This is a genomic window from Rhizobium centroccidentale (assembly GCF_030182565.1).
Lineage (GTDB): Bacteria > Pseudomonadota > Alphaproteobacteria > Rhizobiales > Rhizobiaceae > Rhizobium.
Genome location: NZ_JAQJCG010000003.1, coordinates 114,188 through 344,873, shown reverse-complemented (window position 1 = coordinate 344,873; position 230,686 = coordinate 114,188). Strand labels below are relative to the sequence as shown.

Genomic DNA, 230,686 nt, shown 5'->3' with positions numbered 1-230,686 from the left:
GAGCACAAAGACTGCTTTGGAGGTAGTCATGATAAAGAAGACGGTTCTTACGGTTTTGCTGGCCGCTACGGTCGTAGGCGGCGCATTGGCGCCCGTCAGCAGCGCACAGGCGCAGTATTACGACGGCCATCGCGGCGACTGGCGCGGCCATGACGATTGGCGTCGTCACCACCACCATGGCAATGGCGGCGCGATCGCCGGCGGTGTTGCCGCCGGTCTACTCGGCGGGCTGATCGTCGGCGGCGCCCTTGCCAACAGAGGCCCGGTTTACGAAGTCGCCCCACCGCCGCCGAGATGCTGGTACGAGGATCGCCGCGTCCAGAACGAGTATGACTATGGCTGGCATTACGAGCGCATTCGCGTTTGTAACTAAGCGATAAGCGATGCATCTGCCTGATTGGACGCATCGTTTCATGGGCGATTTGGATTTGCCGGCGGCCAAAACCGCCGGCAAAACTGTTTGAGGCTGGCGAATTATAGGCCGTGCGTCCTCGGATAGGGATTACGCTCCGGGTATATTCGCCCGACGAGGCTTTCAGACTCGGGTCGCCAGATTTCGACGAGCAAGGGATAACAGGGCACCGAATCGCTCGAATGCTCGCTGCCGCAATCGCCACCGGGACAAGCTGAAAGCGCGCCGACAAGATCGATCTCCGCGAAGAACTCAATAAAGTCGCCCGGCCGCACCGGGCTTGCCTTCATGAAGTATTGGTGCGTGTCGCGGGTAAAGCCCGTGCACATGAAGACATTCAGCACGTCGTGAACATGGAACTCCGCCTCCTGAATGGGGATGTTCATTTCCTTGGCGAGCGCGCGCGACAGGTTCGAATGGCAGCAATGGTGATAGTCGTCGCCTTTCAGCAGCCGGTTCGTATAGGGATCGCAGCGCGTGCCGATGACATCGTGGACGCCGGCTCCATCCGCGTCCCAGCCATACCAGCCAAGCGTATCATGCGTGATCGTCGCCATTGGGCGCAGATAGGGCAATGTGCTCCACAGCCGATCGCCGACACCGACATGGGTGGCATGCAAAGCCCGCGTCTTGCCGCTGAAAAAGCGCTCGGAAAGATCGGCAGCATTCCACAGATTGAGATCGCCGACCTGCGCGCCCTCGATGCTGACGATCCGAAAGAAATGTCCCTTCGGCACGCGAAAACTGCCACCTTCGCGCGGGGGCACGATGATCTCGGCAATCTTGGTCATGGTTTGCCTTGCCGCGCGCAGCACATCCATATCGACCGGCGGCAGCGTTCCGTTCGGGTAGACGACAACGGGTGGCTTGCCGCGCCGCTCTTCGGCATCGGTGGGTGCTGGCATATCGAAAATACTGTTCATGGCGGCTTTCATTCCTCACCGATCTGACAAGAAGACATTCGTCTCCGCAGCACTGTAAGGATACCAGCTCCTTGCGCAACGGTGATCGCGCTTGCGCTTTGACCAAGTCTTACTTAGCCTATTGGAATGCAACATCTCCCGCTTGCCTCCCTTCGCGCCTTCGAGGCTGCCATTCGCCATGAGAGTTTTGCCAAGGCGGCGGCCGAACTCAATCTCACGGCCGCGGGTGTGAGCCAGCATGTGCGCGCCCTCGAGGAATGGCTTACCACCAAGCTGTTTACGCGACATGCCCGTGGCGTAACGGCGACCATGGCCGGCCGCAGTTTCGGGGCAGCAGTGGCAAGCGGTCTCGGACATATCGATATCGCCGCCCGGCAACTGCGGCTTGCCGCAAGCAACAGGCCGGTCAGCGTGGCCTGTATCGCCTCCGTCGCCACCCGTTGGCTGATACCCCGGTTGCCCGCATTCAAGAAAGAATACCCCGAAATCCAGATCAATATCGTCTATGCACTGGATGCGAAGACACCGGAGGAGGCAAGCGTCGATCTTCTGATCCGTCACGGAACAAGACCTTCAACGCATGCCATCTCGCTATTGACGGCCGAAACGCGGCCGACCTGTTCGAGAGAATATGAGCGCCGTCACGGACCGATCGGGACGCCAGCCGATCTCCTTAATCTCGACCTCCTGCACGATGAAACGACGGCCGCATGGACACGCTGGTTCGCCCTCGAAGGTATCCACCAGCCTCCAAGGGCTGGCCCGATCTTTGCCGATTTCGGCTTGATGATCGGGTCCGTTATCGGCGGGCAAGGTGTAGGTCTCTGCCCCTCGGCCTTGATCTCGGATGAATTGGCCAATGGAACGCTGGTTGCCCTATCCAATACGGCTCTGGACACCGATAAATCTTATTGGCTGATCGAAGGTAACCATCTTTCCAACGATGCTGAAATGTTTCGCAACTGGCTGATTGCTGCCAATGCCGCAATCGCTTAGGCGTCAATCTGGACGACTCGAACTGCCCCTCGCCAAGATCATGGCGGCGACGGCTATACCCAATTCTCCACCCGAACGCCGGGCATGCGGGCGAACTCCTTCATGTTGTTCGTCACCACGATCAGTCCCTCGCTGCGGGCATGGGCTCCGATCTGCATGTCATGCGGACCACATGGGGTCCCTGCGCGTTCCAGCTCAGCTCGCACTTGTCCGTAGTGCGCAGCCGCCTTGTCGCCAAACGACAGAACCTCCAGACGCGCCACGAAATGTTCGATGGCAGTCAAGTTTTCCACGCGCCGAGCCGACTTCTCTGCACCGTAGTACAACTCACCAAGCGTTATACTCGATATGCAAAGCTGTTCCGCCAGCGCGTTGAACTTGTCCCGTACGGCGGGCGGATAAGTCTTCATTACATAAATACAAATATTCGTATCGAGCATATAGGTCAGCATCAGAAGGACTCGCGTTCTTCCGCCACTGGCTGTTCACGCTCGTCCAGAAAGTCGTCACTGACACGGGGGCCATGGAGGAAGAGATCATCCCATCGTTTGCCTTGGGGCACAATCACGCGGCTGCGGCCGATCTTGAGGATATCAACCTGATGTACGTCCTCGGGGAATGCCACAGCCTTGGGCAGACGCACAGCTTGGCTTCTGTTGCTGATGAATACAGTCGAACTCGTCATGTCCGGCTCCTGATTTTGGGATATGCAATTGGGATATACTTAGCTCTGTAGGCATGAGAAATCAAGACATCGCTCCCACAGGCGCCTATGCAGTTTAAGCCACGAGCGCTGGTTGGCTGGAGATATCTGAGCCAACTCGCCAACGTTCTCAAAGGCTTTCAGGGGTTACGGTCAGAAAGCGCACCGGGTCGAGATCAACGTCGGTATCGATCAGGCCGAGCCGCTTCAGCGTCAGATCGATGGCACGCCGGGCCTGAACTTCCGGAGCTTGGTCGAGAACGATCGTCATCAAACCCTCCTTCAGATAACCGCGCGTCGCATCGGACAATTCATGCCCGACCCAGAATACCGACCGCTGGCGATACCGGCGCAGAACCGTCGCAATCGCGGCATTGTCGCCGCCGGCGCTATAAAGGCCGATAATATCGGGATACCGGGCAAAGGCGTTGGTCAGCAGCTCGATCGTCTTCATTTCATCGTCCTCATCGAACATGACTTCGACGAAGCGATGCGATGGGTTCGCATGATCAAGCAGATAGTTGGAAAAGCCGCGGATACGCGCCTTGTGGTTCTCGTAAGCGCCGCTGTGGCAGAGTGCGACGAAAATGCCGGAGATATTCGACTGCATGCGCGCCATGTAGAAGGCAGCAGTGCGACCGGCCGCCTCATTGTCGATGCCGACGTAAGGCAGTTCCAGTGCTGGCCGCGTCATGATCTGCACGACAGGAATGCCGCCGCTTGCAGCCTTGCGGATGCTGCCGACCACATCGGGATGATCGGGCGCAACGACGATTAGGGCGGAGCGCCGTGCCTGTGGATTGGCGATATGACGCGAAAAATCGGCGGGATCGTCTTCTCTGGCGAAAGTCCGCTGGATCTGGATATCCTTGTCGAGCAAGACGGCGATGCGCTCGAAGGCGCGATTGAGCCTTGAATAGAAATAGGTTTCAGGCCGCAGCAGCACGACCTCGATGCGCACCAGACCGTGCCTGATCCCCGCAGGCGGCGTGCGGTAGCCGAGCCGCTTGGCCGCGATGAAGATCTTTTCCGCCGTTTCCGGCAAAACATTGCCGCGGCCATTGAGCGCACGCTCGACGGTGGCCGCTCCCACACCCGCCGCCGCCGCCACATCCTTCAACGTAACCTTGGCCACGCTTTCCTCATTTTCCAACCCGATGATCAGATTTGATCATGGATTCGCGGCAGATGAAAGAGGGGGAATATCAGCCGAAGCGAGCGACGAGAAAATCGATGGCGCTGCGCAGCATCGCCGTCGGGCGCCGATCCGGCGCATAGACAAGATGCATCGGTGTCGGCTGGTACGACCACAGAGGCAATACTGGCTCAAGCCGGCCGGCATCGAGATCGGCGGCCAGAAGCAGTTCCGGCTGCAGCACGATGCCGGCTCCGTGCAGAGCGGCAACGCGCAGAGCGCCGCCCTGATTGGCGGTGAACCTGCCCTTGATGGCGATCTCACGCGTTTCCCCGTCTGGACCGACGAGATGCCAGCGGCCCTGCAGTCGCCAGTAGGAATGGCCGAGGCACATATGATTGGCAAGCTCCTCGGGGCTTTGCGGCCTGCCGCACCGATCCAGATAATCCGGCGACGCCGCAAGAATGCGCCGATAGGGTTTTAACGGACGCGCCACGAGATTGGTATCGGTCAGGTCGCCGATATGGATGCCAAGTTCGTAGCCTTCGCCGATCAGATCATGCGGATTATTATCGAGCGCCAGATCGACGCTGACATCGAGGTTTTCATGCAGATAGTCGACAAGCGCCGGCACGAGGCTTTGCGTTCCGAAACTGACGGGGGCGACGAGCCGCAGGCGCCCGCGCGGCGCCGATTGCAGTTCGGAGGCCGATTGCTCGGCAAGCTCCACCTCCGCCAGCACCGTCTTGCAGCGCTCGAAATAAAGCTTGCCGACTTCGGTGAGCTGATGGCGACGCGTGGTGCGGTGAAGCAGGCGTGCACCAAGCCGCTGTTCGATCGTCCTGATATGCTTGGCAACCATGGCCGGCGACACGCGGCTTATGTCGGCAGCGGCGGCGAAACTGCCCTGCTCGACCACTCTGACGAACATCGTCATTCCCGCCAACTTGTCCATAATTGCATACCTATAGGTTCGGAATGAAGCAAATAGGAGCGTATTTATCGCCAGATGGTTTTGCAAGATAGTCCATAGGCGTCGAACATCCGGCGACAATTACTCAAGGAGTCACCATGCCCATCCTACGCTTGGAAATGCATCCCGGCCGCACACAAGACCAGAAGCGTGCTTTCGTTCGAGAAGCGACCAAAGCCGCCGTCGAAACGCTCGTCTGCCCGCCGGAATCGGTGGAAATCATCATCACCGAGATTTCGAAGGAGTCCTGGGCGGTGGCAGGAAAGCTGAAATCGGATAGCTGAAACGACCCGATTTCGTGATCGCGGCCTGGCGGTTTTTATTCGACCGTCAGGCCTCGTTTAGCGCCAGGCTCTGCCGCCCCCAGGTTTCGGCCCACTCCATCAGGCGCGCCATTTCCTGCTTGAGAGCATGCGAACGGATAATATCGGCGGCGTGGCTCAGATTGCTGCGCGGATTGTAGAATGCCTCGATCTCTTCGCCGCTTTCCCGCCTTGCCGTCTCCAGGCGGAGCTTTATTTCCTCGACTTCAGCCTTCACCGCAAAGTACCGCTTCATGACCTCGACAAGGTCTCGGTCGCCTGCACTGGTCTCCATGCGTACTCCATCCTACTTATTTTAGCGCCTTGCAATGATCCGATTCGAATGGCGAAATCTAGGTCATTGTTTAGCCGGCAAGATGAGTTGGAGAATGGCAGCCTCATCAGAAGTGCAACGAAGTGCATGAAATAGAGCGCGGATTCACGACCAGTTTTCCTTGACCGACTGCATCACGACATTGGTCGAAGTGCTTGCGACGAAAGGCAGGCTGGAAATCTTTTCGCCGAGAACGATGCGGTAGCGGCGAATATCGGAAGTCCGGACTTTCAAGAGATAGTCGAAGCGGCCGGCGATCATATGGCACTCTTCGATTTCCTTGATTTTCTTGATGGCATTGTTGAAGCTGAGCAAGGCCTCCTCACGAGTATCCGTGAGTTTCACTTCGGCAAAGGCGACGTGATCGAGGCCAAGCTTGATCGGATTGAGAATGGCCTTGAAGCCGTCGATATAACCGGAATCGATCAGTTTCTTGAGGCGTGCCTGGCAGGGAGTCTTGGAAAGACCAACCCGCTCGGAAAGCTCCGTGATCGACATGCGGCCGTCTTCGACGAGGGCGTCGAGGATCTTTTGGTCGAACTGGTCAATTTCACTGGATTTGGTCATTTTCGCAGGCATTCCTATTTGAAATGGCGTCTATTGAAGTTCAATATGACTGGAAAGCCGCAGTTTCAAGGCGGAATGCTTTCTTGGAATGAAGTATGTTCTGGCCGAAGCAACGGGAGGGCTGTGCGTGGCGATATCGCTGACATCGGCTCAAACCATTAGGCCCCTTGCACCTTGAGGTTATCATGACTGTCTCTGCCAAGCTTGCCACTGAAGAACCTGCTGCGGACGCTGCCCCATTTACGCAATTCGCACCGCCCATTCGCGAGCAAAGTCCGCTGCGCCAGGCAATTACCGCGGCTTACAGACGTCCTGAAACCGAATGCCTGCCCTTTCTCGTGGAAGCGGCGACCTTGCCGGGCGCCACGCGCGAAGCGGCAAAGAAGACAGCCAAAAAGCTGATCGAAGCGCTGCGCGCCAAGCACAGGGGCGACGGCGTCGAGGGGCTGGTGCAGGAATATTCCCTTTCCAGCCAGGAAGGCGTCGCACTGATGTGCCTTGCCGAGGCGCTGCTGCGCATTCCTGACACGGCAACCCGGGATGCGCTCATCCGCGACAAGATCGCCGGCGGTGACTGGAAATCGCATATCGGCGGTGGCCGCTCGATGTTCGTCAACGCCGCGACCTGGGGCCTCGTCGTGACCGGCAAATTGACCTCGACGGTCAACGAAGGCGGCCTTTCCGCCGCTCTGACAAAGCTGATTGCCCGCGCCGGCGAGCCCGTCATCCGCCGTGGCGTCGACATGGCCATGCGCATGATGGGCGAACAATTCGTCACCGGCGAGACGATCGATGAAGCATTGAAGCGTGCACGTGCGCTCGAAGCGAAGGGCTTCCGCTATTCTTACGACATGCTCGGCGAGGCGGCGACGACGCATGCCGATGCCGAGCGCTATTATCGCGACTATGAAAACGCCATCCATGCGATCGGCAAGGCCTCGGCCGGCCGCGGCATTTACGAAGGCCCCGGCATCTCCATCAAGCTCTCCGCGCTGCACCCGCGCTATTCTCGCTCGCAGGCCGACAGGGTGATGGGCGAGCTTCTGCCGAAGGTTAAGGCGCTGGCGCTGCTCTCGAAGGGCTACAATATCGGCCTGAACATCGACGCTGAGGAAGCCGACCGGCTGGAGTTGTCGCTCGATCTTCTGGAAGAGCTGTGCCTCGATCCGGATCTTTCCGGCTGGGACGGCATTGGCTTCGTCGTCCAGGCCTATGGCAAGCGCTGCCCCTTCGTCCTCGATTTCATCATCGATCTTGCCCGCCGCTCCGGGCATCGCCTCATGGTCCGTCTCGTCAAGGGCGCTTACTGGGATGCGGAGATCAAGCGCGCGCAGCTCGATGGCCTGGAAGGTTTCCCCGTCTATACCCGCAAGATCTATACAGACGTCTCTTACATCGCCTGCGCCAAGAAGCTGCTGGCCGCGGCCGACGTGGTCTTCCCGCAATTTGCCACCCACAACGCCCAGAGCCTGGCAACAATCTACCATATGGCTGGGGACGACTTTGAGGTCGGCAAATACGAATTCCAGTGCCTGCACGGCATGGGCGAGCCGCTCTACGAAGAAGTGGTTGGCGCACAGAAGCTTGATCGCCCCTGCCGGATCTACGCGCCAGTCGGCACGCACGAGACGCTGCTTGCCTATCTTGTCCGCCGCCTGCTCGAAAACGGCGCCAATTCCTCCTTCGTCCACAAGATCGCCGATCCTGCCGTCCCGGTATCCGAGCTGATCGCCGATCCCGTCGAGATCGTGCGCGCCATGACAGTGGTCGGCGCGCAGCACGACAAGATCGCTCTCCCAGCCGATTTGTTCGGTGGCGCGCGGCGGAATTCTGCCGGCGTCGATCTCTCCAATGAAACCGCGCTCACCGATCTCTCCGCGCAGCTGCAAGCCTCGGCAGCCAGAGACTGGACCGCCAAGCCACTTCTCGCCGACGGTTCCGAACGCGGCGTGGCCCGCGCAGTTCTCAATCCTGCCGACCATGCCGATCTCGTTGGCCATGTCACCGAACTGGAGCCGGAGGATGCGCCCGATGTCATGCGGCTTGCAGCCGCGGCAGCCGAGCGTTGGGCCGCGGTGAGCCCCGCAGAGCGGGCCGCCATCCTTGAGCGCGCCGCCGATCTCATGCAGAGCGAGATGCCCGCTCTCGTTGGCCTGACCATCCGCGAAGCCGGCAAATCGGCCGCAAATGCCGTCGGCGAAATCCGGGAAGCGATCGACTTCCTTCGCTATTATGCCGCTCAGGCCCGCCAGGTACTGAAGCCGGAAAGCGTGCCGCTCGGCCCTGTCGTCTGCATCAGCCCGTGGAACTTCCCGCTGGCGATCTTCACCGGACAGGTTGCGGCCGCTCTGGTCGCCGGCAATCCTGTCGTTGCCAAGCCGGCCGGCAATACGCCGCTGATTGCGGCCCAGGGCGTCCGCATCCTGCATGAGGCCGGCATCCCGCGCGATGTTCTGCAGTTCGCTCCCGGCAGCGGCAGAATGGGCGCAGCCCTCGTCGGCGCACCTGAAACCGCCGGCGTCATGTTTACAGGCTCGACGGAAGTCGCCCGCCTGATCCAGGCTCAGCTTGCCGAACGGCTCTCCAAATTCGACAAGCCGATCCCCCTCATCGCCGAAACCGGCGGACAGAACGGCATGATCGTCGATTCCTCGGCGCTTGCCGAACAGGTGGTCGGCGATGTCATCGCCTCGGCCTTCGACAGCGCGGGACAGCGCTGCTCGGCCCTGCGCGTCCTTTGCCTGCAGGAGGAAGTCGCCGATCGCACGCTGACCATGCTGCGCGGCGCTCTTCGCGAGCTCTCGGTCGGCCGGACCGACCGGCTTGCCGTCGATATCGGCCCTGTTATCGACGACAATGCCAAGCGCGGCATCGACGAGCATATCGAACGCATGCGCAAGCTCGGCTGCAATGTCGAACAGCTCGACCTGCCCGAAAGCGCTGCCAAGGGCACCTTCGTCGCTCCCACCATCATCGAGCTGAAGAAGCTGAGCGATCTGAAGCGCGAGGTGTTCGGCCCGGTCCTTCACATCATGCGCTATCAGCGCAAGGGGCTCGACAAGCTGATTGCCGATATCAATGCGTCCGGCTACGGCCTGACCTTCGGCCTGCATACCCGGCTTGACGACACGATCGCCCACGTCACGGAGCGCGTGCGGGCCGGCAATCTTTATGTCAACCGTAACATCATCGGCGCAGTCGTCGGCGTCCAGCCCTTTGGCGGCCGCGGTCTTTCCGGCACAGGCCCGAAGGCCGGCGGCCCGATGTATCTGCGCCGTCTCGTCGCCTCGCCGACCGAACCATTGCGTGATGCCTCGGTGCAACGCGATCCGGCGGCACAACAGTTCATCGCCTGGCTCGAAAACAAAGGCGCCGCGGATACGGCCAAACACGCCCGCGCGGTCGCCAGCCAGTCGTCGCTCGGCTTCAATACCGAGCTGCAAGGCCCGGTCGGCGAGCTGAACCTTTACGCGTTGCATCCGCGCGGCAGGATACTGCTAGCTCCGCAAACGGCACTTGGTTTGCATGTCCAAATCGCCGCAGGGCTCTCGACAGGCAATTCGATCATCATCGATGCGTCATCGGGCCTGCAGGGTGAGCTTCATGGTCTGCCTGCGCAGGTCGCAAACCGCATTTCCTGGACGAAAGACTGGACAGCGGATGGACCGTTTGCCGGCGCTCTCATCGAAGGTGAAGCTGCGCGCGTCCAGCAGGCGATCAAGACGATCTCGGCTATCCCCGGCCCGCTGATTCTCACACAGGCTGCGTCGAGCGAGGAAATTGCTGAGAACGCCGATGCCTATTGCCTCAACTGGCTGCTTGAAGAGGTGACGACATCGATCAACACGGCGGCTGCCGGCGGCAATGCCAGCCTGATGACGATCGGCTAACACCACCAACGATCTGAAATTGACGCGGTGGCCGGACCGGAAGGGTTCGGCCGCCATTTTTATCGGAAAACCCGGACCATCCTCGCCCTTCGAGGCTTCGCACCTCAGGGTGAGGATGGAGCGCACATCTCCACATAACACCGGTTCCCGCGGTAGCAAGCCAACTCTGTGTGCGGTCTTGCGCAGAAGGTTAGACCTCATGGTGAGGTGCGCAGGCTCCTGAGCTTGTCGAAGGGCCGGAGCCTCGAACCACGAGGGCGGGTGATGAAAGACCGCGCCCTGCATTTCGCCGCCTCATTCTCTTCAATGGTCAATGGAGAAATTTTTGAGAAAAGCTTTTCTCTAGTTGACTCTTGCACTGAGAAAAGCTTTTCTCATAAAAACTGACTGGGAGAAGACATCTGGAAAATCAGCGTGCGAAAAGCGGACGCGCAACGATCCATGACGTTGCGGCGGCTGCGGGCGTGAGCATTTCAACGGCATCCAAGGCCTTGAACAATACCGGCCGCATGGGCGACGAGACCCGCGAGAGGGTCAAACGTGCCGCCGCCGAAATCGGCTTCCGTCCGAATGCCTTGGCCAAGGGTTTGCTCAGCAATCGCACGTTCACGATCGGTCTTCTGACAAACGATACATATGGTCGCTTCACGCTGCCGGTCATGGCCGGCATCACGGAGGCACTCGTCGATCACGGCGTCTCGGTCTTCCTCTGCACGATCGAGGACGACCCGGCACTTGGAAAGGTTCATGTGGACGCCATGTTGGACAAGCATGTGGATGGTATCATCGCCTCGGGAAAGCGGATCGACCGCCGCCTGCCGGTAGATCTGTCCAATCTGCCGGTCCCGGTCATCTATGCATTCACCGAGGGCGCACCGGGAAGCGTCACCTTCTGCGCGGACGACTATCAGGGGGCTGCCCTTGCTGTCGAATGGTTGCAGGGGCTTGGCCGACGCCGGATTGCCCATGTGACTGGTCCTGAAAGCTTCGTTTCAGTGCGTGAGCGCGCCAAGGCCTATCGCGACCTCGCCGGAGACGGGCTGCCGGTCATGTACGGTACATGGTCCGAGGCTTGGGGACACGATGCTGTCGCACAGCTTTGGAGCGTGGCCGGAGCAAAGCCGGACGCGATCTTCTGCGGCAACGACCAGATCGCCCGCGCCGTCGTCGATGCGCTGCGCGAGCGCGGCGTGCGGGTGCCGGAGGATGTCTCGGTGGTCGGTTTCGACAATTGGGAGATCGTCGCCGCCCAGACCCGGCCGCCGCTGACGACGGTCGATATGAATCTCAAGGCGCTTGGCCGCGAGGCCGGGCTGACGGTTCTCGCCCTTGCCGAAGGGCGCAGCGTCGAACCCGGCATCAGAACTTTGCCCTGCGAGCTTATCGTGCGGCAATCATGCGGGGGAAGCCCCGGTCGTTGATTAAAGGAAAAGGGGCTGACGGGAGTAGCCCCCTGGGAGGAGAACATGATGAAGCGATTTCTGGCCGCAACCGGCCTTATATCCTTATGCCTTGCATCCGGTGCATCTGCCGAAAACATCTCCATGTGGGTTCGAAGCGGCATCGGCGATTCCTTCAAGAAGGTCGTCGAGGCCTATAATGCCGGCCATGAGGACAAGGTCACGCTGACCGAAGTGCCTTTTGCCGAACTCGTGCAAAAATATGCGACGGCCATTGCCGGCGGCCAGGCGCCCGACGCTCTGTCGATGGACCTCATCTATACGCCGGCTTTTGCCGCCGCCGGCCAGCTTGAAGACCTGACCGATTGGGCAAAGAGCCTGCCCTATTTCAATTCGCTGTCGCCCTCGCATGTGAAGCTCGGCACCTATGACGGTCACATCTATGGCTTGCCTCTCTCCGTCGAGACCTCGGTCTTTGCTTGGAACAAGGATCTCTACAAAAAGGCCGGCCTCGACCCTGAAAAGGCGCCGACCACATGGGAGGAGATTACGAGCAACGCCGAAAAGATCCGCGCGCTCGGCGGCGATACCTATGGCTTCTATTTCTCCGGCGGCGGCTGCGGCGGCTGCATGATCTTCACCTTTACGCCGCTCGTTTGGGGTGCCGGCGCCGACATTCTCTCGGAGGACGGCAAGAAGGCGACGCTCGACACGCCGCAAATGCGCAAGGCGGTCGACATCTACCGCAACATGGTCAAGAAGGATCTGGTGCCGGCGGGTGCCGCAAGCGACACGGGCGCCAACTTCCTCAGCATCAGCAACGGCAAGATCGGCCAGCAGAGCATCGGCGCCTTTTCGATCGGTACGCTGATCACGCAATATCCCGATATTCATTTCGGCGTGACGCTGATCCCCGGCGTCGACGGCAAGCCGTCTTCCTTTGCTGGTGGCGATAATTTCGTCATCTCCAAGGGCACGAAGAAGCTCGATGCGGTGAAGAAGTTCCTCGAATACACCTATTCGCTCGACGGACAGAAGATCATGGCGAAGTACGGCAGCCTGCCGACACGTGGTGATATCGCCGACCAGGTGCTGCAGGGCCTCGATCCGCGCATGCAGGTGGGCTTGAAGGCGATCGCCGTCGCCAAGACGCCCTATACGCTGCAGTTCAACGACCTGATCAACAGCGCCAACGGTCCCTGGGCAGGTTTTACCAACGCAGCCATCTTCGGAAGCGACGTCGATGGCGCGTTCTCCAATGCCCAGTCGGAGATGCAGTCGATCATCGACAACGCCCAACAATAGTAAACTCACCCGCGCCGGGGAGCTTTGGGCTCCCCGGTTCCTCCATCGTAATATCGGGAGCATTCCATGGCTGGCCCTGGAGCTATCGCAACCGCACGTCCCCGAAAGCGGCGACGACGTGCCAGTTGGCACGGGTTTGTCTATATCGCGCCGGCCATGGCGCTCGTTATCGTCTTCTTCGTGCTGCCCGTGGTCTTTACCTTCTGGATGAGCTTCCACAACTGGCCATTGCTCGGCAATCCCCGCTGGATCGGCTTCGGCAATTATATCCGCATGGTCTCCGATGTGCGCTTCATGGCGGCTTTACGCTTCACCGCCTATTACACCGTCATCGTGACCATCGCGATCTTCGCAATCGCCTTCCCGCTCGCCTTCTTCGTCGAAAAGCACCGGCCGTTCGTCGGCTTCTACCGCACGATCATCTTCCTTCCCGTCGTCGTTGGGCTTGCGACGGCGTCGCTGCTCTGGGTCTGGCTTGCCAATGTCGACGCCGGCTTTTTCGCGCCCGCCGCACTGGCACTCGGTCTTGTCGACAAGCGGCCGAACCTGCTTGCCGATTTCGACATGGCCTTTGCAACGATCATCGTCATGGTGGTCTGGAAGATCGCTGGCTTCACGATGATCATTCTGCTGACCGGCCTGCAGGCAATCCCTTCCGAATTAACCGAGGCAGCCCGCATCGATGGCGCCAAGCGCTGGCAGCGTTTCCGGCATCTGACCCTGCCGCTGATGCGCCGCACGATTGCGCTTGCGCTGATCATCTCCATCACCGGCTCGGTGCTCGCCTTTGACCAGTTCTACATCATGACATCAGGCGGCCCGCAGAACCGCATGATTTCGGTGGTCTATTACATCTTCAACCAGTCCTTCGTGTCCTTCAACCTCGGCTATGGCGCGGCACTCTCGATCGCCCTCCTCGTCATCCTGGTGCTGATCAGCATCGTCCAGCTCTGGCTGCTGCGCGTCGGGGAGGACAAGCCATGACCCAAACCATAACTACGGCAAAAGAGCGCCGCGCGCGGCGCAAGCTCTTAGATGGCATCGGCTATCACGGCATCGGCGTCGTCATCGTCATCTTCTTCTTCGCGCCGTTCGCGATCGCCTTGCTGTCGTCGTTCCGGCATGGAACCGAGGCGAGCCTGCCGCCGCTGCCGCCATGGCCGACAACCGGTTTCAGCTTCGACGCCTATCGTTCGCTCGATGGCTTTGGCGCCGGAGTCATCCAGCACACGCTGAACTCGCTTTTCGTCTCGGTCGCAACCGTGCTTCTGACCGTCATCGTCAGCCTGCTCGCCGGCTACGGCTTCTCGCGCTATCATTTCCCCTTCAAGGGCGCGCTCTTCATCCTGATCATCGCGACGCTGATGATCCCCTTCCAGTCGATCCTGACGCCGCTTTTCATCATCCTGGCAAGGCTCGGCCTCAACAACTCGCTGATCGGGTTGACGCTCGTCTATGTGACGCTGCAGCTTCCCTTTTCGGTCTTCATGATGCGCAACGCCTTCGACGCGGTGCCGAAGGAAATAGAAGAGGCCGCGCGCATCGACGGCGCGCGCGATCTGAAACTGCTTTTCCGTGTGCTCTTCCCATTGGTGCTGCCGGGTGTCGCAACCGTCGCGATCTTCGCCTTCCTCAATGCCTGGAACGAGTTCCTGGCAGCACTGGTGCTCCTGTCGAGCAACGAGAAATTCACCCTGCCGGTGCTGATGATCGCCGTCAGGACCGGCCGCCTTGGCGCCGTCAACTGGGGCGCGGTCCAGGCCGGCATCGCCGTCATGACTATCCCCTGCGTCATCGTCTTTCTGCTTCTGCAACGCTACTACATGCGCGGGCTGATGGCCGGTGCAGTGAAATAACCCTTTCAACAACGGATCGAACCCATGTCTGACAAAGAAAACCGCCAGTTCCGCCCCCTGCCCGTTCCGAATGTCGAACTGGCCGGCCTCTTCGGCGCCCGCCAGGATGCCATCTGCAATTCCACCGCGGCAACCCTGCTCGACCGCTGCGTCGAAGCTGGCATGATCCAGGCGATCGACGTCAGCCAGCCAAGCCCCGGCATCGTTATCCCCCTGCAGACCTGGTCGGGCTCGACACAGATGTTCTGGGACAGCGATCTCGGCAAGTCGATCGAAACCATCGCCTATTCGCTCTATCGTCGTCCCAACCCGGAGTTGGAGACTCGAGCAGACGCCATCATCGACATGTATGAAAAGCTGCAGCAGGAGGACGGCTATCTGAACGCCTGGTTCCAGCGCGTCCAGCCCGGCCGTCGCTGGACCAACCTGCGCGATCATCACGAACTTTATTGCGCAGGCCATCTGATCGAGGCGGCCGTCGCCTATTACCAGGCAACGGGCAAGCGCAAGCTGCTCGATATCATGAGCCGCTTTGCCGATTACATGATCACCGTCTTCGGCCATGGCGAAGGTCAGCTGCGTGGCTATTGCGGTCATGAAGAGGTGGAACTCGCCCTCGTCAAGCTCGGCCGCGTCACCGGCGAGAAGAAATATCTCGATCTCGCCAAATACTTCATCGACGAGCGCGGCCAGGAACCGCATTTCTTCACCGAGGAAGCGCTTCGCGACGGCCGCGATCCGAAGAATTTCATACAGAAGACCTACGAATACAGTCAGTCGCATCTGCCGGTACGCCAACAGACCAAAGTCGTCGGCCATGCGGTGCGCGCAATGTATCTCTATTCCGGCATGGCCGATATTGCCACGGAATATAACGACGATACGCTGACCTCGGCCCTTGAAACGCTCTGGGACGACCTGACGACCAAGCAGATGTATGTGACCGGCGGCATCGGGCCGGCAGCCTCGAACGAGGGCTTTACCGACTATTACGACCTGCCGAATGAAAGCGCCTATGCCGAGACCTGCGCCTCCGTCGGTCTGGTCTTCTGGGCCAACCGCATGCTCGGCCGCGGCCCGAACCGCCGCTATGCCGACATCATGGAAGTGGCGCTCTATAACGGCGCGATGGCAGGCCTGTCACAGGACGGCAAAACCTTCTTCTACGAAAACCCTCTGGAAAGCGCCGGCAAGCATCATCGCTGGATCTGGCATCATTGCCCCTGCTGCCCGCCGAATATCGCGCGTCTGCTCGCCTCCGTCGGCTCCTATATGTATGCCGCAGCCGACAACGAGATCGCCGTTCATCTCTACGGCGAGAGCAAAGCCCGCGTCCCTCTCGCCGGTGGTCTGACCGTGCAGCTTTCCCAAGAGACGCGCTATCCGTGGGACGGCGCGATTCGCTTCGAGGTCAATCCGGATCGCTCGGCTAGATTTGCCATTTCATTGCGCATTCCCGAATGGGCCGAGGGCGCGACGCTCGCAGTCAATGGCGCACCGGTCGATCCCGCAACGGTCACCGTTGATGGCTATGCTCGCATCGAGCGCGAGTGGCAGGCGGGCAACAGCGTCGACCTGACCCTTCCGCTGATCCCGCGCACGCTGTTTGCCAATCCAAAAGTCCGCCAGGATGCCGGGCGCGCGGCCCTGATGCGCGGCCCGCTCGTCTATTGCGTCGAAACCACCGACAATGGTCATGACCTCAACGGCATTTCGCTTTCCAGCGATCCGGCCTCCGCCAAGACGACGGAAATTGCCGCACTGGAGGGCGCGGTGGCGCTCGATGTTTCGGTCACGCGCGATGAGGCGGACTGGGGTTTCGACCTCTACCGGACGACACCCCCGAAAAGGGCTGCCTCCACCGCGCGTTTCGTGCCCTATCATCTCTGGGACAATCGCGATCCCGGGGAGATGCTGGTCTGGATCCGCGCCGATCAGCTGCAGCGCGGAGCCTGAGATGACGAAGAAGGGAATGCGCCTGACCGGCGTCCGCAAGAGTTTCGGCGGGCTTGAGGTCATCCATGGCATCGATCTTGACATACCCGAAGGCGCCTTTGTCGTCTTCGTCGGCCCGTCCGGCTGCGGCAAGTCGACGCTGCTGCGGATGATTGCCGGGCTGGAGGAAGTCACCGACGGCGAGATCGCCATCAAGGGCCGAGACGTCACTGATCTCGACCCATCAGAGCGCGGCATTGCCATGGTGTTCCAGTCCTATGCGCTCTATCCGCATATGAGCGTTCGCGACAATCTCGGCTTCGGGCTGAAAATGGCCCGAACCGATGCCTCCGAAATCGAAAGGCGCGTGCACTCCGCCGCCGCGATCCTCAAGATCGACCATCTCCTGGACCGCCGGCCGGGCCAGCTTTCCGGCGGCCAGCGCCAGCGTGTCGCCATCGGCCGCGCCATCGTTCGCGAGCCGGATGTCTTTCTCTTCGACGAGCCGCTTTCCAACCTCGATGCGGAGTTGCGCGTCTCGATGCGCATCGAAATTGCCCGGCTGCATCGCGAACTCGGCAATACGATGATCTATGTCACCCATGATCAGACCGAGGCCATGACGCTTGCCGACAGGATCGTCGTGCTGAGGGACGGCCGGATCGAACAGGTGGGCAGCCCCCGCGAGGTCTATGAAGATCCGGCCAACAGCTTTGTTGCCGGCTTCATCGGCTCGCCCAGAATGAACATGATCGAAGCCACATGGTCCGGTGATGAGACAGCGAGCGTCGGCAACGGCAGCATCAAGGTCGACCTCTCACAGACTAAGCCATCAGCGGGCGAAAAGATCCTGCTTGGCATGCGCCCCGAACATCTCATCGTCACGTCTGGCGCGGTCGATGCCTTGCAGGTCACGGTCGACGTCATCGAATATCTGGGCGGCACCCGCTATCTCTACTGCCAGACAGAGGACGGCCAGGCGATCATCGCCGAATATCGTGATGGGCCGGAGATCGGGCGCGGCGACACGCTCCATCTTTACTGCCCGTCTGAGCGCCGCCGCTATTTCAACAAGCAGGGAGAAAGGCTGCGTTAAGCGTTGTGATTGAGTTGACGCTCTTCACGAATAACGGCTTCAAGGTCGATATCGTCATCGTCCGTCATAGCCATTCGAGCATAGAAAGACGAAGCGGGTTCGCGACCGGCTTCACTAATCTCATAGGCTTCCAGGGCTCGTTCGACGATATCGACAATCGTCCGGTTCTCACGTCGAGCAAGCCGATGTGCGAGATCACGCGCCTTAGCACTACGAACCGACAATTTTGGTTCAGCCATGTTTATCTCTCATCGGGAACCAATATAGCGATACGACATCCAGCCATGAAGATGGCTGGATGTCTGCATATCAAGCCGCCTTGCTGACCCGTACCGGAATGGACTTATACGAAGGAGTGCCACTTTCCTTGTCCTGGTAGTCGATCGGGATCAGGCAATTTGCCTCGGGATAGTAGGCTGCGACGGAGCCCTCGGAAATATCGTAGGAAATCGCCGTCAGCTTCAAGAGCCGCTTGCCGCCTGAGGGAAGTGCGGTCTCGATCTCGACGAGATCGCCGTGCTCCAGCCCCTTTGCCTTCAAATCCTTATCGTTCATGAACAGCACGTCACGGCGGCCGAAGACGCCGCGATAGCGGTCGTCGAGACCGTAGATCGTCGTGTTGTACTGATCATGGCTGCGGATGGTGGCGAGCTTGAGGATAGTCCCATCCGAAAGCGAAATATCCTCGTTGAGGCCGGAAAACAGCTTGAACTCCGCCTTGCCGGAAGGCGTCTTCCAGACGCGCTCCGTCGGTCCGATCGGTAGGCGAAAGCCGCCCGGCACGCGGATGCGCTCATTGTAATCGGCAAAATCCGGATAGACGATTTCGATCTTGTCGCGGATCAGATCGTAGTCGGTGATGAGCTCCATCCAGGCGACCTTGCTGGTCGGCAGGGTGGCCTGCGCCATAGCGGCAACGATGGCCGGCTCCGAACGCAGCTGGTCGGAGGCCGGTTTCAGCCTGCCGCGCGACGCATGCACCATCGACATCGAATCCTCGATCGTCACCGATTGCGCGCCGGTCGCCTGAACGTCCTGCTCGGTGCGGCCGAGCACGGGGAACAAGAAGGATTCCTTGCCAATAAGCAGATTGGAGCGATTGAGCTTGGTGTTCATATGAACCGCAAGATCGAGCTTACGCATTGCCTGCGCGCAAAGTTCCGGATCGGGAAGCGCGATCGAGAAATTGCCACCGAGGCATAGCAGCACCTTGGAGCGTCCCTCCGCCATCGCCTGCATGGCGGCAACGGCATCGTGACCATGATGAGCCGGCGAGGTGAAACCGAAGGCACGTTCGATGCCTTCGATCAGCGCAGGAGTGGGTTTTTCGGTAATCCCGACGGTGCGATTGCCTTGCACGTTGGAATGACCGCGCAGCGGGCAGATGCCGGCGCCGGGCCTGCCGAAATTGCCGCGCAGCAGCAAGAGATTGGCGATCTGCTGAACATTCGCCGTGCCCTTGGCATGCTGGGTGATGCCCATGCCATAGGCCACGATAGTTGCCTTCGACTTGGCATAGATCTCTGCTACCCGCTCCAGATCAGCGCGGGCAAGACCAGAGACCCGCTCGATATCGGCCCACTCCGTCTGGTTGATATCAGCAACAAGGGCATCGAAGCCGGTGGTGTGTTCAGCGATGAAGGCATGATCGAGAACATCAGGTGACGTTTCAGCCAGCGCCAGAACCGCTTTCATGATGCCCTTGAGCGCGGCGGCATCGCCGCCGATCTTCACTTGATAATAGGACGAGGCGATCCGGGTCGAGCTGAAGGTTCCCATCTCGATCGGATCCTGCGGATCGGCAAAACGCTCCAGCGCCCGCTCCTTCAGCGGGTTGAAGACGATGATCGGCACGCCGCGGCGCGAGCATTCATGCAGCGTACCCATCATGCGCGGGTGATTGGTGCCGGGATTGTGCCCCATGGAGATGATCAGATCGCATTCGTCGAAGTCATCGAGCGAGACGGTGCCCTTGCCGATGCCGATCGATTGCGGCAGGCCGACGCTGGTCGCCTCGTGGCACATGTTCGAGCAATCAGGGAAATTGTTGGTGCCGTATTCACGGGCGAAGATCTGGAATAGGAAGGCAGCTTCGTTGGAAGCACGGCCGGATGTATAGAACTCGACCATATCCGGATCGGGCTGGCTGCGCATGACCTCGCCGATGCGGGCAAAGGCGTCTTCCCAGGCAATCGGCCGGTAGGTGTCGGATGCCCGGTCGTAGACCATCGGATGCGTCAACCGTCCGGAATTTTCCAGCTCATAGTCGCTCCAGGTCAGAAGTTCGCTGACCGTGTGCTCGGCAAAGAATTCCGGCGTCACGCGCTTGTTTGTTGCTTCCCAGGTGACTGCCTTGGCGCCGTTTTCGCAGAATTGGAAGGTGGAGGTATGCTCCTTGTCTGGCCAGGCACAGCCTGGGCAATCGAAGCCCGTGGGCTTGTTGGTGCGCAGGAGAAGACCGGGCGCCTCGGTGACATCCATCTGGTCGCGAACCGCCTTGGCAGTGGCTTTTAGCGCGCCCCAACCGCCGGCCGGGCTGTTATAGGGACGGATACCGGGGACTTCACGCTTTTGCGCCATCATACGCTCCTTTGGCTACCCAAACGGCTTCCTCCCAAAGGTCGGGCCTACAAGGAATAGGCTTGCGAGATCAGGGAGTAAAGCACAATCAAGCGACAGAAAATCAAACAATCACCAAGCGTGCTGGAGCTATGCGCTTGCACTAGTTCTTGAAGACCAGGCAGGAGCCGCCCTGCTGCCGGACCTGCGTGCAAACGGCATCCGCTTCCTCCCGCGTTTGCCGCGGAATGCGCGCCGCATAACGGACACGGCGGCCGAAGTCGGCATTGCGCTGCCGCACGATCAACGGCTTCTCCGTATTCAGCGGTGACGGCAGTTTTCTTATGTTTGCGGTAAACAGACGGCGAGCGGCATCCACCTGGAAATGCTCGGCCAATTGTGCGCCCCAAGGCGCCCAGGGCCGCTCCTGCTCCAAGGGAATGGGCTTCAGCCGCCGGCTCTGCGCAAGCGCGACGCAGGAATCGACAAACGGCTTGCTCTTATCCAGCACGGGGGCTGCGGTATCTGGCGGATCGTCGCGCCACTCCTCAACGCTGTGGGCGGTGATCGCGCTCACATAGTTGCGCGTCTCATAGGGAAGACCGCCGGAATTGAGGAAATTGGCAAGCCCAGCCTCGCCGGCATTATAAGCAGCCGCCGCTAATCCCAAATTGCCGAAGCGGTCCCGCAATTCATCAAGATAGGTGGCCGCCTTGCCGAGCGCTTCGAGCGCATCATAGCTGTCACGCACGCCACGCAGCCTGGCTGTTCCCGGCATGAATTGCGCGATGCCACGAGCGCCTTTAGGGCTGACTGCATCAGAGCGAAACAGGCTTTCGCGCCAGACCAACCGTGCCAGATAATCCGGTGGTAAATGGTTGGCATGTGCGAAATATTCGATGGCCGTGCAGAGATCGCGATTGTAGCTGTCCTTGCGCAGGCACAGCGTCTGACCCGTCTCCGTCGTCAGCGGTCCGGAAATGCAAACAAGTGGCGCGACACTCCATTCCGGTTGAGCTCTCGCGGGACTGACAGCAGAACCGTTAATGGCAAATGCGATCGCAAAAGCGACGATGATGCCGACCAAGCCTGCCCGATACTGCCTGCCTGCCATATAAGCGATATCCGTCCGAGACCAACCGATCGCAAATTCGCGGCCTCTTCATATCATCGATGGACGGAAGCGAAAACCTGTCACGCGATAGCCGGCGCGCAGGCTGTTATTGCGCGAGACGGCCGCCACGCATCGGCGCCGGCACGCCTGTCGTGCCGGGAAAGCTGATCGGCAAACCGCGCAGCACGCGGACGGCGAGAAAGGCAAAGCATTCAGCCTCTACCGCATCGCCGCGCCAGCCGAGGTCTTCGGCAAAGATCGGCTCGACGCCTGCTCGGCTTTTCAGCATCGACATGATTGTGGGATTGTGCCGGCCGCCGCCGCTGACGACGACCTTGGTGGGCCTGCGCGGCAGCAGGTCCAGCGCCTTGCCGACAGCGCTTGCGGTGAAGGCCGAAAGCGTGGCGGCGCCATCTTCCGGGCTGAGGCCATCGGCCATGGCGGCGCCGAAATCGAAACGATCCAGCGACTTCGGATAGGGTGCAGTCATATAGGGGTGCTGCAGCAGCCGCTCGAGCCGGGCTTCATCGACCTTGCCGGCAGCTCCAAGCGCGCCGTCACGGTCCATTTCGCCGAGCCCGCAGGACTTGATGAAATCATTGAGCGGCGCATTGGCCGGGCCGGTGTCGAAGGCAACGAAATTGCCGTCTCCATCCCACCAGGTGATATTGGCAACGCCGCCGAGATTGAGAATGGCTGCATCTCCTGCTGCGCCCGCCCCGCGCAGCAGCGCGGTATGATAGGCGGCAGCAAGCGGCGCACCCTGCCCGCCGGCACGCATGTCGGCCGAGCGGAAATCATAGGCGACCTTGGTGCCGAGAATGGAGCGCATCAGCTCGCCATCACCAAGCTGGCGCGTCTGGCCCAGCCGGTCCTTCTGCGGCGCGCGATGCAGCACTGTCTGGCCATGAAAACCGACGACGCCGATGTCTGCCATCGTCATGCCGTTCCCTTCCACCAATTCCCTCACCGCCTCCGACTGGGCTCGCGTCAGAGCCTCTTCGGCCGCCTTGAAGATCGCCGGTTCAGGTCCCTCGAAATTCCACGCCCGTGCCTGCCGCAGCGTCTCTTCCAGCAACTCCCGAATCCAGCTGGGATAGGGAGCCAGAACATAGGGGCCAAATTCCTCGATCCGCTCGCCGTCCGTCTTCAGCATCGCGACATCGATATTGCCGTCGAGGACGGTCCCGGTCATCAGACCGACTGCCCAGATTGGTTCCATGGTCAGGCTCCTATGCTGCGTTGACGAGATCGCTGACGGTCTGACGGAGCGCCAGAATGCCGCTGTCGAAATGGCGTGTCGGATGAATGCGGTTCGTAAGGAGGGTCCAGGCTTTGCCTTGGTCGAAATCAATCCAGAGGGCCACGCCTGTAAACCCCGTATGGCCAATCGTGCCGAGCGAGCAAAGAGTGCCGCCATGCCAGCCGTCATGGGGCCGTTCCCAGCCATGGGTGCGAGTGGCGGAAAGCGGTGTCCGCATCAGCGCGATCGACTGCGCCGACGCGCCGCTACCGTCAAGCAACCCCTTAGCAAAATCGAGAATCGCGTCCGCCGTTCCGAAGAGACCGGCATGGCCGGCTCCCTGCAATGCCGAACAATTGTCGTCATGAACCTCACCCGACAGAACACGGTGGCGCCAGGTGCAGTCTTCCGTTGCGGCGGCCAATTCCGGCGGCGCGGAAAAGGCAAATCCCGGCCCCGGATCCATGGCGCGGATTGTCTTTCTGTTCAGCCGCTCCAGCGCGAAGCCGAGCAGGATGAAGTTGATATCGGAATAGACCGGCGGGCCGGCGCGCCATTCGCGCTGCAGGATGAAGGTGCGCAGGAGGTCGGGGTCGCGGCCATAGGTGTAGATCGGCTCGACCGCCGGAAACGGTGTCTGATGTCCGAGGCATTGGCGGAACGTCACCTTTCGTTCCCAAGCCTCGGCGCTGTATTGGCGCAGGTCAGGCAGAAGTGTCGTCAACGGCGCGTCGAGGTCGATCGTGCCGGCTTCGGCCAGGGCGAGGATGCGCGGCGTGGTGAAAATAACCTTGGTGAGCGAGGCAAGATCGAACCAGGTATCGGCCAGCATCGGCCTGATATCAGGCACCGTCTGTGCCGAACCGACGGCGCGGACCTGCCTGATACCGTCGAGATCGATCATGCCAAGCACGCCGCCGGGGACGCGCCCTGCCGAAACCGATTGCTCGATCGGCGCGAAGGCTCGATCGAAACGCTCTTGAAACTGCATGCTCCTCCGCACTGCCATCTCGCCTCTCCTTAGCCGCTCAGGCTTCTGCCAGTGCGATGTGATCCGGCGCGAAACGGCGCCACTCGGGGACGGCAGGCTCGAAGCCCAAGGGGCGTACTAGCGACGGAACCTGGCGCGTGTCGAGCGTGAAGTTTTCCTTGCGCCGCGCAACCGTCGGAACCGCCGCGATCAACCGCCTGGTATAGGAATGCTTGGGCTCCGACAAGACCGAGGCGGCATCGCCGATCTCGACGATCTGGCCGGCATAGATCACCGCGATGCGATGGGCGATCCGCTCCACGACAGCCATGTCATGCGAGATGAAGAGATAGGCGAGACCGTATTCGCGCTGCAGTTCGATCAGCAATTCCAGAACTTGCGCCTGCACGGAGACGTCGAGCGCCGAAACCGCCTCGTCGAGCACGAGTACGGATGGGTTCAGCATCAGAGCGCGCGCGATGCAAAGCCGCTGACGCTGGCCGCCGGAAAATTCGTGCGGATAGCGCTCCAGCGCATTTTCCGGCAACCCCACCCGCTTCAGCAGCATCAGCATGCGTTCGCGCATCTCCACCGAAACGCGCACACCCGATGCAATCACCGGTTCGGCGAGGATGTTGTCGATACGAAGGCGCGGATTAAGGGAGGCATAAGGGTTCTGGAAGACCATTTGCACCGCGCTGGTGCGATCCGCCGCCTTCCCGGCCTTCGTCATGAAGGTGCCACGCGTCGATTTGACAAGGCCGAGGATCGCTCGCGCGGTGGTGGATTTGCCCGATCCGCTCTCGCCGACGATCGCCAGCGTCTCGCCCGGCATCAGGTCGAAACCAACGCCTTCTACGGCATGAACGGCGCCTGTCGGTCGACGCAGGAAACTGCCCTTGACCGGAAAACGGACGGTCAAGTCTTCCACTTTCAGCGCGGGCACGGAATGAGCATCGTCGCGTTGGAAATCGGCGCGGGCGGCCTGTCCGGAGGCGAAATGCGGCACCGAGTGCAAAAGATGCTGGGTGTATGGATGCGCGGGATGATCAAGAATCTGATTGAGCTCGCCCTGCTCGACCGCCTGGCCTGCCTGCATCACCATCACCTTGTCGGCAATGCCGGCGACGAGGCCGATATCGTGCGTGATGAAGATCATCGACATGCCGGTCTCGCGCTTCAACTCGGCAAGAAGTGCCATGATCTGCGCCTGCACGGTGACATCGAGCGCCGTCGTCGGCTCATCGGCAATCAATAGACGCGGATTGCAGGCAAGCGCCGTTGCGATCATCACGCGCTGCAACATGCCGCCGGAAAGCTGGTTCGGGCAATAGGTCAGACGGCGCGCGGCATCAGGAATGCGCACGCGATCCAAGGCATCCTTGGCGGCTGCCTTTGCCTGCTTACCAGTCAGGCCGCGGTGCAGCCGGAAGGATTCCTCGATCTGCGTCCCAATCGTCAGAACCGGATTGAGGGAGGTCATCGGCTCCTGGAAGATCATCCCGATCTCGGCACCGCGGATCTTCGTTAGCTCCGCTTCGCTGGCCTTTGTCAGATCCAAAACGCTGTTATCGGCGCGCTTAAGCTTGATCGAGCCGCCGGTAATGCGACCGCCGCCGAAATCGACCAGACGATTGATCGAAAGCGCCATGACGGATTTGCCCGAACCACTCTCGCCGACGATTGCCAGCGTCTCGCCGGCTTCGAGTTCGAAGCTGACGCCGCGCACGATGGGATTGGCCTCAGGATTGCGCCCAAAGCCGACGCTGAGATCAGAGACAGAAAGAAGCGGTGTCATACCGTCGCCCTCCGCATCTTCGGATCAAGGATATCGCGCAGGGCATCGCCGAGCAGGTTGAAGCCGAGAATGGAGATCATGATTGTCACGCCTGGGAAGATCAGCAGCCAGGGTGCCGTCTCCATGAGATTGCGGCTGTCGCTCAGCATCAAGCCCAATGACGAGGCCGGCGGCTGCGTTCCCAGGCCGAGGAAGCTCAGTCCGGCCTCGGTCAGTAACGACCAGGCAAGCGCCAGCGTCACCTGCACGGTCAGGGGTGCGACGAGATTGAGCAGGAGATGCCGCGTCAGGATATAGGACCGGCTGCTGCCGAAGGTGCGGGCGGCATCGACAAAATCGCGTGCCTTCAGCGAAAGGGCCGGGCCCCGCACCACGCGGGTAAAAATCGGCGTATAGACGATCGCAATCGCCGCAACGCTGGTCCAGGTGCCAGGCCCGACAATGGCGATGATCAGGAGTGCCAGCAGGATCGCCGGGAAGGCTAAAAGCACATCCATCGCCCGCATGATGACGCCATCCCAGCGCTTGCCGGACCATGCCGCCGTCAAGCCAAGCAACGTACCGAGCAAGGTCGCAAAGGCAACGGAGAAGAAGGCCACGGTAAAGGATTCGCCGATGCCATGCATCAGGCGGCTCGCGACATCGCGGCCGAAAAGATCCGTGCCCATCCAATAGGTGAGGCTCGGGGCGTGCAAGCGGTCGATCCTGTTCTGCGTCAGTGGGTCGTGCGGCGTGACACCGAGCGTGCCGAGAATGGCAAGCAGAATGTAGATGAGGACGATGACGCCGCCAATCCGACCGCTCGTATGTCCGAAAATAGCCTTGACGATCCGCATCAGCCTTCTCCCAGCCGAACGCGCGGATCAAGCGCAACATAGGCGAGATCGACGAGCAGATTGACGATCATGAAGTTGAAGGCAATGAACAGCACGCTGCCCTGCACCAGCGCATAATCGCGCTGCAGGATGGCATCGAGCACCATGCGGCCGAGCCCCGGCAGGGCATAAATCTGCTCGACCAGCACGGCGCCGCCGAGCAGGTAGCCGAATTCGACGCCGCTCAGCGTCACCACCGGGATCAACGCGTTCGGCAGGGCATGCCGCCAGATGACGCCACGCGCCGGCACGCCGCGGCTGCGGGCAGTACGGACATAATCATCGCTCAGGACATCGAGCATGGCGGAGCGCACGACACGCGTCACCGAGGCGGCAAAGGCAAAGCCAAGCGTCAATGCGGGCAGGATCATTTGGCCGAGATTTTCGAGCGGATTCTCCCAAAGAGGTGTGAATGCGCCCATGGTGGGCAACACGCCGAAGCCGGCCGACAAAGCATAGATGATCAGAAGCCCGAGAACGAAGTTCGGCGTGGACTGCCCGATCATGGCGACGATGCGCACGGCAAGATCGGACAGTTTTTCGTTGCGCGTGGCCGCAAAGACGCCCGCCGGCAGGCCGATCGCGAGCGCTATTATCATGGAGAGCAGTGCAAGCTCGAGCGTAAGCGGAAAGCGCTCCAGGATGATATCGAGCACCGGCTTGCCGTAGGTCACGGATATGCCGAGATTGCCCTGAAATACGCCGAGTAACCAACGCCAGTATTGGACGGGCCATGACTGATCGATACCGAAATAAGCCGCAAGGGCCTCTCGCTGTTCCGGTGTCAGCAGGCCCGCATTGGTTCCGAGCATCGCCGTAATCGCATCGCCCGGCACCAGCCGGATGGCGACGAAGACGAAGATGGACACGCCCAGCATGATCAGCGGGAATGTCATCAGCCGGCGCGTCAGATATGACATTGCAATTCCTCTAGAACAACTTCAGCTAAACGAAAACGTGAACTGACAGCTGAAATTGCTTAAAAACAAAGAGATAGAGCATTTCCATGACATAGATTGAAAGGGAAATGCTCTAGGTCCCGATCAGCGTTACTTGATCGTGACTTTGCTCAGACCGAACAGCGAACCGGTCGGCGTCGGCACGAAGCCCTCGACGTTCTTTTGCTCGGCCGTGTAGCCATAAGCCGTATAGAGCCAGATCCAGGGCGAGACTTCGGCAAGGTGCTTTTCGAACTCGGCAAAGATTTCCTTGCGCTTGGCCGGATCGGTTTCGGCGCGGCCCTTCTGCATCAGGCTGTCGAGCGTGTCGTCGATATAATTGGCGACCTTCTGCAGGTTGCCCGTCTTGGTCCAGTAACGATTGTACATCGAATAGGGGTCGGCACTACCGCCGTTCAGCGCAACGGCCATGTCGAAATTGCCCTTGAGCCAGGTGTCGACATAGACGTTCAGTTCCATCACCTTGATATCGAGCTTAATGCCGATTTCTGCGAGTTGCGACTGGATGACCTGCGCTTCGGCCGTGGCGGTCGGCGGCTCGCCAGTTGCGGCGATCACGGTAGCATAGAAGCCGTTGGCAAAGCCGGCATCGGCCATCAGCTTCTTCGCCTTGGCGACATCGCGCGTATAGCAAAAGAGCTTGCTGGGATCCGTCGCATAGAGCGGCATCGTCAGCGGCCCCGTCACCTTGCCTTCGCCAAGGGCCGCCGTATCCATCACGTCCTTGCGGTCGATAGCACAGGAAATCGCCTGGCGCACGGCCAGCTGATCCATGGGCTTACGCGATGGATTGAGCTGCAGAACGTTGTAGGAGAGCACCGGCGTGCGGGTGAGCTGCAGCTTCGGTTCCTTCGGCACCAGCGTTGCCACCAGCGGATCGTTCAACAGCGCGAAGTCGATCTGGCCCGTGCGCAGCGAGGCAAGGATCGCCGTTTCATCCGGCAACACGCTGATATTGATGCCATCGACGCCGGTGGCACCGCCGGCCCAATCCTTGTTGGCGCTCAGGATTTCCTTGGAATTCGGAACCCAGCTGTCGAGCTTGAAGGGGCCGGAGCCGATCGCCTTCGTGCCGATAGTGCCGGCGGTGATCTCGCTTGCCGGAACGATCGCCGCGTTGAGGCTCGTCATGGCCGTCAGAAGGGGAACGTCGGGCTGCGACAGATTGAAGACAACGGTATTGGCATCGGGCGTGTCGATGCTTGCAATCGACAGGAAGTTGGCCCGAGCGACCGCGCCGGTCGCCTGGTCGAGAATGCGCTGGAAGGAGGCCTTGACGTCGGCCGAGGTGACAGCTGCGCCGTTCTGGAATTTGGCCTTGGCATTGAGCTTAAAGGTCAGCTGCTTGCCGTCGGAGGAGAACTGCCAGCTCTCGGCCACGCCGGGCGCGATTTGCAGATTACTGTCGAGGCGAACGAGCGGCTCATAGACCAGTTCCAGCAGGCGAATGGACGAGAAGGCCGTCTGCTTATGCGGATCGAGCCCGGTCGCGTCCTGCGACCATGCCATGCGCAACGTCGCTGCCTGCGCCGGAATCGCGACGGCCGCCAGACCAATCCCCAAGGCCAGCGCTACACCCGAAATCAGCGTCTTTGCAAAATTCCCTTTCACTTTCAATCCTCCAATTTTTTTTAAATGTCCCCGGCCGATTTTAGCCTATTGATTGTCTCAAGCTGTTCTGGCGTTGATGGCCTTGCGCAGGAATCCATCAGCGTTTTGCAATGCCACGCGGGCTTCTTCAATGCCCATCCCGGTAATTTCCATGAGAATGGCAAGCTTGACGTCGTTACCGGTGAGATCAAGCACGCGGCGTGCCTCCTGCTGAGTACAACCGGTCGCCTGCATGACGATGCGCGAGGCGCGCGCCACGAGCTTCTTGTTGCTGGCGCTGACATCGACCATCAGGTTTTGGTAGCTCTTGCCGATGCGGATCATGCTTGCCGTCGTCAGCATATTGAGAATGAGTTTTTGCGCCGTACCCGACTTCAGCCTAGTCGAGCCGGTCAGGATTTCCGGACCGACAACAGGTGAGATCGCCAGATCGGCAATGCCGGCGATCATTGAGTTCGGGTTACAGGAGAGCGCAACCGTAAAGGCACCGATGCTCTTGGCGTAATTCAGGCCACCGATCACATAAGGCGTGCGGCCGCTGACCGCGATACCGACGACAACATCATCCTTGCTCAGCTTGATTCCCTCCAGCGCCTGGCGGCCCTGCGTGGGATCGTCCTCCGCACCCTCGATCGAGCGCCGCAGCGCATCCGGACCGCCGGCAATAAGGCCGACGACCATGTCCGGCGGCACACTGAAAGTCGGCGGGCATTCGGATGCGTCGAGAACGCCGAGACGGCCGCTCGTGCCGGCACCCATATAGATCAGCCGCCCGCCCTTCTGGAAGGCGGCGACGATCTGATTGACGGCGGCGGCGATGGCCGGGATCACCTTCTCGACGGCGAGCGGCACCGTCTGATCCTCATAGTTCATTTCACGCAGGATATCGAAGGTCGGCAGCAGATCGATATGCATCGTATTCGGATTGCGCCCCTCGGAAACCAACTGCTCCAGTTCGGATATCAACTTCTGCTCTGTCATGGGCCTGCTCGCGAAATAACGCTTCGATATCAATAAGTCGCAGTGGTAAGTTCGATCACTTCAATATCGAACACCCCGCAGCAAAGTTCGGCTTTCAGTCAGACGGCCGATCAAAATCAGCCAAGGCTCAGGCGGCCTTTTTCGGCTTCGCTCCCTGCCCATTCCCTGTTTACCTTGGTTAACACTATGTCTGATTATTCCTTTCGTCAATCTAAAAAGGAATAAAATATTCCACTCCTGCCGCGCAACTTCACCAACGCGATTATGCGACGGCAGCGCACGGCAGGAAGTGTGATTTGCCGACCACGCCTGCTAGCGCTGCGGGCCCAGATCGGTCAGCTTAATCGTAGAGATGGCATCATCGTGCTGATTGCTATTCAATATGGAAATAGCGATCATTCCGATCTGAAGATCGCCGGAAGATCAGCCGATACGTCGAGCGGTTGGAAATGCCGCAAGTTCTCGGTGATGACGGTCAGGTCATAAGCCCGTGCCGTCGCTGCAATGATAATGTCGCCGAGGCCGGGATTGTGGCCCTTGCTCAGGGCGTCGTCTTCCAGAGCGCCGGCAATGCGCGCAACGACCGTGTCCATGGGTAGGATACGGTCACTAAAACTGTCGGTGATGAAATCGAGCCAGTCAGAAAGGCGCTTGGCTCGCTCAGTTCCGCCACGACGATGAAGGGAGCGTATTCCCTTTTCGATCTCCGAGACTGACATTGCCGATAGAAAGAGCGCATCGGCTTCGCCCTGACTGTGGAACCAGATCCGGATGGCATCGGACGGCGACACCTTATCCGGCGCAAACCTGCTGATAATATTCGTATCGAGCAGGTACCCCGTCACAGATCAACGTCCCTCATTTTTGAGGAGTTTCGATCCGGATCGACACCACCGGGAAAGGTGAGCAGGAAATCCCCGAAATTCGGCCTTGGTTTCTCCAAAGCCTTCTTTGCGGCCTCAGCTGCTTCGACGGACACAAGCACGGCAGCGGGCTTCCCGTGGCGCGTGATGGTGACAAAATCACCGTTGGCGGCTTCATCGACCAGATTGGCAAAGCCTGCCTTTGCCTCGGCTACGCTGATTGTCGACATCAAGCCCTCAATCTAAAATGACCATATGTAGTCAAAATAGGGGTTGCCGTTGATGGAATCAAGAGGAAAGGAAAAGACGTTTATTGCATCCCGTGGTCATTCGGTTCGAGAACCGCAAATAGTCCGTCTTGCCAGAATGATCGCACCGGATACGGCGTCACCGTCGACGGGTTTCAAGCGACGGCGCACATCGGGCGAGAGCCACGGCTCAAGCGGACTTGCAAGACCGCCGAGCAGGCAGACGCGCGGCGCACCTTTCTCGAACAAGGTGCGCACCAGCGTATCGATATGGCCGGCCGCACTTTGCACGATCCGCCGTGCGGCAGCATCTCCCTGATCGGCATGGCGTAGGACCATGGGTGCAAGAGCGGCATAGTCCGTGGCCGAAGCCCGGTCCATCCAGGCGACCGCCTCCATCGGATCATTCTGGAAGCGCTGCATGATTTCGGCCAGCAATGCGGTCTTCTGTTCTCGACCGTCATGGGCACGCAGCGCAAGCTGAACTGCCTTCAGCCCGAGATAGGCGCCACTGCCTTCATCCGAAATCGGAAAACCGTAGCCGCCGACCCGCAATTGCCGTCCTTCGACGAGACCGAGGCCGATCGAACCCGTCCCCGCGATGACGATCGCACCATCGCGACCGGAATGGGCGCCGAGGCAGGCGCCCTCCCCATCGCTGATGAAATCGATACTGGCAAATGGGTGTTTTATCGCCTTCAACGCATCAAGCGCACCCTTGCGGCCGATGCCCGCCAGCCCGACGCCGACGTGGATGCGCCCGATATCGTCGGCACTCAACCGGGCTTCTTCTATTGCTGCGTCAAAGGCACGCGAAATCGACGCCCATGCTTCGGCGATCCCGAGCCTAGTCGTTGCCGGGCCGGACAATCCCTGCCCTAAAATCGTGCCTTCAGCATCCTCGATGCGGGCCCGGCAGCCAGTACCGCCGCCATCGATGCCGAGGAAATAAGGAGCGTTTTCCGATACGGCGGTCATGACGTCAGCCGTTCGATATCGGCGCCGCAGAGACGCAGCTTGCGGTCCAACTGCTCATAGCCACGGTCGAGATGATAGACGCGGTTGACGATGGTTTCGCCCTTGGACACGAGGGCGGCGAGAACCAGCGACACCGACGCCCTGAGATCCGTCGCCATCACCTGCGCGCCCTTGAGCGGCGCTCCGCCACGCACCAGTGCCGTCGTGCCCTGCAGGGTGATGTTGGCGCCCAGGCGCGTCAGCTCCGGCACATGCATGAAGCGGTTTTCGAATACCGTCTCACGGATCAGCGACGCGCCTTCAGCGCAGCAGGCGAGCGCCATGAACTGCGCCTGTAAATCCGTCGGGAAGCCCGGATAGGGTTCGGTGGTAATATCGGCTCCCTTGAGCGGGCCGTTCCTAGAGACGACCAGTCCGCGATCGCTCGGCCAGACGCTGACGCCCATGGCCTCAAGCGCCTGGACGACCGAAGCCAGATTTTCCAGCCGTGCATGGATAAGCTCGAGCTGACCGCCGGTGATCGCCGCCGCGACGGCATAGGTGCCGGCTTCTATGCGGTCAGGGATGCCGTGATGCTTGGCCGGACGCCAGTCGGTGTCACCATCGACGAGGATACGATGGGTCCCCGCCCCTTCGATCCGCGCACCCATCGCACTGAGGCAGGCAGCCAGATCGGCCACCTCCGGCTCGCGTGCCGCATTCAGGATCTCGGTTTCGCCCTTGGCCGCGCAGGCGGCCATCATGGCCGTTTCGGTCGCACCTACGGATGGCGAACTCAGCACGATCCGCGCCCCCTTCAGCCCATTCGATGCTGAAGCGACGATCAGACCACTTTCGATCGCGATATCGGCGCCCAGAGTGGCCAGGGCCTTGATGTGCATATCGACGGGCCGGGCGCCGATGGCACAGCCACCAGGAAGGGAAACACGCGCATGGCCGAAGCGCGCAAGCAGCGGCGCCAGCACCAGCACGGTCGCCCGCATGCGCCGGACCGTATCGTACGACGTCTCTTTAGAGACGATCTCGCTCGCATCGATCGTCGTGCCATGCGGCCCGCGTGCGATCTTGGCGCCGTGCAGCGCAATAACGCCGAGCATGTTCTCGACATCGCTGACAGCGGGCAGGTTTGTGAGCTCCAGCGGATGCGGGCTCAAGAGCGCCGCTGCGATCTGCGGCAAGGCGGCATTCTTGGCGCCGGCGATGGTCACCGCGCCCTGCAACCTTTTGCCGCCGGAGATGCGAAGTCTGTCCATGATGAAAATCCGTCGAGGAAAAGGTGAGGACGCCACTTGTCCTTCACGCCCTTCCTCCAAAGACTAATCGGCCATTCCAGAGTGTCAACCAGATTTGGAATTTTTTATTCCAACTTGCTGTGATAATGTCCGATCGCACGAAGCGAGATTGCCGAGCTAGAACCGGATGCTATTTTCGGTGCGCTCGTGTCGGGCGTAAAGCAGCCTTGATGGCTCGAAGGGACAAATGTCGATCTTAAGGAAAATCAGCGCGCAGCTCGAAACCATGGCCCCCGCCGATCGCCAGATCGGCCAGTTCATCATCGACAATCCCGACCAGATGCTGCGCCTTTCTTCCGCCGCGCTTGCTGTCGAAACGGGCCGCAGCCAGTCGAGCGTCGTGAAATTCAGCCAGAAGCTCGGCTATGCCGGCTATCAAGAGCTGAAGCTCGCCGTCAGCGAGGCGAAAGCGCAGGAATGGCAGGCGCCGGCCGGCATGATCCACGGCACTATCGAAGTGGGCGACGGCTATCTCACGATCCTGCAGAAGCTGCTCGGCAGCAAGATGCAGGCCATGCAGCAGACGATCTCAGTCAACAACGAAGCCGATATCGAAAAAGCGCTCGAGGCGCTTCATGATGCTCGGCGCATCCATCTGGCAGGCGTCGGCGCCTCATCGCTGGTCGCGCGCGACTTTTCCTACAAGCTGATGAAGCTCGGCCGCAACGTGCTGCACGACAGCGACAGCCATGTGCAGATGGCCAATGCATCGACGCTTGGGCCTGACGACCTGCTCTTTGCACTGTCCTATTCCGGCGCCAGCATCGAGACGCTGCGGATCGCCGAGCTGGCAAGCCAGCGCCAGGCGACGGTCATTGCCGTCACCGGACTGCAAGACAACCCGCTTGCCCGCGTCGCCGATATCTGCCTCCATACCGTCGGCGACGAGGATCGCGTCCGCTCCTCGGCGATCACCGCCCGCGATGCACAGCTGATGCTGACCGACCTGCTGTTCATTCTCCTGGTGCAGCGTCAGCCCGATGCCAATGATTATGTCCATAACAGCGAGACGGCCGTTTCCGTGCTGAAGGCCAAGCGTCTTTCATAAGATCGTGATCCGGTAATCAAGCTGTGACGACCGCGACCCTGTACGGTGGTGATTTCGAGACGTAGCTTGGCAATCCAAGCAAATCATTCCGGAGACACTCCATGGACCTTGGCCTCAAGGATAAAGTCGTTCTGATCACGGGCGGCTCGAAGGGCATAGGCTATGCCTGTGCTGAACTTTTCCTGCAGGAAGGCGCACGCATTGCGATCTGTTCGCGCTCGCAAGCTAATATCGATGCCGCCCTCTCCAGACTTTCGGGTGCGCGTGGCTATGCCGCCGATCTGATCTCCGACGAGCAGGCACTTGCCGTGGTGAACAAGGTCGAGTCCGATGTCGGCCCGATCGATATCCTCGTCAACAGCGCGGGTGCCGCGGCCCGCACGCCGGCGGATGAGCTGACGCCTACCATCTGGCGGGCTGCGATGGATGCGAAATATTTTTCCTACATTAACGTGATCGATCCCGTCATCAAACGCATGGGTGCGCGCGGTACGGGTGCCGTCATCAATATCATCGGCAACGGTGGCAAGATCGCCTCCTCTGTCCATCTGGCCGGCGGATCAGCCAATGCCGCCCTGATGCTCGCAAGCGTCGGGCTCGCCAATGCCTATGCCGGCAAGGGCGTGCGTGTCGTCGGCCTCAATCCCGGCCTCACCGAGACGGATCGCGTTGCTGAAGGCCTGAAGGCGGCGGCGAAGATCTCAGGCTCGACCGAAGAGGAAGCGCTAGCCGATGCCCTTAAGCGCATCCCGATCGGCCGCATGGCCGATCCTGCCGACATCGCCAATGTCGTCGCTTTCCTGAGTTCGGCCAAAGCAAGCTACGTCACCGGCGTCGTGATCAGCATGGACGGCGCGCAGGTGCCGGTCGTGGTGTGAAAGCGGGGTAGTGGCTTGGTCGCATCAGAATGACCGGACTCAACTTGATCCGGACCCTTTTCCATTGAAGAAGCGATGCATACGTGGTATCTAGATCAATCATCTAGAAAGATAGCGACCATGGCGTTGAGCATCAAGACCGAAGAAGCAGATCGGCTGGCGCGGGAATTGTCCCGACTGACCGGCGAAACCATGACCGACGCCATTACCCAAGCCATGCGCGAGCGGCTTGAGCGGCTACGTGCCGAACAGGACGCGCAGGGCGACTATATTGCGCGCATGAAAGCTTTCGTTCGCGGGCGCGCCGACCGCTACGATCGGCGACCCGTCACGAAACAGGAATGGGATGAAGCGGTCGGCGACACAGCTGAAGAACTCGATTTCCGCCGATGATGATCGTTGATGCGTCTGCCATCATTGCGATCATGTTCGAGGAGGCGGAAGCTGCAGACTGCATGGTGGCCCTCCAGACGGACGCTCAGCGTCTCATATCGGCTGTGAATTACGTCGAGGCCGGAACAGTCATGGCGGGCAGGGTCACAGAGGGAGACCGGCGCGAAGCGATTGCCGATCTGGACGAGTTTTTAACCGAGTTCCGCATCGAGATTGCCTCGATAGACGAAAACCTCGCGCGTGCCGCAATGAAGGCGCGTGTGGAATACGGCTTTGGTACGCGAGGCGGCCTGAATTTCGGTGATTGCTTTGCCTATGCCCTTGCCAAACGACATTCAGCCCCTCTGCTCTATGTCGGAGATGATTTTGCGTTGACCGATGTGCAATCCGCATTGACGAAGTGAATGACCAACTGGAAGCTGGAGGGCCGGTAACCTCGCGTTCCCGGCCTTCCAAAATGCGGAACCTCGCCCTGCCTCAGACCGCCGCCTTCCAGTCCAGCCCGATATCGAGCGTCGGCGCGCTATGCGTCAGCCAGCCGACGGAGATGAGATCGACGCCGGAGGCGGCGATTGCGGCAGCCGTCGCCGGCGTGATGCGGCCGGAGGCTTCGGTGATCGAGCGTCCGCCGACGATGTCGACAGCGGCTCGCAGTTGATCCGGCGTCATGTTGTCGAGCAGCACGGCGTCGATACCTTCCTGCATCGCTTCGCGAAGCTGCGCCAGCGTATCCACCTCGACCTCGATCTTGACCATATGACCGACGCCGGCTTTGGCTCGGCGGATGGCTTCAGTGATGCCGCCGGCAATGGCGACGTGATTGTCCTTGATCAACACGGCGTCATAAAGCGCGAAGCGATGGTTCATGCCGCCGCCGGCGCGAACTGCGTATTTTTCCAGCGCCCTGAGGCCCGGCGTCGTCTTGCGCGTGCAGACGATCGATGCCTTCGTGCCGGCGATCGCCTCGACGATGCTGCCGGTCACGGAGGCAATACCGGAGAGATGGCCAAGGAAATTGAGCGCGGTACGCTCTGCTGTTAGCAGGCCGCGAGACGGTCCTTCGATCGTCGCGATGACATCGCCTGCTTCTACCTTCGTACCATCAGGCACGTGACGGGTCATGGCGATAGTCGGATCCACGAGCTGGAAGGCCAGCTCGGAAGCATCGAGGCCCGCGACCACGCCCGGCTGGCGGGTGACCATAGCAACGCGGGACCGATGTTCCGCCGGGATGACGGCCGTGGATGTGACATCGCCGGCAAGGCCGAGATCCTCGACCAGCGCATTGCGCACCAGCGGCTCGACGATCAGGCGCGGGAGGGGAGCAAGCGGCATATCAGGCACTCCTTGCCATCGAATAAGGGACGACGGACCGGGCGATATCCAGGGCGTCGGACAGGTGCATCATGCGGCGCTGCGCATGTTGCAGTTTCAGCGGAAAATCCGTGCGGGCATGGGCGCCGCGCGATTCCATCCGGAGACTTGCGAAGACGGCGATCAGCAAGGCCACCAGCGCAGGGTCAGTTGCCGTGCTTTCATTCTCGCAAAGCGGCAGGAGGGCGGCAATGGCGCCATGAATGGCGCCGGCATTGCGCAGCACGCCGAGATGGCGCGAGACGATCGGCCGGACGGCCGCCGGGTCTGGCACGAATGCCTCCGGGAAATGTTTCGGCAAGCTTGCAGGGCACCCATCGCTACTTGCAATATCGTGCGCTGCCCGCATGCCCATAACCGCAGCCTCGAGCAGAGAATTGCTGGCAAGACGGTTGGCGCCGTGCAGGCCGGTGGAAGCCGCCTCGCCTACCACCCATAGGCCGGGAACCGAACTGCGGCCGTTCTCGTCGGTGGCAACGCCGCCCATGTGGTAGTGAACGGCCGGACGCACCGGGATGAGATCGCTCGCCGGATCGACGCCTGCCTCGTTGCAAAGGGCTTCGATCACCGGAAAGCGGCTGCCAAAGCGATTGCCGAGCGCAGCTCGCGCATCGAGAAAAACCCGACCGCCGCGGGCAATTTGCGCGCTAATGGCGCGCGCGACCACATCGCGCGGCGCAAGCTCGGCACCCTCAACGCCTGCCATGAAGCGCTCGCCGCTTTCATTGACGAGGAGCGCGCCTTCGCCGCGGACGGCTTCGCTGACAAGCGCCAGCGGGCGCCTGCGGCTGTCGAGCGCCGTCGGATGGAATTGGACGAACTCCATATCGGCAAGCCGCGCGCCCGCCCTTGCCGCAAGCGCAATTCCCTGTCCGAAATTGCCGACCGGGTTGGTCGTGGCATCGAACAGCCCGCCGATCCCGCCCGTAGCGAGAACGATGCGCGATGACTGTAGAACGACACTGCCCTTGCCGGTGAGGCACAGAAGGCCGGCGACACGATCGCCATCCAGCAACAGTCGCTGCGTCTGATAACCCTCGAGCACCGTGATCGATGGGGTACGGGCAACCGCCTCGGCAAGCGCGCGGACGATGGCGGCCCCCGAACCGTCGCCCTTGGAATGCACGATACGCCGAAACGAATGTGCAGCTTCGAGGCCGAGGGACAATTCGCCGGCATCGTTGCGGTCGAACTCGACGCCGAAGCGCTCCAGCGCCGCGATGGCGGCAGGTGCTTCGGCGACAATCCTTGCCGCGACCTTTGCGTCGCAGAGCCCGTCACCGGCGGCAAGCGTATCTGCGAGATGCAGGGCGGCACTATCGCCCTTGCCGATGCTGGCGGCGATACCCCCCTGCGCCCAGGCGCTCGACGTTTCCGCGCCGATCAAAGCACGGGTGACGATCACGGTCTGCTCGGGCGCCAGTGTCAGCGCCGTCATCAATCCGGCAAGGCCGCTGCCGACAACGACGATGCGGCCGCCAAGTTCTTCGAGGATTTCGCTCATATCGCCAGCATCCTTTCAACCGCCCGACGGGCATCGGCCGCAATCGCCGGGTCGACCGTCACCTCATGCTGCCCCTCTTCCAGGGCCTTGCGGATATTGCCAAGCGTGATGCGCTTCATGTGCGGGCAGAGATTGCAGGGTCGGATGAACTCGACATCCGGATGATGCACGGCGACATTATCGCTCATCGAACATTCGGTCAGGAGAACGACGCGCGACGGGCGCTTCTTGCCGACATAGTCGGACATGACGGCAGTCGAGCCGGCAAAGTCCGCCGCCTCGACGACATCGGGCGGGCATTCCGGATGCGCAAGCACCGTCACGCCGGGATAATTCTCACGGAGTTGGCGTATATCGTCCGCGGTGAAGAGTTCGTGGACTTCGCAATGCCCATGCCAGGCGATGAGCTCGACATTGGTTTCGCGCGCGACATTGCGGGCCAGATATTCGTCCGGAAGCATCAGCACCTTCGGCACGCCGAGCGACTCCACCACTTGCCGCGCATTGCCCGAGGTGCAGCAGATGTCGGAGGCAGCCTTCACGGCCGCCGACGTATTGACGTAGGTGACGACCGGAACGCCGGGATGGGCCTGACGCAGCAGCGCGATGTCCTCCGGCGTGATCGATTCCGCGAGGGAGCATCCGGCTTCCATGTCGGGGATCAGAACCGTCTTTTCTGGGTTCAGCAACTTGGCGGTCTCCGCCATGAAATGCACGCCGGCCAGCACGATTATATTGGCATCGACCTCCACGGCCTTGCGGGCGAGCGCGAGGCTGTCGCCGACGATATCGGCAACGCCATGGAAGATTTCCGGCGTCTGATAGTTGTGCGCGAGAATGACGGCATTGTGCCGCCGTTTCAATTCGAGGATCGCCTCAACGTCATCTTGAAACGTCAGCCATTCGGCTTTCGGGATGACGCGGCTGACACGGTCGTAAAGAGAGGATGCGGATACGGGAAGATTCATGGCCGGCTCCTTATTATACTCATTTTGAGTATATCGTGAGCAAATAGATATTCTCGATGTGAGCATATGTCAATTGCGGGAGAGTGGTAATTTCGTTCCGGCGAATTCTCGTTCCTCGAGGACTGCGCGGCGGAAGCGGAAGAGCTTGGCCGGACGGCCGCCGGTCTCGCTTTCAGTGCCGCCGGTTTCCTCGACCAGTTCCTGCTGCTCGATCAGCCGGCGGAAATTCTGCTTGTGCAATGTCAGCCCTGCCAACGCCTCGACGGTTTTCTGCAATTGCAGCAGCGTAAAATTTTCGGGCATGAGTTCGAAGACGACGGGCCGATATTTGATCTTGGCCCTAAGCCGCGCCATGCCGGTCGCAAGGATGCGGCGATGATCGGCAAACATCGATCGGCCGAAATTATGCTTGAGATCGCAACCCGCCTCGGTGACGAGACGTGCTTCGTAGAGCAGTTCATAGCGCTGCAGGACGAGATCCTCGTTCCATGCCGCACCATTCAGCCCGAAGTCGAAGTCGACGCGGCGGCGGCGCTGGCCGCTGCGCATCGCGTCCTCGCCGATCCAGGATGTGAGCCGAGCGGCGATATCGTCGAGGATCGGCGGCCGGCCATCTCGATGATCCTCCCAGGGAAGATATTCGTACCAGCCATGCCACCCCGGCATCCCGCCGCCGGGTGCCGCTTGCTCGCGCACCAGCCCCAGATAGCTGATGGAAATCGTGCGACCGCCGAGAATATCATTGTTTCGATCGCGATCGGCAAAGGTATAAAGCTGTTCCAGATAGCCGACAGGATGGGCCGTTTGCTCCTGAACCCATTCGCGCAATCCGCTTTGCAGCGTGCGATGTCCGAGCTCAAACGGGCCGGATGGCAAAGCATCGCCCGACCGCACCGTCATTACCCTCGGATCACTACCCGTAACGGCCGTCAGAACCGCAATCAGCTCCGCATGCGCAAGCCCGATGGTCAAGCGAACTCCATGAATTGTTTCCCTGGGACTTTGTCGCATGAAGCGAGGCGCAAGCCAATGCGGGTGCTGGCGCGCTCCACATCTACTGGCAAAATGAAGCGTATCGAATCAATCGTGGAAATAGCGATCTTTACTGACGAGATTCCACCAGGTTTCTTCCCGCATCGGTCAGCACGATAAAACCTTGCTCCCGCTCAACGAGACCAAGATCCATTGCATCCTCCCAGATGGGCAATCGGGGACAGCTCGTCCACCACGCATCCATGACCTCGCGATAAGGTCGCGGACCAGCTTTCAAAAAAACCAGGAGATCAATGACAAGGCTATTGGGCGCTTCCAATATCACCTCCCTAAGTGGTGAAGCGAAAATATAAACCCTCAGGCCATCATTGTCATGATGCGCTCGATGAGTTTTGGCGGCTGTTAGATTGCCGGCGGCATCGATCCTTGTTGGTGCCGCTGCAACCCTACAAGGCAGCCACGCAAATTTCGGGCCTAGCGGCTCACATAGTCTGGATACTGTTCGCAAATGAGATCGACGATCGACAAGGTGCCCGACAAATGCCGGCGCAAAGCAGCGACGGCAGCCTCCGCATCGGCCGAGCTGATAGCATCGACCACGGCTTGATGATCGACAATGATCTGCTCAAGCTTGCCGGGCATCGGCAGGTTGAGCATGCGCAGCCGGTCGAGATGCACGCTCTGGCGCCGAACCGTCGACCATAGGCCGAGAATGCCGGCACGCTCATAGAGAACGCGATGGAAATCCTTGTCGAGCATATCGAAGAGATCATAGGTTTCCTGTGACACCACATGCTTCTGTCGAGCCAGGATGCCTTCGAGGATTGCTGCGGTTTCCGCAGGCGAATCCGCAGCCAGCCTGCGAACAGCCTCCAGTTCGATCGACAATCGCAGGAAATGTGCCTCGGTCGCGTTGCGGATATCGATCCTCGCAACGACCGTCGCATATTGCGGATACACCTCCACCAACCCCTCCTCCTCAAGCCGGATCAGGGCATCGCGCACGGGCGTCTGGCTGACATTGAATTCGCTTTGCAGCGAGATGCGCGACAAGACCGTCGTTGGCGGCAGGCTCATCGAAAGAATGCGCGATCGCAGGATCTCGAGAATCTGAGGCCCAACTTGGCGGGAGCGATCGAGCGCGAATTCTTTCGGGTTGAGCTTCACTGGCGGCCTTTCTGATCGAGAGCGTTTGCTCATTAAACACAGTTCATGGCTTGATGCACTGATACATTAGTGCTTTAGTTGATCCAAGCCAACTTCGTTTTTGTTGGACCAATCGGGAGGAGCAAATGAGAGGATTTCTTCGCTGTCTGACCGCGGTCGGCATGGTGGTCGCAGGCAACTTTTCGGCCGGTGCGGCCGAAAAGACCGATATTTCGATCACGCGCCAGCCGGGCATTCTTTATCTCGCCAGCCATGTGATGGAGACGCAGAAGCTGATCGAGAAGCATGCGGCCGCCGATGGCCTTCAGGGCGTCAAAGTGGAATGGCGGACCTTCAGCGGTGGCGGCGCGCAGACCGACGCGCTGCTGTCCGGCAACGTCGACATCGTCAATACCGGCACCGGCAATCTGCTGCTGCTTTGGGACCGCACCCGAGGCAAGGTCAAGGGGATCGTCACCAATTCGGCCCAACCTGTCATCATGGTTTCGCGCGACCCGCGCATCCAGTCGCTTAAGGATATTCAACCGAACGACAAGATCGCCGTGCCGACGGTCGGCGTCTCCACGCAGGCAATCCTCTTACAGATGGCCGCCGCGCAAATGTATGGCGACGACCAGGTACACAAGTTCGACGCCAATACGGTGCAGCTTGGCCACCCCGATGCGATGGCAGCGCTCGCCAACCAGACCCATGAAGTCAAAAACCACTTCTCCGCCCCGCCCTTCCAATATTTGGAGCTGAAGCAGCCGGGCGTTCACAAAGTCATCGATTCTCGCGACATCATCGGCGGTGAGCTGACGCAAGGCACCTTCTTCACCACGACGCAGTTCGCAAGCGCCAACCCGACGATCATCAAGGCCGTGCGCGAGGCGACGGCTGAAGCAATCGACTTCATCAAGAAGGATCCGAAACCGGCCGTGGAAGCCTACAAGACCGTCAGCGGCGACAAGACCAGCGTCGAGGATCTTTTGGCGATCCTGAACGAGCCGCACATGATGGAGTTCCGCATGGATCCACAGGGAACCATGAAGTTCGCGGCGCACCTCCACAAGATCGGTACGCTGAAGACCATGCCCAAGGCCTGGACCGACTATTACCTGCCGGAAGCCGCCGATCTCAATGGCAACTGAGGCCTGCGGGCGGCGCGAATGCCGCCTTCAAGCCACCTCACGGAGAAGGTCCATGCTTCAGGCAAAAACGCGTACTGACATGCCGATGACGGAAACAATGACCGCAAAACCGCTCTTGAATGTCGACAGGGTAACGCTTCGCTACAAGACGCCGAACCTGCTGATCACCGCGACGGAAAATGTCAGCTTCTCCGTTGCCCAGTCCGATCGCTTCGTCCTCCTCGGCCCCTCAGGCTGCGGAAAATCGACGCTGCTGAAGGCAATCGGCGGCTATATGACACCGACGACGGGCCGCATCGAAATCAAGGGGCAACCGGTCAGGAGACCCGGCGCCGACCGCATGATGGTCTTTCAGGAATTCGACCAATTGCTGCCCTGGAAGACGGTCCTGGAAAACGTCATGTTCCCGCTGACGACGGCCCGCCGCCTGCCGCGCGGCGAAGCCGAGGCCATCGCCCGCGATTATATCGACAAGGTCAAGCTCACCCGCGCGGTCGACACTTACCCGCACATGCTGTCAGGCGGCATGAAGCAGCGTGTCGCCATTGCCCGCGGCATGGCGATGCAGCCCGATATCCTGCTGATGGACGAGCCTTTCGCCGCGCTCGATGCCCTCACCCGCCGACAGATGCAGGACGAACTCCTACAGCTCTGGGAAGACACGCGCTTCACCGTCATCTTCGTCACCCATTCAATCGCCGAGGCGATCAAGATCTCCAATCGCATCCTGCTGCTGTCGCCGCATCCCGGTCGGGTCAAGGCCGAAGTGCGCGAGGTGGAAGCCGTCCGTGACGATCCCGCTGCTGCCGCCAAGCTGGAACAGGAGATCCATCACATGCTGTTTGCCGAGCAGGGACACAGGGAGTAAACCATGAGCGCGCCACAGATCATCCTTGCTCCACAGACAACGGAAGTCGCCGGCCACATCGCAGCCGTCGAGCAAAAGCTCGGCACGATGGAACTCCTCTGGCAGTCGGGCCTGTTCCGCAAGTCATTGCTGATCGTTATCCTCGCCGTCATATGGGAGACCTATGCCCGGCATCTCGACAATCCGCTGCTGTTCCCGACGCTGAGCGACACGCTGACGGCGCTTTACGACCGGTTCGCCGATGGCGTCCTGCCGGCTCGCATCTGGACCACGCTGAAGATCCTGGTGACCGGTTACATCTCGGGAACAGCGCTCGCCGCCGTCCTGACGGTTGTTGCGATCAACACCCGCATCGGCACTGATTTCCTCGAAACCATGACGGCGATGTTCAATCCGCTGCCGGCCATCTCGCTGCTGCCGCTCGCCCTCATCTGGTTCGGGCTCGGACCGGCAAGCCTCATCTTCGTGCTCATACATTCCGTCCTATGGGCCGTCGCGCTCAACACGCATGCCGGCTTCCTCGGCGTCTCCCGCACCTTGCGCATGGTCGGCGCCAATTATGGGCTGACGGGACTTTCCTATGTCTTCCGCATCCTGATCCCCGCCGCCTTCCCGTCGATCCTCACGGGCCTGAAGATCGGCTGGGCCTTCTCCTGGCGCACGCTGATCGCAGCCGAGCTCGTCTTTGGCGTCTCCTCCGGCCAGGGCGGCCTCGGCTGGTTCATCTTCGAGAACCGCAATCTTCTCGACATCCCCTCGGTCTTTGCCGGCCTGCTGACTGTGATCGTCATCGGGCTTATTGTCGAAAACCTGGTTTTCCAAACGATCGAACGCCGCACCCTGCTAAAATGGGGCATGAAGGAATGACGCGGCGCACGCTTTTATCCCTTCGACCAACATTCGAATACAAGGCGCAACTACAATGAACAGCAGGAAGAAGCCCCAGGATTTACGCAGCGCCAGATGGTTCGCCCCGGATGACCTGAGAAGCTCGGGGCACCGCTCGCGCACCATGCAGATGGGCTATGCGCCGGAGGAATGGACGGATAAGCCCGTCATCGCCATCCTCAACACCTGGTCCGATGCCAATCCGTGCCACGCACATTTCAAGCATCGCGTGGAAGACGTGAAACGCGGTATTCTGCAGGCCGGTGGCTTTCCGCTGGAGCTACCGGCGCTGTCGCTGTCGGAAAGCTACGTGAAGCCGACGACCATGCTCTATCGCAACATGCTCGCGATGGAGGCCGAAGAGCTTTTGCGCTCGCATCCGGTCGACGGTGCCGTCCTGATGGGCGGCTGTGACAAGACCACGCCGGGTCTTGTCATGGGCGCGCTCTCCATGGGCCTGCCGATGATCTATCTGCCGGCCGGCCCGATGCTACGCGGCAATTACCGCGGCGAATATCTGGGGTCCGGATCCGACGCCTGGAAATTCTGGGACGAGCGCCGCGCCGGCACCATCTCGGAGAAGGAATGGGTCGATGTCGAGGCCGGCATCGCGCGCTCCTATGGTCATTGCATGACCATGGGTACGGCAAGCACGATGACGGCGATCGCGGAGGCACTGGGGCTAACGCTGCCCGGCGCAAGCTCGATTCCCGCGCCGGACGCCAATCATATCCGCATGTCGTCGGCCGTCGGCCGGCGTATCGTCGAGATGGTGTGGGAAGATCTCGTTCCCTCTAAAATCGTCACGCAAGCCGCCGTCAACAATGCCGTGGCGGTGGCGATGGCGACGGGCTGTTCCACCAATGCCGTCGTCCATCTGATTGCCATGGCACGCCGCGCCGGCACCAATCTCTCGCTCGACGATCTCGACAAGGCCGGACGCACGACGCCGGTGCTCGCCAATATCAGGCCAACAGGTAAGGCCTATCTGATGGAGGATTTCTATTATGCCGGCGGCCTGCGGGCGCTGATGGCGAAGCTATCTTCCAAGCTCGACCTCTCGGCGCTCACCGTATCCGGCATCACCCTCGGCGAAACGCTGGAAGGTGCGAAATGCTACAATGACGACGTGATCCGTTCGCTCGACAATCCGGTCTATCACGAGGGGTCGCTTGCGGTGCTGAAGGGCAATCTTGCGCCGACCGGCGCCGTCATCAAGCCCGCCGCCTGCGATCCGCGCTTTCACAAGCATCAGGGACCGGCACTCGTCTTCGACAGCTATCCGGAGATGAAGGCGGCGGTTGACGATGAAAATCTCGACATCACGCCCGATCACGTCATGGTGCTGCGCGGCGCCGGCCCGCAGGGTGGCCCAGGCATGCCGGAATGGGGCATGCTGCCGATCCCGAAGGCGCTGCTCAAGAAGGGGCACAGAGATATGCTCCGCCTCTCCGACGCCCGCATGAGCGGCACCAGCTACGGCGCCTGCATCCTGCACGTCTCGCCGGAATCGCATGTCGGTGGACCGCTGGCCCTTTTGCGCAACGGCGATATCGTCCGCCTCGATCTCGAGGCACGGCGCATCGACATGCTCGTTGACGGAGACGAATTGCAGCGCCGTCGCGATGCCTGGGTCAAGCCGGCGGAAAAATTCGGCCGCGGCTATGGCTGGATGTTCTCGCGCCATGTGGCGCAGGCCGATACCGGCTGCGATTTCGATTTCCTGGAAAACAGCTTCGGCCCGACGCCGGGCGAACCCGACATCTACTAATCACGAGGAATATATCGCATGAGCAATTATGTGCTGAGCAACGAGACGCGCGACAAGCTGATGGGCGTCGCAACACCGACGATCGCCACCGCGCTTTTCCGGCGCGGCTTGCGCAACCAGTTCATTCAGGATGTGCGCCCTCTTTCGTCGAAGAAGGCAAACATGGTCGGCCAGGCTTTCACGCTACGCTACATTCCGGCGCGCGAGGACCTGAACACGTTGGAAGTCTTCCGCAACCCCGAGCATCCGCAACGCGCCGCCGTCGAGCAATGCCCTCCCGGTTTCGTACTGGTCATGGATAGCCGCAAGGATGCGCGCGCCGCTTCGGCCGGCTCCATTCTTGTCTCGCGGCTGCAGGTGCGTGGCGTGGCCGGCGTCGTCACCGATGGCGGCTTCCGCGACAGCCCGGAAATCGCCGCCCTCGATATTCCCTCCTATCATCACCGCCCATCGGCGCCGACGAACCTGACGCTGCATCAGGCGATCGAAATCAACGGTCCGATCGGCTGTGGCGATGTCGCGGTGTTTCCCGGTGACGTTCTCGTCGGCGACAATGAGGGCGTCATCGTCATCCCGGCGCATCTCGCCGACGAGATTGCCACAGAGACCGTGGAAATGACGGCCTATGAGGATTTCGTCACCGAAGAAGTCATGAATGGCGCGACCATCATCGGCCTCTATCCGGCGACCAGCGACGCGCCGAAACAGAAGTTCGCGGAATGGCGGAAACAGAAGGGCCGCTAAGGCTTGATTAAATAGACGCAGCCGGTCACGCGCGGCTGGCTGCGTTTCTCAAGGCTATTCTTCCTTGACCAGCTTCAAAACGAGCTGCTGGAGATTACCGCCATCGCTGAATTCGACCTTATCGAAGTCACTATTGCGCCGCCGTTCCTTGTTGGAAATCTCACCGAGCCGCTTCGTCAGCTCCACGCGAATTTTGCTGCATTTCGGGTCGTCCGGGATGGAGAAGCCAACGCTCACAGCTTCGATCTCTTTGACCATATCCTTGATGAACCCACCATGCACACGCTCATGCGCCTCGACCCCGGCGATGAACTTCTGCCAGCTTTTGCGGATCGATGGCGGCAATTGCGCCGAAGGTTTCGGCAATGTGTAGGTGATGATCAGTTTCGGTACGTTGGCCGTGATCATGCAGGCACCATCCGGCTGCGGCTCGTATTTGCGTGTCCAGGTCAGCTTGAAATCGGTATGTGCAATCGCCCTCACCTTGGGTCCGAGCAAGGGGCCGCGCTCCCCGATGGAGTCGTAAAGCTCGCGCCCCGAGGTTCCGGTAATCGCATAGGTCTTGACCTTCTCGACCGCCTGCCACTCGGCGCGGGCCGTCATCGGCAAGGAAGCGATGCACATCGCCACTGCGAGCAATCGAAAATTCACTGTCACCAACATCCTCATATTCACGGCCTCGGGCGCCGCGACGCTATCCGTTGGCCCCGGCTATTTCAACGGGGATAGCGTGCTTCAAAATGCCGAGTTCTCCTCAAGCACTTCCTCGGCATCCTCCCGCTCCATCTCGAAGACCCTTTTTCCAATCGCGAAGCTGAAACCGTTGCGGGCGAAGGCAGACAATTCCTTTGCCTTGCGCTTCTCGTCGAGATCACCGCGCCGGAAAGGCCCGAAACCGCGTTTCCTGGCAAAGATGACGGCGGAATGGAGATCATCGACCTCTTCCACCGCCGCAACGACCGTTTCACCATCTATGCCCTTGGACGCGAGCTTGAAGGCAATGGCTTTCTTCGATTTGCCGGAACGAACAGCCGAGCGTGTGCTGATCTCGGCGAAGGCGACGTCATCAAGCACCTTCAGTTCATAGGCAAATTTCACCGCGAAATCGGCAAGCGCCTTGATCTGTGCGCCGCTGATATCCTCGAATTTCTGCTTCGCTTTCTTGGAAATCGCATCGAACAGCTGCTTCTCCGTCATCATCCGGCGCTCGAGACGATAGATGGTGGAGTTGCGTGCCCAGGAAAGCATGCGGCTTGTCGGCGTTTCATCCATGAAGGGAAGCATTCGGCGAGAGAAGAATCATCACGGAGAATTTTACGCAAGCCGAGCCACTCAGGCAATGAATGCGCTTGGTAATCATGGGATGATTGGTTATGCTCCTCTCGCGGCCAAGACGGTCAAACGCCGAGCGTCGAACCCCATCGACGGTGGAGGCCGTCTCAAACACCACATATTGCTATGGATCACGGAGCCTGCGGCTTTCCCGACAGCTTTGCCGATCGGGCACCGGCACTCCGTTCAGAGGAGGCAGGAATGGATTATCGCAAGCTCGGCCCAAGCGGGGCCGTCGTCACGGCCTATTGCCTTGGCACCATGACTTTCGGCGCGGAGGCAGACGAAGCCGCGTCGCACGGGCTTCTCGACGATTACTTCGCATGGGGCGGCAACTTCATCGACACCGCCGATGTCTACAGCGCCGGCAAGTCGGAAGAGATCATCGGCCGCTGGCTGAAGGCGCGTCCGACGGAAGCGCGCCAGGCCGTGATCGCCACCAAGGGCCGCTTTCCGATGGGCAATGGTCCGAACGATATCGGTCTTTCACGCCGGCATCTGGGTCAAGCCCTGGATGATTCGCTGCGACGTCTCGGCGTCGAGCATATCGATCTCTACCAGATGCATGCCTGGGATGCCCTGACCCCGATCGAGGAGACGTTGCGGTTTCTCGACGACGCCGTGCGCGCCGGCAAGATCGGCTATTACGGCTTCTCCAACTATGTCGGCTGGCACATCGCCAAGGCCGCCGAGATCGCCAAGGCACAGGGCTATACCCGGCCAGTGACGCTGCAGCCGCAATATAATCTGCTTGTCCGCGACATCGAGCTTGAGATCGTCGATGCCTGCCTCGATGCCGGCATGGGCCTGCTTCCCTGGTCGCCGCTCGGCGGTGGCTGGCTGACCGGGAAATACAAGCGCGACGAAATGCCGACCGGCGCCACAAGGCTTGGCGAAAACCCCAATCGTGGCAGCGAATCCTTTGCGCCGCGCAATGCGCAGGAGCGGACCTGGGCAATCATTGCCACCGTCGAGGAGATTGCCAAGGCGCGAGACGTGACCATGGCACAGGTGGCGCTTGCCTGGACGGCAGCAAGACCGGCGGTGACTTCAGTCATCCTCGGCGCCCGCACGCGTGAGCAGCTTGCCGACAATCTCGGCGCCGCCAAGCTGACGCTGACGGAGGCGGAGATGGATCGGCTGAACGAGGTGAGCGCGCCCCAACCCGCCGCCTATCCTTATGGCGAAAGCGGCCGGAACCAGCGCCATCGCAAGATCGAGGGTGGCCGTTAAGTTTCATGCGGCGGCGGAGCATTTGCCTGCTTCGCCGCCGTCGTTAAGATCGCCTGCCGTGTCAGACCAGGGGCGGGTTGAGTCTGGCGAAGCCCTCCTGACGCCGATAGGGAAAATAGGGATAGGGGGCCGTCATCTCACTGACCTTATCCAGCCTCTCGATCTGCTCTTTCGAAAGAGTCCAGCCGACCGCGCCGAGATTCTGCCGCAGCTGCTCTTCATTGCGCGCGCCGATGATGACGCTTGCGACCGTCGGCCGGCTCAAGAGCCAGTTGAGGGCGATTTGCGGCACGCTCTTCCCGATTTCACCAGCAATTTCGTCCAGCACATCGACAATATCGAACAGCGTCTCGTCATCGACGGGCGGGCCGAAGGTCGCCGTCTCATGAAGCCGGCTCTTTTCGGGCAATGGTTGACCGCGGCGGATCTTGCCCGTCAGCCTGCCCCATGCCAGCGGGCTCCAGACGAGGGCACCGACATTCTGATCGCGGCCCAACGGCATCAGCTCCCATTCGTAATCGCGGCCAGCGAGTGAATAATAGACCTGATGGGCGACATGGCGCACGTAGGCATGCTTCTCGGAGACGGCGAGCGATTTCATCAACTCCCAGCCGGCGAAGTTGGAGGCACCGATATAGCGGATCTTTCCCGCCTTCACGAGGTTATCGAGAGTGGAGAGCACTTCTTCGATGGGCGTCGAGGCGTCGAAGGCATGCAGCTGCAAAAGATCGATGTAATCGGTGCCGAGACGCCGCAAGGCGGCATCGACGGATTTGATCAGGCGCGAGCGCGAGCTGCCCCAATCGGCCGGTCCATCGCCCGCCGGCAGTGCTGTCTTGGTCGAGATCAGGACAGCATCCCGCCTGGCCCGGATCGCCTGACCAAGCACCTCTTCCGATGCGCCTGCCGAATAGACATCGGCCGTGTCGAAGAGATTGACGCCCGCCTCCAGGCAGATATCGACCAGACGGCGCGCTTCCGCCGCATCCGTCGAGCCCCAGGCGCTGAAGAGAGGTCCGCTACCGCCGAATGTGCCGGCGCCGAAACTGAGAACCGGAACGCGTAAGCCCGAGGCACCGAGATTTCTATATTCCATTGTCTGTCTCCTGTTGGTTCTTCAGATAGATAGACGCGGCGATAGAGATGATATAGATTGCCGGAGAGAAACTCATTTATGACTTCAATTCATCATGAGCCGCCAAGAGATCAACCGTTCCGGTGAAATGGAAGTCTTCGTGCGCGCCGTGGAACTCGGCGGCTTCACCGCTGCAGCCATAGCCTGCCGGATGACGCCTTCAGCCGTCAGCAAACTCGTCACGAGACTTGAAAAGCGCCTCGGTGCGCGGCTGATCCACCGTTCGACGCGGCGATTGCAGCTCACCCCAGAGGGATGCGCCTTCTTCGAGCGCAGCGTCGCCATTCTTGCCGATATTGCCGAAGCCGAACGCCATGCATCGGCGGGAGAGCAGGTGGCCGGCCATATCCGGATCAACACCAGCGGCTCCTTCGGCAATCATGTGCTGGCTCCGCTCGTTCCAAGTTTCATGGCGTTGCACCCGAATGTCTCGCTTGAGATCTTCCATACGGACCGGGTCATCGACCTGATGGAGGAGCGCGCCGATGTCGCCATCCGCGCCGGACCGCTGAAGAGCTCCAGCCTAACGGCCCGCAAGCTTGGGGCAACGCGAAATATCATTGTCGCCTCGCCTGATTATCTACGCAGGCATGGGACGCCGCGCTCCGCGGTCGAGCTGACAAAACATCGTCGCATCAGCTTTAGCTATTCCCGGGCGATCGAAGGCTGGCCTTTGCTAGATAATGGCGAGGTTGCGACGATCCCCGCTGCGCGCAGCCTGCAGGTGGGCGACGGCGAAGCCATGCGGCACCTTGCGCTTGCCGGCACAGGCCTGGCGCGGCTTGCCGCCTTCACCGTCAAATCGGATATCGCAGCCGGGCGGCTGCAGCCTGTGCTGGAAGAGCTCAATCCAGGCGACAGCGAAGAATTCCACGCCGTCTATATCGGCCAGGGCGGGCCGCTGCCGGCGCGCGTGCGCGCCTTGCTGGATTTTTTGCGCGAAAACGTTCACCTGTAAAAGCGACGCGGCCGTCAGGGCCGCATCGTGTCAGCTAAGACTCTTAATCACCACGCCGATCAGGCCGATGGCTGCCGAGTCTTGCGCAGATAGGGCAATACCGTGTCGAACGAGCCGAAGCGGGTAATGGCATCTTCGTTGGAGACTGCGGCGGTAATGATGACGTCCTCACCCTGCTGCCAGTTTGCCGGTGTTGCGACCTGATGCTTGGATGTCAGCTGGATCGAGTCGATCGCACGCAGGATTTCGCCGAAGTTGCGGCCTGTCGTCATCGGATAGGTGAGGATCAGCTTGATCTTCTTGTCCGGGCCGATGACGAAGACGGAGCGGACGGTGGCGTTGTCGGCGGGCGTGCGGCCCTCCGAGCTTTCACCGGCGCCTGCCGGCAGCATGTCATAGAGCTTGGCGACCTTCAGGTCCTTGTCGCCGATCAGCGGATAGTCGACATCGAAACCGGTCGCCGTCTTGATATCGTTCTTCCAGCGGCCATGGCTCTCGACCGGATCGACCGAGATGCCGATGATCTTGACGCCCCGCTTGCGGAATTCGCCTTCCAGGCCGGCCATTGCGCCGAGTTCCGTCGTACAGACCGGCGTAAAATTCTTCGGATGCGAGAAGAGCACTGCCCAGCCATTACCGATCCAATCATGGAACTGAATCTCGCCCTGCGTCGTCTCCGCCGTAAAATCCGGCGCGATATCGTTGATGCGCAAACTCATTGTCTTACCTCCAAAGAACATACCCCGGCACGCGCTTGGGATGGCGGCCAAAAGGCGAGAAGAAAAATTCGCAGCACAATGGCGTCGAATGTCCGATATGAAAAGCCCTTCTTTTAAATGGACGCCGCGATTGCCGCTGAAAACCCCTGCGGCCTGCGATGCCTGCTGCGCGCTTTCAGCATTTCAAGGAAGCCGTAACCGCTTGCCCAGCGCCCGAAACCGCTCGCTACGTTGATATGCCCGGCAAGACCGATATTGCGGACGTCCGAATTCCAGAGCCGTCCGAACATGCCAAGCCGGTCGAGGCTCATATAGATGTCGTTCAGGCTCCCGACCGTCATGCTGGGAAAAGGCAGCGTTTCGGTCGGCATGGTGCCGAAGGACAGATGTCCGGCGTGCAGGGTTTCCGTCACCGGAATATCGCAGGGCGCTACGAGTAGAGCGCCTTTGACCCTTCGTGCGGCCTGGCGGCCAGCCAATTTCGCTGTCAACACACAGCCAAGGCTATGGGCGACGACATAGGCTTCTCCGGCCTCTTCCAGCGCAGCTTCCAATTTCTCCATCCAGCTGCCGAGATTGGGAAAGTCCCAGTCATCCTGCTCGACGAGCCGAACGTCGGAATGATCCTGCAGCCAATAGCGCTGCCAATGCCCCTCGGCGGAGCCGAAAAGGCCGGGCACGATCAGTACTCTGGTCATGGAAGCCTCACGAGGAAAAGCGATCGAATGCAAAGCTTGCGACAGGAAATCAAAAATGCATCCCTTCAATGCCAAGGCGCGGGGGATGTACACCAATAGTAGATCTCGTAGTCGCGCGCGGAGAGCTCTCGCTCGCCAGGCTCGGGCCGATCGACGGACCGGATGCGTCCATCCTCATCCCGCAACGCACGCCCAGCGAAAATCGTCTTCAGGCGGCTAATGACATTCCATTTCATGTAACCCTCCATTTGGTTGATAGATCCGAGGCGGTTGAAGGCAATTTGTCCGTCAGCCCATCATTCGGCCGCAGCGAGCACCCTTACCGAATGCGGGAAGAAAGCCGAGAGCTCACCGACGACCTCATTGATCCGGTTGGCCAGCGGTTCCGAAGAGACCTTGTAGTCGATAAAATCACGATCCGACGCATAGACAGCGGTTGGCAGGGTGTGTGCCATGAAGAAGCCGAAGAGCGGCCGCAGCTGATGTTCCACCATCAGCGCGTGCCTGTCTCCGCCGCCGGTCGCGGTGATGATGATCGGCTTGGCGCGCAGCTCGTGTGGATCGATAAGGTCGATCAGATGCTTGAACAGCCCGGGGTAGGATCCCTTGAACGTCGGCGAACCGATAATCAGCGCATCCGATGAGACGATATCGTCGATCACGCCTTTCGCCTGGTCATCGAGATCCTTGCGCCACTGAGCGGCGCCGAGGGATGGACCAACATCGTGCAGATCATAGACCTTGGCTGAGAAGCCATATCGCTCAATTGCCAAATCCGCGACGGTCTGGACCAGCGCGTAGGTCTTCGACGGCCTGTTGAAGCTGCCGGCAATGCCGACGAGTTTGGGCACACTCATTCTCATCCCTTCCGGAGATCGCATGCATTTTCGATAATGCAAATATTGTCCATAAAAATAGTAGATTAAAAGAAACAGCGATCTCTGAAGGCACGGGAATTGGAAAATCTCTTTCTACGTTGCAACCAGCTGGACGGGGCGCGACAATGTCGGTGCGCGGGCCAAAAGCCTTAGCTCGGGCTATGTCATGGGTAAGAAGCCCGCGACATGGCGGGACGTGGCACACTGAAGACTGCGGCTGTCCTCTACCAGAGTCCGTCAGCTTTTAGCTGGATCGCAATGCAAAATGGCACCGTGTCGACGAAGTTCCTGAGGCCTTCGAGCTACATCATTGCGCCGCATATGCTTCAGCTTAAATCCGGCAGATTCTAGGCCGGCAGGCATGCCGGCCCGATCGGCTCAAAGGACTTGTAGGTCAGGATGAACTCCTGATGGCCAAGGCTTTCCGACTTCGTCGGTTTGCCACCGGCAACGTCCTGCAGAAGCGTGACGATCTCCTGGCCGACCTCATCAAGGCTTGCTCGTCCCTCGAGGATACGGCCAGCATCGACATCCATGTCTTCCTCCAGCCGGCGGTAGGTATCCGGATTGGCGCAGATCTTGATCACCGGCGAGATGGCCGAGCCTGAGACCGAGCCGCGACCGGTAACAAAGAACACCATGTGACAGCCGGATGCGATCATCTCGACAATTTCGGCATTGTCGGAAATATTCGGGAAGCCGAACCGCACCTCGCCATCAGGCACCACGTCCATCAGGTAAAGACCGCCACGCGGCGGAATATCACCGGGCTTGATCAGGCCGGCGATCGGCGATGCCCCCGACTTGGCGTAAGCGCCCATCGACTTCTCTTCGATCGTCGTCAGCCCACCATCGGCATTGCCCGGTGCAAAGCTGCCGTAGCCGAGCGTGGCATAGTAACGTGCCGCCTTGGCAACCGCCGCACGAAGCTCATTGGCGAGTTCGGGCGTGACCGCGCGATCGGCCATGATCTCCTCGCAGCCGATGAGCTCGCCGGTTTCCTCGAAAATGCAGGTAGCACCGGCCGCCACCAGAGAATCGAAAGCCCGGCCCGCCGCCGGATTGCCGGTAATCCCGCTCGTTCCGTCCGACCCTCCGCAAACCGTTCCGACGATCAGCTCGCTGATGTCCATCGGGACGCGCTCATCTTGGGCAAGCGCCTCAAGCTGCTTGCTTACCCAGACACGACCGGCCGCAATCGTGCTGCGCGTGCCGCCATCGTTCTGGATGGTCAGGGTCTTCACCGGCCTGCCGCTCTCCTCGATGATCTTGGATAGCGAGTATTTGTTGAAGCTTTCACAGCCGAGCGACAGCAGCAGAACCGCACCGATATTCGGATGGGTACAGAGCCGCTCCATCATCCTTTGCGCGTAGGCATTGGGAAAACAGCCGGGGAAGCCGATGAGATGAACCTCCTGCCCATCGAAAGCCGAGATGATCTGACGTCCGACGTGGTGGGCACATTCCACCAGATAGGCGACGGCGACGATATTGCGGATGCCTTTGCGGCCATCCGGCCGCAGATAGCCTTGCAAGGTCATTTTTTGATAACCTCCTGGATGTCGAAGAAGTGGCTCGATGTGTAGTCGCTCTTGACGTTGTGCACGTGGACGTGGTCACCGGGCGCGATCGGCGCGATGGCAGAGCCGATCGGAGCGCCGTATTTGTAGACTTTGGCGCCCGGTGCGACTTCATGCCGGGCGATCTTGTGACCTCGCGAAATCGTCTTTGCGAGCGTCACCTCCCGTTCCCCGACGCGAACACGTTCCCCTGCGGGAATATCCTCACGGCAGACGAAAACATTGTCTTTTTCCGAAAGCAGCAACAGCCGCGGGTCATCGGCATGTGTTAGCGGCGCGCCAGAGCCCATGACCTCACATCACCCCAAACGTCGCGAAGGCTTCGACTGTGCTCATGCCGTTGCGGATTGCCTCCGCCACCTTGTTTTCGGTACGCACCTTCTCCAGGGCAAGCGAAATCGCTTCCTTTTCGACCGCCTTCGGGATAACGAGAATGCCTTCGCGGTCGCCATAGAGCAGATCTCCGGGTTCGATGCGGACACCTTCGATTTCGATCGGCGTATTGTAGTCGATGACCTTGCCGCGCGGCCCCTGATCCTGCGCATAGATCCCGCGGGAAAAGGCCGGGAAGCCGAGCCGCTCGATTTCGCCGGCATCGCGCACATAACCGTCGAGAATGGCACCCGCGGCCTGCAGATGAGCGGCTCTCGTCGACATCAGACCGCCCCAAAGTGCGTAACGAAGCGACGAACCCGTGGCAATATAGACGTCGCCCGGCTTCAGCGAATCCAGCGCTTCGAACATGATGCCGAACGGCTTGTCAGCGAGCGGGCCGAAGGAGCCCTTCCCATCCGAGAAGACATCGGCCTCAAGCACCGGCATTGCGCGGCCGGCGATCTTCATGTCGTCGCGCAGAGGCTTGATACCGGCGGGGAGGAACTGTCGACGATGGCCAAGCGTATCAAGGATATCGCCGACGACAGCGGTAAAGAGCTCGGCTTTCAACACGCGGAACAGATCGGCATCGGTTGAATAGGTCGCTATGGTATCCATCGGGGAAACCTCCCTTCATTGCAATTTTTAGAAACCGACGACGGCGCCGCCGTCTACGATGATGGTCTGGCCGGTGATATAGCCGGCGGCAGGCGATGCGAGAAAAGCGCATGTCCAGCCGATTTCCTCAGCCGAGCCGAGGCGGTTCATCTGGATGCGGCCCATGATTTTGGCGCGGCGAGCCGGATCGTTGGCCGTAGCCTTCTGAAAGAGATCCGTATCGATCCAGCCGGGCGCCACGGCATTGACACGGATTCCTCGGCCGGCGAATTCGGCCGAAAGCCCGCGCACGGCACCCGTCAGCGCCGTCTTCGCCGTCGTATAGCCCATCACCAATGGCTGGCCGATGAAGGATGTCATGGACGCGGTGAAGAGCACGCAGCCGCTTCCTCTTGCGATCTGACCAGGCAGAAATTGCCGGGTCAGTTCCAGCGCGCCGCGAACATGGACATCCATGACTTCGTCGAAGTCGGCAATATCGGATTCCTCGAACGGCTTCTTCACCGTATTCCCGGCATTGTTGACGACGATATCGACAGGGCCGTGCGCCTCCTCCACTCCGGCCGCGAAAGCCTTGATCGAGGCAAGATCGCGAAGGTCGAGCTGTGCGGCTTTTGCCAGGGGGCCAATCGACGTCGCTGCTTCCTCGAGGAGATCCGACCTGCGGCCTGCCAGCACCACCTCAGCACCCGAGGCCGCGAGGCAACGCGCGATCGCGAGGCCCAGTCCGCTACCTCCGCCGGTTATCAGCGCGCGCTGCCCGTCCAGTCGGAACGCGCCATGCCAGTCGGGAAGCGCGGTTGGAGATTTCATACTTGCTTGCATATTCATCTTTCGACAATGACCTTCAAAACGTCGCGGTTCTTGTCCCAAAAGGGCAATGCACCTTCGGCCTCGGCGAAAGGTATGACCTTGGAAATGAGCGAGGCGGCACGATCGCCGATCGTCTCGAGGTAAGCGATCACCGCATCGAAATCGGACCTGGTCGCGTTGCGCGACCCCATGATATCCAACTCCTTGAGATTGAACATTTGCGTCTGATAGGTGACGGGCGCCTTGGCATAGCCGACATAGACGACGCGCCCGCAAAAGCCGGCCAGATCGATCGCCTGGCGAAAGGTTTCCGGGAGGCCGACCGCCTCGAAGGCCACATCGACGCCCTGATCATCAGTCAGTTCGACAATGCGCGCGGCGACATCTTCCATACCGGCATCGATTGTGTGACGAGCTCCGAACTGTTTTGCCAGCGCGGTCTTTTCCGAGCTGAGATCGACGGCGATCACTTCGGCTCCGCGAGCAACGGCTCCGATGACCACGCCCATGCCGATCATGCCGCAGCCCAGCACGACGATGCGATCACTCGACGAAACGCGGCCCCGCGCCACCGCATGGAAGCCTACCGATAGCGGCTCGACCAAGGCAAGAAAACGAGGATCGAGCGTGTCATTCAGAATCACCTTTTCCGCGGGAAGAACGATCTCTTCGGCAAGCCCGCCATCCTGCTGAACACCGAGCGTCCGATTGTAGCGGCAGGCATTCACGCGACCCTTGCGGCAGGAAGAGCAGGTGCCGCAACTGGTGTAGGGAAGGACGATGACGCGCCCTCCCGGTTGATAGGCGGACGAAACGCCCGAGCCCGTCTCGATGATCTCGCCACCGATCTCGTGACCGGGAATGCGCGGCAGCTCCACCAGCGGGTTGAGACCTCGAAACGTGTTGAGATCACTCCCGCAGATGCCGACATGGCGCACGGAAATACGGACATCGCCTTCCCCGAGCTGCGGGCGAGCGACATCGGTGAAACGGCTGACACCTTCACTTTCGATCAACAGGGCTTTCACGGGACGATACCTTTCCGGTTTGGGGGCGTGAACCGGACGCTTGCGCCCGGTTCGCTGGAAACAGTTCAGTTCAGGGTAGCGATGTCGGCCGGCAGGTCGACGCCGTTGTATTTCTTGTAGATCTCGTTGAGTTTGCCGGTCGCAAGGTTCTCGTCGACGAACTTGTCGAGCCGCTGCTTCAAGGCAGCCTCTCCCTTGCGGATGCCTATGGCATAGGGGAATACCTTGAGCACCATCTTCACCTCGAATTTCGACGCCGGATTGCGCTCGTTGGCCGCCTTCATGATTTGCGGCGACGTCGCCATCACATCGACCTGGCCGCTGACGAGTGCCGTGACCAGAGTGGCGTCGTCATCATAACGCACGATTTCCGATCCGTCGTTGACCTTCGTGACTTCCTTGTCGTTGACGCTGCCGCGCGTGGTGCCGATGCGCTTGCCCTTCAGGTCGGCCATGGTCTTGATGGTCTGGCCGGCAGGTGCCGCGACGACCGATTGGATCACACCATAGGGCTTTGAATAGTCGATGACCCGCTTGCGCTCGTCCGTCACGCTGAGCGACGCGATGACCATATCCGCCTTGCCCGTCTGCAGATAAGGAATGCGGTTGGGACTGGTCACCTGGACGATATCAAGCGGCTGACCCAGCTGCTCGGCAAGAAGCTTGGCAACTTCGACATCGGAGCCATAGGGTTGCATGTTGGCATCGATCATGCCGAACGGCGGCGAGCCGAGATCGAGGGCGATAAGGACCTTTTTCCGGGCCTGGATATCCGCAAGGGCGTCTGCCTGCGCATGGCTGGCGAACGTGCCCAGGATCGCAAGTGCGGTGGCTGCTAGAATATGACGGCGCTTCATGGTTCTCCTCCGATTTAATTTTGATTGCGTTTCGCTGCCCGTGGTCCTCAAAGCCCGTTGCCGACGAAACTGCGCAGTTCCTCGGTCTGAGGGGCATCGAGCAGGGCTGCCGGGCCATGCTCCCAGACCCTGCCGAGATGCATGTAAAGGACGTTGCTTGCCACTTTCCGGGCAAAAGCCATTTCATGGGTGACGAGGATCATCGTCATGCCGCCCCGCGCCAGGTTTTCGATGACCTTCAGCACCTCGCCGGTCAGCTGCGGATCAAGCGCGGACGTCACCTCGTCAAACAGCATGACTTGCGGCTGCATGGCCAGCGACCGGGCGATTGCAGCGCGCTGTTGCTGGCCGCCGGACAATTGCTCGGGGTAGAAAGAGGCTTTCTCGGCAAGTCCGACCCGACCGAGACAGTCGAGCGATATATCCCGGGCTTCGGCCTTGCTCAGCCTCTTGACGCAGGTCAGCGCCAGCGAAGCATTCTCGAGGACGGTCAGATGCGGAAACAGGTTATAGCTTTGGAAGACAATGCCAACGTCGCGGCGAAGCGCGCGTTTGTCGAGATCCGGCGAGTGGATCTTGTGCCCGCAAACCTCGATCTCGCCGCCTTGAATGGTCTCCAGCGCATCGATGCATCGCAAAGCGGTCGACTTGCCCGAACCGGACTGTCCGATGATGGCAACCACTTCGCCTGCATCGACCGAGAAGGAAACACCGTTCAGGACCTGCAGCGCGCCAAAGCTCTTGCGGACATCGGATAATCTAACGATTGGAGACATTCAGTTTCCTTTCCAGCTTCCGGCTGGCGAGCGTGAGCGGGAAGCAGATGGCGAAATAGATTGCGGCGACCACCATGAAGATGCTGAAGGGCTCGAAGGTGGAATTGTTGATCAGCTTGCCGGCCTGCGCGAGCTCGACAAAACCGATCGCCGAGGCAAGCGATGTGTTCTTAATCACCTGAACGAGGAAGCCCACCGTGGGTGGCGTCGCGATGCGCAGCGACTGGGGAAGAATGACCCGAGTCATGCGTTGCCAGCGCGAGAGACCAAGACATTCCGCGGCCTCCCATTGTGTCTTGGCAATCGACCGGATCGAGCCGCGCCATATCTCGGCAAGAAAGGCCGAAGTGTAGAGCGTGATCGCGACACCGGCCGCCAGCAAGGCCGGAAGATTGTTGAACCCGGCAATGCTGAGCCCGAAATAGACGATGAAAAGCAATACCAGAAGAGGCGTTCCCTGGATCAGTTGCACATAGATCGTCGCAGTCCAGCGAATGATGCGGCTCGGCGAGATCCGTGCCAGAGCCACGACGAAGCCGACCAAACCGCCGCCGATGAAACCGAGCGCCGACAATGCGAGCGTCCAGACGGCCGCCTCGAGCAGGAAGATGAACTGTGTCAGGCCGAAGGTGGGCATGGGGTCCTCCTCACAAGGCCGTGCCGAGCTTGCGCTGGCGCTTGAAAACCACGAAACCTACTCCAAGAAGCGCCCATCGCATGAGGAAGGACAGTGCCAGGTAGAGAGCACCGACGACGATGTAGGTCTCGAAGGACAGGAAGGTGTCGGACTGGATGCGGTTGGCGACTGCCGTCAACTCCTCCGCTGAAATCTGTGACGTGATCGACGACGCGAGCATGAGCAGCACGAATTGGCTGACGAGCGCCGGATAGACCCGTTCGACCGCCGGCTGGAGAATGACATGCCAGTAGGTTTGCGCAGGCGAAAGCCCGAGACACTCGGCCGCCTCGATCTGAGCCTTCGGAACGGCCTCGATGCCGGCACGCATGATCTCGCAGACATAGGCGCCGATGTTGATGACGAGCGCGATGGTGGCAGCGACATTGGCCGGAATGCGCAGGCCAAGCGTGGCGATGCCGAAATAGATGATGAACAGCTGCACCAGCAGCGGCGTATTGCGGATGACGTCGACATAGGCGCCGACGACCGTCTTCAGCATCGCCGAGCCGCTGGTCCGTGCGATCGCACAGAACGTGCCCAGCACAAACCCCGCGATAGTTGCCGCCACCGAAAGCTGAATCGTCAACCAGACGCCTTCGGCAAACTGATCCCAATAGGGAAGCAGGCCCTCGAAATCAAACGTGTAGCTCATGCGACGCCATCTTCCCGGCAGCGCCAATGAGCAACGAGATGTGCTGGTCTCATTCCCGAGCTATCCTCCCTAGCTTGAGACGGAATCTACACGGTTGAGGCGATCGATTTAAAGTGGTATTTTTTGTTTAAAAAACCAGAGAATCCAAATCTGCATGCGTTCTGAAAACCTCTTCAAACGGCAGTTCAACGAGTTCCTGCGCCACGTACAATCGGTCGGTCACGGCCACCCTCTTGGCTCGGAACGCGAGATCGGCCGAACCCTCGGCACCAGCAGAACGACGGTTCGCAAGTGCCTGGCGGCTGCGACGGAGAGCGGCCTTCTTTCCAAGGATAGGATAGTGCTGCGGCAGACGGAACCTTCCGAGCTCTATGATGAAGCAGAGACCATCCCGCCGACATTGATTGTCGAACGCGCTTTCCTGACATGGATACTCCAATCCGACAGCGGTCCGGGCCAGGCAATCAACGCGCTTCAGCTCGCGCGGCAGTTCGGCGTGTCGACGACGACGATTCGCGAGTTTCTGCAGAGCTTCCGGCATTTTGGCCTGATGGAGCGCGAAGCCGGCGGCAAATGGGTCTTCCGCGGCATGACGTTGGAATTCGCCAACGAGCTTTCCGATATCCGCGAAATTTTCGAAATGCGGTCCGTCATGCGCTTTGCGGAGCTCGATGACAGCGACCCGAGCTGGAACGAGCTACGCAGGCTGCGCACCGAGCATCTTGAGCTGCTGGAGACGATCGAGACCGACTATCACCGGTTCTCGCTTCTCGACGAGCAACTGCATCGCTTGATCAACAGCGCTTCCAGCAATCGCTTCGTCACCGAGTTCTACCACGTCATCTCGCTGATTTTCTTCTACCATTATCAATGGAACAAGAAAGACGAGCGCATTCGCAACGAAGCGGCTGTCTATCAGCATCTGGCTTATATCGATGCGATTCTCTCAAGAGACCAGAGGAAAATTAGCCAGACCTGCACGGCACATTTGAGCGAGGCGCGCCGGACATTGCTTGCAAGCATCACCCGGGAAACCTGAAAAAAGTCCACTCGAATAGCTGTCGGCAGACGATCTCCGGCAACCATCGGCAACACGACCGAAACCGGGTTCGCGATATTCGATACCACGGCGAAAGCAATGGAAAGGGGCGGCCATTGGATTCCGCTTCTATGCCGTTGTAGCTCGGAGAAAAGACGCCATCTACCACACGCAACGACCTGCTACTGAAGGGTCGATCCCGATCTGATGCCGGCTCTTGCGGCATAAGGATCGACAATGGAAAGCGCCCGGCTGAGAGCCTCGGCAAACCCATTAAGCGAAATGACGTAGCTTACATCACGACCCGTGTCGGTCGCCGCCAGCATCACGCGGAGGCTACGCCGCCGCTTTAGGCTGGTAATCATGGCTGCATCGAGCTTCAGCTCGACCGGACAGCCGCGCGAAGAAGCCGCACCGAACGACTGAGCCAGACCCAAAGCAGCTTCGTCACCCCGCGGCAGCCGCCCGCTTCGCAGATGCAGCCCCAGCGGCAAGGCCAGGATGCCCCTCAGACTCCCGCCGTCGGGAGTAAGCTCGATCGAAAGCACTGGCGCGTTTGTCTGCAGATCATACAGCGTATAAGAAATCGCATAATATGGCCGCGCATGCTCGGCAGTTCCCTGATTGACGATGGTCAGTGTCCAGTCGCCGTAACGCTCCTGCAATGTACCCGAACCGGCGGCGATGGTAGTCCGGCCAACCATCACAATCCTCCGCGCGGTCGATTTGCCAATATGGGCAAGCGTCTATCGGCTCGCCTTATGAGGGCGAACAACGCCCTCCCATTCATCTCCGCTCCCCGCACCATTATGCGCCCCACCTTACCTCTCGCTCCTCACAACCTAAGGTTATCTCGATAACAATAGCGTAAATTTCACGTCAACGCATCATAGATTTTATGTAGCGACAAGAATTACACTTTCATCATGTTCAATTGATATAACCTCCATCGGCCTTAACAAGCTATTTTTGCAGATTATACATAGAATATATGACCTCAAAATATGTCATTTAATTTGTATTATTAATTGTTACTTAAATTTTACTTATATTGAAAACAACAATGACAGACAAAATAGGTGTGCATGATATTGCAAAAGTCGCTCACGAATGGAGCGAGCAATGCACAAGCTCGGATTATCAAATAGGCAGACGATGCAATCTCGCACTGGAAACGAAGGCCTGGAGCGAGGCTGGCCGGAGGTCATTTGAATGACGGCTCCCAGAAAGGCACATCGACGACCTCTCTTGCCACCCTCGTGTCGGCAAGATCAGCACGATCGCTTTCCGGCAAAACACTGGCCGCCAACGATCCCGGCGGCAATGTCGGCAGCCGCAGCTCCGGTCCGTTCTGGCAGAAATTATGAAGCTGATACCGAGCAGGTTGATAGCGTGAGCTTCTCAAGGGTAATGCGCCGACGGCAGTTAGGCCGGAACCGGCTATTTTGCCGGCGGCAAGGAGACGTAAAGAATGAGACGGACCACATTGCGGCCAGATCTTTATTGGCGCGAAAACCTCGGCACGGATGCAATAAGTTCGCGCGTATAGGCATGGCGAGGCCGTTCGAAGACCTCCTCCACAGATCCAGCCTCGACGACCGCTCCCTGCTTCATGACGACGATCCGGTGGCTGATATGCTGGATCACCCCTAGATCATGCGAAATGAACATCATCGACAGGCCGAGCCTTGCCTGCAGATCGACCAATAGGTCCAGAACCTGGGCTTGCGTCGTGACGTCGAGTGCCGAAACGGGCTCGTCACAAATCAAAAGCTTCGGCGCGGCCGCAAGAGCCTGGGCGATCGATACGCGCTGGCGCTGGCCACCAGAAAGCGCAGTCGGCCTCCGGGCGAGCAAATCCGGCGGCAACCCGACCAGATCCATTAGACCGATAATCTTCTCGCGGCGCTCCGATCTGCCGAGACCGCCATGAAGCAGCAGAGGCTGCTCGATGATGCGCTCGACGGTGAAGCGTGGATTGAAGGAGCTCAGCGGGTCCTGGCTGATCGTTTGTATTCCGGCTCTGAGGGGGCGGCGCATGCGTTCGGAAAGCGCGCTCCACGGTCGTCCCTTATAGAACACCTCCCCTGCATTCGGCTGCTGCAGCGCCAGCGCGATCTTGCCGAGCGTCGTCTTGCCCGAACCGGATTCACCGACGACACCCAGCGTTTCGCCGTTATCGATATGAAGCGATACGTCGCTAACGGCGCGCAGAAGGCTGCCATCCGCGTGCCTGAAGCTCATCGATACATTGCGTATCTCCAGCAGACGCTCGCCCGAGCGAACAGGCTTCCGGAGCGGCAAGGGCGTATCCGGGGCGCTGAGGCGACGGCCGCGATTGGCCGCTGTCGGTACGGCTGCCAGGAGCCGCCGGGTGTAGTCATGTTGTGGATCTGACAGGACGCTGCGTGCCGGGCCTGTTTCCACTAGCTGGCCCTTTTGCATCACGGCGACCCGATCGGCGAGCTGCGCCGCAACAGAGAGATCATGCGTGATCAGGAGGATGCCGTGGCCGGCAGCGGCCAGTTCCTTGAAGATGGCGAGCACTCTTTTCTGGACGCTGACATCCAGCGCCGTCGTCGGTTCGTCGGCGACGAGCAAGCGCGGCTGGCCGGCAAGGGCTGAGGCAATCAATGCCCTTTGCCGCAATCCGCCGGACAATTGATGCGCATATTGCCCCATCCGCAAATCCGGCTCGGGAACGCCAACGCGTTCCAACAATTGCACGACATGTTGCGATACGAGCGAGCGTGGTGCCAGTCGATGCGTGAGGATGGGCTCGGCAATTTCGCGACCGACGGTCCTCAAGGGATCGAGCGATACGAGCGCGTCCTGAAGAATGAAACCGATTTCACGCCCGCGCACATGCCTCCAGGCTTTCTCCGACAGGCCGAGGAGGTTCAACGGGCCACCATCATGGACGGCCAGCTCCATCGTCTCGGCCTTTATCGTTGAACGTGGCCCGGCAAGACCGACAATCGCCCGGGCCGTTACCGATTTTCCGGATCCGGATTCGCCAACCAATGCGAAGATCTCGCCGGGTGCGATTTGCAGCGACAGGTCGCGAACCGCGTCCACTCGGCCCTGCGGGGTCTGAAAGGCCACATTCAACCCTTTGATCGCAAGCAGCTGGGACGGCTCGGAGGTAGCGGTCTGAAAGTTTCGCAGGCCGGACTGAATATTCATCGCAGATCTCCCGTTGCGAGAAGGGTCTGCAATCGACGGCCAAGGAGCGTGATCGAAATGACGGAAAGCGCGACCACCGTTGCCGGCAACAGGCTGGTCCAGGGCGCGATATCGAGAAAATTGCGGCCATTGGCGAGGAGCGCACCCCATTCCGCCGCCGGGGGCACGACGCCCAGGCCAAGGAAGCTCAAGGCCGAAGCGGACAGTACCGAACTCCCTACACCAACCGTCGCAAGGATGAGAAGCGGCCGGATGGCATTGGGGACGATATGCCGGCTGATGATCGTCCACGGATGCTCGCCAAGTGCCACAGCATGTTCGACATAGCCCGACAGCCTGATGTGAAGCACCTGCGAGCGGATTAGCCGGGCATAGCCGGCGATGCTGGCAAGCCCGACCGCCAAGAGCGTGTTGGCAGGCCCGCGGCCGAGAACGGCAATCACCAGCAGTGCAAGCAGCATTTCCGGAAAGGCAAGCAGGATATCGATGATGCGCAACAAAAGCCGGCCGATCGGCCTTGGAGCCAGTGCAGCCGTCGTCCCCAACACGATCCCGCCAAGACTGGCAATCAGGGTCGCACCGATGCCGATGGTCAGGGATTGCGAGGTGCCGTAAACCACCCGCGAAAACAAATCCCGGCCCAGTTCGTCGGTTCCAAACCAGTGTTGCCCATCAGGCGGCAGCAGGATCGCATTCGGATCGACTGCCTCGGGGTCGAGAGCAGAGAGCCATTGTGGCGCCCATACCGCAACACAAAGAACGACCACAAAGGCGAAGGGAACAAGCAGCCCGAAAGACAGCCAGACCGGGCGCCTGCGCCTGACGCGGCGCTGCTGCCCGCGTTCTGCCAGCACGACATCGCTCAAAGGCCTGTCCTCCTTAGACGTGGATCGATCAAAAGGTAGAAAGCGTCGACGAGCAGATTGACGATGACGAAGACAAGGGCAGACAGCATCACCAGACCGAGGATCAGCGGCATGTCGCGGGTCTTGATCGCCTGAAGCGTGATCTGCCCAATTCCCGAACGGCCGAATACCGACTCGGTCAGGATCGAGCCGCCGAGGGTACTGGCGAGCAATGTGCCGGTAAGGGTCGAGGCCGCCAGTGCCGCGTGCCGCAAACCATGCCTGACACGCAGGACGGTCTCGCCTACGCCGCGCGTCCGAACGGTCAGAGAAAATGGCTGGGACAGTGCCTCTTCCAGGCCGTCACGCAATACTTGGCTCAAGAGTGCGGCGAGCGGCAGGCTCAAGGCAATGGCGGGCAGCACAAGCGCCGATGGTCCGTCATTGCCGGTTACCGGAAACCATTCCAGCCTGAAGCTGAAGACCGTCAGCAGGACGATGCCGATCCAATAGACGGGCGTGCTCAGAAGGATCAGTTCTATTCCCGAGGACAGCAATGTCAGGCTTTTGCGACGGCCAGCGGTTGCCAAGGCCACGCTAATCGCCAGAAAAAGAGCAAGCACGATCGCGCTCCCGGCAAGCTGCAATGTCGGCGCCGCGGCTTCGTAGATCACCTCGGAAACGGGCTGGCGATATTGATAGCTTTGCCCGAAATCGCCGCTCAGAGCCTTGCCGATGTAGTGCGCATATTGTAGCGCCAGCGGCTGATCGAGGCCATATTGATGCACCAATGCAGCTCGTTCCGCCTCGTCGACGACATTCTCCCCGCCTGCCAATATCGCAACTGGATCGCCAGGAATGAGCTTCACGGCAATAAAGGCAATCGTTGCCGCACCCCAAAGCACGGCAACAATCACCCCGGTCCGCCGCACAGCGGTTTGGAAGAGCTTAGCGGTCCAGCCAGGCATCGTAGAAATTCGGCTTCGCATTGGTGGCCCAGGAAATGCCGTTCAGGCTCTTCGAGGCGCCGAGCTGATAGGCGGCCACGAAAAGTGGTACGGCATAGGCCTGCTCGATCACTTCCTTCTGTATCTCGGCGTAGAGTTTCTTGCGCTCGGCATCGGAAGCTCCGACCGCTCTCGTCAGCTTTTCATCGAGGCTTTTGACACGGGACGCATTCTGACCGGCTGGAGGAATATAGGCCGAATGGAATACCGTGCGCAGGATATCGGGCTCCGCACGCACATAGTAGAAGGACACGAGATCGTAATCATTGGCATTGGCGCGAGCGGTCCAGCCACCGGAATCGACCGGATCGAGCTGAAGATCAAAGCCCGCCTGCCGCACCTGATATTGAACGGCCTGCGCCAGGGTCACTTCCGTCGCGGCGAGCGAGGTGCTGTCGTAGACATAATGCAGGGTCAGCCGGCCGCCGTCCTTCTTGCGGACACCATCGGCGTCCTTCTGCGACCAGCCCGCTTCGTCAAGCAGCCGGTTGGCCTTTGTCAAATCGAAGCCCCATAAGCGGGAGATGTCATGGTCATAATAGAGCGTCGACGGGCCGAGGATATTGTCGGCCGGCTTCAAGGTTCCGAAGAAGGCGGCCTTGACCGCTGCGGGTCCATTGACGGCGCTCTGGAAAGCCTGCCGCACCTTCAAGTCCTGAAATGGTCCCTTCGAGGTGTTCAGGAAATAGGCGCTGTTGACGCCTGGGTTTTCCCGCGTCACCACCTGCAGCTTGCCGTTACCCTGAACCGAGCGATAATTTGCCGGCGGCACCGCGTCGATCGCCTGCAGCTGACCGCTTGCCAGCGCACCGAGACGCACGGAAGCCTCCGGCAGATATTTGAAGACGATCTGATCGAAATGGGCCGGCCCCTTATGCGCGGCATAGCCGGGACCCCAATTGTAATCCGCACGGCGGCTCAGCTTGCTTCCGCTGCCTTTGGTAAAATTGTCGAGCACGTAAGGACCCGATCCGATGACGGTATTCGTCGTGCCCTGGGCCTTTTGAAGATAGGTCGGAGACTGGATACCGAGATAGGGAAGGCTCAATCCCTGCAGCAAGGGAGCAAAGGATTGGCGATAACGGATCACAACCGTATGGCTATCCGGCGCCTCGATCTTGTCGATCGGTCCGAGCAGCGACTTGGCATAGCTCGATGTCGTCTTCGGATCGAGAATGCGATCGAAATTGAATTTGACGGCGGCTGCATCGAGCGGGGTGCCATCGCTGAATGTCACGCCTCGACGCAGATGGAAGGTATAGACGGTATTGTCGCCGCTGATGTCCCAGCTTTCTGCAAGCCACGGCGTGAACTTGTTGTCTTCGGCCTGCCCGACAAGCGAGTCGACGATATTGCGGGTAATCAATGCCGTGACGGAGTTGCCCGTGATCGACGGGTCGATAATGGAGGCATCCGTTGCCAATCCGACGTTGAGAGTGCCCCCATCGACCGGTTTTGCCGTATCGGATGCGGCATTTGCGGCAGCGCCCATCATCGTCAGAAAAGAAAATGCCAGGGCAATGCGGATCTTGCTTCGCCCGATAGTCGTCGCGCTTGAATGCGTTTTTCTCATATCCCGTCCCTATTTTGGCTGCCACGACATCGATCATGCGGCCAAGAGGGCACTCGATATCGCTTAGACTGAACGGCATCATATTTGTCTATAAAAATACTAGACTAAAGGCATTGTGATGCGTTTATGCAAAGACAGGCGGAAATCCGTTTCAAGATCGCAGAGGCCGTCGGCAGCGACCTGACCCCTGGCTCGTTCATTGGCGTTTGAATGATCTCGAGCAAGCTATGAGGCAGCTCAAAGCGATGCAGATGCCATACACCGTCGTCACCAAGAAGTTCGCCGATCAAGCCGGGATTGCGATGGACTATCTGAAGAAGCGGAAATGGTCGAACAAGCCCGGATGTCGCCGCCAAGGTGAAGGCCGCCCTTTAAAATCTGAATTTGGGGACGCGGTGAGCAACCGCGTCTCCTGCCTCAGCCCCATGTGCGTGAATGCCTCAATCAACGCTTTTGGACAGCTTGGCGAAAAAACTTGGCCGCGGGGGTGGGCAGAAAAACAATGCACGCTATTTGATGCATATGAGCGGGGAGAAATATTAGCTCTGTGGAGGAGGTCGTCCGGCACGAAGGAAGAGGATTCTCATGCCCAATTCAGTTTTGAATGCCCTTGGACAGCCACTTTACTATAGCGACACGTCGACAGGCTTCTTTTCCGCCACCGGCTCCGGCCCGGTGCTTAACGGCACCGCCGGCAATGACTCCATGTGGGGTGACGCCTCCGTCAACGTGACGATGATGGGCGGCACCGGCGACGATATCTACTATCTCTATTCCAGCATCAATCACGCCTATGAGGCGCCCAATGCCGGCGTCGATACCATCAATACCTGGATGGATTATACGCTGCCGGAAAATTTCGAAAATCTCACCGTCACCGGCAACAACCGTCATGCCTATGGCAATGACGCCGACAACATCATCACCGGCGGCAGCGGCAGCCAGACCATCGATGGCGGTGCCGGCAACGACGTGCTGACAGGCGGCGGCGGGGCCGACACCTTCATCGTCAGCAAGGGCAACGGCAGTGACCTCATCACTGATTTCAGCGATGACGACAAAGTCAGGCTCAATCAATATGGCCTGACATCGTTCGATCAGGTTGTCAGCCATTCCACGCAGGAAGGCGCCAATGTCCGGCTCGATCTCGGCAATGGCGAAAGCCTGGTCTTCGCCAACAAGACCATCTCCGACCTGCATGAAGACCAGTTTCAGCTCGGGCTCGATAGATCGTCGCTGACGCAGACCTTTTCGGATGATTTCAACACGCTCTCGCTGCACGAGGGAACGCAGGGCACCTGGGATGCGAAATATTCCTGGGCGCCGGACAAAGGCAGCAGCTTGAATGACGAGCTGCAATGGTACATCAATCCTTCTTATGCCCCGACCGCATCTGCAAACCCCTTTTCCGTCTCCGACGGCGTTCTGACGATCACGGCGAAGCAGACGCCGGATACCTTGAAATCGATCGTCGAGAACCACGATTATACGTCAGGCATTTTGACTACTCACTCCACCTTCTCGCAGACATACGGCTATTTCGAAATGCGGGCGGAGATGCCGCATAATCAGGGCGTCTGGCCTGCCTTCTGGCTGCTGCCGGAGGATGGCTCCTGGCCGCCGGAACTCGACGTGGTGGAAATGCGCGGGCAGAATCCGACCACAGTCAATGTAACGGTACATTCGAATGCCACCGGCGAGCACACGAAGACGTCTATTCCGGTGGAAGTGCCGAGCACCGATGGCTTTCACAATTACGGCGTGCTCTGGGACAAGGATCAGATCGTCTGGTATTTCGACGATGTTGCCGTTGCCCATGCCGATACGCCGGCCGATATGCACGGCCCGATGTATATGCTGGTCGACCTCGCCGTCGGCGGTGTCGCGGGCACGCCGACGGACGGCCTCCCGAATGGCTCCGAGATGAAGATCGACTATATCAAGGCCTATTCCCTGGACGATCATGCCACCCAGCTTGCCGCCTCATCCCAATCCGCGCATACGACGGATTGGCATATCTGACCGGCCCAAAACTCGATATTTTCCAGGGCGGCTGTTCGACGCAAATCGGGCGGCCACCGGGGAAATAACGCAGCTCAGTCGAGACCACCCTAATCCTCCCTGAATGCCCGCCTGATCTGATCGGTCATCGGCTTTGTCAGATAGGCAAGAACGCTTCTCTCGCCCGTCTGCAGAAAGGCCTCCACCGGCATGCCGGGCAATGGCGTCAGGGCTCCGAGCCTTTCCCATTCAGGCTTTGCCACCTTGACCCGTACGACATAGTAGCTTTGCCCCGAACGCTGATCCGTCGTCAGATCCGCCGAGATCGTATCGACATGCCCGTTCAATTCCGGGGTGATCCGCTGATTGAAGGCAGGAAAACGCAGAGAAACCGCCTGCCCCGCGGTAATCTGGTCGATATCCTGCGGAGCAAGTTTCAACTCTGCGACCAACGCGTCCTTATCCGGAACGATCTGCAGGATCGCTTCTGCCGGCGAGATCACCGCTCCCTCGGCATGGATGCTTAGCTGGTCGACGATGCCAGCCTGCGGTGCCTTGATGTCGATCCGCTTCAGATCATCTTCTGCCGCGATCAGACGCTCGGAAAACTGACCGCTATCGCTTTCAGCCTGGCGCAATTGCTCGGACACTTCCGAACTGCGATCGGCATCGATCTGCAGGATCTGCAGCTCGGTCTCCGCAATCCTGCCGCGGGTCTGGGCGATGGACGACACGAGGTTTCCGAGATCGCCGTTCAGCGAAGCGCTTTCACGCTGCAGCGAGTAGACCTTCGTCGCCGAAATGATGCCCTGATTGAGCAGGCCTTCGAGGCTTCCGAGCTCCTTGGCGATGAGCGCGATTTCCCGCCGCTTGCCCTCTTCCTGCGCAACAAGTCCCTCGATCTCCCGATTGAGTTGTTGAATGCGCTCGTGCAGCTGTGATTTCTGCCCGTCGCGCGATGCCTGTCGATCGAAAAAGAGCCGCCGCTCGCCGGCTAGAATGGCAGCGACATTCGCGTTTCCGGCGGACGAGAGGAGATCGGCCGGAAAGGCGATCTCTTGCTCGCCATCGCGCTCCGCCGTCAGGCGCGCCGTGCGGGCGGAAAGCTCGTTGAGCCGCTTGCGGATGATCGAGAGATTGGCTCTCGTCTGAGTGTCGTCAAGCCGGACGAGCACCTGGCCAGCAGCGACATGATCGCCGTTTTTCACCAGGATGGCACGGACAATGCCGCCCTTCAGGTGCTTCACTGGTTTGACATAGCTGTCGACGACGAGCGTGCCGGAGGCGACGACCGCACCGGCGATCTTCGTTGCGGCGGCAAGGCCGCCCATGACGCCGAATAACAGTAGAATGGCAACTATCACCAGCAGCGACAAGCGGCGGATCGTCCGTTCGGTCGATGGCGCGGCCTTGTCGATCATCCGTGCGTCTCCCCGCCGGCAATGGCCAGATGAGCCGTTCCGAGCTGCTTGGGCGACGGACCGAGGATGTCCTTCTTCGGCCCGAATGCCTGGACCTGGCCGCCGGCAACGATCATGACCGTATCGGCGGCGGCAAGAGCGCTCGGCCGATGGGCGATGACGATCGCAATGCCGCCTCTCTCCTTCACGCCTGCAAGCGCCGTCGTCAGTGCCGCCTCGCCTTCTGCATCCAGATTGGAATTCGGTTCGTCGAGAACCACCAGAAACGGATCGCCGTAAAGCGCCCTTGCCAGAGCGATACGCTGCCTTTGCCCGGCCGAAAGGCGCGATCCGCCTTCACCGATCTTCGTATCGAAGCCATCCGGAAGCTTGACGATCATGTCGTAGACACCTGCCGCCTTCGCCGCGGCGATGATCGGCTCGGTTCGCATGCCTTCGGCGAAACGTGAAATGTTCTCGGCGATCGAGCCATCGAAGAGATCCACATCCTGCGGCAGATAGCCGATATGCTGCCCAAGCTCGTCGCTATCCCATTGCGACAGCGCGGCACGATCCAGCCTCACCGTGCCGATGGCGACCGGCCAAAGGCCGCAAATCGCGCGGGCCAGCGAAGACTTGCCCGATGCGCTCGGGCCGATGATACCGAGCACCGTCCCGGCTGCTATCTTGAACGAGATGTTGCGCAGGATAAGGTCGCGGCCACCCGGAGAGGTCACGCTGATATTCTCGACGCTGAGCTCCCGCGATGGCGATGGCAAGGCGAATGCCTGTGGCTCAGGCGGCGCGGCATCAAGAAGTTTGGCAAGCCGCGTCCAGCCCTGGCGAGCGGCAACAAAGCCCTTCCACTGGGCAATTGCGAGCTCGACGGGCGCCAGCGCTCGCGTCAGCAGGATCGAGCTGGCGATGATAATGCCTCCCGTCGCTTCCTGACGAATGACGAGGATCGCGCCGACGGCGAGAACGCCGGACTGCAGCATCATGCGCGCGATCTTCGCGGCAATGGTCAGCGCTCCGACACGGGTGCTCGCTATCGCCTGATGCTTGAGATAACCCTCATTCATCGCGGCCCACTTCTCGGTTAGGCGGCCGGAAAATCCCATGGCAATTGCGACTTCCCAATTCCGCCGCGCCGCCTGGGCGAAGCCGAGACGCGCCGCCGAAGACTTGGCCGCCTCCAGGGCCGGTCTGCGCGACAGTATTTCGGCAGCCACGGTAATGACGACGAGCAGCAAGGCGCCGCACAAAGCAGTGAAGCCGATCCAGAAATGGAACAGAAAACAAAGGATCAGATAGAACGGCACCCACGGCAGGTCGAAAAGCGCGGTCGAGCCGCTGCCGGAGAGGAAGGAGCGGATCTGCTCCAGATCACGCACCGATTGCAGCCCATCGTCCGACGTCTGTTTTTTGCTCGGCAGGAACAGAAGCGCGCCAAAGACCTTCCTGTTTAAACGCTCGTCGAGCGACATTCCGATGCGCACAAGCAGCATGGATCGCAGGAATTCGATCACGCCCTGAAAAAGATAGAGGGTCACGACGATGATGACGAGACCGGACAGCGTCGGCAGGCTATGGCTCGGAATGACCCGATCATAGACCTGCAGCATGAAGAAGGAGCCGGTCAGCGCCAGCACGTTGATGGCGGCGCTCGCCAGGGCGATACCGATGAAAGCCTTGCGAAGCGCCGACAGCATCAGCGCAACGAATGTTTGCGGCGGGTCTTTCGGGACGGCAAGCACCTTGCGTCGATCCTCAACATTGGCCGTCGCGCACGGCAGGATTTACATGACGCCCAAAACACCGCCTCCCGCTCGGTGCGATGGACCTGCAAAGCGATCGGCTATGGCCTTCGCCATCATTCCCGCTTTACGCCTAACCTTCGGCGATCCCATGCAATTTAGGAAGTCGAAATCTATCCAGAACGGAGTTTCGGTGAACCTAACCTTATCGCGGAACGCCTTGTCCACTTGCGGGACAATTGCGCCATGAAATGGGGCGGCAGCCTGTTCCGGCAAGATGCCTGACCCATCATATTAGGATGAGCAGGCGGCGTCTTGCCGCCTGCGTCCCGCGTTCAATCGAATTTCTCCGTCGTATCCGCCTTGCCCTTGACCCAATAGCCGGATGCCTTGATCCAGCTCAGCGGGTAGCCGCGTTCTTCGACGAGGTAGGAGCGCAAGGCGCGCGTGACGGAAGCCTCAGCGGCAATCCAGACGAACGTGCCGGAAGCCACATCGATCGACTGAAGTATCTTCAGAAGCGAGGACGGATCCGTTGCCTCCGAGAGCGGCCGATATGCCCAGCGCATATCCAGCTGCGCACCGGTTTGAAATACTTGATGTTCACGCGCATCGGCAACCGCGGCGATCGCCGTTATGCGCGCACCAGGCCGCGCCTCTTCAATCCGGCGGCCGATGGCCGGCAGCGCCGTCTCGTCGCCGATCAGCAACCAATTCTCGATCTCTGTGGACACAACGGCCGAGCCGCGAGGGCCGCCGATCTCCAGCCTGTCGCCGACCGAAGCGTCGAGCGCCCATTGCGTGGCCGGTCCTGCCTCGTGGACGGCAAAATCGATGACGAGCGTTCGCGCCTCGGCGTCGTACTGGCGAGGCGTATAGTCGCGCCGCACCATTTCCTCGCCGGCGCTTGGCACCAGAACCTTGATGTGGTCGTCGGGCGCCAGGCTGACGAAATCGGCGAGATCTTCGCCGGCCAGCCGGATACGCAGCATGCCGGGGGTGATCCTGTCGATGGCCGTTACCGTCAGGGAGCGCCGCTTCAGTTCATGGCGCACGCGCTCGATCTTCGGAGCGGAGATGGCCGTGTTGGAATTATGGGGGGTATCCATGAGTGTCCTTTCGAGGCGCTTCGATCTCGATCCGCAGGACACAGTCGCGCAGACCGAAGCCGCAGAGCCGTTCGATCATACGCGTTGAGTGACGTTAACGCTTACGTGGCCGAGCGATGCCCGACCAATCTGCGTCCTCTATAGAAGAGGAATTCTCTTCACGCAACGAAAAGATGATAATTAAAGACAAGTTTTTCGAGATGCCGACAATCTTTGTTGTGGCAGATCGGCGCGGCCCTGCGAGCCGCGCCGATTTTCATTGGGTTTATTGCAGCGCCTTCTCCATCAAACGCGCCAGTCGCTCGGCAAAGGCACGCGGATCGGCAGGCTTGTCACCATCCAGAACACGGGCCTGATCGAGCAGCAGGAAAGCAGCATCGTCGCGCAAGGACGGCGCATCCGCCTTGGCGGCGATCGCCTTGACGACCGGATGATCCATGTTGATTTCGAGGATCGGCTTGGCGCCGGATTGCAAACGCCCAGCCCCCTGCAGGATCTTTTCGAGCTGGCGGTCGTAGCCCTGTTCGGACGCGACGAGGCAGACGGCGCTTTCGATCAGTCGATCGGAGGCGCGGACATCCGATACCTCATCGGCAAGCTTCTGCTTGGCGTAGTCGAGGAAGGCTTGGACTTCAGCGGGTGCGCTTTCGCTTTCAGGCTTATTCTCATCCTGCTTCTTGAACTGGGCAAGATCCGCGGAGCCTTGCGTGATCGACTTGAAGCTCTTGCCTTCGAATTCCGGGGCATTGGTGACCCAGAAGCTGTCGACGGAATCGGTGAGCAACAGGACTTCGATGCCGCGGGCACGAAAACCTTCGAGCTGGGGCGAAGCCTTCAGCTGCTCCAGGCTGCCGCCGACCAGATAATAGATCGACTGCTGACCTTCCTTCGCATCCCTGACGTAATCGGCAAGCGAGCGATAGCCATCTCCCGAGATAGTCGTGCGGAAGCGTGACAACGCCAGAAGCTGTGAGCGGCGCTCGAAGTCCTCGTAGAGGCCTTCCTTGATGAGGCTGCCGAAATTCTCCCAGATCTTCAGGAAGGCGTCATGGTCGCTCTCTGCCTGCTTCTCGATCGCCGTGATGATGCGGTTGGTCACACCTTTGCGGATCGCCGTCAGGATCGGGCTTTCCTGGATCATCTCGCGCGAGACGTTGAGCGGCAGGTCGGACGTATCGACCAGGCCGCGCACGAAGCGGAGATAACGCGGCAACAATTCCGCCTCGTCGGTAATGAAGACGCGCTTCACATAGAGCTTCATGCGGCCCTTGCGATCCGGATCGAAGAGATCGAAAGGCTGCGAGCCGGGCACGAAGGCGAGCGCCGAATATTCATGGCGGCCCTCGGCGCGGAAATGCACCGTCAGCGCCGGCTCGTCATACTGGCCGGAAACGCCGCGATAGAAATCGGTATATTCCTCGGCCGTGATGTCGTTCTTCGATTTCGTCCAGAGCGCGGTGCCGTCGGTCAACTGCGTCGCTTCCTCGCCCGGCTTCTCTGCGATCTTGATCGGCACCGGCACATGGCCGGATTGTTCCTTGACGATGCGCTCGACGCTCCAGCGCGAAGCATAGCTCTTGGCATCTTCCATCAGATGCAGCGTGATGCGGGTGCCGCGCGCCGGCGCCTCGCTGACGTCGACGGGCGCAACGCTGTAGCCGCCCTTGCCGTCCGAAGACCAGAGCCAGGCATCCTCGGCGCCCGCCCGGCGTGAAATAACATCGACGCGGTCGGCCACCATGAAGCAGGAATAGAAGCCAACGCCAAACTGGCCGATGAGCTGCGCGCCCTCGCCCTGCTTGTTGGCTTCGATGCGCTCCATGAAGGCACGCGTGCCAGAACGGGCGATCGTGCCAAGCGCCTCGATCATCTCGTCGCGGCTCATGCCGATGCCATTATCTTCTACGATGAGCTTGCTGCCATCGGCATCGAGCGTCAGCAGGATGCGGCTGTCGGGATCGTTGGCGAGCAGGCCGGGATGCGCGATCGCCTCGTAGCGCAGCTTCTCGCAGGCATCGGCCGCGTTCGAGATCAGCTCGCGCAGAAAGACATCCTTGTCCGAATAAACCGAGTGAACCATCATATGCAGAAGGCGGGCAACGTCGGCCGCGAAGACGTGGCTCTCGGCGGTATTTTCTGCGGTGGTGGTCGTCATAAGCGTCTAGTCTCCTGGGAATAAAAAAAGTCGCGCCGCACAGGTGGCGGAAGACGAGCGAAATTTCAAGCGTGCGTTGTTCCGACAAGCGCAAAACGATGCGAGAGGCTTGCCGTTCAGCAAATACAATCGTCAATTTGGCGCGTTGTTCCGGGCTTCGATCGAAACGACCCACAGGCGCCGCCTCACATCAAAAGCTCATGATTGCCATCCTCGCAGCGTTGCTATAATAACTTGAGTTTAATTTGAAGGATTATTGCGCGGGAGCGGCGCCGGAAGCAGCAAATGACGTTTCAGCCGAGAATGCAGAACAAGATCGGAGGCTTTTCCGTCATCGGTGGCATGCATCGCCGCTATTGGAACGGCATGGTCGCCGATATCTGGAACGTCAATTGTGCCGCACAGGCCGGCGGATATTATGTGGCACGCGATCCGCGCCTGTTCATTCTTCTGGAGCAGCGCGGCGCGGGCAAGACCAATGTCCGACCCTCGCCTCGCGCACAGGGCCAGCTGCAGGATCACGACAGCGGTCGCATCTCCTATATCCCTGCCGGCATGGAGCTCTGGGTCGACATGGCAGGCGTGGAGTTCGTGCGCCACCTTGATGTTCATTTCGATGCGGAGATGCTCAGCCAGCGCTTGATGGAAAACATCGATCCGGTACAGCTCGACCGGCCGCAGCTGCATTTCAACGACCCGCGAGTGATGGCACTCGCCGAACTTATCGCCGCCGAATGTGAAAACCCCGAGCCTTTGCATGACCTCTATGGTGACGGCCTGACGCTTTCGCTTTTGATCGACGTGCTGCAGGTACGCGGAACCCAGCCACGCAAACGCAGCGGCCTTGCTACCTGGCAGCTGCGGCGCGCGGTCGATTATATCGAAGAGAACTGCACGCGCGCCATCCGGCTGGAAGAACTGGCGGCGCTGACCGGCCTCTCGCAGTCGCATTTCAGCCACGCCTTCAAGGCGTCGACGGGTCTGCCGCCGCATCAATGGCAAACGCAGGCCAGGCTCGAACGGGCGAAGCAACTTCTTCTGAACAGCGAGATGCCGTTGACGACCGTCGCCGTCGAAACCGGCTTTGCCGATCAGGCGCATTTCACCCGTGTCTTCAGCAAGAATGTCGGCGCCGCGCCGGCCGGCTGGAAGCGCAGCAGGCTTGCCTGAAAACCACAGTCCGCGAGCAATTGTACGTTTTGCGGAGAATTGCCCAAAAACATTCAATTTCCCCCGTGACAGACAAGCCGCACCTGTAAATATGAGTTAACTGCTCATCTTATCGAGGGATCGGCCACGGGCCGAACGGGCGCAATTCGGGACGAATGACGGAAATGCAGGGATTGAAGCAGGACGTATCGCGAGCGCGGCTCATGGCGACGGGCGCAGCCATTATCGCGCTGCTGGCGGGCTCCAAGGTCATGGCGCAGGAAACGCCGACGGAGCTGCAGCCTTTGGTTATTCAGGGTTCGCAACAGAAGAGTGAAGACAGCGGCACCGCGCCGGTCAAGGGCTATGTCGCCAGGAAGACCACGGCAGGCTCAAAATCCGACACGCCAATCACCGAGGTACCGCAATCGGTTTCCGTCATCGGCCAGCAAGAAATGCAGGATCGCGGCATCACCAACAAGGTGGACGAGGCTCTGCGTTATACGCCCGGCGTCACCGCGCAGCCCTTCGGCAATGATGGCGATACCGACTGGTTCTACATTCGCGGCTTCGACGCGACGCAGAGCGGCGTCTTCATGAATGGCCTGACGCTCTATAGCTACGGCTTCGGCGGCTTCCAGATCGATCCGTACATGCTTGAGCGCGTCGAAGTGCTGAAGGGGCCTTCCTCAGTGCTTTATGGCGGCGCCAATCCGGGCGGCCTTGTCAACATGGTCCGCAAGGAGCCGACGGACAATCCTCAATATTCGACCGAGATCGGCATCAACAATCTTGGCAATGCCTTCGTCGGCTTCGACTTCTCCGACAAGCTTTCGGCCGACGGCGTCTATCGCTATCGCCTGACCGGCAAGATTGCCGGCGGCGATACCTATAGCGATGGCACCCACGATCTGCGCGGCTTCATCATGCCGCAGGTCACCATCTCGCCCGATGAGTCCACCAAGCTGACCGTCTTCGGCATGCTGAGCGGCCTCGACGAAATCCACAGCGGCAACGGCTTCTTCCCTTATGTCGGCACCGTTGTCGATGCGCCCTTCGGCAAAATCAAGCGCGATGCCTTCTATGGCGAGCGAAGCATCGATAATCTCAAATATGCCCAGCAGATGCTGGGTTACGAATTCTCGCACGATTTCGACGGCGGCTGGACCGTGTCGCAGAACGCGCGCTACGGTCACCTCTATAAGCGCGAGGAAGGCCCGTATCTGAACGGCTATGTCGACGGCAATCCGCTCAGCCCTGGTTATGACGATCCCAACTACATGCTGAACCGCATCGGCTTCTTCGAGCGCTCAAAGGTCGATACCTTCTCCGTCGACACGCGCGCGGAAAACAAGTTCGACACCGGCCCGATCAGCCATGATTTCCTGATCGGCACCGACTATTCGATCTATCGCCTCGACCAGATCCAGGCGTGCTGCGGCTCCAATCCGATCAGCGCCACCAACCCGGTCTATGGCACGCCGCAGGGGACCAACTTCGTCTACCTCAATCAGGTCATGACGCAGCAGCAACTCGGTATCTATACGCAGGACCAGATGCGCTTCGGCGATGGCTGGCTGGTGACCCTCAACGGCCGTTACGACTTTGTCGACACCAATTCCGACTCGAAGGTCGGCACGAGTTACAAGTCGAACGCATCAGCGCCAAGCGGCCGTGCGGGCCTCGCCTACGAGTTTTCCAACGGCATCACGCCCTATATCAGCGCCGGCACCTTCTTCAATCCGCTGATCGGCACCAGCGTCAGCGGCGGCGGCCTGACGCCGGAAAAGGGCGAGCAATACGAGGCCGGCATCAAGTACGAGCCTGACTTCATCGACGGCCTGTTCACGGCGTCCATCTTCCAGATTAACCGCAAGAACATGGCGCTGACCGATCCGGTCACCTTCCTGCAGCGCCAGGTCGGCGAGGTCCGCTCGCGCGGTGTCGAATTCGAAGGCAAGGTCAATCTGGATGATAATTGGAAGCTCCTCGGCTCCTATTCCTACACCGATCTGACGATCACCAAGGACCTCGACTCCTCCATCATCGGCAACTCACCCTATCTGGTGCCGAACTCCACCGCATCCTTGTGGCTCGACTATGCCTTCACGAGCGACGCGCTTGACGGCCTCAGCATCGGCGCCGGCGTGCGCTACCAGGGCAAGTCCTGGGCGGACCAGGCCAATACGCTGCGCGTACCTTCGGCAACGCTTTTCGACGCCGGCATCCGCTACGAGAAGAAGGGCTGGGGTGCCGCACTCAACGTCTCAAACCTGTTCGACAAGGAATATGTCTCGGGCTGCGCCGGCGAGAATGTCTGCGGCTACGGCGAAGCGAGAACCATCACCTTCAAGCTCAGCAAGAAATGGTAAGTTGAGGATAGAAGTATACTTTCGTTCTCGATCATGGCAAAGAGCCGAGGATTGTCGCAAGGCAATTCTCGAACTCGTTTCAAACCGAAGGCAATGCTTACACATGACGACGCAGTGGCTGCAGCGAATTTACCGCGTCGGCGCGGGGATGCCTGCCCGGCCACAGTGCCGCAGCCTGGTCAGCTATTTCCCATGACCGCAGGAAACGCTCATAAGCTGTCACGAAGACAATTCATTGCGATGGCAGCCGCAGGCGGGATCGCCGGCCTGACGCCGGCTCGCGCGGCGGCGAGCCCGCGTGTGGCGACGCTCGATTGGGCCATTCTGGAAACCCTGCTGGCGATCGGCGCAAATGTGGTTGCCGGCACCGAATTACTGCAATTCCGCGACGTTGCCGTGACCCCGGCCGTCCCCGCAGGCGTTGCCGATCTCGGGCTACGCGGCACGCCGAACTTCGAAGTCCTTTATGCATCCAGGCCAAATCTGATCTTCAATTCCAATTTCTATACCTGGGCCGACGATCGCATGCGACTGATCGCACCGGTCGAGAGCCACGCCATTTATCAACCCGGAACCAGCCCCTACCAGCTTTCGGAGCAGGCAACCCTTGCGATCGGCGAGCGGCTCGGACTTACGACCGGTCGCGCCCTCGTCGATAAGACGCGCGAAAAACTCGAAGCCTATCGCGCCAGTTTCAGCAAGGGCGATCACCGGCCGATCCTGCCGATCAATCTGGGCGACGCCAGGCACTTTCGCGTCTTCGGCTCCGATAGCATGTTCGGGGAAGTTCTCACCCGCACCGGCCTGACCAATGCCTGGCCGGATTTGACGAGTTATTCGGCAACCGCACCCGTCGGCATCGAACGGCTCGCCGCCATGCCGGATGCATGGATCGTTCTCATCCCGCCGCATCCGGGCGAAGCTCTGGCGGAACTCCAGCAAAGCGCATTCTGGAATGCGCTTCCGCCGGTACGGCAAGGTCGTGTCCTCATGCTCGGCTCGATCAATCCCTATGGTGCGCTGCCGGCAGCAGAACGCTTCGCCGATCTCCTTGCAGGAGGGCTCAACCGTGCATGGAACGATTGATCGGCCTGTGACTGCCCAAGGCAAATCGCTAGCACGCAACGGTGCTCTGCTCGGCGCCATCTGCATCCTTGCTTTTGCAACTCTGCTCTTGCTGCGGCCGCAGCTTGCCGCTGATGTACGCGAGGCAGCCGCACTCAATCATATCTTGCTCACCGAGAGCCTGCTGCCGCGCTCGGCTATCGCAATCATAGCCGGTGCGGCTCTCGGCCTTTCGGGCGCCTTGCTGCAAAGAGTCTTGCGCAATCCGATCGCCGACGCCTCGACGCTCGGGATCGCCGCCGGCTCGCAGCTGGCGATGACGATTGCTGTCGGGCTCTTTCCCTTGCTGATCGGCCTGCCAAGGGAAATCTCTGCCTTTGTCGGCGGGCTTTCGGCGGTCCTGATCGTTCTGGCATTGAGTTGGCGACGTGGTCTCGACCCGGTGACGGTGGCGCTATGCGGCATGATGGTGACGCTGGTAGCAACCGCACTTAGCGTCACGATCATTCTCGCGCGCGGCGAATATGCCATGTCCGTCTTCATCTGGGGCGCGGGCGCGCTGAACCAGCAAAACTGGGACGGCGTCATCACGCTCGCGCCGCGCCTAGTCGTCGGCTTTGCAGCCGTATTGGTACTGGTCCGTCCTCTGACGGTGATGGGCCTGGACGACGGCAGCGCCAAGAACCTCGGCCTTGCATTGCACAGCATGCGCCTCGCCATTCTGGCGCTTGCCGTCTGGCTGGCGGCTTCGGTGACGGCGCAGGTCGGCATCATCGGCTTTCTTGGGCTTGCAGCGCCTCACGTTGCCAGATTCTGCGGCGGCCGTCGCACCAGGCGGCTGCTGATCGCCTCCCCTATCGCCGGCGCCGGCCTGCTGTTCCTGACGGATTGTCTGGTGCAACTCCTCTCTCCGGGGTTCACTGATCTCGCTCCAACGGGAGCAGCGACCGCGCTCCTTGGCGGACCGCTCCTATTGCTGCTTCTGCGGCGCTTGCATTCCGGCAATGCGCTCCGCGCCGTTGGCGGTCCTCGGGCGCGGCTGACTATTGCAGCGCCGGGACGAGCGCTTGCCTTGCTTGCGCTCGGCTTCGTTCTCCTGATCCTCATTGTTCTGTCGGTCGGGCGCAGCTTCGATGGCTGGCACGTGGCGATCGGCAATCAGTTTCGGGAACTTCTGCCTTTCCGCCTGCCGCGCACCGTCGTTGCGGCAACTGCCGGCGCGATGCTCGCCGCAGCCGGCTTCATCATGCAGCGCCTCACCGCCAATCCGCTCGCAAGCCCCGAGGTCCTCGGAGTGAGCGCCGGCGGCGGTGCGGGCCTGACGATCGCACTCTTTCTCTTTGCATTCCCCTCGCCCGTCGTCACGATCACCGCAATGACGATCGGCGCGCTGATTGCGTTCCTTGCCATCATGGCATTCAGCGCGCGCGGCGGCTTCGACCCCGAGCGACTGCTGCTTTCTGGCGTCGCCATCGGCGCTCTCTGCATGGCAATCGTCACTGTCGTTCTCTCACGCGGCGATCTGCGCGCCTATCTCCTGCTGATCTGGCTGTCGGGCTCCACCAATCGGGCGGGCTCCTTCGAAGCCTGGACCGGCATCATTTCGCTTGTGCTCCTCATTCCGATCCTGCCGATCCTGCGGCGATGGTTCGATGTGCTGCCGCTCGGCGGCGACGTTTCACGCTCCATCGGCCTCTCGGTTGCGACAAGCCGCCTCACTCTGGCGGTTCTTGCGGCTCTCCTGACTGCGATCCCCTCTTTCCTCGTTGGCCCGCTCAGCCTGACCGGGCTGATCGCGCCGCATCTCGGGCGCCTCATCGGCTTCCGCGAGACAGTCAAGCAATTGACGGCCAGCCTGCTGCTTGGCGCCATGCTGCTGGTGCTGGCCGACTGGCTGTCACGAATGGTGATCTTTCCCTACGAGGTTCCCGTCGGCCTGTTCGCGGCCCTGATCGGCGGCCCCTATCTCATCTGGTTCCTGACCCGCAAGGAGACGAAAAAATGATGCATGCAAGGGATTTCACCGCTTCCGGCGTGGCAACCCACAAGGATGCCGGTCAATTGCTGGATCAGTTCTGCGCGCGTTTTGCCGAACATGTCACCATCACACGGAGCGAGGCCGGAGCCCGCCTCGATACCGTCATCGGCAGCGCTGACATCGCCGTCAGCAACGATCGTCTCGACATAAAGCTGCGTTGCCCGACGGCAGCCATGCTCTTCACGATCCGCAGCATGGTCGCCGAAAGCCTGTTCGAACTCTCTACCAGCCACACGCTCGCCCTCGATTGGGCTGACGGGCCGCAGCCGTCTGCCATACCGAACTTCCGCGAGATCAGCGTCGCCGATGCCTACGATATCACGCCGCATATGCGCCGCGTCGTCGTCGCGACCGAGGACGCCAGGCATTTCGTCGAGGGCGGCATGCATGTCCGCCTGCTCATCCCGCCGAAAGGCCGCGAGCCGGCCTGGCCGCATACGGAGCCGGACGGCCGCATCCATTGGCCGAAGGGCGATGATGCGCTGACCATCCGCGCCTATACGATACGCAGCATCGATCTTGACCGCGGCGAGATGAACATCGATTTCGTTGTGCATGAAGGCGACGATGTGCCGGGAGCGACGTGGGCGATGACCGCGCGCCCGGGCGATCGTGCCGGCCTGATCGGCCCCGGTGGTGGCGGCGTGCCGACAGCGCGCAAGCTCGTTCTCGCTGGCGACGAAACCGCGCTGCCCGCCATCGCCCGCATCGCAGCCTCCGTGCCTGCCGATGCCGAGCTGCGCATCTTTCTCGAGGTCCCCGATAAACAAGAAGAGCAGCCGCTGATATCAAGCGCATCGATGGATATCACCTGGCTGCATCGCAATGGCGTCGCCGCCGGGACGACGGATACGATTGAACGCATCCTGCGCGACGTCGTGCCCGCTGCCGAGCCCGATACCTTTGTCTGGGCCGCGTGCGAGCAGAAACAGGCCCGCGCCATCCGCACCTTCCTTAAGAGCGAGCTCGCCAGGGATACCGGCACCTTCAGCAGCGCGGCCTATTGGCGAAACTGCTGAAGAATTAACCAGAAAGCAACTAATGTGATCAAAATTTAGGCTGAATTCCAGTTCGCCTAATATTTCATCGAACGACACTTGCCCGCTTTGCTGCATTGCGCCATAAAGACGGCATGAGCCGTCTCGATCTGACCATTCTTGTGATCGATGAAAATGCGATCCGCGCCTCGATCATCGAGGAGGGGTTGCGGGAGGCTGGTCATGCGCGAGTGACGGTCATCCATGAAGTGCAGGGCGTCGCACGGACGATCGAGACGCTTCGCCCCGACGTCATCATTATCGATCTCGAAAATCCGAATCGCGACATGATGGAGCATCTGTTTCAGCTGACGCGGACGGTAGGACGACCGATCGCCATGTTCGTCGATCGCTCCGATACGGCCTCCATCGAGGCGGCCGTCGAGGCCGGGGTATCAGCCTATATCGTCGACGGCCTCAAGAAGGAACGGGTCAAGCCAATCCTCGACATGGCCGTCAGCCGCTTCAATGCCTTCAGCCGGCTGCAGCGGGAGCTGGCGGATGCCAAGTCGGCGCTTGAAGAACGCAAGATCGTCGAGCGCGCCAAGGGAATCCTGATGAAGATGCGCGGCCTTTCGGAAGACGAAGCCTTCGCGCTGCTGCGACAGACGGCCATGAACGAAAAGAAGAAGATGTCCGAGATCGCGCAAAGCGTCGTGACGGCAGCGGGGTTACTGATGTGAGCGTACTAGGCCCCATCTTGTCCGCCGCCCTGAGAGGAGAGGCACCGGAGTGAATATGAGAGTGCAAGCAGCCCGTTCCGCCAAAAGCCGACAGGCGGGCGACAGCAATCCTTCGGCGCCTGCCCAGATTACCAGCGAAGGCCCGCGCACATTGCGCGCCGGCTTCATTCCGCTTGTCGATGCGTCGGTCCTGATTGCGGCTGCGGAATTCGGCCTCGCCCGCAAGGAGGGGATCGCTCTCGATCTCGTCAAGGACGTTTCCTGGGCCAATGTCCGCGACCGGCTTGCCTTTCGCCAGTTCGACATCGCCCATATGCTCTCGCCGATGCCGGTCGCAGCCATGCTCGGGCTTGGCTCGAACCCCTCGCCCACGATTACCCCATTCTCTCTCGGTTGCGGCGGCAACGCCATCACCCTCTCGACGCGGCTGTTTGACCGCATGTGCGACGAAACAGGCCTTTCCGACCAGGCAAGCGCGTTGGAAAATTCGCAGGCGCTTGCGAAAGTGGTCGAAACCATGAAAGCGCGCGGAGAGCAGCCGCCGACGCTTGGCATGACCTATCCCTTCTCGTCGCATAATTACGAATTCCGCTATTGGCTGGCCGCCGGCGGCATCGATCCGGACCGGGACGTGAAGCTTGTCGTCGTGCCGCCACCTCTCACATCCGACGCGCTTGCCGCCGGAGCTATCGATGGCTTCTGCGTCGGCGCACCCTGGAACATGGTCGCATCCGAACGAGGCGTCGGCCGCATCGTCGCGGCCAAGCAGGATATCTGGCCCTCCGCACCCGAAAAGGTGATCGGCATGCGCCCGGAATGGGCCGAAAGCCATCCGGAAACCGTGTCGCGCCTTATCGTGGCGCTGGACGCAGCAGCGCGCTGGTGTGACCGGCCGGAAAATCATGACGCCCTTGCCGAAGCGCTTGCCGATCAGCGCTATATTGCAGCACCCGTGCACATCATCCGCCATGTGCTGGCGGGCGAATTCAACCTTGATGCCAGGGGCCATCGCCGCATCATCGACAGGTATTTCAGTTTCCATGGCCGCTTTGCCAACTATCCGCGCCCGAGCCACGCGCTTTGGATCTTCAGCCAGATGATACGCTGGGGGCAAAGCGCATTTTCCGAGCAGAACATGAAGATGGCGGCCTCGGCCTACCGTTCCGACCTCTATCGGCGGGCACTCGGCAGCGAGGCGTCTCCCGACGATGCCGATATCCGTATCGAGGGTGACCGGGATGGCGACCGCTTCATGGACGGCCATATTTTCGATCCAGCAGAGATCGCCGCCTATGTCGCCGGATTTGCCGTGAAAACGACAAGCGCGACGCAGTCTTCGAGCGACGACATCTAGCGTCCACTTATGCTGCTCTGCATAGAATAAGCGCAGGATCGAGAGCCGCATGAATGGCATCCGCTCAAAATATTTGCAGAAATCGCAACTGCCCGCAAAAGGAGCCATCGGACCATCCCCCTGAATAATCGAGCAATTACAATGCCATGATCTCGCCGTGAAAAACTGGCACGCGGCTTGCTTATTCAATTTCGCTTCGGTCAACGGCGATCGAAGCAAGCAATGCGCGGAAAACGCGCTCGCAAAGACATCGACGTCGCAAGGTTCTTGCCCCGAGGATTTCCTTCCTGTCCCGGGCTGCATCGACCGAGCGGCGTTTTTTTATGTCCGAAATCCACGCGTCACGAGCAAAACAAGGGGAAACTGCAAGTGAAGAAGATCCTGTCCGGTGGTGTTACGCGCCGAAACCTTTTGAAGACATCCGCCACGGCAGCCCTGATCGGCGCCGTCAGGACAGCCTTCCCTTCCGGCGCCTTCGCAGCAACGTCGGGACCGGAAGTGTCGGGGGTCAAGCTTGGCTACATTGCCCTGACGGATGCGGCTCCGTTGGTCATCGCCAAGGAAAAGGGCCTGTTCGAAAAGCACGGCCTACCAGACGCCGATGTCGCCAAACAGGCCTCCTGGGGCGCGACGCGCGACAATCTGGTGCTCGGCGGGGCAGCAAACGGCATCGATGGCGCCCATATTCTCTCGCCGCTCCCCTATCTCATGCATACAGGCAAGGTGACGCAGAACAACCAACCGGTGCCGATGGCGATCCTCGCCCGCCTCAACTACGACAGCCAGGGCATCTCCGTCGCCAAAGAATATGCAGAGACAGGCGTCCAGCTTGACGCATCCAAGCTGAAAGCGGCCTTCGACGCAAAAAGAGCAGCAGGCAAGGAGATCAAGGCGGCGATGACCTTCCCGGGCGGCACACATGATCTGTGGATCCGCTATTGGCTAGCCGCCGGCGGCATCCATCCCGACAAGGACGTCTCGACCATCGTCGTGCCGCCGCCGCAGATGGTGGCGAACATGAAGGTCGGCAACATGGACGTCTTCTGTGTCGGCGAGCCCTGGAACGAGCAGCTCGTCAACCAAGGCATCGGCTTCACCGCCTGTACGACCGGTGAGATCTGGAAGGGCCATCCGGAAAAAGCGCTCGGCATGCGCGCCGACTGGATCGAGAAGAATCCGAATGCCGCCAAAGCATTGCTGATGGCCGTCATGGAAGCCCAGCAATGGTGCGACAGCATGGACAACAAGGAGGAAATGGCGACCATCCTCGGCAAGCGGCAATGGTTCAATGTGCCGCCCAAGGACGTGCTGGGTCGCCTCAAGGGCGACATCAACTACGGCAACGGCCGCCTCGCCAAAGGTACCGATCTTTACATGAAATTCTGGAAGGGCGGCGTCTCCTATCCTTTCCAGAGCCACGACAGCTGGTTCATCACCGAAAACATCCGCTGGGGCAAGTTCGCGCCCAATACCGACATCAAGACGCTGATCGGCCAGGTCAACCGCCAGGACATCTGGCGCGATGCCGCCAAGGATCTCGGCGTCGCCGCATCGGACATTCCGGCATCAACCTCGCGCGGCAAGGAAACCTTCTTCGACGGCAAGGTTTTCGATCCGGAAAATCCCTCGGCCTACCTCGAAAGCCTCTCGATCAAGGTGGCGTCGTAATGCTCGGCACTCTCTTCCAAAAAGGATTCGTTCAATGTCGGTAACCGCCCGCAAACAGCAAGCCGCCGTTGCGCAAGCGCCCGCTCTCACAAAGAGCCATGTCGTGACATTGGCGGCCCGCCCGGCTCGGCGCATCGATCCAGGTCGCATCGCTGCTTCGGTCTTGCGTAGCGTCCTCCCGCCCCTGGTAGTCCTGGTACTTCTGCTTGGCATCTGGCAGCTGCTCTGTGAGCAGCCGGGCGCCAGCCTGCCGCCGCCTTCGCAAGTCTGGCAGGAGAGCTACGACCTCATCGTCTATCCGTTCTTTTACAATGGGCCGCAGGATATCGGACTTGCATGGCGCGTGCTCGTCTCCCTGCAGCGCGTCGCCTACGGCTTCGGCCTTGCGGCCGTTGCCGGCGTGCTGATCGGCGCGGTGATCGGCCAATCGGTCTGGGCGATGCGTGGCCTCGACCCGATCTTCCAGGTACTGCGCACCGTGCCGCCGCTTGCCTGGCTGCCGCTGTCGCTCGCGGCCTTCCAGAATTCCAACCCGTCGGCGATCTTCGTGATCTTCATCACCTCGATCTGGCCCGTCATCATCAACACGGCGGTCGGCGTTCGCAACATTCCGCAGGATTATCGCAACGTCGCCAAAGTGCTGCGGCTGAACCAGATCGAATTCTTCTTCCGCATCATGGTGCCGGCGGCCGCTCCTTACATCTTCACAGGTCTTCGCATCGGCGCCGGGCTTTCCTGGCTTGCGATCGTTGCTGCCGAGATGCTGACCGGCGGTGTCGGCATCGGCTTCTTCATCTGGGATGCGTGGAACTCGTCGCGCCTGCCCGACATCATCGTCGCACTCGCCTATATCGGCATCACCGGCTTTATCCTCGACCGCCTAGTCGCAGGCCTCGGTGCCTTCGTGACCCGCGGCATGACGAGCAATTGAGGAGAACCTGATGAGCGCCTATCTGAAGCTCGATCATATCGACAAATATTTCGACCGTGGCGTCCAGCGGGCCGAAGTCCTGAAGGGCATCGAACTCGTCATCGACAAGGGCGAATTCGTCTCGATCATCGGCCATTCCGGCTGCGGCAAGTCGACCCTTTTGAACCTCATTGCCGGCCTGACGCCGGTCTCTGCCGGCGCGGTGCTACTTGAGAACCGCGAGGTCAACGCACCCGGTCCGGATCGGGCCGTGGTCTTCCAGAACCACAGCCTTCTGCCCTGGCTCAGCGTTTACGAGAACGTCAATCTCGCCGTCTCGAAGGTATTTCGCGGCACGAAGAGCAAGGCCGAACGCCACGAGTGGGTGATGCGCAACCTCGATCTCGTGCAGATGGCCCATGCCAAGGACAAGCGTCCCTCGGAAATCTCCGGCGGCATGAAGCAACGCGTCGGCATCGCCCGGGCGCTCGCCATGCAGCCCAAGATCCTGCTGCTCGACGAGCCCTTCGGAGCGCTGGACGCCCTCACCCGCGCCCACCTTCAGGATGCCGTCATGGAAATCCATACCCGCCTCGGCAGCACGATGGTGATGATCACCCATGACGTCGACGAGGCGGTGCTGTTGTCCGACCGCATCGTCATGATGACCAACGGCCCGGCCGCTCATATCGGCGATATCCTCGAAGTGCCGATCGCGCGGCCACGCAACCGCATCGAGCTTGCGTCCGACAGAACCTACCTCAAATGCCGCGAGGCCGTGCTGAAGTTCCTCTACGAACGCCACCGCTTCGTCGAAGCCGCGGAGTGATACCATGACCCAGAAACTCGTCATCATCGGCAACGGCATGGCGCCAGGGCGCATGCTGGAGCACCTGCTGGAAAAGGCGCCAGATCTCTATGAAGTCACCATCTTCAACGCCGAGCCGCGCGTCAATTACGACCGCATCATGCTGTCGCCGGTTCTCTCGGGGGAGAAAGACTTTGAGCAGATCATCATCCACGGCGACGGCTGGTATATCAAGCACGGCATCACGCTCTACAAGGGGCACAAGATCGTCGCCATCGACCGGGTGGCAAAGACTGTCACCTCCGATCACGGTGTGACGGAGAGCTACGACAAGCTTGTCATCGCGACAGGCTCCGTGCCCTTCATCATTCCGGTTCCGGGCAAGGAACTGCGCGGGGTCATCACCTATCGCGATCTTGACGACGTACAGGCAATGCTGCTTGCGGCTCAGTCGCGCGAGAAGGCCGTTGTCATCGGCGGCGGTCTGCTCGGTCTGGAAGCCGCCGCCGGCCTCAGCCTGCGTGGAATGGATGTCACCGTTCTCCATGTGCAGCCGACGCTGATGGAACGCCAGCTCGATCCGGCCGCCGGCTATCTGCTGCAAAAGGCCGTCGAGGAGCGCGGCATCAAGGTCATCACCAAGGCCAACACCAAGGCGATTATCGGCGACGGCAAGGTCGAGGGGATCGAACTCGACGACGGACGCGTGATCCCCGCCACGCTCGTCGTCATGGCCGTCGGTATCCGCCCCAATGTCGGCCTTGCCAAGGAGGCAGGCATCGCCGTCAACCGCGGCATCGTCGTCGATGACGGCATGCAGACTTCGGACGGAAGCATCATGGCGCTCGGCGAATGTGCCGAGGTCGGCGGCATGGTCTATGGCCTCGTCGCCCCCCTCTACGAGATGGCGCGTGTGGCCGCCTCACATCTGGCCGGCGACACGAGCGCCGCCTTCGTGCACTCGGACACGCCGACGAAACTGAAAGTGACCGGCATCGACCTATTCTCGCTCGGCGACTTCGCCGACGGCGACGATCGCGAAGAGATCGTCCTGCGCGATGCGGCTGCCGGCGTCTACAAGCGCCTCGTGCTGAAGGATAACAGGATCATCGGCACCGTGCTTTACGGCGAGACGGCGGACGGCGCCTGGTTCAACGACCTGAAGAAGAAGGCGACCGATATCTCTGAGATGCGCGAGACCCTGATCTTCGGCCAGGCCTATCAGGGAGGGTCGCCGCTGGACCCTATGGCGGCCGTTGCAGCCTTGCCGGATGATGCGGAAATCTGCGGCTGCAACGGCGTCTGCAAGGGCAAGATCACTTCGACGATCACGGCCAAAGGCCTAACCTCACTCGACGACGTGCGCGCCCACACGAAAGCATCGGCCTCCTGCGGCTCGTGCACCGGCCTCGTCGAACAGCTGATGTCGATCACCCTTGGCGACAGCTACAACCCTGCCGCCGTCCAGCCGATGTGCACCTGCACCGAGCTCGGGCATGACGACGTCAGAAGACTGATAAAAGCCAAGGGGTTGAAGACCATTCCTGCCGTCATGCAGGAGCTTGAATGGAAGACTTCCTGCGGCTGCGCGAAATGCCGCCCCGCTCTGAATTACTACCTCGTCTGCGACTGGCCGGATGAATATGCCGATGACTACCAGTCGCGCTTCATCAATGAACGCGTGCACGCCAACATCCAGAAGGATGGCACCTATTCCGTGGTGCCGCGCATGTGGGGCGGCGTCACCAGTTCGAACGAGCTGCGGGCGATTGCCGACGTCGTCGACAAGTTCGAGATCCCGATGGTGAAGGTGACCGGCGGTCAGCGTATCGACCTTCTCGGCGTGCAGAAGGAGGATCTGCCGGCCGTCTGGGCCGATCTCGGCAAGGCCGGTTTCATCTCCGGCCAGGCCTATGCCAAGGGCCTACGCACGGTGAAGACCTGCGTCGGCTCCGACTGGTGCCGCTTCGGTACGCAGGATTCGACCGGCCTCGGCATCCGCATCGAGAAATTCATGTGGGGTTCCTGGACGCCGGCAAAGCTCAAGATGGCCGTCTCCGGCTGTCCGCGAAATTGCGCCGAGGCAACCTGCAAGGATATCGGCGTCATCTGCGTCGACAGCGGTTTCGAGATCCATTTCGCAGGCGCTGCCGGTCTCGACATCAAAGGCACGGAAGTGCTCGGCCTCGTGAAGACGGAGGACGAGGCGCTCGAGCACATCGTGGCGCTGACGCAGATGTACCGCGAGCAGGCCCGCTATCTCGAACGTATCTACAAATGGGCCAAGCGCATCGGTCTCGACGAGATCCGCCGCCAGATCATGGGCGATGCCGAAAAGCGCAAGGCCTATTACGAGCGCTTCGTTTTCAGCCAGAAATTCGCCCAGGTCGACCCCTGGTCCGAGCGCGTCTCCGGCAAGGACAAGCACGAGTTCAAGCCGATGGCGACAGTCGGCTTCCCGCAGGCCGCCGAGTAAGGAAATGAACATGACAACCTGGCATGCAATCGGCAACATCTCGGACATTCCTCTGCGCGGCGCACGGTGCGTGAAAACCCCGCAGGGCAAGATCGCCGTATTCCGCACGGCCGAAAACGAGGTCTTCGCCATCGAGGATCACTGCCCGCACAAAGGCGGCCCGCTCTCCCAAGGCATCGTTCACGGGAAAGCCGTGACTTGCCCGCTGCACAACTGGGTGATCTCGCTCGAAACCGGCAAGGCGCTTGGTGCAGACCAGGGCGAGGTGCGGACCATTCCCGTCCGCAACGAGGACGGCGCTCTCTCCATCGCGCTCGAAAGCCTGATGATGGCGGCGGAGTGAAGATGTTCGGAAGAAGTTACCCTCCTCTATCAGCTTTGCTGACATCTCCCCCACAAGGGGCAGGGCTATCGCATATGGAGGCGGACGAGCACCATAAGCTCCTTCTCCCCTTGGGGAGAAGGTGGCCCGAAGGGTCGGATGAGGGGGGTATCTATTTGAATTTATGGATTTTTATGGCCTTGGCGGGCACCCCCTCATCCGCCTGGCGGCACCTTCTCCCCGCTGGGGAGAAGGGGGACAGCGGCGATCTCCGCTCATATGCGATACCCCTGCCTTGTGGGGGAGATGTCCCGCAGGGACAGAGGGAGATATTCTCCCACGCTTTAAACTTCATGGACGCAACCCATGTCCATTGAAACCAAAACCACCTGCCCCTATTGCGGCGTCGGTTGCGGCGTTATCGCCAGCGTCGATGATGACGGCAAGGTCTCCGTGAAAGGCGACCCGGACCACCCTGCCAACTTCGGGCGTCTGTGCTCGAAAGGCTCCGCCCTTGCCGAGACGATCGATCTCGACGGACGCCTGCTCCATCCAGAAATTGCCGGCCAGAGAGCGAGCTGGGACGAGGCGCTTGATCTGGTCGCGAAACGCCTCAGTGAGACGATTGCCGAACACGGCCCTGATGCCGTTGCCTTCTACGTCTCCGGCCAGCTGCTGACGGAGGATTATTACGTCGCCAACAAGCTGATGAAGGGCTTCATCGGCTCGGGCAATATCGATACGAACTCGCGGCTGTGCATGTCGTCCTCCGTTGCCGGCCATCGTCGCGCCTTCGGCTCGGATACGGTGCCGGGCACTTACGAGGATATCGAGCTGGCCGACCTCGTCATCCTCACCGGCTCCAATCTCGCCTGGTGCCATCCGGTCATCTATCAGCGGCTGGCGGCCGCAAAGGCAGCACGGCCGACGATGAAGATCGTCGTCATCGATCCGCGCCGGACCATGACCTGCGATATCGCCGATCTGCATCTGGCGATCCGGCCGGATGGCGATGTCGCCCTGTTCCTGGGTCTCTTCGAGCATCTGATCACAAACAACACCATCGACCAGAATTACATTGCCGAGCACACCAGCGGCTTTGCCGAGGCTTTCGCCACCGCCAGCTCCATGTCGTTCAACCGCGTGCTCGAGCTGACCGGCTTGCCCGCGATGCAGCTTCGCGAATTCTACCGGCTGTTTGCGCAGATCGAGAAGGTCGTTACCTGCTACAGCCAGGGTGTCAACCAATCCTCATCCGGCACCGACAAGGTCAACGCCATCATCAATTGCCATCTCGCCACCGGCCGCATCGGCCGGCCCGGCATGGGACCATTCTCGCTGACAGGCCAGCCGAACGCCATGGGCGGGCGCGAGGTCGGCAGTCTTGCCAACATGCTTGCCGCTCACATGGTGATCGAGAGTGCGGAGGATCGCGACCGTGTGCAGCGCTTCTGGCACTCGCCGCGGATTGCCGGAAAGCCGGGATTGAAGGCGGTCGATATGTTTCGCGCCGTCGCCGACGGCCGCATTAAGGCATTGTGGATCATGGCGACCAACCCCGTGGTCTCCATGCCGGACGCCGATGCCGTCGAGGCGGCAATCAAGGCCTGTCCCTTCGTCGTCGTCTCCGACGTCCTGCGTGAGACGGATACGACGCGGCACGCGCATGTGCTGCTGCCCTCGCTCGGCTGGGGCGAAAAGGATGGCACCGTCACCAATTCCGAACGGCGGATTTCCAGGCAGCGCCAATTTCTTGCAACCCCCGGCGAAGCTAGGCCCGACTGGTGGCAAATGGCCGAAGTTGGCCGCCGCATCGGATTTTCCCAAGCCTTCTCCTTTCGCACACATGCGGAGATCTTCGCCGAGCACGCAGGCCTTTCCGGCTTTGAAAACGAGGGCAGCCGCGATTTCGACATCGGCGCTTATGAATCGATCTTGACGGAAGACTACGACACCCTTGTACCGTTCCAATGGCCGCAGCCTGTCGGAGCGATGCCGAAGGTCACCCGCTTCTTCGCGGATGGCGGATTTTATCATTCCGATCGCAAGGCGCACTTCATCGCCATAGAACCGCCGGCAACCGATCGAACCGACAGCCGCTTCCCCCTGACGCTCAATACCGGACGCATTCGCGATCACTGGCATACGATGACACGGACCGGCAAGAGCGCCCGCCTGTCGGGCCACATCGCAGAGCCTTTCGTCGAGATCCATCCACGCGACGCAATCGAGATCGGCGTTGCCGAAGCCGGCCTGGTAGAGATTGAGAGCCCGCATGGCAAGGTGATCGTCCGCGCCTTGGTGACGGAGCGGCAGGCGCGCGGTAGTCTCTTCGTGCCGATGCACTGGAACGATAGCTTCGCCGCCAAAGCCCGCATCGATGCCGTGGTCGCTCCCATAACCGACCCGATTTCCGGCCAGCCCGCGTCGAAGAATGTCGCAGTCCGCGCCTGCCGTTTCCAGGCCTCACATTATTGCTTCGCGGTTTCCGCAGCAAAGCCGCACGATCTCGACAGTGCCTACTGGGCGCTCGCCAAGGCCGATGGCGGCTGGCGGACAGAGCTTGCGTTCGATCTGGCACCGGACGACTGGATCGGGTGGTGTCGCGCGACATTCGATATAGATGACGATCTCGAACCGCTCGGCTATGCTGATCAGGCCTCCGGAGATCTGCGCCTTGCTTTCTTCGATGGCGAGCGGCTGCATGCGGCTCTCTTCGTCGCACGGCAGCCTGTAGCCGTGGCCCGAAACTGGGCGATCGCTCAGCTTTCGGCATCGCATGGCAATCTCAGCAAGCGGTTTGCGCTGATCGCAGGCAGACCGGGAGCCGATGCGATCGACGCCGGTGCGACGGTCTGCTCCTGCTTTGGCGTCGGCGTCAACCAGATCGTCGCGGCCATTCGCGGCGGCTGTCACAGTGTCGAAGCCGTCGGCAGGGAGCTCAATGCTGGAACCAATTGCGGCTCCTGCCGCGCCGAGATCCGTACGATCATCGATAGCTGTCTTGCCGCGGCGGCAGAATGAGCGATCTGGCCTCATAGCCGATCATTCGCGTTAAACTTCAGTTTCACCTTAACGTTCTCGGTGCTAGAACTATTGAAAATAGCTGCATGATTTCGCTTTCCTTTTACACTCGGGGGAGGATGGGAGCGGATGGAGATCGAGAGCCGGAAGGTTCAACTCAGCTACGGCGCCGAGCCCGGCATACGCTTCGCCGTCCTTCTCGACGGCAACGGCAGCTGTCGCGAGATCGGTGCCGCCGGCCTACAGAGTTGGAAGCCGACAGACGGAATTCTCTGGGTTCATCTCGAGCGCGACCATGATGCCGCGGCAACGTGGGTAACACACAATGGCGGCTTCGATCCGCTTGTCGCCGACGCGTTGCTGGAGGATGAATCGCGCCCGCGCGTCGAGCCGGTCGATGATGGCTTGCTAATCATTCTTCGCGGCGTCTGCGCTGCACCGCCCGACGACGCGGATGTGGCGGTCGAGGATCTCGATCTCGTTCCCCTGCATGCCTGGGTGGACGAGAATCGCGTCGTGACCCTTCGCGACAGCGGCCATTACATCACCGCCCTTCGCGACATCCGCCAAGCGCTCGAAAAGGGCAAAGGCCCGAAGCGCACTGGCGAACTGCTTGCCCTCGTCAGCGACAAGCTCGTGAGGGACCTGGAACCCGTTCTTGATCAGATGGATGAGGAAGTTGACGAGCTGGATGAGCTGATCTTCCACGGCGAGGCCGCCGAAGTCCGAGAGCGCCTGAAGCTGCTTCGCAGGCGCGCCGTGCAGCTAAGACGCTATCTTTCGCCGCAACGCGATGCCCTCAATCGCATCGAACATGACGACGCTCCCTGGCTTGCCGAACGCGACAAGCTGCGCATGCGTGAGGTGATCGACAAGCTGATGCGCTGCATCGAGTATCTGGATGCAATCCGCGACCGGACGGGCATCCTGCACGATGACCTTTCGACCGTCATCAGCGAGCGCATCGCCCGCAACTCCAACAGGCTTGCAGCGCTTGCCGCGTTGCTGCTGCCGCCGAGCGTCGTTGCCGGCCTGTTCGGCATGAATGTCGGCGGCATTCCAGGCGTCAACGATACCTGGGCCTTCGTCATCATCGTCGTATTGGTCGCCGTCACCTCCGTCATCACCCTCTATATTCTGAAGCGCATCAACTGGCTCTGACCGCCTGGGAACCGCGCATAGCCTGCGGCGTTCCTAGTTAGTCTGACGAAGGGATTGATATCATGCATCATCAAGCGCGCCTTCTCACCGTCCTTGCCGCGATCTGCCTGGCGACACCTGCCGCCGCCGATGAAAGCGGATTTCTGAAGCCGCTGAACGGCAGCTGGACGGGAACCGGCAAGGTGGTTCGAAAGATCGGCGACTCGCCGATCAATGTCTCCTGCAGATTCACCATCAGCGCTCCGGTCCCCTCGATTTCGATGAGGGGAAACTGCCGCGGCCTTCTCATCATCAGTCGCGCGATCTCGGCCCAGCTTACGGCGCGCGGAAACAGATACTCAGGCACCTACACCGGTCCTTCCGGTGCGACATCGCAGCTGTCGGGCAGCAGGCAGGGTGATGTCATCAATCTGGCAGTGCGCTGGGCACGTCTCGTCAACGGCGATCGCGATGCCAATATGACCATTCGCAGGCAGGGCAACGACCAGCTGACGCTCCGGACCATCGACAAGGATCTGAGCTCAGGCAAATCGGTCGTAACCAGCGAGATCAATCTTCGGCGTCAATAGCGTTCAACGGAACCGTCTCCGGGTGGCCAAAGCAATCGTGCGTTGGTCTTTGAGAGCAGCGAGGGGCGCCAAACGGAATATCAAAGGTGCGGCCCAATCCGAAAGCCCGGATCGCTTGACTTTCTCGACTTGATATGAGAACATAAAGTGAACAAATGGAGATATCCATGACCAAGGCAGAACAAGTCATCGAACGCGCAATGACCTTTGTCGCTGTCTCGAAGGCCCTTCGGGAGCGCGAACAGGAACGGCGCGCCACATGGACGCGCCGTGTCGAAATCAGCCGGCCGCTACCGCCCTTGCCGCGCGCCGTTCAGCTGTCGTTGAAACTCGACAGCTGAAATGGTGAGGGTGGTAACAGCACCCGGCAGGCTGTGAGAGCGCCCGCCTTACGGCGGGCGCATGATCTCTTTAGTGCTTAAGCCTTGAAGAAGGCGAGCAGGTCCGCATTGATCACGTCTGCATGCGTGGTAGCCATGCCGTGCGGGAGGCCCTTGTAGACCTTAAGCGTGCCGTTCTTCAGCAGCTTCGAGGACAGAAGGGCCGAGTCCGCGATCGGAACGATCTGGTCGTCGTCGCCATGCATGACGAGGGTCGGGACTTCGATCTTCTTCAAGTCTTCGGTGAAGTCTGTTTCCGAAAAGGCCTTGATGCAATCATAATGGGCCTTGGTGCCGCCCATCATGCCCTGGCGCCACCAATTATCGATAACGCCCTGCGAAACAACGGCGCCGGGACGATTGAAACCGTAGAACGGCCCCGCCGGAATATCGCGGAAGAACTGAGCGCGGTTGGCCGCAAGTGCCGCACGGAAGCCGTCAAAGACTTCCAGCGGCAGGCCACCGGGGTTCTTGTCGGACTTGACCATGATCGGCGGTACGGCGCCGATCAGCACGGCCTTGGAAACGCGGCCATGGCCGCCATACTGGGCGACATAGCGGGCAACTTCACCGCCGCCTGTCGAATGGCCGACATGGATGGCGCCCTTGAGATTCAGATGCTCTGCCAGCGCCGCGACATCGGCGGCATAGGTGTCCATCTCGTTGCCTGTTGCGGTCTGGCTGGAACGGCCATGGCCGCGACGGTCGTGGGCGATGACGCGGTAGCCCTGGTGAAGGAAGAAGAGCATCTGGGCGTCCCAATCGTCGGAGCTCAGGGGCCATCCATGATGGAAGACGATCGGCTGGCCCGTCCCCCAGTCCTTGTAGAAGATCTGCGTTCCGTCCTTGGTGGTGATCGTGCTGCTGCTCATTGTGTCCTTACCTTTCGAAGATGATTGCTTTGTAGAGGCTTGTGCAGGTTGAGCGAGGGGGATGACGGCTGCGGCGGCAAGGCCAAGCCCGGCTGTCATAACGCCCCGACGAGTAGCTTGAGGGATCGACTGGCTCATTTCAATCTCCACTTAAATTTATCGTGCGATTTATTATCGCGACATCTATATGCCTAGTGCATTTCACCTCCTATGTCCATAAGAAAATTATCTAGCGATTATTTATTGCGATAATTAATTGAAAGGCGGTGATGTGGGTTCACGGACTTATGAAGCCACAGCGGCCTTTCGGACGAGAGTTTCGAAATCAGGTGCCGATTAACTGAACAAAAATTATTGCACTGGCTTATCGACAAAATGCGCAATCGCGAATTGCGCAACGCGCTCGTTCGATTTCCTCGCATCGTCGAGCCAGAACGGGAAAATCTGCCATTGATGGATCATCCCCGGCCAGACTTCCAGGCTCACGTTACCGCCCGCCTGGCGTACTTTGTCTGCGAACCGCGAGGCGTCATCAAGTAGCACCTCGCGAGCGCCAACCTGGATCAGCAGCGGAGGAAACCCGGAGACATTGCCATAGAGCGGCGATATATCGGGATCGGCGAGAGGACGGTCGCGCGCGAACACATCGTGGATAAGGGTCAACTCGGCCTTGTTCATGAAGGGATCGCTGGCGGCGTTGGCGGCCAGGGACGCGCCCGTTGCGGCGAAATCGGTAATCGGGCTCATCGCGACCACGGCAGCGGGAAGCGGACCACTCAGCCTAAGCTGGTTCAAAACGACCTCGATGGCCAGAGTTGCGCCAACCGACTCGCCGGCGATAACGATGTTGCCGGCCTTGTATCCCGATGTCAGAAGCCAGCGATAGGCCGCAATGGCATCGTCTCTTTGCGCGGGGAAGCGGTTTTCGGGCGCGAGGCGATAGTCGATCAACAGCACATCGGCTGAGGCCGCCTTGGCGAGCGAACCCGCTATGTTGGCGTGCGTGCGAAGGGAGCCGCTATAGAAGCCGCCACCATGCAAATAAAGGATGGCACGCCGCCCGATCGGATGATGCAACCGTGCCGGCCAGATCAGATCGCCGTCCACACCATTGGCATCGACACGCCGTATCTGGACACGCGCCGGGCCTGGCGTCGATGCCATGAGCTTCTCGAAGCCGGAGCGACGCTGCAACAGATCGGCTCCGGACACGGCACCGCTATCGCGCAAAGTGCCGATCAGCTTCTCGATCTGCTCGCTCGAAGCCTTTGTCTGCGGGGCGATCTCGGAAGTTTCGGCGGCTGCAGCTTGCGATATCAACCCTGGGGCTGCGCCTATCACAACGGCCATTGCCATGACGAAGCAACATATCCAGCGCAATGATCGGAACTCGTTCATCAAATAAGCCTTTTCCCCGCAAGGCCGTGGACGCCATCGTGATGCCACGGTCGCAGAAAAGCTATTTGTGTCAAGTATGGTGGGCGAGATGAGACTGGAATTCCAATCATCTGCCTGCCCATCATTCATCGCCTCGACTTGATCAATCGATGATCGCCTCCCTATCGGTGCTCCATTTCATTGAGGTGACAGCGCCGGTGGACAAGTCCTTTTCATTCAGCCCCATGCCTGGCCGCCGCGAGGCGAGCGATGATCGCCTGCCGTGCCATTCTTGAGCCGGCAAGGCGTTGTCTGGTTCTGGCCAACACCTCAACGCTGGCCTTCTCGGGCAATCCGGAAGGAAATGGCGGCTCTGGCGCGTATTCCAGCGACAGTTGGATCGCTTCGGCGTCCTCTCGGCCGCGCAAGGCGGCAACGATTGTCAGTCCGAAATCGATGCCGGCGGTCACGCCGCCCGCGGTGAAGAGATTGCCATCCCGTACGACGCGCCCCGGCGTGGCAACCGCTCCAAAACTCTCGAGGAAATCAAGCGCATTCCAATGGGTCGTGGCCTTCTTGCCCTTGAGCAGGCCGGCCGCTCCAAGGACGAGAGAACCGGTGCACACCGATGTTACGAAGCGAGCTTCGGCCGCGTGTTGCCGGACAAAGCTCAGAACGTCCGCATCCTCCAGCAATGCATTGACGCCGACGCCGCCGGGCACGCAGATGACGTCAAGCGGCGGGCATTCGGCAAACGTCGTCGTCGGCTGCAACGCCAGCTTCGTTGCCGATACGATGGGCGACGTGTCCTTCCACACGAGATGCACCTCGGCATCATCCATCGAGGCGAATACCTCGTAGGGCGCGGTCAGATCGAGTTGCTGGACGCCGGGAAACGCAAGCAGGCCGAAGCGGATGGTCATGGCATGTCTCCAATGATTGACTTTTCCAAGCCTATGCGACAATGCTCTGGCACATTTGCCAAACCACCGTCATTTTTTGCCAATCATGCGCCCCATCGAAATTCTTGCCTTCGACAACGCCCAACTGCTTGACATCACGGGTCCGCTGCAGGTTTTCACCAGCGCCAACGAGGCGGCGCGTGAGCTCGATCGGCCGAAACCCTACGAAGCCATCGTGGTCGCGGAAAACCCACAGACCCGAACCAGCTCGGGTCTCGCGCTCATGACCGCCCCGCTTTCCGATATCCATAATCCGCTCGACACCTTGATCATCGCCGGCGGCTGGGGCGTCAATAAAGCCTGCGAGAATCTCGACCTGGTCGAATGGGTACGCCGGCGTGCCGCGAATGCCCGACGGATAGCCTCGGTCTGCAGCGGCGCCTTTCTGCTTGCGGAAGCCGGTCTTCTGAACGGGCGGCGGGCAGCGACCCATTGGAATCGTTGCGAAGAATTTGCCAAGCGCTTTCCGCAAGTGAAGCTTGAGCCCGATCCGATCTTCGTTCAGGACGGGCAGATCTGGAGTTCCGCCGGCGTGACCGCCGGCATCGATCTCTCGCTTGCTTTGGTTGAGGAAGATCTCGGCCGCCCGCTGGCGCTTTCCGTGGCTCGCGAACTCGTCGTCTTCCTCAAGCGCCCGGGTGGTCAGGCGCAGTTCAGCGCGGCACTGAGACTTCAGGAGGGCGGCGAACGCTTCGACCGTCTGCATGGCTGGATCATGGACAATCTGCGCGCCGACCTTTCCCTGCCGACGCTGGCCGAGCAAGCCAATATGAGCGCACGCAGCTTCTCGCGCCACTATCTGAAAGCGACCGGGCGGACGCCTGCACGCGCGGTGGAGGAAATCCGCATCGAGGCCGCCCGCCGCCTTCTGGAGGAAGGCCTGAGCGTGCATCAGGCACGCATGCGCTGCGGCTTCAGTTCGGAAGAAACCATGCGGCGCAATTTCATGCGGAAATTCGGGACGACGCCACAGGCATTTCGCGATCATTTTGCTTGAGAGCTGTTTGCCGTGGCAGGCATTTGCGCGCGACAAGCGAAGTGATCTTTGCCTAATATCGTCGCCCGCCCTTTCCCAGACGTTCGGACTCGTCATAGGCTACCGCCACCGGATTCCACACAAGGCTTCAGCAAAATGGCGACCCATCGTTTCGTTCCCGACACCTATCACAATGTCATCGGCTCGCTGCCGCCAGCCTTACATATCGCCGATGGCGATATTGTCGTCACCGAAACGCTTGATGCGGCCGGCTACGACAAGCATGACATCAACCGCATCTCGGGGCCGAACCCGATGAACGGGCCGATCTTCGTCGACGGCGCGGAACCGGGCGACAGCCTCAAGGTCGAGATTCTCGCAATGGTGCCGACGCGCGACACGGGTTTTACCCGCAGTGTGGTAGCAAGCAACGTCGTCGACCCGCATGACGTACGCAACTTGCCGGCGAGCAAGAAGATATACTGGCAGATCGATCGAGAGGCCCTGACGGCGCGGCTTGCCGAACCCGTTGCGGGCCTGGAAGCGCTTGTTCTGCCGCTGTCGCCGATGATCGGCTGTTTCGGGGTCGCACCATCGCTTGGTCAGGCCATATCGACCGCCACCAGCGGCGAATTCGGCGGCAATATGGATTATCGATTGCTCGGGCCAGGGACGACCATCTGGTTTCCAGTAGCAGCACCTGGCGCTCTCTTCTTCCTCGGCGATTGCCATGCGGTGCAAGGAGACGGCGAGATCGTCGGCACCGGGATCGAGACCACTTTCGAAGTGACGGTGCGCCTCAGCGTCGAAAAGAAAAAAACGATCGTCTGGCCGCGCGGCGAGACGGCAGAGGATATTTTCACCATTGGCAATGCCCGGCCGCTCGATCAAGCCCTGCAGCATGCCACCAGCGAAATGCTGCGCTGGCTCGGCTCAGATTACGGTCTCGACAAGACCGCGGCCAGCCACCTGCTCGATCAGGTCGTGCGCTACGATGTCGGCAACGTCTTCGATCCCGCCTATACGATGGCTTGCCGTGTCTCGAAAACCTGGCTGAAACGCCGATAAAATATCAGCCTGCGTCCTGGGAAAGGTCGCGCCGCTGGCGCGACACGTTGCTTTCCTGCCGCTCCCGCGCCATGCGGCTGACGGCGGCACGCAGCTGCGGATGCCGCGACATGAACAGATTGAAGTCGCGGCGGTCCAGCACGAAGAGCTGACAGAAATCGACCGCGACGACATCGGCCGTGCGACGCGCGCCCGTCAGCACCGCCATTTCACCGAAAAAGGCCCCGGCGCCGAGCCGGATCTCGTCATCCTCCAGCTGCACCTCGACCGCGCCGGAAGCGATGAAGAACATGCTGTCGCCCCGATCCCCGGTTCGGATCACCCGATCGCCGGGCGACGCCGATCTCGGGCGGAAGAGCAGCAGAAGCTCCTCATGCTCATTATCATCAAGTTCGGCAAACATCGGGAAAGTTTCGATGAGCTGCTCGATCTCGAGATGATGCTGGCGATCCCGTTCCTCGCGCTGCTTGTTGATGACGGCCAGTTGGCGGCGAAGAGCCTCCTGCTTGGCCATACCGTATTTGTTCGCCAGGAACGGCCAACGCGCAAAGGCCCAGTTTTCCAGCTTTTCCGTAGCGTAGAAAGCCAGCGGATTGAGCGTGATCGACAGGATTGCGCCCGCAAGAATGAGATCCTGCCCTTCCCGCGTCAGCAGCCCGAGCGAGACGCCAAGCCCGGCCAGAATGAAGGAGAATTCGCCGATCTGCGCAAGACCGGCAGCAACAGCAAAGCCGATGCTGGCGGGATAGCGCAGCAGCAGCACGACACAGAAGGCGATCAACGCCTTGCCCAGCATGATCAGCGCAAGCACGCCGATGATCATCAGCGGTTCGCGGATCAAAACCGACGGATCGAAAAGCATGCCGACGGACACGAAGAACAGCACCGAAAACGCATTCTGCAATGGCAGGGAGTCGGCCGCCGCCCTGTGGCTGAGATGCGATTCACTCATCACGAGGCCGGCAAAGAAGGCGCCGAGCGCGAACGATACGCCGAAGATTTCGGCCGCACCGAAGGCGATACCGAGCGCGATTGCCAGAACCGACAGGGTGAACAGTTCACGCGAACCCGTGCGCGCAACCGAGGTCAGGAGCCAAGGAACAACACGCGGACCGATGAAGATCGCGACAGCCGCAAAGGCTGCGACCTTGAGCAGCGTCATGCCAATCGTCAGCCAGATCGAACCGGACGCGGCATGGCCGCCGGCATCCGCATGACCACCCAGAACACCAGCAAAAGCCGGCAAGAGCACGAGCGCAAGCACCATGGCCAGATCTTCGACGATCAGCCAGCCGACGGCGACACGGCCATTGGTCGAACTCACGAGATTGCGCTCTTCCAGTGCCTTCAACAGCACGACCGTACTGGCAACGGCAAGGCTGAGGCCGAAGACCACGCCGGCGCCGACGCTCCAGCCCCATAGCGACGTCAAACCCACACCGAGCAGCGTCGCGATCGCAATCTGGCCGATGGCTCCGGGAATGGCGACGCCGCGCACGGCCAGCAGATCGGCGGCCGAGAAATGCAGGCCGACGCCGAACATCAGCAGGATGACGCCGATTTCGGCCAATTGCGATGCGAGGGAAACATCGGCGACGAAACCAGGGGTGGACGAGCCTATGATGACGCCGGCCACCAGATAACCGACCAGCGGCGGCAGATGCAGCCTGTCGGCCAGATAGCCGAAAATGGCCGCGAATACGAAGCCCGCGGCAATCAATGCGATCAATGCAACGTCGTGTGGCACGGCTGTCCTTCCCGTTTCACGGCGTTAAAGCCTGTTTCCCTCTGTGAAAGGCTACCTAGCATCGCTTTTGCCAGGCCGTCTACGGGAGATATGAAACCTCAGGGAAAACATCGCCTTGCCGATGTATGAAGCCAATAGGGGGATTGAGGCAAGGCGATGTGACAGCGAGCGCCTATTGCTTGAGGACAATCTGCAATTTGACGTCGGTCGGACGGGCTTCGACAGCGCGATCGAAAGCCTTGATCGAGTCCTCGAAGTCGAATGTTTCGGAGATCAAGGGCTTCAGATCGACGCGACCGGAAGCGATCAGCGCGATGGAGCGCTCATACTGATGCGCATAGCGGAAGACCGTTTCGATGCGGATCTCCTTGGTCGATGCCGTCGAGACGTCGAAGCCGACCGGATTGACCGGCAGGCCGACGGCGACGATCACGCCGCCGGGACGCGGCAGCGCCATCACCGTTTCCCACGCCTTCGGCGAACCAGAGCATTCGAAGACGACATCCGCACCCCAGCCATCGGTCAGGCGATCGACTTCCTCGACGAGGTTCTTCTCGCGAATATTGACCGGAATGACGCCCTGATACTGCGCGGCGATATCGAGTTTCGGCTGTGCGAGATCGGCGACGATCGCCCGCGCGCAGCCACCGGCAAGGGCAGCAACAGCAACCATGATGCCGATCGGGCCGGCACCGAGTACGACGGCGGTATCGCCAGGCGTGATGCGCGCCTTGGTGGCTGCCTGCATGCCGACGGCGAAGGGCTCGACCATCGCCCCTTCCGCAAAGCTGACATTATCGGGCAGCTTGAAGGTGTAGTTGGCCGGATGCACGACGAAAGGCGTCAGCACGCCATGGATCGGCGGCGTCGCCCAGAAGGTGACGGCGGGATCGACATTGTACATGCCGAGACGGCTGGCCTTGGAATTGGCATCGGGAATGCCGGGCTCCATGCAGACCCGGTCGCCGATCTTCAGATGCGTCACGCCTGCGCCGACTTCCACCACCGTTCCCGCCGCTTCGTGCCCTAGCACCATCGGCTCGTTGACGATGAACGGCCCGATTTTTCCGTGGGTGTAATAGTGCACATCCGACCCGCAGACACCGACCGTATGGATCTTGATCTTCACCTGGTCCGGCCCGACCTCCTGCGGCAGATCGATATCACGGATCGCCAGTTCATGCTGACGCTCTAAAACCAGGGCACGCATCTTGCTCATTGCCTTTTCCTCTTTCCAAAGCAGCCGGCGTCCCGCTGACACGGAGACGAAATTCTTTCCCGTTATATCGTGTGGGCCGGCATCATAAAACGATCTTTAGGGCCTGCAGATGAAGTTCCGCGGCTCTTCCTAAGTCAGCGAAACGCTCTTCACCCACGAAATATTAGGCGATGCTTATTATTTAGCTCGCTATTGCCGATATTGACTGGCGTTCCATTTCTTGCCTTTCTAATAATCAAGAAGGAGGGGCTCATTATGGCAGTATATGATTGGACCGGTCAGCGCGCCCGCCGGAGGAAGATGATGCGCGCGGCAAGCGTCGCAATGCTTCTGATCATCCTGATGGCGATTCCCGCAATATTGCTGCACTACAATCTCATCCAATATCCGTACTGAACACCTCGGAAAAGACATCGCTACGCCGCCTTCCTCGCGCCCTGCGTCGGCTTGCGCGACACATTATCGCCTGCCTTGCGGTCAAGCGGCAAGCAGTCCAGCACGGCGAGCAGCGCGATGATGCCGAGCAGCACGAAGGCCAGACGGAACTCGATAGCGACGATACTCCCTACTCCGAGCGGTGCGCTGATCGCCTGCCCGATGCGGATGCCGATGGCGCCAACGGCGATGCCCATGCCCATCGTCAGCTGAAAGACAGTGCTGAACAGGGTGTTGGCACCGGTCATCTGCCCCGGTGGGATATCGGCAAAAGCGATCGTATTGAGTGCGGTAAAATGCATCGACCGGCACATGCCGCCGATGAACAGCACCGGCACGACGAACCAGAGCGGCGTATCGGGCGAAAACAGCGCACAGGCGGCAATGAAGATGGCATTCAACAGGCCGTTGACGATTAGCACCGGCTTGAAGCCGAAGCGGCGCAGAATGGGCGTCGTTGCCGGTTTCATCGCCAGATTGCCGGCAAAGACGGCGAGCGTCAGCATGCCGGCATGGAAGGCGCTGAGCCGGAAGCCGACCTGGAACATCAGCGGCAGCAGGAAGGGCACCGCGCCGATAGCGGTGCGGAATAGCGATCCACCTGAGATGGTGATGGCGAACGTCGGCAGCTTCAGCCCCGAGAGATCGATGAGCGGATGCTCCGTGCGCAGAAAATGAAAAACAGCGATGGCCAGCAGAACAAAGCCGACGATCACATAGGCCCAGGCTTCCAGCCAGACCGGATCGGGGTGTCCGATCAGTTCCAGCCCATACATCAGGCTCGCAAGTCCGATGCCGCTGACGACGAAGCCGATCCAATCGAATGGCGGGCGCGCCGTACTTTTCGTCGCCGGAATGAGCATGAGCGCGAAGATAAAGGCCAATATGCCGAGCGGCAGGTTGAGGAAGAAGATCCAGCGCCAGCTTGCATGGTCGGTGATGAAGCCGCCGAGCGGCGGCCCGAGGATCGGCGCCACCAACGCCGGCCAGGTGATCGTCGCAATGGCCGAAATCAGCTTGTCCTTCGGCGTATTGTTCAAGACGACAAGCCGGCCCACCGGCACCATCATCGCCCCGCCGATGCCTTGCAGAATGCGCATGGCAACGAAGGAGCCGACGCCATTGGCAAAGCCGCAGAGAACGGAAGCGAGTGTGAAAATGACGACGGCTGTCGTGAAGACCAGACGCGCACCGAAGCGATCGCTGATCCAGCCGCTGATCGGAATGAAGACGCCAAGGGTCAGAAGATAGGCGCTCATGCCGATATTGAGGTCGACCGGGCGAGCACCGAACGAAACGGCCATCTGCGGCAATGCGGTCGCGATGACCGTACCGTCGAGATTTTCCATGAAGAAGGCGCCGGCCACGAGCAATGCAATCAACAGCGAGCGCGAGCCCGCTTCCTGCGCATCCTCCCTTTGCCCAGGCGTGGACATGTCATTCATGGATCAGCAACTCCGAATCCGCCTCGCATCCCGCCTGTATTTAACCGGTTCGGTAACGTTTACGATAGTCGAAATCGTCCCATCAATCGATTAAGCGATCACGTTTCGCTCAGCGGATGGTGCGCAATTTGATCTCCGCGCCGATACCGCTGCCGATCCCCAATAGGCCCGTGGGAAACGCAGCAGTATGTTCAAATCGGTGAACAGATCGATCAACTTGGTGCCAGTAGGCATGTATACGTAAGACATGCTAGGGTTTTCACTGGAAAATGCCGCGGGAAGAACAATGGGATCGATACAACATCAATATGGAACAGCCCCTAACTGGCCGAGATACCAGCAAAAAGCCTCACAAATCGACGTAGGCTGACGATTGTTCGAACGGCGCATCAATAAGGAACGAGAGTCCCGCATAATGAAACATGGCCAGGACGCAATGACCTCTAGGGCTACCCCGGAGTCCAAACTGATCGTAACGCAGTCGCCCTTCGATGCCTTTGTGCGAAAATACGGTACGATCCCGCGACGCGGCGTCTTCGGCTATTTCGTCCACGAGCTCGGCCGCCGCATCGTCGGCGGAGACTATCCGGTCGGGGCAACGCTACCGAACGAGCCCGATCTGGTCGAGCAATTCGGCATCAGCCGCACCGTTATCCGCGAAGCGATGAAGTGCCTGGCCGGCAAGGGTTTGGTCGAGATCAAGACCCGCGTCGGCACGCGCGTCAAGGAGCGCTCCAACTGGCATCATCTCGATACGGATGTCATGGTCTGGTATTACGAGACCGGCCCGTCGGTCGAAATCATGCGATCGATCAAGGACCTGCGATTGGCGCTCGAACCGGAGGCGACGGCGCGCGCAGCGCTGCGCCGCACCGAGAGCGACATTGCCGCGATCAGTTCCGCCTACGAGGAGATGGCGTCCACCATCGGTGACGTCAACAGCAACGCCGACGCCGACTTGCGTTTCCATACGGCGATCTTCGCCGCCACCCACAACATGATCTATTCGCAGCTGATCGATCTGATCGCTGTCGGGATTTACGCCAATCGCACGCTTTCCGGCCATGAGGACATAGCCGAAGGGCAAAAGCGCGCCCTTCCCCTCCACAAGGCCATCCTCGACGCCATCGTCACGCAGGACACGGACGCCGCAATCAAAGCATCGCGAAACCTGCTGGAAGCCTGGCTCGCGCGCGACTACGGCTTCTGACACATCACGCCCTGCCCCGCCCCCCTGGCCTTGCGCTAATGGGTCATGGCTTCCTGCGCATCCGCCTTGGGCGCCGACGACCCGCGACCGGCATCCCGCGTGACCGGAATCAGCCAGATGGTCACGCAGGTCGTCAGGGCGACGATGACGACACCCCAGAAGCTCCAGTGCAATGCCGCATCGAAAACACTTCTGATTGCGGGATCGGTGCCGAGATCGGAAAGGCCGCTGGGCTGATTGAGGATGTCGTGCAGCCTGGTTGCGAGCTCGCCGCTGCCGTAATGCGCGATGCCGACATTCATGATCGCACCAAGCGCGGTTGCGCCGAGCGTATTGCCGAGGCTGCGCGAGAAGATGATCGAGGCAGTGGCGCTGCCGCGCATCGACCATTCGACGCTTTCCTGCACTAGCACGACACTGGTAAGGCTGATGAGGCCCATGCCGAAGCCCATCAGGAATGAGCCAATGCCGGCGATCACCGGGCTGCTCTCCGGCGTCAGGAACAGCAGGAAAAGCGAGCCGAAGGGAAACATGAGACTGCCCGTGCGCAGCGTGTTGCGGATGCCGAAGGTGCGGAAGAACCGGCTCGCCAGCATCACGGCCAGCGGCCAGCCGACAATCAGCATTGTCAGCGTAAAGCCGGCCTCCAGCGGCGAGCGTCCAAGGACACCCTGAACATAGATCGGCAAAACGGTCGTCAGGCCGATCAGCGCCATGCCTGCAAGCAGGGTGGCGGCATTGCTGGTCGCAATCAGGCGCCGGCTCCAGAGAGCGATCGAAATGATCGGCTCCGGCGCCCGCCGCTCCTGCCACAGGAACAGGATACCGGTAACGATAAAGACGATCGCCAGGGGACAGAGAACGGCGAAGCCCGCATCGGTCTCCGTCAGGATGACCAGCAGCGACACGATCGATATCGAAAACAGGACCGTGCCGAAATAATCGATCTTCGCCTCACGCGTGGTAACCGACTCGTGCAGGAAGAGGATGAACCCGGCGATGGCGAGCACGCCAAGCGGCAGGTTGATCCAGAAAATCCAGGCCCAGGAGAGATTGTCGACAATGATGCCACCGGCAAGCGGTCCTATAACGGCTGAGATCGCCCAAACGCTGGCAAGTGCGCCCTGCACCTTGGCCCGCTCTTCCAGCTTGTAGAGATCGCCGACGACGGTCATCGTGACAGGCTGAATTGCACCCGCGCCGAGGCCCTGCAGCAGCCTGAAGACGATAAGGGACGCCATCGACCAGGCGAAACCGGCGAGCGTCGAGCCTATGAGAAAGATGATGATGCCGCCGATCAGCATCGGCTTGCGGCCGAAAATATCGGAAAGCTTGCCATAGATGACGGTGGTTGTGGATTGCGCCAGCAGAAAGGCGGAAAAGACCCAGCTATAATAGGTGAAGCCGCCGAGCTGGCCGACGATGCGCGGCATGGCGGTGGCGACGATGGTCGCTTCGATGGCAACCATGAAGGTCGCAAGCATGATCGAGACGATGACCAACGGGCGTCTCGAACGATCGACCGTGCTGGACATGGCATTCCTTTCTGACTGCGGCACCCGGGATCGAAACATGCACATGCCGCCATAACGGCCATGGTCGAGCGCTTAGCTTGTGGGATCAAAGTCTAGGGACGAGACGATTGGAGGACGAGCGCCGGCTGAATCGTTATGATAAGCTTTGCATATTGATGCCGGTCGATGTCAACCATTTAAACGCGAACATGTTTCGCCAAATCGCCCCAAGACGGCGCCTGGACTGCCGCCGTTCACAAAACAGATCGAGCAATGGATGCGCTCTTCCAATATATTGCGTTGCGGCATGATTATGGCTGCAATAAAACTAAATATGGTTGCTTTGTTTATTTTCTGAACTTACTCTTAGCAAAACAAGCAAACTAGGCGGAACGTCGAATTGCTAACGTCCTCCCAGCAGCAGCTCTTACGGGTCATCAGCCAATCAGGCCCTTCCAGCCGCACGGTTTTGGCAGCCTCCATGGGGTTGAGCAAGGCTGCGATGAGCGGGATTGCGCGCGATCTGATTTCCCTCGGCGTCTTGCGGGAAACGGAAACGATCTACGGACAAGGCCGCCCCTCGATCCTGCTGGACCTGCATCCGGAAGGCGCCTTCTTCGGTGGCGTCTCGCTGCTCGAAGACCCGGCACCGCTGGTGCTCAGCGATTTCAACGGCAATATCGTCGCTCGCCAGACGATGCCGCTGTCGCGTGATCCTGACGTCATCGCCGCGATGATCGCCGACACGCTGCCGAAATTGCTTGCCGAATGCAAAGATGCCGAACGAAAGCTTTCCGGCCTTGGTATTGCGCTCTCCGGTTTCGTCGATGAAAAGCAGGCGAGCTGCGTCAAATCCACGCTACTCGGCTGGCAGGACGTGCCGCTTGCCGGCATCATCAGGCAGAAGACCGGCATAGCCACATTTATCGAAAACGACGCCAAGGCGGTCGCCGTCAGCGAAAAGCTGTTCGGCGGCGCCCGCGACGTGCAGAATTTCAGCGTCGTTTCCTTCGATGACGGCATCGGCTGCGCCCATTTCGTCGGCGGTAAACTCTATCGCGGCAATCATGGCGGCGCCGGCGAAATCGCTCATTGCACGATCGAGCCCAATGGTGCGCCCTGCCGCTGCGGCAAGCGCGGCTGTCTCGATACCGTAGCCTCGCTGAAGGCGATCAAGGAAATGGCAAAGGCGGAAGGTCTCGCCTGCCAATCCCTCGACGCTCTGGAGACGGAGGCATCACTCGGCAATGCCGCGGCGATCCGCATCCTGCATCGCGCGGGCAGCGCACTGGGGCTTGCGATTGCGCATCTCATCCAGTTCAACGATCCCGGCCTGATCCTGATTACCCATGTCGAAGGCCGGTTTGATGGCCTGTTCGGCACTGTCATGCGGCAGGCGGCCGAGGGCAATGTATTGCCGCGCTATGCCGGCCAGACGCCGATCCGCACGCAGCGTGTCGACGGCGATGTTTGGGCACGGGGCGCGGCCAGCATTGCCGCCCATAATTTCCTGATTGGTCCCAACCCCTATTGAGGTTCCCATGCGCATTGCCGTCGGAGGCATTCACATCGAATGCAGCACCTACAATCCCGTCCTGAACGAAGAGAAGGACTTTCGCGTCCTGCGCGGCGCGGAGCTGACTGCCTCGCCCTATTTCGCCTTTCTTAGGGATTACGACGGCGAGTTCCTGCCGACCATCCACGCCAGAGCCATCGCGGGCGGCCCCGTTGCCCGCCATACCTATGAGGCCTTCAAGACAGAGTTTCTGGAAGGGCTGAAGGCGCTGCTGCCGCTCGATGGGCTCTATCTCGCCATGCACGGCGCCATGTATGTCGAAGGCATGGAAGACGCCGAGGGTGACTGGATCAGTGCGGCTCGCGCCGTCGTCGGCGAGGATTGCATGGTCTCGGCAAGCTACGACCTGCACGGCAATGTCACCCAGCGCATCATCGATGCACTCGACATGTACTCCACCTACCGCACCGCCCCGCATATCGATGTCGAGGAAACCATGCGCCGCGCCGTCAAGATGCTGACGGAGAGCCTAAAGACCGGCGTGAAGCCGATCCTGCTCTGGGCGCCGATCCCCGTGGTCCTGCCCGGCGAACGCACCAGCACGGTCGATGAACCGGCCAAGAGCCTTTACGACATGCTGCCCGGAATCGATGCCATCGACGGCGTCTGGGACGCCTCCTTGATGGTCGGCTATGTCTGGGCCGACGAGCCGCGCGCCACAGCTGCCGCCATCATGACCGGCACAGATCGCGTCGTGCTTGAGCGGGAAGCAAAACGCCTGGCACAGGCCTATTGGGACGTGCGCAAGGATTTCGTTTTCGGCTCGGAGACCGGCTCGATCGAGGAATGCGTCGCCAAGGCAATCACCAGCACGACCGCGCCCGTGGTTCTGGCGGAATCTGGAGATAATCCGACGGGCGGCGGCGTCGGTGATCGCGCCGATGTGCTGGCGGCACTGATTGCCAAGAAAGCACAAGGCGTCATTTTCGCCGGCATCGCCGACAAGGCCGCCACGGAAGCCTGCTACGCCGCTGGCCTGGGCGCCGCCCTCGATCTCTCGGTCGGCGCATCGCTCGACACCAAGGGCAGCAAGCCGGTACGAGGCAACTTCACCGTCAAACATCTGCTGGAGACTGAAGAAGCAACCGACATGCAGGCCGTCGTCTCCATCGGCGGCATCGACCTAGTGCTGTCGGCCAAGCGTCGCCCCTATCATAATATCGCCGATTTCACCCGCCTTGGCCTCGATCCGCACAAGGCAAAGATCATCGTCGTCAAATCCGGCTACCTCTCGCCCGAGCTGGCGCCGATCGCCAACCCGAACCTGATGGCTCTGTCCCCCGGTGTCGTCGATCAGTTCGTCGAACGCCTGCCGCGCCTGCGCAAGACCAAGCCGACCTACCCCTTCGACAAGGATTTCGAGTTTACGCCCGATGCGGCGATTTCTGCGCGCGCCGTCGGCCGTTGAGGCTCAAGTCCCAGAACCGCAAGGGCGGGTATCGTTGATCCGTCATCTGAAGAAGGCGACTCGTTTTTGCGGGCCCCCTTTCTGCATTGCGCACAAACATTGTGCATCGCCGAAATTGCACAAAAAAGCGCTTGACGAGGCGATCGAGTTCAACTTCTATTGGACCAATTTCAAATTGGTTCACCTCTCAATATGGCAATCGACGGCCTTCCGGAGAATTCGGTTTATGCCCTGGAGAGGCTCCGTGGGCTTTTGAATTCGGCCGATCTCCCGGCTGACGGAAAACTGCCGACTGAGCGGGCTCTATCGGAGACGCTGGGTGTCAGCCGGCGTGCGATCAGGCGGGCGCTTGAGGTGCTGGAAGCAGAAGGACGCGTCTGGCGACGCCAGGGGTCCGGAACCTATGTCGGGCAGCGCCCGGACGATTGGAGTCAGCATGTCAGCACGCTTGTGGCCAGCACGGATCTCATGGAGGTCATGGAAGTCCGTTTGCGCATCGAGCCGCAACTGGCTCAGCTCGCCGCCATGCGCGCCAAACCCGACGACATCGACCGCATGTACGAACTGGCGAAGAAGATCACCGCCAGCGACGATGCCGACAGCCGAGAGCTTTGGGATGGCGCATTGCACCGGCTGATCGCACAAAGCGCCGGCAACCAGTTCTTCCTGACCATTTTCGACGTCATCAATCATGTCCGCCAAGACGAAGCCTGGCAAACCATTCGCGAATTGGCCCGCAGCATCAACAAGACCCGCCCGGTCTCCTATGCCCAGCATAGGACCATCATCGATGCGATTGCCGCGCGCAATCCGATGAAGGCGGCCGAAGCCATGCGCGAACATCTGCTGATGCTGCAGGAAAGCCTGATCCGCATCACCTCGATGGATGCACGCCAAGCCGAGGAACCGCTAGCTGAGGAGGTGGACTGACCAAAAGTCCCGCCACGCTCGACCACGACCGGAGAGGAAACCGGTCGAGACTGCAGAGAACGAAAACGATAAACAGGAGAACAGAATGAAGATCGCCAAATTCATGGCATCGCTTGCCGCCGGCGCCCTGATCGCACTGCCGGCATTCGCCGTCGAACTCAAGATCGGCCTGCAGGACGATGCCGACGCGCTGGATCCCGCGCAATCGCGCACCTTCGTCGGCCGCATCGTCTATACCGCACTCTGCGACAAGCTCGTCGACGTAACACCGGACCTGCAGTTCGTACCGCAGCTTGCCACATCCTGGAAATGGTCCGCCGACGGCAAGCAGCTCGTCATGCAGCTGCGCCAAGGCGTGAAATTCCAAGACGGCACACCGTTCAATGCGCAAGCTGTTGTCGACAACATCCAGCGCTACCAGACCATGCCGGAATCACGCCGCAAGAGTGAGCTTTCCTCTGTCGCCAAGGTCGAAGCATCAGGCGATTACGAAGCCACCTTCACCCTGAAGGCGCCTGACGTCACGCTGCTTGCCCAGCTTTCCGACCGTTCCGGCATGATGGTCTCGCCGACAGCGGCAAAGGCTGCCGGCGCCAAGTTCGGCGATCATCCCGTCTGCTCCGGCCCGTTCAAATTCGTCGAGCGCGTGCAGCAGGACCGCATCGTGCTGGAGAAATTCCAGGACTACTGGAACAAGGACAAGATCTTCATCGACAAGGTGACCTATCTGCCAATCCCCGACACGACGGTGCGCCTCGCCAATCTGCGTTCCGGCGACCTCGACATGATCGAGCGCGTGGCCGCCTCCGATGCCGGCACGGTCAAGAGCGATCCCAACCTCGTCTATGCCGATGCTGTCGGCACCGGCTGGCTCGGCGTCTACGCCAATGTCGGCAATGGCGCTCGCGCCGACAATCCGATGGGCAAGGACAAGCGCCTGCGCCAGGCCTTCTCGCTGGCAATCGACCGCGAAGCCGCCATGCAGATCGTCTTCGACGGCACCGGACTTGCCGGCAATCAGCCGTTCGCACCGAACAGCCCCTGGTTCGACAAGGATATTCCGGTGCCTGCCCGCGATGTCGACAAGGCCAAGGCGCTCGTCAAGGAAGCCGGTTTCGACCGCATTCCCGTCGAGCTCGCCGTCACCAACAATCCGGTTTCGATGCAAATGATGCAGATCATCCAGTCGATGGTTGCCGAAGCCGGCTTCGACGTGACGCTGAAGACGACGGAATTCGCAACCCTGCTCGACGCACAGTCGAGCGGCAATTACCAGCTCAGCCGATCCGACTGGTCCGGTCGCTCCGATCCGGACGGCAACATTCAGCAGTTCGTGACGACTGGAGCCGGCCTCAACGATTCCAAATACAGCAATCCGGAAGTCGATAAGCTGCTGCTGGAGGCACGCCAGTCGCAGGACAATGCCGTGCGCAAGCAGAAATACGATGCGGCCGAGGCGATCCTCAGTCAGGACCTGCCGATCATTTTCCTCGGGCATCAGGCCTGGATCTGGGCCTACAACAAGAAGGTATCTGGCTTCGTGCCCTCCCCGGATGGCATGATCCGTCTCGTTGGCGTGAAGAAGAATAGCTGAGCGACTAGCGCCATGCGGGCTCCTTCCTGCATGGCCCTTTCATATTCGACATCGCGGCAAGGATCTGCCCATGTATAGCTATATCGGAAAGAGGCTGCTCGTCGCGATACCGACGCTGCTGATCATTTCGATCTTCGTCTTCTCGCTGCAGAAGCTTCTGCCCGGCGATCCTGTGCTTGCCATGGCCGGCGAGGAGCGCGATCCGCAGGTCCTGGAGCTGCTGCGCGAGAAATATCGCCTGAACGACCCGGTCATCTACCAATATGGCTATTGGCTGCAGGGTGTCACCAGGGGCGATCTCGGCGTTTCGCTGCGCACCAATCAGGCGGTCCTGGCGCTCGTTGCCGAAAAGCTGCCGGTGACGATCCAGCTTGCCGTGATGTCGATGATCTTCGCCTTCGCCATCGGTATTCCCATGGGTATACTGGCAGCGGTGAAGAAGAACACCGTTATCGACTTTCTTGCCAATATCGTCGCGTTGTGCGGGCTATCCGTGCCGAACTTCTGGCTCGGCATCATGCTGATCCTGCTGGTCTCGGTGAAGCTGCATTGGTTGCCGGCTTCGGGATACCAACCTTTCTTCGAAGATCCATGGCGCTCGATCCAGACGATGCTGATGCCGTCCTTCGTGCTCGGCAATGCACTGGCAGCCACCTTGATGCGCCACACGCGATCTTCGATGCTGAGCGTGCTCAGCGCCGACTATATCCGCACAGCCCGCGCCAAGGGCCTTCCGGAGGCGGCCGTCGTGCTGCAGCACAGCTTCCGCAACGCCATCCTGCCTGTCGTCACCGTCAGCGCCCTGCTGTTCGGAGAGCTCCTGGCCGGAGCAGTGCTCACTGAGCAAATCTTCACCATCCCGGGCTTCGGCAAGCTGATCGTCGATGCCGTCTTCAATCGGGACTACGCCGTCGTCCAGGGCGTGGTACTCTGCACCGCCGTCGGCTTCATCGCCATGAACCTCATTGCCGATATTCTCTATGTCGTCCTCAATCCACGCATGAGGGCCGCCCTATGAGCACGATCGTTCAGACGGCCACAGCGGCTCCTTCTGCCAAACGTGCCCCGAACCGCGCCTGGCGCAAGCTGCGAGCCAACAAGGGGGCACTGGTCGGACTTGCGATCATCCTGTTCTTTACCGCACTTGCTGCGCTTGCACCGCTCCTGCCGATCCCCGATCCGGTCGCAACCAGCTGGTCTGCGATCCGCAAAGCACCATCGGCCGCGCACTGGCTCGGCACCGACGATCTCGGCCGGGACATTCTCTCCCGCATGATCTGGGGCGCGCGGGCGTCCTTGATGGCCGGCGTCTTCTCGGTTGCTATCGCGGTCGCGATCGGCGTGCCCTTCGGTCTGATCTCTGGCTACTATGGCGGCTGGATCGACCAGATCATTTCGCGCATCACCGAGGCCTTCCTGGCGATGCCGTTCCTCATCACCGCCATTGCGCTTGCCGCCTTCCTCGGCCCGAGCCTCACCAATGCGATGATCGCGATCGGGCTTTCGGCAACGCCCGTTTTCGTACGGTTGACGCGCGGCCAGGTGCTGGCGGTCAAGACGGAGGATTATGTCGAGGGCGCCCGATCGATTGGCCTACGCCATACCAGCATCATCACCCGCTATATCCTGCCCAACGTCTTCGCGCCAATCCTCGTGCAGGCAACACTCACCATCGCGACCGCCATCATCGCCGAGGCCAGCCTTTCCTTCCTCGGCCTCGGCCAGCAGCCGCCTGCCCCGAGCTGGGGTTCGATGCTCAACGTCGCCAAGAATTATCTCGAACAGGCACCCTGGATGGCCATGTGGCCGGGTGCCGCCATTTTTCTCGTCGTGATCGGCTTCAATCTCCTCGGCGACGGCTTGCGCGATGCGCTCGACCCGCGCGAAGCATAATTAAACACAAAAAGGATGCCCCAATGACCGCATTCACCACCCGTCCTGAAATCCTCGGCACTTTCGGCGTCGTTACATCGACGCACTGGATCGCATCCGCCGTCGGCATGAGCATTCTCGAAAAGGGCGGCAACGCCTTCGACGCCGCCGTTGCGACAGGCTTCGTGCTGCAGATCGTCGAGCCGCATCTCTGCGGGCCGGGCGGCGACATGCCAGCCATCCTCTATTCGAAGAAGAAGGACAAGGTCGAGGTCATCTGTGCCCAGGGCCCGGCACCGGCCAGCGCGACGATCGAGCATTACACGCGGGAGGGGCTGAAGCTCATTCCCGGCGATGGCCTGCTCGCTACCGTCATTCCCGGCTCCTTCGACGGCTGGATGCTGATGCTGCGCGATTACGGCCGGCTGACCGTCCGCGACGTACTGGAACCGGCGATCCACTATGCCGAAAAAGGCCATCCCGTCCTGCCGCGCGTCTCCGCAACTATTGCAGGACTTGCCGATTTCTACCGCAAGGAATGGCCGACCTCCTACGAGACCTGGCTTCCGGGGGGAGCAGCGCCCGAACCCTGGTCCAACTTCAAGAACCCGGTGCTTGCCGAAACCTGGAAGCGGGTCGTCGCCGAAGCGGAAAGCAAGAGCGATCGCGAAGCGCAGATCGAAGCTGCACGCGATGCCTATTACCGCGGCTTCGTCGCTGAAGCGATCGACAGCTATGTCAGCAAGACCGAGGTCATGGATGCGAGCGGCACCCGCCACAAGGGAGTGTTGACTGCGGATGACATGGCCAATTGGCAGGCTACGATCGAAGAGCCGCTGACCTATGACTATCACGGCTGGACGGTCGCCAAGATCGGTCCGTGGGGCCAGGGACCCGTCTTCCTCCAAACGTTGGCACTGCTAAAGGGTTTCGATCTGGCCGCGATGAACCCCGCAGGCGCCGATTTCGTCCATACCGTCACGGAAGCGATGAAACTCGCCTTTGCCGACCGCGAGGTCTATTACGGCGATCCCAATTTCACGAATGTACCGATCGAAACTCTGCTGTCGGATGCCTATGCCGACGAACGCAGGCGGCTGATTTCGTCTGAGGCATCGCTTGCCTTGCGCCCCGGTAAGCTGCCCGGCTTTGAAAGCCAGTACGATCTCACAATGGCGATGCTCGACGCGCCGGAAGCCAAGAGCGGCGCAGTCTACGAGCCGACGATGTCGCATCTTACCGAGAAGCGCGGCGACACCGTGCATATCGATGTCATCGACCGCGAAGGCAATATGGTGTCGGTGACGCCATCCGGCGGCTGGCTGCAATCCTCACCGATCATTCCCGGTCTCGGCTTCTGCCTCAATTCCCGCGCCCAGATGTTCTGGCTGCAACCCGGCCTGCCCTCTTCACTTGCGCCGGGCAAGCGGCCGCGCACGACGTTGACCCCGACGATGGCGCTGCATGAAGGACGTCCGACGCTCGCCTTCGGCACGCCGGGCGGCGATCAGCAGGAGCAGTGGCAGCTCTCCTTCTTCCTGCGCTATGTCCATCATGGGCTGAATCTCCAGGAAGCGATCGACAAGCCGCTATTCCATAGCACGCATTTCCCAAGCTCCTTTTATCCGCGCACACGCGAGCCGGGCGGCCTGACGGCAGAGGCGAATTTCAGCGCCGAGGTGCTGGATACGCTGCGCAAGAAGGGCCATCAGCTGACCGTCGCACCGGAATGGACCGTGGGTCGCCTCACCGCAGCGCGGCGTGACGCGGATGGTCTATTGCGCGCTGCAGCGACTCCGCGTTTGATGCAAGCCTACGCTATCGGGAGATAGGGCCGATGACCTGGTCGATCGTTGCTAGAGAACCCGGAACCGGTAATCTCGCCATCGCCGTCGCTACCCGCTTCTTTGCCGTCGGCAGCATCGTGCCGCATATTCGCGGCGGCATCGGCGCGGTTGCGACGCAGGCCTTTGCCAGCCCGCTTTACGGCATTGACGGACTTGCGATGCTGGCATCCGGTCACGCGCCCCATGAAATTCTTGAAACGCTAAGCGCCCGTGACGAAGGCCGCGAGCAGCGGCAATTTCACCTGATCGACAACAAGGGTAACAACGCCGCCTTTACCGGCGCCAAGTGTATCGATTGGGCGGGGCATCTGGTCGACGACAATGTATCGGTGGCCGGCAACATGCTGGCCGGCCCGCAGGTGATTGCGGAAACGCTTGCGACCTTTAAGAAAACCGCAGGCAAACCACTCGCCGAACGGCTGCTCGAAGCCATGCGGGCGGGTGAAGATGCAGGCGGGGATAAGCGTGGCAAGCAATCGGCAGCACTCGTCATCCACCGCGACCAGGATTATGCCTGGCTGAACATTCGTGTCGACGACAGTGCCGATCCGCTCGCCGAACTCGAACGGCTCTATGCAGTTGCGCAGGAGCGCTATTTGCATGTCGCAGAAACCATGCCGACGCGACAGAACCCTAGCGGCATGATCGACCGCCGCGAGATCGACGAGAAGATCGCGGCGCTTGAGGCCAAAAGGATGGCCGAAGGCCAACCCTCGGCCTCCCATGCGACGATGGCAGCTCCGTCGTGAGCAATCTCACTTGAAGCCTGACCAATGGTAAAATCATAAAAGGGAACGTCATGCCGACCATTGCAGCTCCAACGGCCAGTCCAGGCACCCAACCTGTCCTTTCCGTCTCCAATCTCACCACCTCGTTTCTCGTCGATGGCGAGTGGCGCAAGGTCGTGAAGGACATTTCCTTCGATGTCATGCCGGGAGAGACGGTCGCCATCGTCGGCGAAAGCGGCTCCGGCAAGAGCGTGACCTCGCTCTCCATCATGCGCCTGCTCGCCAGAGCCAGCAGCCGCATCGAGGGTGCGGTCAGGCTCAACGGCCGCGATCTTCTGGCACTACCGGAGGCGGAGATGCGAAAGGTGCGCGGCAAGGATGTCGCAATGATCTTCCAGGAGCCGATGACTTCTCTCAATCCGATCTTCACCATCGGCCGGCAGATTTCCGAGGCTTTGACCTGCCATGGTAATATTTCCAAGGCTGAAGCGAAGGCGGAAACGATCCGCCTTCTTGAAAAGGTGCGCATCCCCAACGCATCCTCGCGCTTCGACGAATATCCGCACCAATTTTCCGGCGGTATGCGCCAGCGCGTGATGATTGCGATGGCGCTCGCCAGCCGGCCGAAACTGCTGATCGCCGATGAGCCGACGACCGCGCTCGACGTGACAATCCAGGGCCAGATCCTCGATCTCATCAAGGTGCTGCAGGAAGAGGAAGGCATGTCCGTCCTCTTCATCACCCACGACATGGGCGTTGTTGCCGAAATCTCCGATCGCACCATCGTTATGTATCGCGGCGAAGCGGTGGAGACCGGCAAGACCGACGATATCTTTCATCGCGGCCAGCATCCTTATACCCGCGCCCTGCTGTCAGCCGTGCCGCGCCTCGGCTCGATGAAGGACCAGCCGCAGCCGCTGCGCTTCCCGGTCGTCGACGCAAGCACCGGCGAGCGCAGCGAACCGAAGGCGCTCGCGGATACCGTCGATCATGGTAAGACACCGGTGCTCGAAGTGAAGAACCTGATTACCCGCTTCGATCTTCGCGGTGGCCTGCTTGCCCGTCCGATGGGCGCCATTCATGCAGTCGAGAACGTCTCCTTCGATCTTGCCCAGGGGGAAACGCTGTCGCTGGTCGGCGAATCCGGCTGCGGCAAGTCGACGACGGGGCGCTCCATCATGCGCCTCATCAATCCCAAATCCGGCGAGGTTCTCCTCGACGGCTATGACGTGATGAAGCTCAATACGCTCGATCTGCGCCGGATGCGCCGCAGCATCCAGATGATCTTCCAAGACCCCTTCGCGAGCCTCAATCCACGTATGACGATCGGCGCTGCCGTTGCCGAACCCTTCATTGAGCATCGCCTGGGCACGCGCGCCGAAGCCCGGGAAAAAGCCGCCGATCTTCTGGAACGTGTCGGGCTGAAGGCCGACATGATGAGCCGCTATCCGCACGAATTCTCGGGCGGCCAGCGCCAGCGCATCTGTATCGCCCGTGCGCTCGCGCTCGATCCGAAGGTGATCGTCGCCGATGAGAGCGTGTCCGCACTCGACGTGTCAATCAAGGCGCAGGTCTGTAATCTGCTGATGGATCTGCAGCAGAGCCTCAATCTCTCCTATCTCTTCATCTCGCACGATATGGCCGTGGTCGAGCGCGTCAGCCACCGCGTCGCCGTCATGTATCTCGGCGAGATCGTCGAAATCGGACCGCGCGCATCGGTGTTCGAAAATCCGCAACACCCCTACACCAGGAAGCTGATGGCGGCAGTTCCGGTGCCGGATCCATCGCGGCGCGGCATCCGGCGCAATCTCGCAGTCGAAGAGTTGAAGAGCCCGGTACGGCCCGTCGGCTATCAGCCACCCGCGCGACACTACCGCGAAGTCTCGCAGGGCCATTTGGTTCGAATGGAAGAGGCCGCCTGAGGGGCATTCTGATCTTGACGCCACCGAATTCCGGGCAAATATCGGCATTCTGTTTTCCATCTCATCTGGAGTGAATGATATGACCGATAACGTGCTCGATATTCCGGTAAAGAAGATCGACGGCAGCGATACGACGCTTGCCGACTATCGCGGCAAGGTCATCATGGTCGTCAATGTCGCGTCCAAATGCGGCCTGACGGTGCAGTACGAAGGGTTGGAAAAGCTCTATGAGGAAAAGCGGGACGAAGGTTTGGTCATCGCCGGCTTCCCAGCCAATGATTTCAAGGGCCAGGAGCCGGGCACCGATAAAGAGATCCTGGACTTCTGCACGCTGACCTACGATGTGCAGTTCCCGATGTTCTCCAAGATCGCAGTAACCGGCGACAAGCGTCATCCGTTGTATGACAGCCTGATCGCATCCGGCGTCGAGACGATCGGCGACGGTCCGATGCGCGTCCGCCTGGCCGAACACGGCCTGCACACCGGCGACAATGGCGGCATCGTCTGGAACTTCGAGAAATTCCTGATTGACCGCGACGGCAAGGTTGCTGCCCGCTTTGCGCCCGACGTAACCGCCGACGATCCGCGCCTGCTCTCGGTCTTGGAAAAGGAGCTGGCGCGCGCCGGCTGAGACGCGGCACCCTTTTGGGCCTCCAAAATAACGCATTACATCAATAGGTTGCGCCACTTTTCAGGGCGAGGGCACGGCGTGTTCAGCCGGATGGCGTAATTGCCTGCCCTCCAGCCTGGGAGTATCTTTCCCTATCCGAATACATCGTGACGGAACGCTGCATCAATTCTGATGGGAGGATGTCATGCGCGAACCTGATATGCAGAAACTCGATGCCCTTGTCGGGCGCCTGGTCGGCGATCTCGGCGCGGCAGTCTCAGGGGTGTTGGTGACGCTCGGAGACCATTTGGGCCTGTTCAAGGCCATGGCTGACGGAACGCCGAGGACTTCGGCTGACTTGGCCGACAAAGTCGGTGTGAAAGAGCGCTATGTGCGCGAATGGCTGTCAGCTCAGGCAGCCGCCGACTATGTCACTTATGACGACAAGACCGAGCGTTTCTACCTGACACCGGAACAGGCAATGGTATTCGCGGAGGAAAATAGCCCTGCCTTCTTCGCGGGCGCTTTCGATGTCGTTCAATCCATGTGGATCGACGAGCCGAAGGTCGTCAACGCCTTCAAGACCGGCAGCGGCCTCGGCTGGCATGAGCATAGCGCCTGCCTGTTCCGCGGCACCGAGCGTTTCTTCCGGCCTGGCTACAACAGCCATCTCATTGCAGAATGGATACCGGCGCTCGACGGCATGCGGGAAAAGCTCGAAGCCGGCGCGATCGTCGCCGATGTCGGCTGCGGCCACGGCGCCTCGACCATCCTGATGGCAGAAGCCTATCCGAACTCGACCTTCTTCGGCTTCGACTATCATCTCCCATCCATCGAACGAGCGAAAGCTGCGGCGCAGGAGGCGGGTGTTGCGGGCCGTATCACGTTCGAACAGGCGACAGCCAAGGACTTCCCGGCTGCCGACTACGATCTTGTGGCGATGTTCGATTGCCTGCACGACATGGGCGACCCCGTCGGTGCCGGCAAACATATCAAGGAAACCCTCGCCGATGACGGCACCTGGATGATCGTCGAGCCCTTTGCGCATGATTGCTTGAAGGACAATCTCAACCCCGTCGGCCGCGTCTACTACGGGGCTTCAACGATGATCTGTACACCGGCCTCGCTGTCGCAGGAAGTCGGGCTGGGCTTGGGCGCGCAGGCTGGCGAGCTGAAACTGCGCAAGGTTGCCATGGATGCGGGCTATTCGCATTTCCACAAGGCGACCGAAACGCCGTTCAACATGGTCTTCGAAGTCAGGGCCTGAAAATCGTGCCGCGCGCCTGGTCGAACGCGCGGCACGGTGACTTATAGACGCTGCCCGTCTTCGCCGAACAACGACGCGAGCGCCGGCTGGAAATAGACCGGCTGCTCTCGGTCGAGCGCCACATCCTCGTCGGCATCGATGCGCACCGACAGCGTCTCGCTGCCGACCTGGCCCCAGATCAGATTGTCCGAGCCCATGGGCTCGACGATAGTGAAGGTTGCGGGCAGGCTCGCGGCCCGGCTGCCTGCGGGCTGGAACTGCATCTGCTCGGGCCGGACGCCAAGCGTCGCCTTGCGACCTTCGCCAGGCATGCCGGAAAACTCGTAGCCGTTGAGATCGATCTTCCGGCCGTCGGGCAATGCGAAAGCCGGAACGCCGCCATTGCTTGTCACCTGCCCTGACAGGAAGTTCATCGAGGGCGAACCGACGAAACCGGCAACGAAGCGATTGACGGGGCGCCGGTAGATTTCCTTCGGCGTGGCGAATTGCTGGATGACGCCGCCGCTCATGACGGCGATGCGATCGGCGAGCGTCAGCGCCTCGATCTGGTCGTGCGTCACATAGATCATGGTGGAGCCGAGGCCGCTATGCAGGCGCTTCAGCTCGACGCGCAGCTCGGTTCTGAGCTTGGCGTCGAGGTTGGAAAGCGGCTCGTCGAACAGGAAGACATCGACGTCGCGCACCAGGGCGCGGCCGATCGCGACGCGCTGACGCTGGCCGCCGGAAAGCTCTCCCGGCCGCCGCTTGCGCAAGGGATCGATCTGCAGGATCTGCACGGCGCGGTCGACACGCTGGGCGATCTCGTTCTTTGGCATGCCGGCGATGCGCAGCCCGAAGGAGAGATTTCCCTCGACGGTCATCGTCGGATAGAGCGCATAGGACTGGAACACCATGCCGATGCCGCGATCCTTCGGCTCCTCCCAAGTGACATTTTTGTCGCCGATCCAGATCTGCCCGTCGGTGATGTCGGTCAACCCGGCAATCGCGTTGAGCAGGGTCGACTTGCCGCAGCCGGAGGGGCCAAGCAGCACGATGAACTCGCCGGATCGTATTTCGAGATTAAGCGATTTCAGGACGCTGACGCTGCCGAAATCGATTGCAAGTTCGCGAATGGAAACATTGGCCATGAACTATCCCTTGACTGCACCGGCGGTGATGCCGCGCACGAACCAGCGGCCGGAGCCGAAATAGACGATCAGCGGAACCAGGGCGGTGAGGATGGTCGCCGCCATGTTGACGTTGTAGAGCTTCTCGCCCTGGGTCGAGTTGACGATGTTGTTGAGCTGCACGGTCATGGGGAAATTCTCCCGGCCGGCGAAAACGACACCGAAGAGGAAGTCGTTCCAGATGCCGGTCACCTGCAGGATCGCCGCCACCACCAGGATCGGGATCGACATCGGGATCATCAGCCGGAAGAAGATCTGCCAAAGCCCGGCGCCATCGATGCGAGCCGCCTTGAAGAGTTCCATCGGCAGGCTCGAATAATAGTTGCGGAAGAGCAGCGTCAGCACCGGCAGACCGAAAACCGTGTGGGTGATGATAATGCAGGGTAGTGTCGAATAGATGCCGACGTCGCGATAGATCAAAACCAGCGGATAGATGAACACCTGATAGGGGATGAAGGCGCCGAGCAGCAGGATGGCAAAGAGCACGTTTGCCCCTTTGACCCGCCAGAAGGACAGAGCGTAGCCGGTCAGCGACGAGATCAGGATCGACAGGATCATGCTCGGGATGAGGATCTTCACCGAGTTCCAAAAGCCGACGCTGATGCCGCCGCATTCAAGCCCGGTGCAGGCCGTGCTCCATGCCTGCACCCAGGCATCCGCCGTCCACATCTGCGGAAAGGCGAAGATATTGCCCTGGCGGATCTCCGGCATGGATTTGAACGAAGTGACGAGCATCACATAGAGCGGCAGCAGGAAGAATAGTGCCGCAAGGACGAGAAAGAGATAAAGGCCGATGCGTCCAGGGGTCAGATGCTGCGGCTTGCGGCCGGTCGGACCCTGCATGGCACCAGTGACGGAAGATGGCGTCGTCATCAGTTCCCCCTCGGCTTTTCGCGGAAATATTCGTAATAGAGCCACGGCGTCACTAGGATGACCACAGTGATGAACATCACGGTCGATGCTCCCGTCGCCAGGCCGATATTGCCGCGTCCGAACAAGTAATCCATGATGAATTTCCCGGGCACTTCGGTCGCGATACCCGGCCCGCCGCCGGTCGTCGCCAGCACCAGTTCGTAGACCCTGACGACAGCAATCGCCAGAAGCACACTGGCGGTGATGATGGTCGGTCTCAGGATCGGAATGACGATATGAAGATAGACGCGCCAGCTCGGTATGCCGTCGATGCGCGTCGCCTTCCATAATTCCCGGTCGACGCCGCGCAGACCCGCGAGCATGATCGCCATGACGAGGCCGGAAGATTGCCAGACACCGGCAAGCACGATGACATAGAGCGCAAGATCGCTCTGGACGATCCAGTCGAAGCGGAACCAGGTGAAGCCGATGCTGTCGGCAACCTTCTGCAAGCCGAGCGTCGGGTTCATGATCCACTGCCAGACCAGCCCGGTCACGATGAAGGACATAGCGAAGGGATAGAGGAAGATCGTTCGGAAGGTGTTTTCGAAACGGACCTTTTGGTCGAGCGCGACGGCTAGAAGAAAGCCGAGGATCAGGCAGCCCGCGATGAACAGAATACCGAAGATGACGACGTTCTGCAGCGACAGCAGCCAGCGCGCCGTCGAAAACAACCGCTCATATTGCTTCGTGCCGACGAAAATGTTGACCGGCAGCACCTTGCTGTCCGTAAACGATATCCAGATGTTCCACACGACAGTGACGACATAAGCCAGAAGCACAATGGCGAAAGCCGGGAACAGGGCTACATAGGGTGAAAAATGAATCTTCCTGCGGCTGACGCTCGCAGGCGTGGCGGCCGCTGGCACAGCGGCGGCACTCGTGTCTGGGGTACTCATGGACGCGCTCCTCCTCAGCATTCATGGAAGCCGGCGGCAGGGATGCCTGCCGCCGCATGGATGTCGATCGAAGCTTACTTCGCCTGTTCAATCACCTGCGCAAACTGCTCGGCGAACTGGTCGGCCGTCATGCTGGGCGTTGTCCAGTATTGGGCGACCAGATCCTGTTCCGTCTGGACGATGTCCTGAGCCGTAAGCACGTCGGGCGCCAGGATCTGGCGGCTCGGATCCTTGAGCGCGTTCAGGCCTTTCTGGGCGCAGGCGTCGAGCTTCGACGTATCGACGTCGAGACGCACGGGTACCGAACCCTTCTTGGAGTTGAATGCAAGCTGGCCTTCCTTCGACATGATGACCGTTGCGAGCAGGGTCTGGGCGTCGGTCGCCGTCTTATCCTTGAGGACCGGGAAGACGAAGATGTCGCCGCCCATCATGAAGTTGGATTCGCCAGGCCCGAGAATGCAGCCAAAATCCTTGTCGGCGACGAGGCCCGCATGGATGAATTCACCCTTGGCCCAGTCGCCCATGAACTGGATGCCGGCCTTGCCGTCGATCAGCATGCCGGTCGCGACGTTCCAGTCGCGGTTCGGGCTGCCAGGATCCTGATAGTTGCGCAGCTTGGCGAAGACTTCCGCCACATGCTTGAACTTGTCGGATTTGACGGCATCCGTGTCGAGATCCTTCCAGACCTTGGCATAGAGATCCTTGCCGCCTTCGCCGAGCAGGATGGCGTTGAACATCGACTGCAGCTGCCAGGGCTGGCCGCCGACGGCGACCGGGATCAGGCCGGCGGCCTTGATCTTGTCGAGCGCGGCAAACATTTCATCCCAGGTCTTCGGCTCTTCCGTCACGCCGGCCTTGGTGAAGACGGCCTTGGAATAGAAGACCCAGTTCTGGCCATGGTCGTTGATGGGAGCGCCGTAGATATGATCCTGGAACTGGATGGCCTGATAGAAAGATGGCGTCAGAACCGATTTCCAATCCTGCTCCTTGGCGAGGTCGTCGAGCGGTCGCAGCAGGCCCTGCTGGGCCAGTTCGTTCATCTGCGTGCCGGTGTTGAACTGCATGGCCGTCGGCGGATTGCCGCCGATGATGCGGTTGATGCCGATCGGACGAGCCGTCGAGCCGGAGCCGGCAATCGCGGTATCCACCCATTCGCCGCCTGCAGCGTTGAAGGCCTTGGCCAGTTCCTTCACGGCTGCGGCTTCACCGCCCGAAGTCCACCAATGCAGAACTTCGGCCTTCTTGCCTTCGGCTAGAGCGCCGGTCACGCTCGCCGCGACCAGCGCCGTGGCGCCGACCAATGCCATCATCAATTTGCGCATACGTTCCTCCTCCTTTGACGACGTTCTTTAAACGCCTTTCTTCAGCCGCCGCCGTCTCCAGACATCGGATGCCGAATTTCCTGATCCTCCAAAACCGTGCGGCAGGGCCTCCGTTCCCCGCAGCAAGTGAGCAATGCTTCCTCAGGCATTGCCCCTTCGTCAAGCCCGCAGTCCAAAAGGACCGCATTTTCTCAACTCTATAGCGCACTCAATGAGAAACGTCCCTCATTTATTGCGCGCGGTATCGGATCGGGGCGACCGCAACTACTGTGGATTGCAACCACCGAACGCGATTGCGCCGAACGCTCGAATGCCGTCATCACCTCAAGGGCGTGGAAAGCCAGTTCCGACGATACCCGATGCTGCCGTCCCGAGCGAAGGGAATCCACCATCTCCGCCGCGCCCAATCCGCGCAGGCCGAGATGACCTGGCACACCTTCCGTATAAGGGTGATCGACGGGGATCTCCCTCCACGCATCGTCGCCGTCGCGGAATATCTCGACCTTGCCGCTGAAATTGTTCGGATCCGGCGTCACCATAGTGCCTTCCGAGCCGTAAAGCTCGATCTGATTGTGCTTGTGCTTGATGACATCGAAGCTGGTGGCAATAGTAACAGTCGCACCGCTATGAAACTCCATAACACCAGTCAGATGGGTCGGCACCAGTACCTTGATCGTCTCGCCTCGGCGCGGATCGGTCTTCACCGTGCGTTCGATGCGGGTGATCTTCGCAGTGCCGAAGACCTCGCGCACGGGGCCGAGCAAGGCGATGAGGTTCGTCACGTAGTACGGACCGACATCGAGCATCGGCCCGCCGCCGCGGCCGTAGAAGAAGGCCGGGTTGGGATGCCAATGCTCATGACCAGGCAACAGCAGCATGGCGGTGGCCGAAATCGTCTTGCCGATGTGCCCTTCATCGAGCAAACGCCGTGTCAACTGGTGACCGCCGCCGAGGAAGGTGTCGGGAGCGCAACCGAGCCGCAGGTCCCCTGCTCGCGCGATCGCCATCAACTCCTGTGCCTCGGCCATGGAGACGCCAAGCGGCTTCTCCGAATAGACATGCTTGCCGGCAAGCAGCGCCTTCTTGCTGATGGCATAATGCGAGACCGGCGTCGTCAGGTTGATGATGAGGCCGATTTCCGGATCGGAAAGCATCGTATCGAGCGCAACGGCCTCTATACCGAACTGCTCGGCGAGCTTGCGGGCAGGCTCCTGATAAAGATCGTAAACAGACTTCACGCGAATGAAATCAAACATATGGAGGGTCGCGACATAGGTAGCGCTGATATTGCCGGCGCCGACAATGCCGACTTTCATGGGTTCGTTGTTCATTGGCTTGCCTTTAGGAAATGGTGATATCGAGTTCGGCGGCGGCGGCGCGCAGATAGTTCATGCCGCGCCGCATCTCGTCGTCGAATTCCGGCGTCGCTTCGCGGAAATGGGTCCAATGCGATGCACCCGGCGCATCTTCCAGCTCCAGCGTGATCGGGCCAGAATAGCCGATGGTCTTGAGTGCCGCGAAAATCGCCTTCCAATCGATCTTGCCGCGCCCGGGGCGCCAATGGGCGTTGGTGTGCCCTTCATTATCGGAAAAATGCGTATTGAAGATCCGATCGCCGAGCGCCAGAACGACGTAATGCGGCATGTCGCCGGCCGGAAAGAGATGGCTCGGATCGAAATTCAGGCCGAGATTGGCGGCACCGGTACGCTCGATCAGCCGCAGCATGCCCTGACCGGAGCTGACCCAGCGATAGGGATGCGGCTCGATCGCGACCTTGAGACCCGCGGCGGCGGCAATCTCGCAAGCCCGGGTAAAACCCTCGACCACGGCTTCATATTCACCCGTCCAATCCCATTGCGGTTCGACCGCCGCGCCCCACTCCTGCGAGATCGGCCTCTGCAGGATCGGCTTGACCTCGGATTGAAACGGATAGGGCGTCATGCTGGTGACGATCGGCGTGCCGATCGCTGCTGCGACATCCATGCCGCGCTTGTAGCCTTCGAGATCAACCGTCGAAACGGCAGCGCCCGCGGCACGGCTGAAGGGTAGATTGAAGAAGAAGTTGGTTAGCACCAGCCCCTCTCCATCAGCAATCTGCTTCAACTCGCGGATGGTTTCGGGCGTGTAGTAGCTCAACATATCCACCGACCAGGCGGTGAGCTCAAAGCCCTTGCAGCCTGTCGCGGCGAGCCGCCGCAACGGCGCCTGATATGGCGGGTTCCAATTGAAAGTCCAAATAGGCGATCCGAAAAAAAGCGATCCGTCGCTCACGTCATCCTCCCTTGCAATGGTAGAGCCGCTCACGGCGAGGCCTCCACGCCTGAGCAAATGTGCCTTGCCGATGAGCCTCCTCGCTCAAAATCGACAATTCGTAACGTTACGATTATGGAAAAGATGGAGGCTGTCAATCGGCTATTTTTCGCCAAAAGAATGCTCGACACCGTTCAATCTGCAAATTCGTAACGTTACGAATATCTTCTCAGCATCTGCTCATCCTGCAAGCAGCAACATTCTTCAGGCATGGCGTAACTGGCTTTGATGATCGACGAAGGCGGCGCGGACGACTTCGTGCAAATCGGCCGGATTTTCACCGCCGATCGCCCGATGCAGGAAGGCGGCCAATCGCTCGCCTATGGCGTGGTTCGAATAGTGGAAGGTACTCAAAGGCGGGTTGAAGAAATCGGGCAGCGCCGTGCCGCCATAGGTAATCAGCGCGAAATCCTTGCCGGCCTGCCGCCCGGCATCGCGCAGGCCCGCAAGAAAACCGAGAGCCGCCTCCTCGCTGGCGATGAAGGCGGCCGTCGCCGTGGGATTCTGCGCTGCAATATGCTTTGCCATCCCGCGACCATTGTCGGGTGTGGCCGTGGTGAAATGGACGCCATCATCAGGCACGTCGAGGTGACGCTCGGCAAAAGTCCTGCGCCAGCCCCTTACGAATTGCAGGCTGTAGGTGAATTGCTGGCTGGGCGCGACCAGCAGCGGCTTGTGGTGGCCGGCATCGAGCAGAAGACGCGCAGCCTCCGCGCCGATCATTTCATGATCGAGATCGATGCTCGGATGAACGCTCAAGAGCTCCGTCCGCCCGAAGGTGACAAAGGGCATGCCGACCTCGAGCAGATATTTGACGCGATCGTCCTGCGGGGTCGTGTGCGTAATGATGATGCCGTCGACCGATCCCTCCTCGACGATATCGCGCACCGTCGCGAGTGGATCATCTGCCTGGAGCTGCGGGACGATTGTCGTTCGGTACCCTCGTGCCTTCATATAGCGCGAAGCGCCTTCGATCAGCGAGGCAACGACAATGTTCATCTCGCCCTCGCGCCCGAAAGGCAGCACGATGCCGATGGCATGCGTTTTACCGGTGCGCAGATTGATGCCGCCGAGATTCGGACGATAGCCAAGCTCGCCCGCGACGCGCTTGACCAGTTCGATGGTCTCGCGATTGACCTCCGGGCCTTCCTTGAGAGCACGGCTGACTGTCGTAACCGAAAGACCGAGAGCCGTAGCCACGGTCCGCAAGGTCACGCGCTGACCTACTTCGCGACGCAAGCCGCGTCCTACCGCCGATCCCTGCACCTTCGACAAATCATTCCGCTCCGCCATATCGGCGCGAGAATGCCCGGAGGCGGGTAACGATGCAAGCGCAGGGTGCGATCAAAGTCGAAGAGGGTACCTGTTTTGGGCTGTCGATCCGATGGTGTCGGATGACATCAGGACACAACCTTAAGCATAGGCATTCAGCTGGCATTCAGAAAGGCAATTTTAAGATGCATACCGCCAGCCATTCTATTATTAGGAGAAGATCATGGACAAATATACCAAAACTGTTTTGACAATCATCGCCGTCGCGCTCGCGGCAATCGCCATCCAAAACACGATTACGCCGGCACAAGCCGTCGGTGGCGGCTGCGGTACGGAGACCTACCGGCCCTGCTATGTAAAGCTGGTGAACTAGAACGAATTCGGATTTTAGGTCGAACAGACCTAAAATCATCCGGCTCTAGCGCAATCACCGCTGCCCGTGGGATACTCCGGGCAGCTTTTGTCCCAGCCGGTTATGAATCAGAGCCTTTTCGCGCAGCCTGAATGGCCGTGCGTGCGCCGGCGCGCAACTGCGCTGTTTCCGTGCCAGCGATGACCAGATCGAGGCCGAGCTTCAGATATTCTCCAGCGCGTGCGCCATCGCCACCGAAGGCGCAAATGACCTTGCCGTGAGCGCGGCAGCGTGCCAGCGCGGTTGCAAGCGCCTGATCGATCGCGGCGCTATCGGGTGCAAGGCGGGCGCCGTTCGAAAGCGCGATCGAAAGATCGGACGGGCCGACGAAGATGCCGTCGATACCGTCGACTGCAAGTATCTCGTCGATGGCGTCGAGCGCCATGCGGGTTTCCACCATGGCGATAGTAGCGGTCAGGCTGTTGGCGCTCTGCAGATAATCTTCAGCCGGCAGGCCGAAATGATTGAGCGCCAGAGATGGTCCCCAGCTCCGCTCGCCGAGCGGCGGATACTTCGTCGCTTGCACCAAGGCGCGCGCATCATCGGCAGAATTGATCATTGGCGCGATGATGGCGGAGGCGCCGGCATCGAGAAGGCGCGAGGCAGAAGCAAAATCGCCGACGGGAATGCGGGCAATCGCCGGCTTGCCAGCCAGGCGCACATAGGCAATCCCGTTGGCAGCAGACTCCATGTTCCACATGCCATGCTGCATATCGAGCACGATGGTATCGAAGTCTTCCTGAGCCAGATGGTTGACGAGCATTGGATCGGGTATGCCGACCCAGCCGGAGATCATGCCGCCATTCTCGCGGCGCTTCAGGCGTCCGGCAAAACCGTTCATGTCAGTCGTCATCGTCTTTCCTCACCTATCAACACCAGGCCCCATTTTGGAGCTCGCCTCAACCGCCAAATCACGGCGAGCCGTTGCAATCGACAATACTCAATTCCCATTGCCGAGCCACTCGAAAGTGCACATGCGACGGACACAAATCGACAAAGCACGGCTTCGACCGCGGTCGGCTACCGTGCAGAAAGATGATTTCAAATCTGCCAGACGACCATGACAAATTTGCAGCTATCTGGATCGGTGAGCCGCGCTCACCGGGCGACTAAGGCGTGACTCAAGGCGAGCGATACCGTCAGGCAGACGGCATCGTCCGATCACAAGATTTCGGCGGCTCCTTATCGCTCAACGCCCGGCAAAACGCTGTTTCGCAAAATCCGTGACAGGCGTGTAAAGGCTGATGAGCGTCCCCTCGGGATCCCGGATCTGTCCTGCCCGGTTGCCCCATGGCATCAGCTTCGGTTCGTGCACGACCGCCACCTTGTCCTTCAACCTTGCGAATTCGGCATCGACATCGTCGACCTGGAATTCGATGATGACCGAGCGATTGGCGCAGGGTTCGGCGCTGCCCTCCTTGAACAGGGCGACGGTCTCGGCGCTTCCGATCGCGAGCGTCGCCGAGGGGGTGACGATCTCTGCAAAGACTGGCGCCAGCCACTCGGCCGGGTGACCAGTGACCATCTCATAAAAGCCGACCATCTTCTTGATGTCTGAGGCGATCAGACGTGTGGATGCTAGTTTCATCGAATGCTCCTTCGAAAGTCCCGCTCGCTATGTCGCTGGCGGCTCGAAGGCTCTTGTTGCATAAGGCTGTTGCCACCATACTGGCAGCAGGAGTCAGCAGGAATGCGTCGCGCCGACCGTTTGTTTCAGATCATACAGATATTGCGCCGGTCGAGCCGGCCGGTAACTGCTGCCGCGCTGGCGGATGAACTCGAAATCTCGAAGCGCACGGTCTATCGCGACATTGCCGATCTGATGGGCCAGCGCGTGCCGATCGAAGGTGAGGCCGGCTTCGGATATCTCCTCTCACTGGGCTACGAAATGCCGCCGCTCATGCTGACGCCCGAGGAGATCGAGGCCGTCGTCCTCGGAGCACAATGGGTTGCGGGCCGTGCCGACAAGGCCCTTGCCAATGCCGCGCGCGACGTGGTTGCCAAGATCACCGCCATCGTGCCTGCACATTTGCGCCCGTTCATCCTCGAGCCGAGCGTGGGCGCCAAACCCGTCATCCAAGAAACGGAAGGGGAGAACATCGACCCATCGATGCTGCGGGCAGCGGTCCGGGAGGGGCGAAAACTCCAGCTGCGCTACCGCACCGAAATGGGCGAGGAAACCGCAAGGACGGTGTGGCCGGTTGTCCTCGGCTATTCCGACACGAGCCGCATTCTGGTGGCATGGTGCGAGCTGCGCCAGGGCTTCCGGCATTTCCGCACGGAGCGGATTATCGAAGCCGACATGCTCGACGAAAACTATGGCCTGCGGCCAGGAGAATTGCGGCGTCGCTGGTCCGTCTGGCGAGAGGCCGAACTCCAGCAATTAAGGCAGGCGCAATAGGCATCGGGCGCCGGCACGATTGTCCGCCAGCGCCCGATAATCTCAGATGATCCCGCCACCGCCAGCAACGGAAGCCGGACGCTCGGCGGCCACCTTGCGGCGATGGCCGCTCGCCCTGTAGGTCGCGACCGGATCGATGGCGCCGCCGGCGCGGCGGCGTGCTTCAGCCAGGATCGGCTCGACATCGGCGCGATAGGCTCGCTTCAGCGTTTCCGATGCCATCAGGGCATCATTGGCATCCTGATAGTCGCCGAGTGCGTTGCGATCGACGATCAGCGCCTGCGCGTAAGCGCGGCGAATCTCGTTGGCGCTTGAAATCAGGCTTTCGATCGGGTCCGTGACGTTATGTGACTGATCGATCATATGCGCCGGATTGAAGTCGTTCACGCCGCGCCGTTCGGCATCGACCAGCTCGTTGAAGACGAGGAACAGGCGGTAGGGCTCGATCGCACCGGCGTCCAGATCGTCATCGCCATATTTCGAGTCGTTGAAGTGGAAGCCGCCGAGCTTGCCGAACTGGATGAGGCGCGCGACGATCATCTCGATATTGGTATTCGGCGCGTGGTGACCGAGATCGACGAGGCACTGCGCCTTCGGGCCGAGGGTTTGCGCGATCAGATAGTTGGTGCCCCAATCCTGAACGACCGTCGAATAGAAGGCCGGCTCGTACATCTTGTGCTCGGAGAACAGCCGCCAATCGTCAGGAAGCGCCTTGTAGATATCGGCCATGGCAGCGAGATAGCGCTCGAACGCCTTGGTGAAATTGGTCTGGCCGGGGAAGTTCGAGCCGTCGCCGATCCAGACGGTCAGCGCCTTCGAGCCAATGGCCTTGCCGATTTCGATGCATTCGATGTTGTGTTCTACAGCCTGGGCGCGGGTCGCAGCATCGACATGGCTGAGCGAGCCGAACTTGTAGGAATGAGCCTGACCGGGCGCATCGGAGAATGTGTTGGAGTTCATGGCGTCGAAGCCGAGGCCAAGCGCATCGCCCTTCGCCTTCAATTCCCTCGGATCGGCCTTATCCCAGGGGATATGCAGCGAAACCCTTGGCGTTGCCCGCGTCAGCTGCTGAATGACGGCGCAATCGTCGAGCTTGTCGAAGATGCCGCGCGGCTCGCCGGTGCCGGGGAAGCGGGCAAAGCGCGTGCCGCCGGTGCCGACGCCCCAGGACGGGACGGCGACGAAGAATTCGGAAACCTTTTTGGTGACGGCTTCGATATCGACGCCGCGGCGGGCGAGCGCGGCGCCGAGCGCCTCATAATCGGACTTCAGCGCGGCGGCGCGCTTGTCGTTTTCGGCGGCGACCAGATCCGGCGCAATTCTAAACTCGGCCATTCTTTCCTCCCATGTACGTCATTCGAAATGTTACAGCCTCTCGACTGGCTGTTCCCTCTTCTCCCCGGCGGGGAGAAGATGCCCAACGGGCAGATGAGGGGGGAGTGAAGAGCATAGCGATTCACATCTTGAGCGTAAGCGAAAGATAGAACCGCATTTGCAGCGCCCCCTCATCCGACCCTTCGGGCCACCTTCTCCCCGCTGGGGAGAAGGAAAAATGTAGCTAACTACCGCGTGAAGCTCTGCGCGTTGCCGGCGTCGACGTTGATGATATTGCCAGTCGATTTGGCGGAAAGATCCGAGGCCAGGAAATAGATCGCCTCGGCAATATCCTCGGGGAACACATTCAGCTTCAGCATCGAGCGCTTGCGGTAATGTTCCTCCAGATCGTCCACCTCGATCTTCGAGGAGGCGGCGCGCTGCTCGCGCCATTCACCGTTCCAGATCTTCGAGCCGCGAAGGACGGCATCGGGATTGACGGTATTGACGCGGATGCCGGCTTCTGCACCCTCCAGCGCCAGGCAGCGAGCGAGATGGATCTCCGCTGCCTTTGCCGTGCAATAGGCGGCGGCATTCGGCGAGGAGGCCAGACCGTTCTTCGATGCGACAAAGACAACGTTGCCCCCGAGATTCTGGCGGCGGAACAGCCGGAAAGCTTCACGCGAGACGAGGAAATAGCCGGTCGCGAGGATATCGATATTGCGGTTCCACATCGAAAGCTCGGTGCTTTCAATCGGCGCGGACGAAGCGATGCCGGCATTCGATACAAGAATGTCGACGCCGCCGAATTCGACACAAGCCTCGGCAAAGGAGGAGATGACGGCATCTTCCTTTGTCACGTCGAGCTTGACGCTGCGTACGGCATCGGCCCCATATCGCTTGGCGAAATCGGCCTGCGTACTCTCAAGTGCCGCCTGGTCGATGTCAGCCAGAACGACACAAGCGCCCTCCCCCACGAGGCGCGCTGCCGTGGCGCGGCCGATGCCGCCGGCGCCGCCGGTAACAAAGGCGACCTTGCCGGCAAGGCTCTTCGGCTTCGGCATGCGCTGCAGCTTTGCCTCTTCCAGCAGCCAGTATTCGATATCGAAGGCTTCTTGCTCCGGCAGCCCCTGATATTCCGAAACGGTGGATGCGCCGCGCATGACATTGATGGCATTGACATAGAACTCGCCGGCAATGCGGGCAGTCGCCTTGTCGCGGGCAAAGGAGAGCATGCCGACGCCGGGCACGAGGAAGATCACCGGGTTCGGATCGCGCATGGCAGGCGAATTGTCATGCTTGCAATCATTATAGTAACGCGCGTAGTCGGCGCGATAGTCTTCCAGCGCCTTGTCGAGACCGGCGATCACGGCATCCACATCGGGCTTGGCCGGATCGAAATCGACGATCAGCGGTCGGATCTTGGTGCGCAGGAAGTGATCCGGGCAGCTGGTGCCCAGCGCGCCGAGCGGGCGAAGGTTCTTCGAGTTGACGAATTCGAGCACCGCATCCTGATCGTCGAAATCGCCGAGCTTGCGTTCGGCCTTGCCGATGCGACCACGGATCTCAGGCATCAGCCGGGCGGCGATGGCGCGACGCTCCGCCTGCGGCAGGCTTTCGACAACTGCGCCGCCGAAAATGGTCTTGCCTTCCGTCTTGGCGGCGAACCATTCGATCGCCTTGTTGATAATGGCAAGCGTCAGCTCGTAGCATTCCTTGGCGTCGTTGGCCCAGGTGAAAAGGCCATGGCTTTCGAGCACGACGCCCTTGGCATTCGGATGCGCCTTGACGAAGGCTTCGAGATCGAGACCGAGCTGGAAGCCGGGGCGGCGCCAGGGGAGCCAGCCGATATCGTCACCGAAGATCTCGCGTGTCAGTTCGCGCGAGTTCTTCGAGGCGGCGATGGCGATGATGGCATCCGGATGCATGTGGTCGACATGGGTGAACGGCACGAAACCATGCAGCGGCGTATCGATCGAAGCCGCGCGAGCATTGAGATTGAAGGTGCAATGCGGCAGGAAGCCGACCATGCGATCCTCATCAGCAACGCCTTGATAGATGTTTTTCAGGCTGTCGAGCTTGTCCTGGTAAAGCGTCGCGAAGCCATCGAGCTTGATGGTGCCGACATCGCCGCCGGAGCCCTTGACCCAGAGCACCTTGACCTTTTGGCCGGAGAGCGGATCGGTTTCCATGACCTTGGCCGACGTGTTGCCGCCACCATAGTTGGTGATACGCTTGTCGGCACCGAGCAGATTCGACCGATAAAGCAGCTTGCCCGGCTCATCCAGGCCGGCAGCATATGTATCATCCCAACGGTTTTTCAGAAGCTGAACGCCAGCCGCCATGTCATCCTCCCTTGAAAATCAAGTCCTGCAGGCGGATCGCGTTACGATTGGAACCGCCCTTTGTGAGCAGGGTATCGCTCACATATAGTCACCCTGTCAATCGAAAACGATCAAATTCGATAATGTTGCGATGCAATATGAAAGTTTATGATCGATTGTGATTGACACATTGCCATATTTGCGAAATAACCGCCGACAAGGAGGAGCCAATGCACGAACGCGAACGCCATCGCATTATTCTGAGCGCCGTACAGGAAAAGTCTGTCGTGACGATTCAGGATATTTCCGAGCTGACCGAGGCTTCGGAAGCGACGATACGCCGTGATATCGCTGCCCTGCACGTCCAGGGAAAGATCCGGCGCGTGCGTGGCGGCGCGGAATCGATCCATCCCCCACAGCTCGGCAATCTTGCAGCGCGGCCGTTCCGTGTATCCGAAGCCGTCAATATCGATAGGAAACGCGCAATTGCGCGCAAGGCCGCCGAACTCTGCAACCCCGGCGACGCCATTATCATCAATGGCGGCACGACCACGTTCCAGCTCGTGCATTATATCTCGGCCTTCCGGCTGCAGGTGATGACCAACTCCTTCGCCATCGCCGAACATCTGGTCAAACATTCGAAGAACAACGTGACGGTGCCGGGTGGCGCGATCTATCGCGAACAAAGCCTGATCCTCTCGCCCTTTGACAACGATACGATCCGGAATTTTTATGCTCAGCGCATGTTCGTCGGTGCGCAGGGCGTCGGCCCGCTCGGCGTCATGGAAGCCGACGCGCTGGTCATCCAGAGCGAGCAGAAGCTGATGCGCCAGGCCGACGAGCTCGTCGTCATGGTGGATTCGAGCAAATTCCGCCAGCGCTCCAGCCTGATCCTTTGTCCGCTCGAACAGGTCTCGACCATCATTACCGATGACGGCGTTACTGCCGAGACGGTGCGGATGATCGAGGATGCGGGCATTTCGCTCATTATTGCAAATGTTTCGGCTCAGGCCGAGGAGGAGGATTCCCCGTCGGTCGCGTGAGACGCGCGGCCGAAATGGGGTGAGCATGCCTATTAACTTTGGGAGGAAGTGACATGAATATAGCAAAGAAACTGGCGATCGGCGTCGCGCTCGCCGCGACACTGATGGCCGGCGCGGCAAGTGCAAAGGACGTCAAGATCGGTCTCGTGGTGAAGTCGCTGGGCAACGGCTTCTTCGAGGCGGCCAACAAGGGCGCCCAGGAAGCAGCCAAGGATCTCGGCGGCGTGCAGGTGATCTACACCGGCCCGACTTCGACCACGGCAGAAGGCCAGATCGAGGTGATCAACTCGCTGATTGCACAAGGCGTCGATGCCATCGCGATTTCGGCCAATGACCCAGATGCAGTCGTCCCTGCGCTTAAGAAGGCCGCACAGCGTGGCATCAAGGTCATCTCCTGGGATTCCGGCGTCGCCAAGGCCGGCCGCATTCTGCAGCTGAACCCCTCGTCCAACGAGCTCATCGGCAAGATGTGCTTGACACTCGCCAAGGATCATCTCGACGGCGGCAAGGGCGACTTCGCCATCCTGTCGGCAACAACCACCTCGACCAACCAGAATATCTGGATCGGCGAGATGAAGAAGCAGCTCAAGGACTTCCCAGGCCTCAATCTGGTGACAACAGTCTATGGCGACGATCTCTCGGACAAGAGCTATCGTGAAGCCCAGGGCCTCCTGACCTCACATCCCGAAGTCAAGGTCATCGTCGCCCCGACGACGGTCGGCGTGCTTGCCGCTTCGCAGGCCGTCAAGGACGCCGGCAAGATCGGTAAGGTCTATGTGACCGGTCTCGGCCTGCCGTCCGAAATGGCTGGCGCGATCAAATCAGGCGCGACGAAGGAATTTGCGATCTGGAACCCCATCGATCTCGGCTATTCCGCAACGCAGATCGCCTATCGCCTCGTCAAGGGCGAGACCGATGGCAAGCCGGGCAGCGAGATCAATGCCGGCCGCATGGGCAAGATCAAGGTCGGCGAAAACGGCGAAGCCGCCATGGCCGATCCGTTCGTCTACAACGCTTCGAACATCGATCAGTTCTCCAAGGTTTTCTGATCGAAAATCGAACTCGCAGCTCTCCGGCGGCGCTAGCCGCCGGACCTGGTTTCACTGATCCGGTACATTGCTGATGACCACAGTCCTTCAACGCTCCATCGCGGACGCGCCAGCCGCGAACAATCAGGCCATTCTGGAAATGCGCGGCATTTCCCAGATCTTTCCCGGCGTGAAAGCGCTGGATGGCGTCAGCATTTCGCTTTATCCCGGCAAGGTCACAGCCCTGATCGGCGAGAACGGTGCGGGCAAATCGACACTCGTAAAAATTCTAACAGGTATCTATCGCCCGAACGAAGGCGAGATTCTTGTCGACGGCAAACCAACGGCTTTCGCCAGTGCGCAGGCGGCCATCGATGCCGGCGTCACGGCCATTCATCAGGAAACGGTGCTCTTCGACGAGCTGACTGTTGCCGAAAACATCTTTCTCGGTCATGCGCCGCGCACGTCCTGGCGCACCATCGACTGGAAGACGATGAACAGCCGCTCGAGGGAACTTCTGCAATCGCTGGAAAGCGCCATCGATCCCACGACCCGATTGAAAGACCTCTCCATCGCGCAGCGCCATCTTGTGGCAATCGCGCGCGCTCTGTCGATCGAGGCCCGCATCGTCATCATGGACGAACCCACCGCCGCCCTTTCCCGCAAGGAGATCGATGATCTCTTCCGCATCGTCGAAGGGTTGAAGGCAAGGGGCAAGGCGATCCTGTTCATCAGCCACAAATTCGACGAGCTCTATGAGATCGCAGACAATTTCGTCGTCTTTCGCGATGGCCGTGCCGTTGGTCATGGCGAGCTGAAAGCGACGCCGCAGGACGAGATCGTCCGTATGATGGTCGGACGCGATGTCGGCAACGCATTTCCCAAGGTTGACGTATCGCTCGGCGATACCGTTCTCGAAGTCGAGAAATACTGTCATCGGACGGAGTTCCGCGACATTTCCTTCAAGCTCAGGCGCGGCGAGATCCTTGGGGTCTACGGCCTGATCGGCGCCGGACGTTCCGAGCTTTGTCAATCGCTGTTCGGCATCACCAAGCCGCTCTCCGGGCGCCTGACGCTCGACGGACGTGAAATCCAGGTGCACTCGCCTCAAGATGCCATTCACGCCGGCATCGTCTATGTGCCGGAAGAACGCGGCCGCCACGGTCTGGCGCTGCCGATGCCGATCTATCAGAACATGTCGCTGCCCTCGCTCGGACGCACCTCGCGCAAGGGGTTCCTGAAGGCGGCCAACGAATTCGCTCTCGCCCGTAAATATGCCGAACGGCTCGATCTGCGCGCAGCTGCCCTTTCCGTGCCGGTGGGAACGCTCTCTGGCGGCAACCAGCAGAAGGTGGTCATCGGCAAGTGGCTCGCGACGCAGCCGAAGATCATCATTCTCGACGAGCCCACCAAAGGCATCGATATCGGCTCGAAGGCAGCCGTCCACGGTTTCATCAGCGAGCTGGCGGCCGAAGGCCTCAGCATCATCATGATCTCCTCCGAACTGCCCGAGATTCTCGGCATGGCGGATCGCGTGCTGGTCATGAAGGAAGGTCTTTCCGCGGGCCTGTTCGAGCGCGACGGGCTGACGCCGGAAATCTTGGTGCGCGCCGCCACGGGAAATGCATAAGGAGAGCCGGATGCCACGCATCCTCAAAAAGCGCGAAACACTGCTCGCCATCATCATCGCCGTGATGATCGCCGGCTTCGCAACGCGTGCGGCCGGCTTTGCCGAGCCCGCCAATCTCGCCAATATCTTCAACGACACCTCGATCCTCATCATTCTGGCTCTTGCCCAGATGACAGTCATCCTGACCAAATCGATCGATCTGTCCGTCGCCGCCAATCTGGCCTTGACGGGCATGGCGGTTGCGATGCTGAACGCGGCCTATCCCGATATTCCGCTGATCGCGCTCGTCTTAATGGCAATCCTGATGGGCGCGGCTCTCGGCGCCATCAACGGTTATCTCGTCTGGGCGCTCGAAATCCCGCCGATCGTCGTCACGCTCGGCACCCTGACGATCTATCGCGGCATGGCATTCGTGCTATCGGGCGGCGCCTGGGTCAATGCGCATCAGTTCACGCCGGTCTTCCTGAACGTGCCGCGCACGCCGCTTCTCGGCCTGCCCGTGCTTGCCTGGATCGGCATCGCGATCGTGCTGATGATGTATCTGGTGCTGCACTACACCCAGTTCGGCCGCTCGGCCTATGCGAGCGGCGGCAATCCGGTGGCCGCCGTCTATGCCGGCATCGACGTCGGCTGGACCCGCTTCCTCGCCTTCGTTCTGTCCGGCGCGCTTGCCGGCCTCAGCGGCTATCTCTGGGTCTCGCGCTATGCGGTGGCCTATGTCGATATCGCCAACGGCTTCGAACTCGATAGCGTGGCGGCCTGTGTCATCGGCGGCATTTCGATTGCAGGCGGCGTCGGTTCCGTCGCCGGCGCCGTGTTGGGCGCCCTCTTCCTCGGCGTCATCAAGAATGCGCTCCCGGTCATTGGCATCTCGCCGTTCACGCAGATGGCGATCTCAGGCACCGTCATCATCCTTGCCGTCGTCTTCAACGCCCGGCGTGAACGCAACCGCGGCCGCATCATCCTGCGCGATCAGGCAGCAAAGGACACCGCCAGCCAGGGAGCACACGCATGAGCAACGGTTCGCAAACGGCAACGGCGGAAAAGCGCGTCATTCCGGATCGCCTCGGCACTCCTTTCAAACGCATCTTGTCGAGCTGGGAAACGCTGCTCTTCGGCGTCGCGATCGCGATCTTTATCTTCAATTCGCTGGCCTCGCCCTATTTCCTGGATCCCTTCAACCTCTCGGACGCGACCTTCAATTTCACCGAAAAGGCGATGATCGCCTTTGCCATGGCGCTGCTCGTCATATCGGGCGAAATCGACTTGTCTGTCGCAGCCATCATCGCGCTGGCGTCGACGGCGATGGGGGCCGCGGCGCAACTGGGCGTCGATACGCCCGGTCTCGTCGCGATCGGTATCGGCGTCGGCCTGGTCTGCGGCATCTTCAACGGCTTCCTGGTTTCGGTGCTGAAGCTGCCGTCGATCGTCGTCACCATCGGCACGATGAGCCTGTTTCGCGGCATTTCCTATATCGTTCTCGGCGATAAGGCTTACGGCAACTATCCGGATAGCTTTGCCTATTTCGGCCAGGGCTATGTTGTCTGGGTCTTCTCGTTCGAATTCGTGCTCTTCATCGTGCTCGCGATCACCTTTGCGATCCTGCTGCATGCGACGAATTTCGGCCGTCAGGTCTATACGATCGGCAACAATGATTTTGCCGCGCGTTTCTCCGGCATTCCGGTCGAACGGGTCAAATTCATCCTGTTCCTCCTGACCGGCATCATGAGCGGCATTGCCGCCGTCTGCCTCACCTCGCGCCTTGGCTCGACACGTCCTTCGATCGCGCTCGGCTGGGAGCTGGAGGTGGTCACCATGGTCGTGCTCGGAGGCGTATCGATCCTCGGCGGCTCTGGGACGATCGGCGGTGTCGTCATCGCCGCCTTCGTCATGGGGTTGGTTACATTCGGCCTCGGCCTGCTGAACGTCCCGGGCATCGTCATGTCGATCTTCATCGGTCTCCTCCTCATCATCACCATCGCGCTGCCGATCGTCGCCCGCCGCATCAGGACCATGAGTTCCAAATGACCGCTGCTCTCGAACGCCACGCCTTCAAGATGACGCTCAATCCAGGCATGGAGGCAGAATACCGGAAGCGGCATGATGAAATCTGGCCCGAGCTGGTGGATCTGCTGCATCAGGCCGGCGTCAGCGATTATTCCATCCATCTCGATCGCGACACGAACACGCTTTTCGGCGTGCTGACACGGCCGAAGGATCATTCGATGGCGAGTCTGCCCGAACATCCCGTCATGAAGAAATGGTGGGCGCATATGGCCGATATCATGGCGACCAATCCAGACAATTCGCCCATTCAGAGCGATCTGGTCACGGTCTTCCATCTGCCATGAGCAACGAGACAGCCTACCGTCACATCGCCGTCATCGACATCGGCAAGACCAACGCCAAGGTGGTGGTGCTTGATGCTGGCACAGGCAGAGAGATCGCCGTCGTCAGAACCGCAAACAGCGTCCTGAAGTCGGGTCCTTACCCACATTACGATATCGAGGGCCTGTGGGATTTCATCATTTCGGCTCTCAAAGGTTTTGCCCGCACGCCTGGATTCGATGCCATTTCGATCACGACGCATGGTGCATGTATGGCGATGCTTTCAGCCGATGGCAACCTCGCCATGCCGGTTCTCGACTATGAGCATGGCTATCCCCAAACCGTTCAGAACGCCTACAATCAGTTGCGCCCCAAGTTTACTGAGACGTTTTCACCCGGATTGTCGGTTGGCCTTAATGTCGGCGCGCAAATCCACTATCTAAAAAGCACCTTTCGGGCCGATTTCGCCCGTGTCGCGACGATCCTGACCTATCCGCAATATTGGGCTTTCCGATTGACCGGTATCGCCGCCAACGAGGTGACCTCGCTCGGTTGCCATACCGATCTCTGGAACCCGACGACGCAAAGCTATTCGTCTCTGGTCGACACGCTTGGCATCCGCGGGCTGATGGCGCCAGTCCGTTCGGCTTTCGACGCGCTTGGACCGGTCCTGCCGGCACTTGCTGCGGATATGGGTCTCACGAAACCGGTGCCGGTCTATTGCGGCATTCACGACTCCAACGCCTCGCTGCTGCCGCATCTGATCGAAAACGAAGCCCCCTTTGCCGTCGTCTCGACGGGAACCTGGGTGATCAGTTTCGGCGTGGGCGGCGATCTCGATCATCTTGATTCCAGGCGCGATGCGCTTGCCAACGTCGATGCCTATGGCCGCGCCGTGCCATCAGCCCGTTTCATGGGAGGCCGCGAATTCGAGCTTCTGGCTGCCGAAATAGGCACGGCGGCGCCCGAGGCGATCGAAGCCGCCTTGGAGCCGGCGATCAACAAGGGCCTCATGCTTTTACCCAACGTCGTTGAAGGATCGGGTCCCTTTCCCGGCAGCAAGCGGCGCTGGATCGCAGATAGCGCCGCGAGCAATGCCGAGCGCCTTGCCGCTGTCAGCCTCTATCTCGCGCTGATGACGGAAGCCTGCCTCAGCTTGATCGGCGCCAGAGGACCGATTTTCGTCGAAGGCCCCTTCGCGCTCAACAGCGCCTATCTCAAAGCCCTGTCCGCTTTGACGAACAGCGACGTTATTGCGCTGGCGGGCTCGACAGGCACCAGCCAGGGGGCAGCGTTACTGACGGGCATCCGCCCCGCGACAACAGCGGAAAACTCGCCGGTTCGCGCCGAACTGGCCGGGTTGATCCGCTATCGGCAGGCCTGGCGCGACGCATTAAGCTCTTAAGCCTCGGCCCCGGATAGTTCTGCCGCCGCGATTTCGGCAACGCGCAGCGCTAGTTCGACGTGCTCGTCCTCGCCATCTTCGATCAGCCAGCTTGCTGAAAGGCCGGCCCAGGCAACGATCCATCGCAACAGGCGCCCATGCTCCATTCCCGCTGCTTCGGCAACGACCGTCACTTGCCGGGCAAGACGACCGGGGGACGTGGCGACTGCATTATCTGGATTGCAGAAGAGATTGGCGTAATCAAAGCCGCGCTCGCCCACGAGGCCCTTGGGATCGATCGCAAGCCAGCCGCGCTCTGCGAAGTCAAGAATATTGCCGTGATGGATGTCGCCATGCAGCGCCACGACATCGCGGGGTTCCGACAGTAGTTTGCGGGCCGTGACAGCAGACCGTACGAAAGTGCCACCTTCGCAGTGGGCCATAGTTTCGAGCGAACGAAACCGGTGGACAAGCGGAATCAATTGCGGCAAACCGCCCCCGCGAGAGGCATGAAGCCCAGCGACGGCCTTGCAGATGATCCGGCTTGCCTCGTCGTCCTCGCCATTCCTTGCCATCTCGGCAAGTGAGAGGCTGCCTGTTGCCCGTTCGAGCAGGATAGCATGGTCCTGATGTTCGAGAACGCGCGCAGCACCAATGCCATTCCACCAGACCATGAGCTCGGCACCCGATTTCTCCTCCGGCGCGTCCGCGATCTTCAGCATCGCCGGCTCGCCGTCACGGCGCACGGGAAAAAGCCGGCTGGAATGGGTGACGACCGGATCGCCATCCGGGATCAGGCGCCAGAGGTCGAAATAGGTCTTTGAACCGTCATTCTCATTCACGCGACATCAATCTCCTCGGCATAGGCCACGCCATGACAGGCGCCGCTACCTATGTGGGTCAGCGGCATCGAAACTTCCACTTTTAGATTCACGTCGCCTTACCGCCATATCGCCCGGGTTTTGGAAGCAGATGCACAACAACCATCCCTCGACAGAAATTCAAAAAGATCGTCAAAATTGTCTTCGCGACGGTTATTTTCTTGCGGAATCGTCCCAATATTCCTACAGAAAATACCCTTATGAGCGCTTTCGAGATCAAAAAATGTCCGAAAGCGCCCATCGGCTTCGATATCAGCTCTGTCTTCTCCAAAAGAACGCCTTACGGCAGTTTGCGCGTCGAGACAGGCGATTGCGGGCGGGTTTAAAGGGCGCTGCCGCGCCTATCCAAGGAGAGCTAACATGAGTCTGAAGACATTGACGGCCGCGACCTTCGTCGCTTCGCTGGCCTTCGCACCTCTCGCGCATGCGGACATCACCATCGGCCTCATCGCCCCGCTGACCGGCCCGGTCGCAGCTTACGGCGACCAGGTCAAGAACGGCGCGCAGACCGCTATCGAAGAAATCAACAAGAACGGCGGCGTTCTCGGCCAGAAGCTCGTTCTGAAGCTCGGCGATGACGCCGGCGATCCGAAGCAGGGCGTATCCGTCGCCAACAGCTTCGTCGGCGACAGCATCCGCTTCGTCGTCGGCCCGGTGACCTCGGGCGTTGCCATCCCAGTTTCCGACGCGCTTGCCGAAAACGGCATCTTGATGGTCACGCCGACCGCAACCGCTCCGGACCTGACCAATCGCGGCCTGACGAACATCTTCCGCACCTGCGGCCGCGATGACCAGCAGGCCGTCGTTGCCGGCGAATATGTGGTGAAGAACTTCAAGGACAAGAAGATCGCCATCCTCAACGACAAGGGCGCCTACGGCAAGGGCCTGGCCGATGCCTTCAAGGCAGCGATCAACAAGGGCGGTATCACCGAAGTCGTCAACGACTCGCTGACCCCCGGCGAAAAGGATTACAGCGCGCTGACGACGAAGCTGAAGCAGGCCGGCGTCGAAGTGATCTATTTCGGCGGCTATCATCCGGAAGCAGGTCTGCTGGCCCGCCAGCTGCACGACATCTCCGTCAAGGCGCAGATCATCGGCGGCGACGGCCTGTCCAACACCGAATATTGGGCGATCGCCAACGATTCCGCGGCCGGCACGCTCTTCACCAATGCGTCTGACGCGCTGAAGAACCCGGATTCGCAGAGCGCCGTTGCCGCCCTCAAGGCACGCAACATCCCGGCCGAAGCCTTCACGCTGAACGCCTATGCTGCCGTGCAGGTGCTGAAGGCCGGTATCGAAAAAGCCGGCAAGGCAGATGATGCCGAAGCCGCCGGCGCTGCGCTGAAGAAGGGCGAACCGATCGACACGGCCATCGGCAAGGTCACCTATGGCGAAACGGGCGACCTGACCTCGCAGAGCTTCTCGCTCTACAAGTGGGAAGGCGGCAAGATCGTTTCGGCCGAATAAGCCGTGACGTTATCGCTTTGAAAGATAGCCGGGCCACTTGTTGTTGGCCCGACTTTTTTATTGGAGATGCTACCCGGGCCGCAGCCACTCAGCAAACGGTGCGGAAGCGCTCGATGCAGGTGGAGAGAACCTCCTCACCCGGCCGCTTCCACCAATTATTCTGAGAGAAGATCTCGACCTCCTGCAAGCCGAAGAAACCGGCCTTCTCGATCTCGGCGCGGATGCGCTTCAAGTCGATGACGCCATCCCCCATCATGCCGCGATCGAGCAGCAGGTCCGTAGTCGGCACCAGCCAGTCACAGATGTGATGCGCCAGGATGCGGCCACCGGCGCCGGCGCGCGCGATCTGTTCATAAAGCTTCGGGTCCCACCAGACATGGTAGACATCGACCGCGACACCGATGCCTTCGCCCAGGAGATCGCAGATGTCGAGCGCCTGCTCAAGCGTGTTCACACAGGCGCGATCAGCCGCATACATCGGATGCAGCGGCTCGATCGCGAGCGGAATTCCGGAGCTGCGCGCATGCGGCAGAATCGCGGCGATACCGTCCGCTACCATCTCGCGGGCATGAGCGATATCCTTCGATCTCTCCGGCAAACCGCCAACGACGAGAACGAGGCAATCGGCATTCAGCGCCGCTGCTTCGTCGATCGCCCGCTTGTTGTCGTCGATTGCAGCCGCCCTACCCTCGGCGCTTGCGGCAGGAAACATGCCGCCGCGGCAAAGCCCGGTGACTTTCAGCCTGTTGTCGGCGACGATGCGGGCGGCTTCGGAAAGCCCGATGTTGTGCACCTGATCGCGCCAGGGCGCGATCGCTACGATATCCTGCTTCAGGCACGCTTCGACCGCCTGGCGCATGTCATATTGCTGGCGCACCGTTGCCAGATTGATGGACAGACCCTCTATGGCCATCGTGATGATCCTCCCCGATCTTGTCGTTAGTCGATGCCGACGGTGGCAAGGATCGTCTTCATGCGATAGACGGCGAGATCCGGGTCACGCAGCACGCGTGCCGTGTCCGCCAGACGGAAAAGCTCCGAAAGATGCTGGATGGAGCGGGCGCTCTGCTGGCCGCCGAGCATCTGAAAATGATCCTGGAAGCCGTTGAGATAGGCGAGGAAGACGACGCCGGTTTTGTAGAACCGCGTCGGCGCCTTGAAGATATGGCGTGACAGCGGGACGGTCGGCGTAAGGATCTCGTGGAAGGCGTCGAGGTCGTTCTGAGCGAGCTTTGCGAGAGCCGCGCTCGCCGCCGGTGCAATGGCATCGAAGATGCCGAGCAAGGCATGCGAATGGCCCTGGTCGTCGCCGGCGATCAGTTCCGCATAGTTGAAATCGTCGCCGGTATACATCTTGACCGATGGATCGAGCCGGCGGCGCATGATGATTTCCTTCTCCGCCGACAGCAGCGAAATCTTCACGCCATCGACCTTGGCCGCATTCTGGTTGATGATCGCGGTCGCGGTCTCCATGGCCCGCATGTCATCAGCCGACCCCCAGTAGCCTGCCAGCGCCGGATCGAACATCGAGCCGAGCCAGTGAATGATAACGGGCTCTTTGACCTGACCGAGGATGCGGTCGTAGACACGGATATAATCATCCGGGCTCTTGGCGGCAGCGGCAAGCGCCCGGCTTGCCATGAGAATGACGCGCCCGCCCTGCCCCTCCACATAGGCCACTTGTTCCTCGTAAGCGCAGATGACGTCATCGATCGTGACATCGGGACCGGGCTGGAGGTGATCCGTGCCGGCGCCATAGGCGATCACCGCATCCGGCCGTCCGCGAGCGGCCGACTGCGCATGCGCAATCAGCTCTTTTGCGCCGCTCCAGTCGAGCCCCATGCCGCGCTGTGCGGTATCCATCGCTTCCGCTACGCCGAGGCCGAGGCCCCAGAGATATTCGCGGAAGGCGATCGTGCGTTCCCAGTCGATATTGCGGTCAAGCCAGGGATCGTTGTCCGCAAGCGCATCGACCACGACATGCGCGGCAGCATAGGCGACGCGATTGAAGTGATGGCCGCCCGCCGGTTTCACAGGCGCGATCAACGGCTCGTTGACGGGCGTGAAGGCCGCGATCGTGCCGTCCGCCCTTGGCAAGTGAAGGCTTCTCTCCATGAGATCAGCCTCCTAGCGGGCCGAAAGAGAGGGAACGTCGACCCAGCGACGCTCCGCCCAGCTCTTCTGTGCCAGCTCTGCCAGCTGCACGCCCTTGGCACCCTCGCGCAGCGTGAACTTCCACGGCGCATCCTCGGCCACATGGCACAGGAACTGCTCCCATTGCGCCTTGAAGCCATTGTCGAAGGCCTGCGTGTCGGGTACCTCTTCCCAGGTGTCGAAGAAATTGATCGGCTGCGGCTGATCCGGGTTCCAGACAGGCTTCGGCGTATTGACGCGATGCTGCGTCCAGCAGCGCATCAGACCGCAGACGGCCGATCCATGGGTACCGTCGACCTGGAAGGTAACGAGATCGTCGCGGCGAACCCTGACCGCCCAAGAGGAGTTGATATGCGCGATAACGCCACCTTCGAGCTCGAAGGTTGCATAGGCGGCATCGTCGGCATCGGCAACATAGATGTTACCGTTCTCATCGACGCGGCTTGGAATATGCGTCGCGCCGAGGCAGCTGACCGACCTGACCTCACCAAAGAGATTATCGAGCACATAGCGCCAATGCGGCAGCATATCGAGGATCATGCCGCCGCCATCCTTTTTGCGGTAGTTCCAGGACGGACGCTGTGCCTTCACCCCCCAATCGCCTTCGAAGACCCAGTAACCGAATTCGCCCCGCACGGAGAGAATCTTGCCGAAGAAGCCGCTGTCGCGCAGCATGGCGATCTTGCGCAAGCCCGGCAGGAAGAGCTTGTCCTGGACGACGCCGTTCTTGACGCCGCGACGCTCGGCGGAAGCAGCAACCGAGAGCGCCTCCTCCAGCGTCTCGGAGATCGGCTTTTCGCAATAGACATGCTTGCCGGCGGCAATCGCCTTTTCGAGAAGCTCGACGCGCATCTGCGTCGAACCGGCATCGAAGAAGATCGTATTGTTGGGATCGGCAAGAGCGGCATCGAGATCGGTCGTGGTCTTCGAAAGACCATGCTTGCGGGCGATCGCCTCGATCTTCTCGGCATTGCGGCCGACAAGCAGCGGCTCCGGCATCAGCCGGTCGCCGTTCGACAGAAGAACGCCGCCCTGCTCGCGGATCGCCAGGATGGAACGCACGAGATGCTGGTTATAGCCCATACGGCCGGTAATGCCGTGCATGATGATGCCGATCGGCTTCGTTGCCATGAGTTTCTTCCTCCCGTAAATAACTATATAGTTACATAACTGACACGGCGAGCCGATGCTGTCAACGGCCATCGTCAATGGCCGCGACGGCAATCATCTGCCGTTGCTGAGCTCGTGGCTCCGGGGATTTCAGGGACGCAGATAGGCGAAAATCACATCGACGATATGCTCGCCCCAGGCGTCGATCTCACTCTTGTCAGAGAGGTTCCGACGGAAGATCGTCGAGAGCGTCCAGCGGTTCGTGAGGAAGAACGAGCCGAGGGCCGCAATGCTCATATAGATCTTCACCGGATCGCAGCCGCTGCGGAATACGCCCGTCGCCACACCGCGATCAAGCAGGCCGGATATCTCCGACACCAGCGGCGAGTGCAGCTCGAAAATGCGCGCCGAACGCTTCAGGAAGCGGGCCTTATGCATGTTTTCCGTGCTGAGAATCCCCAGGAATTCCGGGTGATCCAGAAAATATTGCCAGGTGAAGACGACCAGCTCCCGCATGCCGTCGGCAGGCGAGCGATGCGAGAGATCGAGCCGTGCTTCCGCCGAACGGATCGCGATATAGCTGCCTTCCAGAACGGCGACGTAGAGCGCATCCTTGCCGCCGAAATAGTGATAGAGCATCCGCTTGTTGATTTTCGCCCGTTCGGCGATGGCATCGACGCGAGCGCCGCCATAGCCGCGCTCGGCAAATTCCTTGGTCGCAGCCGCCAAAATTGCCTTGCTGGTGCGTTCCGCATCCCTGAGACGGGGCCGTTCCGAAGCTGCGCGCGAGGGTGTTTTCTCTGCATTCGCAAGGCCTGCATTCCTTGCGCTACGCTTCACGGTCTTGGCTTCTGACATCATGGCTCCCGGCGGCATTTCGTAAGGCTTATGCGGCCCACCCTCGCGCCGATAAGTAACCGATCATCGCATAAGTTGACAGCCCCCGGTGAATCGAAGGCAATAGTAACCATATGGTTATATCGATTTAAATGTGGATATAGCGAAGGATACCGAGAGGAAACGTGGGATTTCCGGCGCTGCCGTAACTCGTCTGAACAACAGTGAGATTGGACTAGGACGGCGACAATCTTGCGTTCGGCCCCTATCCGGCCTTAGACAACAATAGCAAGCGGCATCGGATGAGCATGACCAGAAACCAAATCGCAATCATCGGCGGCGGCCCGGCCGGGTTGATGGCGGCAGAAACCTTGTCCCTGCTCGGCCATCGCATCGCGATCTATGACAGCATGCCGACGGTGGCGCGCAAGTTTCTGCTGGCGGGAAAATCCGGCCTCAACATCACGCATTCGGAAGACTACGGTGTTTTTGCCACCCGCTTCGGCTCTTCCTCGTCCCGATTGCGTGCAGCGCTTGACGATTTCCAGCCTGATGACGTGAGAGCCTGGGCGCAAGGCCTGGGAACGGAAACCTTCACCGGCTCTTCCGGCCGCGTCTTCCCGAAAGTCATGAAGGCGTCGCCGCTGCTGCGCGCCTGGCTGGGGCGGCTGGAGGCTCGCGGCGTCAGCATTCTGACGCGGCATCGCTGGTGCGGCTTCGAGAATGACGATTTGGTCTTCGAGACACCAAAGGGGCGGGAGTTTGTGCGCTATGACGCCGTTCTGCTCGCGCTCGGCGGGGCCAGCTATGCCCGGCTCGGATCGGACGCGGCATGGGTCAGCTGGCTTTGCGACAAGGGGATCGACATCGCCACGTTCCAGCCGGCCAATTGCGGTTTCGACGTTACCTGGAGCGCGACGTTCAGCGAGCGCTTTGCCGGCGAACCGCTGAAAGCCGTCACCGCAAAATCGGAAGCAGGGACCTTCCCCGGCGAATTCGTCATCTCGAAAACGGGGATCGAGGGCAGTCTGGTCTACGCGCATGCCGCGTCGCTGCGCGACCGGTTGGTAAAAAAGGGCGAGGCTTCGCTCATGGTCGATCTGGCGCCCGGACGCAATGAGGAGCGGTTGGCGCGCGATCTGGCGCGGCAGGATCCCAAGGCAAGCTTCTCCAATCGCCTGCGCAAGGGCGCCGGCATCGAGGGCGTCAAAGCGGGCCTTTTGCGCGAGCTTGCCGAACCCGCCATTCTCTCGCATCCAGAAGCGCTTGCCCGCCTGATCAAGGCCCTGCCGATTCCGTTGCTTAGGCCGAGGCCCATTGCCGAAGCCATCTCGTCCGCCGGCGGCATCCGATGGGATGAACTCGACGAAAGATACATGCTGAAGAAGCTCCCCGGCATGTTCGCCGCCGGAGAGATGATCGATTGGGAAGCACCGACCGGCGGCTATCTTCTGACAGCCTGTTTTGCGACCGGGCATGCAGCGGCAAAAGGCATGGATTCCTGGCTCAAAGACCGGTGACCGGGCTTAAAGCAGGCATTTCAGCCGACCCGGCCGTTCTCCATAAGCCAGGCGACCGCTTCCTGAACGGCCTGCAGCGACGTATAGCGCGGCCGGTATCCGAGTAGCCGTTCGGCCTTGGCGATCGAGCAATTCGGGCTTCGGGCGACATGTTCCCAGGTCGCCTGCGCATCCTCCGCCGATTGGCTTTCCGCCCATTTTTCGTAAGGCAGGAATTCCAGCTTCGGCTCGTGTCCAAACCAGCGCGACATGGCCTCGGCATAGCCTCGGAGTGTCAGCGCACCGGCTGAAACCGCATGGAAAGCCTCTCCTGTCGAGACCCGCCAATTGGCAATAGCGCCCATGAACATTTGCGCGACATCGTCGGCATGAACGTGGTGGACCGTCTCCAGACCGAAATTCGGCAGGACGAGCGTTTCACCCCGCGCCAAAGTCGAGAATGCCGACAGATTGAAATGCCCGGCCGGATTGAGGGGTGCCCAGCCTGGACCGACAATATGGCCGGGATGGATCAGGGTTGCGGGAAATCCCCTGCGGCGCGCCTCCTCAAGCAGATGCGCTTCGATCGCCGCTTTCTGAATGCCATAGTCGCCGAACGGCCGCTTTGGCGCCTCTTCCGGCGTCGGAACGACGGTCGAAAATCCATGCGTCCAGATCGTGCCCGTATGCAGGAAATGGCCGACATGATCGGTGAGTGCCTCGGTCAAATGCCTTGCGCTATCGAGCGTGAAGCAGATCATGTCGACGACAATATCCGGCTTCAACGCGCGGATGGCCGGGCCGAAGCTGCCTTCTTTCTCCATGGCGGCGCGATCCATCGCCCGCATCTCCACATCATTCCACGCTTTGTTCGGCGAATAGGGTTTTGCCTGGCCACGGCTGATCGCCACGACCTCATGCCCCGCTTCCACGAGCCGCGGCACGAGATAGGTGCCGATATGGCCCGTTGCACCGATAATCACCGTGCGCGTCATGTTGTCCTCCCAACGGTCAGAATCGAAATCGGCGGCTGCCGATGTCCAAGAAATGATCTGCTCCGTGAGAATAGGAGAGCAGACGACTTTGTCATCCCTTCTCATGGCTGAAAAAGTCATTCTTCATCGTCTTATTGCAGGAGGCGGTGACGGAGGCATCCGAACGTCACTTTGACGCATACAGCGGTGTAAGGCGCTGCGAGCGAGATTGCGGGTGGCACTCGAAAACGACCCAACGCGCCATCCAATGGCAGCGGCATCTTCCTGATCGCATCGGGGACCCGCCACTTTTTCGATCACCAATACATGAGTATGCGAATTCCTAGGCACTCGCCGAGCTATGGGCGCAAGATCGGCCTTTGGCATCTTTGCCGCCTTGACGACGAGGAACTGATTTATTCTCGATGAATACAATAGCTTAAATTATGCTCGTGCAGCTGCTGCGCCTTATGGCATCGGTATTGCATGTCTGGCTTTCCAGATCATGCCGCCAGGATTTACCAATGCCGAACAAGACATCATCGCCATCGACGCGACCGCCGATTTCATGACACCCTTCACCAGACAGACCGCTCGAACCAATTCGCCATCGTCCCGCGCCATGATTGCGACACCGCATTGGCAGGCCAGCGAAGCAGGCGCGAAAGTGCTCAGGCGCGGCGGCAATGCGATTGAGGCATTGGTCGCGGCGGGAGCTGCTCTATCGGTCACCTATCCCCATTTCTGCGGGCTCGGCGGCGACGCGGTCTGGCTGGTGGCGGACGAAACAGGCAATGCACAGACTTTCCTCGGCATCGGGCAGGCGGCGGCAGACATTCCGCGTGGAGACATACCTTTGCGGGGCGCAACCTCTACGCTGACGACGGCCTGCCTCGTGGATAGCTGGGAGAAAGTGCTTGCCCATTCCGCTGACGCATGGGGCGGCACGGAGCGACTGCCAGCCCTTCTCGACGACGCGATCGCGCTCGCGAACGGCGGCTTCGAAGTCAGCAAGTCGCAAGCCTTCTGGTATGAATTCAGGCGGGATGAGTTGAACGGCTGGCCCGGCTTCACCGGGCTCTTTCGGTGCGGCGGCATCCAACACCAGCCTGCCCTCGCGCAAACGCTCGAAGCCATTGCGCGTCACGGCCCCCGCGAATTTTATGAGGGAGCTCTCGCCCGTCGAATTGTGAACGGGCTTGCAGAGGCCGGCTCTCCTCTTTCGGCCGCAGATCTTGCTGCCACGCGGACCGATGCGGCGGCTCCTCTCCAGCAGGCGTATCGCGACACGATACTTCTTGCTCCACCCCCACCGACACAAGGGATAACCACCCTCGGCATCATGGGTGTGCTCGACCATTTGCCGATGGCGAATTTCCGGCCCGAGGGTCCGGCCTATTATCATGCGCTGGTCGAAGCCGTGAAACAGGCGTTCCTCGATCGACATGCGATCGCCGATCCTCGCTTCGCCGCTGATGTCTCGAAACACCTTCTCGATCCGGATCGCCTCGTGGCCAAGGCTGCCGCGATCGATCCCGCATGGGCCTTGCCATGGCCGCAAGAGTATCGGCACGGCGATACGGCGCTGCTTGCAGCCGTGGATGCCAATGGACGATGCGCCTCCCTGCTCCAAAGCCTCTATTTCGACTGGGGCAGTGGCGTGGTGATCGGCGACACCGGCCTCCTCTGGCAAAACAGGGGAGCAGCCTTCAGCACCGACCCCGCAAGCCCCAATTATATGCGGCCTGGAAAGCGTCCTTTCTATACCCTTAATCCAGGTCTTGCGCTGAAGAACGGGCGTCCGCATCTGGTCTACGGCACGCAGGGCGCGGATGGCCAGCCGCAGACGCTGTCGCTGCTGCTCAGCCTGCTGATCGATCACGGCCTTGATCCCGCTGCAGCACTCGCGCGGCCGCGCTTTTTGCTCGGCCGCACATTTTCCGACAGCCGCGACAGCCTGAAGATCGAGGAGAATATCGGTGCCGAATTGGTCTCCGCGCTGGCCGCCATGGGACATGAGATCTCCACCATCGATGCACTCAGTCCACTTGGCGGCCAAGCCGGCGTGATCCGCATCGGCGAAGACGGGGCGATCGACGGCGCGCATGATCCGCGCAGCGACGGAGGCGCCATCCTGCTGTGAGCGCCAACGGCCAACCGTTCGATCTCATCATCCGCAATGTTCGTATCGAGGAAGATGGCGATTTCGTTGACATCGGCGTGCGGGGTGACCGGATCGCAGCCATAGAACCTCGCATTCGGTGCGACGCGGTATCGGACGTCGACGGCGAGGGAAGCTTCGCCTTCGGCGGATTTGCCGATACCCACATTCATCTCGACAAGGCCTGCATTCTCGATCGCTGCACGATTTGCGAGGGCACGCTGACTGAGGCCGTGCGGGAAGTCGCCAAAGCCAAGGCCGGCTTTGAAGACGCCGATGTTTATAAGCGCGCCGCACGCGTCGTGGAGCAAGCGATTTCGCACGGCACGACGCGGATGCGAACCTTCGTCGAAATCGACCCGCGCGCAGGCTTCCGCTCCTTTGAAGCGATCAAGCGTATCCGTGGGGATTATGCTTTCGCGATCGACATCGAAATCTGCGCCTTTGCTCAGGACGGGCTCACGAACGAGCCGCAAACATACGACATGCTCGACGCAGCACTTGCCGATGGTGCAGATCTGGTGGGAGGCTGTCCTTATACGGATCCCTCTCCCGGCCGGCATGTGGACATGATTTTCGCATTGGCATCAAAGCACGATGTCCCGGTCGACTTTCATCTCGATTTCAGCCTCGATCCCGATCGAACCGATCTGCCCGACGTGATCGACGCGACGCTCCGTCATGGCTGGCAGGGTCGCGTATCGATCGGCCACGTCACCAATCTGTCGGCCATCCCGCACGCGCAGATTCTTGCTATTGCCGACGACCTGGCAAAAGCAGGGATCGCTTTATCGGTGCTTCCGGCGACCGATCTGTTTCTGATGGGCCGCGGTCAAGACCGCTTGGTTCCGCGTGGTGTAGCGCCAGCCCATCTGCTCGCCGGAAAAGGGGTCGCCACATCAATCGCGACCAACAATGTCCTTAATCCCTTCACGCCCTATGGCGATGCTTCGCTAATCCGCATGGCTAATCTTTACGCCAACGTCGCCCAGCTTTCGCGTGACGAAGATATGGCCCTGGTTTTCGACATGGTGAGCGGAATGGCAGCGGGCCAATTCGACGGCAGCATGCGTCTGCAGGCCGGCGGCGAGGCGACGATCGTGCTTCTCGACGGCCCCGGCCCCGGTGCGGCCGTGCGCGAAATCGCCCGCGTGATTGCTGGCTGGAAAAAGGGGCGCAAGAGCTTCGACAACGGTCGCCCTAGGCTCCACAAACCGATCTAGAACAGCGAGCTATTCCGTTATGGAATCGGATTGGTCCACGCTGCAAGAAGCGAGCCTGGCATCGACGTTGGCTGCACCGTTAGAGCCGAAAGATTAGTCATACCGCGCCAGGAACTCGGAGACCGTCTTCAGGCAAAGATCCTTCTCTTCGACATGCGGCATATGGCTGGAGTTTTCGAAGAGCACCCACTCGCAACCCCTGACGCGATCGACATAGGGCTTGACCACCAGAGGCGTCGCCTCATCATATTTGCCCGAGATCAGCAAGGTCGGCGCCTCGATGAGCGGAAGCCTGTCTTCGATCGTCCAGTCCTTCATCGTGCCGATGACGTGAAACTCGGTCGGGCCGTTCATGTTGCGGTAGACGGTATTGTCCTCGTCCATGGTGGCGAAGGTGCGGGCAACCTCCTCCGGCCAGGGCACGACTCGGCAGACATGGCGATCATAGAAGACACGCGAGGCGCTGATATATTCCGGATCGGTGATCGTGCCGGCGCGTTCGTGCTTCAATAACGTATCCTGCACCTCCTGCGGCAGCTCCTCGCGAAGGCGGTTCGCTTCCGCGACCCAGGTATGCATGTTGGCCGGCGAATTGGCGATCACCAATGCCTTCAACCCCTTCGGCTGACGCACCGCATGTTCGGCACCCAGCATGCCGCCCCAGGATTGCCCGAGAAAGGCATAGCGATCCTGAATGCCGAGATGCTTCAGCAGGGTGTCCAATTCATCCAAGAAAAGCGCCGGCGTCCAGAAGTCGGGGCCTTTCTCCGGCAGTCGCGTGGACTTGCCGTTGCCGAGCTGGTCGTAGTGGATGACGGCGCGGCCATCGATTTCGGCAATGTCCTTGAAGCTGTCGACATAGTCATGAGTGCAGCCAGGCCCGCCATGGGCGACGACGAGCGGCAGCCTGCCGGAATCAAGCGAGCCGGTGATGCGGTACCATGTCCGGTATTCGCGAAAGGGCAGAAATGCTTCCTGCATCGGGATTGCGGCCACGTGTCTCTCCATCTTCAGGCTTCGATGGACCAGACCATAACGCGGCCGAAACGGGTGCGGCAGCTATCACAAGTTATAGGATGGCTGTGCGTCCAGCAGCCGATAATGCGTGGCGCGGACGACCGCCTGCGTGCGGTTCTTGGCGCCCAGCTTCTTTGCCGCGGCGTTCAAATGCATGACGACCGTCGGCACCGAGCGATCGATGATGCGCGAAATCTCCTTGGCGGAATAGCCCTCGGCGGAATAGCGCAGGCACTCCCTCTCGCGTTCCGTCAGCCGGATCTTGCCGACACTCAGCGCTGCGGTGTCGAAAAGGGAATAGGCCGTCTCGTGGAAGACATGCGCAAGCAGGTTGAAATCGGCGATATAGCGCAGGGCGTCGCGCTCGAACTCCTTGTTGGCACCGAAGCGAATTCCCGTGACCGTCGCGTAATCGCCGCGCGGCATGTGCACCGGCACCGTGACACCCGTCGACATGTCGCGCTCGCTCAGGTAGCGCGCAACGGGAACCGTGTCCTCGCTCATGAAGCGCTTGATCAGCGTATCGGCGTCGGGATCATAATTCCAGAAGAAGGGCGCCGAAGTCCGTAGCGCCACCTGCTGCACCGGATCGATGCGGAAATAGCCGCGATCGAACCAGTATTCATACATGTCGTCGGAGATGTTCCTGAGCTTCAAAAGCGATGGGATCATGATCTTGCCGTCGAGGTCGTAGGGCACCGGCGAATAATCGTAGATCAAAGCCTCGAAGCCGATTGCCTTCATGCCCTCGAAAATATGGTCGATACGGCCGTCCAGCGTCTGATGCGCCGTGAACTGGCGCCTGATGGTTCCGATTTGATCGAACATGCAGCGGTTCCCGTCTGAGCCTGCGACCTCCCAACCTATCACTTCTTATAGCTGGTGCCGAGCGCGGTTTAAGGTAAAAATTTAGCCATGCTCAAATATTGAGCAAGCAGAATCTTTCGCCGGAGTTGTCAATGTGGCGTGAAATTGAGCCGGAGGCGCGGCATGTCGTCGAGGTCGATGGCTACAAGGTGGTCGCCTACAGCTTTGGCAGCGGCCCTGAGACGGTCTTCTGCCTGAACGGCGGCCCCGGCCTGCCCTGCGACTATCTGCGCGAGGCGCATTCCTGCCTGATCGATAGAGGTTACAGGGTCGTCGCCTTCGACCAGCTCGGCACCGGCGCCTCAGACCGCCCGACCGACAAGGGTTTGTGGATCATCGGCCGCTATGTCGAGGAGACCGAGACCGTCCGCAAAGCGCTCGGCCTCGGCAAGGTCCATATGCTCGGTCATTCCTGGGGCGGCTGGCTGGCGATCGACTACGCCCTGACCTATCCCGAGAACCTCAAGACGTTGATCCTCGAAGACACGGTCGCCGACATGCCGCACCTGACTTCCGAGCTGGAGCGGCTGCGCGCGGCACTCGGCCCGGAAACGGTCGCGATGATGCAGAAGCACGAGGCGCAGGGCACCTATAATCACCCCGAATATCTCGCCGCCGTCACCATCCTCAATTATCGCCATGTCTGCCGCCTAGCGGAATGGCCGGCACCCGTCCGCCGCTCGCTCGACGATTGGAACATGGGTCCCTACGAGACGATGCAGGGGCCGAACGAATTTCTCTACATCGGCAACCTCAAGGACTGGAACCGTATTCCGGACCTTCCGCGCCTTTCCATGCCGGTGCTGATCACGGCGGGCGAACATGACGAGTTGACGCCGGCCTGCGCGCTCAGGATGAAGCTTGCTTTGAAGGATGCCGAGCTCAAGGTCTTCGCCAATGCCAGCCACATGCCCTTCTACGAGAACCCGCGGGATTACTATCCGGCGCTCCTCGATTTCCTGTCGCGGCATAGGGCAAGCTGATGCAGGCTAAGGTGATCCAATCCCACCGACGACAAGGGGGCGATCGCCGCCATGCATCGCTATAGATTCGTATTGACACGGCCGCTGCAATTCCTGCCCGTCCTCTTCGGCATCAGTGTCATCACCTTCGTTCTGGTCCGCCTCATTCCCGGCGATCCCGCGCGCAATATCCTCGGTACGCGCGCCACGCCGGCCGCTCTTGCCAGCATCCGCGCGCAATACGGCCTCGATCAGCCGATGTGGCTGCAATATTTCTATTTCATCAAAAACCTCGGCAATGGCGAGATGGGCAAATCGATCCTCTACAAGATCGACGTGCTGCCGCTGATTTCGACGCGGATCGAGCCGACGATCGCACTGGTCGTATCGAGCGTCATTCTGTCGATCCTGATTGCCGTGCCGATGTCGGCGATCGCCGCGCGCAATGTCGGCCGCGCACCGGATCACATCGTGCGCGTCGTCTCGACCTTCGGCATCGGCTTTCCACCCTTCTGGCTTGGGTTGATGCTGATCATCCTCTTCAGCGTCCAACTCGGCGTCCTGCCGGTCTCGGGCTACGGCTCGACGATCGGCGAGAAGATCGCCCATCTCATCCTGCCGGCTCTCACCGTTGCGCTGTCGCTTTCGACCGTGCTGACCCGCAGCCTGCGGGCGGCCATGATCGAATCGCTTAAATCGGATGTGGCGACTGCAGCCCGTGCCCGCGGCATGCCCGAGGGCATCGTCTTCTGGCGGCATGTGGTGCCAAACTCGCTGGTGCCTTCAATCAATCTGCTCGCCGTCAACATCGGCTGGCTGATCGGCGGCACGGTGGTCGTCGAAAGCGTCTTTGCCCTGCCCGGCATGGGGCAACTGCTGGTGCGTGCCATCTTCTCGCGCGACTACATGGTCGTTCAGGGGGTGGCGATGGTGTTTGCCTGCGCCACGGTGCTGGTCAACTTCTTCGCCGATATCGTGACAGTCGCCGTCGATCCTCGGGTGAAACTATGAGCATCGACACGACAGCGACCACATTCCTCGGATGGAACAGATTTTTGGGAAAGCACCTGACGCTGACGCTCGGCGGCGGCATCCTTCTGTTCTTCCTGCTTCTGGCGATTTCAGCGCCACTTGTCGCGCCCTATGACCCAATCTTCCAGAATGCCGACATGCGCCTGCAGGCGCCCTCGTTCCTGCATCCGTTCGGCACGGACAATTTCGGACGAGACATTCTTTCGCGCGTCATCTGGGGTGCGCGCATCGATCTGCAGATCGCCGTCATCGGCGTGCTTTTCCCCTTTCTGATCGGCACGACGGTCGGCACCATTGCCGGCTTTTTCGGCGGCATTATTGACGCGCTCTTCATGCGCATCGTCGATATCATCTTGGCCTTTCCCTTCCTCGTGCTGATGCTGTCGATCATCGCCATTCTTGGGCCGGGACTGAGCAGCTTCTATATTGCCATGGCGCTCGTGGGTTGGGTATCCTATGCCCGCCTCATCCGCGCGCAGATGCTGGTGCTGAAAGGCAGCGATTATGCTGTTGCGGCCGTCAGCCTCGGCTTCAGCCGTCCCCGCATCATGTTTCGCCATCTGCTGCCGAACGCCATTGCCGGTTCGATCGTCTTTTCGATGTCAGATGCAGTGCTGGTGCTCCTGAGCGGTGCGGCCGTCAGCTATCTCGGCCTCGGTGTTCAGCCGCCGCTTGCCGAATGGGGTGTCATGGTGGCGGAAGGCCAGAGCTTCATCACCACGGCCTGGTGGATCACGCTGTTTCCCGGCCTTTCCATCGTCTGCCTCGCCTTCGGCTTCAGCATGCTGGGCGACGCGCTCGGCGAGCTGCTGGGGGTGCATGAATGAGCGACCCCGTCCTCTCCGTCCGCGACCTCGTGGTCAAGGCCCGCCTGGACGACGGCACCCGCACGCTGATCGACGGTGTTTCGCTCGATCTCGGCAAGGGCGAGATTCTCGGCCTTGTCGGCGAGAGCGGCTCGGGCAAGAGCCTCCTGTGCCGCTCGCTGGTGCGGCTGCTACCCTCGTCGCTTCTGAAGATCGAAAGCGGCTCCATCCGGCTCCAAGGGCGGGAGCTCACGGAAATCAGCGATGCCGAGATGCTTGAGGTGCGCGGCGGCGAGATCGGCATGATCTTTCAGAATCCGACAAGCCATCTCGACCCCGTCATGCGCATCGGCGACCAGATCGCCGAAGGCATACGCTATCATCAAGGTCTCAAGGCACGCGATGCGCGCGCAGCCGCGACCGAGATCCTTGAGCAGGTCGGCTTTCCTGATCCCAAAAGGCAGTATGACAGCTATTCGCACGAGTTTTCCGGCGGGATGCGGCAGCGTGCCATGATCGGCGTCGCACTCTCCTGCAATCCGAAGATCCTGATCGCCGATGAGCCGACGACGGCGCTCGACGTCACCATCCAGGCGCAAATCCTCCGGCTGTTGATCGACATTCGCGACAAGCGCGGGCTTTCGATCATCCTCATCACCCATGATCTCGGCATCGTCGCTCAGACCTGCGATAGGATCGCCGTCATGCGCAGCGGCCGGCTGCTCGAACAGGGTCCCAAAAGGACGATCCTCAGCCGGCCTGAAAATCCCTATACGATCGATCTGATCAACAGCCACCCTTCCCTGCCCGACGAAGCGGCGACGACGCAGCCGGAACCCATAAGGCCGGAGAGGTCAGCCAAGCCGCTTCTCGAAATCGATGACCTGCGTGTCGACTTCAGAGTCGGTGGCGGTTTCTTGAAGGGCAGCGGCGCAAAGACGGTCAGCGCCGTTTCCGGCGTGAGCCTGCAGATCATGCCGGGCGAAACCATCGGCATCGTCGGAGAATCCGGCAGCGGCAAGAGCACGCTTGCCCGTGCAATTCTCGGCCTCACCTCGATTTCCTCCGGCCATGTCACTTTCGACGGTATCGATCTGACCCAGCGGAAGAGCGCCGGCCTCGCAAGGCTCCGGCGCGAAACCGCCATGGTCTTCCAGGATCCGTTCAATGCGCTCAACCCGCGTCTGACGATCGGCCAGACGCTTGCCGAGGTGCTGAAAGTCCAGGGCAAGGTCGCAAAGGCTGAGATCCCCGCGCGCATAGGCGAGTTGCTCGATCTCGTCGGGCTGGAACGTGAATTCGCCGATCGCAAGCCGCGCAGCATGAGCGGCGGCCAATGCCAGCGCGCCGGCATTGCAAGGGCGCTTGCGGTCGACCCGAAGCTTATCATCGCCGACGAATGCGTGGCTGCCCTCGATGTCACCATCCAGGCGCAAATCATCGATCTCTTCCGTGAACTGACGCGCAGGATGAACCTGACCTTGATCTTCATCGCCCACGACCTCGCCATCGTGCGCAATCTCTGTGAGCGGACCGTCGTGATGTATCGCGGCGAGATCGTCGAGGAAGGCCGCTCGCAGGAAATCTTCTCCCATCCGAAACATGCCTATACCGCAGCCCTCATTGCAGCCATTCCCGACATCGATCCGGACAAGCCCTTGCATAGCGAGCGCGACGCGGCACAGGCCGGGCAGACCCAATCAGCCAAACGCATGCGATAACAACGAAGGGAACGAATTCATGACCAACAAATGGAAGACAATCGGGCTTGCCGCCATTCTCGCCGGCCTGACGCTAAGCGCGAGCTATGCGGAAGCGGCCGGCGTACTGACCATCGGCCGTCGCGAGGATTCGACGACGTTCGACCCGATCAAGACCGCGCAGAATATCGACAACTGGGTGTTCTCCAACGTTTACGACGTGCTGGTGCGCGTCGACAAGACGGGCACGAAGCTTGAGCCGGGTCTTGCGGAAAGCTGGACGACCTCGGATGACGGCCTCACCTATGTCTTCAAGATCCGCGATACGAAATTTTCCGATGGCTCGCCGCTGACGGCTGATGATGCAGCCTTCAGCCTGCTGCGCATCCGCGACGACAAGGCATCGCTCTGGAGCGACTCATACAAGGTGATCGATACCGCCGTCGCGACTGATCCGCACACGCTGACGATCAAGCTCAAACATGCATCGGCGCCTTTCCTTTCGACACTGGCGTTGCCGAACGCATCGGTCATCTCGAAGGCCGGGATGGAATCGATGGGGCCGGATGCCTATGCGGAAAAGCCGATCGCCTCGGGCGCCTTCTCCGTCGAGGAGTGGCGCCGCGGCGATCGCATCATCCTCAAGAAGAACCCGAATTTCTGGCAGGCCGACCGCGTGAAACTCGACGGCGTCGAGTGGATCTCGGTACCGGACGACAACACCCGGATGCTGAACGTGCAGGCCGGCCAGCTCGATACCGCCATTTTCGTTCCGTTCTCGCGCGTCGAAGAGCTGAAAAAGGACCCGAACCTCAACGTGCTGATCGATCCTTCCACGCGTGAGGATCACCTGCTGATCAACCACGCCCATGGCGACCTCGGCAAGAAGGAAGTCCGCCAGGCCCTCGACATGGCGATCGACAAGAAGGCGATCGTCGACGCCGTTACCTTCCATCAGGGCACCGTCGCCAATTCCTACATTCCCAAAGGCGCCTTGTATTACTATGCGGATAATCCGCAACGCCCCTACGATCCGGAGAAGGCCAAGCAGATGCTTTCGGCAGCAGGCGTCTCCAATCTCACGTTAAAATACCTCATTCGCGCCGGCGATGAAGTGGATGAACAGACGGCCGTGCTGGTCCAGCAGCAACTCGCCAAGGCTGGCATTACTGCCGACCTGCAAAAGGTGGACCCCAGCCAGGAATGGGACATGACCATCGCTGGTGACTACGACATTTCCGTCAACTACTGGACCAATGATATCCTCGACCCGGATCAGAAGACGACATTCGTTCTCGGCCACGACTCCAACAATAACTATATGACCAACTACAAGAATGACGCGGTAAAGGATCTCGTTGCCAAGGCGCGGCTGGAGCTGGATCCGAAGAAGCGCGAACAGATGTATATCGACCTGCAGAAGATGGCAAAGGACGACGTCAACTGGATCGACCTTTACTACAGCCCTTATATCAACGTTGCGCGCAAGAACGTCGATAACTTCCATCAAAACCCGCTCGGTCGCTTCTTCCTGGAAGATACGGTCAAGAACTGACATGGCCTCAAGCTCCGCTGTCCACAGGGGCGGCGGAGCATTGCTTTGTAAGATGCCCCTTTCGCAAACCCACGAAGCGGTTATTCTGTCATCTTGATGCAAGGCAAGGATCATTGGCGAATGCACGTGCCGCAAGGTGAATTTCGGGAGCGCATGACGATACTGGGCGATCTTAACGCAGCCTCATTCGTCCCGTGGATCCAGCGTCACGCCAACAAGCTCGGGCTTTCGCAGAGGTTTTTCCATTCCGATGCGGACCGGATCGAGCTTGAAGTCACCGGCCCTGTGGAACTGATCGACATGCTGGAAATGGGCTGCTCACTCGGTCCGATCGACGTCTGGGTCGACGAGATTCAGCGCAGGGTCATGAATGACCCGCAGCCATTGCATCTTAGAAATTCCTGATCTATTGCCTTTTATTTAATCATTGTTGCCAATGCGAATTATTTATGCAAAACCTTTAAGCGCTACGGGGATGCAGGCATCGGCGCCTGCCTATGACCATCGGCGCTAAGCCATTGGTGAAATTAAGAGAGTTAAGGCTATGCCATTTGATGGGATCGGATCCTGGGCGCCAGTCGCCCTTTCCTCTGATCTGCCTCCAGGAACCGTCATACCGGCCTGGACATCGGTTGGCCCGATTGCCCTATGGCGTAGTCAGTCGGGCCGCGCAACTGCATCTTCCGATCGCTGTCCGCATCGCGGAATGAGATTGTCGCATGGCTTCGTTCGGGGCGAGGCGCTGTCCTGCATCTATCACGGATGGAGCTATTCGCTGTCAGGCGGATGCATTCGCATTCCCGCCCATCCGGATCTGGTTCCGCCGGAAACCATTCGTGTCGCCGTCCAGCAGGTGGAAGAAGCGGATGGTGTTGTGTGGGTGGCAGTCGGACAACCGACAACGCAGCCTCCGCAGCTCGACGAGCTTGTCCCGTTACGCTCTCTGAGCGTGGAAGGGGATGTCGCGGCAATCGAGGCGGCCGCAGGGGCGAAGATCGATGCGAGGGGACTGATCCGCCTGCCTCAATCTCTCTGGATCGGGCTGCTTCTGGCGCCACAGGAGAAACATACGCTCGTTCTTCTCATGATCGACAGGGATCGCAGCCCGGCAGATCGCGTTGCAGCATCCCGGATTGTCGAATCCATCCGCCGCACGGCGGAAGAGCGCCAAAGGGAGAGTGCATGATGAATGGCGGCGCGATGATCGATGAATGGTATCCGGTCGGCCTCTTCAGCCAACTCAGCGAGAAGGGAAACAAGACCTGGTTGATGGGCGAGGCGATCGAGGTCGCCCGCGATCAGGATGGCAATGCTCGCGTGACGACCGCCGAAGGAAGAACCCTCCCCATTCGCGTCCAGTACGGCCATGTCTGGTCCTCCCTCGGAACGCCGGAGAAGGAGCTTTTTGCCATTCCGGAGGCCGACCAGCCGGGTCGCCGCTTCGTCGATGTCGGCGTCGTTCGCGTGCGCTGTTCGCCGCTGCGTGCCGTGGAGAACTTTCTCGACATCGCGCATTTTCCCTTTGTCCATACCGACATCCTCGGCGCGGAGCCACATACGGAGGTCGAAAACTACAAGGTCGAGATCCGCGAGAGCGTCGATGAAGTCTGGGCAACGCAGGTAAAATTCTACCAGCCGCAGGCTGCAAAATCCGCGACCGGCGGTATTACGACCGAATATATGTACCGCGTGCCGGCCCCGACCTGTTCCGTCCTCTACAAGACATGCCCTCCGCGCCCCAGCGAATGGGACGTCATCACCTTGTTCGTCCAGCCTCTTGCCGAAGACCTATGCGACGTATGGCCCTGGATGGCGCTCTTCGATGACGAAACGCCGATGACGGACCTCATCCACTTTCAACAGACGATCTTCCTGCAGGATCGCTCGATTCTCGAGAACCAGATACCCGCGCTTCTTCCGCTCGATCCCGGCATGGAAATTCCGACAAGGGCCGACCTCACCTCGGTCGCCTACCGGCGATGGCTCAAGCGCCACAACTATACCTACGGCGCACAGTTGGTCGCACAATGAAGCTCTATGATTATGTTCTATCGCCGAGTTGCTACAAGGTACGGCTCATGGCCGCGATCTTGGGCATCAAGCTCGACATCCGGCCGGTCGACTTCCATCCCGGCGCGGAGCATCGCGGGCCGGAGCTTCTGGCGCTCAATCCGGCAGGCTCCATCCCGATCCTCGAAGATGGCGATCTCGTGCTCACGGAATCCTCGGCAATGCTTGCCTATCTCGCTGCCAATGCTGCGCCGGAATGGCTGGGGCAGGGTTCGCCGCAGGAAACGGCTCGCGTGCAGCAATGGCTCTCCTTCTCCCATCGCCTGACAGCCAATCTTGGTGGTGCGCGGCTCCACGAAATGCTCCTGCGACCGGGGAATATAAAGGCATTGCAGGCGCAAGGGATCGCGGCGTTGCGCGAGCTGGAAGGAGGCCTCTTCGAGCAGGGCGAGCGCGGCATGCAATTCCTCGCAGGAAGCCGGGCGACCATAGCCGATATCGCCTGTTTCCCCTATGTCGCGCTTGCGCCCGACGGCGGCATCTCGCTTGACCCCTACCCGTTGATCCGGCTCTGGATGCGCGCCATCCGCAGCCTGCCCGGTTTCATCGAAATGCCAGGCATTCACCGCCTGCACGAGCTGAAACCCGATCCGCACCCGGCAGCGGAGACGTGATGAAATGACCGGCTATCTCCTGAAAAATTGCGCCGCTGTGATCGTCGATGAGGGCAAGGGAACGAGCGTACGCCGAAACGTCGACCTGCTCACCAACGGCCCGGCGATCCAGGCGATCGGCGAAAACCTGTCGCTGAAAGCCCTGCCCGAGGGCACGATCGTCCAGGATGCATCAGGCTGGTTCGTCTATCCGGGACTCGTCAATACGCATCACCACTTCTTTCAGTGCTTCGTGCGCAACCGGGCCGATCTCGACTGGACGAAGCTTTCCGTCATCGAATGGCTCGACCGCATCTATCCGATCTTCTCGCGGCTGACCGAGGACTGCTTCTATCATTCCTCGGTCACCGCCATGGCCGAGATGATCAAGCACGGCTGCACCACCGCCTTCGACCATCAATATTGTTTCCCACGCCATGCGGGAAAACGCCTGATCGATCGCCAGTTCGAGGCAGCCGATCTTCTCGGCATGCGCTTTCATGCAGGCCGCGGCGGCAATACCCTGCCGAAATCCGAGGGGTCGACGATCCCGGACGCCATGCTCGAAACCACGGATGAATTCATCGCCGATTGTGCCCGGCTGATCGATAGCTATCACGATGCCCGCCCCTTCAGCATGCGTCAGGTGGTGGTCGCGCCCTGCCAGCCGGTCAATTGCTATCGCGAAACCTTCGTTGAATCGGTCGCGCTGGCGCGCGATCGCGGCGTGCAGCTGCATACCCATGTCGGCGAAGGCGAAAGCCCGGTCATCGAGGCACGACATGGCATGCGCACAGTCGATTACTGCGCTGAATTGGGCTTTGCCGGCCCCGACACATTCTACGCCCACTGCTGGGAACTGACACATGACGAGCTGCGCAAGATGGCGGCGATCGGCACCGGCGTCTCCCATTGTCCGGAGCCGGTCTACCTCGTCGGCGCCGAAGTGACCGATATCCCGGCGATGCAGGCCTTCGGCCTGCGCATCGGCCTCGGCTGCGATGGAGCTGCATCGAACGACAATTCTAACCTCATGCACTGCATCCATTCCGCCTATATGCTGCAGTGCCTGACGGCCTCGACGCGTCAGCACCCCGTTCCAGCCCCGGTCGACTTCCTGCGCTATGCGACAAGCGGAGGCGCAAGCCTGCTCGGGCGCACCGATATCGGGCGCCTTGCCCCGGGTATGGCAGCCGACCTCTTCGCGATCGATACCCGACGCATGGACTATGTGGGCACGCGACATGACCCGCTGAGCCTCATTGCCAAGGTCGGGATCGGCATGCCCACCGATCTGACCATGATCAACGGACGCATCGTCTGGCAGGGCGGCGAATTCACAGGACTGGACGAGGCCGCGCTGTTTGCCGCGGCCGAGGCCACACTTGCAACAGTGGAATTCTGAAAAACCAAAAGGGGAACTGGGATGCAGAAGAATCTGACCCGCAGAACATTGATGAAGAGCGCGGCTGTGGCAGGCCTCGCAACGGCCTTTACCGGCCGCTCTGCCTTTGCCGCAAACGAACCGCTCGGCGTCACGCTCGTCGTGCCCTCGCCGATCGGCGATGTCGGCTGGGGTCACGCGCTGGCTGCCGGCCTCGATCCGATCAAGGCCGCCTATGGTGACAAGGTCAAGGTGACCGTGATCGAGAACATTGCCGAAGGTCCGGACGCGGACCGCATCATGAACAAGACGGTCACTGACGGAAACCACTTCCTGATCGCCGGCTCGTTCGGCTATCAGAACGGCGCGCTTCAGGTTGCTCGCCGCAATCCGAAGGTCAGCGTCCTGCATGCCTCCGGCTTCCAGGTCGCACCGAATTTCTCGCCCTTTGCCGCCAAATATTTTCAGGGAACCTATCTACTCGGTATGGCGGCAGCCGCCGTTTCCAAGACCGGCAAGCTCGGTTCGGTCTCCGCCTTCGCGATTCCCGAACTGATCACGTCGGTAAACGCCTTCACGCTCGGCGCACAGGCGGTGAAGCCCGACATCGAAGTATCGGTCGTCTGGGTCAATTCCTGGTTCGATCCGGCCAAGGAACAGGAAGCGGCCAAGGCCTTGATCTCGCAAGGCTGCGACGTGATCTTCTCGAATGCGCAGGATACGCCCTCGGTCATATCGGCCTGCGAGGAAGCCGGCGTCTACGCCTTCAACCTGAACTCCTCGATGAAGAAATATGCGCCGAAAACCTATCTCGGCTGCGTGTCCACAGACTGGTCGCCGTTCTTCAAGGCATCGGTCGATGCCCATCTCGCCGGCACCTTCAAGGGCGCCAACGCTTTTCTCGGCGTCGCCGAGAAGGTCGTCGAAGTCGTCGACTGGAGCCCGGCAATCCCGGCCGAGACCATGGCGAAAATCAAAGAGGCCGAAGGCAAGATCGCAAGCGGCAGCTTCTCGCCGTTTACCGGCCCGATCACTAAGGCTGACGGCAGTGAAGGAGCAGCTTCGGGCGCGACATTGACGGATGCCCAGATCGTCGCGATGGACTGGCATGTCAAAGGTGTGAAGACGCCTTTGCCGAAGTAAATCCAAATGACCATTCCGCTGCTGTCGCTGCGCGGCATCTCCAAAAGCTACGGCCAAGTCCATGCTAACAAGCATGTCGACCTGGACGTGGCCAAGGGCTCGATCCATGCCATCCTCGGAGAAAACGGCGCCGGCAAATCGACCCTGATGAAGCTGATCTACGGCGTCGAACAACCGGACGAAGGGACTATCGCCTGGCATGGGCAGCCTCTCAGCCTTGCCTCTCCCGCGGAGGCGAGGCGTACCGGCATCGGGATGGTCTTTCAGCACTTCTCGCTGTTCGAGAGCCTGACGGTGGTCGAAAACATCCGCCTGATCGTCTCGGGCCGCAAGGCCGAACTTGCGCGGCGCATCCGCACGCTTGGCGATGAATTCGGACTTGAAGTCGATCCGCTGGCCCATGTGCACGAACTGTCTGTTGGCGAGCGGCAGCGAGTGGAAATCATCCGATGCCTAATGACCGATCCGAGGCTGCTGATCCTCGACGAGCCGACGTCGGTGCTGCCGCCGCAGGCCGTCGGGAAGCTGTTCGAGACGCTGCGCCGGCTGCGCGATGGCGGCGTCTCGATCCTCTTCATCTCGCATAAGCTGGAAGAAATCCAATCCCTGTGCGACCGAGCCACGATCCTGCGCGGTGGACGCGTGACAGGGCATGTGGATCCGCGCGAGCATGACGCCCATGATCTCGCCCGCATGATGATCGGCCGCGACATGCCGGAAGCGATACCGGCCTTGCCTTTGGCAGAGGGCGAAAAGCGCCTGGAGCTCATCGGCCTCGATTACCGACCGGACGATCCTTTTGGGATGCCGCTCTCCACCGTCAGCCTGACGGTGCGCAGCGGCGAGATTCTAGGCATTGCCGGCATTTCCGGGAATGGGCAAAAGGAGCTTGCTGCACTGATTTCCGGGGAAACGCCCCTGCCCCGGGACAAGCGCGATCAGATCTTCATGATGGGGCAGGATGTCGGCAGCCTCGACGCCGCCAGCCGTCGAAAGCTTGGCTTTGCCTTTGTCCCGGAGGATCGGCTCGGCCATGGCGCCGTTCCAGAAATGTCGTTAACGCTCAATAGCCTGCTGACGGCCCATCCCTTGAAGCTCATCAGGCATGGTTTCATCGACAAAGCGAAGGCAACGGATTTCGCAAACGAGTGCATTCGGGATTATGACGTGCGCACGCGCGGTCCGGAGGCTGAAGCCGGGTCGCTTTCCGGGGGGAACCTGCAGAAGTTCATCGTCGGCCGCGAAATCATGCTCGCCCCGAAACTGCTGTTTCTCGCGCAACCAACCTGGGGCGTCGATGTCGGCGCGGCTTCCGCCATTCGCAAGCGGCTGATCGAGCTGCGCAATCAAGGCATGGCAATTCTCGTCATATCGGAAGAGCTCGAGGAATTGTTCGAGCTCAGCGACATCATCCAGGTCCTTTACCACGGCACGCTGAGCCCACCGCTCGTCACCCGCGATACAAAAGCTGAGGAGATCGGTCGATACATGATCGGCGTACAGCCCCAAGGCGAAAAGGCATTCGCATGAGCCTTTCCTTTTCTGCAATCCTCCCCAGCTTGATCCGCCGCGATAGAGCCTCGTTCGCCGCAAAGCTGCTCGCACCGCCGATCGCCCTCATCGTCACCATCGCACTCAATCTCGGCCTCTATGTCGCCATGGGCCGTGATCCGGTGGCCGTGATCTATGCCATGCTGATCGAACCATTCATCTCGTGGGCCTCATTCTCGGAAGTATTGCTGAAGACCGGTCCGCTACTTCTGATCGCACAGGGTCTCGCAATCGGCTTTCGCGCCAAGGTTTTCAATATCGGCGCGGAAGGCCAATTCATTCTTGGCGCAATCTTCGCCTCCGCCATACCCATCTGGCTGCCGCAGGCGACGGGCCAATGGATGTGGCCCGCAATGCTGCTGCTCGGCACTCTCGGCGGCGCTTTGTGGGCGTCTCTCACTGCCTTCTGGCGCGTCAGATTCAACGCCAATGAAATCCTCGTCTCATTGATGCTGAGCTTCGTTGCCGCGCAATTGCTCAACTATCTTCTTCTCGGCCCATGGAAAGATCCGGGCGGCTTCAATTTCCCGCAGTCAGTCATGTTCCAGTACGACGCAATGGTGCCGATCCTGTTCGAGGGAACCCGCGTCAATGTCTCGCTTATCCTTGCTGTCGGCCTGTCGATCGCCGCGTGGATCTTCATGCAGAAAAGCTTCGCCGGGTATAAATTGCAGGTCGGCGGACTGGCTCCTCGGGCGGCGAGCTATTCCGGTTTCAAAGAGAGCTGGGCAATCTGGCTGTCGCTGATCATTGGCGGAGCGGCAGCCGGCCTTGCAGGTGCCGCCGAAGTTGCCGGACCGCTTGGCCAGCTGCAGCGTTCGATATCGACCGGATATGGATATGCGGCAATCATCGTTGCCTATCTTGGCGGCCTCAATCCAATCGGCATCGTCATCTCCGCGATCATTATGGCAGCGCTCTATATCGGTGGCGATAACGCCATGGTCTCCGCCAACCTGCCGATTGCAGCCGTCCGCGTGTTCCAGGGTAGTCTGCTTCTCATCTATCTCATTGCCGTTGCCTTCGTGCGCTATCGCATCGTCTGGCGCCCCACACCCGCGCGGAGCGCATCATGAGCGCCGTCGAGTTCATTCTAGCCGGCATGCTGGCAGCCGCAACGCCGTTTCTGCTGGCAGCCCTGGGCGAGCTTGTTGCTGAGCGCGCGGGCGTCTTGAACCTCGGCGTGGAGGGCTTGATGGCCGTTGGCGCCGTCATAGCGTTCATTGTCGTTTATCATGGCGGTGGTCATCTTCTTGCCTTCCTTGCGGCAGGTCTCGGAAGTGCGCTCCTCTCCATGATTTTTGCCGGTATCACACTGGGCTTCAACGCAAACCAGGTTGCAGCCGGTCTTGCCCTCGGCATTCTCGGCCAGGGCCTCTCCGCACTGTTCGGCAAGAGTTATGAGAGCCTGACCGTCACCGCCTTGCCGAAGATCGCAATTCCCGGGCTTTCACAAATTCCGGTCGTCGGGGGCCTTTTCAGCCAGGATATCGTCGTCTGGATCTCGCTTGTCGGGACGATCGGCATATGGGCGACGTTTGCCTATAGCAAGGTCGGTCTTATCCTCCGAGCCGTCGGTGAAAATCCGAAAGCCGCGCATGCTATCGGCTATCCCATTGTCTCGATCCGCTTCGCGGCAGTTATGTTTGGCGGCATGATGGCCGGCTTTGCCGGCGCCTATGCCTCGACGATCTATACGCCACTCTGGGCGGACGGCATGATCGCCGGGCGGGGCTGGATTGCCATTGCCCTCGTCGTCTTCGGAACCTGGCTGACATCGAGGATTTTCTTAGGCGCCTGCCTGTTTGGCGCGGTATCGCTGATGGGACTTGCCGCCCAGGCAAGCGGACTTGCCGTTTCCTCGCAATTGCTCGCATGCCTGCCTTATCTCGTGACCATCATCGTCCTTGGCATCATCTCCGTAGATCGCCGGCTCCTGAAGCTCAATGGCGTCGCCTCACTCGGCGAACCTTTCGAACGATAGCAAATGCGCATAGGCGGAAATTTCCATACCCGCAGGCCACGGCGATTGGTCGCTTGAAGCATGGGTGATGGACGGTAAAATCCCCCGATGAATTTCCTTCGCTTGCCTTACGGGCAGCAATACCGGCATTCTTCTTGCTTCTGACAATTCATGAGCTCTCACTGAGAGGGCACGTTCGCTGGTTCAGAATAAGGAGGCCTTCCATGATCCCATCCGATATTCAAAATAGAGTCCCGCCGAACGATCCGGTACTCTCGGTACGCGGTCTGACGGTTAGCCTTCCGAAAAACATGGAACGCTTGCATGCGGTGCAGGATATCTCTTTCGACCTGATGCAAGGCGAGATCCTTTGCATCATCGGTGAATCCGGGTCGGGGAAATCGGTGACTGCGAACGCGATCATGGGCCTGCTGCCATCCATCATAAAGGTAACGGCAGGCACGATCCGCTTCAAGGGAACGGATCTCGTAAGCGCCGACGACGCCACCCTTCGAAGCCTGAGGGGACGGGCCGTTTCGATCATTTTCCAGGACCCGCTCTCGGCACTCAATCCGCTGATGACGATCGGCGACCAGATCATCGAGGTTCTCGATGCTCACAAGATCGGCACGCCGGAAAGCCGGCGGCAGAGGGTGAAGGAACTGCTCGGCGAAGTCGGCCTGCCCGATCCGGATCTTCTCCAGCATCAATATCCCTTCCGGCTATCCGGCGGACAGCGGCAGCGCGTGATGATCGCCATGGCGCTGGCGCTCGATCCGGATGTGCTGATCGCCGACGAACCGACCACCGCATTGGACGTGACGACGCAGGCCCAGATCCTCGAATTGATCCGCAAGATACAGGCGCGCAAGAAGATGAGCGTCATGTTCATCACCCATGATTTCGGGGTGGTCGCCGAGATCGCCGACAGGGTGATCGTCATGGAGAAGGGTCACCTCGTCGAACAGGGACCGGCAGCGCAAGTGCTGAATGCGCCTGTTCATCCCTATACGCAGCGTCTTATCGCGGCCGTTCCCCGCATGACGACCGCCGGCCGCGAAACCATTGCCGAAGCGCCCGTGGTGCTGGAAGTCGATAGGCTCAACAAGACCTATCGATCAGGAAGCGGCTTCCTGTCGAAATCGCGGACGGTGCAGGCGGTCAACGACGTCAGCTTCTCGATTCGCAAGGGACGCACATTGGGTGTGGTCGGTGAATCCGGCTCCGGAAAATCCTCGCTCGGCCGCGTCTTGCTGAAGCTTTTGAGCTCGGACAGCGGTCGGATTCTCTTCGATGGCCGCGATATCGCCCCGCTGTCGGACGATGAGTTCCGGCCATTGCGTCCTTATATGCAGATGATCTTTCAAGATCCATTCGCCTCGCTGAACCCGCGCCATACGATCGGCCGCATTCTCACCGTCGGACCGATGGCGCACGGCCTGTCGATGCATGAGGCCAAGGCGAAGGCGCTGCGTCTTCTCAAGCGCGTCGGCCTCGACGAAGGTGCCTTTGACCGCTTTCCCCATGAGTTCTCCGGTGGCCAGCGCCAGCGCATCGGCATCGCCCGCGCCTTGATGTTCGACCCAGTGCTGCTGGTGGCCGACGAGGCAGTCTCCGCTCTCGACGTCTCGGTCCAGGCGCAAATCCTCAAGCTTCTTGCCGAAATCCAGCAGGACACCAAGGTCGCGATGATCTTCATCACCCACGATCTGCGCGTCGCCAGCCAGATCTGCGACGAGGTCGCCGTCATGTACAAGGGCGAGATCGTCGAATATGGTCCGCCTTCGCAGATCTTCCGCGCGCCGTCGCATGCCTATACTCAAAGCCTGCTGGCTGCCATCCCCGGCAGCGACTGGGAAGCGGTCGGCTAAAGCGTCCATCGTACGAAGCATGGCAGCGCCGAATGCGGCCCGCTTCTGCTTAATTACCACCATTCGTGCACGCGCCAGCGGCGATTGATGCCTGAGAAACAGGCAGTCTTCCGCGCTGATTATTTTTTATCTGATTGGGCGAAAAAATAGTTGCATTTATCCACTATCCGTCCTTTCATGAGCATGAAATTTCCAGCGACGATCCGCCGCAGACGATCATGAACTTGCCACGCATTAAGGGTGGTGGGAACGATGTTTCGTTGCCTTTCAAAGGTTCCGAGCCATGCCGCCGACCAAAGCCCCGCCAACTTCCGTCAAGGACGTTGATATCGACGTCCTGGAGGATACGCTGAGCTTTTATATCCGCAGCATCAATCTTGCCGTCTCGCGCGATCTGGACGAGAAGCTGGAAGGTCTGGACGTCGCCCGCGGAACGGGAAAGATCACTACCCTGTTCCTGGTCGACGACAATCCGGGAATCCGGCCTTCCACCATTGCGCAAATCATCCTGAAAGACCGCTCGGCGACCGGCAGGCTGATCGAACAGATGGAAGCACATGATCTCCTTACGCGCGAGACGTCGGCGGACGACAGCCGCGCCCAGGAACTCTACATCACGGAAAAAGGTCACCAACTAGCAAAACGCGTGCGTGCCATCGTCACCAAGCAATCACGCGAATTCTTTTCCGACATCACCGACGAAGAACACAGGCTGCTGATCGACATACTGCGCCGGACCTACCGGCGCATCGTCGCGCAATCGTGAGCCGGCAAATCAAGGGAGAGCAGGCATGGGCATGAGTGAGGAACGGGTCGTCATGATATCCGGTGCAAGCCGGGGGATCGGCGCAGCACTCGCCGAGGAACTTGCCGCCAAGGGATGGCGGCTCTCGCTCGGCATGCGCAAGCCGGTTATGCCCGCCTGGGCCGACCCCGCGCGCGTCGCCGTCTTTGCTTATGACGCCATGGACGCGGATGCTCCGGCATCATGGACCGAGGAGACGCTTCGCACTTTCGGCCGCATCGACGCTGTTGTCGCCAATGCCGGCATTGGCATCGCGAAGACCGTAATCGAAGCCGATGATGCCGACCTCGACGGTCTGCTCGAGGTGAACGTCAAGGCACCGCGAAGACTTGCAAAATCCGCATGGAGCGCCCTTGCTTCAAGCGGGCGCGGCCGGGTCATCATCGTCGCTTCGCTTTCGGGAAAGCGGGTGAAATCCGCGAATTCCGGCCTCTATGCCGTCTCCAAATTCGCGGCCGTCGCGCTGGCCCATGCCATACGCCACACCGGCTTTGACCTAGGCATCCGCGCTACCGCCATCTGCCCCGGCTTCGTCGCGACCGACATGGCGCGCGGGCTTACGAGCAAGCCCGATAGCGAGATGACCGATCCGCGCGACCTCGCCCGCATCATTTCCACGCTGATGGATTTGCCGAACGAGGCAAGCGTTGCCGAATTTACCATCAATTGCCAGTTAGAGGAGTCCTTCTGACCATGCCCGGCCCCTATGTGGTCCCCGTTCACGGGGATGCGGAACTGCCCAAGGAAGTCGACGTCGTCGTCATCGGCGGTGGCATCATCGGCACCTCGACGACGCTGGAACTTGCCGAACGGGGTCTGCGGGTCGCGCTTTGCGAGAAGGGCGGCATCGGCCAGGAGCAATCGAGCCGCAACTGGGGTTGGGTGCGCATTTCCAGGCGCGATCCGCGCGAAGTGCCCCTTATGGCGGAGGCCCTGCGCATCTGGAGCACGCTCGACAAACGTACCGGCCGCGACACGGGCTACAAGCGCGCCGGTATCATCTTCACCTGCGCGGATGACAAGCAATATGCCGATCATGAGCGCTGGAACCGCAATCTGGAAGGCTACCAGCTGGAAAGCCGCATGATCAGCGGCGCCGAATTCAAGAACCTCTTTCCCGGCACGCAGATGGAGCTCAAGGGTGCGCTCTTTACCGCCGCCGACGGCCGTGCCGAGCCGCAGCGAGCCGCCCCCGCCATTGCCGAGGCCGCCCGCGACAATGGGGCCTCCATTCTGACCGAATGCGCCGTGCGCGGCATCGAGACGGCCGGCGGCCGCATCTCCGGCGTCATCACCGAACGTGGCCACATCGCCTGCAAGGCCGTCGTGCTTGCCGGCGGCGCCTGGTCCAGCCTGTTTGCTGGCATGTTCGGGCTCGATCTGCCGCAGTTGAAGGTGATGAATTCCGTCTTGCGCACCAAGCCGCTGGAAGGCGGCCCCGAGCAAGCCATCTGGGCGAGCGGCTTTGCCCTGCGCAAGCGTCAGGATGGCGGCTACACGATCGCTTCGGGCCATGAGAACATCGTGGACATCGTGCCGAGCTCCTTCCGCTACGCCGGCAAGTTCCTGCCGGCGCTGAAAAAGGAGTGGCGCTCACTGAACTTCCGCGTTTCCGGCCAGTTCTTCGACGAAGCGCGCATTCCCAATCGGTGGGCGATGGACGAGGCAAGCCCCTTCGAATATTGCCGCGTCCTCGACCCCAAACCCTCCACCAAGCTTTCGAACGCGGCGCTCGCCAATCTCAAAAAAGCCTTTCCGGTTTTCGAGAAGGCCGAGATCACCCAGCGCTGGGCGGGCTATATTGACGTGACGCCGGATGCCGTGCCGGTGATCGATGCGATCGACAGCATTCCGGGCTTTCATATCGCCACCGGCTTCTCCGGCCATGGCTTCGGCATCGGGCCGGCGGCCGGACGGCTGATGGCCGACATCGTCACCGGCAAGCCGCCAGTGGTCGACCGCAAGAACTTCCGTTTTTCCCGCTTCCACGACGGTTCGAAGATCGAACTGATCAGTGGTTTCTAACCTCTCCGAACCAAGCAGACAGCACAACGACGAAAGAGACGAACAGCCGAAATCCTACCAACAAAAAAGGGGAACGATCATGACCGATGTAAATGACACCATCCTCCTGAAACCAACCCGCCGCCAGGCATTGACCATGATGGCGCTCGGCGCCTCCGGGCTGATCATGCCCAATATCCTCGGTCGCGGCGAAGCTTTCGCGGCACCGCCCGCCAAGCCGACCGGGCAGCTTGTCATCGGCTTTTCGCAGGAGCCGACCGTCTTCAATCCGCACCTGATCCACATCGAAGTCGATGAGGGCATCCATTTCAGCGTCTTCGATCCGCTCTTCACCGTCACTCCTGACGGCAAGTTTGCACCCGCGCTTGCAACCGAAGTCCCAACCGTCGAAAACGGCGGCATCTCGGCCGATGGCCTTAACTGGAAGGTCAAGCTGCGCGACGGCGTAAAGTGGCATGACGGCACGCCGTTCACCGCCGAGGACGTCAAGTTTACCCTGGAGCTGATGGTTGACCCGAACTTCCGCAGCTGGCGCAAGACCGGCCACGAGCTGGTCCGCGATCTGACGGTTGTCTCGCCGACGGAAATCACCTGGCGGATGGAAAAGCCGTTTGCGCCCTATCCATCGATCCTCGCCATGACCTTCATCGTGCCCAAGCATATCCTTGGTGCGGAGAAGGACAAGAACACCGCCCCCTTCAACAATGCGCCCATCGGCACCGGCCCGTTCAAATGGGTCGAGCGTGTCCCCGGCGATCACATCACGCTCGCGGCCAACACCGACTATTTCGGCAACGGCCCTTATCTCGAAACCGTGGTCTATAAATATGTTCCCGACCTGACGGTGCTGTATACGCAGTTCAAGACCGGCGATATCGACGTAGTCGGCCTGCAATGGATCACCCCGGATCACTATGATGAGGCCAAGGGGCTGGATGGGAAGGCCGTTGCCGTCGTTCCGGCCGCCACGGTCGAATCCGTCGGCTTCAACATGGAGAAGCCGCAATTCAAGGACCCGGCGGTGCGCGAGGCACTCTACTACGCAATCGACAAGCAGACGATCATCGATGCACTCTACTACGGCCTGCCGACACCGACAGAGAGCTACATTCCGCAGCAGTCCTTCTATTACAATCCGGACCTGCCGAAACAGGAATTCAGCACCGACAAGGCCAAAAAGATCCTCGATGACGCCGGCTGGAAGCCGGGTCCAGACGGCATTCGCGTGAAGGACGGCGTCAAGCTTTCCTTCACCAACTCCACCACCGCCGGCAATCATATCCGTGAGCAGGTGCAGCAGTTCATGCAGCAGACCTTCAAGGATATCGGCGTGGAGCTCACCATCTCCAACCTGCCGCCGGCGGTCATGTGGGGCGACTATTGGACGATGTCGAAGTTCGATTCCGTCATCGTCGGCATCAACTTCCAGACCGGCTCCGATCCCGACACCTCGGATTATTTCCGCTCCACGGCGATCACCGCCAAGGGCGGAGCCGGCCAGAACTCCTGGCAATATGCCAATCCGGAGGTCGACAAGCTTCTGGCGGAAGGCGGCCAGATCTTCGTGCCGGAGGAACGCAAGAAGGTCTACCAGAAGATCCAGGAGATCATGCGCCACGACCTGCCCTTCCTGCCGCTATTCCAGTATGCGACCGTGCGCGGCCATAAGGTGGGGGTCGAAAACGTCACTCCCAACATCAACGTGCGCATCGACAGCTGGAATGTGGGCACCTGGTATTGGGCCAAGGCATAGGCTGCTTGTCCAGCCCTTCGGCCGAGGCGTCGAAGGGCTGATCGCTTCCCATTCCGCAACCATCGGAGACGAATGCCATGTTGCGCTATCTCCTGAGCCGCCTATGGCAGAGCCTGGTGCTGCTGCTCCTCGTATCGATGATCGGCTTTGCCGTCCTTACCCTCGCTCCCGGCGGTCCGCTGTCGCAATATACGCTGACGCCAGGCATGACCAAGGAGGCGCTCGACAGGATCGCGGCCCAGATGGGCCTCGACCGGCCGTTGCCGATCCAATATCTCGACTGGCTGAGACATCTGCTGATGGGCGATTGGGGCCGCTCCTACCGCGACAACCAGCCGGTATTGTCGATCATTTTCGGCCATCTCTTCGCCACGCTGCTGCTAATGGGCACATCCATGGTGATCTCGATCGCGATCGGCACCTGGATCGGCATCAAGGGGGCAACCCGCCGCTATTCGATCTTCGATTACAGCGCCACCGTCGGCGCCATGGTGGCGCTGTCGATACCGACCTTCTGGTTCGGTCTCGTCGCCATCTATATTTTCTCGCTGAAGCTGAAATGGCTGCCGGCCGGCAACATGTACACAGTCGGCAACGGCTCGCTCGGTGATTATGCGATCCATCTGATCATGCCGAGCCTCGTGCTCGCGCTTGTCAACATCGCGGTCTGGAGCCGCTACATGCGCACCGCCACGCTCGAGGTCATCAACCAGGATTTCGTGCGCACCGCCAAGGCCAAGGGCCTCTCGCCCCGGCGCGTTCTGATGCGCCATGTCGCCGGCAACGCGCTATTGCCGATGATCACGCTTGCCGGCCTGCAATTGCCGACCATTCTCGGCGGTGCCCTGGTGGCGGAGACGGTCTTCACCTGGCCGGGAATGGGCCGGCTTTTCCTCGATAGCCTCGGCTACAGCGACTACCCGGTTGTCATGGGCCTCCTGATGTTCTCGGCAATCTTCGTGCTGATCGGCAATCTGCTTGCGGATCTGCTCGTCGCCTTCGTCGATCCGCGCGTCCGGCTTGGTTAGGAGAAACGCCATGTCTTCCTCCTCGCCCGCAACCCTTTCGCAATCATTATTCGCCCATTCGCGCTGGTGGCAAAATCGCACGTTGCGCCGTTTCATGCGCCACAGGCTCGCGCTCCTCGGCGTGGCTATGATCACACTCATTGTCCTTGCCTGCCTGCTCGGGCCGTCGCTGCTTCCCTATGACGAGCTCTATATCGACTTGCGCGCTCGTTTCGCGCCGCCCTTTACGGCCGGCTACCATATTTTCGGCACCGACCCGCTCGGGCGGGACGTTGCCGTGCGCCTGTTCATGGCAGGCCGGATTTCGCTGCTCGTCGGTTTCTTCGCGATGGTGCTCAGCACCTTGATCGGCACGGTGATCGGCGTGGTCGCCGGCTATTACGGCGGGCGCATCGGGACATTGCTGATGCGCTTCGTCGATGCTTTTCTGTCCTTTCCCGGCATCTTCCTGCTGCTGGCGCTGGCCGCCTTCATCAAGCCGAGCCCGTTCATGATCACCGTCATCATCGCGGTGACGAGCTGGATGGAGACCGCGCGCATCGTCGAGGCGGAGGTGCGATCGCTGCGCGAACGCGATTTCGTGCTCGCCGCACGCATGCTCGGCCTCTCCAACAGATGGATCATGTTTCGCGAACTGCTGCCGAATGCCATCGGCCCGATCATCGTCGCCGCCACGCTGACGGTCGCCCGCGCCATCCTGCTTGAAGCCTATGTCAGCTTCCTCGGCTACGGCATCCAACCGCCGCTACCGAGCTGGGGCAATATGCTGAACGGCGCCCAGCAATATCTTGCCAGCGCGCCATGGCTGGCCATTGTCCCGGGTGTCGCCATCACGCTTGCCGTCACCAGCTTCAACTTCATCGGCGACGGCCTGCGCGATGCGCTCGATGCCCGAAGCGATCTGCACTGAGGATGTGGGATGACGAAATTCTCGCCGTTCAAAACAACCCTGTGGTACGCCACCGCGGCACCCGCTCCCGAGACCGTGGAGCTGCAGGGCTCGATCAAAGCCGATGTCTGCATCGTTGGCGGCGGCTATACGGGGCTGACCACCGCTCTTGAGCTTGCAAAGAGCGGCGTAAGCGTCGTGCTTCTCGAAAAGGAAGAAGTCGGCTTCGGCGGTTCCGGCCGCAACGCCGGGCACTGCACTCCGACCTTCACCCATTACAGCCTGCCGGAACTGCGCTCCATGCTGGGCGAGCCTTGGGCCGAGCGATTGATTGCTCGACAGACGCGTGCCAACGACCAGGTCTCCAGCATGATCCGGCAGTACCAGATCCAATGCGAATGGCAGCAGAACGGCTATGTCATGGGAGCGCTCTACCCCGGTCTGATGAAGACAATCGAGGAGAAGGTTCGCACCTACAATGCCGTCGGCGCGAAAACGCGAGCCATCGGCAGGGACGAGGTTGCCGCGATCACCGGCAGTCCGCGCTTCCATGGCGGCTGGCTACATGAGGAAGCTGGGCATCTCAATCCCCTCGGCTATTCCCGCGGTCTCGCACGCGCTGTCATCCAGGAAGGCGGCGTCATTCACACCAACTCGCCGGTGACGGGATGCAAGCGCGAGGCGGGCGGCTGGGCGATCAGCACGCCGAAGGGGAAGGTCATTGCCGACAAGGTGATCTTTGCGACGGGCGCCTATACGGTCGGCGGCTGGCCGAAACTCGATCAGACCTTCAGGATCCAGAGGGTCTTCGTCGCTGCTACCCAGCCACTTTCCGACGATGAGCGGCTGTCGGTGCTGCCGCGCAACACCACCATCCATGATGGGCGTGGCGATATCTATGTCTACAAATACAATGCCGAAGGCCGGATCGTCGCCTCCATGTTCCCGATGGGACGGCGCGGCCGCGACATGGAGTATACGCGACAGGTCATGAGCGACCGGCTCAAATGGCTGCATCCGCAGATCAAACAGGAGATCCGCTGGGAATATTTCTGGTTTGGCGAGCTGGACATGCAATACCGCACCATCCCCCGCCTCTACGATCTGGCGCCAGGCGTCGTGGCGCTGACCGGCCTGTCCGGCCGCGGCGTACCGACAGGCAGCATGCTCGGCGGCATCCTGTCGGAATGGGCCAGAGGCGTGCCGGAAAAAGACCTGTCGCTGAAGCTGGAGCCGCTTTCGGCGGCTCCCTTCTATATGAATTACGGTCCGAAGCTGACGCTGCGCTATTATCGTATTTCGGATTGGATCAAGACCAAACTGGCGGGCGTTCCCTTGCCGCCGCATGCCTGATCGCCGTCAACATCCTTGGTATCAGGAGAAGGCCGAACGCCGGCTGGCTGCGACAGGTTTGACCGTGAAGATCGCTTGCCCGCGCTCACGGACACTCTTGAACCTGTGCGCTGCCGTTCCGATCAAACTATCTGCCGAAGCGTTCCGGCCGGAAAGTGGTCAGAAGCGGATGACGCTTGCCAGTGGCGATCTCGTCGGCAAGCAGTTCGCCGGCGATCAGGCCGAGAGTGGCACCGCTATGGCTGAAGGCGACGAAATAGCCCGGTATGGCCTGCAATTCGCCGAAAACCGGCTCGCCATCACCCGGAATGGGCTTGGGGCCAACGCCGTAGTCGCCGATTTCGAGCTTCGGGTTCCCTTCCAAGACCTTTGACGCTTCCCGCAGCAGCCCTTCGAGTGTCGAAGGCTTGATTTCATAGCTGCCATCGGCATTTACGATAACCTCTTCTTCGGACCAGGCCGAATCGAGCGCAAAAGCACCGTCAGGAGTGGGCCGGATGGCAACCTTCGGCGTATTCAGCACAGCCTTCAGGGGATGCTTGATCGGCTTCGTCCGAACGAGAAGGGCGATTGGCGTATCGTCGCCAATATGCGGGCCGGCTTCCGCAACGATCGCCGGCACTTCGCCGCCGGCCGCCAACAATACGGCATCGGCGGCCCAACGGGCGCCATTCGCAGTCGTGACGCCGCGGGCGCGGCCATCCTCTACCTCGACAGTCGCTCGGCCGGCATCGGTGACGATTTCGCCGCCCAGCGCCCGAAACTCTTCGGCAAGAACGCCAATCAGGGACGGCAGATCGACCCAGCCTTCGCCCGGATTGAAGATTGCACCCTGCTGCGTGACGGCGCTTGCATCGACGCCCGGTGTCACTTTCGCAATCTCACCCGGCGTCAGCAATTGGGCATGATAGCCAAGTTCACGCTCGTAATCGAAGACGGCGGTAATGTCGTTATCGGCTTCGTCGGCATCCCAGGTCAGGCCGCCGTCGAAACGTAGCCATGCTGCATCCGGATATTTGGCGGAAAGCGTGCGATAGCGGTCGATGCCGGCGAGACGCAGCCGATGATAGGCATCGGAGCGACGCCTTGCGGAATTGAGCCAGGCGAGCGAGCGGCCCGATGCGCCATTCGCCAGCGGGCCGTCGTTGATCAGCGTTGTCTGAATGCCAAGCCTCACCAGATGAACGGCCGTGGAAACCCCGAAGATACCGCCGCCGACAACAACGGCTTTTGAAGAACGAGTGGGAGCATGCATGTTGGAAAACCTTGTCAGTAGGGAATGTTACGATCGAAGGGCCGCCTGATTTCTCGCCGGCCCCGTTTGTCAGAGGACCTCGGCGAGGAAGCGTTTCAGCCGTTCACTTTGCGGATTGTCGAAGATCTGTTGCGGCGGACCGGCTTCAACGATGCGGCCTTCATCCATGAAGACGACCTGATCGGCGACCCTGCGGGCAAATCCCATTTCGTGAGTAACCACCGCCATGGTCATGCCCTGGCGCCCGAGATTGGCCATCAGGTCGAGCACGCCCTTGACCAGCTCCGGATCGAGCGCGCTCGTGACCTCGTCGAAGAGGACGACTTCCGGATCCATGGCAAGGGCGCGGGCAATGGCGACACGCTGCTGCTGGCCGCCGGAAAGACCGGCTGGGCGGTGGTCCTTGCGCCCGGCAAGTCCCACTTCCGCAAGACGGGTCTCGGCAATCCGCCGCGCCTCAGCTTTCGGCATCCTCTTGATCTTCGTCAGCGACAGCATGACGTTTTCAAGCGCAGTATGATCCGGAAAGAGATTGAAGTGCTGGAATACCATGCCGACGCGGCGGCGGAGGCTTTCCGGCTTCATCGCCAGAATGCTTTCACCATCGAGCGCGATGTCGCCGCGCTTCGGCTCAACGAGCCTGTTCAAGCACCGGAGCAGCGTCGACTTGCCCGATCCCGATGGCCCGATGATGCAGGTCACCGTGCCTCTGGCTATGTCGAGATCGATGCCTTTCAGCACTTCGAGATCGCCATAGGACATGCTGAGATCGCGAATTTGAACGGCCCCACCCCTGAAACGCGAAGCAGCGGCGCCGGAAGGCATCCCGGTACCCGAAGCGGCCTCCAGCTCGCCGACCTCGACAAGGCCGCTCGTGCCACCGGAGCCGCGCCCCTGCCGTCCAAGGCGCAGACGTGCGTCGATATAGTTGACGAGATGCGTCAACGGCACGGTGATGATCAGGTAGAAGATGCCGGCCAGCAGCAGAGGTGAGAGATTGCCCGTCACCACAGCCTGATCCTGGCCGACGCGAAAGATTTCGCGCTCTGAGGCCAGCAGCCCCAGGAAGTAGACAAGGCTTGAATCCTTGACGTTGCCGATGAACTGGTTGACGAGGGCGGGCAGGACGCGCCGGACCCCTTGCGGAATGACGATCAGCCGCATGCCCTGCCCGTAGCTCATGCTCAGCGCGCGGCAGGCTTCCATTTGACCACGCTCGACGCTTTGAATGCCCGATCGAAAGATCTCGCCGATATAGGCGCCTGCGATCAGGCTCAGCGCGATGATGCCAAGCGGAAAAGGCGACGGCCCGAAGATCTCGCGGCCGATGCGGGCAAAGCCCTGGCCAATGATGAGGATCGTCACGATTGCCGGCAGGCCACGAAATATATCAGTATAGATGCGTGCCGGCAGGCGCAGCCAACGGGACTGCGAAATGCCCATGACGGCCAGCACCATGCCGATGATGACGCCGAGCACGGTGGAGGCCGCCGCCAGGATGAGTGTGTTCTTCAGTCCGACCGTGATCATGCTCGGCAGGACTTCTGCCATCGCATCCCAATCGAGGAAGCTGCGACGGAGATTTTCAAGCCAATCCATTCAATTCCCCATGAAATTCGTGAAGCAGGTTGATGCCGCCGCCCGGCAAGCCGGGCAGCGGCGCGGCCTTACTTCTTGGGAAGATATTGATCGGGCATCGGCGAGCCGGGGAACCACTTCTCATAGAGCGTCTTCCAGGTGCCGTCCTGCATCGCTTCGTGCAGCGCCTTGTTGAGCGCCAGCCGGAAGGCGTCGTTGCCCTTGTGGACGACGAAGCCCGCCGGTGCGTCGAAGGATGGGATATTCACTGCGATCTTCAGTGCCGGATAGCGCTCGCCATATTGTTTGGCTGCTTCATAATCGAGGAAATGCGCGTCAATGGTGCCGTTGTTCAGCGCCGCCACGGCGGAATTGTTGTCCGGAAATTTGACGAGATCGGTGCCGGTGAAATTCTTCGTGGCATAGACCTCCTGCAGCGTACCCTGCACGACGCCGAGGCGCTTGCCCTTGAGACCGCTCGCATCCTTGATCGAGGCATCCGATGTCAGAACCGAGAGATAGCCGGCGAGATAGCCGTCGGAGAAATCGACCGTCTTCTTGCGTGCTTCGGTCGTTCCGATTGCGGCAACGGCGACGTCGAAACGCTGGTTGGCAACGGAAGGCAGCAAGGCCGAGAACTCCTGGCCGGTAAACGTCACCTTGTCCTTGGGAAAGCCCATGCGGGAAACGACGTTCAGAAAGAGTTCGATATCGAAGCCGGTGAATTGCCCGTCGGCCGTCGTGAAGGTGTAAGGCTTGGAATCTCCCATCGTGCCGACGCTGATGACGTTCGGATCGATCAGATTATAGGGATTGTCAGCGGCAGCCGCCGGGCCGACGCTTGCTGCGACGATATAGGCGAGCACACCGGCGCGCAGAGGCGCGGCGACGGCCGAGAAAATGCTGGATAATTTCATGTTCGTTCTCCGCTCTGAAGGATGCTCTTATCGGCATTCATGCATGCGCGTCCGCATCTCCACTGCCTAGGGCAGCAAGAGATTTTCTGGACAAGAGACCGGTATCATGCAAAAAGAGACCGGTCTCAATGCTATTTGTTAACTTCAGATTGACCGTCCGTCAACAACTCTTGTAATCGTCATCCCATGGAAGAGCCCCTCACCTCGAAACGCTCCGTAACTGTTGCAGACGTTGCCAGGGCCGCGAATGTCTCGAAGGCGACTGCCGCCCGCGTGCTCGGCGGCTATGGCGTCGTCAGCGACAAGGTTCGCGAGCAGGTGCTTGCTGCCGCGGCGGCGCTCGAATACCGGCCAAACGAACTTGCCCGTAGCATGACGACAGGCAAATCCGGCATCATCGGGGTCGTGGTCGGCGATATCGAAAATGCCTTCTTCAGCCTTGCCGTCCGAGGAATCAGCGATGCTGCGCGCATGGCCGGCTTCAATGTGATCATTGCCAATTCCGGTGAGGAACTCGATGCGGAAAAGTCGGCGGTCGATCTCCTCATCGGCAAGCGCGTCGATGGACTAATCGTGACGCCGGCACGCTGCGACCGAATGGAGCATCTTCAGGACATACGCCGCGTCGGCGTGCCTCTCGTCCTCTTTGACCGCAACATTCCGGAGCTCGGCGTCGACGCCGTGACGGGTGATGACTTCGATGCCGCCATGATCGCAACCCGCCGTCTTCTCGACATGGGGCATAGACGGATTGCCTATATATCGGCGATGGATGCCAGGAGCGAACCCCTTGGCGATATCAGCAGCATTTCCAATTCCGCCGTGCGCGAACGCGTGGATGGCATGTTGAAGGAGCAGGCCGATGCGGGCATCGAGAACGCGCGATATTACGTGCGGCTCGGCGCGACCGATCAGCCAATGACGGATGCTGTCATCAAGAGCCTGCTGCATGATGCGGCACCTCCGACCGCCATTATCGCGTCGGACAGCCTCGTCGGGCTTAGGGTCTTCAAGACCTTGCAAAAACTGGAATTGTCCATACCACGCGACATATCGATGATCTCTTTCCTGGACGCGGACTGGACGACCGTCACGACACCGCCGATTACCGTCATCGACCAGCCCGTTTACGAGATGGGAAAGAAGGCGGCCGAGCGCCTGATCTCGCGGCTGAACGGCAAGGATCTACCCGTCGAGCGAACCGCCATCAAAGCAGGCCTGATCATGCGCGGATCGGTCGCCTCGCCATCTCGCGACAGCAATCAATAACGCCTCGCTTGGCAAGTCGCAGCGCGGATATGATTGCGATGCGCTCGGCGGACGACAGCTCCGTGCAATCTCAAGGACAGAGTCGGCAGATTGCCGGCTAATACCACTTCAAACCGCCGATTTGCCGGTCCCCGGCAAACCTCCGCTTCATTATCCTGATTGTCGCAGCGAGACACAGGAGAGACGAATGCGCGGTGCGGACATTCTGGTAGACATGCTCATCGGATACGGGGTTGATACGATCTTTGGCGTCCCCGGAGATACCAACGTGCCGCTCTATGAAGCACTCCAGCACCGAGAGGGCGAGATACGGCATGTGATGGCCCGTGATGAGCGCTCTGCCGGCTTCATGGCGGATGCTTATGGGCGGTTCACCAACAAGCCAGGCGTGTTTGAATGCCCATCGGGCGCCGGCGCGATGTATTCCTTGCCGCCGGTCGCTGAATCGAACGGATCGTCGGTGCCGGTAATCCTGCTGACCATCGACATTCCACTGCCCGGGGAGGGACGCGGCGTCCTGACGGAATTGGATTGCGCGAAACTGTTCGAACCGGTCACAAAGCTGTCCGTGCAGGTAAAGACGCCGGAAAAGCTGCCCGAGATCATCCGCCGTGCCTTTCGTGTCGCCTGCTCCGGCAAGCCTGGTGCCGTGCATCTGCAGATTCCCGAGGATATGCTGCTGGCCGAGATAGACTTGACCCGGATATCCCTGCATGTCGAGGAGGAATGCCGCACCTTCCCTGCCTATCCCACGCTGCCGCCGCGCTCGAAACTCCAAGAGCTGCTGGAGCTCCTTTCCAGGGCCGAACGGCCGCTGATCGTGGCAGGGGGTGGGGTGAACCGCGCCCGTGCCGGTGACGAGATCACCCGGCTTGCCGAGAAATTCAACGTGCCGATGTGCACGACGATGACCGGCCAGGGAGCAATCGATGACGACCATCGCCTCGCGATCGGCGTGATCGGCGACAACGGATATCATCCGCATGCGAACTGGGCGCTTGAATATTCCGATTTCACGCTGTTCGTGGGTTCGCGCATTGGCTCGGTCGTCACCATCGGCTGGACCTTTCCACGGATCACGCTCAATCGGCGGCTGGCACAGATCGATATCTCGCCGGAAATCATGGCAAACAACTACGAGAATCTGCTGTCCATCCAGGGGGATGCCTTGCTTGTTCTCAAGGAGTTGCTGGAGCTGAAAGCAAGTATCGAGCCCGCCCAGCACGAAGCCTGGGTCAGCGAGCTCAATCGACGTCGGCAAGTCTTTTGGGAGCATGCGGAGGAGGCGCTTTCCGACGAACGGGTTCCGTTGCGGCCCGAGCGCGCGGTGCGTGCCTTCAATCAAGCTTTGCAATCTTCCGGCAAACCCGCGCTCATCTACTCCGATGCAGGAACGCCGACCCCATACATGACGCGCTTCCTCAAAATCAATGACCGTGAGACACGCTTTGCCATACCACGTGCCTTTGGTGGCCTCGGTTCGGCGCTTCCCGCCACAGTCGGAGCCTGGCGGGCCGATCCATCCAAGAGGCCGATCGGTCTTTTCGGTGACGGATCGTTCGGCATGACGGTCGGCGAATTGGAAACGCTGGTGCGGCTGCAGGCACCGGCGATCCTTATCCTCTTCAACAACGGGACATTCGGCTGGATCAAGGGCCTCCATCGGCTCAAAGGCCATAATCAGTGCTTCGGCGTGGATTTTCTGGCGCCGCGCGGTCAGGCAATCGCGGAGGCCTATGGTCTCAAGGCATGGACAGCCAAAACGGCTTCGGACCTCGATGCCGCGTTGGCGGCTGCCTTTGCTCACGACGACGGGCCCTGCTTCATCGACGTTCATGTCGAATCCATCGCAGACCGGGTACCGCCGGTCTATTCATGGCTATTGAAGCGGGGAGAGAATCCGCTCGAGCTGAAGCCGGTGGAGAAGGCCTATTTTTGATCCAAGGGATACGCCAGAGGCAGGAATTGCCGCCGGCGCGTGAATTCGGTGGCGAACCAATCGCGGAAGATCCGCACATTGGCCGAGTTCATCCGCGCCTGCGGGAAACAGAGATAAAAACCTTCCCCCGATGTCTGAAGCCTGCTTAAAGCAGGCTTCAGAATTCCTGCGGCTAGTTCGGTGCGCACATGGAGCTCGGGAACAACCGCCAGCCCCATGCCGCTGATGGCGCATTCGAGGATCATATCGAAGTTCGGCAAGCGCGGACCGTAGATGCGGCTCTTGTAGTGCACGCCTGCTCCCCGCAGCCAGTGCAGCCACAGGCTCGGGCGGCTGGAATTCTGGATCAGCGGGTATTCCAGCAGCGCCTCGTCATTCGGCAACCCTCCCGATGGCACCAATTTCGGCGCTCCAACCACGATCAATTCCTCGTCGAAGAGCAATTGGCTGCGCGCCCCGCTCCAATTGCCCGTACCGCGCACGAACGCAAGATCCAGCTCGGATGCCGCGAAATCGAGATCGTGGCGGCAGGGATAGACCTCGAACCATGTTTGAGGATGAGCGGCTGCAAAGGCGGTCAGCATCGCAGCACCCCAGCGCCGCATCAATGTCGGCGGAAAGCCGATCTTCAGCATGCTCTGCGCCTTCCGACCGCGGACGGCATCGATGGAGACATCTTCCAACTTGTCGAGGAGGCGCGAAATCTCATCATAATAGCGCGCGCCCTCCTCCGTCAGAATCAACTTCGGGCCGGCTCGCTCGAACAGGGTAAGGCCAAGAAAATCCTCAAGGTTTTTTATCTGTCGGCTGATGCCGCTCTGCGTGATCCCCATGTCCTCGGCGGCCTTGGTAAAGCTCAAGTGACGCACGGATGCATCGAAGGCATGCAGGGCGCTCAAGGACGGCAGAAAACGGCGCATGACGAAGCTCCTGTTGATCAGCATGAATAAAAGTCATGAAGAACCCATTTTTCAATGCTTTTCTTTGGGAAAATTTGGCCCCAGTCTTTCCACAAAAGAAAGTGGGAACGACATGGACTACGGCGACAGTATTGACCGCAATCTGCTCAGCATGCTGGAGGAAAACGCACGCGTAACGGCCAGTGAATTGGCGCGACGCGTCGGTCTCGCGCGCTCAAGTGTTCAGGAGCGTATCGAGCGGCTGGAACGCCGTGGCGTCATCCTTGGCTATCGTGCAATCGTCGGCCGTCGCGAGATGGATCAAAGCGTTTCAGCCTATATCTTCATCACCACCGCGCTGCGCGCGACGCAAAGGCTGTTTGCAGTATTGCGCGGCTATCCCGAGATCCTGACCGCCGACGCGATCAGCGGCCCGGCCAACATTCTGTGCCGCGTGAACGTCAATTTTTTGGAAGATCTGGAAGCGCTCATCGAAGAGCTTGCCCGGATCGAAGAAATCGAAAGCGTGACCTATTCCGTCGTGCTTTCCAACAAAATCAATCGCGAAAACGCATTGATCGCCCGCAAGGCGCAATAGGGAACGAACAATCAACTGGGATATGACCATGAACAGACGTGACTTCGGAAGGGTAGTGCTGCTCGCAGGCGCTGCTGCGCTACTTCCATCCTCCGCACTTCTTGCAGCGACCGAAGGTCCGACGCTCGAAGCGATCCGGGCGCGGGGCACGCTGCGGATCGGCGTGTTTGCAGGCACCGAGCCTTATTATCACAAGAATCTCGCAACCGGGGAGTGGGAAGGCTTCTGCGTCGCGATGGGACATGACCTCGCGCAATATATCGGCGTCAAGCTGGAACTGGTCGAGACGACCTGGGGCAACTCCGTGATCGATCTGCAGAGCAACAAGATCGACATCATGTTCGGGCTCAGCAACAATCCGGAGCGCGCCAAGGTTGTCGACTTCACCAAGGCGTTGATGGACAATACCTTCACACTCGTTGCCCGAAAGGATCTGGAGGTGACGAAGTGGGAAGAAATGAACAGACCGGAGATGCGGGTGGCCGTCGACCTCGGCTCGACGCAAGATAATTTCGCCCGTAAGAACCTGCCGAACTGCACGCTGGTCGCGCTCAAATCTGCCGATGAGACCATTCTGGCGCTTCAGTCGGGTCGTGCCGACGCCATCATTCAGGTCGCGCTCCTTGCAGTCGTGACGACGAAACACCTCGCGCCAAACGTCAAACTCATCATTCCGGATCCCCATGGAAGCCAGCCGACCACTATCGGCGTGCGTCGCGATCCGAATGGCGAATTCCGCGACTATGTCGATGCCTGGCTTGCGGAACGCCGTGGGCAAGGCAAAGTCTCGAGCTGGATTGTCGAAAGCCTCGCACTCGTCGGTGTTGACAAGGCCGCGCTGCCTGCAAACCTGACCTTCTGACAGGCACGACCATGTCCGTCTCGTCAGGTGCATTGGGCATCATCATGCTGGATACGACGTTCGAACGTCCGCCCGGCGATGTCGGCCATGCTGGGTCATGGCGCTTTCCGGTCAGGTTCCGTCAGGTGCGCGGTGCATCCGTTTCCCTCGTCGTCCGTGCGGGCGGCGAGGATCTCGTCGACGATTTCGTCGCCGCCGGACGAGAGCTGATTTCGGAGGGCTGCAGCGCGATTATCACGTCTTGCGGCTTCATGGCGCGACACCAACGAAAGCTGGCCGAGGCACTGGGTGTGCCGGTGGCCGCCTCCAGTCTGATGCAGCTGCCCATGGTCGAAATGGCGCTCGGCGCAGGCCTGCGCCCCGGTGTGATAACATATGATGCCGGAAGCCTCGGTCCCGAGATATTCGAAGCCTGCGGGGCAGATCCATCCGTACCCGTGCGCGGCGTGCCCGCCAACGGTGCATTTCACACGCTCATCGAGGGCTCGGCGGCATACGATCATGCGGCACTGGAGGCCGAAGTGGTCGATGCTGCACGCAAGCTCGTCGCCGAACATCCATCCGTCGGCGCCATCGTGCTGGAATGCACCAACATGCCGCCCTTTGCCCAGGCGATTTCGGCTGCCCTCGATCTCCCCGTCTTCGATATCCTGACGCTTGGCGAGTGGCTTTTCACCTCAACCTCTCCCCGGACTTTCCGTCGGGCCGAACAAAGCGCGCTGTGATGCAATATCAATGGGACTTTTCCAGCCTTTGGCAGTACCGCGGCCTGTTTCTTCAAGGCTTGGGCTATACGGTCGGCTTTACCGTTTTGACCATCGTCTCCGGAATCCTGGTCGGCACGGTTTTCGCTCTTGCCCGACTTTCGGGTTTGAAAATCGTCACCGTTCCGATCATGACGATCGTGGAGCTGTTTCGCTGCACGCCCGTCCTCGTGCAACTGGTCTGGTGTTACTATGCCCTGCCCATGCTGGTGGGCATTCAGATCTCCCCAGCGATGGCAGCCTTCATCACGCTTACCATGTACGGCGCTGCATTCTACGCGGAGATCATACGAGGCGGCATCGTCTCGATCGAGGCCGGGCAATGGGATGCCGGCCGCGCGATCGGCATGCGTCGAGGCCAGTTGATGGCCAAGATCATCCTGCCGCAGGCGCTGCGCCGCATGGTGCCGCCGCTGGTCAACCAGTCCGTCCTGCAGCTCAAGAACACCTCGCTCCTTTCCGTCCTTGCCGTGCCCGACCTGCTTTATCAAGGGCAACTCGTTACCTCGGCCACCTACCGGCCGCTTGAAACCTACACTTTGATTGCATTCGTCTATCTGGCGGTCCTGTTCCCCATGACACGCCTGGCGCATTGGCTGGAGGGCCGCAAGGCATGAATGGCAAGGTAGAGACAATGGGCGGCGAGGAGCCAATGATCGAGGTGGTGGGCCTGAAGAAATCCTTCGGCCCTCTCGAGGTCTTGAAGGACATCAACCTTTCCGTACCGCGCGGTCATGTCGTGGCGCTGATCGGGCCAAGCGGTTCGGGAAAGTCGACCCTGTTGCGCAGCCTCAATCTGCTGTCATTGCCGGATGCAGGCTGCATTACCATCGGCGGAAGGCGGATGGATTTTTCCGCAGGCCGGATCGCCATGCGCGATCGGGATCTCGCAGCCTTCCGTGCCAATACAGGGATGGTGTTTCAGAACTTCAATCTGTTCCCGCATATGAGCGTCATCGACAATGTGATGGTCGGGCCGGTGAGCGTGTTGAAGCAGGACAGGAATTCCGCCCGGACCGTCGCGATGGAGCTTCTCGCCAAGGTCGGCCTGGTCGAGAAAGCCGACGCGCGTCCGGAGCAGCTTTCGGGCGGGCAGAAGCAGCGCGTGGCGATCGCGCGTGCGCTCGCGATGAAACCGGAAGTCATGCTGTTTGATGAGGCCACCTCTGCGCTCGACCCCGCACTGGTCGGCGAGGTTCTGGCGGTCATTCGTCAGCTCGCCGAGCAAGGGATGACGATGATCCTCGTCACTCATGAGATGGCCTTTGCCCGCGATGTCGCCGACACGGTCATCTTCATGCAGGACGGCTTCGTCGTCGAGTCGGGTGATGCGCGCCAGGTCATCAACGAGCCTCGCGAGACGGGAACGCGAGAATTCCTCAGCCATTTCCATGGCGGACTTTCCTGAGAGCAGGACGAAACGGCAATGACAGGCAAGGTAATCGTTGTTGGCGCTGGCATTATCGGTGCCACCGCGGCGTTGAGATTGGTGGAGGCGGGCTGGGATGTCGCGCTTTGCGACGGCAACGCGCCGGGAAGCGAAGCGGGAGCAAGCTACGGCAATGGCGGCTGGATCAGCCCGGCGTCGATCATACCGATGAGCATGCCCGGTCTGTGGCGGAAGGTTCCCGGTTTCCTTCTCGATCGAAACGGGCCGCTGACGATCGATTGGAGATCGCTGCCGCAGCTGACACCGTGGCTGCTGCGGTTTTTGTGGGCCGGCGCCAGCAAGACCCGCGTGCGCCGGACGGCGAAATTGCTGAGCTTCCTGCTGCACGATGGCCCTGAGCGACATCTGGAACTCGCGCGAAAGACCGGACAGGAACAGCTCGTTCTTCAAAAAGGGCTGCTCTACGCCTATCCCGACCGGGCTTCCTTCGAGGCGGAAGCGCTGAGCTGGGAGCTGCGCCGAGAAAACGGCGTTGCCTATGTGGAGTGGGACGAGACCGAAATCCGGCAAAGGCTTCCGGCCCTCGGTCCTCACTATCGGTTCGCCATCTATGTGGTGAACGGTGCCCATTGCCGCGACACCGGAGGCTATGTGGCCGGCATCGTGGAAGCCGCCCGACGCAAGGGCGTGCAATTCCACCAGTCCGCCGTGACAGCCATCCTGGACGGTATGACGCCGCAGGTGGTACTTGAGGGTGGCGAGACGCTATCTGCCGACCGCATCGTCGTGGCCGCGGGCATACATTCCGGCCGCCTGCTTCGCCCGCTCGGCGTGCGCATTCCGATGCAGAGCGAACGGGGCTATCATGTGACCGTGACATCGGGGCAAACACCCTTCGAAATTCCCGTCATGCCGAGTACCGGCCGGATGGCCAACACGCCGACCAATATGGGTCTGCGCCTTTCGGGCCAGGTCGAGCTTGCCACCGTGAACAAACCTCCGAACTGGGAGCGCGCGCAGGTGCTGCAACGGCATGCCCTGGCGAGCTACCCCTATCTGGCCGCCGACAAGACACCCAACCTTCGTCTCTGGATGGGACATCGCCCGTCTACGCCCGACGGGCTTCCTGTGATCGGCCCGCTGTCGCGCCATCCCAGCCTGACCGCTGCATTCGGCCACGGGCATGTCGGCATCGCGGCAGCTCCGAAAACTGCGGATCTGGTACTCGACGCATTGGAACGTCGCATCAGCGACAATGCATGCCCTTTTCTACCCAGCCGTTTTGGGCAATGACCGATCGCGGACCCCAGGCAGACCCCGAATGAACGCCCTGATGGGAACCGAACCGATGGAGTTGCAATCATTCAAAAGGGCTGGGAAGACCCTGCGATAGGTACCCGTCCGCGATCGATAGCGGCAAGACCAACGTCGGCAAGGATGTTTCCACATCCCTCGGCGTCGTCGCTGACGAGCGGCTTACCGACGAAAACCTGCAGGAGGAGATATCTCAGGCTCCAGACGTTCCAGTTGGCCGATGATCGGTTTCGACCTAACGCCCATGATTCTCCGAGCGAATATAAACCTGCAGCGTATAACCGATGTGTTCGGTCATCAGCGCTCTGGCACGTTCCAGATCCCGGTCGAGGGCCGCGTCCATCAGTGCCGTATGATGCTCGATCGCCATGGCGTCCTGCAAAGCGGCAACCGCTTTTTCATAGCCGATCGAAAGGCCGGCAGCCGCGCGCTGCGTCGGCGCAAGACCGAGAAAACGATGGTGGCGGCGAAGTTGATCCGAGATGGTGGACTGGAAACGCTGAAGCCAGTTCGACGTTGCCGCGCTGACAAGCGCAGCGTGAAAGGCACTGTGCTTCTCATCCCATTCGTCCGCCATCTCCTCCGAGGCGGAGTCAGGCACGATCTTGCAGCGTGAGAGGCGATAATGTGCGGTGACGACAGCCGATTCCCAATCCGGGCCACCCTTCTCGATCGACTCCATGAGAAGCGGCAGTTCCACGACCATGCGCGCCCGCGTCAGGTCCTCCAGTTCGGCCCGCGATACCGGAGCGACAGCGAAGCCGCGATTGCTGATCGCAGTAACAAGCTTTTCGGCCTCCAGCCGCGACAGGGCCTCGCGAAGCGGCGTCCAGCCGAGGCCGTAGATATCCCGAAGGGCGGTCAACCGCAGGGATGCACCAGGCCTTAGCTTGGTATTGAGGATGTCGCGTCGCAACAGCCAGTAAGCCGCCTCGGTTTTGCTGAGCGCATCCTTGTCCTGCATGGTCCTCCTCCCGATCCTCCCTAGGCGCAAATTATATATAAAACTGCCATATCCCGGAATTATATATTATATATGTCCATCGTGAATATCATATATCACAAATTGACAGGCCTGCAGCACCCGCTATGATCCCTGCCCAAGAGAGCCGAAGGAACACGGCTCCTTGTCACATCCGGGAGGAAAATATGCTGAGATCCACGTCCAAATGGCTGGCCGGCCTCGCTGTCGCCGGCGCTTTCGCAGCGAGCGTTGCAACCGCATCGGCGGAGCCCATCAAGATCGCCATCGCCAACTTCGGCGAGCATCCGCAGCTCAATGCCTCGATCGCCGGCTTCAAGAAGGCTCTTGCCGACAACGGCTTCGTCGAAGGCAAGGATGTTGTCTATTCCGAAAGCAACACGAGCTTCGACGCCTCGCTTGTTCCGCAGATGATCGCCAAGCTGCAGTCCGAACATCCGAAGCTGATATATACGGTCACCACGCCGGTGTCGCAGATCGCCAAGAAGGCGCTCGCCGGCTCCGGCATTCCGATCGTCTTTACTGCCGTCACCGACCCGGTCGCCGCCAAGCTCGTTCCCTCCTGGGACGCGGGCGACGTCGGCATCACCGGCTCGAGCGATCTGCAGGACATCTCCGCGATCCTGACCTTCACCAAGAAACTGCTCCCGAATGCCAAGCGTATCGGCATTCCCTACAATCCGGGCGAGGCGAACGACGTGGCGCTGCTCGACAAGGTCAAGGCGGCCGCTCCGGCAGCCGGCTTCGAAGTGGTTCCCGTCGGTGTCGACAATGTCAACGACATCCAGCAGCGCATTGCTTCGCTCGCCGGCAAGACAGACGTGATCTACACGCCGGCCTCCAACCTCTTGCAGCCGGCAATCCCGGCCGTTGCCGCCGCCGCCCGCCAGGCACAGATCCCGATCGTCAACTCCGACGACGCTGCTGTCCGCAACGGCGTCGTTCCGGCAAGCTTTGCCGTCAATTACGAGCAGGTTGGCGAAAACGCCGGCAAGATCGCCGCGCAGATCTTGAAGGGTGCCGATCCGAAGACGATCAAGCCCTCCGTTCCTGCCTATAAGGACCATGCGCCGCTGATCAACAAGACCGTGTTGAAAGCCTTCGGCGCCGAGGTTCCAGCTTCGCTTGCCGATTGCAATTGCTTCACGAAGTAATAGGCGGCATCCTCTAGGGACCAATCCAATCCATGGCGGCGTCAGGGACGCCGCCATTTCATAACCCTATACTACAGGGAGGCACGGATGCTTGATGTCAAATCCGCGCGCAAGGTTTTCTATAAAGGCCAGCCCGACGAGAAGGTCGCGCTCAATGGCCTGACGCTCTCCCTCAAGACAGGTGAATTCGGCGTCGTGATCGGCTCGAACGGCGCGGGCAAGAGCAGCATGCTGAATGCGATTTCCGGTGCTCTCAGCCTCGATTCCGGTCAGGTTCTCATCAACGGCGATGATGTGACGAATATGCCGGTCCACAAGCGCGCCGCGCGTCTTGCCCGCGTGTTCCAGGACCCGATGAAGGGCACCGCCGCCAGCATGACGGTTGGCGAGAACATGCTTCTGGCGGAACTGCGCGGCAAGAGCAGAGGATTTCGCCCCGGCCTGAACGCCGCTCGCCTTGCCGCCTATAAAGAGCGCCTCGCCGTACTCGGCCTCGGTCTCGAAAACCGGCTGGATACCAAGGTCGAGCTGCTTTCGGGCGGGCAGCGCCAATCGCTGTCCCTCATCATGGCGGTCGGTGGCTCGCCAGACGTGCTGCTTCTCGATGAACACACAGCCGCGCTCGATCCGCGCACCGCCGATATCGTCATGCAGGCAACGGTACGCACCGTCGAGGCGCTGAAGCTGACGGCCCTGATGGTGACGCACAACATGCAGCACGCCGTCGATTTCGGCGACAGCATCATCATGCTCGATGCCGGCCGCGTTCACCTTGAAATTACCGGCGAAGGCAAGCGGCGCATCACCGTGCCCGAACTCATCGGTCACTTCGCCGTCAAGACCGACCGAATGCTGCTGGTGAGCTGAGATCATGATGGACTTCATTCAGACAACCGTTTCGAGCTTCGTCTCGCTCATCCCGGTGACGCTGGCCCAGAGCTTCATCCTGAGCTTCGTCGTCCTCGGCATCATGATCCCCTTCCGGATGCTGAGCTTTCCGGATCTGACCAGCGAAGGCGCGTTTCCGCTCGGCGGCTGCGTCTGCGGCATCCTGCTTGCCGCCGGCGTCGCACCGCCGCTGGCGATCGCCGTCGCCTTCGTCGTCGGCCTTGCCGCCGGCTGCTGCACGGCCTTCATTCACCTGCGCTTCCGTATCCATACGCTGCTTGCCGGTATCCTGATGTCGACGATGCTCTACAGCGTCAATCTCGGTATCATGGGTAAATCCAACCTCTCCGTCTTCGGCTCGCCGACCGTGTTCGACTGGGTACCCTTCACGACGCCGGGTTTTCCCGCGAGCAAGATCGTCATCGCCGGTCTGCTGGCCGTTATCGTCCTGATCGCCCTTAATCTCTACTTCAAGACGGAAAAGGGCACGGCCATGCGCGCGGTCGGCTCCAATCCCGACATGGCCGAGGCACAGGGCATCAATGTCTGGGCTGCCACCATCGGCGGCGTCGGTATCGCCAGTGCCTTTTCAGCCGCAAGCGGTGCGCTGATGGTGCAGTCGCAGGGCTTTGCCGACGTCAATATGGGTATCGGCATCCTCATCAACGGCCTTGCAGCGCTGATGATCGGCGAAGCCTTCACAGGTAAGCAGACCGTGTTGCGTCAGTTGCTGGCACCGTTCGTCGGCTCGATCATCTACTATCAGCTCGTGTCGCTGTGTCTCGCCGCCGGCATGCCGCCGCCCAACCTCAAACTCGCCACCGGCCTCTTCGTGCTGATCATGCTGGCGCTGCCGAGCATCCGCCGTAGCCGCGGGGGAGCGGTCACTCGAGAAACCATTCGCGAATAAGTTTACGAGGCAACGACATATGGATAGCCTTCCCGATCTCGCGGCCGTCGAGGCCATGGACGAGGCCGACCCGCTGCGCGCCTTACGCAGCCGCTTCGCCCTGCCCGCCGGCGTCATCTATCTCGACGGAAATTCGCTCGGTGCAGCCTCGCACGAGGTCTTTGCCGAAGTCCGCCAGGCCGCCATGGAGGAATGGGGCAACGGCCTGATCCGCAGCTGGAACAGCGCCGGATGGTTTCATCTGCCACTGGAACTGGGCGATCGTATCGGTCGGCTGATCGGCGCTGCCAACGGGCAGACTGTCGTGACCGACTCCACCTCGATCAACATCTACAAGACGCTTCATGCGGCGCTCGCGATGCGACCGGATCGCAACGTCATCGTGGCGGAGGGCGACAGTTTCCCGACCGATCTATACATGGCGGAAGGCGTCGTTTCGACGCGGCCCGGCGTCACGCTGCGTCTCGAAGGCCGCGATGCCGACACCATCGAGGAATTGATCGATGAGAACGTCGCCGCAGTCCTCGTCAATCATGTCAACTACAAGAGCGGCGAACTGCGCGACATGGCGGCGCTGACGAAGCGCATCCAGGCAGCGGGCGCACTCGTCATCTGGGATCTGTGCCATAGCGCCGGCGCCCTGCCCGTCGATCTCGATGATGCCGGTGCCGATTTCGCCGTCGGCTGCACCTACAAATATCTGAATGGCGGTCCGGGCGCGCCGGCCTTCATCTATGCGGCTAAGCGTCATCACGCCTCGATCGTCCAGCCGCTCAGTGGCTGGTGGAGCCACGCCCGTCCCTTCGCCTTCGAACAAAGCTTCGACGGTGATGCCGGCATCAAGCGTTTTCTCTGCGGCACGCAGCCGATCCTCTCCTTGCGGGCGTTGAAAGGGGCGCTCTCCATCTGGGATGAGGTGGATATGGACGCGCTGCGCCGGAAAAGCATAGCGCTGACCGATCTCTTCATCCGTTTGGTCGAAGCCAAATGCGGCCAATATGGTGTCGAGCTCGAGACGACGCGTGACAGTGAGAAGCGCGGCAGCCAGGTGTCCTTCATCCATAGCAATGCCTATGAAGTCATGCAGGCGCTGATCGAGCGCGGCGTTATCGGCGACTTCCGCGCCCCGTCGACATTGCGCTTCGGCTTCACGCCGCTCTATGTCTCATATCACGACGTCTGGCGCGCCGTGACAGTGCTTGAGGAAATCCTGAGCAGCGGATCATGGAAGGACGCGCGCTTTGCGGTGCGGGCGGCCGTGACCTGATCCACAGGCGTCGGCAGCGGGAGAGAGGAAGCAGAACATGAGCTATTTCAGGGTCACCGATTGGGACGCCGCCTATACCAACGGCGCCTATATCGTCGACGGTGATCAATGGCCGGCCGCCTGGGTCGAGCCGGCAAAATCCTTCCGTGACAGGCTGACAACCGCGGGACGCGCAGAACTCGATCTGGCCTATGGTCCCGAAGAGCGCAACCGCTTCGATCTCTTTCTGCCCGAAGGCCAGCCGCAGGGATTGGTGGTCTTCGTCCATGGCGGCTACTGGCTGCAACTGGACAAAAGCTACTGGTCGCACCTAGCCGCCGGCTCGATTGCGACCGGCTATGCCGTCGCGATCCCGTCCTATACGCTCTGCCCGGAAAATCGCATCGCCGGAATCGGCAAGGAGATCGCGGCCGCGATCACGGCAGCGGCCGAACTCGTCGGCGGCCCCGTTGTTCTGACGGGCCATTCGGCCGGCGGTCAGCTCGTAGCTCGCATGATGGCGACGACGTCGCCGCTCAACGAAGTCATCCTCAAGCGCATCCGGCATGTGCTTGCCATTTCCGGTCTTCACGACCTGCGCCCGATCATGAAGCGCAGCATGAACGCGCAGCTTCTCATCGATGACGCCGAAGCAAGGGCCGAAAGCCCTGCTTTGCTCGAGCCGGTCGAAACTGCCCGCCTTACTTGTTGGGTCGGCGGCGCCGAACGCGCCGAATTCGTCCGCCAAAACGCGCTGCTGGCCAATATCTGGACGGGGCTTGGCGCGGCGACTGAGGTCGTGGTGGAACCTGACAAGCATCATTATTCAGTTCTGGACGGCCTTATGGAGCCCGAACATCCGCTGACGCGGGCGTTGCTTGCCGAGTAGGGTCTTCGCAGTCGACCGAAAGAGGTGCCTCGGCGCTATCCGCACCGAGGGCACTCCTATTATCAGTCACGGAGATAGTGTCAGCCGTTGACCGGCGCATTCATCGCCCAGGCGACGCCGAAGGGGTCGCGGAGCTGCCCCCAGCGATCGCCCCAGAACATCACCTGCGGCTCGACGACGACTTCGGCTCCGGCATCGACGGCACGCTTCCACCAGAAATCGAGATCATCGACGACAAGCTGCATCGTGAAAGACTGCGGCTTTTCCAGCGCATGCCCATATTCCGGAAAAGCATCGCCGAGCATGACCGAGCTGCCGTTGATGTAGAGATGGATATGCATGGTCCGGCCTTTCTCGTCGACCGGATACATGAATGCCTGTTCGGCACCGAAGGCGCGCTTATAGAATTCGGCTGCCTTCACGGCACCATCCACCGTCAGATAGGCTACGACGCCGCCGCGAACCGGCACGCGTGGCTGCTGGGATTGTTCTGTTGCATCGGTCATGTTGGTCTCCTTGGAACGGTTCTTGGTGTCACGCCCTTGTCGGGGCTGACCCAAGGACGTTGGTCAACTACCCTTCCCGACAACAAGGACCAAATTTTTTAGCCTTTATTTGCGACAGCCGCCCAAGCGTTTCGGCGTTCATACATGTGCTGGTTTTCGGACACGCAAGGTCCGAGCGGGATAGGCCTCATGGAGAATTCGCGCCAGGGCATCCTCGCGCGACATTGGCCGCCCAAGCAGGAAACCCTGCACTTCATGATAACCTTCAGTCCGCAATTTCGCCAATTGCGCCTCCGTCTCGATGCCTTCGGCCAATGTCACCGCATTGAAGCCGGAGGCTATGCCAACTACGGCCCTCACGATGGCAAGATTGCCGGGATCGGCATCCATGCCGGCGACGAAACTGCGGTCGAGCTTGATCTTGTCGAAAGAGAAGGAGCGCAGATAGCTGAGCGAGGAATAACCCGTGCCGAAATCGTCGATCGCGATGCGAATACCGAGCTCTTTGAGGGCACGCAGCAGCGACAGGCTTTGCTCGACCTCGGAAAGCAGGATGGATTCCGTGACTTCGATCTCCAGGCGTCCGGGGCAAAGACCTGTCTCGCTCAGCGCCGAGACCACGGTGGCCAGCAGGCTCGCATGACGGAACTGATAGACGGACAGGTTGATGGCCACCTTCAGATGTTCCGGCCACTCCATGGCAGCCCGGCAGGCCTCCCGCAGCACCCAATCGCCGATCGGCACGATCATCCCCGTTTCTTCGGCGACGGGGATGAATTCCGCCGGCGCGATGAGCCCACGCTTGGGATGGCGCCAGCGGATCAAAGCTTCGAAGCCGGAAAGAACATCCTCGTCCAGCCGGATGATCGGCTGGTAATGAAGCTCGAGTTCGTCGTTCTGCAACGCATCACGAAGCTCCAGCGTAAGCTGATGGCGCCGTTCAGCTTCGAGCCGCATCTCCGTCTGGTAGAAGCGATAAGTCGAGCGGCCGCTTGCCTTGGCTGCATAGAGGGCCAGATCCGCATCCCGCATCAGGACATCGGCGTCGTTGCCGTGTTCAGGCGCCATGGCAATGCCGATACTGCAGGTCACATGTTCCCGCACGCCGTCGAGATCGAAGGGTGCCGAGAGCGATTGCAACAGCAGGTCGGCGAAGCGCCGGGCTCGCCCCGCATCCGTCATCCTTAAAACCAGCGCGAACTCGTCGCCGCCCAGGCGCGCAACCAGATCGCTCCTCTCGGCAAGCTGCTGGAGGCGTTCGGCAACCTGGCGCAGGAGCATGTCACCGGCGGCATGGCCTTTGCTGTCGTTGATATGCTTGAAATGATCGACATCGATGTAGAGCAGCGCGATCGGCTTTTCCGGCCTCGCAGCAGCCACCTGCCGCACGATGCTCTCGGAAAAGAAAGCTCTGTTCGGAAGGCCGGTCAGGGAATCATGCATGGCAAGATGCGCAAGCCGCGCCTCGACACTGCGTTCCGCGGTGACATCCTGGGAAATGCCGAGAACATAGCGCGGCGCTTGCCCTGACGGGGCGGGAAGCGCCCGCTTCGCTGTCTTCAGGATACGCAACACGCCATCCACCGTGTGAATGGTTTCCTCGAAGTAGACGGTTTCGGCGGTTTCGAAGGCGAGCTTGTCCTGCTCCCGGAAAAGCGCCGTCTGCTCGTCGGAAAATATCGCCCGGTCCGACTTGCCGATCATATCCTGTGCTGCCCGCCCGACGATACCGCCGCACGCCTCGTTGAACAGAATATAGCGGCCGTCGCGCTCCATATCCTTGACGAAGACGCCGACCGGGAGATTGTCGACGATGCTGTCGAGCAGCGACTGGGTGGCATCGACCTGCCGCCGTGCCGCATTGACCTCGGTGCGGTCCTGCACGATCGCCAGGATCGCCATCTTGCCGTCGAAGCGGATCTCCCGCCCATAGGTCAGAACCTCGAATGTCTCGCCATCTGCCTTCAGATGCGTCCAGCGCTGCGCCGTCTCGATGTCGGTACGGTGGTGCACGGCATCCAGCATCCGCTCGCGCTCCACAGATGGCCTGATGTCGAGCACGGTCATGACCGCGAAGTCCGAATCGCCATAGCCATAGAGATCGCGGGCCGCATCGTTGACGATCAGAAACTTCAACGTCTGCGGATCATAGACCCACATCGGTGACGGATGCGTCTTGAAAAGCGACCGAAAATCGTCGTTCGGGGCGTCGGGCCAAACGGAATTCATAGGAAGGTCGACCTTGCCAATTCGAGTTTGAAGATTAGCGAATTGGACATTGATAGACGAAAAAACTAAATAAAATCAAAATAGTAACGAGATTAAACTTTAGGCAAAAGCCTATCGAATATGCAACGACAGGCTTTATTCCCTTTGCCCCGTTTCATCGATATGAGATCGCAAATGCCGTAAGGTTCAAAGTCCCGCCCTGCCGATCGCATGGATGACGCCGTGAAGCTCCCCAAGACCTTTCAGGCGGCCGATGAGGGAATAGCCGGGATTGGTCGGCTTATCGATATCATCGCCGATAAGATGTCCGTGGTCCGGCCGCATCGGGATCATATGGTCTTCCCGCCCCTCTTTGCGACGCCGCGCCTCCTCCACGAGCAATGTGCGCAGAATGGCATACATATCGCTGCGTCCCTCCAAATGGGAGGCTTCCACGAAGGATCCATCGGCTTCGATCGCAACGTCGCGCAGATGCGCGAAATTGATGCGGGAGGCAAATTCGCGGGCGATCGCCAGCACATCATTGTCGGCACGGGAGCCGAGAGAGCCGACACAGAGCGTCAAACCGTTGGCCGGATCATCGACAATGCCCAGAATGCGGCGCAGGTCTGCCGCCGTCGACACGACACGCGGCAGGCCGAAGAGCGAAATCGGCGGATCGTCTGGATGAATCGCAAGCCTGGCACCGAATTCGGCAGCAACCGGCACGACCTCCCGCAGAAAAGCGTCGAGATTGGCCTGGAGATCTTCTGCTGTCATTCCGTCGAAAAGGGCGATGGCAGAGCGGATGGCTTCGCGGCCATAGCTGTCCTCGCCGCCGGGAAGGCCGGCGATGATGTTATTCTCCAGCCGTTGCACGGCCGCTGGCGAGAGCTCCTTCAGCCGCTCCTCGGCGCGCCGTAGCAGACCCGGTGCATAATTTTCTTCTGCACCCTTCCTGCGAAGGACGAAGACGTCATAGGCGACGAACTCGGCCATGTCGAAGCGCAATGCGAGTGCGGTGTTCGGCATTTCGAAGCGCAGATCCGTACGGGTCCAGTCGACGACGGGCATGAAATTATAGCAGACGGTTTTGATGCCGGAGCGGGCGAGATTGGCAAGGCTGTCCTTCCAGACGCCGATCGCGGCCTTTGCCCCTGCCCCGCCAAGCTTTATCGCGCTTGGTACCGGGATCGATTCACAGACGCTCCAGCGCAGCCCCGCCGCTTCCACCAGCGCCTTTCGCGCCTCGATTTCGGCCGGAGTCCAGACGCGTGAATGGGAAACTTCATGCAATGCCGTGACGATGCCCGTCGCGCCGGCCTGGCGGGCATGCAAAAGCGGAACGAGATCTTTCGGACCAAACCAACGCCAGCAGCTTTCCATGCGACACCCCTCCATTTGTCGGTCAAAATACCGCTGAAAAGCGAAATGTCCATCATTCTCTATCACTTGACACCCGTTATTGACCAACAATATGCTTTCAACAACGGAGGAGCGACGGTGGCGAAAACCGCTGATATCGAGGATAGAGGTTCAGCAGTCGATCAGGTGGTCGACGCATTGCGACGACTGATGCGCGAGCGCAATCTCGGTCTCGGAGACGCACTGCCCTCGGAAGCCGAACTTGCGTCCATGTTCAATGCCAGCCGCAATACGGTGCGCGAAGCGATTCGCATCCTGAAGGCCTATGGCATTGTCGAAAGCCGCCAGAAGGTCGGCGCGGTGATTACGGATCGTCGCCAGCAGGCACTGATGGACCTCTTCTCCTTCGCTATCGACATCTCGGCAGAAAGCTTTCTCGATATCCAGGGGTTTCGGCGCCTCATCGAGGTCAATCTCAGTGATCTTCTGTTCGAAGCTGCCGATGAAACCGCCATCGACAGGCTGAGCTCCATCAACGACGCGATGAAGGCCGCATCGACATTGGCCGAGGCTGCGGAACTTGATTTCAGGTTTCATGCCGCCCTTGTCGGCTTCGCCGGCAATCAGACCTTGTCACAAGTCTATGGCATTCTGCAGCCATTGTTGCAGCGCCTGATGGAGGCGGGAAAGCGCTCACGCGAGGCGGTCGACAGCGCCTATCATGACCATCGCGCCATCATCGAAGCGTTGGAACAACGGGATCGAATCGCTTACGCCTATCACATGAACCGCCACCTGCAGGCGGGCCTGCAGTTCATCGCGCCAAAGGCTGTTTGAGACATCCATTTCATCACGGATACATGACATGAAAAGACAGACGCTCGACACCGGCTGGACCATCTCGCGCCTTCGCGCGCCCTCCAGCGCACCGGCCCTGCCCAATTCGATCCCCGCGACCGTGCCGGGCGATGTGCATCTCGACCTGATGGCGGCGCAGCTGATCACCGATCCCTATCTCGACGTCAACGAGATCTCGCAGGACTGGATTGGGCGTTCCGCCTGGCGTTACCGCCTGGCCTTCGATTGGGATGGCGAAGACGCCGAGCGCATTGATCTTTCCTGCCTTGGCCTCGACACGGCGGCACGCCTGGAACTGAACGGCAGTTTGCTTGGCGAAACCCGCAATATGCATCGCAGCTACCGCTTCGGCATCGGCGATCACCTGAAAAGCGGCCGCAACGAGCTGATCGTCGATTTCCAATCCGCCTATGAACATGGCGAGGAAGTCCGCAAGCAGCTGGGCAGCGCCGCCGATATCCCCCAGAATTATCCCGGCCCGAGCAATCTCATCCGCAAGATGGCCTGCAATTTTGGTTGGGACTGGGGCCCGACCGTCGTCACTTCGGGCATCTGGAAACCGGTCATCATCGAGAGCTGGTCGAAGGCCCGTCTCGGCAGCGTCCGCCCGGAAATCACCCTGCAAGGCAGCCAGGGCGTCGCACGCCTGCAGGTCGAAATCGAATGGGCCGACAAGGGCACGGATAGCGCGGCGCTCGTGCTCTCCGTCGGCGGCAAGCGCTCGGAAGTGCGCGTCGCGCAAGGCGAGACCCACGCGCTGATCGAATGCCGGATCGACAATCCGCAGGTCTGGTGGCCGCATGGCATGGGCGGCCAGCCGCTTTACGATCTCGACCTGCAGCTGCTCGGCTCTGATGGTGCATCACTCGACGGCTGGAAGCGGCGCGTCGGCTTCCGCTCCGTGCGGCTGGATACGACGCCGGACGAGATCGGCTCCGCCTTCACGCTTGTCGTCAACGACGTGCCGGTCTTTGCCCGCGGCGCCAACTGGATCCCCGACGATTGCTTCCTGCCGCGCGTGACGCGCGAGCGCTACCGTGAGCGGATCGCCCAGGCGCGCGATGCCAATATGAACATGCTGCGCGTCTGGGGCGGCGGCATCTATGAGACCGATACGTTCTACGAGGAATGCGATGCCGCCGGCATCATGGTCTGGCAGGATTTCTTGTTTGCCTGCGCCACCTATCCCGAAGAAGAGCCCGTCTACAGCGAGGTCGAGGCGGAAGCGCGCGAAGCGATCACAAGGCTCATGCCCTATGCCTCGCTGGTCATCTGGAACGGCAATAACGAGAATATCTGGGGCTATTTCGACTGGGGCTGGCAGGATGTGCTCGGCAACCGCCCCTGGGGCGCCGGCTACTATCTCGATCTGCTGCCGAAGCTTGTGGCCGAAATCGACCCGACCCGACCCTATTGGCCGGGCAGCCCCTATTCCGGTTCCATGGAAATCGCCCCGAATGCGGACGAGCACGGTTGCAGACACATATGGGACGTCTGGAACGAGGTGGGCTATGAGACTTACCGCAACTACATCCCGCGCTTCTGCTCCGAATTCGGCTGGCAGGCTCCGCCGACCTTCGCAACCCTTGCCCAATCCGTTCGCGAGAAGGATCGCACCCCGGCCTCTCCCGCGGTCCTGCATCACCAGAAGGCAACCGGCGGCAATGACAAGCTACTGCAGGGGTTGGAAGGCTGGTTTCCCCACCCGCAAAATTTCGACGACTGGCTCTTCGTCACCCAGCTGAACCAGGCGCGCGCGATCAGCTTCGGCATCGACCACATGCGCTCGCATCGGCCGACCTGCATGGGCACGATCGTCTGGCAGCTCAACGATTGCTGGCCGGTGACCTCCTGGGCGGCCGTCGATGGCGCTGGCCGGAAGAAGCCGCTCTGGTATGCCTTGAAGCATAGCTACGCGCCGCATCTCCTCACCATCCAGCCGCGCGGCGATGGGCTGGCCGCCGTTGCCGTCAATGACGCAACGCTATTCTGGCGCGTGCCGTTCACAGTCGAGCGCTTCGATTTCAACGGCAAGCTGCTCGCCCGTCATCACGTCTGGCGCATCCTATGCGATCGTTTCGAAAATGCGGATATCGAGATCCCGACCGAGGTCGCGACCCCAAGCGATCCGCGCCGCGAATATCTGCGCGCCCGTCTCGGCGATGCCGAAGCCTGGTGGTTCTTCGAAAAGGACATGCAGCTGCAATATCCGCAGGCTCGCTTCGACATCGAGACCATCCAGACGGTGGACGGTGTTGCAGTCACCATCACGGCGCAGTCGTTCCTGCGGGATGTCTGCCTGTTCGTCGATCGCATCAATCCGAATGCCGAGGTCGACGAGATGTTGGTCAATCTCGCGCCGGGCGAAAGCAGGACATTCAAGGTCAAAGCCATCTCCAAGGAAGCCTTCGACGATGCCGATCTTTCGTCAATCCTTCGCACGGCCAACCAGATTGCGGAGCTTCCACATCACTGAAACCGGGTGCTCTCTCACGGAAAAGATCCGGCGCATTGCGCCGGATCGAGGCCTGTATTTTCCGTAAGCCGTCACAAAAGATTGCGCTGGTGAATGGCGAATTGCCTCCTATGATCGGGCGCCGCCTTGTGATCTAGTGCCCCTCATCCGATCCATGAATCAGCGAGATCACGCTTATGTCCTCGGACACCAATCGCAGCTTTCAAACGCCCCGCCGCGAAGAACTTGGCCTCATCACACTCGGCAATACCGCCGGCCTTTCGGCTTCGGCCCTGCCGAATGGCACGCTGTTTTCGATCGACTTTGCCGACCAGCAGGGCGGCGTCATGATCAATCAGGTGCTCGGGTCGCCTGTCTATGGCGGCATTGGCCGGCTCTATCTGCGCGTCGGCGGGCCTAAGCCGGCGACGGCCGAAATCGTTGGTCCGAAAGCTGCCGTGCAGTTCGGCCATGGCAGAACCGGCTTTTCCTGGAGCGGCGTGACGGCCGGGGTCAGACATACGGTCAGCCTGCGGTTGCACCCGAACGAGACCGCATGGTTCTGGCAAATTTCGCTGGAAAACAGCACCAATGCGACGCTTTCGGCCGATCTCATCCTGGTTCAGGATGTCGGCCTCGGCGATCGTGGCTTCCTGATGAACAGCGAAGCCTATGCCTCGCAATATATCGATCACCACATTGCCAACCACGCCGCCTTCGGTTCTGTCATCATGGTCAGGCAGAACCTCAAGCAGGGTGGCGGACGAAATCCGTGGCTTGCTCAGGGTTGCCTCCAAGGTGCGGCGGCCTACGCGACGGATGCAATCCAGCTCCTCGTGCCCTCCAAGAACAATGATGACGTCATGGTGCCGGATTTCGGCGCCAGCCTTCCGAGCGTGCGCCGCCAGCATGAGGTCGCCTGCCCGACAATCCAGTCGAAGCCGCTTTCCCTTGCAGCAGGTGCATCAGCGACCACGACCTTCTTCGGGCTCTTCATCGCCGATCATCCGGCCGCTTCCAGCGATGCCGATCTTGCCAATCTCGATGGCCTGCCGGCGCTTCAAAGTGAGCTGGCAGCGGAGACGATATCAGCTGGACAACCAGTGCGCAGCCTCGTGCAGGACGCGCCGCTTGCCGAAAGCGACGATCTGGATCAAGCCGCGATCGATGAGCTCTACCCACAGCGTATGCTGGAAGAACATGCCGATGGAAAGCTGATCTCCTTCTTCGTACCCGACGGGCCGCATAACAGGCACATCGTGCTGCGCGAAAAAGAGCGGCAGGTGGCGCGCCGCCACGGTGCCATCGTTCGCAGCGGCCAGAACATGCTGCTCGACGACCAGACACTGGCCGCCACCTGCTGGATGCAGGGCATCTTCGCGGCGCAGCTGACCATCGGCAACACGTCTTTCCACAAGCTGTTTTCGGTGTCGCGCGATCCCTACAATCTGACCCGGTCGAGCGGGCTGCGCATCCTCGTTGATCTCGGCGATGGCTGGCGCCTGCTTGGCGTGCCTGCCGCCTTCGAGATGGGCTTGAGCGACACGCGTTGGATCTACCTCCTTCCCGGCCGCACCATTATCGTTTCGGCAATCGCCTCCGGCGACGACCCGGCGATGCAATGGAGCGTTTCCGTAGAGGGCGCCGCCTGCCGCTTCCTCGTCTTCGGTCAAATCGTGCTTGGCGAACGTGATTATGAAGCCGTGGCGAATATCACGGTCGATACGGCGGCCAAGCGCATTTCCTTCCGCCCGCAGCCGTCCTGGCTGTGGGACCGGTATCCGAAGGCTGGATACCATCTCGTCACCTCGACCCCGGATGCGTTCGACGCCGTTGGCGGCGATGAACTGCTCTATAGCGATGGCACCGCCCGCAACGGCCCATTCATCGCCCTGAAATCGCATCCAACGAAGGAGTTGCGCTTTGCCGTCACGGGTTCGATGACCGATCCGGAGGCGGCCGAGGCCCTTGCCGCGCGCTACAGTGCCGGTGTCGAAAGCGAAGAGATGCTGGCGCCGGCGCGCCGCTTCTGGAGCCATGTGACGCGGGGCGCACGCATCGAGGGTGATGGCCGCGATGTGGCGGCGCAGGCCGTCATGCTGCCCTGGATCGCGCATGACGCGATCGTCCATTTGAGCGTGCCGCATGGGCTTGAACAATATACGGGAGCTGCCTGGGGCACGCGTGACGTCTGCCAGGGTCCGATCGAATTCCTGCTGGCCTACGAGCATGACGAAGAGGTGCGGCAGATCCTTTTGACGCTCTTTTCCGAGCAGTATCGCGATCGCGGCGACTGGCCGCAATGGTTCATGCTCGAGCCTTATGCCAATATCCGCGCCGGCGAGGCGCATGGCGATATCGTTGTCTGGCCGCTGAAGGCGCTCTGCGATTACATCGAGGCGACCGGCGATATTACCTTCCTCGCCGAAACGGTGCCGTGGCGCGCCGACGACACCATGCAGCTAACCTCGGAACGCGCAACGATCTCCGATCACATCGAGAAACTGCTGGACACCGTGCGCAGCCGCTTCGTGCCGGGCACGAGCCTGATCCGCTACGGTGAAGGCGACTGGAACGACAGCCTGCAGCCAGCCGATCCGCATTTGCGCGACTGGATGGTCAGCAGCTGGACGGTATCGCTGCTTTACGAGCAGCTGGTGCGCTACGCCAACATCCTGACGCTTGCCAGCCGCAATGAGGAAGCGCAGTCGCTTCAGGCAACCGCCGTTGCCATGCGCGCCGATTTCAACAGGCTCCTGATGCGCGACGGCATCGTCGCTGGCTACGGCGTCTTCGATCCGAGCCATGATAGCGTCGAATTGCTGCTGCATCCAGAGGATACCCGCACCGGCCTGCATTATTCGCTGATCGCGATGACGCAGCCGATGATCGGCGGCCTCTTCACGCCGGATCAGCGCCACGCCCACATGAAGATCATCCGCGAGAACCTGCTGTTCCCGGACGGTGTGCGGCTGATGGAAAAGCCGGCAACCTATTCCGGTGGTCCGGAAAAACTCTTCCGGCGTGCCGAATCCTCGTCCTTTTTCGGTCGCGAGATCGGGCTCATGTATGTGCATGCGCATCTTCGCTACTGCGAAGCCTTGGCGCTCGAAGACGATGCCGAAGCCGTATGGGCGGCACTCGCGCTCGCCAATCCGATCGCCGTCAGCGGCCGGGTGGAACATGCGTCGCTCCGCCAGCGCAACACCTATTTCAGCAGCAGCGACGCGGCCTTCGACGACCGCTATCAGGCATCCGCGGAATGGGCACGCGTCAAGGCGGGCGATATCGCCGTCGATGGCGGCTGGCGCATCTATTCGAGCGGCCCCGGCCTCTATACCAAGAGCCTGATCGGCAACATCTTCGGCTTCAAGCGGCAATTCGGCCAGCGCATCCGCAAGCCGCTCCTGCCGGCCTCGATCGGCGCCTGCGACGTCAAGCTGGATTTCAAGGCCTGAGCAGCGGCGAATGGCAAGAGGGGCAGCAGCGCCGGCTCCTTTTGCCAGCCTGGGATAGTCGCCAACACCTCTGGGAGTGCCTTCTTGCCGCCGTGGACCTTCTGGTTAACCGAATCGGCTAAGCTCATGCGGATGTGCAAAGCCCGGAGGCGGATTTGGAAACGGCGCTCTATCTCCCGATCAAGTCATTTCTCGAAGCCGCCGGCTATGCGGTGAAAGGCGAGATCGGCGGCTGCGACCTCGTGGGACTGACTGATGGCGAGCCGCCGGTCGTCGTCATCTGCGAGCTGAAGATGACCTTTAATCTCGAACTCATCCTGCAGGCAGTGGATCGCGCCGCTGCCAGCGACGAAGTTTGGATTGCCGCCCGCGTCTCGACAAAGGGCAAGGGGCGGGAAGGCGATCGCCGGTTCCGCGACCTTTGCCGAAGGCTGGGCTTCGGCATGCTCGCGGTATCCGACAATGACCTGGTCGACATCGTCGTCAGCCCCGTCTCGCCGATGCCCCGCAAGAATGCACGGCGCAGATCACGCCTTGTCGACGAACATCGCCGACGCAAGGGTGACCCGGCACTTGGCGGCAGCACGCGTAAGCCGATCATGACCGCCTATCGCCAGCAGGCCCTTGCCTGCGCCGCCGCCATCGAAAACGGCGTGCAACGCCCGAAGGATATGCGCGAAGCGGCACCGAAGGCCCCACAAATTCTAAGGGATAATGTCTATGGCTGGTTCGAGCGCATCGACCGCGGCATTTACGCACTGACGGAGCTTGGAACAGAGGCCCTCAAGCGCTGGCCGGCAGCGCAGCTTTAAATATGGAAAATTTCCGGTCGACCAACATTAAATTCATGTAATATCTTAAAATTTTGCAATAAAAACATGATCAATATTTAATTTGTAAAAGTTTTCTGGCGGATCATATTAACACCAAGCGCCAATTCAAATCTATACTTTGCTTCCCGCAGTAAAAACGGGAAACAAAGCCGCTCGCAAAATTGACGCGGAACCAATTACAGCCCGTCCCCGGTATGGACGGGCCGACAAACCGCCAACGATCTCGCAAGGGACTTTTGCCATGCCTTCTCTTCTCCGCAAACATCGCACAGCCGCCATTGTCGGCGCCGCTATCATCGTCGGGGCCGGCGCACTGCCTTTTGCCTTCAGCACATCCGCAACCGTCGCCTCGGCCGCCGAACCGGCCGGCATCATCGCACCCGGCGGCTCCTTCGCTCCGATCGTCGATGCCGACAAGCCGGCCGTCGTCACCGTCACCACCACCATGAAGGCGACCGATACCAGCGCCGACGGCAGCAACTCGCCGATGGACGAGCAGTTCCGGCAATTCTTCGAAAACCAGGGTATCCCCTTCCCGAAGCAGATGCCGCACCAGCAGCAGAGCCAGCGCGCCATGGCGCTCGGTTCCGGTTTCATCATCAGCCCGGACGGCATAATCGTCACCAACAACCATGTCATTCAGAATGCGGTCGACATCAAGGTGACGCTTGATGATGGCACCGAGCTACCGGCCAAGCTTTTGGGCGCCGATGCCAAATCCGATCTTGCCGTCCTGAAGATCAACGCGCCGAAGCCGCTCGCCACCATCGCCTGGGGTGATTCCGACAAGCTGAAGCTTGGCGACCAGATTCTCGCCATAGGCAATCCCTTCGGCATCGGCACGACCGTCACAGCCGGCATCGTATCGGCTCGCGGCCGCGACCTGCACAGCGGCCCCTATGACGACTTCATCCAGATCGATGCCCCCATCAACCATGGCAATTCCGGCGGCCCGCTGGTCGACCGCGAAGGCAATGTCGTCGGCATCAACACAGCCATCTACTCGCCGAACGGCGGCAGCGTCGGCGTCGGCTTTGCCATTCCTTCGGACGAGGCCAAGGCGATCGTCGCGAAGCTCGAGAAGAACGGCTCGATCGACCACGGTTATCTCGGCGTCGCCATCCAGCCGGTAACCTCGGATATCGCCAATGCCATGGGCCTCTCCCAGACCCAGGGTGCGCTCGTTGCCAGCGTCAACGATGATACGCCGGCCGCACGCGCCGGCATCAAGAGCGGCGATATCGTCACGGCCGTCGGGAACGAAGCCGTCAAGACGCCGAAGGATCTGTCGCGGCTCGTCGCCGATCTCTCTCCCGGCGACAAGCGTTCCATCACCCTGTGGCGCGGCGGCAAGAGCATGGATGTCAATGTCACCATCGGCGGCAATGACGACAGCAAGCAGGCCGCCAACGACGCCGGCGACGGCAAGGTGCTGCCCGCCAACCAGCCAAGCATCGGCGTCGGCCTTGCCAACCTCACACCCGATGTGCGTGAGCAGCTGAACCTGCCGCATGGCATCGAGGGCGCTGTCGTCGCCAGCGTCAATCCGGAGAAGCCCGCCGCTGCTGCCGGCATCCAGACCGGCGACATTATCGTTTCGGTCAACGACCAGCCGGTGCGCAACGCCCATGAGGTGCAGACGGCCGTTGCCAAAGCCGGCAAGGATGGCCGCAAGTCCGTCCTGCTCCTGATCGAGCGCGACGGCAACAAGACCTTCGTCGCCGTGCCGTTCTCGGCCGCATAAAAATTCTGGGACATTCTGCAATCGGCCCGCTTCCTACAGCGAAGCGGGCCGATTGCCGTTATCTCACCAGCAAGCCCTGGCGTTCAGCGATGCTGATCTTTGCCAACTCTACCGGCTCAAGCAGTCACGCTCGAACGTCTTCCTCGACCGAACGCTCTGAGGCGCTGAATTTCCACAGAAGAGGTTGCTCGCCTTTGACATAGGACTCTTTTTGTCCAAACTCTGCCTTTGTGATGGTACAAATAGCGCCGGAGCCGATTGAAACGGTCAGGCGGGAGGTTTAAACCGCGCCGGCGATATCAGTGGCCAGGCCTTAAAACAGGAATAAGCGGCGGCAGGAGTTGGAGTGACTGATCCATACGATATTCTCGGCGTTGCGCGCGATGCGGGCGAAGAGCAGATCAAGGCGGCTTATCGCAAGCGCGCGAAGGCAGCCCATCCGGATTCCGGCGGCGATACCGAAGCTTTCGCGCAGCTGCAGAAGGCCTACGAGCTTCTTCTCGATCCCGTACGCCGCAAGGTGTTCGACGATACCGGCTATGATGTCGAACTGACCGATGCCGTCGACCTGCAGGCGCTGGTTGCCATTGAAAAGCTGATTACCGAGATAGTGCTGGACGAGCGCGAACCGGGTACTTTCGATCCGGTCGCCAAGATGCGGGCGAGCCTTCTGGAAGAAATTCGCAAGGCAAATTTCAGCAAGAGCGAGCTCGAGCGACACTCCAATCGCATCGGCCTTCACCTCGACCGGCTGGGCAAGCGCCCCGGCAAGGACGTGGTCGGCCACATGCTGCGCGCCCGCATCAAGGCGATCGCCACCGCCATCAGCGAAACGGAAGCCAAGATCGGCGCCAGCGAACGCGCCTGCGACATGCTCGAAGGCTATCTATACGAGATGAACGAGCCTTTGGATGATACCGATGCTGCTCCCGAAATCGAATGGGACGAGCCAAGGGTCCGCTCGGCCGCGCAGTAGAGGCGGCGCTTTTCACCGCTCCAGGGAGACAAATTTCGCGTTTGCCTTGATCGCGAGATCACTTTCAGCAACGCAATGTTGCAATGCAACAATTCTCCCTAGACAAATCGAGGGGCTGGCCTAGATCAAGCATCCAACACGCCGTCCTGCTCCATCGAACGATGGCGAAGCGGCAATGGCGGGCGCCGGGACTCCGGTATCCGCCGCAGATCTAAAACGGCGAGGTATGCGATTGCTGGCGTCCGAAGCGGATGAAGTCGTCTTTGAACATCTGAGCGAAAACCGGTCGCGGGCCGCATTGAGGGGCGCATTCTGGTCGGCGCTGGATACGCTTATCCCGACGGCACTCAACAGCCTTGTCTTCGTCGTCACCTCCCGTTTCCTTCTGCCGCAGGATTTCGGTCTGGTAGCGCTCGCCTTCGCCATCGTCAGTTTCGCCTCCGGCTTCGGCCCGACGGCCTTCGGCGAGGCACTAATCCAGCAGAAATCCATTCGGCGCAGCCATCTCGATACGGTCTTCTGGCTATCCTTCGTCTCCGCAGCCATCCTCTATGCCGCGCTGTTTCTGCTTTCGCCATTTCTAGCTCATTGGCTCGGGCATGACGATATCGTCAAGCTGCTGCTGATCATCGGCCTGAAAATCTTCTTCGACATGATGATCATCGTCCCCAATGCACTGATCGGCCGCACGATGTCCTTCCATCTTGCTGCGGCCCGTACCGCGATCGCCACCTCTGTTTCGGCGGTCATCTGTCTCTCGCTGATCTTCGCCGGTTTCGGTCTGTGGGCGCTTGCGATCGCCCAGATCGCTGCACCGGCGGCCGCCTGCATCGCCGCTTTCTGGGGTGCAAAATGGCTGCCTGGCTTCAGAGTAAAGCTCTCGAGCCTGCGCGAACTGCTGCATTACGGCATCTTCGCCTCGGGCAACCGCTTCCTCCAGACCATGAATCTCGACCAGCTGATCATCGGCACGCTGGTAAGCCCGGCCGCTCTCGGTATCTATAATTTCGCCCGGCGGCTCTACGAGATGCTCAACAATGTCGTGGCGGGCGGTCTGAATTCCGTCAGCCACGTGCTGCTCTCGTCATTGCAGCATGATAAGGACAAAGTGCGCGAAGCATTCCTTATGGCGACCTTCGGTTGCTCGCTGGTATCTTTCCCGGCTTTCATGGGGCTCGCGGCGGTCGCCGACGATGCCATTCCACTGATTTTCGGACCCCACTGGGCGGCGGCCATCTGGCCGGTTCGCTTCTTCTGCGTCATCGGCCTGATGGCCGGCATCGGCATCATCCAGGCATCCCTGATCACCAGCCAGGGCAGATCCGACTGGTGGTTCTACTATCAGCTGGTGCGCAACGTCGTCTCGATCCTCACCGTGTTCGTTCTTCACCAATATGGGGTGGCGACCGTCGTCTTCGGACTCATGCTCGGAGTGGTGATGCTCTGGCCGGTGACGCTGTGGATGGTGTCGCGGTTGATCGGCCTCAGCATCGCGGAATATTTCGGTCAGTTCCTGAGGCCCATTGCCGCTTATCTCGGCATGCTTGTCGCCGTCGTGGCAATTTCGTCGGCCTTGATCGACCGGCCCCTTGCGGAACGCCTCGTCTGCGAAGTCCTGGTCGGTGGCCTCGCCTACTCGGGCCTCATCCTTCTCTTATGCCGGGAAAGGGTCCTCTTCCTCATGCGAACGACGCTGCAAGGCCGTCGCGCGAAGGCACAGTAGCAGTCATCGCGAATAGGGACGGAAGCAAGGCTCATTCCATCTCGCGATAGGAATACCAAGTCGGAAAGGCGCCTCATGACACTGGTTACGTTCATCATTCCCGTTCGGCATCAGGCCAATTCCAATGATTGGCCGGCATTGAAACGGCGGCTGTCGCAAACGATCGCATCGATCGCCGGCCAGTCCAACAGGAACTGGCGCGGCGTAGTCGTCGCCAATGAAGGCGCCGATCTGCCGGATTTGCCGCCGAATTTTACGGCAGAACGCGTTACCTTCCCGCCGAACCAGCTGCACGACATCAACGGTGCCGATCGCGAAAAGGTCTACGATGCATTCCGGCTGGACAAGGGCCGTCGTGTCTTAAGCGGCATGCTTTCGGCGCGCGAGACGCGTTTTTTCATGATTGTCGACGACGATGATTTCGTCAGCGCCAATATCGTCGATTTCGCAGCTCGAAATACCGATGCCAATGGCTGGAAAATCAACCGGGGCTATCTCTGGAACGAAGGCGGCAGGCTGCTTATGCATCACAATGATTTCGCCAATTATTGCGGAACGTCGCTGATCATTCGCTCCGATCTCTATCGCTTGCCGGCGACCTTCGAGGATGCCGAGGTCGATTACATCAAATCCATGCTCGGCAGCCACGTGCGCATCGGCAAGCTGCTGGCCGATGCCGGCTCTCCGCTCGGATCGCTGCCCTTCCGTGGCGCGATCTATCGGGTCGGCCATGCCGGCGCCCACAGCAAATCCTCCGGCCTGATCAGGACCCATTTTCTGAACCGGTCGGTACTCACAAGCCCCCGCCAGTTCCTGGGCAATCTTTCGCGGGTGCGCCCGCTCGATCGAAACTTGAGAAGCGAATTCTTCGGCGCGCGCGCCGCCGGATAGCGTAAGCGCAATCCTTTCCGCCCAACGAGGTTTCGACCAATGCCGGCCAATACGACGAAACACAGATATGCCGCCCTGGATGCGATGCGCGGCCTGGCGGCATTCGCGGTCGTCGTCTATCACCTCGACAGGCCCTATGCGCCTTCGGCCTATATCGCGGTCGATTTCTTCTTCGTGCTCAGCGGCTTCGTGATTGCCAGGGCCTATGGTGAAAAACTCGCAAGCGGCATGACCGTGCTGGCCTTCATGAAGGCTCGCTACGCGCGTCTCTATCCGCTCTTCCTCATCGGCAGCGTCTACGGCCTTGTGCAATTGCTGCTGCACTGGCAGGCATCCGGTGTCGGACGGGCCGATCTTGCCGCGAGCATCCTTACGACCATATTCATGCTGCCTTCGCCGAGTTTTCTGACGCGGTCGGCGGGCGATATCCTGGCGCTTTATCCGTTGAATGGCCCCGCCTGGTCGCTGTTTTGGGAGCTGCTGGCCAATCTCATATTCGCGCTCGTGCTGTTCAGATTGAAAACGCGGAGCCTGATCCTCATTGCCGCCGCATCTCTAGCGCTGCTGATCGTCTCGGTTTTTTTCCACAAATCGCTCGATCTCGGCTGGGAATGGCACTCGGTGGATGGCGGCTTTGCCCGCGTCTTCTTTTCCTTCACGCTCGGAATGATCATCTACCGGCTTCGAAGCAGCACCGCAATTGGCTGGACCATGAACAGCTATGCCGCCCTGCTGCCCATTGCGGCGATCTTAATCTTGCTGTTTCTCCCCACCTATTCGCTGAAATATGCGCTTGTTTTCTGCATCCTGATCTCGCCGCTCATCGTCCTTGCCGGCACGATGCTGGAACTGCCGGAGAGGCTGCAGCGGCTCGGCATCTTTCTCGGCTATCTCTCCTATCCCATCTATATGTGCCATCGCGGCTTCACCGAGATTTACGGGCATCTGATGCGCGATACCCACTTGCCGCAGCCCGTCTACATCGCAATCTATCTCGTCGCGATTTCCATCATCGCCCTCATCTCGGCCAAGCTTGCCGAAATCCTGGTTCGCTATATCGGTGCCTCGAAAGGCGCTCCCAAAAGCATCGAAGCCAGCCAACGCGGCTGACTGTTTCCGGGCGTTACGTGTGGACGGCGGCAAGTGCGATGGCATCGGCAACCTCGTCGCGCCGCTCCGAAAGATTGGCCGTGGCGACACGCAAGTGGCTGCTGGGCAGGATCGAGAACTTGGCACCGGGATGTACTGCGATGCCTCGGGCAGCTAGCGTCACCATTGCGAAGGGCTCGGAGGAGACCGGCACCCAGGCACATAATCCTTCTCCATGCCACGCATCGACGCCGCGCTCGCGAAGCGCATCGATGAGGCCTGCGCGGCGTTCCCGATAGGTCCTGCGGGCGTGATCGAGGCACGATGCCGTTGCCGGATCGCGCAGCAGCCAGGCGGCTGCCGCCTGCAGGATACGGCTGGTCCAGCCGGAGCTGAAGCTGCGATAGGATTGGATCTGGTCGACGATCGCCCGCGAACTCGACAAGACCGCGAGGCGTAGGTCCGGCCCGTGCGTTTTCGAAAATGACAGGATATGGATGACCCGATCGGGAAAGAGATGCCCGAGGGAATGACGTGGTGCCGTCGAGATATCGGCAATGCCATCGTCCTCGACGATCAGCGTATCCTTGTCGCGAAGGATCTCCACGAGGCTTGCCATGCGCGCCGGGCTCACGCTCTGGCCGGTGACGGAATGGATGCGCGGCTGGAAGATGAAAGCGACCGGGCGATATTTTAGCGCTTCCTCCAGCGAGGCCGGCAGCGGCCCCTCCTCGTCGCATTTCACCGGAATGATCCGTGCGCCACGATCCTCGAGAATATCGAGAAGCCGCATGCCCGTCGGATCTTCGATCGCAACGGCAGCGCCCGGCATGACGAGGGCGTTGATCAGGGTGTAGACGGCATTATAGCCGCCATTGGTCGCCAGAAACGCCTCCGGCTCGTAAGGCCACGTCTTCCTGACCTGCTCCTCCAGCTCCGGCAGGATGCGGCTGCGTTCATAGCTGTTGAGATTTTCTGCCGAGGCGCCATAGGCCATCGCCGCCTCCAGCTTTGGCAGCAGCCGGACATCGGGAACGGCTGCCGTCAGATTGAGGGCATCGGAACCGTAGTCGCCGACACTTGCCAGCCGCGCCGGCTTGGCGACGAAGCGGTCGCCGCTGACCCATGTGCCATTCCTGCCGCGTCCGCTGATGATCTTCTGACGTCTGAGTTCGCTCCAGGCTTCCGACAGGGTTGCCGGGCTCACGCCAAGGACAAAGGCGAGGTCGCGGATCGGTGGCAGCTTGGTACCAACAGGCAGGGCGCCGGCTCGGATGAGCGCGCTCGTTTCAAGCGCGATGCCGCGGATGGTCCGATCGCTCAATTTTGAGGCAAACCATTTTGCATCCCGTTCTTCGCTCATTTTCGCACCATTTTTAATGTTCAATAACGTAATAACATTTGATTACCTTATATTGAACATTTATTCGTTGAGAAAACAAGTTTTCCCGCGAGTGAATTTCATGCCCCTTACTCTCCGCCTTGCCCTTCGCGATTGGGACTACATGACCCCTCTGGTCCTGGGCGATGTCTCCTCCCCGAAACTCGACATCAAGGTGGACCGGGTCGGCACGCTGGTCTCGCATGTCGGCAAGAGCGACGCCTATGACGCCGCCGAAACCTCCTTCAGCCGCTACACGCAGCTGCGCATCGATGGCGACGACAGCGTGGTCGGCATTCCAAACTTCATCATGCGCGGCTTCCGTCACCGCTGCGTCATCACCACCAAGGACAGCCCGATCACGAGCTTTGCTGAGCTCGCCGGCAAGCGCATCGGCGTCACCGGTTGGCGCGACTCCGGCAATACCTGGACACGGGCAGCGCTGCGCCGAGAAGGCGTCGGCGTCGAAGATGCCAGGTGGTATGCCGGCCGCCTGACCGAAGCGCATCCGATCACCGATCGCCTCGACGGCTTCGGCCACCCCGGCCGCATCGAGGCAGCACCCGGCGAGAGGCCAATGGTGGACCTCCTGAAAGTGGGCGAGCTCGATGCGATCTTCACGCCCTTCATGCCGGATGGCTATTTCGCCGGTAATTCCAGCTTCCGCCAGTTGCTGCCGGATTTCCGCTCTGCCGAACATCGCTATTTCGCCGATGTAGGCTATGTACCGGGAATGCACCTGATCGGTTTCAAGGCGGCGTTTGTCGCCGAACATCCCTGGGTCGTGGGCGAGTTGAGCGCCCTCATCGATGAATCGCAACGCGTCTGGCTCAGCAAGCGGCGCAAATATGCCGACACCACGCCCTTCATGCTCGACGAACTGTTGAAATCGGCAACTGAGCTGCCCGAAGGCTGGGATGCGAGCGGCTTTACCGCCAACCGCAAGATGATCGCGGATTTCGCCGGGGAGCTGCATGTGCAGGGTATCCTGCCGCGGCTGATGACCCCGGAGGAACTCTTCCCGTTCGATGTCGACGGCAGCCGGACGAGCGCTGCCTGACCACCGACTGAAAATCAGAGACACAAAGCAAAAAGGGGAATGAACATGTCGCTGAAGAAAATGACCTACGTCGCCCTGGCAAGCCTGATGATGTCGGGCGCTGCCTTTGCCGAGGATGCCAGCCTGCCGAAACTCTCGGTCAACAAGGATCTGCAGGCCAAACTGCCGGAAGCGATCCGTACATCGGGCAAGATGATTTCCGTCAACAACGGCTCTTTCCCTCCCTATGAAATCGTCACCGGCACCAAGCTGACGGGCGCCAGTGCCGATCTGACCGATGCGATCGGCGAGGTGCTTGGCGTCAAGATCGAGCATGAAAGCGTCAGCGGCCTGCCTGCGATCCTCGCCGGCATCAATTCCGGCCGCTATCAATTCGCCTTCGGTCCGATCGGCGATTTCAAGAGCCGCGAGGAAGCCAATGACTTTGTTGACTGGGTACAGGAATTCGTCGTCTTCGCCGTCCAGAAAGGTAATCCGAAGGGCATTACGTCGCTCGACAGCGCCTGCGGCCAGCGCATCGCCGTCATGGCCGGTGGCTCGGCGGAAAAGGTGATCCAGGTGCAGGCCGAGAAGTGCAAGACCGACGGAAAGGGCGCGATCGAAGTTCAGTCCTTCACAGACCAGCCGAGCTCGATCCTCGCCGTCCGTTCCAAGCGTTCCGACGCCTTCTTCTCCTCGCAGGCGCCGCTCACCTATTTCGTCTCGCAAGCGAACGGCCAGCTGGAGCTCACCGGCGTCGGCCAGAAGAACGGCTTCGAGGATCTCTATCAGGGCGCCGTCGTGCCGAAGGGCTCGCCGCTCGGCCCAATTTTGAAGGATGCCGTCAAACTTCTCATGGACAATGGCACCTATGCCGCCATCATGAAGAAATGGGGCCTTGAGAACAACATGATCAAGGAACCGGGTATCAATCTTGGCGGGACATTGCCGAAATGAGTAGGAACGCCGGAAACATCGCATCGCCTTCAGGCGATGCGTCGGAACGGGATGTGGCGAATGCCCACACACCGTTCCCGAAGGGTCGTGTGGCGGCCTGGATCGTTACCCTTGCGATCGCGGCCTATTGGGCCTGGTCGGTCGCCCACAATGAAAACTTCGGCTGGCATGTCGTCGCACAGTATTTCTTCGATCCGGTCGTCATCAGCGGCCTGTATGTTTCGCTCGGGCTGACCGTCGTCGCCATGGTGCTCGGCATCGTCTTCGGCCTGTTGCTGGCGATTGCCCGCATGTCGAAGGACACGCTGGCAAGCACGCTCGCCTCGCTGTTCATCTGGTTCTTCCGCGGCACGCCGCTGCTCGTGCAGCTGATCTTCTGGTACAATCTTTCGACGCTTTTCCCGACGCTATCGATCGGCATTCCCTTCGGCCCGACCTTCGTCAGCTGGGATACCAATTCCGTCATCAGCCCGATGACGGCGGCGATCGCCGGCCTGGCGCTGAACGAAGCCGCCTATATGGCCGAAATCATCCGTGGCGGCCTGCTTTCGGTCGATAGGGGCCAGTTCGAGACCGCTGAAGCCTTCGGCATGACGAGAAGCCGGGCTCTTCGCCGCATCATCATCCCGCAGGCCATGCGCTCCATCGTGCCACCAACCGGCAACCAGCTCATCAGCATGATCAAGGCGACCTCGCTCGTCAGCGTCATCGCCATGGCAGACCTGCTCTATTCCGTGCAGTCGATCTACAACCGCACCTTCGAAGTCATCCCGATGCTGCTCGTCGCCGTCATCTGGTATCTGCTGATCACTTCGGTGCTTAATATCGGCCAGAGCTATATCGAGCGCCATTATAGCCGCGCCGACCGCCGCTCCGGTGGGACCAAGGCGGTAACGGAGAATGCGCCGGCACTCCTGCGGGTTCAGGAGGCGGGCTAATGAACGCTCCGATGAACTCAGTCGTCAACGTGACCCCATTGGTGCAGGCGCGCAACGTCCACAAGTCCTTCGAACATCTCGAAGTCCTGAAAGGCATCGACCTCGATGTGACGCCCGGTGAAGTGGTCGTCATCCTCGGCCCTTCCGGTTCCGGCAAGTCGACCTTCCTGCGCTGCATCAACCATCTGGAATCGATCAATCGCGGCTCGATCGAAGTCGATGGCGAGCAGATCGGCTATCGGTTGAACAAGGGCCGGCTGGTCAAATTGTCCAATCATGCGATCGCGCTTCAGCGGCGCAAGATCGGCATGGTGTTCCAGCAGTTCAATCTCTATCCGCATATGACGGCGCTACAGAATGTCATCGAGGCGCCGATCGGCATCCATGGCGAAAGCCGCAAGCAGGCAACCGAGAGTGCAATGGCATTGCTCGATCGCGTCGGGCTTTCGGCCAAGGCCAACAATTATCCGCGCCAGCTTTCCGGCGGCCAGCAGCAGCGCGTTGCAATCGCCCGAGCGCTGGCGATCAAACCGAAGCTGATGCTGTTCGACGAGCCGACGTCTGCGCTCGATCCGGAACTGGTCGGCGAAGTGCTCGCCACCATGCGTGACCTTGCCAAACAGGGCCTGACGATGATCGTCGTTACCCACGAGATCGGCTTTGCCCGCGAGGCTGCCGACCGTGTCGTCTTCATGGATGGCGGCAAGATCGTCGAACAGGGTAAGCCGGAAGATGTTATCGGCAATCCGCAGCATCCCCGCACCAGAAGCTTCCTGTCGCGCTTCATCTAGTGCGGCAGCTCCATTATCACGGAAGCCAGGACGCTTTATGGCGGATGGCGGCTCAAGCGAACCATTGGAATAGCCATGACCCTCGACAACGATTTCGCCCGCCTCTCGGACTTCGAGCCGATGAAGGCCGAACTGACGGGCATCCGCCAGCATCTCCACGCCAATCCCGAACTCTCTTTCGAGGAAGCGGAAACCGCACGTTTCGTCGCCGAGAAGCTGGAGGCCTGGGGCTACGAGGTCACCCGCAATGTCGGCGGTCATGGTGTCGTCGCGCGCATGACGGTTGGAGCCGGCAAGAAGAGCATCGCGATCCGCGCCGACATGGACGCCCTACCGATCACCGAGCAGACCGGCGCCACTTACGCCAGCAAGACGCCGGGCAAGATGCATGCCTGCGGCCATGACGGCCACACCACCATATTGCTCGGAGCTGCCGAATATCTCGCCCGCACCCGCCGCTTCAACGGCACCGTGAACCTGATCTTCCAACCGGCCGAAGAAGCGGGGGCCGTCAGCGGCGCTCCCGCAATGATCAAGGATGGCCTATTCGAACGCTTTCCCTTCGACGTCATTTACGGGCTGCACAATCACCCCGGTGCTGCGGAAGGCACCTGGCTGCTACGCTCCGGCCCGCTGATGGCGGCCGCCGACACAGTTGAGATTACCGTCATAGGCAAGGGCGGCCATGCTTCACGGCCGCATCTGACCGTCGATCCCGTCGTCGTCGCCTGCAACCTCGTCGTCAGTCTGCAGACAATCGTTGCCCGCAGCGTCGACCCGACCCAGACGGCGGTCGTCACCGTCGGCGCCATCCATGCTGGCGAGGCTTCGAACGTCATTCCGGAAAGTGCGAAGATGCTGCTCACGGTCCGCTCCTTCGATCCGAAGGTGCGCGAGCTGCTCGAGGCGCGCATCCGCAAGCTGACAGCGTCCATCGCAGAGGGTTATGGCGCAAGCGTCGAGATCGACTATGTCCACGGCCATCCGGTGGTCGTCAACTCGGAGAAGGAAACGGAATTCGCGCGTATGGTCGCCGAGGAACTTGTCGGCGCTGAGAAGGTCACCACCTGTGGTCTAATCCCCGGCAGCGAGGATTTCTCGCATTACCTGGAGCATAAGCCCGGCAGCTTCCTGCGCCTCGGCAATGGCTTGAATTCGGCCATCCTTCACAGCGCCAAATATGATTTCGCGGATGAAAGCCTTACCGTCGGCGCGGCTATGTGGGCACGTCTGACCGAGCGTTATCTCGACGCCTGAACCGGTTCCTATCTCGATCCCACGAGGGGGCCGGCGACGCCACGATAAACGACAGCCCTGGCAATAAGCCGGGGCTGGTCCATTTTCTGGATCTCATGGAAAAAGGCGGAATGCGATGCTTTCAATAGCGCCGCTAGCCCTGCGAGCGCGGTGCGATTCCTGCCCATATACTACTTATCGAGGGATCCGCAACTATCGCCCGTTGCGGGCGCTGTATTTGCAGGCGTTTCAGTTCCCAGCCCGGTTTCCAGCTGCACGTTCTGAGTCTGCATTACCCGCCATTCATTTTCGAGGCGATCAATCACATACGTAGGAATTTCATTTCTTACGTTTTCAAACTCTTGCATCACGACCTCCATTGTCATGCGTTATTGGCATGACATGGAGGAGTTTCTTTGTAAATCAAGCTATTAAACTATTTAAACGATTAAAATATTTTCAATCGTTTGAAATATTGCCTTCTGTGGAAAAGATTCCAACAGCGTTAATGCGCGATGCGGAGCCTATCGGCGCAAAGCCCGATCGACGGCTCCAAAGCCGGGGTGGCGAGCAGCCGACGGTTGCAGTTGGCCATCGCGCCCTAGGTCCTGTGCGCGCCACATCGAATCGTGATGTTGGCGCATAGCGTCGGCCGCCTCGCGCACCACTTCGGAAATCTGCATGAGCTGCTTGGCGAGAGGGCTCGTCCTGCGCCAGATCATGCCGATGGTGCGCGAGGGCTGTGGGCTTTGGAAGCGCACCGTCGACACCGAGGCCGAGCGGGTTTCCACCGCCACGGCCATCTCCGGTATCAAAGTGACGCCGATGCCGGCACTGACCATCTGCACCAGCGTCGAGAGCGAGCTGCCATCCATCAGCTCCCGCGGCAGGGCCGACTGGATGTTGCAGAAGGAAAGCGCCTGGTCGCGAAAGCAATGCCCTTCCTCCAGCAGCAGCAGCCGCATTTCGCGAAGCGCCTCGCGGTTGGGCACCGGCTTGCCCTCGTCCTCGCTTGGCCGCACCAATACGAAATTTTCCACAAACAGCGGCACTTCCGTTAGCGATGCTTCAGAGATCGGCAGGGCGACGATCGCCGTATCCAGCCTCCCCTCCTCCAGCTCCTCGACCAGTTTCGAGGTCAGTGTCTCGCGCACATGGATATCCAACCCGTCATAGATACGGGAGAGATTGCCGATGATGCTCGGCAGCAGATAGGGCGCGACCGTGGGTATGATGCCGATACGCAATCGGCCCACCGGCTGATTGCGTGACGCGCGGGCAAGATCTCCCAGCTCATCGACGGAGCGCAGGATGTCTCGGACGCGGATCGCGAAGGCTTCCCCGAAATTGGTCAGCCGGACCTGTCTCGCACCTCTTTCGAAGAGGTCGGTGCCGAGTTGCTCCTCCAGCTCCTTGATCTGCATCGACAAGGCGGGCTGAGAGATCGCACATAGATCGGCAGCGCGTCCGAAGTGGCCGAGCCGAGCCAGCGCTTCGAAATAGCGAAGCTGTTTGAGCGTGAAGTTTGCCATAAGCTCATCTTATCGCGTCAATCAGGAAATCCAACTTAAATTAATGGAAAGCCTTAGCTATAGTGCCGCGGCAGAGATGAGATGCGGCCGCCTGTCATATGGAGCTCATATTGAGAGCATTGACTGCGTTCAGTTCATCGATGCACGGGCCGGTCGGAAGGCAGGGGGACCCAAGCTTTGCCTGCTTCCACGTCTCCGTTTCACGCGAGGCCAGAATAACGAGAGATTCATGCGTCTGACATGTCGCTGCCATACCCAATTTGGAACCGGGCCATTCCCGGCGGGCTGGCAAAGCTCCTTCTCCGGTCGTCACAAATCAAATCATCGTAAGGGAGAGTATCATGGATACAAAAGTCGAAACTGCCGGCAAATGTCCGTTTCCGCATGGAAAC

Annotated in this window: 208 protein-coding genes (1 of these 208 only partly in view); 119 read left to right on the top strand and 89 right to left on the bottom strand. The window is 60.3% G+C overall.

The annotated features are described in order from the left end of the window. The first annotated feature begins 28 nt into the window (after nucleotides 1-28). Nucleotides 29-373: a hypothetical protein gene (locus PH562_RS05495; protein ID WP_113231059.1), complete on the top strand. Its 345-nt coding sequence runs from the start codon at nucleotides 29-31 to the stop codon at nucleotides 371-373. Nucleotides 374-474: 101 nt separating this feature from the next. On the opposite strand, the gene PH562_RS05490 is transcribed toward PH562_RS05495, so the two are convergent. Then, nucleotides 475-1,335 (bottom strand): urea carboxylase-associated family protein, encoded by an 861-nt coding sequence (locus PH562_RS05490; RefSeq protein ID WP_285171929.1) that lies wholly within the window; start codon nucleotides 1,333-1,335, stop codon nucleotides 475-477. A gap of 126 nt (nucleotides 1,336-1,461) precedes the next feature. Here PH562_RS05490 and PH562_RS05485 point away from each other — a divergent pair, with 126 nt between their 5' ends. Beyond that, nucleotides 1,462-2,331: a LysR substrate-binding domain-containing protein gene (locus PH562_RS05485; protein WP_285171928.1), complete on the top strand. Its 870-nt coding sequence runs from the start codon at nucleotides 1,462-1,464 to the stop codon at nucleotides 2,329-2,331. A 53-nt stretch (nucleotides 2,332-2,384) separates the two neighbouring features. Here the strand turns inward: PH562_RS05485 and vapC are convergent, their stop codons facing one another. The 4 genes from vapC to PH562_RS05465 all read right to left on the bottom strand — a co-directional run bounded on the left by vapC (nucleotide 2,385) and on the right by PH562_RS05465 (nucleotide 5,124). Next, nucleotides 2,385-2,783, bottom strand: a complete 399-nt coding sequence (gene vapC, locus PH562_RS05480; RefSeq protein WP_095436814.1) for a type II toxin-antitoxin system tRNA(fMet)-specific endonuclease VapC — start codon at nucleotides 2,781-2,783, stop codon at nucleotides 2,385-2,387. Continuing rightward, nucleotides 2,783-3,016, bottom strand: a complete 234-nt coding sequence (gene vapB / locus PH562_RS05475; protein WP_095436815.1) for a type II toxin-antitoxin system VapB family antitoxin — start codon at nucleotides 3,014-3,016, stop codon at nucleotides 2,783-2,785. Before vapB ends, vapC begins: the two co-directional genes overlap by 1 nt. A 148-nt stretch (nucleotides 3,017-3,164) precedes the next feature. Then, nucleotides 3,165-4,169: a LacI family DNA-binding transcriptional regulator gene (locus PH562_RS05470; protein WP_285171927.1), complete on the bottom strand. Its 1,005-nt coding sequence runs from the start codon at nucleotides 4,167-4,169 to the stop codon at nucleotides 3,165-3,167. Between the two features lie 70 nt (nucleotides 4,170-4,239). Next, nucleotides 4,240-5,124 carry a LysR family transcriptional regulator gene (locus tag PH562_RS05465; protein ID WP_285171926.1) on the bottom strand — a complete coding sequence of 295 codons (885 nt, stop codon included), beginning with the start codon at nucleotides 5,122-5,124 and terminating at the stop codon, nucleotides 4,240-4,242. A 116-nt stretch (nucleotides 5,125-5,240) separates the two neighbouring features. On the opposite strand from PH562_RS05465, the gene PH562_RS05460 reads away from it, so the two are divergent. Then, entirely contained in the window at nucleotides 5,241-5,426 is a 186-nt protein-coding gene (locus PH562_RS05460; RefSeq protein WP_095436818.1) for a 4-oxalocrotonate tautomerase, read from the top strand. Nucleotides 5,427-5,472: 46 nt separating this feature from the next. Here PH562_RS05460 and PH562_RS05455 read toward each other — a convergent pair whose 3' ends face one another. Together PH562_RS05455 and PH562_RS05450 are read right to left on the bottom strand one after the other, a co-directional pair. Next, nucleotides 5,473-5,739, bottom strand: coding sequence for a hypothetical protein (locus PH562_RS05455; protein ID WP_095436819.1), 267 nt, complete (start codon nucleotides 5,737-5,739; stop codon nucleotides 5,473-5,475). A gap of 144 nt (nucleotides 5,740-5,883) precedes the next feature. Continuing rightward, a complete protein-coding gene (locus PH562_RS05450; RefSeq protein ID WP_015342703.1) occupies nucleotides 5,884-6,345 on the bottom strand; it encodes an Lrp/AsnC family transcriptional regulator in 462 nt (153 codons plus the stop codon). Nucleotides 6,346-6,530: 185 nt separating this feature from the next. On the opposite strand from PH562_RS05450, the gene putA reads away from it, so the two are divergent. From putA to PH562_RS05415, 7 genes are all read left to right on the top strand, one after another. Further along, the gene (putA, locus tag PH562_RS05445; protein WP_285171925.1) at nucleotides 6,531-10,235 is read left to right on the top strand and encodes a trifunctional transcriptional regulator/proline dehydrogenase/L-glutamate gamma-semialdehyde dehydrogenase; all 3,705 of its coding nucleotides are present in this window, start codon (nucleotides 6,531-6,533) and stop codon (nucleotides 10,233-10,235) included. Between the two features lie 464 nt (nucleotides 10,236-10,699). Further along, nucleotides 10,700-11,656 carry a LacI family DNA-binding transcriptional regulator gene (locus PH562_RS05440; protein ID WP_483315318.1) on the top strand — a complete coding sequence of 319 codons (957 nt, stop codon included), beginning with the start codon at nucleotides 10,700-10,702 and terminating at the stop codon, nucleotides 11,654-11,656. Between the two features lie 45 nt (nucleotides 11,657-11,701). Then, complete coding sequence (locus PH562_RS05435) at nucleotides 11,702-12,940, top strand: ABC transporter substrate-binding protein (protein ID WP_285171924.1); 1,239 nt, start codon at nucleotides 11,702-11,704, stop codon at nucleotides 12,938-12,940. 66 nt (nucleotides 12,941-13,006) lie between these two features. Continuing rightward, a complete protein-coding gene (locus PH562_RS05430) occupies nucleotides 13,007-13,924 on the top strand; it encodes a carbohydrate ABC transporter permease (protein WP_285171923.1) in 918 nt (305 codons plus the stop codon). Continuing rightward, nucleotides 13,921-14,796, top strand: a complete 876-nt coding sequence (locus PH562_RS05425) for a carbohydrate ABC transporter permease (protein WP_210260455.1) — start codon at nucleotides 13,921-13,923, stop codon at nucleotides 14,794-14,796. Before PH562_RS05430 ends, PH562_RS05425 begins: the two co-directional genes overlap by 4 nt. A gap of 24 nt (nucleotides 14,797-14,820) precedes the next feature. Continuing rightward, the gene (locus PH562_RS05420) at nucleotides 14,821-16,752 is read left to right on the top strand and encodes a glycoside hydrolase family 127 protein (protein ID WP_285171922.1); all 1,932 of its coding nucleotides are present in this window, start codon (nucleotides 14,821-14,823) and stop codon (nucleotides 16,750-16,752) included. A gap of 1 nt (nucleotide 16,753) precedes the next feature. Then, nucleotides 16,754-17,827, top strand: a complete 1,074-nt coding sequence (locus PH562_RS05415; RefSeq protein ID WP_285171921.1) for an ABC transporter ATP-binding protein — start codon at nucleotides 16,754-16,756, stop codon at nucleotides 17,825-17,827. Here the strand turns inward: PH562_RS05415 and PH562_RS05410 are convergent. The 14 genes from PH562_RS05410 to murA form a co-directional block, all read right to left on the bottom strand. Next, nucleotides 17,824-18,066: a plasmid stabilization protein gene (locus PH562_RS05410; protein WP_113231047.1), complete on the bottom strand. Its 243-nt coding sequence runs from the start codon at nucleotides 18,064-18,066 to the stop codon at nucleotides 17,824-17,826. The two genes, PH562_RS05415 and PH562_RS05410, sit on opposite strands and share 4 nt — an antisense overlap. A gap of 70 nt (nucleotides 18,067-18,136) precedes the next feature. Beyond that, nucleotides 18,137-20,407, bottom strand: a complete 2,271-nt coding sequence (locus tag PH562_RS05405) for an FdhF/YdeP family oxidoreductase (protein WP_285171919.1) — start codon at nucleotides 20,405-20,407, stop codon at nucleotides 18,137-18,139. 142 nt (nucleotides 20,408-20,549) lie between these two features. After that, nucleotides 20,550-21,500, bottom strand: coding sequence for a lytic transglycosylase domain-containing protein (locus PH562_RS05400; RefSeq protein ID WP_285171918.1), 951 nt, complete (start codon nucleotides 21,498-21,500; stop codon nucleotides 20,550-20,552). Between the two features lie 106 nt (nucleotides 21,501-21,606). Then, the gene (locus PH562_RS05395) at nucleotides 21,607-22,722 is read right to left on the bottom strand and encodes an anhydro-N-acetylmuramic acid kinase (protein WP_285171917.1); all 1,116 of its coding nucleotides are present in this window, start codon (nucleotides 22,720-22,722) and stop codon (nucleotides 21,607-21,609) included. A gap of 10 nt (nucleotides 22,723-22,732) precedes the next feature. After that, a complete protein-coding gene (locus PH562_RS05390) occupies nucleotides 22,733-23,752 on the bottom strand; it encodes a serine hydrolase domain-containing protein (protein WP_285171916.1) in 1,020 nt (339 codons plus the stop codon). 19 nt (nucleotides 23,753-23,771) lie between these two features. Beyond that, nucleotides 23,772-25,511 (bottom strand): ABC transporter ATP-binding protein, encoded by a 1,740-nt coding sequence (locus tag PH562_RS05385; RefSeq protein WP_285171915.1) that lies wholly within the window; start codon nucleotides 25,509-25,511, stop codon nucleotides 23,772-23,774. Next, nucleotides 25,508-26,347, bottom strand: coding sequence for an ABC transporter permease (locus tag PH562_RS05380; RefSeq protein WP_285171914.1), 840 nt, complete (start codon nucleotides 26,345-26,347; stop codon nucleotides 25,508-25,510). Before PH562_RS05380 ends, PH562_RS05385 begins: the two co-directional genes overlap by 4 nt. Further along, on the bottom strand, nucleotides 26,347-27,306 hold the full coding sequence (locus tag PH562_RS05375; RefSeq protein WP_285171913.1) for an ABC transporter permease: 960 nt from the start codon (nucleotides 27,304-27,306) through the stop codon (nucleotides 26,347-26,349). Before PH562_RS05375 ends, PH562_RS05380 begins: the two co-directional genes overlap by 1 nt. Before the next feature lie 129 nt (nucleotides 27,307-27,435). Next, the gene (locus PH562_RS05370) at nucleotides 27,436-28,956 is read right to left on the bottom strand and encodes an ABC transporter substrate-binding protein (RefSeq protein WP_285171912.1); all 1,521 of its coding nucleotides are present in this window, start codon (nucleotides 28,954-28,956) and stop codon (nucleotides 27,436-27,438) included. Nucleotides 28,957-29,013: 57 nt separating this feature from the next. Beyond that, nucleotides 29,014-29,937 carry an N-acetylmuramic acid 6-phosphate etherase gene (murQ, locus tag PH562_RS05365; RefSeq protein WP_285171911.1) on the bottom strand — a complete coding sequence of 308 codons (924 nt, stop codon included), beginning with the start codon at nucleotides 29,935-29,937 and terminating at the stop codon, nucleotides 29,014-29,016. Between the two features lie 395 nt (nucleotides 29,938-30,332). Further along, complete coding sequence (locus PH562_RS05360) at nucleotides 30,333-30,782, bottom strand: type II toxin-antitoxin system VapC family toxin (RefSeq protein WP_285171910.1); 450 nt, start codon at nucleotides 30,780-30,782, stop codon at nucleotides 30,333-30,335. Beyond that, nucleotides 30,779-31,030, bottom strand: a complete 252-nt coding sequence (locus PH562_RS05355) for a type II toxin-antitoxin system Phd/YefM family antitoxin (RefSeq protein WP_113231037.1) — start codon at nucleotides 31,028-31,030, stop codon at nucleotides 30,779-30,781. Before PH562_RS05355 ends, PH562_RS05360 begins: the two co-directional genes overlap by 4 nt. Nucleotides 31,031-31,126: 96 nt before the next feature. Further along, a complete protein-coding gene (locus tag PH562_RS05350) occupies nucleotides 31,127-32,026 on the bottom strand; it encodes a glucosamine kinase nucleotide-binding domain-containing protein (protein WP_285171909.1) in 900 nt (299 codons plus the stop codon). Continuing rightward, the gene (gene murA, locus PH562_RS05345; protein WP_285171908.1) at nucleotides 32,023-33,279 is read right to left on the bottom strand and encodes a UDP-N-acetylglucosamine 1-carboxyvinyltransferase; all 1,257 of its coding nucleotides are present in this window, start codon (nucleotides 33,277-33,279) and stop codon (nucleotides 32,023-32,025) included. The genes PH562_RS05350 and murA overlap by 4 nt, the downstream gene beginning before the upstream one ends. A gap of 226 nt (nucleotides 33,280-33,505) precedes the next feature. Between murA and PH562_RS05340 the strand changes: the two genes are divergently transcribed. The 4 genes from PH562_RS05340 to PH562_RS05325 all read left to right on the top strand — a co-directional run bounded on the left by PH562_RS05340 (nucleotide 33,506) and on the right by PH562_RS05325 (nucleotide 36,041). Beyond that, entirely contained in the window at nucleotides 33,506-34,366 is an 861-nt protein-coding gene (locus PH562_RS05340) for a MurR/RpiR family transcriptional regulator (protein WP_285171907.1), read from the top strand. A gap of 101 nt (nucleotides 34,367-34,467) precedes the next feature. Further along, a complete protein-coding gene (locus tag PH562_RS05335) occupies nucleotides 34,468-35,244 on the top strand; it encodes an SDR family oxidoreductase (RefSeq protein WP_285171906.1) in 777 nt (258 codons plus the stop codon). Between the two features lie 120 nt (nucleotides 35,245-35,364). Then, entirely contained in the window at nucleotides 35,365-35,637 is a 273-nt protein-coding gene (locus tag PH562_RS05330; RefSeq protein WP_113231033.1) for a type II toxin-antitoxin system VapB family antitoxin, read from the top strand. Next, nucleotides 35,634-36,041 carry a type II toxin-antitoxin system VapC family toxin gene (locus tag PH562_RS05325; protein WP_285171905.1) on the top strand — a complete coding sequence of 136 codons (408 nt, stop codon included), beginning with the start codon at nucleotides 35,634-35,636 and terminating at the stop codon, nucleotides 36,039-36,041. The genes PH562_RS05330 and PH562_RS05325 overlap by 4 nt, the downstream gene beginning before the upstream one ends. Nucleotides 36,042-36,114: 73 nt before the next feature. On the opposite strand, the gene nadC is transcribed toward PH562_RS05325, so the two are convergent. The 6 genes from nadC to PH562_RS05295 all read right to left on the bottom strand — a co-directional run bounded on the left by nadC (nucleotide 36,115) and on the right by PH562_RS05295 (nucleotide 41,643). Beyond that, on the bottom strand, nucleotides 36,115-36,972 hold the full coding sequence (gene nadC, locus PH562_RS05320; RefSeq protein WP_285171904.1) for a carboxylating nicotinate-nucleotide diphosphorylase: 858 nt from the start codon (nucleotides 36,970-36,972) through the stop codon (nucleotides 36,115-36,117). Between the two features lies 1 nt (nucleotide 36,973). Continuing rightward, the gene (locus PH562_RS05315) at nucleotides 36,974-38,515 is read right to left on the bottom strand and encodes an L-aspartate oxidase (RefSeq protein WP_285171903.1); all 1,542 of its coding nucleotides are present in this window, start codon (nucleotides 38,513-38,515) and stop codon (nucleotides 36,974-36,976) included. Beyond that, nucleotides 38,512-39,483, bottom strand: a complete 972-nt coding sequence (nadA, locus tag PH562_RS05310; protein WP_285171902.1) for a quinolinate synthase NadA — start codon at nucleotides 39,481-39,483, stop codon at nucleotides 38,512-38,514. Before nadA ends, PH562_RS05315 begins: the two co-directional genes overlap by 4 nt. 69 nt (nucleotides 39,484-39,552) lie before the next feature. Then, entirely contained in the window at nucleotides 39,553-40,455 is a 903-nt protein-coding gene (locus PH562_RS05305; protein ID WP_285171901.1) for an NUDIX hydrolase, read from the bottom strand. A gap of 130 nt (nucleotides 40,456-40,585) precedes the next feature. Continuing rightward, nucleotides 40,586-40,795, bottom strand: coding sequence for a hypothetical protein (locus tag PH562_RS05300; protein ID WP_285171900.1), 210 nt, complete (start codon nucleotides 40,793-40,795; stop codon nucleotides 40,586-40,588). A 155-nt stretch (nucleotides 40,796-40,950) separates the two neighbouring features. Then, nucleotides 40,951-41,643, bottom strand: a complete 693-nt coding sequence (locus PH562_RS05295; protein ID WP_285171899.1) for a GntR family transcriptional regulator — start codon at nucleotides 41,641-41,643, stop codon at nucleotides 40,951-40,953. 125 nt (nucleotides 41,644-41,768) lie between these two features. On the opposite strand from PH562_RS05295, the gene PH562_RS05290 reads away from it, so the two are divergent. Genes PH562_RS05290 through PH562_RS05270 form a run of 5 tightly spaced genes read left to right on the top strand, consistent with a single transcriptional unit; the run spans nucleotide 41,769 to nucleotide 47,044 of the window. Then, complete coding sequence (locus PH562_RS05290; protein ID WP_285171898.1) at nucleotides 41,769-42,773, top strand: ABC transporter substrate-binding protein; 1,005 nt, start codon at nucleotides 41,769-41,771, stop codon at nucleotides 42,771-42,773. A 52-nt stretch (nucleotides 42,774-42,825) separates the two neighbouring features. Beyond that, entirely contained in the window at nucleotides 42,826-43,641 is an 816-nt protein-coding gene (locus tag PH562_RS05285) for an ABC transporter ATP-binding protein (protein WP_285171897.1), read from the top strand. Nucleotides 43,642-43,644: 3 nt separating this feature from the next. Beyond that, entirely contained in the window at nucleotides 43,645-44,508 is an 864-nt protein-coding gene (locus tag PH562_RS05280) for an ABC transporter permease (protein ID WP_285171896.1), read from the top strand. 55 nt (nucleotides 44,509-44,563) lie between these two features. Continuing rightward, on the top strand, nucleotides 44,564-46,300 hold the full coding sequence (gene araD, locus PH562_RS05275) for an L-arabinonate dehydratase (protein ID WP_285171895.1): 1,737 nt from the start codon (nucleotides 44,564-44,566) through the stop codon (nucleotides 46,298-46,300). Nucleotides 46,301-46,318: 18 nt separating this feature from the next. Further along, entirely contained in the window at nucleotides 46,319-47,044 is a 726-nt protein-coding gene (locus tag PH562_RS05270; RefSeq protein WP_285171894.1) for a ribonuclease activity regulator RraA, read from the top strand. A gap of 54 nt (nucleotides 47,045-47,098) precedes the next feature. On the opposite strand, the gene PH562_RS05265 is transcribed toward PH562_RS05270, so the two are convergent. Both PH562_RS05265 and recX read right to left on the bottom strand, forming a co-directional pair. Then, a complete protein-coding gene (locus PH562_RS05265; protein ID WP_285171893.1) occupies nucleotides 47,099-47,707 on the bottom strand; it encodes a DUF922 domain-containing Zn-dependent protease in 609 nt (202 codons plus the stop codon). Nucleotides 47,708-47,779: 72 nt separating this feature from the next. Continuing rightward, nucleotides 47,780-48,316: a recombination regulator RecX gene (gene recX, locus PH562_RS05260; RefSeq protein ID WP_113231264.1), complete on the bottom strand. Its 537-nt coding sequence runs from the start codon at nucleotides 48,314-48,316 to the stop codon at nucleotides 47,780-47,782. Between the two features lie 261 nt (nucleotides 48,317-48,577). On the opposite strand from recX, the gene PH562_RS05255 reads away from it, so the two are divergent. Further along, nucleotides 48,578-49,609 carry an aldo/keto reductase gene (locus tag PH562_RS05255; RefSeq protein WP_285171888.1) on the top strand — a complete coding sequence of 344 codons (1,032 nt, stop codon included), beginning with the start codon at nucleotides 48,578-48,580 and terminating at the stop codon, nucleotides 49,607-49,609. A 61-nt stretch (nucleotides 49,610-49,670) separates the two neighbouring features. Here PH562_RS05255 and PH562_RS05250 read toward each other — a convergent pair whose 3' ends face one another. Beyond that, nucleotides 49,671-50,705: an aldo/keto reductase gene (locus PH562_RS05250; RefSeq protein ID WP_285171887.1), complete on the bottom strand. Its 1,035-nt coding sequence runs from the start codon at nucleotides 50,703-50,705 to the stop codon at nucleotides 49,671-49,673. A gap of 94 nt (nucleotides 50,706-50,799) precedes the next feature. Between PH562_RS05250 and PH562_RS05245 the strand changes: the two genes are divergently transcribed. Next, on the top strand, nucleotides 50,800-51,702 hold the full coding sequence (locus PH562_RS05245; protein ID WP_285171886.1) for a LysR substrate-binding domain-containing protein: 903 nt from the start codon (nucleotides 50,800-50,802) through the stop codon (nucleotides 51,700-51,702). Between the two features lie 59 nt (nucleotides 51,703-51,761). Here PH562_RS05245 and PH562_RS05240 read toward each other — a convergent pair whose 3' ends face one another. From PH562_RS05240 to PH562_RS05180, 13 genes are all read right to left on the bottom strand, one after another. Next, complete coding sequence (locus PH562_RS05240) at nucleotides 51,762-52,421, bottom strand: peroxiredoxin (protein WP_285171885.1); 660 nt, start codon at nucleotides 52,419-52,421, stop codon at nucleotides 51,762-51,764. Between the two features lie 113 nt (nucleotides 52,422-52,534). After that, on the bottom strand, nucleotides 52,535-53,119 hold the full coding sequence (locus tag PH562_RS05235) for an RBBP9/YdeN family alpha/beta hydrolase (protein ID WP_285171884.1): 585 nt from the start codon (nucleotides 53,117-53,119) through the stop codon (nucleotides 52,535-52,537). Nucleotides 53,120-53,184: 65 nt separating this feature from the next. Next, nucleotides 53,185-53,355, bottom strand: a complete 171-nt coding sequence (locus PH562_RS05230; protein WP_154660809.1) for a hypothetical protein — start codon at nucleotides 53,353-53,355, stop codon at nucleotides 53,185-53,187. A 60-nt stretch (nucleotides 53,356-53,415) separates the two neighbouring features. Next, on the bottom strand, nucleotides 53,416-53,976 hold the full coding sequence (msuE, locus tag PH562_RS05225; RefSeq protein WP_285171883.1) for an FMN reductase: 561 nt from the start codon (nucleotides 53,974-53,976) through the stop codon (nucleotides 53,416-53,418). Nucleotides 53,977-54,344: 368 nt separating this feature from the next. Further along, nucleotides 54,345-55,538 carry a UxaA family hydrolase gene (locus PH562_RS05220; protein ID WP_285171882.1) on the bottom strand — a complete coding sequence of 398 codons (1,194 nt, stop codon included), beginning with the start codon at nucleotides 55,536-55,538 and terminating at the stop codon, nucleotides 54,345-54,347. Then, entirely contained in the window at nucleotides 55,535-55,867 is a 333-nt protein-coding gene (locus PH562_RS05215) for a UxaA family hydrolase (protein ID WP_285171881.1), read from the bottom strand. Before PH562_RS05215 ends, PH562_RS05220 begins: the two co-directional genes overlap by 4 nt. A gap of 4 nt (nucleotides 55,868-55,871) precedes the next feature. Further along, nucleotides 55,872-56,570 carry an RraA family protein gene (locus tag PH562_RS05210; RefSeq protein WP_285171880.1) on the bottom strand — a complete coding sequence of 233 codons (699 nt, stop codon included), beginning with the start codon at nucleotides 56,568-56,570 and terminating at the stop codon, nucleotides 55,872-55,874. 27 nt (nucleotides 56,571-56,597) lie between these two features. Continuing rightward, nucleotides 56,598-57,383, bottom strand: coding sequence for an SDR family NAD(P)-dependent oxidoreductase (locus PH562_RS05205; protein ID WP_285171879.1), 786 nt, complete (start codon nucleotides 57,381-57,383; stop codon nucleotides 56,598-56,600). Nucleotides 57,384-57,397: 14 nt separating this feature from the next. After that, nucleotides 57,398-58,411, bottom strand: coding sequence for a zinc-binding alcohol dehydrogenase family protein (locus PH562_RS05200; RefSeq protein ID WP_285171878.1), 1,014 nt, complete (start codon nucleotides 58,409-58,411; stop codon nucleotides 57,398-57,400). 65 nt (nucleotides 58,412-58,476) lie between these two features. Next, on the bottom strand, nucleotides 58,477-59,268 hold the full coding sequence (locus tag PH562_RS05195; protein ID WP_285171877.1) for a transporter substrate-binding domain-containing protein: 792 nt from the start codon (nucleotides 59,266-59,268) through the stop codon (nucleotides 58,477-58,479). A gap of 47 nt (nucleotides 59,269-59,315) precedes the next feature. Beyond that, nucleotides 59,316-60,044, bottom strand: coding sequence for an amino acid ABC transporter ATP-binding protein (locus tag PH562_RS05190; protein WP_113231010.1), 729 nt, complete (start codon nucleotides 60,042-60,044; stop codon nucleotides 59,316-59,318). Next, on the bottom strand, nucleotides 60,028-60,681 hold the full coding sequence (locus PH562_RS05185; RefSeq protein WP_285171876.1) for an amino acid ABC transporter permease: 654 nt from the start codon (nucleotides 60,679-60,681) through the stop codon (nucleotides 60,028-60,030). Before PH562_RS05185 ends, PH562_RS05190 begins: the two co-directional genes overlap by 17 nt. A 10-nt stretch (nucleotides 60,682-60,691) precedes the next feature. Next, nucleotides 60,692-61,375 (bottom strand): amino acid ABC transporter permease, encoded by a 684-nt coding sequence (locus tag PH562_RS05180; RefSeq protein ID WP_285171875.1) that lies wholly within the window; start codon nucleotides 61,373-61,375, stop codon nucleotides 60,692-60,694. Nucleotides 61,376-61,529: 154 nt separating this feature from the next. On the opposite strand from PH562_RS05180, the gene PH562_RS05175 reads away from it, so the two are divergent. Continuing rightward, nucleotides 61,530-62,414 carry a GntR family transcriptional regulator gene (locus PH562_RS05175; protein WP_285171874.1) on the top strand — a complete coding sequence of 295 codons (885 nt, stop codon included), beginning with the start codon at nucleotides 61,530-61,532 and terminating at the stop codon, nucleotides 62,412-62,414. A gap of 182 nt (nucleotides 62,415-62,596) precedes the next feature. Here the strand turns inward: PH562_RS05175 and PH562_RS05170 are convergent, their stop codons facing one another. After that, nucleotides 62,597-63,118: an invasion associated locus B family protein gene (locus tag PH562_RS05170; RefSeq protein ID WP_285171873.1), complete on the bottom strand. Its 522-nt coding sequence runs from the start codon at nucleotides 63,116-63,118 to the stop codon at nucleotides 62,597-62,599. Between the two features lie 504 nt (nucleotides 63,119-63,622). Between PH562_RS05170 and PH562_RS05165 the strand changes: the two genes are divergently transcribed. Then, nucleotides 63,623-63,781 (top strand): hypothetical protein, encoded by a 159-nt coding sequence (locus PH562_RS05165; RefSeq protein WP_285171872.1) that lies wholly within the window; start codon nucleotides 63,623-63,625, stop codon nucleotides 63,779-63,781. A gap of 133 nt (nucleotides 63,782-63,914) precedes the next feature. Here PH562_RS05165 and PH562_RS05160 read toward each other — a convergent pair whose 3' ends face one another. Genes PH562_RS05160 through PH562_RS05145 form a run of 4 tightly spaced genes read right to left on the bottom strand, consistent with a single transcriptional unit; the run spans nucleotide 63,915 to nucleotide 69,025 of the window. Further along, nucleotides 63,915-65,600 carry a dipeptide ABC transporter ATP-binding protein gene (locus PH562_RS05160; RefSeq protein WP_285171871.1) on the bottom strand — a complete coding sequence of 562 codons (1,686 nt, stop codon included), beginning with the start codon at nucleotides 65,598-65,600 and terminating at the stop codon, nucleotides 63,915-63,917. Then, nucleotides 65,597-66,466 carry an ABC transporter permease gene (locus PH562_RS05155; protein WP_285171870.1) on the bottom strand — a complete coding sequence of 290 codons (870 nt, stop codon included), beginning with the start codon at nucleotides 66,464-66,466 and terminating at the stop codon, nucleotides 65,597-65,599. The genes PH562_RS05160 and PH562_RS05155 overlap by 4 nt, the downstream gene beginning before the upstream one ends. Next, nucleotides 66,463-67,413, bottom strand: coding sequence for an ABC transporter permease (locus PH562_RS05150; protein ID WP_285171869.1), 951 nt, complete (start codon nucleotides 67,411-67,413; stop codon nucleotides 66,463-66,465). The genes PH562_RS05155 and PH562_RS05150 overlap by 4 nt, the downstream gene beginning before the upstream one ends. Further along, nucleotides 67,394-69,025, bottom strand: a complete 1,632-nt coding sequence (locus tag PH562_RS05145; RefSeq protein ID WP_285171868.1) for an ABC transporter substrate-binding protein — start codon at nucleotides 69,023-69,025, stop codon at nucleotides 67,394-67,396. Before PH562_RS05145 ends, PH562_RS05150 begins: the two co-directional genes overlap by 20 nt. A 227-nt stretch (nucleotides 69,026-69,252) precedes the next feature. Here PH562_RS05145 and PH562_RS05140 point away from each other — a divergent pair, with 227 nt between their 5' ends. Together PH562_RS05140 and eglC are read left to right on the top strand one after the other, a co-directional pair. Next, nucleotides 69,253-69,657, top strand: a complete 405-nt coding sequence (locus tag PH562_RS05140) for a hypothetical protein (protein ID WP_285171867.1) — start codon at nucleotides 69,253-69,255, stop codon at nucleotides 69,655-69,657. Further along, the gene (gene eglC, locus PH562_RS05135) at nucleotides 69,611-71,047 is read left to right on the top strand and encodes an endo-1,3-1,4-beta-glycanase EglC (protein WP_285171866.1); all 1,437 of its coding nucleotides are present in this window, start codon (nucleotides 69,611-69,613) and stop codon (nucleotides 71,045-71,047) included. The genes PH562_RS05140 and eglC overlap by 47 nt, the downstream gene beginning before the upstream one ends. Before the next feature lie 89 nt (nucleotides 71,048-71,136). Here the strand turns inward: eglC and PH562_RS05130 are convergent, their stop codons facing one another. The 4 genes from PH562_RS05130 to htpG form a co-directional block, all read right to left on the bottom strand. Beyond that, complete coding sequence (locus tag PH562_RS05130) at nucleotides 71,137-72,447, bottom strand: HlyD family type I secretion periplasmic adaptor subunit (RefSeq protein WP_285171865.1); 1,311 nt, start codon at nucleotides 72,445-72,447, stop codon at nucleotides 71,137-71,139. Beyond that, nucleotides 72,444-74,183, bottom strand: coding sequence for a type I secretion system permease/ATPase (locus PH562_RS05125; RefSeq protein ID WP_285171864.1), 1,740 nt, complete (start codon nucleotides 74,181-74,183; stop codon nucleotides 72,444-72,446). The genes PH562_RS05130 and PH562_RS05125 overlap by 4 nt, the downstream gene beginning before the upstream one ends. Before the next feature lie 335 nt (nucleotides 74,184-74,518). Next, nucleotides 74,519-75,292: a siderophore-interacting protein gene (locus PH562_RS05120; RefSeq protein WP_285171863.1), complete on the bottom strand. Its 774-nt coding sequence runs from the start codon at nucleotides 75,290-75,292 to the stop codon at nucleotides 74,519-74,521. A 265-nt stretch (nucleotides 75,293-75,557) separates the two neighbouring features. Next, complete coding sequence (gene htpG, locus PH562_RS05115) at nucleotides 75,558-77,447, bottom strand: molecular chaperone HtpG (protein WP_285171862.1); 1,890 nt, start codon at nucleotides 77,445-77,447, stop codon at nucleotides 75,558-75,560. Nucleotides 77,448-77,732: 285 nt separating this feature from the next. Here htpG and PH562_RS05110 point away from each other — a divergent pair, with 285 nt between their 5' ends. The 16 genes from PH562_RS05110 to PH562_RS05035 all read left to right on the top strand — a co-directional run bounded on the left by PH562_RS05110 (nucleotide 77,733) and on the right by PH562_RS05035 (nucleotide 98,424). Next, nucleotides 77,733-78,617, top strand: coding sequence for an AraC family transcriptional regulator (locus PH562_RS05110; RefSeq protein ID WP_285171861.1), 885 nt, complete (start codon nucleotides 77,733-77,735; stop codon nucleotides 78,615-78,617). Between the two features lie 155 nt (nucleotides 78,618-78,772). After that, nucleotides 78,773-80,968 carry a TonB-dependent siderophore receptor gene (locus PH562_RS05105; RefSeq protein WP_483315317.1) on the top strand — a complete coding sequence of 732 codons (2,196 nt, stop codon included), beginning with the start codon at nucleotides 78,773-78,775 and terminating at the stop codon, nucleotides 80,966-80,968. A gap of 240 nt (nucleotides 80,969-81,208) precedes the next feature. Next, on the top strand, nucleotides 81,209-82,054 hold the full coding sequence (locus PH562_RS05100) for an ABC transporter substrate-binding protein (RefSeq protein WP_285171859.1): 846 nt from the start codon (nucleotides 81,209-81,211) through the stop codon (nucleotides 82,052-82,054). Continuing rightward, entirely contained in the window at nucleotides 82,038-84,038 is a 2,001-nt protein-coding gene (fhuB, locus tag PH562_RS05095; RefSeq protein WP_483315316.1) for a Fe(3+)-hydroxamate ABC transporter permease FhuB, read from the top strand. Before PH562_RS05100 ends, fhuB begins: the two co-directional genes overlap by 17 nt. Then, nucleotides 84,035-85,090: a siderophore-interacting protein gene (locus PH562_RS05090; protein WP_285171858.1), complete on the top strand. Its 1,056-nt coding sequence runs from the start codon at nucleotides 84,035-84,037 to the stop codon at nucleotides 85,088-85,090. Before fhuB ends, PH562_RS05090 begins: the two co-directional genes overlap by 4 nt. Nucleotides 85,091-85,203: 113 nt before the next feature. Then, a complete protein-coding gene (locus tag PH562_RS05085) occupies nucleotides 85,204-85,791 on the top strand; it encodes an ANTAR domain-containing response regulator (protein ID WP_092706529.1) in 588 nt (195 codons plus the stop codon). Nucleotides 85,792-85,846: 55 nt separating this feature from the next. Then, nucleotides 85,847-87,145: a CmpA/NrtA family ABC transporter substrate-binding protein gene (locus PH562_RS05080; RefSeq protein ID WP_285171857.1), complete on the top strand. Its 1,299-nt coding sequence runs from the start codon at nucleotides 85,847-85,849 to the stop codon at nucleotides 87,143-87,145. A 369-nt stretch (nucleotides 87,146-87,514) separates the two neighbouring features. Then, nucleotides 87,515-88,813: a CmpA/NrtA family ABC transporter substrate-binding protein gene (locus PH562_RS05075; protein WP_113230990.1), complete on the top strand. Its 1,299-nt coding sequence runs from the start codon at nucleotides 87,515-87,517 to the stop codon at nucleotides 88,811-88,813. A gap of 34 nt (nucleotides 88,814-88,847) precedes the next feature. Next, nucleotides 88,848-89,744 (top strand): nitrate ABC transporter permease, encoded by an 897-nt coding sequence (gene ntrB, locus PH562_RS05070; protein ID WP_285171856.1) that lies wholly within the window; start codon nucleotides 88,848-88,850, stop codon nucleotides 89,742-89,744. A 10-nt stretch (nucleotides 89,745-89,754) separates the two neighbouring features. Next, nucleotides 89,755-90,552: an ABC transporter ATP-binding protein gene (locus tag PH562_RS05065; protein WP_285171854.1), complete on the top strand. Its 798-nt coding sequence runs from the start codon at nucleotides 89,755-89,757 to the stop codon at nucleotides 90,550-90,552. A 4-nt stretch (nucleotides 90,553-90,556) separates the two neighbouring features. Further along, nucleotides 90,557-93,007, top strand: a complete 2,451-nt coding sequence (nirB, locus tag PH562_RS05060) for a nitrite reductase large subunit NirB (RefSeq protein ID WP_285171853.1) — start codon at nucleotides 90,557-90,559, stop codon at nucleotides 93,005-93,007. Between the two features lie 4 nt (nucleotides 93,008-93,011). Beyond that, entirely contained in the window at nucleotides 93,012-93,350 is a 339-nt protein-coding gene (gene nirD, locus PH562_RS05055; protein WP_285171852.1) for a nitrite reductase small subunit NirD, read from the top strand. A gap of 345 nt (nucleotides 93,351-93,695) precedes the next feature. Next, complete coding sequence (locus tag PH562_RS05050; RefSeq protein ID WP_285171851.1) at nucleotides 93,696-96,353, top strand: nitrate reductase; 2,658 nt, start codon at nucleotides 93,696-93,698, stop codon at nucleotides 96,351-96,353. Nucleotides 96,354-96,482: 129 nt separating this feature from the next. After that, nucleotides 96,483-97,514: a CorA family divalent cation transporter gene (locus PH562_RS05045; protein WP_285171850.1), complete on the top strand. Its 1,032-nt coding sequence runs from the start codon at nucleotides 96,483-96,485 to the stop codon at nucleotides 97,512-97,514. A 62-nt stretch (nucleotides 97,515-97,576) separates the two neighbouring features. Continuing rightward, a complete protein-coding gene (locus tag PH562_RS05040) occupies nucleotides 97,577-98,083 on the top strand; it encodes a hypothetical protein (protein WP_285171848.1) in 507 nt (168 codons plus the stop codon). Between the two features lie 167 nt (nucleotides 98,084-98,250). Continuing rightward, nucleotides 98,251-98,424, top strand: a complete 174-nt coding sequence (locus PH562_RS05035) for a hypothetical protein (protein WP_015342656.1) — start codon at nucleotides 98,251-98,253, stop codon at nucleotides 98,422-98,424. 77 nt (nucleotides 98,425-98,501) lie between these two features. Here the strand turns inward: PH562_RS05035 and PH562_RS05030 are convergent, their stop codons facing one another. From PH562_RS05030 to PH562_RS05020, 3 genes are all read right to left on the bottom strand, one after another. Further along, nucleotides 98,502-99,335 (bottom strand): alpha/beta fold hydrolase, encoded by an 834-nt coding sequence (locus PH562_RS05030; RefSeq protein ID WP_113230982.1) that lies wholly within the window; start codon nucleotides 99,333-99,335, stop codon nucleotides 98,502-98,504. Between the two features lie 351 nt (nucleotides 99,336-99,686). Further along, entirely contained in the window at nucleotides 99,687-100,691 is a 1,005-nt protein-coding gene (locus PH562_RS05025; protein WP_285171846.1) for an alpha/beta hydrolase, read from the bottom strand. 254 nt (nucleotides 100,692-100,945) lie between these two features. Further along, entirely contained in the window at nucleotides 100,946-101,635 is a 690-nt protein-coding gene (locus tag PH562_RS05020) for a DJ-1/PfpI family protein (RefSeq protein ID WP_285171845.1), read from the bottom strand. Between the two features lie 85 nt (nucleotides 101,636-101,720). Between PH562_RS05020 and PH562_RS05015 the strand changes: the two genes are divergently transcribed. Together PH562_RS05015 and PH562_RS05010 are read left to right on the top strand one after the other, a co-directional pair. Next, nucleotides 101,721-102,671, top strand: coding sequence for a GlxA family transcriptional regulator (locus PH562_RS05015; protein ID WP_285171844.1), 951 nt, complete (start codon nucleotides 101,721-101,723; stop codon nucleotides 102,669-102,671). Between the two features lie 135 nt (nucleotides 102,672-102,806). Next, nucleotides 102,807-103,718: an acetamidase/formamidase family protein gene (locus PH562_RS05010; RefSeq protein WP_285171842.1), complete on the top strand. Its 912-nt coding sequence runs from the start codon at nucleotides 102,807-102,809 to the stop codon at nucleotides 103,716-103,718. A 4-nt stretch (nucleotides 103,719-103,722) separates the two neighbouring features. Here the strand turns inward: PH562_RS05010 and PH562_RS05005 are convergent, their stop codons facing one another. After that, a complete protein-coding gene (locus tag PH562_RS05005; protein WP_285171840.1) occupies nucleotides 103,723-105,465 on the bottom strand; it encodes a cation:proton antiporter domain-containing protein in 1,743 nt (580 codons plus the stop codon). Between the two features lie 172 nt (nucleotides 105,466-105,637). Further along, a complete protein-coding gene (locus PH562_RS05000) occupies nucleotides 105,638-106,684 on the bottom strand; it encodes an NAD(P)-dependent alcohol dehydrogenase (protein WP_285171839.1) in 1,047 nt (348 codons plus the stop codon). A gap of 255 nt (nucleotides 106,685-106,939) precedes the next feature. Between PH562_RS05000 and PH562_RS04995 the strand changes: the two genes are divergently transcribed. Beyond that, the gene (locus PH562_RS04995; RefSeq protein WP_285171838.1) at nucleotides 106,940-107,080 is read left to right on the top strand and encodes a hypothetical protein; all 141 of its coding nucleotides are present in this window, start codon (nucleotides 106,940-106,942) and stop codon (nucleotides 107,078-107,080) included. 20 nt (nucleotides 107,081-107,100) lie between these two features. On the opposite strand, the gene PH562_RS04990 is transcribed toward PH562_RS04995, so the two are convergent. Continuing rightward, nucleotides 107,101-108,564, bottom strand: a complete 1,464-nt coding sequence (locus PH562_RS04990; RefSeq protein WP_285171837.1) for a DHA2 family efflux MFS transporter permease subunit — start codon at nucleotides 108,562-108,564, stop codon at nucleotides 107,101-107,103. 415 nt (nucleotides 108,565-108,979) lie between these two features. Here PH562_RS04990 and PH562_RS04985 point away from each other — a divergent pair, with 415 nt between their 5' ends. Then, nucleotides 108,980-109,774, top strand: a complete 795-nt coding sequence (locus tag PH562_RS04985; RefSeq protein ID WP_113230976.1) for a FadR/GntR family transcriptional regulator — start codon at nucleotides 108,980-108,982, stop codon at nucleotides 109,772-109,774. Between the two features lie 35 nt (nucleotides 109,775-109,809). Here PH562_RS04985 and PH562_RS04980 read toward each other — a convergent pair whose 3' ends face one another. Next, complete coding sequence (locus PH562_RS04980; RefSeq protein WP_285171836.1) at nucleotides 109,810-111,309, bottom strand: MDR family MFS transporter; 1,500 nt, start codon at nucleotides 111,307-111,309, stop codon at nucleotides 109,810-109,812. Nucleotides 111,310-111,688: 379 nt separating this feature from the next. Between PH562_RS04980 and PH562_RS04975 the strand changes: the two genes are divergently transcribed. The 11 genes from PH562_RS04975 (at nucleotide 111,689) to PH562_RS04925 (ending at nucleotide 125,042) form a co-directional block, all read left to right on the top strand. Further along, the gene (locus PH562_RS04975; protein WP_285171835.1) at nucleotides 111,689-112,822 is read left to right on the top strand and encodes an ROK family transcriptional regulator; all 1,134 of its coding nucleotides are present in this window, start codon (nucleotides 111,689-111,691) and stop codon (nucleotides 112,820-112,822) included. A gap of 7 nt (nucleotides 112,823-112,829) precedes the next feature. Beyond that, nucleotides 112,830-114,272 (top strand): M81 family metallopeptidase, encoded by a 1,443-nt coding sequence (locus PH562_RS04970; RefSeq protein ID WP_285171834.1) that lies wholly within the window; start codon nucleotides 112,830-112,832, stop codon nucleotides 114,270-114,272. A 192-nt stretch (nucleotides 114,273-114,464) separates the two neighbouring features. Further along, complete coding sequence (locus tag PH562_RS04965; protein WP_285171833.1) at nucleotides 114,465-115,202, top strand: FadR/GntR family transcriptional regulator; 738 nt, start codon at nucleotides 114,465-114,467, stop codon at nucleotides 115,200-115,202. An 85-nt stretch (nucleotides 115,203-115,287) separates the two neighbouring features. Then, nucleotides 115,288-116,796, top strand: coding sequence for an ABC transporter substrate-binding protein (locus PH562_RS04960; protein WP_285171832.1), 1,509 nt, complete (start codon nucleotides 115,288-115,290; stop codon nucleotides 116,794-116,796). A 70-nt stretch (nucleotides 116,797-116,866) separates the two neighbouring features. Beyond that, nucleotides 116,867-117,814, top strand: a complete 948-nt coding sequence (locus PH562_RS04955) for an ABC transporter permease (RefSeq protein WP_285171831.1) — start codon at nucleotides 116,867-116,869, stop codon at nucleotides 117,812-117,814. Further along, nucleotides 117,811-118,689 (top strand): ABC transporter permease, encoded by an 879-nt coding sequence (locus PH562_RS04950; protein WP_285171830.1) that lies wholly within the window; start codon nucleotides 117,811-117,813, stop codon nucleotides 118,687-118,689. Before PH562_RS04955 ends, PH562_RS04950 begins: the two co-directional genes overlap by 4 nt. 23 nt (nucleotides 118,690-118,712) lie before the next feature. Then, nucleotides 118,713-120,500 (top strand): gamma-glutamyltransferase family protein, encoded by a 1,788-nt coding sequence (locus PH562_RS04945; protein ID WP_285171829.1) that lies wholly within the window; start codon nucleotides 118,713-118,715, stop codon nucleotides 120,498-120,500. 5 nt (nucleotides 120,501-120,505) lie between these two features. Further along, nucleotides 120,506-121,264 carry a DUF1028 domain-containing protein gene (locus PH562_RS04940; RefSeq protein ID WP_285171828.1) on the top strand — a complete coding sequence of 253 codons (759 nt, stop codon included), beginning with the start codon at nucleotides 120,506-120,508 and terminating at the stop codon, nucleotides 121,262-121,264. A gap of 50 nt (nucleotides 121,265-121,314) precedes the next feature. After that, nucleotides 121,315-123,165 (top strand): ABC transporter ATP-binding protein, encoded by a 1,851-nt coding sequence (locus PH562_RS04935; RefSeq protein ID WP_285171827.1) that lies wholly within the window; start codon nucleotides 121,315-121,317, stop codon nucleotides 123,163-123,165. 79 nt (nucleotides 123,166-123,244) lie between these two features. Next, entirely contained in the window at nucleotides 123,245-123,796 is a 552-nt protein-coding gene (locus PH562_RS04930; RefSeq protein ID WP_285171826.1) for a glutathione peroxidase, read from the top strand. A gap of 184 nt (nucleotides 123,797-123,980) precedes the next feature. After that, nucleotides 123,981-125,042: a class I SAM-dependent methyltransferase gene (locus PH562_RS04925; RefSeq protein WP_285171825.1), complete on the top strand. Its 1,062-nt coding sequence runs from the start codon at nucleotides 123,981-123,983 to the stop codon at nucleotides 125,040-125,042. Nucleotides 125,043-125,083: 41 nt separating this feature from the next. Here the strand turns inward: PH562_RS04925 and PH562_RS04920 are convergent, their stop codons facing one another. From PH562_RS04920 to PH562_RS04890, 7 genes are all read right to left on the bottom strand, one after another. Next, nucleotides 125,084-126,169: an ABC transporter ATP-binding protein gene (locus PH562_RS04920; protein ID WP_285171824.1), complete on the bottom strand. Its 1,086-nt coding sequence runs from the start codon at nucleotides 126,167-126,169 to the stop codon at nucleotides 125,084-125,086. Nucleotides 126,170-126,172: 3 nt separating this feature from the next. After that, entirely contained in the window at nucleotides 126,173-127,081 is a 909-nt protein-coding gene (locus tag PH562_RS04915) for a carbohydrate ABC transporter permease (protein WP_092706600.1), read from the bottom strand. Continuing rightward, a complete protein-coding gene (locus tag PH562_RS04910) occupies nucleotides 127,081-128,019 on the bottom strand; it encodes a carbohydrate ABC transporter permease (RefSeq protein WP_285171823.1) in 939 nt (312 codons plus the stop codon). The genes PH562_RS04915 and PH562_RS04910 overlap by 1 nt, the downstream gene beginning before the upstream one ends. A 74-nt stretch (nucleotides 128,020-128,093) precedes the next feature. After that, complete coding sequence (locus PH562_RS04905) at nucleotides 128,094-129,341, bottom strand: ABC transporter substrate-binding protein (protein WP_285171822.1); 1,248 nt, start codon at nucleotides 129,339-129,341, stop codon at nucleotides 128,094-128,096. A 197-nt stretch (nucleotides 129,342-129,538) separates the two neighbouring features. After that, a complete protein-coding gene (locus tag PH562_RS04900; RefSeq protein WP_285171821.1) occupies nucleotides 129,539-130,672 on the bottom strand; it encodes a Gfo/Idh/MocA family protein in 1,134 nt (377 codons plus the stop codon). Nucleotides 130,673-130,682: 10 nt separating this feature from the next. After that, nucleotides 130,683-131,612, bottom strand: a complete 930-nt coding sequence (locus PH562_RS04895; RefSeq protein ID WP_285171820.1) for a sugar phosphate isomerase/epimerase family protein — start codon at nucleotides 131,610-131,612, stop codon at nucleotides 130,683-130,685. A gap of 243 nt (nucleotides 131,613-131,855) precedes the next feature. Next, nucleotides 131,856-132,890, bottom strand: a complete 1,035-nt coding sequence (locus PH562_RS04890; RefSeq protein ID WP_285171819.1) for a LacI family transcriptional regulator — start codon at nucleotides 132,888-132,890, stop codon at nucleotides 131,856-131,858. 256 nt (nucleotides 132,891-133,146) lie between these two features. Here PH562_RS04890 and PH562_RS04885 point away from each other — a divergent pair, with 256 nt between their 5' ends. Next, nucleotides 133,147-133,296: a hypothetical protein gene (locus tag PH562_RS04885; RefSeq protein ID WP_015342612.1), complete on the top strand. Its 150-nt coding sequence runs from the start codon at nucleotides 133,147-133,149 to the stop codon at nucleotides 133,294-133,296. Nucleotides 133,297-133,396: 100 nt separating this feature from the next. Here PH562_RS04885 and PH562_RS04880 read toward each other — a convergent pair whose 3' ends face one another. Both PH562_RS04880 and PH562_RS04875 read right to left on the bottom strand, forming a co-directional pair. Beyond that, nucleotides 133,397-134,188 carry an HpcH/HpaI aldolase family protein gene (locus tag PH562_RS04880; RefSeq protein WP_285171816.1) on the bottom strand — a complete coding sequence of 264 codons (792 nt, stop codon included), beginning with the start codon at nucleotides 134,186-134,188 and terminating at the stop codon, nucleotides 133,397-133,399. Between the two features lie 336 nt (nucleotides 134,189-134,524). Then, on the bottom strand, nucleotides 134,525-134,923 hold the full coding sequence (locus tag PH562_RS04875) for a VOC family protein (RefSeq protein WP_285171815.1): 399 nt from the start codon (nucleotides 134,921-134,923) through the stop codon (nucleotides 134,525-134,527). A 102-nt stretch (nucleotides 134,924-135,025) separates the two neighbouring features. Here PH562_RS04875 and PH562_RS04870 point away from each other — a divergent pair, with 102 nt between their 5' ends. Next, nucleotides 135,026-135,736: a helix-turn-helix transcriptional regulator gene (locus tag PH562_RS04870; RefSeq protein ID WP_285171814.1), complete on the top strand. Its 711-nt coding sequence runs from the start codon at nucleotides 135,026-135,028 to the stop codon at nucleotides 135,734-135,736. A gap of 42 nt (nucleotides 135,737-135,778) precedes the next feature. Here PH562_RS04870 and rhaI read toward each other — a convergent pair whose 3' ends face one another. Together rhaI and PH562_RS04860 are read right to left on the bottom strand one after the other, a co-directional pair. Further along, entirely contained in the window at nucleotides 135,779-137,071 is a 1,293-nt protein-coding gene (gene rhaI, locus PH562_RS04865) for an L-rhamnose catabolism isomerase (RefSeq protein ID WP_285171813.1), read from the bottom strand. Nucleotides 137,072-137,298: 227 nt separating this feature from the next. Continuing rightward, complete coding sequence (locus PH562_RS04860; RefSeq protein WP_285171812.1) at nucleotides 137,299-139,395, bottom strand: bifunctional rhamnulose-1-phosphate aldolase/short-chain dehydrogenase; 2,097 nt, start codon at nucleotides 139,393-139,395, stop codon at nucleotides 137,299-137,301. Nucleotides 139,396-139,604: 209 nt separating this feature from the next. Between PH562_RS04860 and PH562_RS04855 the strand changes: the two genes are divergently transcribed. The 7 genes from PH562_RS04855 to PH562_RS04825 all read left to right on the top strand — a co-directional run bounded on the left by PH562_RS04855 (nucleotide 139,605) and on the right by PH562_RS04825 (nucleotide 146,808). Further along, nucleotides 139,605-140,417 (top strand): DeoR/GlpR family DNA-binding transcription regulator, encoded by an 813-nt coding sequence (locus PH562_RS04855; RefSeq protein ID WP_285171811.1) that lies wholly within the window; start codon nucleotides 139,605-139,607, stop codon nucleotides 140,415-140,417. 53 nt (nucleotides 140,418-140,470) lie between these two features. Then, nucleotides 140,471-141,466 carry a rhamnose ABC transporter substrate-binding protein gene (gene rhaS / locus PH562_RS04850; protein ID WP_112410823.1) on the top strand — a complete coding sequence of 332 codons (996 nt, stop codon included), beginning with the start codon at nucleotides 140,471-140,473 and terminating at the stop codon, nucleotides 141,464-141,466. Nucleotides 141,467-141,539: 73 nt separating this feature from the next. Next, nucleotides 141,540-143,075 (top strand): sugar ABC transporter ATP-binding protein, encoded by a 1,536-nt coding sequence (locus PH562_RS04845; protein ID WP_285171810.1) that lies wholly within the window; start codon nucleotides 141,540-141,542, stop codon nucleotides 143,073-143,075. Nucleotides 143,076-143,085: 10 nt separating this feature from the next. Next, entirely contained in the window at nucleotides 143,086-144,090 is a 1,005-nt protein-coding gene (locus PH562_RS04840; RefSeq protein WP_285171809.1) for an ABC transporter permease, read from the top strand. Then, nucleotides 144,087-145,103 (top strand): ABC transporter permease, encoded by a 1,017-nt coding sequence (locus tag PH562_RS04835; protein ID WP_285171808.1) that lies wholly within the window; start codon nucleotides 144,087-144,089, stop codon nucleotides 145,101-145,103. The genes PH562_RS04840 and PH562_RS04835 overlap by 4 nt, the downstream gene beginning before the upstream one ends. Next, a complete protein-coding gene (gene rhaM, locus PH562_RS04830; RefSeq protein ID WP_285171807.1) occupies nucleotides 145,100-145,426 on the top strand; it encodes an L-rhamnose mutarotase in 327 nt (108 codons plus the stop codon). The genes PH562_RS04835 and rhaM overlap by 4 nt, the downstream gene beginning before the upstream one ends. Next, the gene (locus tag PH562_RS04825) at nucleotides 145,423-146,808 is read left to right on the top strand and encodes an FGGY-family carbohydrate kinase (protein ID WP_285171806.1); all 1,386 of its coding nucleotides are present in this window, start codon (nucleotides 145,423-145,425) and stop codon (nucleotides 146,806-146,808) included. Before rhaM ends, PH562_RS04825 begins: the two co-directional genes overlap by 4 nt. On the opposite strand, the gene PH562_RS04820 is transcribed toward PH562_RS04825, so the two are convergent. Further along, a complete protein-coding gene (locus PH562_RS04820) occupies nucleotides 146,805-147,629 on the bottom strand; it encodes an aminoglycoside phosphotransferase family protein (protein ID WP_285171805.1) in 825 nt (274 codons plus the stop codon). The genes PH562_RS04825 and PH562_RS04820 overlap by 4 nt on opposite strands. A 399-nt stretch (nucleotides 147,630-148,028) precedes the next feature. Here PH562_RS04820 and PH562_RS04815 point away from each other — a divergent pair, with 399 nt between their 5' ends. Continuing rightward, nucleotides 148,029-149,135 (top strand): branched-chain amino acid ABC transporter substrate-binding protein, encoded by a 1,107-nt coding sequence (locus PH562_RS04815; RefSeq protein ID WP_285171804.1) that lies wholly within the window; start codon nucleotides 148,029-148,031, stop codon nucleotides 149,133-149,135. A gap of 88 nt (nucleotides 149,136-149,223) precedes the next feature. Here PH562_RS04815 and PH562_RS04810 read toward each other — a convergent pair whose 3' ends face one another. From PH562_RS04810 to PH562_RS04795, 4 genes are all read right to left on the bottom strand, one after another. Continuing rightward, the gene (locus tag PH562_RS04810) at nucleotides 149,224-150,048 is read right to left on the bottom strand and encodes a sugar phosphate isomerase/epimerase family protein (RefSeq protein WP_285171803.1); all 825 of its coding nucleotides are present in this window, start codon (nucleotides 150,046-150,048) and stop codon (nucleotides 149,224-149,226) included. A gap of 26 nt (nucleotides 150,049-150,074) precedes the next feature. Next, nucleotides 150,075-151,250, bottom strand: coding sequence for a dihydrodipicolinate synthase family protein (locus PH562_RS04805; protein ID WP_285171802.1), 1,176 nt, complete (start codon nucleotides 151,248-151,250; stop codon nucleotides 150,075-150,077). A gap of 12 nt (nucleotides 151,251-151,262) precedes the next feature. Further along, nucleotides 151,263-152,420: a Gfo/Idh/MocA family protein gene (locus tag PH562_RS04800; protein ID WP_095436945.1), complete on the bottom strand. Its 1,158-nt coding sequence runs from the start codon at nucleotides 152,418-152,420 to the stop codon at nucleotides 151,263-151,265. 129 nt (nucleotides 152,421-152,549) lie between these two features. Continuing rightward, complete coding sequence (locus tag PH562_RS04795; protein WP_095437652.1) at nucleotides 152,550-153,257, bottom strand: TetR/AcrR family transcriptional regulator; 708 nt, start codon at nucleotides 153,255-153,257, stop codon at nucleotides 152,550-152,552. A gap of 287 nt (nucleotides 153,258-153,544) precedes the next feature. Here PH562_RS04795 and PH562_RS04790 point away from each other — a divergent pair, with 287 nt between their 5' ends. Next, nucleotides 153,545-154,756, top strand: coding sequence for a TIGR03862 family flavoprotein (locus tag PH562_RS04790; protein ID WP_285171800.1), 1,212 nt, complete (start codon nucleotides 153,545-153,547; stop codon nucleotides 154,754-154,756). A gap of 20 nt (nucleotides 154,757-154,776) precedes the next feature. Here the strand turns inward: PH562_RS04790 and PH562_RS04785 are convergent, their stop codons facing one another. Continuing rightward, complete coding sequence (locus tag PH562_RS04785) at nucleotides 154,777-155,730, bottom strand: NAD-dependent epimerase/dehydratase family protein (RefSeq protein WP_285171798.1); 954 nt, start codon at nucleotides 155,728-155,730, stop codon at nucleotides 154,777-154,779. A gap of 601 nt (nucleotides 155,731-156,331) precedes the next feature. Here PH562_RS04785 and PH562_RS04780 point away from each other — a divergent pair. Next, complete coding sequence (locus PH562_RS04780) at nucleotides 156,332-157,852, top strand: gamma-glutamyltransferase family protein (protein WP_483315321.1); 1,521 nt, start codon at nucleotides 156,332-156,334, stop codon at nucleotides 157,850-157,852. Next, nucleotides 157,849-159,093: an amidohydrolase family protein gene (locus tag PH562_RS04775; protein ID WP_285171797.1), complete on the top strand. Its 1,245-nt coding sequence runs from the start codon at nucleotides 157,849-157,851 to the stop codon at nucleotides 159,091-159,093. The genes PH562_RS04780 and PH562_RS04775 overlap by 4 nt, the downstream gene beginning before the upstream one ends. A gap of 93 nt (nucleotides 159,094-159,186) precedes the next feature. Here the strand turns inward: PH562_RS04775 and PH562_RS04770 are convergent, their stop codons facing one another. Then, nucleotides 159,187-160,101 carry a proline iminopeptidase-family hydrolase gene (locus PH562_RS04770; RefSeq protein WP_285171795.1) on the bottom strand — a complete coding sequence of 305 codons (915 nt, stop codon included), beginning with the start codon at nucleotides 160,099-160,101 and terminating at the stop codon, nucleotides 159,187-159,189. A gap of 54 nt (nucleotides 160,102-160,155) precedes the next feature. Continuing rightward, the gene (locus PH562_RS04765) at nucleotides 160,156-160,938 is read right to left on the bottom strand and encodes a LuxR family transcriptional regulator (RefSeq protein ID WP_132720426.1); all 783 of its coding nucleotides are present in this window, start codon (nucleotides 160,936-160,938) and stop codon (nucleotides 160,156-160,158) included. Between the two features lie 131 nt (nucleotides 160,939-161,069). Here PH562_RS04765 and PH562_RS04760 point away from each other — a divergent pair, with 131 nt between their 5' ends. The 22 genes from PH562_RS04760 (at nucleotide 161,070) to PH562_RS04655 (ending at nucleotide 185,460) form a co-directional block, all read left to right on the top strand. Continuing rightward, entirely contained in the window at nucleotides 161,070-161,960 is an 891-nt protein-coding gene (locus tag PH562_RS04760) for a proline iminopeptidase-family hydrolase (protein ID WP_285171794.1), read from the top strand. Nucleotides 161,961-162,011: 51 nt separating this feature from the next. Then, nucleotides 162,012-162,950, top strand: a complete 939-nt coding sequence (locus PH562_RS04755) for an ABC transporter permease (RefSeq protein ID WP_285171793.1) — start codon at nucleotides 162,012-162,014, stop codon at nucleotides 162,948-162,950. Continuing rightward, nucleotides 162,947-163,798 carry an ABC transporter permease gene (locus PH562_RS04750; protein WP_285171792.1) on the top strand — a complete coding sequence of 284 codons (852 nt, stop codon included), beginning with the start codon at nucleotides 162,947-162,949 and terminating at the stop codon, nucleotides 163,796-163,798. The genes PH562_RS04755 and PH562_RS04750 overlap by 4 nt, the downstream gene beginning before the upstream one ends. Continuing rightward, nucleotides 163,795-165,498 (top strand): dipeptide ABC transporter ATP-binding protein, encoded by a 1,704-nt coding sequence (locus PH562_RS04745; protein WP_285171791.1) that lies wholly within the window; start codon nucleotides 163,795-163,797, stop codon nucleotides 165,496-165,498. The genes PH562_RS04750 and PH562_RS04745 overlap by 4 nt, the downstream gene beginning before the upstream one ends. A gap of 19 nt (nucleotides 165,499-165,517) precedes the next feature. Next, nucleotides 165,518-167,032, top strand: a complete 1,515-nt coding sequence (locus PH562_RS04740) for an ABC transporter substrate-binding protein (protein ID WP_285171790.1) — start codon at nucleotides 165,518-165,520, stop codon at nucleotides 167,030-167,032. A gap of 120 nt (nucleotides 167,033-167,152) precedes the next feature. Further along, nucleotides 167,153-167,437: an acylphosphatase gene (locus tag PH562_RS04735; protein WP_285171789.1), complete on the top strand. Its 285-nt coding sequence runs from the start codon at nucleotides 167,153-167,155 to the stop codon at nucleotides 167,435-167,437. A 139-nt stretch (nucleotides 167,438-167,576) separates the two neighbouring features. Continuing rightward, complete coding sequence (locus PH562_RS04730; RefSeq protein WP_285171788.1) at nucleotides 167,577-168,218, top strand: Rieske 2Fe-2S domain-containing protein; 642 nt, start codon at nucleotides 167,577-167,579, stop codon at nucleotides 168,216-168,218. Next, nucleotides 168,218-169,063: an aromatic ring-hydroxylating dioxygenase subunit alpha gene (locus PH562_RS04725; RefSeq protein WP_285172160.1), complete on the top strand. Its 846-nt coding sequence runs from the start codon at nucleotides 168,218-168,220 to the stop codon at nucleotides 169,061-169,063. The genes PH562_RS04730 and PH562_RS04725 overlap by 1 nt, the downstream gene beginning before the upstream one ends. Beyond that, nucleotides 169,060-169,716: a glutathione S-transferase family protein gene (locus PH562_RS04720; protein WP_285171787.1), complete on the top strand. Its 657-nt coding sequence runs from the start codon at nucleotides 169,060-169,062 to the stop codon at nucleotides 169,714-169,716. Before PH562_RS04725 ends, PH562_RS04720 begins: the two co-directional genes overlap by 4 nt. A 4-nt stretch (nucleotides 169,717-169,720) precedes the next feature. After that, complete coding sequence (locus PH562_RS04715; RefSeq protein ID WP_285171786.1) at nucleotides 169,721-171,100, top strand: amidohydrolase; 1,380 nt, start codon at nucleotides 169,721-169,723, stop codon at nucleotides 171,098-171,100. A gap of 21 nt (nucleotides 171,101-171,121) precedes the next feature. Further along, entirely contained in the window at nucleotides 171,122-172,222 is a 1,101-nt protein-coding gene (locus PH562_RS04710) for a BMP family ABC transporter substrate-binding protein (RefSeq protein WP_285171785.1), read from the top strand. A 6-nt stretch (nucleotides 172,223-172,228) separates the two neighbouring features. Further along, nucleotides 172,229-173,752: an ABC transporter ATP-binding protein gene (locus PH562_RS04705; protein ID WP_285171784.1), complete on the top strand. Its 1,524-nt coding sequence runs from the start codon at nucleotides 172,229-172,231 to the stop codon at nucleotides 173,750-173,752. Beyond that, entirely contained in the window at nucleotides 173,749-174,849 is a 1,101-nt protein-coding gene (locus tag PH562_RS04700) for an ABC transporter permease (protein WP_285171783.1), read from the top strand. The genes PH562_RS04705 and PH562_RS04700 overlap by 4 nt, the downstream gene beginning before the upstream one ends. Beyond that, a complete protein-coding gene (locus PH562_RS04695) occupies nucleotides 174,846-175,757 on the top strand; it encodes an ABC transporter permease (protein ID WP_285171782.1) in 912 nt (303 codons plus the stop codon). The genes PH562_RS04700 and PH562_RS04695 overlap by 4 nt, the downstream gene beginning before the upstream one ends. A gap of 203 nt (nucleotides 175,758-175,960) precedes the next feature. Then, nucleotides 175,961-177,607: an ABC transporter ATP-binding protein gene (locus PH562_RS04690; RefSeq protein WP_285171781.1), complete on the top strand. Its 1,647-nt coding sequence runs from the start codon at nucleotides 175,961-175,963 to the stop codon at nucleotides 177,605-177,607. Between the two features lie 283 nt (nucleotides 177,608-177,890). Continuing rightward, a complete protein-coding gene (locus PH562_RS04685; protein ID WP_285171780.1) occupies nucleotides 177,891-178,373 on the top strand; it encodes a MarR family winged helix-turn-helix transcriptional regulator in 483 nt (160 codons plus the stop codon). Between the two features lie 31 nt (nucleotides 178,374-178,404). Next, on the top strand, nucleotides 178,405-179,103 hold the full coding sequence (locus PH562_RS04680) for an SDR family NAD(P)-dependent oxidoreductase (RefSeq protein WP_285172159.1): 699 nt from the start codon (nucleotides 178,405-178,407) through the stop codon (nucleotides 179,101-179,103). Between the two features lie 2 nt (nucleotides 179,104-179,105). Further along, a complete protein-coding gene (locus PH562_RS04675; protein ID WP_285171779.1) occupies nucleotides 179,106-180,437 on the top strand; it encodes an NAD(P)/FAD-dependent oxidoreductase in 1,332 nt (443 codons plus the stop codon). 79 nt (nucleotides 180,438-180,516) lie between these two features. Beyond that, entirely contained in the window at nucleotides 180,517-182,190 is a 1,674-nt protein-coding gene (locus PH562_RS04670) for a peptide ABC transporter substrate-binding protein (RefSeq protein ID WP_285171778.1), read from the top strand. 77 nt (nucleotides 182,191-182,267) lie between these two features. Further along, nucleotides 182,268-183,218 carry an ABC transporter permease gene (locus PH562_RS04665; protein ID WP_285171777.1) on the top strand — a complete coding sequence of 317 codons (951 nt, stop codon included), beginning with the start codon at nucleotides 182,268-182,270 and terminating at the stop codon, nucleotides 183,216-183,218. 10 nt (nucleotides 183,219-183,228) lie between these two features. Beyond that, nucleotides 183,229-184,128 (top strand): ABC transporter permease, encoded by a 900-nt coding sequence (locus PH562_RS04660; protein WP_113232913.1) that lies wholly within the window; start codon nucleotides 183,229-183,231, stop codon nucleotides 184,126-184,128. A 9-nt stretch (nucleotides 184,129-184,137) separates the two neighbouring features. Further along, nucleotides 184,138-185,460, top strand: coding sequence for an NAD(P)/FAD-dependent oxidoreductase (locus PH562_RS04655; RefSeq protein WP_285171776.1), 1,323 nt, complete (start codon nucleotides 184,138-184,140; stop codon nucleotides 185,458-185,460). A 127-nt stretch (nucleotides 185,461-185,587) separates the two neighbouring features. On the opposite strand, the gene PH562_RS04650 is transcribed toward PH562_RS04655, so the two are convergent. The 3 genes from PH562_RS04650 to PH562_RS04640 form a co-directional block, all read right to left on the bottom strand. After that, nucleotides 185,588-186,715 carry an NAD(P)/FAD-dependent oxidoreductase gene (locus PH562_RS04650; RefSeq protein WP_285171775.1) on the bottom strand — a complete coding sequence of 376 codons (1,128 nt, stop codon included), beginning with the start codon at nucleotides 186,713-186,715 and terminating at the stop codon, nucleotides 185,588-185,590. Nucleotides 186,716-186,784: 69 nt separating this feature from the next. Next, on the bottom strand, nucleotides 186,785-188,314 hold the full coding sequence (locus PH562_RS04645) for an amino acid ABC transporter permease/ATP-binding protein (RefSeq protein ID WP_285171774.1): 1,530 nt from the start codon (nucleotides 188,312-188,314) through the stop codon (nucleotides 186,785-186,787). Nucleotides 188,315-188,382: 68 nt separating this feature from the next. After that, the gene (locus tag PH562_RS04640; protein WP_285171773.1) at nucleotides 188,383-189,210 is read right to left on the bottom strand and encodes an ABC transporter substrate-binding protein; all 828 of its coding nucleotides are present in this window, start codon (nucleotides 189,208-189,210) and stop codon (nucleotides 188,383-188,385) included. A 186-nt stretch (nucleotides 189,211-189,396) separates the two neighbouring features. Here PH562_RS04640 and PH562_RS04635 point away from each other — a divergent pair, with 186 nt between their 5' ends. Both PH562_RS04635 and PH562_RS04630 read left to right on the top strand, forming a co-directional pair. After that, nucleotides 189,397-190,479 (top strand): LacI family DNA-binding transcriptional regulator, encoded by a 1,083-nt coding sequence (locus PH562_RS04635; RefSeq protein WP_285171772.1) that lies wholly within the window; start codon nucleotides 189,397-189,399, stop codon nucleotides 190,477-190,479. A 187-nt stretch (nucleotides 190,480-190,666) separates the two neighbouring features. Then, complete coding sequence (locus tag PH562_RS04630; RefSeq protein ID WP_113232907.1) at nucleotides 190,667-192,418, top strand: thiamine pyrophosphate-binding protein; 1,752 nt, start codon at nucleotides 190,667-190,669, stop codon at nucleotides 192,416-192,418. Here the strand turns inward: PH562_RS04630 and PH562_RS04625 are convergent. Next, on the bottom strand, nucleotides 192,409-193,338 hold the full coding sequence (locus tag PH562_RS04625) for a LysR substrate-binding domain-containing protein (RefSeq protein WP_167078304.1): 930 nt from the start codon (nucleotides 193,336-193,338) through the stop codon (nucleotides 192,409-192,411). The genes PH562_RS04630 and PH562_RS04625 overlap by 10 nt on opposite strands. On the opposite strand from PH562_RS04625, the gene PH562_RS04620 reads away from it, so the two are divergent. Genes PH562_RS04620 through PH562_RS04595 form a run of 6 tightly spaced genes read left to right on the top strand, consistent with a single transcriptional unit; the run spans nucleotide 193,337 to nucleotide 198,224 of the window. After that, nucleotides 193,337-193,915 (top strand): Lrp/AsnC family transcriptional regulator, encoded by a 579-nt coding sequence (locus tag PH562_RS04620; protein WP_285171771.1) that lies wholly within the window; start codon nucleotides 193,337-193,339, stop codon nucleotides 193,913-193,915. The genes PH562_RS04625 and PH562_RS04620 overlap by 2 nt on opposite strands. Before the next feature lie 28 nt (nucleotides 193,916-193,943). Beyond that, a complete protein-coding gene (locus tag PH562_RS04615) occupies nucleotides 193,944-194,777 on the top strand; it encodes a transporter substrate-binding domain-containing protein (RefSeq protein ID WP_113232904.1) in 834 nt (277 codons plus the stop codon). Between the two features lie 11 nt (nucleotides 194,778-194,788). Continuing rightward, a complete protein-coding gene (locus tag PH562_RS04610; protein ID WP_285171770.1) occupies nucleotides 194,789-195,502 on the top strand; it encodes an aspartate/glutamate racemase family protein in 714 nt (237 codons plus the stop codon). Then, nucleotides 195,502-196,158, top strand: coding sequence for an amino acid ABC transporter permease (locus PH562_RS04605; RefSeq protein WP_113232902.1), 657 nt, complete (start codon nucleotides 195,502-195,504; stop codon nucleotides 196,156-196,158). The genes PH562_RS04610 and PH562_RS04605 overlap by 1 nt, the downstream gene beginning before the upstream one ends. Further along, a complete protein-coding gene (locus PH562_RS04600) occupies nucleotides 196,155-196,949 on the top strand; it encodes an amino acid ABC transporter ATP-binding protein (protein WP_285171769.1) in 795 nt (264 codons plus the stop codon). Before PH562_RS04605 ends, PH562_RS04600 begins: the two co-directional genes overlap by 4 nt. Nucleotides 196,950-196,967: 18 nt before the next feature. Next, on the top strand, nucleotides 196,968-198,224 hold the full coding sequence (locus PH562_RS04595; RefSeq protein ID WP_285171768.1) for an NAD(P)/FAD-dependent oxidoreductase: 1,257 nt from the start codon (nucleotides 196,968-196,970) through the stop codon (nucleotides 198,222-198,224). A gap of 256 nt (nucleotides 198,225-198,480) precedes the next feature. Here PH562_RS04595 and PH562_RS04590 read toward each other — a convergent pair whose 3' ends face one another. Next, complete coding sequence (locus PH562_RS04590; RefSeq protein ID WP_285171767.1) at nucleotides 198,481-199,209, bottom strand: GntR family transcriptional regulator; 729 nt, start codon at nucleotides 199,207-199,209, stop codon at nucleotides 198,481-198,483. A 185-nt stretch (nucleotides 199,210-199,394) separates the two neighbouring features. Here PH562_RS04590 and PH562_RS04585 point away from each other — a divergent pair, with 185 nt between their 5' ends. The 5 genes from PH562_RS04585 (at nucleotide 199,395) to PH562_RS04565 (ending at nucleotide 204,314) form a co-directional block, all read left to right on the top strand. Continuing rightward, complete coding sequence (locus PH562_RS04585; protein ID WP_285171766.1) at nucleotides 199,395-200,381, top strand: ABC transporter substrate-binding protein; 987 nt, start codon at nucleotides 199,395-199,397, stop codon at nucleotides 200,379-200,381. Between the two features lie 87 nt (nucleotides 200,382-200,468). Further along, the gene (locus PH562_RS04580; RefSeq protein WP_285171765.1) at nucleotides 200,469-201,248 is read left to right on the top strand and encodes an ABC transporter ATP-binding protein; all 780 of its coding nucleotides are present in this window, start codon (nucleotides 200,469-200,471) and stop codon (nucleotides 201,246-201,248) included. 7 nt (nucleotides 201,249-201,255) lie between these two features. Beyond that, nucleotides 201,256-202,179 (top strand): ABC transporter permease, encoded by a 924-nt coding sequence (locus PH562_RS04575; protein ID WP_285172158.1) that lies wholly within the window; start codon nucleotides 201,256-201,258, stop codon nucleotides 202,177-202,179. Between the two features lie 19 nt (nucleotides 202,180-202,198). Then, complete coding sequence (gene kynU / locus PH562_RS04570; protein WP_285171764.1) at nucleotides 202,199-203,446, top strand: kynureninase; 1,248 nt, start codon at nucleotides 202,199-202,201, stop codon at nucleotides 203,444-203,446. 37 nt (nucleotides 203,447-203,483) lie between these two features. Then, a complete protein-coding gene (locus tag PH562_RS04565; RefSeq protein WP_285171763.1) occupies nucleotides 203,484-204,314 on the top strand; it encodes an alpha/beta hydrolase in 831 nt (276 codons plus the stop codon). A gap of 80 nt (nucleotides 204,315-204,394) precedes the next feature. Here the strand turns inward: PH562_RS04565 and PH562_RS04560 are convergent, their stop codons facing one another. From PH562_RS04560 to uxuA, 3 genes are all read right to left on the bottom strand, one after another. Further along, nucleotides 204,395-204,820, bottom strand: a complete 426-nt coding sequence (locus PH562_RS04560; RefSeq protein ID WP_095436986.1) for a VOC family protein — start codon at nucleotides 204,818-204,820, stop codon at nucleotides 204,395-204,397. Between the two features lie 138 nt (nucleotides 204,821-204,958). Further along, nucleotides 204,959-207,049 (bottom strand): putative bifunctional diguanylate cyclase/phosphodiesterase, encoded by a 2,091-nt coding sequence (locus PH562_RS04555; RefSeq protein WP_285171762.1) that lies wholly within the window; start codon nucleotides 207,047-207,049, stop codon nucleotides 204,959-204,961. Nucleotides 207,050-207,235: 186 nt separating this feature from the next. Then, nucleotides 207,236-208,414: a mannonate dehydratase gene (gene uxuA, locus PH562_RS04550; RefSeq protein ID WP_285171761.1), complete on the bottom strand. Its 1,179-nt coding sequence runs from the start codon at nucleotides 208,412-208,414 to the stop codon at nucleotides 207,236-207,238. Nucleotides 208,415-208,531: 117 nt separating this feature from the next. On the opposite strand from uxuA, the gene PH562_RS04545 reads away from it, so the two are divergent. The 9 genes from PH562_RS04545 to PH562_RS04505 all read left to right on the top strand — a co-directional run bounded on the left by PH562_RS04545 (nucleotide 208,532) and on the right by PH562_RS04505 (nucleotide 222,441). Then, on the top strand, nucleotides 208,532-209,230 hold the full coding sequence (locus tag PH562_RS04545; RefSeq protein WP_285171760.1) for a FadR/GntR family transcriptional regulator: 699 nt from the start codon (nucleotides 208,532-208,534) through the stop codon (nucleotides 209,228-209,230). Nucleotides 209,231-209,258: 28 nt separating this feature from the next. Next, nucleotides 209,259-211,727, top strand: coding sequence for a glycoside hydrolase family 2 protein (locus PH562_RS04540; RefSeq protein WP_285171759.1), 2,469 nt, complete (start codon nucleotides 209,259-209,261; stop codon nucleotides 211,725-211,727). 176 nt (nucleotides 211,728-211,903) lie between these two features. Beyond that, nucleotides 211,904-215,164 (top strand): GH36-type glycosyl hydrolase domain-containing protein, encoded by a 3,261-nt coding sequence (locus tag PH562_RS04535; RefSeq protein WP_285171758.1) that lies wholly within the window; start codon nucleotides 211,904-211,906, stop codon nucleotides 215,162-215,164. Nucleotides 215,165-215,319: 155 nt separating this feature from the next. Then, nucleotides 215,320-215,976, top strand: coding sequence for a DUF2161 domain-containing phosphodiesterase (locus PH562_RS04530; protein WP_285171757.1), 657 nt, complete (start codon nucleotides 215,320-215,322; stop codon nucleotides 215,974-215,976). A gap of 262 nt (nucleotides 215,977-216,238) precedes the next feature. Continuing rightward, entirely contained in the window at nucleotides 216,239-217,741 is a 1,503-nt protein-coding gene (locus PH562_RS04525; protein WP_285171756.1) for a DegQ family serine endoprotease, read from the top strand. Nucleotides 217,742-218,087: 346 nt separating this feature from the next. Then, on the top strand, nucleotides 218,088-218,717 hold the full coding sequence (locus tag PH562_RS04520) for a DnaJ domain-containing protein (RefSeq protein ID WP_113232887.1): 630 nt from the start codon (nucleotides 218,088-218,090) through the stop codon (nucleotides 218,715-218,717). Between the two features lie 226 nt (nucleotides 218,718-218,943). Next, a complete protein-coding gene (locus PH562_RS04515; protein ID WP_285171755.1) occupies nucleotides 218,944-220,440 on the top strand; it encodes a lipopolysaccharide biosynthesis protein in 1,497 nt (498 codons plus the stop codon). A gap of 75 nt (nucleotides 220,441-220,515) precedes the next feature. Further along, on the top strand, nucleotides 220,516-221,331 hold the full coding sequence (locus PH562_RS04510) for a galactosyl transferase (RefSeq protein WP_285171754.1): 816 nt from the start codon (nucleotides 220,516-220,518) through the stop codon (nucleotides 221,329-221,331). Nucleotides 221,332-221,370: 39 nt separating this feature from the next. Next, entirely contained in the window at nucleotides 221,371-222,441 is a 1,071-nt protein-coding gene (locus tag PH562_RS04505) for an acyltransferase family protein (protein WP_285171753.1), read from the top strand. 13 nt (nucleotides 222,442-222,454) lie between these two features. Here PH562_RS04505 and PH562_RS04500 read toward each other — a convergent pair whose 3' ends face one another. Continuing rightward, the gene (locus tag PH562_RS04500) at nucleotides 222,455-223,783 is read right to left on the bottom strand and encodes an aminotransferase-like domain-containing protein (protein ID WP_285171752.1); all 1,329 of its coding nucleotides are present in this window, start codon (nucleotides 223,781-223,783) and stop codon (nucleotides 222,455-222,457) included. A 100-nt stretch (nucleotides 223,784-223,883) separates the two neighbouring features. On the opposite strand from PH562_RS04500, the gene PH562_RS04495 reads away from it, so the two are divergent. The 5 genes from PH562_RS04495 (at nucleotide 223,884) to PH562_RS04475 (ending at nucleotide 228,783) form a co-directional block, all read left to right on the top strand. Beyond that, on the top strand, nucleotides 223,884-224,861 hold the full coding sequence (locus tag PH562_RS04495) for an ABC transporter substrate-binding protein (RefSeq protein ID WP_285171751.1): 978 nt from the start codon (nucleotides 223,884-223,886) through the stop codon (nucleotides 224,859-224,861). A 45-nt stretch (nucleotides 224,862-224,906) separates the two neighbouring features. Further along, the gene (locus PH562_RS04490; protein WP_095437660.1) at nucleotides 224,907-225,797 is read left to right on the top strand and encodes an ABC transporter substrate-binding protein; all 891 of its coding nucleotides are present in this window, start codon (nucleotides 224,907-224,909) and stop codon (nucleotides 225,795-225,797) included. Beyond that, complete coding sequence (locus PH562_RS04485) at nucleotides 225,794-226,735, top strand: amino acid ABC transporter permease (RefSeq protein WP_285171750.1); 942 nt, start codon at nucleotides 225,794-225,796, stop codon at nucleotides 226,733-226,735. The genes PH562_RS04490 and PH562_RS04485 overlap by 4 nt, the downstream gene beginning before the upstream one ends. Then, complete coding sequence (locus tag PH562_RS04480) at nucleotides 226,735-227,526, top strand: amino acid ABC transporter ATP-binding protein (protein WP_483315315.1); 792 nt, start codon at nucleotides 226,735-226,737, stop codon at nucleotides 227,524-227,526. Before PH562_RS04485 ends, PH562_RS04480 begins: the two co-directional genes overlap by 1 nt. 75 nt (nucleotides 227,527-227,601) lie before the next feature. Continuing rightward, a complete protein-coding gene (locus tag PH562_RS04475) occupies nucleotides 227,602-228,783 on the top strand; it encodes a M20 aminoacylase family protein (RefSeq protein WP_285171749.1) in 1,182 nt (393 codons plus the stop codon). A gap of 170 nt (nucleotides 228,784-228,953) precedes the next feature. Here the strand turns inward: PH562_RS04475 and PH562_RS04470 are convergent, their stop codons facing one another. After that, the gene (locus PH562_RS04470; RefSeq protein WP_167078306.1) at nucleotides 228,954-229,130 is read right to left on the bottom strand and encodes a hypothetical protein; all 177 of its coding nucleotides are present in this window, start codon (nucleotides 229,128-229,130) and stop codon (nucleotides 228,954-228,956) included. 156 nt (nucleotides 229,131-229,286) lie between these two features. Then, complete coding sequence (locus PH562_RS04465; protein ID WP_113232878.1) at nucleotides 229,287-230,294, bottom strand: hydrogen peroxide-inducible genes activator; 1,008 nt, start codon at nucleotides 230,292-230,294, stop codon at nucleotides 229,287-229,289. Nucleotides 230,295-230,635: 341 nt separating this feature from the next. Between PH562_RS04465 and katG the strand changes: the two genes are divergently transcribed. Beyond that, a protein-coding gene (gene katG / locus PH562_RS04460) for a catalase/peroxidase HPI (RefSeq protein WP_285171747.1) crosses the window boundary here: on the top strand, nucleotides 230,636-230,686 show its 5' portion. The gene runs 2,148 nt beyond the window's last position; the window shows 51 of its 2,199 coding nt (coding positions 1-51); the start codon lies at nucleotides 230,636-230,638; its stop codon lies off the right edge, out of view.

Bases quoted from the DNA above. Each gene is read 5' to 3' on its own strand.
- PH562_RS05495 (WP_113231059.1), top strand. From the start codon at position 29: ATGATAAAGAAGACGGTTCTTACGGTTTTGCTGGCCGCTACGGTCGTA.
- PH562_RS05490 (WP_285171929.1), bottom strand. From the start codon at position 1,335: ATGAACAGTATTTTCGATATGCCAGCACCCACCGATGCCGAAGAGCGG.
- PH562_RS05485 (WP_285171928.1), top strand. From the start codon at position 1,462: ATGCAACATCTCCCGCTTGCCTCCCTTCGCGCCTTCGAGGCTGCCATT.
- vapC (WP_095436814.1), bottom strand. From the start codon at position 2,783: ATGCTGACCTATATGCTCGATACGAATATTTGTATTTATGTAATGAAG.
- vapB (WP_095436815.1), bottom strand. From the start codon at position 3,016: ATGACGAGTTCGACTGTATTCATCAGCAACAGAAGCCAAGCTGTGCGT.
- PH562_RS05465 (WP_285171926.1), bottom strand. From the start codon at position 5,124: ATGGACAAGTTGGCGGGAATGACGATGTTCGTCAGAGTGGTCGAGCAG.
- PH562_RS05460 (WP_095436818.1), top strand. From the start codon at position 5,241: ATGCCCATCCTACGCTTGGAAATGCATCCCGGCCGCACACAAGACCAG.
- PH562_RS05455 (WP_095436819.1), bottom strand. From the start codon at position 5,739: ATGGAGACCAGTGCAGGCGACCGAGACCTTGTCGAGGTCATGAAGCGG.
- PH562_RS05450 (WP_015342703.1), bottom strand. From the start codon at position 6,345: ATGACCAAATCCAGTGAAATTGACCAGTTCGACCAAAAGATCCTCGAC.
- putA (WP_285171925.1), top strand. From the start codon at position 6,531: ATGACTGTCTCTGCCAAGCTTGCCACTGAAGAACCTGCTGCGGACGCT.
- PH562_RS05435 (WP_285171924.1), top strand. From the start codon at position 11,702: ATGATGAAGCGATTTCTGGCCGCAACCGGCCTTATATCCTTATGCCTT.
- PH562_RS05430 (WP_285171923.1), top strand. From the start codon at position 13,007: ATGGCTGGCCCTGGAGCTATCGCAACCGCACGTCCCCGAAAGCGGCGA.
- PH562_RS05425 (WP_210260455.1), top strand. From the start codon at position 13,921: ATGACCCAAACCATAACTACGGCAAAAGAGCGCCGCGCGCGGCGCAAG.
- PH562_RS05420 (WP_285171922.1), top strand. From the start codon at position 14,821: ATGTCTGACAAAGAAAACCGCCAGTTCCGCCCCCTGCCCGTTCCGAAT.
- PH562_RS05415 (WP_285171921.1), top strand. From the start codon at position 16,754: ATGACGAAGAAGGGAATGCGCCTGACCGGCGTCCGCAAGAGTTTCGGC.
- PH562_RS05410 (WP_113231047.1), bottom strand. From the start codon at position 18,066: ATGGCTGAACCAAAATTGTCGGTTCGTAGTGCTAAGGCGCGTGATCTC.
- PH562_RS05405 (WP_285171919.1), bottom strand. From the start codon at position 20,407: ATGGCGCAAAAGCGTGAAGTCCCCGGTATCCGTCCCTATAACAGCCCG.
- PH562_RS05400 (WP_285171918.1), bottom strand. From the start codon at position 21,500: ATGGCAGGCAGGCAGTATCGGGCAGGCTTGGTCGGCATCATCGTCGCT.
- PH562_RS05395 (WP_285171917.1), bottom strand. From the start codon at position 22,722: ATGGAACCAATCTGGGCAGTCGGTCTGATGACCGGGACCGTCCTCGAC.
- PH562_RS05390 (WP_285171916.1), bottom strand. From the start codon at position 23,752: ATGGCAGTGCGGAGGAGCATGCAGTTTCAAGAGCGTTTCGATCGAGCC.
- PH562_RS05385 (WP_285171915.1), bottom strand. From the start codon at position 25,511: ATGACACCGCTTCTTTCTGTCTCTGATCTCAGCGTCGGCTTTGGGCGC.
- PH562_RS05380 (WP_285171914.1), bottom strand. From the start codon at position 26,347: ATGCGGATCGTCAAGGCTATTTTCGGACATACGAGCGGTCGGATTGGC.
- PH562_RS05375 (WP_285171913.1), bottom strand. From the start codon at position 27,306: ATGTCATATCTGACGCGCCGGCTGATGACATTCCCGCTGATCATGCTG.
- murQ (WP_285171911.1), bottom strand. From the start codon at position 29,937: ATGACAGAGCAGAAGTTGATATCCGAACTGGAGCAGTTGGTTTCCGAG.
- PH562_RS05355 (WP_113231037.1), bottom strand. From the start codon at position 31,030: ATGTCGACAATCAGCGTAGCCGAGGCAAAGGCAGGCTTTGCCAATCTG.
- PH562_RS05350 (WP_285171909.1), bottom strand. From the start codon at position 32,026: ATGACCGCCGTATCGGAAAACGCTCCTTATTTCCTCGGCATCGATGGC.
- murA (WP_285171908.1), bottom strand. From the start codon at position 33,279: ATGGACAGACTTCGCATCTCCGGCGGCAAAAGGTTGCAGGGCGCGGTG.
- PH562_RS05340 (WP_285171907.1), top strand. From the start codon at position 33,506: ATGTCGATCTTAAGGAAAATCAGCGCGCAGCTCGAAACCATGGCCCCC.
- PH562_RS05335 (WP_285171906.1), top strand. From the start codon at position 34,468: ATGGACCTTGGCCTCAAGGATAAAGTCGTTCTGATCACGGGCGGCTCG.
- PH562_RS05330 (WP_113231033.1), top strand. From the start codon at position 35,365: ATGGCGTTGAGCATCAAGACCGAAGAAGCAGATCGGCTGGCGCGGGAA.
- PH562_RS05325 (WP_285171905.1), top strand. From the start codon at position 35,634: ATGATGATCGTTGATGCGTCTGCCATCATTGCGATCATGTTCGAGGAG.
- nadC (WP_285171904.1), bottom strand. From the start codon at position 36,972: ATGCCGCTTGCTCCCCTCCCGCGCCTGATCGTCGAGCCGCTGGTGCGC.
- PH562_RS05315 (WP_285171903.1), bottom strand. From the start codon at position 38,515: ATGAGCGAAATCCTCGAAGAACTTGGCGGCCGCATCGTCGTTGTCGGC.
- nadA (WP_285171902.1), bottom strand. From the start codon at position 39,483: ATGAATCTTCCCGTATCCGCATCCTCTCTTTACGACCGTGTCAGCCGC.
- PH562_RS05290 (WP_285171898.1), top strand. From the start codon at position 41,769: ATGAGAGGATTTCTTCGCTGTCTGACCGCGGTCGGCATGGTGGTCGCA.
- PH562_RS05285 (WP_285171897.1), top strand. From the start codon at position 42,826: ATGCTTCAGGCAAAAACGCGTACTGACATGCCGATGACGGAAACAATG.
- PH562_RS05280 (WP_285171896.1), top strand. From the start codon at position 43,645: ATGAGCGCGCCACAGATCATCCTTGCTCCACAGACAACGGAAGTCGCC.
- araD (WP_285171895.1), top strand. From the start codon at position 44,564: ATGAACAGCAGGAAGAAGCCCCAGGATTTACGCAGCGCCAGATGGTTC.
- PH562_RS05270 (WP_285171894.1), top strand. From the start codon at position 46,319: ATGAGCAATTATGTGCTGAGCAACGAGACGCGCGACAAGCTGATGGGC.
- PH562_RS05265 (WP_285171893.1), bottom strand. From the start codon at position 47,707: ATGTTGGTGACAGTGAATTTTCGATTGCTCGCAGTGGCGATGTGCATC.
- recX (WP_113231264.1), bottom strand. From the start codon at position 48,316: ATGGATGAAACGCCGACAAGCCGCATGCTTTCCTGGGCACGCAACTCC.
- PH562_RS05255 (WP_285171888.1), top strand. From the start codon at position 48,578: ATGGATTATCGCAAGCTCGGCCCAAGCGGGGCCGTCGTCACGGCCTAT.
- PH562_RS05250 (WP_285171887.1), bottom strand. From the start codon at position 50,705: ATGGAATATAGAAATCTCGGTGCCTCGGGCTTACGCGTTCCGGTTCTC.
- PH562_RS05245 (WP_285171886.1), top strand. From the start codon at position 50,800: ATGAGCCGCCAAGAGATCAACCGTTCCGGTGAAATGGAAGTCTTCGTG.
- PH562_RS05240 (WP_285171885.1), bottom strand. From the start codon at position 52,421: ATGAGTTTGCGCATCAACGATATCGCGCCGGATTTTACGGCGGAGACG.
- PH562_RS05235 (WP_285171884.1), bottom strand. From the start codon at position 53,119: ATGACCAGAGTACTGATCGTGCCCGGCCTTTTCGGCTCCGCCGAGGGG.
- PH562_RS05230 (WP_154660809.1), bottom strand. From the start codon at position 53,355: ATGAAATGGAATGTCATTAGCCGCCTGAAGACGATTTTCGCTGGGCGT.
- msuE (WP_285171883.1), bottom strand. From the start codon at position 53,976: ATGAGTGTGCCCAAACTCGTCGGCATTGCCGGCAGCTTCAACAGGCCG.
- PH562_RS05220 (WP_285171882.1), bottom strand. From the start codon at position 55,538: ATGACCTTGCAAGGCTATCTGCGGCCGGATGGCCGCAAAGGCATCCGC.
- PH562_RS05215 (WP_285171881.1), bottom strand. From the start codon at position 55,867: ATGGGCTCTGGCGCGCCGCTAACACATGCCGATGACCCGCGGCTGTTG.
- PH562_RS05210 (WP_285171880.1), bottom strand. From the start codon at position 56,570: ATGGATACCATAGCGACCTATTCAACCGATGCCGATCTGTTCCGCGTG.
- PH562_RS05205 (WP_285171879.1), bottom strand. From the start codon at position 57,383: ATGAAATCTCCAACCGCGCTTCCCGACTGGCATGGCGCGTTCCGACTG.
- PH562_RS05195 (WP_285171877.1), bottom strand. From the start codon at position 59,268: ATGAAGCGCCGTCATATTCTAGCAGCCACCGCACTTGCGATCCTGGGC.
- PH562_RS05190 (WP_113231010.1), bottom strand. From the start codon at position 60,044: ATGTCTCCAATCGTTAGATTATCCGATGTCCGCAAGAGCTTTGGCGCG.
- PH562_RS05185 (WP_285171876.1), bottom strand. From the start codon at position 60,681: ATGCCCACCTTCGGCCTGACACAGTTCATCTTCCTGCTCGAGGCGGCC.
- PH562_RS05180 (WP_285171875.1), bottom strand. From the start codon at position 61,375: ATGAGCTACACGTTTGATTTCGAGGGCCTGCTTCCCTATTGGGATCAG.
- PH562_RS05175 (WP_285171874.1), top strand. From the start codon at position 61,530: ATGCGTTCTGAAAACCTCTTCAAACGGCAGTTCAACGAGTTCCTGCGC.
- PH562_RS05170 (WP_285171873.1), bottom strand. From the start codon at position 63,118: ATGGTTGGCCGGACTACCATCGCCGCCGGTTCGGGTACATTGCAGGAG.
- PH562_RS05160 (WP_285171871.1), bottom strand. From the start codon at position 65,600: ATGAATATTCAGTCCGGCCTGCGAAACTTTCAGACCGCTACCTCCGAG.
- PH562_RS05150 (WP_285171869.1), bottom strand. From the start codon at position 67,413: ATGCCTGGCTGGACCGCTAAGCTCTTCCAAACCGCTGTGCGGCGGACC.
- PH562_RS05145 (WP_285171868.1), bottom strand. From the start codon at position 69,025: ATGAGAAAAACGCATTCAAGCGCGACGACTATCGGGCGAAGCAAGATC.
- PH562_RS05140 (WP_285171867.1), top strand. From the start codon at position 69,253: ATGAGGCAGCTCAAAGCGATGCAGATGCCATACACCGTCGTCACCAAG.
- eglC (WP_285171866.1), top strand. From the start codon at position 69,611: ATGCCCAATTCAGTTTTGAATGCCCTTGGACAGCCACTTTACTATAGC.
- PH562_RS05130 (WP_285171865.1), bottom strand. From the start codon at position 72,447: ATGATCGACAAGGCCGCGCCATCGACCGAACGGACGATCCGCCGCTTG.
- PH562_RS05120 (WP_285171863.1), bottom strand. From the start codon at position 75,292: ATGGATACCCCCCATAATTCCAACACGGCCATCTCCGCTCCGAAGATC.
- htpG (WP_285171862.1), bottom strand. From the start codon at position 77,447: ATGACGACCACCACCGCAGAAAATACCGCCGAGAGCCACGTCTTCGCG.
- PH562_RS05110 (WP_285171861.1), top strand. From the start codon at position 77,733: ATGACGTTTCAGCCGAGAATGCAGAACAAGATCGGAGGCTTTTCCGTC.
- PH562_RS05105 (WP_483315317.1), top strand. From the start codon at position 78,773: ATGACGGAAATGCAGGGATTGAAGCAGGACGTATCGCGAGCGCGGCTC.
- PH562_RS05100 (WP_285171859.1), top strand. From the start codon at position 81,209: ATGGCAGCCGCAGGCGGGATCGCCGGCCTGACGCCGGCTCGCGCGGCG.
- PH562_RS05090 (WP_285171858.1), top strand. From the start codon at position 84,035: ATGATGCATGCAAGGGATTTCACCGCTTCCGGCGTGGCAACCCACAAG.
- PH562_RS05085 (WP_092706529.1), top strand. From the start codon at position 85,204: ATGAGCCGTCTCGATCTGACCATTCTTGTGATCGATGAAAATGCGATC.
- PH562_RS05080 (WP_285171857.1), top strand. From the start codon at position 85,847: ATGAGAGTGCAAGCAGCCCGTTCCGCCAAAAGCCGACAGGCGGGCGAC.
- ntrB (WP_285171856.1), top strand. From the start codon at position 88,848: ATGTCGGTAACCGCCCGCAAACAGCAAGCCGCCGTTGCGCAAGCGCCC.
- PH562_RS05065 (WP_285171854.1), top strand. From the start codon at position 89,755: ATGAGCGCCTATCTGAAGCTCGATCATATCGACAAATATTTCGACCGT.
- nirB (WP_285171853.1), top strand. From the start codon at position 90,557: ATGACCCAGAAACTCGTCATCATCGGCAACGGCATGGCGCCAGGGCGC.
- nirD (WP_285171852.1), top strand. From the start codon at position 93,012: ATGAACATGACAACCTGGCATGCAATCGGCAACATCTCGGACATTCCT.
- PH562_RS05050 (WP_285171851.1), top strand. From the start codon at position 93,696: ATGTCCATTGAAACCAAAACCACCTGCCCCTATTGCGGCGTCGGTTGC.
- PH562_RS05045 (WP_285171850.1), top strand. From the start codon at position 96,483: ATGGAGATCGAGAGCCGGAAGGTTCAACTCAGCTACGGCGCCGAGCCC.
- PH562_RS05040 (WP_285171848.1), top strand. From the start codon at position 97,577: ATGCATCATCAAGCGCGCCTTCTCACCGTCCTTGCCGCGATCTGCCTG.
- PH562_RS05035 (WP_015342656.1), top strand. From the start codon at position 98,251: ATGACCAAGGCAGAACAAGTCATCGAACGCGCAATGACCTTTGTCGCT.
- PH562_RS05030 (WP_113230982.1), bottom strand. From the start codon at position 99,335: ATGAGCAGCAGCACGATCACCACCAAGGACGGAACGCAGATCTTCTAC.
- PH562_RS05025 (WP_285171846.1), bottom strand. From the start codon at position 100,691: ATGGCAATGGCCGTTGTGATAGGCGCAGCCCCAGGGTTGATATCGCAA.
- PH562_RS05020 (WP_285171845.1), bottom strand. From the start codon at position 101,635: ATGACCATCCGCTTCGGCCTGCTTGCGTTTCCCGGCGTCCAGCAACTC.
- PH562_RS05015 (WP_285171844.1), top strand. From the start codon at position 101,721: ATGCGCCCCATCGAAATTCTTGCCTTCGACAACGCCCAACTGCTTGAC.
- PH562_RS05010 (WP_285171842.1), top strand. From the start codon at position 102,807: ATGGCGACCCATCGTTTCGTTCCCGACACCTATCACAATGTCATCGGC.
- PH562_RS05000 (WP_285171839.1), bottom strand. From the start codon at position 106,684: ATGAGCAAGATGCGTGCCCTGGTTTTAGAGCGTCAGCATGAACTGGCG.
- PH562_RS04995 (WP_285171838.1), top strand. From the start codon at position 106,940: ATGGCAGTATATGATTGGACCGGTCAGCGCGCCCGCCGGAGGAAGATG.
- PH562_RS04990 (WP_285171837.1), bottom strand. From the start codon at position 108,564: ATGAATGACATGTCCACGCCTGGGCAAAGGGAGGATGCGCAGGAAGCG.
- PH562_RS04985 (WP_113230976.1), top strand. From the start codon at position 108,980: ATGAAACATGGCCAGGACGCAATGACCTCTAGGGCTACCCCGGAGTCC.
- PH562_RS04980 (WP_285171836.1), bottom strand. From the start codon at position 111,309: ATGTCCAGCACGGTCGATCGTTCGAGACGCCCGTTGGTCATCGTCTCG.
- PH562_RS04970 (WP_285171834.1), top strand. From the start codon at position 112,830: ATGCGCATTGCCGTCGGAGGCATTCACATCGAATGCAGCACCTACAAT.
- PH562_RS04965 (WP_285171833.1), top strand. From the start codon at position 114,465: ATGGCAATCGACGGCCTTCCGGAGAATTCGGTTTATGCCCTGGAGAGG.
- PH562_RS04960 (WP_285171832.1), top strand. From the start codon at position 115,288: ATGAAGATCGCCAAATTCATGGCATCGCTTGCCGCCGGCGCCCTGATC.
- PH562_RS04955 (WP_285171831.1), top strand. From the start codon at position 116,867: ATGTATAGCTATATCGGAAAGAGGCTGCTCGTCGCGATACCGACGCTG.
- PH562_RS04950 (WP_285171830.1), top strand. From the start codon at position 117,811: ATGAGCACGATCGTTCAGACGGCCACAGCGGCTCCTTCTGCCAAACGT.
- PH562_RS04945 (WP_285171829.1), top strand. From the start codon at position 118,713: ATGACCGCATTCACCACCCGTCCTGAAATCCTCGGCACTTTCGGCGTC.
- PH562_RS04940 (WP_285171828.1), top strand. From the start codon at position 120,506: ATGACCTGGTCGATCGTTGCTAGAGAACCCGGAACCGGTAATCTCGCC.
- PH562_RS04935 (WP_285171827.1), top strand. From the start codon at position 121,315: ATGCCGACCATTGCAGCTCCAACGGCCAGTCCAGGCACCCAACCTGTC.
- PH562_RS04930 (WP_285171826.1), top strand. From the start codon at position 123,245: ATGACCGATAACGTGCTCGATATTCCGGTAAAGAAGATCGACGGCAGC.
- PH562_RS04925 (WP_285171825.1), top strand. From the start codon at position 123,981: ATGCGCGAACCTGATATGCAGAAACTCGATGCCCTTGTCGGGCGCCTG.
- PH562_RS04920 (WP_285171824.1), bottom strand. From the start codon at position 126,169: ATGGCCAATGTTTCCATTCGCGAACTTGCAATCGATTTCGGCAGCGTC.
- PH562_RS04915 (WP_092706600.1), bottom strand. From the start codon at position 127,081: ATGACGACGCCATCTTCCGTCACTGGTGCCATGCAGGGTCCGACCGGC.
- PH562_RS04910 (WP_285171823.1), bottom strand. From the start codon at position 128,019: ATGAGTACCCCAGACACGAGTGCCGCCGCTGTGCCAGCGGCCGCCACG.
- PH562_RS04905 (WP_285171822.1), bottom strand. From the start codon at position 129,341: ATGCGCAAATTGATGATGGCATTGGTCGGCGCCACGGCGCTGGTCGCG.
- PH562_RS04900 (WP_285171821.1), bottom strand. From the start codon at position 130,672: ATGAACAACGAACCCATGAAAGTCGGCATTGTCGGCGCCGGCAATATC.
- PH562_RS04885 (WP_015342612.1), top strand. From the start codon at position 133,147: ATGGACAAATATACCAAAACTGTTTTGACAATCATCGCCGTCGCGCTC.
- PH562_RS04880 (WP_285171816.1), bottom strand. From the start codon at position 134,188: ATGACGACTGACATGAACGGTTTTGCCGGACGCCTGAAGCGCCGCGAG.
- PH562_RS04875 (WP_285171815.1), bottom strand. From the start codon at position 134,923: ATGAAACTAGCATCCACACGTCTGATCGCCTCAGACATCAAGAAGATG.
- PH562_RS04870 (WP_285171814.1), top strand. From the start codon at position 135,026: ATGCGTCGCGCCGACCGTTTGTTTCAGATCATACAGATATTGCGCCGG.
- rhaI (WP_285171813.1), bottom strand. From the start codon at position 137,071: ATGGCCGAGTTTAGAATTGCGCCGGATCTGGTCGCCGCCGAAAACGAC.
- PH562_RS04860 (WP_285171812.1), bottom strand. From the start codon at position 139,395: ATGGCGGCTGGCGTTCAGCTTCTGAAAAACCGTTGGGATGATACATAT.
- PH562_RS04855 (WP_285171811.1), top strand. From the start codon at position 139,605: ATGCACGAACGCGAACGCCATCGCATTATTCTGAGCGCCGTACAGGAA.
- rhaS (WP_112410823.1), top strand. From the start codon at position 140,471: ATGAATATAGCAAAGAAACTGGCGATCGGCGTCGCGCTCGCCGCGACA.
- PH562_RS04845 (WP_285171810.1), top strand. From the start codon at position 141,540: ATGACCACAGTCCTTCAACGCTCCATCGCGGACGCGCCAGCCGCGAAC.
- PH562_RS04840 (WP_285171809.1), top strand. From the start codon at position 143,086: ATGCCACGCATCCTCAAAAAGCGCGAAACACTGCTCGCCATCATCATC.
- PH562_RS04835 (WP_285171808.1), top strand. From the start codon at position 144,087: ATGAGCAACGGTTCGCAAACGGCAACGGCGGAAAAGCGCGTCATTCCG.
- rhaM (WP_285171807.1), top strand. From the start codon at position 145,100: ATGACCGCTGCTCTCGAACGCCACGCCTTCAAGATGACGCTCAATCCA.
- PH562_RS04825 (WP_285171806.1), top strand. From the start codon at position 145,423: ATGAGCAACGAGACAGCCTACCGTCACATCGCCGTCATCGACATCGGC.
- PH562_RS04815 (WP_285171804.1), top strand. From the start codon at position 148,029: ATGAGTCTGAAGACATTGACGGCCGCGACCTTCGTCGCTTCGCTGGCC.
- PH562_RS04810 (WP_285171803.1), bottom strand. From the start codon at position 150,048: ATGGCCATAGAGGGTCTGTCCATCAATCTGGCAACGGTGCGCCAGCAA.
- PH562_RS04805 (WP_285171802.1), bottom strand. From the start codon at position 151,250: ATGGAGAGAAGCCTTCACTTGCCAAGGGCGGACGGCACGATCGCGGCC.
- PH562_RS04800 (WP_095436945.1), bottom strand. From the start codon at position 152,420: ATGGCAACGAAGCCGATCGGCATCATCATGCACGGCATTACCGGCCGT.
- PH562_RS04795 (WP_095437652.1), bottom strand. From the start codon at position 153,257: ATGTCAGAAGCCAAGACCGTGAAGCGTAGCGCAAGGAATGCAGGCCTT.
- PH562_RS04790 (WP_285171800.1), top strand. From the start codon at position 153,545: ATGACCAGAAACCAAATCGCAATCATCGGCGGCGGCCCGGCCGGGTTG.
- PH562_RS04785 (WP_285171798.1), bottom strand. From the start codon at position 155,730: ATGACGCGCACGGTGATTATCGGTGCAACGGGCCATATCGGCACCTAT.
- PH562_RS04780 (WP_483315321.1), top strand. From the start codon at position 156,332: ATGATTGCGACACCGCATTGGCAGGCCAGCGAAGCAGGCGCGAAAGTG.
- PH562_RS04770 (WP_285171795.1), bottom strand. From the start codon at position 160,101: ATGGAGAGACACGTGGCCGCAATCCCGATGCAGGAAGCATTTCTGCCC.
- PH562_RS04765 (WP_132720426.1), bottom strand. From the start codon at position 160,938: ATGTTCGATCAAATCGGAACCATCAGGCGCCAGTTCACGGCGCATCAG.
- PH562_RS04760 (WP_285171794.1), top strand. From the start codon at position 161,070: ATGTGGCGTGAAATTGAGCCGGAGGCGCGGCATGTCGTCGAGGTCGAT.
- PH562_RS04755 (WP_285171793.1), top strand. From the start codon at position 162,012: ATGCATCGCTATAGATTCGTATTGACACGGCCGCTGCAATTCCTGCCC.
- PH562_RS04750 (WP_285171792.1), top strand. From the start codon at position 162,947: ATGAGCATCGACACGACAGCGACCACATTCCTCGGATGGAACAGATTT.
- PH562_RS04745 (WP_285171791.1), top strand. From the start codon at position 163,795: ATGAGCGACCCCGTCCTCTCCGTCCGCGACCTCGTGGTCAAGGCCCGC.
- PH562_RS04740 (WP_285171790.1), top strand. From the start codon at position 165,518: ATGACCAACAAATGGAAGACAATCGGGCTTGCCGCCATTCTCGCCGGC.
- PH562_RS04735 (WP_285171789.1), top strand. From the start codon at position 167,153: ATGCACGTGCCGCAAGGTGAATTTCGGGAGCGCATGACGATACTGGGC.
- PH562_RS04730 (WP_285171788.1), top strand. From the start codon at position 167,577: ATGCCATTTGATGGGATCGGATCCTGGGCGCCAGTCGCCCTTTCCTCT.
- PH562_RS04725 (WP_285172160.1), top strand. From the start codon at position 168,218: ATGAATGGCGGCGCGATGATCGATGAATGGTATCCGGTCGGCCTCTTC.
- PH562_RS04720 (WP_285171787.1), top strand. From the start codon at position 169,060: ATGAAGCTCTATGATTATGTTCTATCGCCGAGTTGCTACAAGGTACGG.
- PH562_RS04715 (WP_285171786.1), top strand. From the start codon at position 169,721: ATGACCGGCTATCTCCTGAAAAATTGCGCCGCTGTGATCGTCGATGAG.
- PH562_RS04710 (WP_285171785.1), top strand. From the start codon at position 171,122: ATGCAGAAGAATCTGACCCGCAGAACATTGATGAAGAGCGCGGCTGTG.
- PH562_RS04705 (WP_285171784.1), top strand. From the start codon at position 172,229: ATGACCATTCCGCTGCTGTCGCTGCGCGGCATCTCCAAAAGCTACGGC.
- PH562_RS04700 (WP_285171783.1), top strand. From the start codon at position 173,749: ATGAGCCTTTCCTTTTCTGCAATCCTCCCCAGCTTGATCCGCCGCGAT.
- PH562_RS04695 (WP_285171782.1), top strand. From the start codon at position 174,846: ATGAGCGCCGTCGAGTTCATTCTAGCCGGCATGCTGGCAGCCGCAACG.
- PH562_RS04690 (WP_285171781.1), top strand. From the start codon at position 175,961: ATGATCCCATCCGATATTCAAAATAGAGTCCCGCCGAACGATCCGGTA.
- PH562_RS04685 (WP_285171780.1), top strand. From the start codon at position 177,891: ATGCCGCCGACCAAAGCCCCGCCAACTTCCGTCAAGGACGTTGATATC.
- PH562_RS04680 (WP_285172159.1), top strand. From the start codon at position 178,405: ATGAGTGAGGAACGGGTCGTCATGATATCCGGTGCAAGCCGGGGGATC.
- PH562_RS04675 (WP_285171779.1), top strand. From the start codon at position 179,106: ATGCCCGGCCCCTATGTGGTCCCCGTTCACGGGGATGCGGAACTGCCC.
- PH562_RS04670 (WP_285171778.1), top strand. From the start codon at position 180,517: ATGACCGATGTAAATGACACCATCCTCCTGAAACCAACCCGCCGCCAG.
- PH562_RS04665 (WP_285171777.1), top strand. From the start codon at position 182,268: ATGTTGCGCTATCTCCTGAGCCGCCTATGGCAGAGCCTGGTGCTGCTG.
- PH562_RS04660 (WP_113232913.1), top strand. From the start codon at position 183,229: ATGTCTTCCTCCTCGCCCGCAACCCTTTCGCAATCATTATTCGCCCAT.
- PH562_RS04655 (WP_285171776.1), top strand. From the start codon at position 184,138: ATGACGAAATTCTCGCCGTTCAAAACAACCCTGTGGTACGCCACCGCG.
- PH562_RS04650 (WP_285171775.1), bottom strand. From the start codon at position 186,715: ATGCATGCTCCCACTCGTTCTTCAAAAGCCGTTGTTGTCGGCGGCGGT.
- PH562_RS04645 (WP_285171774.1), bottom strand. From the start codon at position 188,314: ATGGATTGGCTTGAAAATCTCCGTCGCAGCTTCCTCGATTGGGATGCG.
- PH562_RS04640 (WP_285171773.1), bottom strand. From the start codon at position 189,210: ATGAAATTATCCAGCATTTTCTCGGCCGTCGCCGCGCCTCTGCGCGCC.
- PH562_RS04635 (WP_285171772.1), top strand. From the start codon at position 189,397: ATGGAAGAGCCCCTCACCTCGAAACGCTCCGTAACTGTTGCAGACGTT.
- PH562_RS04630 (WP_113232907.1), top strand. From the start codon at position 190,667: ATGCGCGGTGCGGACATTCTGGTAGACATGCTCATCGGATACGGGGTT.
- PH562_RS04620 (WP_285171771.1), top strand. From the start codon at position 193,337: ATGACGAAGCTCCTGTTGATCAGCATGAATAAAAGTCATGAAGAACCC.
- PH562_RS04625 (WP_167078304.1), bottom strand. From the start codon at position 193,338: ATGCGCCGTTTTCTGCCGTCCTTGAGCGCCCTGCATGCCTTCGATGCA.
- PH562_RS04615 (WP_113232904.1), top strand. From the start codon at position 193,944: ATGAACAGACGTGACTTCGGAAGGGTAGTGCTGCTCGCAGGCGCTGCT.
- PH562_RS04610 (WP_285171770.1), top strand. From the start codon at position 194,789: ATGTCCGTCTCGTCAGGTGCATTGGGCATCATCATGCTGGATACGACG.
- PH562_RS04605 (WP_113232902.1), top strand. From the start codon at position 195,502: ATGCAATATCAATGGGACTTTTCCAGCCTTTGGCAGTACCGCGGCCTG.
- PH562_RS04600 (WP_285171769.1), top strand. From the start codon at position 196,155: ATGAATGGCAAGGTAGAGACAATGGGCGGCGAGGAGCCAATGATCGAG.
- PH562_RS04595 (WP_285171768.1), top strand. From the start codon at position 196,968: ATGACAGGCAAGGTAATCGTTGTTGGCGCTGGCATTATCGGTGCCACC.
- PH562_RS04590 (WP_285171767.1), bottom strand. From the start codon at position 199,209: ATGCAGGACAAGGATGCGCTCAGCAAAACCGAGGCGGCTTACTGGCTG.
- PH562_RS04585 (WP_285171766.1), top strand. From the start codon at position 199,395: ATGCTGAGATCCACGTCCAAATGGCTGGCCGGCCTCGCTGTCGCCGGC.
- PH562_RS04580 (WP_285171765.1), top strand. From the start codon at position 200,469: ATGCTTGATGTCAAATCCGCGCGCAAGGTTTTCTATAAAGGCCAGCCC.
- PH562_RS04575 (WP_285172158.1), top strand. From the start codon at position 201,256: ATGGACTTCATTCAGACAACCGTTTCGAGCTTCGTCTCGCTCATCCCG.
- kynU (WP_285171764.1), top strand. From the start codon at position 202,199: ATGGATAGCCTTCCCGATCTCGCGGCCGTCGAGGCCATGGACGAGGCC.
- PH562_RS04565 (WP_285171763.1), top strand. From the start codon at position 203,484: ATGAGCTATTTCAGGGTCACCGATTGGGACGCCGCCTATACCAACGGC.
- PH562_RS04560 (WP_095436986.1), bottom strand. From the start codon at position 204,820: ATGACCGATGCAACAGAACAATCCCAGCAGCCACGCGTGCCGGTTCGC.
- PH562_RS04555 (WP_285171762.1), bottom strand. From the start codon at position 207,049: ATGAATTCCGTTTGGCCCGACGCCCCGAACGACGATTTTCGGTCGCTT.
- uxuA (WP_285171761.1), bottom strand. From the start codon at position 208,414: ATGGAAAGCTGCTGGCGTTGGTTTGGTCCGAAAGATCTCGTTCCGCTT.
- PH562_RS04540 (WP_285171759.1), top strand. From the start codon at position 209,259: ATGAAAAGACAGACGCTCGACACCGGCTGGACCATCTCGCGCCTTCGC.
- PH562_RS04535 (WP_285171758.1), top strand. From the start codon at position 211,904: ATGTCCTCGGACACCAATCGCAGCTTTCAAACGCCCCGCCGCGAAGAA.
- PH562_RS04525 (WP_285171756.1), top strand. From the start codon at position 216,239: ATGCCTTCTCTTCTCCGCAAACATCGCACAGCCGCCATTGTCGGCGCC.
- PH562_RS04515 (WP_285171755.1), top strand. From the start codon at position 218,944: ATGCGATTGCTGGCGTCCGAAGCGGATGAAGTCGTCTTTGAACATCTG.
- PH562_RS04510 (WP_285171754.1), top strand. From the start codon at position 220,516: ATGACACTGGTTACGTTCATCATTCCCGTTCGGCATCAGGCCAATTCC.
- PH562_RS04505 (WP_285171753.1), top strand. From the start codon at position 221,371: ATGCCGGCCAATACGACGAAACACAGATATGCCGCCCTGGATGCGATG.
- PH562_RS04500 (WP_285171752.1), bottom strand. From the start codon at position 223,783: ATGAGCGAAGAACGGGATGCAAAATGGTTTGCCTCAAAATTGAGCGAT.
- PH562_RS04495 (WP_285171751.1), top strand. From the start codon at position 223,884: ATGCCCCTTACTCTCCGCCTTGCCCTTCGCGATTGGGACTACATGACC.
- PH562_RS04490 (WP_095437660.1), top strand. From the start codon at position 224,907: ATGTCGCTGAAGAAAATGACCTACGTCGCCCTGGCAAGCCTGATGATG.
- PH562_RS04485 (WP_285171750.1), top strand. From the start codon at position 225,794: ATGAGTAGGAACGCCGGAAACATCGCATCGCCTTCAGGCGATGCGTCG.
- PH562_RS04480 (WP_483315315.1), top strand. From the start codon at position 226,735: ATGAACGCTCCGATGAACTCAGTCGTCAACGTGACCCCATTGGTGCAG.
- PH562_RS04475 (WP_285171749.1), top strand. From the start codon at position 227,602: ATGACCCTCGACAACGATTTCGCCCGCCTCTCGGACTTCGAGCCGATG.
- PH562_RS04470 (WP_167078306.1), bottom strand. From the start codon at position 229,130: ATGCAAGAGTTTGAAAACGTAAGAAATGAAATTCCTACGTATGTGATT.
- PH562_RS04465 (WP_113232878.1), bottom strand. From the start codon at position 230,294: ATGGCAAACTTCACGCTCAAACAGCTTCGCTATTTCGAAGCGCTGGCT.